189 protein-coding genes (2 of these 189 running past the window's edge) are annotated in these 230,686 nt (G+C 67.8%); 92 read left to right on the plus strand and 97 right to left on the minus strand.

Translation table 11 applies throughout. The features are described from left to right. On the minus strand, nt 1-134 hold the 5' portion of the coding sequence (locus tag CAL26_RS21960) for a hypothetical protein (RefSeq protein WP_094848831.1). Its footprint begins 91 nt before the window's first position; only the first 134 of its 225 coding nucleotides appear in the window; it begins with the start codon at nt 132-134; its stop codon lies beyond the left edge, outside the window. A gap of 218 nt (nt 135-352) precedes the next feature. Here CAL26_RS21960 and CAL26_RS21965 point away from each other — a divergent pair, with 218 nt between their 5' ends. Then, the gene (locus CAL26_RS21965; protein ID WP_094848832.1) at nt 353-1,327 is read left to right on the plus strand and encodes a tripartite tricarboxylate transporter substrate binding protein; all 975 of its coding nucleotides are present in this window, start codon (nt 353-355) and stop codon (nt 1,325-1,327) included. A 26-nt stretch (nt 1,328-1,353) separates the two neighbouring features. Here CAL26_RS21965 and CAL26_RS21970 read toward each other — a convergent pair whose 3' ends face one another. Continuing rightward, the gene (locus CAL26_RS21970; protein WP_094848833.1) at nt 1,354-1,902 is read right to left on the minus strand and encodes a hypothetical protein; all 549 of its coding nucleotides are present in this window, start codon (nt 1,900-1,902) and stop codon (nt 1,354-1,356) included. Between the two features lie 269 nt (nt 1,903-2,171). Here CAL26_RS21970 and CAL26_RS21975 point away from each other — a divergent pair, with 269 nt between their 5' ends. From CAL26_RS21975 to CAL26_RS21985, 3 genes are all read left to right on the plus strand, one after another. Further along, nucleotides 2,172-2,858: a DUF2239 family protein gene (locus CAL26_RS21975; protein ID WP_094848834.1), complete on the plus strand. Its 687-nt coding sequence runs from the start codon at nt 2,172-2,174 to the stop codon at nt 2,856-2,858. 25 nt (nt 2,859-2,883) lie between these two features. Next, nucleotides 2,884-4,179, plus strand: coding sequence for an NYN domain-containing protein (locus tag CAL26_RS21980; protein WP_094848835.1), 1,296 nt, complete (start codon nt 2,884-2,886; stop codon nt 4,177-4,179). 68 nt (nt 4,180-4,247) lie between these two features. Next, nucleotides 4,248-4,811, plus strand: coding sequence for a Dps family protein (locus CAL26_RS21985; RefSeq protein ID WP_094848836.1), 564 nt, complete (start codon nt 4,248-4,250; stop codon nt 4,809-4,811). 37 nt (nt 4,812-4,848) lie between these two features. Here CAL26_RS21985 and CAL26_RS28740 read toward each other — a convergent pair whose 3' ends face one another. From CAL26_RS28740 to CAL26_RS22005, 3 genes are all read right to left on the minus strand, one after another. Further along, entirely contained in the window at nt 4,849-6,255 is a 1,407-nt protein-coding gene (locus CAL26_RS28740; RefSeq protein WP_256988560.1) for an RNA polymerase sigma factor, read from the minus strand. Nucleotides 6,256-6,265: 10 nt separating this feature from the next. Then, the gene (locus tag CAL26_RS22000; RefSeq protein WP_094848837.1) at nt 6,266-6,619 is read right to left on the minus strand and encodes a YciI family protein; all 354 of its coding nucleotides are present in this window, start codon (nt 6,617-6,619) and stop codon (nt 6,266-6,268) included. A gap of 77 nt (nt 6,620-6,696) precedes the next feature. After that, on the minus strand, nt 6,697-8,001 hold the full coding sequence (locus CAL26_RS22005) for a methyl-accepting chemotaxis protein (RefSeq protein WP_094848838.1): 1,305 nt from the start codon (nt 7,999-8,001) through the stop codon (nt 6,697-6,699). 210 nt (nt 8,002-8,211) lie between these two features. On the opposite strand from CAL26_RS22005, the gene CAL26_RS22010 reads away from it, so the two are divergent. Further along, complete coding sequence (locus CAL26_RS22010) at nt 8,212-8,664, plus strand: hypothetical protein (RefSeq protein ID WP_094848839.1); 453 nt, start codon at nt 8,212-8,214, stop codon at nt 8,662-8,664. Between the two features lie 22 nt (nt 8,665-8,686). Here CAL26_RS22010 and CAL26_RS22015 read toward each other — a convergent pair whose 3' ends face one another. Beyond that, on the minus strand, nt 8,687-9,577 hold the full coding sequence (locus CAL26_RS22015) for a ketopantoate reductase family protein (protein WP_094848840.1): 891 nt from the start codon (nt 9,575-9,577) through the stop codon (nt 8,687-8,689). A gap of 303 nt (nt 9,578-9,880) precedes the next feature. On the opposite strand from CAL26_RS22015, the gene CAL26_RS22020 reads away from it, so the two are divergent. From CAL26_RS22020 to CAL26_RS22030, 3 genes are all read left to right on the plus strand, one after another. Then, nucleotides 9,881-11,146 carry a DUF445 domain-containing protein gene (locus CAL26_RS22020; protein WP_094848841.1) on the plus strand — a complete coding sequence of 422 codons (1,266 nt, stop codon included), beginning with the start codon at nt 9,881-9,883 and terminating at the stop codon, nt 11,144-11,146. 188 nt (nt 11,147-11,334) lie between these two features. Next, nucleotides 11,335-11,853 carry a hypothetical protein gene (locus CAL26_RS22025; RefSeq protein WP_256988561.1) on the plus strand — a complete coding sequence of 173 codons (519 nt, stop codon included), beginning with the start codon at nt 11,335-11,337 and terminating at the stop codon, nt 11,851-11,853. 298 nt (nt 11,854-12,151) lie between these two features. Continuing rightward, nucleotides 12,152-13,117, plus strand: coding sequence for an N-carbamoyl-D-amino-acid hydrolase (locus tag CAL26_RS22030; protein ID WP_094848842.1), 966 nt, complete (start codon nt 12,152-12,154; stop codon nt 13,115-13,117). Between the two features lie 57 nt (nt 13,118-13,174). Here the strand turns inward: CAL26_RS22030 and CAL26_RS22035 are convergent, their stop codons facing one another. The 4 genes from CAL26_RS22035 to CAL26_RS22050 all read right to left on the minus strand — a co-directional run bounded on the left by CAL26_RS22035 (nt 13,175) and on the right by CAL26_RS22050 (nt 17,227). Then, nucleotides 13,175-14,485: an amidase gene (locus CAL26_RS22035; protein WP_094850018.1), complete on the minus strand. Its 1,311-nt coding sequence runs from the start codon at nt 14,483-14,485 to the stop codon at nt 13,175-13,177. Nucleotides 14,486-14,500: 15 nt separating this feature from the next. Next, nucleotides 14,501-15,478, minus strand: a complete 978-nt coding sequence (locus tag CAL26_RS22040) for an ABC transporter substrate-binding protein (protein ID WP_094848843.1) — start codon at nt 15,476-15,478, stop codon at nt 14,501-14,503. A 61-nt stretch (nt 15,479-15,539) separates the two neighbouring features. Further along, a complete protein-coding gene (locus CAL26_RS22045; protein WP_094848844.1) occupies nt 15,540-16,406 on the minus strand; it encodes an ABC transporter permease in 867 nt (288 codons plus the stop codon). Nucleotides 16,407-16,408: 2 nt separating this feature from the next. Continuing rightward, entirely contained in the window at nt 16,409-17,227 is an 819-nt protein-coding gene (locus CAL26_RS22050) for an ABC transporter ATP-binding protein (RefSeq protein WP_094848845.1), read from the minus strand. Between the two features lie 278 nt (nt 17,228-17,505). Between CAL26_RS22050 and CAL26_RS22055 the strand changes: the two genes are divergently transcribed. Continuing rightward, entirely contained in the window at nt 17,506-18,294 is a 789-nt protein-coding gene (locus CAL26_RS22055) for an SGNH/GDSL hydrolase family protein (protein WP_256988562.1), read from the plus strand. Here CAL26_RS22055 and opgC read toward each other — a convergent pair. Further along, a complete protein-coding gene (opgC, locus tag CAL26_RS22060) occupies nt 18,275-19,495 on the minus strand; it encodes an OpgC domain-containing protein (protein ID WP_094848846.1) in 1,221 nt (406 codons plus the stop codon). The genes CAL26_RS22055 and opgC overlap by 20 nt on opposite strands. A 396-nt stretch (nt 19,496-19,891) precedes the next feature. Between opgC and CAL26_RS22065 the strand changes: the two genes are divergently transcribed. Continuing rightward, nucleotides 19,892-21,517 carry an EAL domain-containing protein gene (locus tag CAL26_RS22065; RefSeq protein WP_094848847.1) on the plus strand — a complete coding sequence of 542 codons (1,626 nt, stop codon included), beginning with the start codon at nt 19,892-19,894 and terminating at the stop codon, nt 21,515-21,517. Here CAL26_RS22065 and CAL26_RS22070 read toward each other — a convergent pair. After that, entirely contained in the window at nt 21,477-22,874 is a 1,398-nt protein-coding gene (locus CAL26_RS22070) for an MFS transporter (RefSeq protein WP_094848848.1), read from the minus strand. The genes CAL26_RS22065 and CAL26_RS22070 overlap by 41 nt on opposite strands. A gap of 237 nt (nt 22,875-23,111) precedes the next feature. Beyond that, nucleotides 23,112-24,053 carry an AEC family transporter gene (locus CAL26_RS22075; protein ID WP_094848849.1) on the minus strand — a complete coding sequence of 314 codons (942 nt, stop codon included), beginning with the start codon at nt 24,051-24,053 and terminating at the stop codon, nt 23,112-23,114. A gap of 202 nt (nt 24,054-24,255) precedes the next feature. Between CAL26_RS22075 and CAL26_RS22080 the strand changes: the two genes are divergently transcribed. Both CAL26_RS22080 and CAL26_RS22085 read left to right on the plus strand, forming a co-directional pair. Next, a complete protein-coding gene (locus CAL26_RS22080) occupies nt 24,256-25,134 on the plus strand; it encodes a LysR family transcriptional regulator (RefSeq protein ID WP_094848850.1) in 879 nt (292 codons plus the stop codon). Between the two features lie 27 nt (nt 25,135-25,161). Continuing rightward, the gene (locus CAL26_RS22085; RefSeq protein WP_094848851.1) at nt 25,162-27,012 is read left to right on the plus strand and encodes an ABC transporter ATP-binding protein; all 1,851 of its coding nucleotides are present in this window, start codon (nt 25,162-25,164) and stop codon (nt 27,010-27,012) included. 12 nt (nt 27,013-27,024) lie between these two features. Here the strand turns inward: CAL26_RS22085 and CAL26_RS22090 are convergent, their stop codons facing one another. Genes CAL26_RS22090 through CAL26_RS22120 form a run of 7 tightly spaced genes read right to left on the minus strand, consistent with a single transcriptional unit; the run spans nt 27,025 to nt 34,325 of the window. Next, nucleotides 27,025-28,524: a M81 family metallopeptidase gene (locus tag CAL26_RS22090; protein ID WP_094848852.1), complete on the minus strand. Its 1,500-nt coding sequence runs from the start codon at nt 28,522-28,524 to the stop codon at nt 27,025-27,027. After that, nucleotides 28,521-29,780, minus strand: a complete 1,260-nt coding sequence (locus tag CAL26_RS22095) for a Zn-dependent hydrolase (RefSeq protein WP_179283432.1) — start codon at nt 29,778-29,780, stop codon at nt 28,521-28,523. Before CAL26_RS22095 ends, CAL26_RS22090 begins: the two co-directional genes overlap by 4 nt. 38 nt (nt 29,781-29,818) lie before the next feature. Beyond that, nucleotides 29,819-30,517: an ABC transporter ATP-binding protein gene (locus CAL26_RS22100; RefSeq protein WP_094848854.1), complete on the minus strand. Its 699-nt coding sequence runs from the start codon at nt 30,515-30,517 to the stop codon at nt 29,819-29,821. Then, nucleotides 30,514-31,281: an ABC transporter ATP-binding protein gene (locus tag CAL26_RS22105; protein WP_094848855.1), complete on the minus strand. Its 768-nt coding sequence runs from the start codon at nt 31,279-31,281 to the stop codon at nt 30,514-30,516. Before CAL26_RS22105 ends, CAL26_RS22100 begins: the two co-directional genes overlap by 4 nt. Then, a complete protein-coding gene (locus CAL26_RS22110) occupies nt 31,278-32,243 on the minus strand; it encodes a branched-chain amino acid ABC transporter permease (protein WP_256988669.1) in 966 nt (321 codons plus the stop codon). The genes CAL26_RS22105 and CAL26_RS22110 overlap by 4 nt, the downstream gene beginning before the upstream one ends. 8 nt (nt 32,244-32,251) lie before the next feature. Then, nucleotides 32,252-33,109, minus strand: coding sequence for a branched-chain amino acid ABC transporter permease (locus CAL26_RS22115; RefSeq protein ID WP_094848857.1), 858 nt, complete (start codon nt 33,107-33,109; stop codon nt 32,252-32,254). A gap of 16 nt (nt 33,110-33,125) precedes the next feature. Beyond that, nucleotides 33,126-34,325: an ABC transporter substrate-binding protein gene (locus CAL26_RS22120; protein WP_094848858.1), complete on the minus strand. Its 1,200-nt coding sequence runs from the start codon at nt 34,323-34,325 to the stop codon at nt 33,126-33,128. A gap of 127 nt (nt 34,326-34,452) precedes the next feature. Between CAL26_RS22120 and CAL26_RS22125 the strand changes: the two genes are divergently transcribed. Next, nucleotides 34,453-35,280, plus strand: coding sequence for a FadR/GntR family transcriptional regulator (locus CAL26_RS22125; RefSeq protein WP_094848859.1), 828 nt, complete (start codon nt 34,453-34,455; stop codon nt 35,278-35,280). Between the two features lie 23 nt (nt 35,281-35,303). Here CAL26_RS22125 and CAL26_RS22130 read toward each other — a convergent pair whose 3' ends face one another. Beyond that, nucleotides 35,304-36,725 carry a Fic family protein gene (locus tag CAL26_RS22130; protein ID WP_094848860.1) on the minus strand — a complete coding sequence of 474 codons (1,422 nt, stop codon included), beginning with the start codon at nt 36,723-36,725 and terminating at the stop codon, nt 35,304-35,306. A 61-nt stretch (nt 36,726-36,786) separates the two neighbouring features. Here CAL26_RS22130 and CAL26_RS22135 point away from each other — a divergent pair, with 61 nt between their 5' ends. The 8 genes from CAL26_RS22135 (at nt 36,787) to CAL26_RS22170 (ending at nt 53,292) form a co-directional block, all read left to right on the plus strand. Continuing rightward, on the plus strand, nt 36,787-37,206 hold the full coding sequence (locus CAL26_RS22135) for a CopD family protein (protein WP_179283433.1): 420 nt from the start codon (nt 36,787-36,789) through the stop codon (nt 37,204-37,206). Between the two features lie 190 nt (nt 37,207-37,396). Beyond that, a complete protein-coding gene (locus CAL26_RS22140; RefSeq protein ID WP_094848861.1) occupies nt 37,397-38,887 on the plus strand; it encodes an efflux transporter outer membrane subunit in 1,491 nt (496 codons plus the stop codon). A 34-nt stretch (nt 38,888-38,921) separates the two neighbouring features. Continuing rightward, nucleotides 38,922-40,115, plus strand: a complete 1,194-nt coding sequence (locus CAL26_RS22145; protein ID WP_094848862.1) for an efflux RND transporter periplasmic adaptor subunit — start codon at nt 38,922-38,924, stop codon at nt 40,113-40,115. Next, a complete protein-coding gene (locus CAL26_RS22150) occupies nt 40,112-43,297 on the plus strand; it encodes an efflux RND transporter permease subunit (protein WP_094848863.1) in 3,186 nt (1,061 codons plus the stop codon). Before CAL26_RS22145 ends, CAL26_RS22150 begins: the two co-directional genes overlap by 4 nt. A gap of 50 nt (nt 43,298-43,347) precedes the next feature. Then, nucleotides 43,348-44,034 carry a heavy metal response regulator transcription factor gene (locus CAL26_RS22155; RefSeq protein ID WP_094848864.1) on the plus strand — a complete coding sequence of 229 codons (687 nt, stop codon included), beginning with the start codon at nt 43,348-43,350 and terminating at the stop codon, nt 44,032-44,034. Beyond that, entirely contained in the window at nt 44,031-45,410 is a 1,380-nt protein-coding gene (locus CAL26_RS22160) for a heavy metal sensor histidine kinase (RefSeq protein WP_094848865.1), read from the plus strand. Before CAL26_RS22155 ends, CAL26_RS22160 begins: the two co-directional genes overlap by 4 nt. Nucleotides 45,411-46,170: 760 nt before the next feature. After that, on the plus strand, nt 46,171-49,776 hold the full coding sequence (locus CAL26_RS22165) for an autotransporter outer membrane beta-barrel domain-containing protein (protein WP_179283434.1): 3,606 nt from the start codon (nt 46,171-46,173) through the stop codon (nt 49,774-49,776). 336 nt (nt 49,777-50,112) lie between these two features. Beyond that, the gene (locus CAL26_RS22170) at nt 50,113-53,292 is read left to right on the plus strand and encodes an autotransporter outer membrane beta-barrel domain-containing protein (protein WP_179283435.1); all 3,180 of its coding nucleotides are present in this window, start codon (nt 50,113-50,115) and stop codon (nt 53,290-53,292) included. 18 nt (nt 53,293-53,310) lie between these two features. Here the strand turns inward: CAL26_RS22170 and CAL26_RS22175 are convergent, their stop codons facing one another. The 5 genes from CAL26_RS22175 to CAL26_RS22195 all read right to left on the minus strand — a co-directional run bounded on the left by CAL26_RS22175 (nt 53,311) and on the right by CAL26_RS22195 (nt 58,450). Next, entirely contained in the window at nt 53,311-54,303 is a 993-nt protein-coding gene (locus tag CAL26_RS22175; protein WP_094848868.1) for a Bug family tripartite tricarboxylate transporter substrate binding protein, read from the minus strand. 64 nt (nt 54,304-54,367) lie between these two features. Then, nucleotides 54,368-55,252 (minus strand): amidohydrolase family protein, encoded by an 885-nt coding sequence (locus CAL26_RS22180; protein WP_179283436.1) that lies wholly within the window; start codon nt 55,250-55,252, stop codon nt 54,368-54,370. A 167-nt stretch (nt 55,253-55,419) separates the two neighbouring features. Then, entirely contained in the window at nt 55,420-56,355 is a 936-nt protein-coding gene (locus CAL26_RS22185; protein ID WP_094848870.1) for a LysR family transcriptional regulator, read from the minus strand. A 165-nt stretch (nt 56,356-56,520) separates the two neighbouring features. After that, entirely contained in the window at nt 56,521-57,531 is a 1,011-nt protein-coding gene (locus CAL26_RS22190; protein ID WP_094848871.1) for a tripartite tricarboxylate transporter substrate binding protein, read from the minus strand. 55 nt (nt 57,532-57,586) lie between these two features. Beyond that, the gene (locus CAL26_RS22195; RefSeq protein ID WP_094848872.1) at nt 57,587-58,450 is read right to left on the minus strand and encodes an amidohydrolase family protein; all 864 of its coding nucleotides are present in this window, start codon (nt 58,448-58,450) and stop codon (nt 57,587-57,589) included. A 93-nt stretch (nt 58,451-58,543) separates the two neighbouring features. Between CAL26_RS22195 and CAL26_RS22200 the strand changes: the two genes are divergently transcribed. Further along, a complete protein-coding gene (locus CAL26_RS22200; protein ID WP_094848873.1) occupies nt 58,544-59,431 on the plus strand; it encodes a LysR family transcriptional regulator in 888 nt (295 codons plus the stop codon). A 34-nt stretch (nt 59,432-59,465) separates the two neighbouring features. Then, the gene (locus CAL26_RS22205) at nt 59,466-60,362 is read left to right on the plus strand and encodes a LysR family transcriptional regulator (protein WP_094848874.1); all 897 of its coding nucleotides are present in this window, start codon (nt 59,466-59,468) and stop codon (nt 60,360-60,362) included. Between the two features lie 21 nt (nt 60,363-60,383). Here the strand turns inward: CAL26_RS22205 and CAL26_RS22210 are convergent, their stop codons facing one another. The 7 genes from CAL26_RS22210 to CAL26_RS22240 all read right to left on the minus strand — a co-directional run bounded on the left by CAL26_RS22210 (nt 60,384) and on the right by CAL26_RS22240 (nt 69,916). Then, entirely contained in the window at nt 60,384-61,925 is a 1,542-nt protein-coding gene (locus tag CAL26_RS22210) for a M81 family metallopeptidase (RefSeq protein ID WP_094848875.1), read from the minus strand. 15 nt (nt 61,926-61,940) lie between these two features. Beyond that, nucleotides 61,941-63,530 (minus strand): ABC transporter substrate-binding protein, encoded by a 1,590-nt coding sequence (locus CAL26_RS22215; RefSeq protein WP_094848876.1) that lies wholly within the window; start codon nt 63,528-63,530, stop codon nt 61,941-61,943. 32 nt (nt 63,531-63,562) lie between these two features. Then, complete coding sequence (locus CAL26_RS22220) at nt 63,563-65,503, minus strand: dipeptide ABC transporter ATP-binding protein (RefSeq protein WP_094850021.1); 1,941 nt, start codon at nt 65,501-65,503, stop codon at nt 63,563-63,565. Nucleotides 65,504-65,559: 56 nt separating this feature from the next. Then, on the minus strand, nt 65,560-66,393 hold the full coding sequence (locus tag CAL26_RS22225; RefSeq protein WP_094848877.1) for an ABC transporter permease: 834 nt from the start codon (nt 66,391-66,393) through the stop codon (nt 65,560-65,562). Next, a complete protein-coding gene (locus CAL26_RS22230) occupies nt 66,393-67,334 on the minus strand; it encodes an ABC transporter permease (protein WP_086066792.1) in 942 nt (313 codons plus the stop codon). Before CAL26_RS22230 ends, CAL26_RS22225 begins: the two co-directional genes overlap by 1 nt. A 242-nt stretch (nt 67,335-67,576) precedes the next feature. Continuing rightward, nucleotides 67,577-69,133: an amidase gene (locus CAL26_RS22235; protein ID WP_094848878.1), complete on the minus strand. Its 1,557-nt coding sequence runs from the start codon at nt 69,131-69,133 to the stop codon at nt 67,577-67,579. A gap of 114 nt (nt 69,134-69,247) precedes the next feature. Further along, on the minus strand, nt 69,248-69,916 hold the full coding sequence (locus CAL26_RS22240) for a GntR family transcriptional regulator (RefSeq protein ID WP_256988563.1): 669 nt from the start codon (nt 69,914-69,916) through the stop codon (nt 69,248-69,250). Nucleotides 69,917-70,323: 407 nt separating this feature from the next. Here CAL26_RS22240 and CAL26_RS22245 point away from each other — a divergent pair, with 407 nt between their 5' ends. From CAL26_RS22245 to CAL26_RS22270, 6 genes are read left to right on the plus strand one after another with little or no spacing between them, the layout of a single operon-like run. Beyond that, nucleotides 70,324-71,328: an ABC transporter substrate-binding protein gene (locus CAL26_RS22245; RefSeq protein ID WP_094848880.1), complete on the plus strand. Its 1,005-nt coding sequence runs from the start codon at nt 70,324-70,326 to the stop codon at nt 71,326-71,328. 21 nt (nt 71,329-71,349) lie between these two features. Beyond that, nucleotides 71,350-72,171: an ABC transporter permease gene (locus tag CAL26_RS22250; protein WP_094848881.1), complete on the plus strand. Its 822-nt coding sequence runs from the start codon at nt 71,350-71,352 to the stop codon at nt 72,169-72,171. After that, complete coding sequence (locus CAL26_RS22255) at nt 72,168-72,941, plus strand: ABC transporter ATP-binding protein (RefSeq protein ID WP_094848882.1); 774 nt, start codon at nt 72,168-72,170, stop codon at nt 72,939-72,941. The genes CAL26_RS22250 and CAL26_RS22255 overlap by 4 nt, the downstream gene beginning before the upstream one ends. A gap of 42 nt (nt 72,942-72,983) precedes the next feature. Then, the gene (locus CAL26_RS22260) at nt 72,984-73,709 is read left to right on the plus strand and encodes a maleate cis-trans isomerase family protein (protein ID WP_444876514.1); all 726 of its coding nucleotides are present in this window, start codon (nt 72,984-72,986) and stop codon (nt 73,707-73,709) included. Then, nucleotides 73,706-75,238 (plus strand): dihydropyrimidinase, encoded by a 1,533-nt coding sequence (gene hydA, locus CAL26_RS22265; protein ID WP_094848884.1) that lies wholly within the window; start codon nt 73,706-73,708, stop codon nt 75,236-75,238. Before CAL26_RS22260 ends, hydA begins: the two co-directional genes overlap by 4 nt. After that, the gene (locus tag CAL26_RS22270; protein ID WP_094848885.1) at nt 75,235-76,572 is read left to right on the plus strand and encodes an amidohydrolase family protein; all 1,338 of its coding nucleotides are present in this window, start codon (nt 75,235-75,237) and stop codon (nt 76,570-76,572) included. The genes hydA and CAL26_RS22270 overlap by 4 nt, the downstream gene beginning before the upstream one ends. Here CAL26_RS22270 and CAL26_RS22275 read toward each other — a convergent pair. Beyond that, nucleotides 76,569-77,486 (minus strand): LysR family transcriptional regulator, encoded by a 918-nt coding sequence (locus CAL26_RS22275; protein WP_094848886.1) that lies wholly within the window; start codon nt 77,484-77,486, stop codon nt 76,569-76,571. The two genes, CAL26_RS22270 and CAL26_RS22275, sit on opposite strands and share 4 nt — an antisense overlap. A gap of 79 nt (nt 77,487-77,565) precedes the next feature. Between CAL26_RS22275 and CAL26_RS22280 the strand changes: the two genes are divergently transcribed. From CAL26_RS22280 to CAL26_RS22295, 4 genes are read left to right on the plus strand one after another with little or no spacing between them, the layout of a single operon-like run. Then, nucleotides 77,566-78,543, plus strand: a complete 978-nt coding sequence (locus tag CAL26_RS22280) for an alpha/beta fold hydrolase (RefSeq protein ID WP_094848887.1) — start codon at nt 77,566-77,568, stop codon at nt 78,541-78,543. 10 nt (nt 78,544-78,553) lie between these two features. Next, the gene (locus CAL26_RS22285) at nt 78,554-79,480 is read left to right on the plus strand and encodes an alpha/beta fold hydrolase (protein WP_179283437.1); all 927 of its coding nucleotides are present in this window, start codon (nt 78,554-78,556) and stop codon (nt 79,478-79,480) included. A gap of 36 nt (nt 79,481-79,516) precedes the next feature. Continuing rightward, a complete protein-coding gene (locus tag CAL26_RS22290) occupies nt 79,517-80,491 on the plus strand; it encodes a Bug family tripartite tricarboxylate transporter substrate binding protein (RefSeq protein WP_094848889.1) in 975 nt (324 codons plus the stop codon). Nucleotides 80,492-80,532: 41 nt separating this feature from the next. Further along, nucleotides 80,533-81,420, plus strand: coding sequence for a polysaccharide deacetylase family protein (locus CAL26_RS22295; RefSeq protein WP_094848890.1), 888 nt, complete (start codon nt 80,533-80,535; stop codon nt 81,418-81,420). Here the strand turns inward: CAL26_RS22295 and CAL26_RS22300 are convergent. Next, nucleotides 81,378-82,322, minus strand: coding sequence for a dihydrodipicolinate synthase family protein (locus CAL26_RS22300; protein WP_094848891.1), 945 nt, complete (start codon nt 82,320-82,322; stop codon nt 81,378-81,380). The genes CAL26_RS22295 and CAL26_RS22300 overlap by 43 nt on opposite strands. Before the next feature lie 183 nt (nt 82,323-82,505). On the opposite strand from CAL26_RS22300, the gene CAL26_RS22305 reads away from it, so the two are divergent. Next, the gene (locus CAL26_RS22305) at nt 82,506-83,408 is read left to right on the plus strand and encodes a LysR family transcriptional regulator (protein WP_094848892.1); all 903 of its coding nucleotides are present in this window, start codon (nt 82,506-82,508) and stop codon (nt 83,406-83,408) included. Nucleotides 83,409-83,418: 10 nt separating this feature from the next. Here the strand turns inward: CAL26_RS22305 and CAL26_RS22310 are convergent, their stop codons facing one another. Continuing rightward, on the minus strand, nt 83,419-85,134 hold the full coding sequence (locus tag CAL26_RS22310; RefSeq protein ID WP_256988670.1) for an IlvD/Edd family dehydratase: 1,716 nt from the start codon (nt 85,132-85,134) through the stop codon (nt 83,419-83,421). Between the two features lie 141 nt (nt 85,135-85,275). Continuing rightward, a complete protein-coding gene (locus tag CAL26_RS22315; RefSeq protein WP_094848894.1) occupies nt 85,276-86,283 on the minus strand; it encodes a Bug family tripartite tricarboxylate transporter substrate binding protein in 1,008 nt (335 codons plus the stop codon). A 245-nt stretch (nt 86,284-86,528) separates the two neighbouring features. Between CAL26_RS22315 and CAL26_RS22320 the strand changes: the two genes are divergently transcribed. Beyond that, nucleotides 86,529-87,893, plus strand: a complete 1,365-nt coding sequence (locus tag CAL26_RS22320; RefSeq protein WP_094848895.1) for an MFS transporter — start codon at nt 86,529-86,531, stop codon at nt 87,891-87,893. 112 nt (nt 87,894-88,005) lie between these two features. On the opposite strand, the gene CAL26_RS22325 is transcribed toward CAL26_RS22320, so the two are convergent. Next, complete coding sequence (locus CAL26_RS22325) at nt 88,006-91,488, minus strand: autotransporter family protein (protein ID WP_094848896.1); 3,483 nt, start codon at nt 91,486-91,488, stop codon at nt 88,006-88,008. A gap of 310 nt (nt 91,489-91,798) precedes the next feature. Between CAL26_RS22325 and CAL26_RS22330 the strand changes: the two genes are divergently transcribed. Together CAL26_RS22330 and CAL26_RS22335 are read left to right on the plus strand one after the other, a co-directional pair. Further along, nucleotides 91,799-93,625: an ABC transporter ATP-binding protein gene (locus CAL26_RS22330; protein WP_094848897.1), complete on the plus strand. Its 1,827-nt coding sequence runs from the start codon at nt 91,799-91,801 to the stop codon at nt 93,623-93,625. Between the two features lie 203 nt (nt 93,626-93,828). Beyond that, nucleotides 93,829-95,190, plus strand: a complete 1,362-nt coding sequence (locus tag CAL26_RS22335; protein ID WP_094848898.1) for an ROK family protein — start codon at nt 93,829-93,831, stop codon at nt 95,188-95,190. A 48-nt stretch (nt 95,191-95,238) separates the two neighbouring features. Here CAL26_RS22335 and CAL26_RS22340 read toward each other — a convergent pair whose 3' ends face one another. From CAL26_RS22340 to CAL26_RS22350, 3 genes are read right to left on the minus strand one after another with little or no spacing between them, the layout of a single operon-like run. Further along, nucleotides 95,239-96,204, minus strand: a complete 966-nt coding sequence (locus tag CAL26_RS22340) for a Bug family tripartite tricarboxylate transporter substrate binding protein (protein ID WP_179283439.1) — start codon at nt 96,202-96,204, stop codon at nt 95,239-95,241. Nucleotides 96,205-96,236: 32 nt separating this feature from the next. Next, entirely contained in the window at nt 96,237-96,476 is a 240-nt protein-coding gene (locus tag CAL26_RS22345) for a hypothetical protein (RefSeq protein ID WP_086066814.1), read from the minus strand. A gap of 43 nt (nt 96,477-96,519) precedes the next feature. Beyond that, the gene (locus tag CAL26_RS22350; RefSeq protein ID WP_179283440.1) at nt 96,520-97,479 is read right to left on the minus strand and encodes a Bug family tripartite tricarboxylate transporter substrate binding protein; all 960 of its coding nucleotides are present in this window, start codon (nt 97,477-97,479) and stop codon (nt 96,520-96,522) included. 377 nt (nt 97,480-97,856) lie between these two features. Here CAL26_RS22350 and CAL26_RS22355 point away from each other — a divergent pair, with 377 nt between their 5' ends. Together CAL26_RS22355 and CAL26_RS22360 are read left to right on the plus strand one after the other, a co-directional pair. After that, nucleotides 97,857-98,531, plus strand: coding sequence for a GntR family transcriptional regulator (locus CAL26_RS22355; RefSeq protein ID WP_179283441.1), 675 nt, complete (start codon nt 97,857-97,859; stop codon nt 98,529-98,531). Nucleotides 98,532-98,641: 110 nt separating this feature from the next. After that, nucleotides 98,642-99,775 (plus strand): TauD/TfdA family dioxygenase, encoded by a 1,134-nt coding sequence (locus CAL26_RS22360; RefSeq protein ID WP_094848902.1) that lies wholly within the window; start codon nt 98,642-98,644, stop codon nt 99,773-99,775. 25 nt (nt 99,776-99,800) lie between these two features. Here the strand turns inward: CAL26_RS22360 and CAL26_RS22365 are convergent, their stop codons facing one another. The 9 genes from CAL26_RS22365 to CAL26_RS22405 form a co-directional block, all read right to left on the minus strand. Continuing rightward, on the minus strand, nt 99,801-100,847 hold the full coding sequence (locus CAL26_RS22365) for a TauD/TfdA family dioxygenase (RefSeq protein WP_179283442.1): 1,047 nt from the start codon (nt 100,845-100,847) through the stop codon (nt 99,801-99,803). 76 nt (nt 100,848-100,923) lie between these two features. Next, nucleotides 100,924-102,522 carry an ABC transporter substrate-binding protein gene (locus CAL26_RS22370; RefSeq protein WP_179283443.1) on the minus strand — a complete coding sequence of 533 codons (1,599 nt, stop codon included), beginning with the start codon at nt 102,520-102,522 and terminating at the stop codon, nt 100,924-100,926. 42 nt (nt 102,523-102,564) lie between these two features. Beyond that, nucleotides 102,565-104,391, minus strand: a complete 1,827-nt coding sequence (locus tag CAL26_RS22375) for a dipeptide ABC transporter ATP-binding protein (RefSeq protein ID WP_179283444.1) — start codon at nt 104,389-104,391, stop codon at nt 102,565-102,567. Then, the gene (locus CAL26_RS22380; protein WP_179283445.1) at nt 104,388-105,248 is read right to left on the minus strand and encodes an ABC transporter permease; all 861 of its coding nucleotides are present in this window, start codon (nt 105,246-105,248) and stop codon (nt 104,388-104,390) included. The genes CAL26_RS22375 and CAL26_RS22380 overlap by 4 nt, the downstream gene beginning before the upstream one ends. Beyond that, nucleotides 105,229-106,206 carry an ABC transporter permease gene (locus CAL26_RS22385; RefSeq protein ID WP_094848907.1) on the minus strand — a complete coding sequence of 326 codons (978 nt, stop codon included), beginning with the start codon at nt 106,204-106,206 and terminating at the stop codon, nt 105,229-105,231. The genes CAL26_RS22380 and CAL26_RS22385 overlap by 20 nt, the downstream gene beginning before the upstream one ends. Before the next feature lie 6 nt (nt 106,207-106,212). Further along, nucleotides 106,213-106,611, minus strand: coding sequence for a RidA family protein (locus CAL26_RS22390; RefSeq protein WP_179283446.1), 399 nt, complete (start codon nt 106,609-106,611; stop codon nt 106,213-106,215). Between the two features lie 14 nt (nt 106,612-106,625). After that, entirely contained in the window at nt 106,626-107,570 is a 945-nt protein-coding gene (locus tag CAL26_RS22395) for a fumarylacetoacetate hydrolase family protein (protein ID WP_094848909.1), read from the minus strand. Between the two features lie 62 nt (nt 107,571-107,632). Beyond that, nucleotides 107,633-108,652: a PDR/VanB family oxidoreductase gene (locus CAL26_RS22400; RefSeq protein ID WP_143277479.1), complete on the minus strand. Its 1,020-nt coding sequence runs from the start codon at nt 108,650-108,652 to the stop codon at nt 107,633-107,635. Nucleotides 108,653-108,696: 44 nt separating this feature from the next. Next, a complete protein-coding gene (locus CAL26_RS22405; RefSeq protein ID WP_179283447.1) occupies nt 108,697-109,317 on the minus strand; it encodes a nitroreductase family protein in 621 nt (206 codons plus the stop codon). Between the two features lie 110 nt (nt 109,318-109,427). On the opposite strand from CAL26_RS22405, the gene CAL26_RS22410 reads away from it, so the two are divergent. From CAL26_RS22410 to CAL26_RS22425, 4 genes are read left to right on the plus strand one after another with little or no spacing between them, the layout of a single operon-like run. Beyond that, nucleotides 109,428-110,480, plus strand: a complete 1,053-nt coding sequence (locus CAL26_RS22410; protein ID WP_094848912.1) for an extracellular solute-binding protein — start codon at nt 109,428-109,430, stop codon at nt 110,478-110,480. A 46-nt stretch (nt 110,481-110,526) separates the two neighbouring features. After that, nucleotides 110,527-111,336, plus strand: a complete 810-nt coding sequence (locus CAL26_RS22415) for an alpha/beta fold hydrolase (RefSeq protein ID WP_094848913.1) — start codon at nt 110,527-110,529, stop codon at nt 111,334-111,336. A 7-nt stretch (nt 111,337-111,343) separates the two neighbouring features. Then, nucleotides 111,344-112,072: a GTP cyclohydrolase I gene (gene folE, locus CAL26_RS22420; protein ID WP_256988672.1), complete on the plus strand. Its 729-nt coding sequence runs from the start codon at nt 111,344-111,346 to the stop codon at nt 112,070-112,072. Nucleotides 112,073-112,121: 49 nt separating this feature from the next. Continuing rightward, nucleotides 112,122-113,150, plus strand: a complete 1,029-nt coding sequence (locus tag CAL26_RS22425; RefSeq protein ID WP_094848915.1) for an isopenicillin N synthase family dioxygenase — start codon at nt 112,122-112,124, stop codon at nt 113,148-113,150. Nucleotides 113,151-113,215: 65 nt separating this feature from the next. On the opposite strand, the gene CAL26_RS22430 is transcribed toward CAL26_RS22425, so the two are convergent. The 7 genes from CAL26_RS22430 to CAL26_RS22460 all read right to left on the minus strand — a co-directional run bounded on the left by CAL26_RS22430 (nt 113,216) and on the right by CAL26_RS22460 (nt 121,003). Continuing rightward, entirely contained in the window at nt 113,216-114,238 is a 1,023-nt protein-coding gene (locus tag CAL26_RS22430) for a tripartite tricarboxylate transporter substrate-binding protein (protein WP_179283448.1), read from the minus strand. A gap of 194 nt (nt 114,239-114,432) precedes the next feature. Then, nucleotides 114,433-115,764, minus strand: coding sequence for a metal-dependent hydrolase family protein (locus CAL26_RS22435; protein WP_094848917.1), 1,332 nt, complete (start codon nt 115,762-115,764; stop codon nt 114,433-114,435). Nucleotides 115,765-115,774: 10 nt separating this feature from the next. Continuing rightward, nucleotides 115,775-116,875, minus strand: coding sequence for an amidohydrolase family protein (locus tag CAL26_RS22440; RefSeq protein ID WP_179283449.1), 1,101 nt, complete (start codon nt 116,873-116,875; stop codon nt 115,775-115,777). A 77-nt stretch (nt 116,876-116,952) separates the two neighbouring features. Beyond that, the gene (locus CAL26_RS22445; RefSeq protein ID WP_094848919.1) at nt 116,953-117,783 is read right to left on the minus strand and encodes an ABC transporter permease; all 831 of its coding nucleotides are present in this window, start codon (nt 117,781-117,783) and stop codon (nt 116,953-116,955) included. After that, nucleotides 117,767-118,708: an ABC transporter permease gene (locus tag CAL26_RS22450; RefSeq protein ID WP_094848920.1), complete on the minus strand. Its 942-nt coding sequence runs from the start codon at nt 118,706-118,708 to the stop codon at nt 117,767-117,769. The genes CAL26_RS22445 and CAL26_RS22450 overlap by 17 nt, the downstream gene beginning before the upstream one ends. Further along, nucleotides 118,705-119,838: an ABC transporter ATP-binding protein gene (locus CAL26_RS22455; RefSeq protein ID WP_094848921.1), complete on the minus strand. Its 1,134-nt coding sequence runs from the start codon at nt 119,836-119,838 to the stop codon at nt 118,705-118,707. The genes CAL26_RS22450 and CAL26_RS22455 overlap by 4 nt, the downstream gene beginning before the upstream one ends. A 94-nt stretch (nt 119,839-119,932) precedes the next feature. Continuing rightward, nucleotides 119,933-121,003 carry an alkene reductase gene (locus tag CAL26_RS22460; protein ID WP_094848922.1) on the minus strand — a complete coding sequence of 357 codons (1,071 nt, stop codon included), beginning with the start codon at nt 121,001-121,003 and terminating at the stop codon, nt 119,933-119,935. 161 nt (nt 121,004-121,164) lie between these two features. Here CAL26_RS22460 and CAL26_RS22465 point away from each other — a divergent pair, with 161 nt between their 5' ends. Then, a complete protein-coding gene (locus CAL26_RS22465) occupies nt 121,165-121,491 on the plus strand; it encodes a winged helix-turn-helix transcriptional regulator (RefSeq protein ID WP_094848923.1) in 327 nt (108 codons plus the stop codon). A 15-nt stretch (nt 121,492-121,506) separates the two neighbouring features. Here the strand turns inward: CAL26_RS22465 and CAL26_RS22470 are convergent, their stop codons facing one another. Further along, a complete protein-coding gene (locus CAL26_RS22470; protein ID WP_373454500.1) occupies nt 121,507-121,935 on the minus strand; it encodes a DoxX family protein in 429 nt (142 codons plus the stop codon). Between the two features lie 107 nt (nt 121,936-122,042). Here CAL26_RS22470 and CAL26_RS22475 point away from each other — a divergent pair, with 107 nt between their 5' ends. Then, complete coding sequence (locus CAL26_RS22475) at nt 122,043-122,966, plus strand: LysR family transcriptional regulator (protein ID WP_094848924.1); 924 nt, start codon at nt 122,043-122,045, stop codon at nt 122,964-122,966. A 60-nt stretch (nt 122,967-123,026) separates the two neighbouring features. On the opposite strand, the gene CAL26_RS22480 is transcribed toward CAL26_RS22475, so the two are convergent. From CAL26_RS22480 to CAL26_RS22490, 3 genes are all read right to left on the minus strand, one after another. Next, nucleotides 123,027-123,812 carry a substrate-binding domain-containing protein gene (locus tag CAL26_RS22480; protein ID WP_094848925.1) on the minus strand — a complete coding sequence of 262 codons (786 nt, stop codon included), beginning with the start codon at nt 123,810-123,812 and terminating at the stop codon, nt 123,027-123,029. 36 nt (nt 123,813-123,848) lie between these two features. Next, nucleotides 123,849-125,156: an MFS transporter gene (locus tag CAL26_RS22485; RefSeq protein ID WP_094850023.1), complete on the minus strand. Its 1,308-nt coding sequence runs from the start codon at nt 125,154-125,156 to the stop codon at nt 123,849-123,851. Between the two features lie 294 nt (nt 125,157-125,450). Next, a complete protein-coding gene (locus CAL26_RS22490; RefSeq protein WP_179283450.1) occupies nt 125,451-126,446 on the minus strand; it encodes a polysaccharide pyruvyl transferase family protein in 996 nt (331 codons plus the stop codon). 229 nt (nt 126,447-126,675) lie between these two features. Between CAL26_RS22490 and CAL26_RS22495 the strand changes: the two genes are divergently transcribed. The 4 genes from CAL26_RS22495 to CAL26_RS22510 all read left to right on the plus strand — a co-directional run bounded on the left by CAL26_RS22495 (nt 126,676) and on the right by CAL26_RS22510 (nt 131,139). Then, nucleotides 126,676-128,115, plus strand: coding sequence for an APC family permease (locus CAL26_RS22495; RefSeq protein WP_094848927.1), 1,440 nt, complete (start codon nt 126,676-126,678; stop codon nt 128,113-128,115). Nucleotides 128,116-128,200: 85 nt separating this feature from the next. Further along, nucleotides 128,201-128,953 (plus strand): YoaK family protein, encoded by a 753-nt coding sequence (locus CAL26_RS22500; RefSeq protein WP_094848928.1) that lies wholly within the window; start codon nt 128,201-128,203, stop codon nt 128,951-128,953. An 18-nt stretch (nt 128,954-128,971) separates the two neighbouring features. Beyond that, a complete protein-coding gene (locus tag CAL26_RS22505) occupies nt 128,972-130,324 on the plus strand; it encodes a DUF763 domain-containing protein (RefSeq protein ID WP_094848929.1) in 1,353 nt (450 codons plus the stop codon). 110 nt (nt 130,325-130,434) lie between these two features. Next, complete coding sequence (locus CAL26_RS22510; protein ID WP_094848930.1) at nt 130,435-131,139, plus strand: YrbL family protein; 705 nt, start codon at nt 130,435-130,437, stop codon at nt 131,137-131,139. 29 nt (nt 131,140-131,168) lie between these two features. Here the strand turns inward: CAL26_RS22510 and CAL26_RS22515 are convergent, their stop codons facing one another. Then, nucleotides 131,169-131,570 carry a hypothetical protein gene (locus CAL26_RS22515; protein WP_094848931.1) on the minus strand — a complete coding sequence of 134 codons (402 nt, stop codon included), beginning with the start codon at nt 131,568-131,570 and terminating at the stop codon, nt 131,169-131,171. A 184-nt stretch (nt 131,571-131,754) separates the two neighbouring features. Between CAL26_RS22515 and CAL26_RS22520 the strand changes: the two genes are divergently transcribed. Next, complete coding sequence (locus CAL26_RS22520; RefSeq protein ID WP_094848932.1) at nt 131,755-132,828, plus strand: permease; 1,074 nt, start codon at nt 131,755-131,757, stop codon at nt 132,826-132,828. 27 nt (nt 132,829-132,855) lie between these two features. On the opposite strand, the gene CAL26_RS22525 is transcribed toward CAL26_RS22520, so the two are convergent. Continuing rightward, nucleotides 132,856-145,809 (minus strand): autotransporter-associated beta strand repeat-containing protein, encoded by a 12,954-nt coding sequence (locus CAL26_RS22525; protein WP_218831571.1) that lies wholly within the window; start codon nt 145,807-145,809, stop codon nt 132,856-132,858. A 505-nt stretch (nt 145,810-146,314) separates the two neighbouring features. Here CAL26_RS22525 and CAL26_RS22530 point away from each other — a divergent pair. Then, nucleotides 146,315-147,775 carry a dipeptidase gene (locus tag CAL26_RS22530; RefSeq protein ID WP_094848934.1) on the plus strand — a complete coding sequence of 487 codons (1,461 nt, stop codon included), beginning with the start codon at nt 146,315-146,317 and terminating at the stop codon, nt 147,773-147,775. An 8-nt stretch (nt 147,776-147,783) separates the two neighbouring features. Here CAL26_RS22530 and CAL26_RS22535 read toward each other — a convergent pair whose 3' ends face one another. From CAL26_RS22535 to CAL26_RS22575, 9 genes are read right to left on the minus strand one after another with little or no spacing between them, the layout of a single operon-like run. Continuing rightward, nucleotides 147,784-148,875: a protein-glutamate methylesterase/protein-glutamine glutaminase gene (locus tag CAL26_RS22535; protein ID WP_094848935.1), complete on the minus strand. Its 1,092-nt coding sequence runs from the start codon at nt 148,873-148,875 to the stop codon at nt 147,784-147,786. A gap of 5 nt (nt 148,876-148,880) precedes the next feature. After that, nucleotides 148,881-149,675 carry a CheR family methyltransferase gene (locus CAL26_RS22540; RefSeq protein WP_094848936.1) on the minus strand — a complete coding sequence of 265 codons (795 nt, stop codon included), beginning with the start codon at nt 149,673-149,675 and terminating at the stop codon, nt 148,881-148,883. A gap of 20 nt (nt 149,676-149,695) precedes the next feature. Then, complete coding sequence (locus tag CAL26_RS22545) at nt 149,696-150,994, minus strand: EAL domain-containing response regulator (protein WP_256988564.1); 1,299 nt, start codon at nt 150,992-150,994, stop codon at nt 149,696-149,698. Beyond that, a complete protein-coding gene (locus tag CAL26_RS22550; protein ID WP_218831572.1) occupies nt 150,991-151,539 on the minus strand; it encodes a chemotaxis protein CheW in 549 nt (182 codons plus the stop codon). The genes CAL26_RS22545 and CAL26_RS22550 overlap by 4 nt, the downstream gene beginning before the upstream one ends. A gap of 11 nt (nt 151,540-151,550) precedes the next feature. Beyond that, nucleotides 151,551-153,230 carry a methyl-accepting chemotaxis protein gene (locus tag CAL26_RS22555; RefSeq protein ID WP_218831573.1) on the minus strand — a complete coding sequence of 560 codons (1,680 nt, stop codon included), beginning with the start codon at nt 153,228-153,230 and terminating at the stop codon, nt 151,551-151,553. A gap of 54 nt (nt 153,231-153,284) precedes the next feature. After that, nucleotides 153,285-155,489 carry a chemotaxis protein CheA gene (locus CAL26_RS22560; protein WP_094848937.1) on the minus strand — a complete coding sequence of 735 codons (2,205 nt, stop codon included), beginning with the start codon at nt 155,487-155,489 and terminating at the stop codon, nt 153,285-153,287. Between the two features lie 17 nt (nt 155,490-155,506). Further along, a complete protein-coding gene (locus CAL26_RS22565) occupies nt 155,507-155,869 on the minus strand; it encodes an STAS domain-containing protein (RefSeq protein ID WP_179283452.1) in 363 nt (120 codons plus the stop codon). A gap of 32 nt (nt 155,870-155,901) precedes the next feature. Next, nucleotides 155,902-156,270 (minus strand): response regulator, encoded by a 369-nt coding sequence (locus tag CAL26_RS22570; RefSeq protein ID WP_086066854.1) that lies wholly within the window; start codon nt 156,268-156,270, stop codon nt 155,902-155,904. Nucleotides 156,271-156,314: 44 nt separating this feature from the next. Beyond that, complete coding sequence (locus tag CAL26_RS22575; RefSeq protein WP_094848938.1) at nt 156,315-157,484, minus strand: methyl-accepting chemotaxis protein; 1,170 nt, start codon at nt 157,482-157,484, stop codon at nt 156,315-156,317. A 230-nt stretch (nt 157,485-157,714) separates the two neighbouring features. Between CAL26_RS22575 and CAL26_RS22580 the strand changes: the two genes are divergently transcribed. After that, the gene (locus CAL26_RS22580) at nt 157,715-158,842 is read left to right on the plus strand and encodes an AraC family transcriptional regulator (RefSeq protein ID WP_179283453.1); all 1,128 of its coding nucleotides are present in this window, start codon (nt 157,715-157,717) and stop codon (nt 158,840-158,842) included. 10 nt (nt 158,843-158,852) lie between these two features. Here the strand turns inward: CAL26_RS22580 and CAL26_RS22585 are convergent, their stop codons facing one another. Then, the gene (locus CAL26_RS22585) at nt 158,853-160,103 is read right to left on the minus strand and encodes an aminotransferase class V-fold PLP-dependent enzyme (RefSeq protein WP_094848940.1); all 1,251 of its coding nucleotides are present in this window, start codon (nt 160,101-160,103) and stop codon (nt 158,853-158,855) included. 191 nt (nt 160,104-160,294) lie between these two features. Further along, nucleotides 160,295-161,527: a hypothetical protein gene (locus CAL26_RS22590; RefSeq protein WP_143277482.1), complete on the minus strand. Its 1,233-nt coding sequence runs from the start codon at nt 161,525-161,527 to the stop codon at nt 160,295-160,297. A gap of 259 nt (nt 161,528-161,786) precedes the next feature. On the opposite strand from CAL26_RS22590, the gene CAL26_RS22595 reads away from it, so the two are divergent. Beyond that, on the plus strand, nt 161,787-163,184 hold the full coding sequence (locus tag CAL26_RS22595; protein WP_094850028.1) for a M20 family metallopeptidase: 1,398 nt from the start codon (nt 161,787-161,789) through the stop codon (nt 163,182-163,184). Nucleotides 163,185-163,196: 12 nt separating this feature from the next. Here CAL26_RS22595 and CAL26_RS22600 read toward each other — a convergent pair whose 3' ends face one another. After that, nucleotides 163,197-163,943, minus strand: coding sequence for a helix-turn-helix transcriptional regulator (locus CAL26_RS22600; RefSeq protein ID WP_094848942.1), 747 nt, complete (start codon nt 163,941-163,943; stop codon nt 163,197-163,199). 88 nt (nt 163,944-164,031) lie between these two features. Here CAL26_RS22600 and CAL26_RS22605 point away from each other — a divergent pair, with 88 nt between their 5' ends. Next, entirely contained in the window at nt 164,032-164,994 is a 963-nt protein-coding gene (locus CAL26_RS22605) for a threonine/serine dehydratase (protein WP_094848943.1), read from the plus strand. A 306-nt stretch (nt 164,995-165,300) separates the two neighbouring features. Here CAL26_RS22605 and CAL26_RS22610 read toward each other — a convergent pair whose 3' ends face one another. The 3 genes from CAL26_RS22610 to CAL26_RS22620 all read right to left on the minus strand — a co-directional run bounded on the left by CAL26_RS22610 (nt 165,301) and on the right by CAL26_RS22620 (nt 166,815). Further along, complete coding sequence (locus tag CAL26_RS22610; RefSeq protein ID WP_094848944.1) at nt 165,301-165,591, minus strand: addiction module antidote protein; 291 nt, start codon at nt 165,589-165,591, stop codon at nt 165,301-165,303. Next, entirely contained in the window at nt 165,588-165,890 is a 303-nt protein-coding gene (locus CAL26_RS22615; protein ID WP_094848945.1) for a type II toxin-antitoxin system RelE/ParE family toxin, read from the minus strand. Before CAL26_RS22615 ends, CAL26_RS22610 begins: the two co-directional genes overlap by 4 nt. A gap of 160 nt (nt 165,891-166,050) precedes the next feature. Next, a complete protein-coding gene (locus tag CAL26_RS22620) occupies nt 166,051-166,815 on the minus strand; it encodes an IclR family transcriptional regulator (RefSeq protein WP_256988565.1) in 765 nt (254 codons plus the stop codon). Nucleotides 166,816-166,962: 147 nt separating this feature from the next. Between CAL26_RS22620 and CAL26_RS22625 the strand changes: the two genes are divergently transcribed. The 8 genes from CAL26_RS22625 to CAL26_RS22660 all read left to right on the plus strand — a co-directional run bounded on the left by CAL26_RS22625 (nt 166,963) and on the right by CAL26_RS22660 (nt 176,235). Then, on the plus strand, nt 166,963-168,255 hold the full coding sequence (locus tag CAL26_RS22625; RefSeq protein WP_094848947.1) for an NAD(P)/FAD-dependent oxidoreductase: 1,293 nt from the start codon (nt 166,963-166,965) through the stop codon (nt 168,253-168,255). A 62-nt stretch (nt 168,256-168,317) separates the two neighbouring features. Then, nucleotides 168,318-169,337 (plus strand): dipeptidase, encoded by a 1,020-nt coding sequence (locus CAL26_RS22630; protein WP_094848948.1) that lies wholly within the window; start codon nt 168,318-168,320, stop codon nt 169,335-169,337. A gap of 41 nt (nt 169,338-169,378) precedes the next feature. Continuing rightward, complete coding sequence (locus tag CAL26_RS22635) at nt 169,379-170,386, plus strand: tripartite tricarboxylate transporter substrate binding protein (protein WP_179283454.1); 1,008 nt, start codon at nt 169,379-169,381, stop codon at nt 170,384-170,386. 73 nt (nt 170,387-170,459) lie between these two features. Next, nucleotides 170,460-171,452 carry a Bug family tripartite tricarboxylate transporter substrate binding protein gene (locus tag CAL26_RS22640; protein WP_179283455.1) on the plus strand — a complete coding sequence of 331 codons (993 nt, stop codon included), beginning with the start codon at nt 170,460-170,462 and terminating at the stop codon, nt 171,450-171,452. 73 nt (nt 171,453-171,525) lie between these two features. Then, nucleotides 171,526-173,289, plus strand: coding sequence for a gamma-glutamyltransferase family protein (locus CAL26_RS22645; protein WP_094850031.1), 1,764 nt, complete (start codon nt 171,526-171,528; stop codon nt 173,287-173,289). Nucleotides 173,290-173,297: 8 nt separating this feature from the next. Then, the gene (locus tag CAL26_RS22650) at nt 173,298-173,960 is read left to right on the plus strand and encodes an HD domain-containing protein (RefSeq protein ID WP_094848949.1); all 663 of its coding nucleotides are present in this window, start codon (nt 173,298-173,300) and stop codon (nt 173,958-173,960) included. A gap of 333 nt (nt 173,961-174,293) precedes the next feature. Then, nucleotides 174,294-174,953, plus strand: a complete 660-nt coding sequence (locus CAL26_RS22655) for a glutathione S-transferase family protein (protein WP_094848950.1) — start codon at nt 174,294-174,296, stop codon at nt 174,951-174,953. Between the two features lie 121 nt (nt 174,954-175,074). Continuing rightward, complete coding sequence (locus CAL26_RS22660; RefSeq protein ID WP_094848951.1) at nt 175,075-176,235, plus strand: mechanosensitive ion channel family protein; 1,161 nt, start codon at nt 175,075-175,077, stop codon at nt 176,233-176,235. A 60-nt stretch (nt 176,236-176,295) separates the two neighbouring features. Here the strand turns inward: CAL26_RS22660 and CAL26_RS22665 are convergent, their stop codons facing one another. Then, a complete protein-coding gene (locus tag CAL26_RS22665) occupies nt 176,296-177,366 on the minus strand; it encodes a bifunctional helix-turn-helix transcriptional regulator/GNAT family N-acetyltransferase (protein ID WP_094848952.1) in 1,071 nt (356 codons plus the stop codon). Between the two features lie 96 nt (nt 177,367-177,462). Continuing rightward, nucleotides 177,463-178,752, minus strand: coding sequence for an MFS transporter (locus CAL26_RS22670; protein ID WP_094848953.1), 1,290 nt, complete (start codon nt 178,750-178,752; stop codon nt 177,463-177,465). Between the two features lie 105 nt (nt 178,753-178,857). Here CAL26_RS22670 and CAL26_RS22675 point away from each other — a divergent pair, with 105 nt between their 5' ends. The 5 genes from CAL26_RS22675 (at nt 178,858) to CAL26_RS22695 (ending at nt 184,090) form a co-directional block, all read left to right on the plus strand. Beyond that, the gene (locus CAL26_RS22675) at nt 178,858-179,796 is read left to right on the plus strand and encodes a LysR substrate-binding domain-containing protein (protein ID WP_094848954.1); all 939 of its coding nucleotides are present in this window, start codon (nt 178,858-178,860) and stop codon (nt 179,794-179,796) included. A gap of 103 nt (nt 179,797-179,899) precedes the next feature. Further along, nucleotides 179,900-180,865: an acyl-CoA thioesterase domain-containing protein gene (locus CAL26_RS22680; protein ID WP_094848955.1), complete on the plus strand. Its 966-nt coding sequence runs from the start codon at nt 179,900-179,902 to the stop codon at nt 180,863-180,865. 169 nt (nt 180,866-181,034) lie between these two features. Continuing rightward, entirely contained in the window at nt 181,035-181,811 is a 777-nt protein-coding gene (gene xth / locus CAL26_RS22685; protein ID WP_094848956.1) for an exodeoxyribonuclease III, read from the plus strand. Nucleotides 181,812-181,983: 172 nt separating this feature from the next. Continuing rightward, nucleotides 181,984-182,730, plus strand: a complete 747-nt coding sequence (locus CAL26_RS22690; RefSeq protein ID WP_094848957.1) for a glucose 1-dehydrogenase — start codon at nt 181,984-181,986, stop codon at nt 182,728-182,730. Nucleotides 182,731-182,929: 199 nt separating this feature from the next. After that, on the plus strand, nt 182,930-184,090 hold the full coding sequence (locus CAL26_RS22695; RefSeq protein WP_143277484.1) for a hypothetical protein: 1,161 nt from the start codon (nt 182,930-182,932) through the stop codon (nt 184,088-184,090). Nucleotides 184,091-184,265: 175 nt separating this feature from the next. On the opposite strand, the gene CAL26_RS22700 is transcribed toward CAL26_RS22695, so the two are convergent. The 5 genes from CAL26_RS22700 to CAL26_RS22720 form a co-directional block, all read right to left on the minus strand. After that, entirely contained in the window at nt 184,266-184,598 is a 333-nt protein-coding gene (locus CAL26_RS22700) for a DUF4148 domain-containing protein (protein ID WP_094848959.1), read from the minus strand. Nucleotides 184,599-184,935: 337 nt separating this feature from the next. After that, nucleotides 184,936-186,300, minus strand: a complete 1,365-nt coding sequence (locus CAL26_RS22705; RefSeq protein ID WP_094848960.1) for an MFS transporter — start codon at nt 186,298-186,300, stop codon at nt 184,936-184,938. Nucleotides 186,301-186,377: 77 nt separating this feature from the next. Next, nucleotides 186,378-186,881: a peroxiredoxin gene (locus tag CAL26_RS22710; RefSeq protein ID WP_094848961.1), complete on the minus strand. Its 504-nt coding sequence runs from the start codon at nt 186,879-186,881 to the stop codon at nt 186,378-186,380. Nucleotides 186,882-186,951: 70 nt separating this feature from the next. Further along, nucleotides 186,952-187,857 (minus strand): dienelactone hydrolase family protein, encoded by a 906-nt coding sequence (locus tag CAL26_RS22715; RefSeq protein WP_094848962.1) that lies wholly within the window; start codon nt 187,855-187,857, stop codon nt 186,952-186,954. Between the two features lie 53 nt (nt 187,858-187,910). After that, nucleotides 187,911-191,645 (minus strand): DUF748 domain-containing protein, encoded by a 3,735-nt coding sequence (locus CAL26_RS22720; RefSeq protein ID WP_094848963.1) that lies wholly within the window; start codon nt 191,643-191,645, stop codon nt 187,911-187,913. A gap of 178 nt (nt 191,646-191,823) precedes the next feature. Between CAL26_RS22720 and moaC the strand changes: the two genes are divergently transcribed. The 5 genes from moaC (at nt 191,824) to CAL26_RS22745 (ending at nt 195,139) form a co-directional block, all read left to right on the plus strand. Continuing rightward, on the plus strand, nt 191,824-192,312 hold the full coding sequence (gene moaC, locus CAL26_RS22725) for a cyclic pyranopterin monophosphate synthase MoaC (protein ID WP_086066885.1): 489 nt from the start codon (nt 191,824-191,826) through the stop codon (nt 192,310-192,312). A 178-nt stretch (nt 192,313-192,490) separates the two neighbouring features. Continuing rightward, nucleotides 192,491-192,769 carry a molybdopterin converting factor subunit 1 gene (gene moaD, locus CAL26_RS22730; RefSeq protein WP_373454501.1) on the plus strand — a complete coding sequence of 93 codons (279 nt, stop codon included), beginning with the start codon at nt 192,491-192,493 and terminating at the stop codon, nt 192,767-192,769. A gap of 5 nt (nt 192,770-192,774) precedes the next feature. After that, the gene (locus CAL26_RS22735; protein ID WP_179283456.1) at nt 192,775-193,260 is read left to right on the plus strand and encodes a molybdenum cofactor biosynthesis protein MoaE; all 486 of its coding nucleotides are present in this window, start codon (nt 192,775-192,777) and stop codon (nt 193,258-193,260) included. Continuing rightward, nucleotides 193,257-193,805 (plus strand): molybdenum cofactor biosynthesis protein B, encoded by a 549-nt coding sequence (gene moaB / locus CAL26_RS22740; RefSeq protein ID WP_094848964.1) that lies wholly within the window; start codon nt 193,257-193,259, stop codon nt 193,803-193,805. The genes CAL26_RS22735 and moaB overlap by 4 nt, the downstream gene beginning before the upstream one ends. Before the next feature lie 128 nt (nt 193,806-193,933). Next, entirely contained in the window at nt 193,934-195,139 is a 1,206-nt protein-coding gene (locus CAL26_RS22745) for a molybdopterin molybdotransferase MoeA (RefSeq protein ID WP_094848965.1), read from the plus strand. On the opposite strand, the gene mobA is transcribed toward CAL26_RS22745, so the two are convergent. From mobA to CAL26_RS22760, 3 genes are read right to left on the minus strand one after another with little or no spacing between them, the layout of a single operon-like run. Next, a complete protein-coding gene (mobA, locus tag CAL26_RS22750; protein WP_256988566.1) occupies nt 195,134-195,778 on the minus strand; it encodes a molybdenum cofactor guanylyltransferase MobA in 645 nt (214 codons plus the stop codon). The genes CAL26_RS22745 and mobA overlap by 6 nt on opposite strands. Before the next feature lie 50 nt (nt 195,779-195,828). Then, nucleotides 195,829-196,947, minus strand: coding sequence for a GTP 3',8-cyclase MoaA (gene moaA / locus CAL26_RS22755; protein ID WP_094848966.1), 1,119 nt, complete (start codon nt 196,945-196,947; stop codon nt 195,829-195,831). A 10-nt stretch (nt 196,948-196,957) separates the two neighbouring features. Then, a complete protein-coding gene (locus tag CAL26_RS22760) occupies nt 196,958-198,055 on the minus strand; it encodes a substrate-binding domain-containing protein (protein WP_094848967.1) in 1,098 nt (365 codons plus the stop codon). Between the two features lie 176 nt (nt 198,056-198,231). On the opposite strand from CAL26_RS22760, the gene CAL26_RS22765 reads away from it, so the two are divergent. The 6 genes from CAL26_RS22765 to CAL26_RS22790 all read left to right on the plus strand — a co-directional run bounded on the left by CAL26_RS22765 (nt 198,232) and on the right by CAL26_RS22790 (nt 206,396). Beyond that, on the plus strand, nt 198,232-198,786 hold the full coding sequence (locus tag CAL26_RS22765) for a formate dehydrogenase subunit gamma (RefSeq protein ID WP_094848968.1): 555 nt from the start codon (nt 198,232-198,234) through the stop codon (nt 198,784-198,786). After that, nucleotides 198,783-200,429, plus strand: a complete 1,647-nt coding sequence (locus tag CAL26_RS22770; RefSeq protein WP_094848969.1) for a formate dehydrogenase beta subunit — start codon at nt 198,783-198,785, stop codon at nt 200,427-200,429. The genes CAL26_RS22765 and CAL26_RS22770 overlap by 4 nt, the downstream gene beginning before the upstream one ends. Before the next feature lie 55 nt (nt 200,430-200,484). Then, nucleotides 200,485-203,349: a formate dehydrogenase subunit alpha gene (gene fdhF / locus CAL26_RS22775; RefSeq protein ID WP_094848970.1), complete on the plus strand. Its 2,865-nt coding sequence runs from the start codon at nt 200,485-200,487 to the stop codon at nt 203,347-203,349. Between the two features lie 120 nt (nt 203,350-203,469). Beyond that, nucleotides 203,470-204,363, plus strand: coding sequence for a formate dehydrogenase accessory sulfurtransferase FdhD (locus CAL26_RS22780; protein ID WP_094850035.1), 894 nt, complete (start codon nt 203,470-203,472; stop codon nt 204,361-204,363). Nucleotides 204,364-204,384: 21 nt separating this feature from the next. Next, nucleotides 204,385-204,645, plus strand: coding sequence for a formate dehydrogenase subunit delta (locus tag CAL26_RS22785; protein WP_094848971.1), 261 nt, complete (start codon nt 204,385-204,387; stop codon nt 204,643-204,645). An 83-nt stretch (nt 204,646-204,728) separates the two neighbouring features. Then, on the plus strand, nt 204,729-206,396 hold the full coding sequence (locus CAL26_RS22790; protein ID WP_094848972.1) for an OFA family MFS transporter: 1,668 nt from the start codon (nt 204,729-204,731) through the stop codon (nt 206,394-206,396). Nucleotides 206,397-206,465: 69 nt separating this feature from the next. Here the strand turns inward: CAL26_RS22790 and CAL26_RS22795 are convergent, their stop codons facing one another. The 4 genes from CAL26_RS22795 to CAL26_RS22810 form a co-directional block, all read right to left on the minus strand. Beyond that, nucleotides 206,466-207,635, minus strand: coding sequence for a PDDEXK nuclease domain-containing protein (locus CAL26_RS22795; protein ID WP_094848973.1), 1,170 nt, complete (start codon nt 207,633-207,635; stop codon nt 206,466-206,468). 190 nt (nt 207,636-207,825) lie between these two features. Then, nucleotides 207,826-208,290 (minus strand): universal stress protein, encoded by a 465-nt coding sequence (locus CAL26_RS22800; RefSeq protein WP_086066897.1) that lies wholly within the window; start codon nt 208,288-208,290, stop codon nt 207,826-207,828. Between the two features lie 85 nt (nt 208,291-208,375). Then, nucleotides 208,376-208,729 (minus strand): TIGR01244 family sulfur transferase, encoded by a 354-nt coding sequence (locus CAL26_RS22805; protein ID WP_094848974.1) that lies wholly within the window; start codon nt 208,727-208,729, stop codon nt 208,376-208,378. Between the two features lie 35 nt (nt 208,730-208,764). Then, nucleotides 208,765-210,201 carry an aminotransferase-like domain-containing protein gene (locus CAL26_RS22810; RefSeq protein ID WP_179283522.1) on the minus strand — a complete coding sequence of 479 codons (1,437 nt, stop codon included), beginning with the start codon at nt 210,199-210,201 and terminating at the stop codon, nt 208,765-208,767. A gap of 145 nt (nt 210,202-210,346) precedes the next feature. Here CAL26_RS22810 and CAL26_RS22815 point away from each other — a divergent pair, with 145 nt between their 5' ends. From CAL26_RS22815 to CAL26_RS22835, 5 genes are all read left to right on the plus strand, one after another. Further along, nucleotides 210,347-211,285, plus strand: a complete 939-nt coding sequence (locus CAL26_RS22815) for a DMT family transporter (RefSeq protein WP_094848976.1) — start codon at nt 210,347-210,349, stop codon at nt 211,283-211,285. A 49-nt stretch (nt 211,286-211,334) separates the two neighbouring features. Further along, nucleotides 211,335-211,961, plus strand: a complete 627-nt coding sequence (locus tag CAL26_RS22820; RefSeq protein ID WP_094848977.1) for a LysE family translocator — start codon at nt 211,335-211,337, stop codon at nt 211,959-211,961. 101 nt (nt 211,962-212,062) lie between these two features. Continuing rightward, entirely contained in the window at nt 212,063-212,998 is a 936-nt protein-coding gene (locus CAL26_RS22825; protein WP_094848978.1) for an alpha/beta hydrolase, read from the plus strand. A gap of 113 nt (nt 212,999-213,111) precedes the next feature. Next, a complete protein-coding gene (locus CAL26_RS22830; protein WP_094850036.1) occupies nt 213,112-214,041 on the plus strand; it encodes a dihydrodipicolinate synthase family protein in 930 nt (309 codons plus the stop codon). Nucleotides 214,042-214,060: 19 nt separating this feature from the next. Then, a complete protein-coding gene (locus CAL26_RS22835) occupies nt 214,061-214,711 on the plus strand; it encodes a GntR family transcriptional regulator (protein WP_094848979.1) in 651 nt (216 codons plus the stop codon). Here CAL26_RS22835 and CAL26_RS22840 read toward each other — a convergent pair. Next, entirely contained in the window at nt 214,672-215,478 is an 807-nt protein-coding gene (locus tag CAL26_RS22840; protein WP_256988567.1) for a ChbG/HpnK family deacetylase, read from the minus strand. The two genes, CAL26_RS22835 and CAL26_RS22840, sit on opposite strands and share 40 nt — an antisense overlap. A gap of 84 nt (nt 215,479-215,562) precedes the next feature. Here CAL26_RS22840 and CAL26_RS22845 point away from each other — a divergent pair, with 84 nt between their 5' ends. Then, a complete protein-coding gene (locus tag CAL26_RS22845; protein WP_086066904.1) occupies nt 215,563-215,958 on the plus strand; it encodes a GtrA family protein in 396 nt (131 codons plus the stop codon). On the opposite strand, the gene CAL26_RS22850 is transcribed toward CAL26_RS22845, so the two are convergent. After that, complete coding sequence (locus tag CAL26_RS22850) at nt 215,918-217,489, minus strand: ArnT family glycosyltransferase (protein WP_179283457.1); 1,572 nt, start codon at nt 217,487-217,489, stop codon at nt 215,918-215,920. The genes CAL26_RS22845 and CAL26_RS22850 overlap by 41 nt on opposite strands. 25 nt (nt 217,490-217,514) lie before the next feature. Then, entirely contained in the window at nt 217,515-218,552 is a 1,038-nt protein-coding gene (locus CAL26_RS22855) for a glycosyltransferase family 2 protein (protein WP_373454523.1), read from the minus strand. A 198-nt stretch (nt 218,553-218,750) separates the two neighbouring features. Between CAL26_RS22855 and CAL26_RS22860 the strand changes: the two genes are divergently transcribed. The 5 genes from CAL26_RS22860 (at nt 218,751) to CAL26_RS22880 (ending at nt 224,703) form a co-directional block, all read left to right on the plus strand. Further along, a complete protein-coding gene (locus tag CAL26_RS22860) occupies nt 218,751-219,800 on the plus strand; it encodes a TRAP transporter substrate-binding protein (protein ID WP_094848983.1) in 1,050 nt (349 codons plus the stop codon). A 70-nt stretch (nt 219,801-219,870) separates the two neighbouring features. Further along, a complete protein-coding gene (locus CAL26_RS22865; RefSeq protein ID WP_094848984.1) occupies nt 219,871-221,769 on the plus strand; it encodes a TRAP transporter large permease in 1,899 nt (632 codons plus the stop codon). Nucleotides 221,770-221,777: 8 nt separating this feature from the next. Further along, a complete protein-coding gene (locus CAL26_RS22870) occupies nt 221,778-222,866 on the plus strand; it encodes a LacI family DNA-binding transcriptional regulator (protein ID WP_094848985.1) in 1,089 nt (362 codons plus the stop codon). Next, nucleotides 222,863-223,858, plus strand: coding sequence for an NAD(P)-dependent oxidoreductase (locus CAL26_RS22875; protein ID WP_094848986.1), 996 nt, complete (start codon nt 222,863-222,865; stop codon nt 223,856-223,858). Before CAL26_RS22870 ends, CAL26_RS22875 begins: the two co-directional genes overlap by 4 nt. A gap of 14 nt (nt 223,859-223,872) precedes the next feature. After that, a complete protein-coding gene (locus CAL26_RS22880; protein ID WP_094848987.1) occupies nt 223,873-224,703 on the plus strand; it encodes an amidohydrolase family protein in 831 nt (276 codons plus the stop codon). A gap of 3 nt (nt 224,704-224,706) precedes the next feature. On the opposite strand, the gene CAL26_RS22885 is transcribed toward CAL26_RS22880, so the two are convergent. Continuing rightward, complete coding sequence (locus CAL26_RS22885) at nt 224,707-224,940, minus strand: DUF3820 family protein (RefSeq protein ID WP_094848988.1); 234 nt, start codon at nt 224,938-224,940, stop codon at nt 224,707-224,709. Nucleotides 224,941-224,954: 14 nt separating this feature from the next. After that, entirely contained in the window at nt 224,955-226,412 is a 1,458-nt protein-coding gene (locus CAL26_RS22890; protein ID WP_094850038.1) for an N-acyl-D-amino-acid deacylase family protein, read from the minus strand. A gap of 313 nt (nt 226,413-226,725) precedes the next feature. Between CAL26_RS22890 and CAL26_RS22895 the strand changes: the two genes are divergently transcribed. The 3 genes in view from CAL26_RS22895 to CAL26_RS22905 are tightly spaced (at most 55 nt apart) and all read left to right on the plus strand, a layout consistent with a single transcriptional unit that may run on beyond the window. After that, nucleotides 226,726-228,165 carry a M81 family metallopeptidase gene (locus CAL26_RS22895; protein ID WP_094848989.1) on the plus strand — a complete coding sequence of 480 codons (1,440 nt, stop codon included), beginning with the start codon at nt 226,726-226,728 and terminating at the stop codon, nt 228,163-228,165. Nucleotides 228,166-228,220: 55 nt separating this feature from the next. Then, nucleotides 228,221-229,798 carry an ABC transporter substrate-binding protein gene (locus tag CAL26_RS22900; protein WP_094848990.1) on the plus strand — a complete coding sequence of 526 codons (1,578 nt, stop codon included), beginning with the start codon at nt 228,221-228,223 and terminating at the stop codon, nt 229,796-229,798. A gap of 1 nt (nt 229,799) precedes the next feature. Beyond that, nucleotides 229,800-230,686 carry the 5' portion of an ABC transporter permease gene (locus CAL26_RS22905; protein WP_094848991.1) on the plus strand. It continues 49 nt past the right edge of the window, so 887 of the gene's 936 nt are visible here — the first part of the coding sequence; it begins with the start codon at nt 229,800-229,802; the stop codon falls past the right edge of the window.

Below are 230,686 nucleotides of genomic sequence, written 5' to 3' on the forward strand. Positions count from 1 at the left end.
GGTCGCGCGCCGCGCGGTTCGGTGCGCGGCAGGACGCGCGCCGGTTCGGACGCCACGCTCTGCGGCAACGCCTGGTTGGACACGCCCAGCAAAGTCAGTTCGGCGCCGATCAATCCTTTGAAAAGCTCGTTCATTACCACTACTCCTTAATCCTTGCAGACCGGCGCGAAACTGCCCGGCACCTATGGATCGACAGCTTAGGCGAAGCCAGGTTCCCGCGGAAGCCAATTAGTTTTATGGTCGCGATTGAACGCCCCTATGCCGGCATGGGATTCAACGCCGCTGCCGATCGCCGCGGACCCACGGCAGCGGCTAGACTAGCGCCAGAAGTAAAACAATCCGGAGAAGACAAATGGGATCGAAGTTCAAGGCGGCCGCCGCCGCGCTGGCGCTATGCGCCGCCACCGTCTGCCAGGCGCAGGACAACTGGCCGGCCAAACCCATCACGATGATCGTGCCCTTCCCGCCCGGCGGGGTCGCCGACACGGTGGCGCGACCCGTCGCCGACGCCATGAGCCGCACCCTGAAGCAGACCGTGGTGGTCGAGAACCGCGCCGGCGCCGGCGGCGGACTGGGCATGGGCGTGGTCGCGCGCGCGGAACCCGACGGTTATACGGTGCTGATGGCCTTGTCTTCCATTTCCATCATTCCGGAGGCCGACCGCATACTCGGCCGCTCGCCCATGTACCAGTTGCGCCAGTTCAAGCCGATCGCGCGATTCACCGCGGATCCCACCGTGCTGGTGGTGCGCGCCGACAGTCCCTGGAAGACCGCGCGCGAGTTCATCGACGACCTGCGCCGTCCGGACGCCACGCCGGTGAGCTATGGATCGTCGGGCAACTACGGCACCATGCACGTCCCGATGGAAATGCTGCATGGCGCGGCGGGGATCAAGGTGCTGCACGTGCCCTATGGCGGCGCCGGGCCGGCCATCGTCGCGCTGCTGGGCGGCCAGGTGCAGGCGGTTTCCACCGGCCCCGCGTCGGTGCTGCAATACATACAGGCGGGCAAGGTCAGGGCGCTGGCGACGTGGGGCGATACGCGGCTGGCGTCGCTGCCGGACGTGCCCACCTTGAAGGAACTGGGCTATGACGTCACATTCGCCCAGTGGTCGGGGCTCTTCGTGCCGGCGGCCACGCCGGAACCCATCGTGCAGAAGCTGCGCGCGGCGGCCGCGGCCGCCGCCAACGATCCGAAAGTGCGGGACACGATCCAGCAGGCGGGCAGCCCCGTGCTGTACCTGGACGCGCCGCAGTTCCAGCAGTACTGGGACGCGGACGCCGCCAAGATGACCGAAGCCGTCCGCAGGATCGGCAAGGTCGAATAGCGCCGCCGGGGCGGCGCCATTCGCTGTCAGCTGACTGAATAGCCGCGCCCCGTCATGCAGGCGGACATGGCGCGGTTATAGGAGTCCACCATCACGCCGGTGGTCCACTGGTTGGGGTGTTCCGGATCGTAGCCGCTCTGGTTCATCGCCCAGCCCTGGCATTCGCCGCGATCGCGCATCTGCTGCGCCTGGTTCTGCCCGCGCGCGGGATAGGCGATCAGGCTGGTGGGGGGCGCGGGCGGCGGCGTGTAAACGGGCGGGGGGGTATACGCGACCGGCGGGGCCGCATACACGGGCGCGGGATACACCGGGGCGCCATAGACGACGGGCGGCGCCGCGTAGACGGGCGCCGCATACACCGGCGAGGTATACACCACCGCCGGCCGCGAGTTGGCGGCGATGATGGCGCCGGCGGCGCCCAACGCGAGCGCGCCGCCTACCCACCAGCCCGCCGACGAACCGCGCCAACCGCCGTGGTAGTAACCGTAGCCATGGGCCATGGCCGGCGACGCGACACCGGCCGCCGTCGCCAGCGCCAGGGCCGCGACGGCAGTACGCAAAGTCAAGGTCTTCATCTGCTGCTCCATATCCCACGCGCGCAATGCGCCGAGGGAAACACGACCGCTACTCTACTCACTTCGACTGCGCGCTGGCGAGCAAATTCCGTGCGTACGGCGCCGAGCTGGTTTCAGGGCGTTTCGGATTTCCGCATGGATGCGCGGTAAACAGGTGGACGGCTTAATTTAATCCGGGTAAAATTTGCGGACTCGAGGCACTCCGGTGCTTTTTCTTCCGCGTTTCCTCTCTCCCGGATCACCGGGCAGCCGTCGCGCTGCTACTCATCATGACACTTACCGTCCGTACCCCATGCACGGCCTTCGCCGGACACCGCCGGCTGGCTGCCGGCCCGCTCGCCGACGTCGCCCTGGCGGTCAAGGCCGCGCTCGAAGAGCAGGTTCCGCAGCATGCGAATGTATTGACCTTCGATGACACCACCGGCCAGGTGATCGATATCGACACGCGGGGCAGCCGCGACGATGTGCAGGCACGCCTGGCGCGTGCGCAGGCCGCGATGGAGGCCGCCGCCGGGGCCGCCAGGCCCGCGGCCGGCGCAACGGGCGCCGAGGCGGATGGCACCGGGGCGGGCGTCGACATGCCGGGCGTCGCCGGGCGTCCCGGCCCGGCGGCCGGGACGTCGACGCGCGGACGCGGACGTCCGCGGCTCGGCGTGATCGCCCGCGAGGTCACGCTGCTGCCCCGGCATTGGGAATGGTTGAACGCCCAGCCCGGCGGCGCGTCGGTCGCGCTCCGCAAGCTGGTCGAGTCCGGCATGCGCGATCATGGCCTGCGCGAACGCGACCGGCGCGAGGCGGCCTATCGCTTCATGTCGGCCATGGCCGGCGACATGGCCGGTTTCGAGGAAGCCACGCGCGCCCTTTTCGCGGGCGACGCGCCCGCGATGACGCGATGCATGGCATCCTGGCCCGACGACGTGCGCGCGCATGCGTTGCGCCTGGCCTACGGCGAATAAGCCTCAACAAGAAACAGGAAACTCGATGATTGCCTCCCACGACAACGTCAGCATGGCGCTGTTCTGCGATTTCGAAAACGTGGCGCTGGGCGTGCGTGACGCCCACTACGAAAAATTCGATATCCGCCTGGTGCTGGAACGCCTGCTGCTGAAAGGCAGCATCGTGATCAAGAAGGCGTATTGCGACTGGGATCGCTACAAGCCGTTCAAGGCGCCGATGCACGAGGCCAATTTCGAGCTGATCGAAATTCCCCACGTGCGGCAGTCCGGCAAGAACTCCGCCGACATCCGGCTGGTGGTCGATGCCCTGGACCTTTGCTATACGAAGTCGCACGTGAATACCTTCGTGATCATCAGCGGCGACTCGGATTTTTCACCGCTGGTGTCCAAGCTGCGCGAAAACGCCAAGCACGTGATCGGCGTCGGCGTGAAGCACTCCACCTCGGACCTGCTGATCGCCAATTGCGACGAGTTCATTTTCTATGACGACCTCGTGCGCGAAAACGCCCGCACGTCCGCGCGCGGCGCGAGCCGCGAAAGCACCAACGGGCGGCGCGGTGGCGGCGGCGACGATCGCCGGCGCAAGGAAGACGTCGAGGCGCGCAAGACGCAGGCCATCGATATCGCGGTCGAGACCTTCGAAGCCCTGATGGCCGAACGTGGCGACAGCGGCAAGATCTGGGCGTCGGCATTGAAGGACGCCATCAAGCGCCGCAAGCCGGACTTCAACGAGTCGTACTACGGATTCCGGGCCTTTGGCAATCTGCTGGAGGAAGCGCAGTCGCGCGGACTGCTGGACGTGGGACGCGACGAGAAGTCCGGCACCTACGTCTACCGCGCCAGCCTAGGCGGCGATGGCGTCCGCGACCTGCGCGAACCCACGATGAACGAAGGCCGCATGGCGCCGATGCTGCCGATGGCGGCGGAGACGTCGCTCGCCGCCCCGACCGAACAGGCACCCGCGGAGACCAGTGCGCCGGCGGCCCAGGACAAGCCCAAGCGGTCCAGCCGGCGGCGCACGCGATCCAGCGGCGGCGCGGCGGCCGATGTGCCGTCGGACATGAACGTGGTACGCGAGGACGCGGCCCCGGCAACCGAGGCGATCGAGGCGCCCGCGGCAATCGACGCGATCGAGGCAATCGAGGCAACCGCGCCGAGCAGGGCATCTTCGGCGAAGCGATCGACGGCGCCCGCCAACGACGCGCCGCCTGAAGCCGTGCAAGGCGAAGAGCCGGCCAAGCCCAAGGCCCGGGCCGCCCGCAAGACCCCCGCCCGTCCGCGCCGGCCACGCAAGACGACGCCCTCGACCGGCGAAACCTGAGCTAGACTGCCGCTTGTGCCCATCCAGCCGGATGGGATTCCCAAGACGGCTTCTCCCAGGTGATACCCATGAAGAAACCCGCAAGCAATAGCAAGAGCTCGACCAAGAAGAGCAGCCTCGAGAAGCGCCGCATGGCGCCTCTGGCCACGCCTTCGGATATCTCCGCCAACGGCACCCGCGACATCGCCGGCGCGATGAACCGCCTGTTGGCGGATGTGTTTGCGCTGTACCTGAAGACCAAGAACTTCCATTGGCACGTCAGCGGCCCGCACTTCCGCGACTATCACCTGCTGCTGGACGAGCAGGCCACCGAAATCTTCGCCATGACCGATCCGATCGCGGAACGCATCCGCAAGCTCGGCGGCTCGACCCTGAAGTCGATCGGGCACATCGCCCGTACCCAGCGCCTGCTGGATAACGACGCCGAATACGTGCAGCCGCTGGACATGCTGGCCGAACTGCAGGAAGACAACAAGAGCCTGACCAGCTTCATGCGGGAAGTGCATGACCTGTGCGACGAGCACCGCGATATCGCCACCGCCAGCCTGATCGAAAACTGGATCGACGAGACCGAACAGCGCACCTGGTTCCTGTTCGAAACCAGCCGCCGCGGCGACGCCACCGGCCATTGATGACGCGGGCATGGCGCGCGATGTGTGCGCCTGCCCCTCAATCGCCGGCGTCTTCCTCCAACGCCCGTGCCCGCGCCAGCAACATGTCGCGGTCGCGGGCGTTGCGCGTCATGGCGGCGGCTTGTTCGAAAGCCGCGCGCGCCTGGTGCCGTTGGCCCAGCCTGGCGAGCAGATCGCCGCGCACGCTGGGCAGCCAGGGGTAGCCGCGCAGGGCGGGATCGCCGTCCAGGGCCTCGACCAGCGGCAGGGCGGCCGCGGGGCCCCGCGCCATGCCGACCGCCACGGCGCGATTCAAGGCCACCACCGGCGATGGCGCGCGTTGCATGAGGGCGTCGTAAAGCGACACCATGCGCGGCCAGTCCGTGTCGGCCGCCGTGGCGGCGCGCGCATGGCAGGCCGCCAGCGCGGCTTGCAAGGCATAGGGCCCGAGCCGCCCGTCGACGCCGCCAAGGCCACCTTCGCCTCCTTGACAGCCTTGGCCGCCTTGGCTGCCTTGGCTGCCTTGGCTGCCTTGGCCGTCCTCTCCCCTATGCCCGTCTTCCCCGGGCGATGCCGCGCCACGCGCGGCCAGCGCCTCGGCCCGTGCCAGGGACGCCAGGCCGCCGCGCACCAGCTCGGCATCCCAGCGGCCGCGGTCCTGGTCCGCCAGCAGCACCGGCGCGCCCCGCTCGTCCACGCGCGCGGGCAGGCGCGAGGCCTGCAGTTCCATCAAGGCCACCAGGCCATGGACCTCGCTTTCTTCCGGCGCCAGGCCGGCCAGCAGGCGGCCCAGGCGGATCGCTTCGCGGCATAGCGCGGGCCGCATCCAATCGTCGCCGGCCGTCGCCGCATAACCTTCATTGAAGACCAGATAGATGACTTCCAGCACCGACTCCAGCCGCTCCGCGCGCAGGTGGGCGGGTGGGACCTCGAAAGGCACGCCCGCCTTGGACAGCGTCCGCTTGGCGCGCACGATGCGCTGCGCGATGGTCGGCTCGGGCACCAGGAACGCGCGGGCGATTTCGTCGGTGGCCAGCCCGCACAGCAGCCTGAGCGTCAGCGCCACGCGCGCGTCCCGCGACAGCACGGGATGGCAGGCGATGAAGATCAGCCGCAGCAGGTCGTCGCCGATGTCGTCCTGGCGCGCCGCGTCCAGGGCGTCGACGAAGTCCGGCTCCACGCCGGTCCCCAGGGCATCCATATCGTGCGCCAGCGCTTCGTGCTTGCGCGCGTGCAACGCGTCCTGGCGCAGGCGGTCCAGGGCGCGATGCTTCGCGGTGGTCATGAGCCAGGCGCCGGGATTGTCCGGCACGCCGGTGCGCGGCCAGTGCTCCAGCGCCGCCACCAGCGCGTCCTGCGCGTAGTCTTCGGCCAGGCCGACGTCGCGTACCAGCCGGGCCACGCCGGCGATCACCTTGGCGGCTTCCTGGCGCCATACGGTTTCGATGGCGGCCTGATGGCGCATGGCGGCGTCTTTACTCGAAGCAGGGCGCGGCGCGGCGGACCTCGACGGTGCACCAGGCCGCGGCCGGACAGCCGGCGGCGATGGCCAGGGCTTCCTCGCGCGTGTCGCAGTCGAGCAGGAAGAAGCCGCCGACCATTTCCTTGGCCTCGGCGAAGGGCCCGTCGGTCAGCCGCTGCCGGCCTTCGCGTACCTGCAGGCGCGTGCCTTCGCGGTCGTCGGCCAGCGATTCGGCGGCGAGCAGCTTGCCGCGCGCGTGCAGGTCCGCCGCATAGGCGCGCATCTGATCGTAGAGCTCGCGCCCTTCCGCTTCCGTGCGCTGGGCGCGCTGGCCGCGCGGCTCGACGATAAGCAGCATGTACGACATGAGTGTCTCCTCCGGGCGGGCGCGGGGCAGGCGCGATAGCGTGCAGGCATTGTATCTGCTGCCCCCGCCGCCGCGGGTCAACGCGCCGTCAGCGTATCCGTCACCGTGCCGAGGGTGCGCGACTGGGCCAGCGAGACATCGACGACTTCCGACATGATGCCGGTCACGCGCCGCGACGAGGCCACGATGTCCTCCATCGTGGCACCGGCCGATTGCACCAGCCCGGCGCCCTCTTCGATCTGCTGGACGGACGTCTGGATCAAGCCCTTGATCTCCTTGGCGGCGGACGCGCTGTGCTGCGCCAGGTTGCGGACTTCCGCCGCCACGACCGCGAAGCCCTTGCCGTGGCTGCCCGCGCGGGCGGCTTCGACGGCGGCGTTCAGTGCCAGGATGTTGGTCTGGAACGCCACGCCGTCCATGACGCCGATGATGTCGGCGATGCGGCGGGAGCTTTCCGTGATCGCGCCCATGGTGCGCACGACGTCGTGCACCGTGCGGCCGCCGGACTCCGCGACATTGGCGGCCTCAAGCGCCAATGTATGCGCCTGCGAGGCGCGGTCGGCATTGGCGGCCAGGCCCTGCACCGCCTCGCGCAATTGCTCCGCGGCAAGGACACGGCCGGTAATGTCGGAAGCGAACTTGACCACCTTGCAGGGCCTGCCTTCGCCGTCCAGGATGGGGTTGTAGCTGGCGTCGATCCAGACGTTGCGGCCGCCCTTGCCGACGCGCAGGTACTGGCCGGTGTCATGGACGCCCTGGCCCAGGCGCCGCCAGAATTCCCGATAGGCCGCCGACTGCCGCTCATCGGGCAGGACGAACATGCTGTGATGGCGTCCCACCACTTCGTTCTCGTCGTAGCCCATGGCATCCAGGAACAAACGATTCGCGCGGATGATGGTGCCATCGAGTTCGAATTCGATGATTGCCTGCACTTTCGAAATCGCGGCGAGCTGGCCCGCCGCGTCGTCGATACGGTGCTGTTCGGCGGTGGCTTCGCTGGCGATCTCGACGATCCTGGCCGGACGGCCGTGGCGGTCGCATATCGGAATACAGCTGGCCCGCAGCCAGATACAGGTCCCGTCGGCCGCCACGCGGCGGTAGCAGCCGGTTTGCGGAATGCCCTGCGCCAGGTCTTCCCAGAATTGCCGGTAGGCAGGCGTGGCGCTCTCGGCCGCGCCGGCCAGCATACTGTGATGGTGGCCCGCGATATCTTCGATCTCGTAGCCGAAGGCGGACAGATAGTTGGCATTGGCCCGCAGTATCTGCCCATCCATGTCGTATTCGATAACGGCAAGCGCCTGATGAAATGCCTCCAGTTCGCCCTCCGGGCCGCCCTCGTGGCGGCTGGCGCCGCGCAACTTGCCCGTGATGAAGCCCAACATTTTTTCCTCCCTTGAAACTGCTTGCGCGCACGCTCGCTTGTCCTTCGACGCGGCGCGTTGCACATGTCAAAACATTACCGTGCGATGGCACAGCGGTAAGGAAGATCAGCGGCCGATATGACGGCTTATTTCGCGTTTGTTGCGGCACCTTTCCTGTCCACAATACCGCCACGTACCCGCCCGTCCGGGCGGTTGGCGACATGGGTCACGATGATGATGCTCAGCCGTACTTCGCACGTTGCGCCTTACCCCCTGGTGTCCAGGGGATTCCTGCGTTTGCTCGCCGGCCTGGGAGGTTGCGTGCTGGCAGGCGCGGTGCTGGGCTGGCCCGGCGACGCCCGGGCCGACACGCGCACGGATATGCCGCCGGCGGGAAGTCTTGCCGCACTGCGGCAGAAGATGGTGCCGGCAAACGTGCAGCAGTGCCGCTCGCTGCTGCAGCGCAAGCCGCAGCTCGATCCCTATGCTCCCAGGTCGTCCGGCGCATGGGACGGCTATTGCTCATGCGTGGGCCAGGCCTATGTGAGCAACATGCCGGACAACGTCGTGCTGGCGTTCGCGTCCGGCAAGCTGCCGCAGGACCGCGGCGACCAGGCCGCGCGCATGCGCGCGGCGGCCGTCAGCCTGGATGCCGCGCGGGCCCGCTGCGCGGCGGTCCGCTGAGGCGATCGCGCCGGAACCGGCGCTACGGCCGGCCTTCCAGCAGCTTCACCATCGCATGCAGGACGCGGTTGACCGGCGTGGCGATGGCGCGCTCGCGGCCCTTGCGTTCGATATAGCCGTTCAGGTAATCGATTTCCGTCGCCTTGCCGCGCATCAGGTCCTGCGCCGTGGAAGAGAATTGCGTCGGCATGGTCTCGACGATCTTCAGGACGGCGGCCCAGCTGTCGCCCGGGACCTCGACGCCTTCGGCCTGCGCCACGGCCAGGCATTCATGCACGACGTCGCGCATGACCTGCTGGATGCCCTGGCCCGCGTACAGCTCGCCGTAGGGCATGCGCGCGATGGCCGACAGGGCGTTGTAGGCGCAGTTGACGATGAGCTTGGCCCACAGTGCGCCGATGACGTTGTCGGAAATCTCCACCGGCACGCCGGCGGCCGCGCAGGCGTCGGCGTAGCGGCGGCTGCCCGCCGATGGGCCGATGACCAGTTCGCCGCGCCCGTGGTGCTTGACGTGGCCCGGGCCGGCCATTTCCGTGGCGACGTAGACGACCGCGGGGACCACGGTCTGCGGTAGCAGGGTCTGCAGGCGCTCGGCATTGTCGACGCCATTCTGCAGGCTCAGCACCAGGGTGTCGGCGCCCAGATGCGGCGCCAGCGAGCGTCCCGCGCTTTCGGTGTCGGCGGATTTGACGCAGAACAGCACGACGTCGGCGCCGCGCGCCATATCCGGCCCGGTGCCGGCCCGCATGGGAATGTGTTCCTGGAAGGTCTTGGCCTCCAGGAACAGGCCTTGCGCGAGCACGGCCTCGACATGCGCGGGCCGGCCGATCAAGGCGACTTCGTGTCCGGCGCGGGCCAGCATGCCTCCGAAATAGCAACCGACCGCGCCGGCGCCCATGACCGCGACTTTCATGCGTATCTCCTTCGATGTCGAGCCGCCCGCGCGAGCGCGGGACCGCTGCTTGCAAACGATCCGCAAACGGGCGGCAAACAGGCTGCAAACAGGCTGCAAACGCGAACCCGGGGCGCACCCGGATCGCGCCGCGCCGTTGATGGTAGATACTAACCGTCTTTGACCAACGCGGCCCGCGCGGGCCCCGCCACTGCCGGCGGATCCGCGCCGACCGCCCGGAGGTTCATCGCTGCCCGCCGATCCTCCCCAACCCATGGAGCCCCCTCGTTGCCGACCGACCCTCGCCGTACCTCCCTGCGCCGCATGAAGACCTGGGCCCTGGCGTCGCTGCTGGCGACGTTGGCGGGAGTGGGCGTCAGTTACGCCATGGGTGGGCAGGGATTATGGGCGTGGGTGCGCGCCTTCTGCGAAGCGGCGACGATAGGCGCGCTGGCCGATTGGTTCGCCGTGGTGGCGCTGTTTCGCCGGCCGCTGGGGCTGCCCATTCCGCACACCGCCATCATTCCCTCCAACAAGGCGCGCATCGCGGACAATCTGTCCGTCTTCGTGCGCGATCATTTCCTCGATCCCGTGTCGCTGCTGGAACGGCTGCGCGTGTTCGACCCGGCGACCCGGCTGGGACAGTGGCTGAGCGACCCGCGCCAGGCCCGCGTGGTGGCGGGCACGGCGCGCGCCTGGGCCTTGCGCGCGATGGACCTGCTGGACGAACAGGCGGTGCGGGAAGGCATCCACGGCTTCGTGGTGGGCAAGCTGCGCGCATGGAACGCCGCGCAGACGGCCGGCGAGCTGTTCGAGCTGCTGGCGCGCGACGGGCGCCATCACGCCCTGCTGGACGAGGCGCTCAACCGGCTGGCGGCCTACCTGGAGGGCGAACAGGTCAAGGAGCGCGCATCGGCGCTGATGGTCAAGTATGCGCGCAAGGAATGGCCGCGCATGGCCAAGGCGCTGAACCTGGTGCGGCCGGTGGACGATATCGCCGACACGCTGGCCGACCGGCTGGCGCGCGCGCTGCTGGATGAACTGCGCGACGTGCTGGCGCAGCCCGACCATCCGCTGCGGCGCGACTACGAGGCCTGGCTGGGCGGCTACGTCACGCGGCTGCGCGACGATCCGGGCCTGCAGGCGCAGGTGGAACAGATCAAGGAGCGCATCATCGGTCACGAGCAGGTGCGGGCCTACGTGCAGGGCATCTGGGACGAGGTGCGCGACGCCCTGCGGCGCGACCTGTCCAGCAACGATTCGGCGCTGGGCCGCCATCTGGAACAGACGCTGAGCGCGCTGGGGCGCAACCTGGCGGCCGAACCGGCCTTGCGCGACGCCATCAACCAGCATGTGCTGGCCGGCGCGGAACGCCTGGCCGCGGGCTTGCGCCAGGGCATCACGGACCATATCGCGCAGACGGTCCGCACATGGGACGAGCGCCAGTTCGTCGATGAGCTGGAGCTGAGCATCGGCCGCGATCTGCAGTACATCCGCTTCAACGGCATGCTGGTGGGCGGCCTGATCGGCCTGGCGCTGCATGCCTGCGTGTGGGCGGCGACCGCGGCCGGGATTTTCACGGCGGCGTAAGCGGCCGGGATCACGGCCGGGTTGCGGCCTGGGTCGCGGCGCGGGCCGCGGCCGTAGCCACGCGGCCGTGGAACTGGCGGCGCGGGCGCGTTAAGCTGTGGCGACGAGCCGGTCCGCGCCGGCTGGCAGTATCACCGGCCTGCCGCCCCGCCATCGGCGCGGGCGGCGGCAATTCGCAGGAATCCGCCATGGACCATCCTCTCCCGTCCGCCCTCCGCCGCCACGCCGGCGCCTTGCTGTTGCTGGCGACCGGCCTGCTGGCGGGCTGCGCCAACATCGCCGCGACACCCGCCGGCACGCCGCTGGCCGATATGGAATCCCGATACGGCACGCCCTCCTACACCTGCACCCGTCCGGACGGCGCGCGCCGCGTGGTCTGGTCGCAGCTGCCGTCGGGCAGCTACGCCTGGGGAACCGACCTGGACGCCCAGGGCCGCGCGGTGCGCATGCAAGCCCTGATGTCGCCGGAGCACTTCGCGCTGCTGCGCCAGGGCGACTGGACGCCCGAGGCGGTACGCTGCGAATTCGGCCCGCCGGGACGGGTGGGCGCGGTCGGACTGGGCGAGAAGCATGAGGTCGTCTGGTCGTATTACTACGTGCTGGACGACCGCTGGCATTCGGTCATGTACGTGTACCTGGGGCCGAAGGGCGACAAGGTCACCCATTACCACTCCGGCCCCGACCAGCGCTACCAGCGCAGCGAATAGGCGGCGCGGAGCGCCGCATCGCTGCCCCGTGGCGCGACATCATCGAGATTTGTGCCACGGCTATAAGGCCGCGTTATGGGCGCCGCCCTTCCCGGCCCGACGCCTGGCCTGAAACTTCTTTCGCATCAAGGGCTTGCACGCCGGCGCGCGATGCTGCACCGCAGCTGCGCGCGGGGCCGGGCGGGTTTCGCCCGCCGCCGCCTTCGCGCATCATGCGCACATTCCCCGCGTAGCGGATTTCACGCGCGGCGCGCGTTGGCGCCGCGTCCAGCTTGCGTTCATTCCCGGAGTTCCTCCCATGCCCCACACTTCCCGCGCTCGTAAATTCGGATTGGCCGTGGCCCAGATGGGCCCGGTGCACCTGGCCGACTCCCGCCAGGCAGTCGTGAAGCGGCTGGTGGAGATGCTGCGTGAAGCCGCGGCCCGCCAGGCGACCTTCGTGGTGTTTCCCGAACTGGCCCTGACCACCTTCTTCCCGCGCTACTGGATGACGGAAGAAGAAGCGGTGGAACGCTACTTCGAACGCGCCATGCCCAATGCCGACGTGCAGCCGCTGTTCGACGCCGCGCGCGAACTCGGCGTGGGCTTCTACCTGGGCTATGCCGAACTGACCGCCGAAGGCCGCCGCTTCAACACGGCCGTGCTGGTCGACCGCAGCGCCAAGGTGGTGGGCAAATACCGCAAGGTGCATCTGCCCGGCCACGACGACCACAAGCCGGATGCGCCCTTCCAGCACCTGGAAAAGAAATTCTTCGAAGTCGGCAACCTGGGTTTCCCGGTATGGAATACGCAGGACATCAACGTCGGCATGTGCATCTGCAACGACCGCCGCTGGCCGGAGACCTGGCGCGCCATGTCGCTGCAGAGCGCCGAGCTGATCGTGCTGGGGTACAACACGCCGTCGTGGAACATCCACTGGACCGAGCCGGTGCACCTGCGCACTTTCCACCATGAAATCGTGCTGCAGGCCAGCGCCTACCAGAACGCCGTGTGGATAGGCGCGGCCGCCAAGTGCGGGTCGGAGGACGGCTTCCACATGATCGGCAGCTCCATGATCGTCGCGCCTTCCGGCGAGATCGTGGCGCGCGCCAGCGGCGAGGACGACGAAGTCATCACCGCGCAGATCGACCTGGACCTGGGCGCGACCTTCCGCCAGCACGTGTTCAACTTCGCCAAGCATCGCAGCCCGGAGCAATACCGCCTGATCGTCGAACGCACCGGCGCCGGCGAACCGCTGCCGCTGCCGCCCGAAGCGCGCGGTTGATGGCGCGCGGGTGATGAAGGCGGTGATGGCGCGCGGCCCGCGCCGGCCGCCGCGCCCTCAGGCCGTTTGACCCAGGACGCTCTCCACCCACTTGGCCACGCGCAGCGTGGCGATATCGCGTCCGAACGTGCCCACCAGCTGCACGCCCAGGGGCAGGCCGCGCGCGGAGCGCCCGGCCGGCACCGACAGGGCGGGAAAGCCCAGGAATGTCCAGGGGGCGCACCACGACGCGTCGCCGGTATCGTCCAGCCCCAGGGGCGCTTCGCCCGACGCAGGAACGGTCAGCACGGCGTCATAGCCCGACAGCCGCGTGGACAGGGCCGCGCGCAGCTCGCGCTGCGTCCGCCGCGCCCGCACGTAGTCGGCGCGCGCGATGTCGCGCGACGTGTCGACCAGGCCCTTGAGACGCGCGCTGGCGCGATCCGGGTAGCGCGCCACCAGGTCGCCGTAGATATCCAGCGCCTCGAAACCGAGTATCTGCTGCAGCGGCCACAGCGTCGGCGCGCCGATTTCAGGCAGCACGACTTCTTCCACCGACGCGCCCGCACGCCGCAGTGTTGCCGCCACCTGTTCCAGCAGCGCCTTCTGCTGCGCGTCCACCTTGTCCCAGCCGGGCGCGCAGACGACCGCCAGCGCGGGCGCGGGCAAGGGATCCAGCCCGCCTTGGGGATCCAGGCGGAACGCCGCCAGGTCCGTGCCGTCGGCCAGGGTGTAGCCGGGATCGCCCAGGCACGCCAAGGCATAGGCGATGTCGTCGACGCAGCGGGCCATGAAGCCGACGTGGTCCAGCGAACCGGACAGGGGATGCACGCCTTCGCGCGGCACGGCGCCGAAGCTGGCCTTGAAACCGACCACGCCGCAATATGCCGCGGGCCGCACGACGGAGCCCATCGTCTGGGTGCCCAGCGCCAGCGGCACGATGCCCGCGGCGACCGCCGCGGCCGAGCCGCTGGACGAACCGCCCGGCGTGTGGGCCGGATTCCAGGGATTGACGGTGGCGCCGGGGTGACGGAAAGCAAACTCCGTGGTCACGGTCTTGCCAAACACCGTACCGCCCAGGCGCTTGATGGCCGACACCACGGCCGCATCCTCCATGGGCACGTGATCGGCGAACATCGCCGACCCGTTGGTGGTGCGCAAACCCGCCGTGGCGATGATGTCCTTCACGCCGACGGGAATGCCGGCCAGCGGCCCTTGGGTCGCGGCTTTCAGGTCCGCCGCGGGCACGCGGGTGACGAAAGCCTTGAGCCACGGCTCGCATTCGTCGGCACGCGCGGCGCAGGCGCGCAGGTAGTCGTCACGGTCGAGCGTGCCCGCCGCGAAGCCACGCAGGGCCTCGAGCAGGCCGGGCAGTTCAGTTGGCGTCATGTTCATCGTGTCGGCCTATTGGGGCAGCGCCAGCGCTTTCTTCACGTACGTCGGTACGACGAAGGTCGCATAGTCGGGCTGGGCCTTCAGGTTGCCCAGGGCGATCTGCGTATCCATGCCGGTCTTGAAGGCTTCCGCCGACGTTTCCACGCTCTTGGGATAGACGTTGTCCGCCAGCATGCGGTTGACGGCATTCGTCACCACCTTGGGATCCAGCGTGGGGAATTCCTTCAAGGCGATCTGCAGCGTCTGATCGTGGTTCTTCTGCATGAAGCGCAGGGCCAGTTCCATGCCGTTCACCAGGCGCTGGGCGGCATCCGGATCGACGTCCGACCGCGCGGTCACCGACGAGAACGCGTACGCACCGTACTGCTTGGGAAAGCCCAGCACCACCTTCATGCCCTGGGCGGCCACCTGGTCCAGCCCCGGCTCGTACAGCACCGCCACCTTGGCCTGCCCGCCCAGGAACGGGCCCGCCTCGGATCCCGTCTGCACCTGGATCATGTCGACGTCCTTGTCCGGATTCATGCCGTTCTCCTTCAGCAGCTTCATGAAGAGAGACGTGCTGGTGGTGGGCATCAATCCCGTCACCACCTTCTGCCCTTTCAGGCTCTTGACACCATCGTAGTGGAAGTCTGGCGTCGTCGCGATATAGACCGCGGCGCCGTTGACCACGTTGCTGATGATGCCGACCTTGGCGCCCTTGGACGCGGCGATGGCGGTCCATTCCGGTCCGTGCACCGAGAATTGCGCGCTGCCGGACAGCACCGCGGACAGGGCCGCGGTGGGCGACCCGGCGTTCTCCTTGGTGACGTCCAGGCCCTGCTGCTTGAAGAACCCCTGGTCGATGGCGACGTACAAGGGCAGGTACAGCATGGACTGGAATGCCTGCGTGACCGTCACCTTCTTGGCTTGTGCCCAGGCCGGGACCGTGGCGACGGCCAGCGAAGCGGCGACGAACAGCGACGCCAGGCTACTCTTGGAAAAGCGCATGACTTGCAACCTCCGAATGGGAACATGAGAAGCGCCGCGGACGCGGCGCGCGAAACCCGGGCTACACCTGGATGTGCGGCCTGCCGTCATCGAGCTTCCACGGCAGGAGATTGCGCTCCAGCGCATCGATGGCGTGGTACAGCAGGAAGCCCACCAGCATCAGGACGAACAGGCCGACCCACACCGAGTTCAGGTCGTACAGGCTCGACGCCGTGTAGATGAGATGGCCCAGTCCGTACTTCGACGAAATGAATTCGCCCACCACGGCCCCGACCAGGCCCAGGCCGATATTGATGCGGAAGTTGGCGATGATGGCCGGCAGCGCGGACGGCACCACCACGCCGTGGAAGATCTGGTGCTTGCTGCCGCCCATGGAATACAGCAGGGCCTGCAGGTCCTTGTCGGCGTCCTTGGCGGCCTGGTAGGCCGCGATCAGCGCGACCACCGCGGTCATGGACACCACCAGCGCCACCTTGGACAGCAGGCCGGTGCCGAACCACAGCAGCACGATGGGCGCCAGGGCGATCTTGGGCACGCTGTTGATCGCGACGATGAAGGGCTCCACCAACCGGGCGACGAACACCGAATACCACATCGCCAGGCCCAGGACGGAGCCGATCGCGGTGCCGGCCACGAAGCCCAGCAGGGCCTCGAACAGGGTGTAGCCGGTATCCCAGAGCAGCGAACCGTCCATCAGGTTCTTGACGAAGATGGCCCAGATGCCGCTCGGCTTGCCGACCAGGAACTCCGAGATCCAGCCCGCGCGCACGCCGGCTTCCCACACCAGGAAGAAAACCATGACAGCCAGCAGCTGCAGCCCGAACCGGCCGGCGGCGGTATCGAAGACACGGCGCCGGCGCACCGGCACGGACGGCGTCCCGTCAAGCGGCTGGAGGGCCGCGTCGGCCCGTTGAGGTATCGATGACATGGTCAGGCCGCCTTTTTCCGGGTCTGGATGTCCAGCTCGCCGCACAGGGTATGGAAGTACTCGGAAAAGCGGCGATCGGCGCGCGCTTCGATGGGACTGCCGCGCTCGATATCGATCCGGTGGATGTTCTTGACGCGCGTGGGCCGCCCGCTCAACGCCACCACGCGGCGCGACAAGGCGACCGCCTCGTCGACGTCATGGGTGACCAGGATGACCGTCTTGTGGAAGGTTTCCACCGCTTCGAGCAGCACGCTCTCCAGGTACAAGCGGGTCTGGTAATCCAGCGCGGAAAACGGCTCGTCCAGCAGCAGGATGTCCGGATCCATGATCAGCGTGCGCATCAGCGCCACCCGTTGGCGCATGCCGCCGGACAGGGTCTGGGGATAGGCTTTCTCGAAGCCGGAAAGCCCGAAGGTGGACAGGTATTCGCGCGCGGTGTCCACGGCCTCGCGTTCCGCCACGCCGCGGATCCGCAGGCCCAGCAGGACGTTCTCCAGCACGGTGCGCCAGGGAAACAGCAGGTCCTTCTGCATCATGTAGCCGACCCGCCCGCGCATGCTGGACACGGCTTCGCCGCGATAGATCAACTGGCCGCTGTCGGCCTGCAGCAGGCCAGCGATAATATTGAAGATCGTTGACTTGCCGCAGCCGCTGGGCCCTATGATGCTGACAAAATCCTTTTCGTAGATGTCGAAGTCCAGGCCATCCAGGACCTGGACGCCCCCGCCCTTGCCGGGAAAGGATTTGCGGACGCCGCGGATGCTCAGCTGCACGGGCTCGGAAGCCGGCGCGGCGCTGCGGCCGGTTTGAATCAGGGACATGGATACGTTCTCCTTGGCCCAGTAAAAAGCAAAGCATGTGCCAAATTCCGCGTACGGCCAGCCCCCCGCGACGCCGCGCCCATGCGCCGGAATCGTGCCGGGCGGGCCCGCTGATGGTGCCTGTGGAGCACGAAACGGTGCCTTACCCGACGGGCGTCGCGTCGCCACCACAAAATCCGCGCAAAAAATCGAACCCCGGGCAAGCGCTAATACATCTTGAAAGGGAAAGGCCGCATCATGACGCTGTTTGTTCTTGAGTCCAGACAATAATTTTCCGGATGAGCTCCCACCGCGTCCTTGCCCCCCTGACCGCCGCCGTGACGGCCGTGATGGCCCTGGGCATCACCCTGCTGCCGCCGAACGTGGCGGCACAGGCGGCAGTAGCCTCCGCGCCCGCGATTCTTGCGGCACCCAAGGGGAATACGGCAGCCACGGCCACGGCCACGGCCGGGACCGCCGTCGCCGTCAGCGCGGCGAACGACCGCTGGGCGGAAAGCCTGGCGGCGTTCGCCGCCGCTGACCAGGCGCATCCGCCCACGCCGGGCGGCGTTCTGTTCGTGGGAAGCTCTTCCATCCGCCTGTGGAACGGCCTGGAAACCGAATTCCAGTCGTTGCCGGTGGTGGTCAAGCGGGGATTCGGCGGCTCGCGCATGCTGGACTGCACGCGGCATCTGCACCAGCTGGTCGAACCCTACAAGCCGCGGCTGGTGCTGGTCTATGCCGGCGACAACGACCTGGCCGAAGGGCGTACGCCCGAGCAGGTGCTGCAGGCGTTCACCGCCTTCGTCGAGGGCGTGCGCACCAGCCTGCCCTCCACTCGCATCGCCTATATCTCGATCAAGCCAAGCCCGTCACGGGTGTCGCTGATGCCGCAGATCCGCGAAACCAACGAGCTGATCCACGCCTACACCTTGAAGACGCGGAACACGGATTTCATCGATATCTATACGCCCATGCTCGACGCCGCCGGGCAGCCCCGGCCGGAGCTGTTCCGCGAAGACCTGCTGCACCTGAACCCACAGGGCTACGCGCTATGGAAGCGCGTGATCACGGCGCATCTGAATTGAGCCGCGGTACCCGCGGCGCGGACGCCGGCGCGGGCTTCGTCTTGTTGTCCCCCACCAGGCGCGCCACGATATAGAGCGCCAGCACGCTCCCGCCGAACAGCAGCAGGTCCTGCCACAGGGGACGATCCGGCGAAGGCTCGCCGATCACGGTCAGCACCAGCAGCACGATGACCAGGTGCGCGCAGAACACGGACAGCGAAGACCGTCCCATCGTTTCCAGCCACCGCATGCGCGGCAGGTGCGTCTTCAGCCAGCCGCTGAAGTGCATGGCCAGCACCACCAGCGCCATGAAGTTCAAGACACGCAGCGGCCCCAGGTGCCATTTGTCGAACAGGAAATTGAGGGGGTTGTCGTCCGGGAAGGCGCCCAGCCCCGTGATGTGGCGCCAGACGAAGAAGGTGCCCGCGATCACCATGGCGCCCAACACCACCGGCCGCGGGATGGGCCGCCGCGCTTCCGCCGGCACCCGTGCATGCGTCGACCCCAGCCACAGCCCGAATATCCACAGGGCCTGCCAGCCGAAAGTCTCGAACGCACCGGTTTCGCTGAACGGCACGGGCAGCCCGGTCAGGGTCACCAGGCCGCCGTACAGGAAGCGCGACAGCTCGAACTGCGTCAGGAACCACAGCACGCCGCTGCCGATCAGGATGGCGCGCCAGCCCTTGCGCAGCGCATAGGTCAGCACCCACGGACTGGCCAGCATGAACAGCACGTAGACCGGCAGGATGTCCAGCAGGGGCGGGTTGTAGACCAGCCCCAGGGCGGACAGGAAGGCCGTCAGCGGCTGCTGCAGATAGAACCAGATCAGGTTCTGCACCGCCGGCTGGGACAGCGTCAGGCCCAGCCCGGCGATCACGGTGAACAGGAACAGCAGGGAAGCGGCCTGGCAGCCGTACACCACCAGGGCCCGCTTCAGGAAGGCCCGCTGCATGGCCTGCATGCCATGGCGCAGGTAGCGCTGGGTATAGACCAGCCCGGCCATATAGGCCGACAGCATGACGAAGCCTTCCGCCGCCGACACGAAGCCCAGCGGCTGGCTGGTGGGAATGCCGAAATTGGTGGGCAGGTGCGTGGACAGCATCAGCACCAGCATCAGGCCCCGGACGGCGTCCAGCTCCCAGAGCCGGGGACGCGCTGCCGCCGCCGGCGCCGAGGCGGCAGCGAGGTGAACGCGTGACAGGCAGGAAGATGGATTCGTCATGGGTGCATCCTGGGTGTTCGAGCAGACCCGCAAGGGTACATCATCGCTGGGGTAAACCCGTAGGGCTCAAGACTGACACCGCTTCGGGTCGCGCGCACGCCATCGTTGTAGCGCTTTGTATCGCCGGCGGCGACGGCGCCGGAGGCTGGGTAGCATCCGGGAACATGCATGCGGCCTTCATGCAGGAACGCCCGGCGTGGAACGCCGGCGCGATGGCTCCAACCGGAGTTTGTCCTCCCATAGAGACAAACAGCGACCCCTAAGGCCCCGCCACCATTACGAAATTTCCGACAGTTGATCGGGCTATCAGTTATTTACATTCTGTCTGGTTTCTGTTGACATAGCGCGGCGCCGGCGGCATCCCGCGCCGCCGGTACGGCCCCCAAGGAAGCCCGCGTGCCAACCAGCTATTCGATCCGGCGCAGGATCGCCGCCATCGTGGTCACGCTGCTCGCCGCGGTTCTGCCCATCCTCCTTATCCTCCCCATCGTCTTCTACGAATCGCAGCGCCAGCTGGCCGGCGAAGCCGCCGTCACGGCCGGCGTGCTGCGCCGCCAGCTCGAAAACATCCTGCTTCGTGCCCAGGACGTCACGCAGCGGCTCACCCCCACCCTGCAGCGGCCGTGCGAGGAAGTCCTGCCCCTGCTGCGGCAACTGAGCGCCCTGCAACCGTATTTCCGTTCGCTCCTGCTGGTGCGCGACGACGTCGTGACCTGCTCGTCGGTCTATGGCATGGCGAATACCCCCTTGATCGCGCTGTCGTCGCAGGAGCACGTGCCCAAGGGCATGTACGTGACGCCCGTGGCCGGGACGCTGCTGGTGCCGGACCGGCCGTCCGTCATGGTGTCGCGCGGGCTGCGCGACGGCAACGGCATCGCCGCCTTCCTGGATGCGCAATATCTCTACGACCTGAAACTGGCGGCGGCCCGCGATGGCGTCTATGACGTCGACATCCTGCTGGGCCCCCACAACGTGCCGCTGGTGGAAGCAGGCGAGCGGCAGCGCAGCGCGCGCGTGCCCGCGCCGGATACGCAGCAATCGTCGTCCGGCATGTTCCCGGTGCAGGTGCGGGTCACGCCGCTGCAGGCGCAGCGCGATGCCGTGCGCAACCACGTCTGGCGCGGCTATGCGGCCTTTCTGCTGCTGGCCAGTTTCCTGTGCGGCTACGGCGCGTACCGGCTCTATGGCTGGCGCGTGTCCATCCCCGGCGAACTCCGCAAGGGCATGCGCCTGCGCCAGTTCCACATGGTCTACCAGCCGGTGATCGACATGTCGACCGGCCGCATTTCCGGCGTCGAGGCGCTGCTGCGCTGGAGCCATCCCCGCCTGGGCAAGGTCAGGCCCGACCTGTTCATCGCCGCCGCGGAGGAACATCACATCATCGACGACCTGACGCGGCACATGTTCAATCTGGTCGCCAACGACCTGGCGCTGCTGGACCTGCCGGGCGGCAGCCACCTGGCGGTGAACGTGTGCGGCGCGCACATGGCGTCGGATCGCTTCGTCGCCGACGTGGACACGCTGTTGAGCCGGGTGCGGGCCTACGACGACGTCAGCCTGGTGCTGGAAGTCACCGAACGCCACCCGCTGCCGGACACGCCGGCGCTACGCGGCAACATGGCCGAGCTGCGCAAACGCGGCGTACGCTGGGCGCTGGACGATTTCGGCACGGGCCACAGCTCGCTGTCGTATTTGCAGACGCTGCACGTGCCCTTCCTGAAGATCGACCGCGCGTTCGTCAGCAGCGCGGGCACCGAGGCGGTCAGCAACGTGGTGCTCGACACCATCATCGGGCTGGCGCGCCAGCTGGGCATGTCGATGATCGCGGAAGGCGTCGAGACCGAAGCACAGGCGGCCTACCTGGGCGACAAGGGCGTGCAATTCGCGCAGGGCTTCCTGTTCGCGCGGCCCATGCCGCCGCGCGAACTGGCGGCATGGCGGGCGGAACACGCGGACCGCGTGGACCTGCCGCGTCCGCGGCTTACCTGGTCGCCGGACGCGGTCGATATTTCAGGCGCATGACGCTGGCGACCGCCGCGACGGCGGCGAAGAGCGCGCCCAGCCACAATGCCAGGATGGCGCCGCTTTCGGTGGACGCATGGAAGCACGCGGCCACCAGCGCGGCGCCGCTGGACTGCCCCAGCAGGCGTACCGTGCCCACCATGCCGCTGGCGCCGCCCGCGCGTTCCGGCGGCGCCGCGGTGATGATGGCGCGCACATTGGGCGACTGGAAAAAGCCGAAGCCCGCGCCGCACACGGCCAGGCGCCAGCACAGGCCGAAGACCGACGGCTCGGTCGGCATGGTCGCCAGCAATACCATGCCGATGGCCAGCATGGCCATGCCTCCCCCCGCCAGCACGCCGACGTGCATGCGGTCCGACAGATAGCCGGCGATGGGCGCCATCACCGCCACCATCACCGGCCAGGGCGTAATCAGAAAGCCGGTCTCCACCTGCGTATAGCCCAGCACGTTCTGCAGCATGAAGGGCAAGGACACGAAGGCCAGCGATTGCGTCGCGAAGGAACACACGCCGGTGGCGGCGGACAGGGCAAACACCGGGCGCCGCAGCAGGTCCACCGCCAGGAAGGGCGCGGGATGGCCGGCCTGGCGCTTCAACAGCAGAAGCAGGCAGGCCAGGCACGCCACGGCCGTGATGGCGATGGTCCGGGGCGCGGCCAGTTGAGCGCCTTCGTTCAGGCTGAAGACCAGCAGCGAAAGAAAGCCGGCGCATAGCACGGCGCCCAGGGTATCGAAGGGGCGCCTGGTGCGCGTGGTCACCGGCAGACCGCGCAGGCAGAAGTAGATGCCGAGCAGGCCCACCGGGACGTTGATCAGGAACAGCCAGTGCCAGGTCGCCACCGTCAGCACCAGCGAAGCCGCCGTCGGCCCGGCGGCGAAGGCCAGCGCAACCATCAGGGAATTCAGGCCCACTCCCCCGCCCAGTTGCCTTTCCGAATAGATGAACCGCAGCATGGCGCCGTTGACCGCCATGGTGGCCGCCGCGCCCAGGCCCTGCGCCACCCGTCCCGCCACCAGCCATTCCAGCGAAGGCGCCATGCCGCAGGCCAGCGAGGCCAGCGTGAACAGGATCAGGCCGAACACCATGATGCGCCGATGGCCGACGATCTCGCCCAGCGTCGCGGCGGGCAGCAGGAACGCCACCATGGAAAGCTGGTAGGAACTGATCACCCAGATCGACCGCGCTTCGGACGACTGCAGATCGCGGGCGATCGCGGGCAGCGCGGTGTTCGCGATCGCGGTGTCCAGGCTGGCCATGCAGACCCCCAGCAGCAACCCGAGCGTGGCAGCCCGACGCTGGTCGGCGGGCAGGCCCGCACCGAAGGGATAGGCTTTTTGTACCGCGAAGGAAGGGAACATCCGACACCGAGGGCAGTTGGGAGGCGCCCGGCCGTCCCTCGGATCCGCAAGCCGACCCGCGACACAGCCAGGCCGGAGAAGGCTCAGCCAAGCAAAAGCGGGTAAGGGTGTACTGCGACACAGGCCGGGCTGTCAAACGCCGCGCGGGCCGGCTTGCGCGGCCCGGCCTAACCGGCCGTGCCTAACCGGCCGTGCCTAACCGGCCGTGCCTAACCGGCCGTGCCTAACCGGCCGTGCCTATCCCCCATGCGGCATCAAGCGCAGCAGCACCGTCAGGGATACCAGCGAGCCCACCGTCGACAGCAGGATCGTGCGCGCGGTGACGAAGGCTTCGCGGCGATAGAACTCCGCCAGCATGAAAGGTCCCGTGCCCGTGGGCAGGGCCGCCAGCAGTACCGCCATCTGCGCGAGCGGGCCGGGCAGCATGAAGACACGCGCCGCCAGCCACCAGGTCAGCGCCGGCTGCACGACCAGCTTGCCGGCTGTCAGCACCAGCGATGCGCTGGGGGTCCTGGCGGCGGGCCGCTTCTCCGCCAGGAACAGGCCCAGGCACACCAGCGCGCAAGGGGTCGCCGCCGCACCCAGGATATTCAGGAAGCTTTCCGCCGGGGCCGGCAACCGCAGCCCGCTGGCCGCGGCCAGGGCGCCCGCCAAGGGCGCGACGATCAATGGATTGCGCGACATGCCGCGCAGCACCTTCAACCCGACCTTGTGCGGTCGCCGCTCCGTCTGCAGGCCGACTTCGACCAGCATCGCCGCGATGGCGAACAGCACCGATACCACCATCAAGGTGGCGACGGTGGTGGGCACGATGCCCGCGTCGCCGAACAAGGCCACGATCAAGGGAAAGCCGATGTACGCCGTATTGGCGTATGACGCGGCGATGGCGTCCACGCTGGCGTCGGCCAGATGCCGCCCCGCGCGCAGGCGCCAGGCCAGCGTCGCGGCGAACACCATGGCGCTGGCCAGGCCGAAGGTGGCGACGAAGCCGGGCTGGTACAGCTGCGTCCAGGACGCATGCGCCATCAGCTTGAACAGCAGCGCGGGCAGCGCCAGCCAGACGACGAAGCGGTTCAGCTCCACGCAGGCGGCGGCACTGGCGATGCCGCGCCGCCGCAGCAGGAAGCCCGCGAAGATGAGCGCGAAAATGGGTAAGAGGATCTGCAATGTGGCAAACATGGGACACAACCTGCGCCGGCGGAGACGCGCGCCGGCAGCCGCGCGATCGTCGATGCGCTTGCCTGCGCGGTAGCAACCGGCAACACAGTCAGCCATGACGACGTGCCCAGCGTAGTGCCGCGTGGCAATACAATCCAATGCTTTATCGGGCCATCAACAATACCTTTTCTGCATCGTGCCGGATCTGCCGGCCGCACCCGCCATGCTGGACATCAAGCCCCTGCGTTATTTCGTCACCCTGGCGGAGACGCGCCATTTCGGCCGCGCGGCGGCGCGCCTGCACCTGTCGCAGCCCCCGCTCAGCCGCCAGCTCGCGGGATTGGAAGCCGCGCTGGGGGTCAAGCTGCTGGATCGCAATCCGCGCATGGTGTCGCTGACGCCGGCCGGCGAACGCTTCCTGACGGACGCCAGGGCCATCCTGGCGGCGCTGGAACAGGCCGGCCGCAATGCGCAGGCCGCCGCGCGCGGCGAAGCAGGCGCGCTGTCCGTCGGCTTCACCATGTATGCCGCCTACAGCGTCATCCCTTCCTATGCCAAGGCTTTCGGCAACGCCTACCCCGACGTGGCATTGAGGCTGCGCGAGGTCGTTTCGCAGGATCTGGCGGCGCAGGTGCTGGACGGCCGCATCGATGCCGCGGTCGTCATGGCGGGTGGCCACCATGGCGAACTGTCCAGCCGCGTGATCGTGCGCGAACCGCTGTGCGTCGCGCTGTCGCGGGGCCATCCGCGCGCGGCGGCGCGCGGGGCCATGCGTATCGAGCAGCTCGCCGGAGAACCTTTCATCATGACGTCCGCCGAAGTCGCGCCGACGCTGCGCGCCAGCATCGTGGCGCATTGCCGCCAGGCCGGCTTCGAGCCGAGCGTGCGCTTGGAAGTACAGTTGCAGCAGACGGTGCTGAACATGGTGGACGAAGGCGTGGGCGTGGCGCTGGTGCCGGCGTCCCTGCGCAAGTCGCGCCTGCCCGGCGTGGCCTTCCGTCCGCTGGCGGGGGCGCCGCAGTCCGAACTGGTGCTGCTCTGGTCGCCCCGCAACCGCAATCCCTGCCTGTCCAATTTCCTGGCCCTGGCCGCGCCCGCCTAGAAAGTCCTTCACGGGAGATCCCTATCGATGCCCAATAGCCGCAATCCCCTTTATCGCCGCTTCGAGACGATGATCGATCCCTTCCGCCCGGCGCTGGACGAGCCGCCGCCGGACGACGTGATCCGCTTCTATCGCCACTATCTGCGGCAGGTGCGAACGGCCCTGGTGTTCCTGCTGATCGTGGGCCTGGCGGGGGCGCTGATCGACGTGACGCTGTTCCGCTTCCTGGGCCGCATCGTCGACTTGGTGAAGGACCAGCCGGTCGCGGCCTTCTTCAGCGAGCATGGCAAGACCCTGATCGGCATGGCGCTGGTGGTGCTGGTGCTGCGGCCCATCGTCACCGGACTGCACGATATGCTGGTGCATCAATCGCTGGCGCCGGGACTGACCACGCTGGTGCGGTGGCAGAACCACCGCTATGTGGTCAAGCAGGGGCTGGGCTTTTTCCATAGCGACTTCGCCGGCCGCATCGCCAATCGCATCCTGCAGACCGGCGTGGCGCTGCGCGAATCCACGCTGCAGGCCGTCGACGCCATCTGGCACGTGCTGATCTATGCGGGCAGCGCGCTGATCCTGTTCTTCGACGCCGACTGGCGCCTGACCTTGCCGCTGATCATCTGGATCGTCGGCTACATCGTGACCCTGATCCGCTACGTGCCCCGGGTCAAGTCGCGCTCCGCCACGGCGTCGGAAGCCAGCTCCAAGCTGATGGGACGCATCGTCGACGGCTACACCAATATCGGCACGCTCAAGCTTTTCGCGCACAGCCAGCGCGAAGAAATCTACGCCCGCGAAGCGATGGCGGAACAGACGAGCAAGGCCCAGATGGCCGCGCGCCTGGTCACCGGCATGGGTTTCACCATCGCCATCCTGAACGGCGTCCTGATCGCCGGCACGCCCGGCCTGGCGCTGTGGCTGTGGAGCCGCGACCTGATGTCGGTGGGCGACATCGCGCTGGCCACGGGCCTGGCCATGCGCATCGCCGACATGTCGGGCTGGATCATGTGGGTGGTCAACGGCATCTTCGAAAACGTCGGCACCGTGCAGGACGGCATCCGCACCATCGCGCGGCCGCGCGTGGTGGCCGACCGCGTCGACGCCCAGCCGCTGCGCGTCACGCACGGCCGCATCTGCTTCGAGAACGTGGGCTTCGGCTATGGCAAGGGCGGACTGATCTTCACCCGCCTGAACCTGGACGTCGCCCCCGGCGAAAAGATCGGCCTGATCGGGCCGTCCGGCGCGGGCAAGTCGTCCCTGGTCAGCATCCTGCTGCGCCTGTACGACGTGGAGGCGGGCCGCATCCTGTTCGACGGCCAGGACATCACCAAGGTTTCGCAGGAATCGCTGCGCGCGCAGATCGGGGTGGTGACGCAGGATACGTCGCTGCTGCACCGGTCCCTGCGCGAAAACCTGCTGTACGGCCGGCCGGACGCCACCGAGGAACAGTTGATGAACGCCATCCGGCAGGCACGCGCGGACGAGTTCATCTTCGACCTGACCGATGGCGAAGGCAACCGCGGCCTGGACGCCAACGTCGGCGAACGCGGCGTCAAGCTATCGGGCGGGCAGCGCCAGCGCATCGCCATCGCGCGGGTGCTGCTGAAGGACGCACCCATCCTGGTGCTGGACGAAGCCACGTCGGCGCTGGATTCGGACGTGGAAGCCGCGATCCAGGACAACCTGGAAACCCTGATGCACGGCAAGACGGTGATCGCCATCGCCCACCGCCTGTCGACGATCGCCAAGATGGACCGGCTGGTGGTGATGGATCACGGCAACATCGTGGAGATGGGCACCCATGCGGAACTGCTGGCTCGCGACGGCGTGTATGCGCGCCTGTGGCACCGGCAGACCGGCGGCTTCGTCGGGCTGGAGTAGGCGCGGGGCGACTTACGACGCGGGGGTGCGCGGTTCGTAGACGGCGGCTTCCAGCGGATACAGGGGCCGCGCTCGCCGCGCGTAGGGAAAGATCGCGTAGTCCGAGGTCGTCACGCCGGGGCTGTCGCATTCCACCAGGCCGTCCGAGATCGGCACGAATACCGGGCGGCAGTACATGCGCGACTTCAGCAGCAGATAGCGGGCCCCGCGCGGATCCTGGCCCACGCTCTCGAACACCGCCAGGTCCCAGGGTTCGTGGGTCTGCTCGGAGACCACGACGCGGGCGTCGCCCAGGTCCAGCACGGCCGTGCGCCCCATGCCGACGCGCATGCCGGTATAGGTCGGGCCCGTGATGACGTATTCGCCATCCGTCAGCGCCAGCACCGTGCCGCTGGCCTGCATCGGCCGCGCGTGGATGCCCAGCGCCGCCAGGGAGCGCTTGTTGCCCAGCGGCAGCGTCACCCGTGCCCCCACGCCCGCCCGCGCCATCAGCGCCACGGCTTCGGGGTCGCAGACGATGCCGGCCAGGATGTCCTTCATGCCGCGGGCCAGCGCGGCTTCCAGCACGGCGGTGGTGTCGCAGGTGCCGCCCGAATTGCAGTTGTCGCCGTGATCCAGCAGCAGGATGGGCCGCCGCGCCTCCCGCGCCAGCGTTTCCGCGCGCGCCAACGAGTCGGCCAGCGGCTCGCTGCGGTAGACGAAATCGTCGCGCCGCGCCCAGATGCCCGCGGCGATGCGATCCGCGGCCGCTTCGGCCAGCGCGCGGTCGCCGTCCGCGACCACGATCACGCTGATGCAGGGATGCGGAATGTCCGCCAGACCGAAACCCGCCAGCACGGAAGCCGCCGCCACGCCGCGCGATTCCTCGTCGCGGGCGGCCTGCACGGCGTCGTGCATGGCGCCGCCATCGGTCGCCGACCGCAGGGTGTGCGTCATCAGCGGCGGCCGGCGCCAGGCCATGACCGGGCGGAATTCGCCGGCGATCATGCGCCACAACAGCCGGCCGGCATGTTCGCCCGTCTCGTACATATCGACGTGCGGATAGGTCTTGAAACTGACGATGACGTCGGCGTTGTCCACCATGCGCGCGGTCACGTTGCCGTGCAGGTCCAGCGCCACCGCCAGCGGCACGCCCGGCGCGGCGGCGCGCACGCGCGCCAGCAGGTCGCCTTCGCCGTCGTCGCTGTTCTGGGCGACCATGGCGCCGTGCAGGTCCAGGAAGATGGCGTCGCAGCCCGGCACGGCGGCCAGGATGCGCTCGCACATCCGGTCATAGGCGTCCGCATGCACGGGGCCGCTGGGATAGGCCCAGGCCGATAGCGGCGTCACGATGTCGGCGCCGCGTGCCCGCGCCAGGTCGATGAAGGCGCCCATGGCGGTACGCGCGCCCTCGTTCTCGCGGCGGGCGTCGTCGTCATAGGCGGGGCCGCCCCGCCCGAAGGCGGACAGCGGCGTCGGCACCGGGGAAAAGGTGTTGGTCTCGTGGTTCATCCGCGCGATCAGGACTTTCATGCGGCCTCCCGGGCGGCGACGCCCGCGGTGCGCAGCATGGCGCGCAGCAGCACGTTGCAGCCGGCCTCCAGATGCTCCGGACGGGCGTCCTCGATTTCGTTATGGCTGATGCCGTCCTTGCAGGGCACGAAGAGCATCGCGGTGGGCGCGACGCGCGCCAGGTAGACCGCGTCGTGCCCCGCGCCGCTGACGATGTCCATGCAGGACAGGCCCAGCTGGCCGGCGCCGTCCTTCAGGGCGTCCAGCAGCGCGGCATCGAAGGGCTGCGGGGGGAAGTAGACGACTTCACGCACGTCGACCTCGACGCCCGGCAGCGCCGCGCAATAGTCGCGCAGCGCCGCCGTCATGGCCGTCAGCGTCGCGTCATCGGCGGCGCGCAGGTCCACCGTCAGCTGCACGCGGCCCGGAATCACGTTGCGCGAGTTGGGATAGGTATCCAGGCAGCCGACCGTGCCGCGTGCGTGCGGCGCGTGATCCAGCGCAATGCGGTTCACCTGCCCGACGATGCCGGCCGCCGCCAGCAGGGCATCGTGGCGCAGCTCCATGGGGGTCGGTCCGGCGTGGGCCTCCATGCCGGTGACGGTCACGTCGAACCAGCGCTGCCCGAGCGCGCCGCGCACCAGGCCGATGGTCGTATCCCTGGCCTCCAGGATGGGGCCTTGTTCGATATGGGCTTCGAAATACGCGGCGACGGGGCTGCCGCCCACGGGTTCCGGGCCGGCATGGCCGATCGCCGCCAGGGCCTCGGCCACGCTGGTGCCGTCGCGGTCGCGCTGCGCCAGGGCATGCGCCAGCGTGAAGGCGCCGGCGTAGACGCCCGAGCCCATCATGACGGGGACGAAACGCGAGCCTTCCTCGTTGGTCCAGACCACGACTTCGATGGGCGCTTCGGTGACGATGCCGTGCGCGTGCAGGGTACGCAGCACTTCGATGCCCGCCAGCACGCCGTAGTTGCCGTCGAACTTGCCGCCGGTGGGCTGGGTATCGATATGGCTGCCGGTCATCACCGGCGGCAGGTCGTCGCGCCGGCCCGCGCGGCGCATGAAGATGTTGCCGATGGCGTCGATGCGCACGGCGCAGCCCAGTTCGCGCGCCCATTGCATGACCAGCTCGCGGCCCTGGCGGTCCAGGTCGGTCAGCGCCAGGCGGCGCACGCCGCCCTTGTCGGTGGCGCCGATGCGCGCCAGCGCCATCAGCGACGCCCACAGGCGCGCGCCGTCGACGCGGGGAAGGGATGCGGATTCAAGTTCTGGCATGTTTTCGTCTTCCAAGAATTGCCGGGCGTGGCGCCGGCTCACACGCCGACGCCCAGATAGCGGTCCTTGACCGCGTCGTTGGCCGCGAAATCGGCGTTGCTGCCTTCGTACACGATAGCGCCCTGTTCGATGATGTAGTGGCGATCCGCCAGCTGCGTGCAGACTTCCAGGTTCTGCTCCACCAGCAGGATGGGCACGCCCTGCCCCCGGATGAGCTTGAGTTGCGCGACGATTTCCTCGACGATCACCGGGGCCAGGCCTTCGACCGGCTCGTCCAGCATCAGCAGGCGCGGATGGTTCATCAGGGCGCGGCCGATCGCCAGCATCTGCTGTTCGCCGCCGGACAGCTGGGCGCCGCCGTTGCGGCGCCGCTCCTTCAGGCGCGGGAAAATGCGGTAGATGTCCGCCAGCTGCCACGGCGACGCGCGACGCGCGCCCAGCAACAGGTTTTCTTCCACCGTCAGCAGGCGGAAAATGCCGCGGTGTTCAGGTACCAGGCACAGGCCCTTGCCCGCCACGCGATGGGCCGGCAGCCCGCCCACCGCCGCGCCGTCGAAACGGATGTCGCCGCGTGCCGGACGCAGCGCGCCGGCAATGGTCTTGAGCGTGGTCGATTTGCCGGCGCCGTTGCGGCCCAGCAGGGTCACGAGCTCGCCGTCGTCCACGGCCAGCGACACGCCCTGCAGGATATGGCTTTTCCCGTAATACGCGTGCACGTCGCGCAGTTCCAGCTTCATGCGCGGCCTCCGGTGATCATGTTGCCCAGGTAGGCCGCGCGCACGCGCGGGTCGTCGCGGATGGCGGCGGGCGTTCCCTGCACCAGCACCCTGCCCTGCTGCATCACCGTCACCGTATCGGAGATATCCATGACGATATTCATGTTGTGCTCGATCAGCACCACGGTGTGGTCGCCCGCCAGGCCGCGGATCAGCGTCTTCATCGCGTCCAGGTCGTCCACCCCCATGCCGGAAGTCGGTTCGTCCAGGAAGATGGCGCGCGGCCGCGCCGCCATGGCCATGCCGACTTCCAGGCGGCGCTGCTGGCCGTGCGACAGCGCGGCGGCGGCGACGCCGGCACGCGCGGTCAGGGCCAGGCGTTCCAGCAGCATGTCCACCAGTTCGCTCACGGCGCCTTCGCGCCGCGGACGGTGCCACATGTCGAAGGCGCCCGCGGCGTGCGCGCCCTGGGCGGCCAGCCGCAGGTTTTCGCGCACGTCCAGGTTGGCGAACAGGCTGGTCACCTGGAAGGACCGCGCGATGCCGCGCCGCACGCGCAGATTGTCGGGCTCGCGCGTCACGTCGTGGCCGTCGAACACGATGCGGCCTTCGGTGACGGGCACCGTGCCGGTCAGGGTGTGGAACAGCGTGGTCTTGCCGGCGCCGTTGGGGCCGATGACGGAATGCACGGTGCCGGGCATCACACGCAAGTCCACGCCGCCCAGCGCGGTGAACTTGCCGTAGCGCTTGACGATGCCGCTGGCGTCCAGGATCGGTTCGGTCATCGCGTTTCCTTGTCGCGCCGCCTGGCCGGCCACCATCGTTCGGCCAGTCCCCACAGGCCCTTGTGCATGAACAGGCTGACGGCGATCAGCAGGAAGCCCAGCAGCATCAGCCAGCGCGGCCACAAGGTGGACAGCCAGTCCGACACCAGCACGTAGAACGCCGCGCCCAGTACGGAGGCGAACAGGTTGCCGGTGCCGCCGATCACCGTCATCACCAGGATCATCTCGCTGGTGTGGTATTCGATATTGGATAGCGGCGCGATGCCCGTCATCAACGCGTGAAAGGCGCCGGCCAGCGCGGTGACCGCGCCCGACAAGGCGAACACCGCCAGCTTCAGCGCGCGCGTGTCGTAGCCGACGGCACGGGCGCGCGCTTCGTTTTCGCGGATGGCCAGCAACGTGCGGCCGAACACCGAATCGGTGACCCGCTGCAGCAGCCAGAACACCAGCAGGAAGCAGACGCCCACCAGCGTATAGAAGCGCCAGGGCGTGTCCAGGCGCATCAGGGTCAGGCGGCCCAGCGCCAGGGCGGGACGCGGGATGTCCAGCAGGCCGTTGTCCCCGCCCGTCCACGACGGCAGGCTGTACGCCAGGAAATAGAACATCTGCGCGAAGGCCAGCGTCAGCATGACGAAGTAGGTGCCGCGCTGGCGGATGGCGAACCAGCCGACCAGGCCCGCGGTCGCCGCGCCGACGGCGATGGACGCCAGCACGGCGGCCGGCAGCGGCAGGCCGGCCCGCGTCATCAGGATGCCGACGGCGTAGCTGCCCATGCCGAAGAAAATCCCCTGCCCGAAGGACAGCAGGCCCGTATATCCCAGGAGCAGATTGCAGCCCAGGACGGCCAGGGCGTAGACCAGCACTTCGGTGGCCAGGGTGCCGGATTCCAGCACGGCGGGCAGCAGCAGCACCACCCCCGCCGCGAGCAGCAGGCCGGCGTGGCCGCGCATCCGTTCGACCATGCGCGGCATCATCCTCTCCCCAGCAGGCCGTGCGGACGCAGCAGCAGCACCGCCGCCATCGCCACATAGATCATCAGCCGCGCGCCTTCCGGCCACAGGGTGCTCATGACGCTCTGGACGATGCCGATCAGCAGCCCGCCCGCCAGCGCGCCGCCGAAGCTGCCCATGCCGCCGACCACCACGATGACGAAGGCCACGCCCAGCGCCTCCAGGCCCATGAAGGGATCGACACCGCGGATCGGCGCGGCCAGTGCGCCGGCCAGCGCCGCCGTGCCCGCGCCCAGCGCGAACACCAGGCCGAATACGCGATAGACGTTGATGCCCAGCAGCGACACCATTTCGGCCGATTCGCTGCCCGCGCGCACGGCGCTGCCCAGGCGCGTGCCTTCCAGCAGCCACCACAGCAACAGCGCGAATACCGCGGTGAAGGCGATGACGAACAAGCGGTATTTCGGATAGATGAAGCCGCTCCACATCACCACGCCCTGCAGGGCGTCCGGGGTGGCGACGTTGTCGCCCAGCGGGCCCCAGGCCACGATGACGGCCTCCTGCAGCACCAGGGCCAGGCCCACCGTGATCAGGATATGGAACTCGTGCGGCTGGTCGTAGACGCGCCGCAACAGCGTGCGTTCCGCCAGCCAGGCCAGCAGGGCCACCAGCAGCGGCACGACCGCCAGCGCCAGCCAGAAATCCAGGCCCCATGCCACCGCCTGGTAGCAGAAATAGGCGCCCAGCAGATAGAAGGCGCCGTGCGCGAAGTTGACGAAGCGCAGCAGCCCGAAAATGATGGACAGCCCCACCGCCAACAGGAAATACAGCATCCCGATGCCGATGCCGTTGACGACTTGCAGCAGGTAGACGTTCATGTAGCCGGCAACGGAACTACAGCTTGCAGCCGGTCTGGTCCACGGGCAGGAAGGATTTGCCGGCGCTGAGGATATCGGCGTAATCGTCCTTGTCCTTCATCGCCTTCTTGGCCTTGCCGCGCAGCAGGTAGTAGTTCTTGAGCACCTGGTGGTCCTGCGCGCGGATTTCCTCGTCGCCGGTCAGGCCCGTGTATTTCATGCCTTCGAGCACCGGGATGACTTTGGCGGGATCGTCGCTGCCGGCCTTGGCGATGGCGTCGATCAGGATCTTGGTACAGATGTAGGAACCGGCCAGGCTGTAGTTGGGGTTCGACTTGAAGGTGTCCTGCGTGCGCTTGACCAGGTCCTTGTTGCCGGGGCTGTCGATGCCGTGCCAATACTGCGCGCCGAAGTACACGCCTTCGCACAGGTCGGCGCCCAGCGATTCGAACTGCTCCAGGCCCGAGGCCCAGGCCATCAGGATGGTGGTGTTCTGCTTCATGCCGAAGCTGACCGCCTGGCGCAGGGCGTCGGAAGACTGCGAGCCGAAGTTCAGCAGCAGCAGCACGTCCGGCTTGGCGGCCATGGCGTTGGTCAGGTAGCCGCTGAATTCCTTTTCCGTCAGCGAGTGGTAGCTGTTGCCGACGTGTTCGATGCCCTTTTCCTTGAAGATATTCTTGGCGGCATTGAGCAGGCCGTCGCCGAACACGTATTGCGGCGTGATGGTGTACCAGCGCCTGGCCTTCGGCAGCGTGGCGATCAGCGGCCGCACCGTCTGTTCGATCGCGCCGTAGGTGGGCACCGACCAGCGGAACGTGGACTTGTTGCAGTCGGAGCCGGTGATCTCGTCGGCGCCGGCGGTGGTGATGAACACGCCGCCGCCCTTCTGCACTTCCTTGCCCATGGCCAGGGCTTCCGACGACAGGATGCCGCCGGCGAAGTAACGCGCGCCCTTCTGCTGCGCGAGTTCCTGCACCTTGCGCACGGCGGTGGCCGGCTTGCCTTCGGTGTCCAGGGTCGTATAGGCCAGGGGGCGGCCCAGCAGCTGGCCGTACTGCTCGATGGCCAGCTTCATGCCCAGGTCGGCGTATTTGCCGTTGGCGGCGAAGGGGCCGGACATGGGCACGGGGCAGCCGAACTGGATCGCCTGGGCGGCCTGCGCATAGGCGTCGCGCAGCGACAGGGATCCGGGCAGCGCCGACAACGCGGCGAGTTTGAGTAGGTCGCGACGGTTCAAGGCATTCCCCTATTTATCATGATAAATACGATGAACTGATAATATGGTTGGGCAATATTCCGCGTCAACACGGCAAGGCGTGGAATCATGACCGTAGTTTCCCTAGTGCCGCCGACAAGGACACCGCATGCCTCGCGAAACCGCCACGCCGCCGCCAGCCGCGCCGGGCAAATCCAAGCGCGCCGACCTGGTGGCCGAGGAAATCAAGCGGCTGATCACCGAGCGCGACCTGCGGCCGGGCGACAAGCTGCCGCGCGAAAACGAGCTGCAGCAGTTGTTCGGGGTCAGCAAGAGCACCATGCGCGAAGCGCTGAAATCGCTGGAGGTACAGGGGTTGGTCACGATCAGCACCGGACCGGCCGGCGGCGGACGCATCGTCGAAGTCACGCTGGACCGGACCTTCCAGCTGATGCAGAACTACCTGTTCTTCAAGGAAGTCACGATCGACGACATCTATACGGTGCGCAAGATGCTGGAGCCGGAACTGGCGGCCGGGGCGGTGCCGCACCTGACCGACGCGGACTTCGACGCGCTGATGCACAGCATAGAATGCTGCGATCCGTCTTCGGGCAAGACGGCGGACGTGGTGGCGCAGCGCAAGGAAGACCTGAACTTCCACGACATCCTCGCGATGGCGAATCCCAATCCTTTCCTGCGCTTCACCTGCCAGTTGATCAATGAAATGCTGCGGCAGCTGACGGTGTTCGAGAACGACACGCCCACGCGCACGCAGCGGCGGTTTGGCGAGGCGAACGCGCACGTGCACCAGGCCATCGTGGACGCGGCACGCCAGCGCGACGTCGATACCGTACGGCGCCTGATGGCCGAACACATGGTGGAAGCCTCGGGCTTCGTGAAGAAGCTGAACGGCAAGCTGCAGGGGCGCCTGATCCTGGATTCGGAGATGACGCGGCGCAATGCCGCCGCGCGGCGCGGCCTGGCGCGGCGTCGGTAAACTGACGCAAGGTCAAAATCGTTTTACCGGGAGACGTTCAGCCTGGCGCTTTTCCAGCGCTCCACGGCTTCAGGACTAAGCCCATAGCGTGAAGCATTGAATGCCTCCAATCGCGAAAGATCCGCGTTGACCAGTCCGACGATCCGGGAATGAAGCGCTGGGCCCGTCGCACCAGATTCAGGATGGGATTCATGGAAATCTCTCAACACGGTAGTGACCGCGTCTTCCGCCGACAGATTGCTTGCAACCACCAGATTGACCGCTGCCTTGATCTGCGGTCGCCAACGCACGATGGTGACGTCAGGTGCCGGCATCGTCGCCAGGACTTCGGCGTAATGCCGGGTCGATCTTGCATAGGCCCACGCGAACAAGTCTCTTGCGATGCTGACGTCGTTGCTTTCATAAACAGCGAGCATGGCCTGGCTGTACACCGTCGTGTCAACGTCGATAAAAGAAAGCGGCGCGTGGTTTCGCAAAATCAGCGGAACGTTGGCCAGCAATCGGCCCATCCGTTTGTTGCCATCCTCGAACGGCTGCAGATATGGAATATTGACCCAGAGAAAAAAAGCAGCCTCGGATGGACTGTCGATCAGCATTCCTTTCTCGACGATCATCTGCAGATGTTCTTGAAGAAAGTGCGGCGACTGGCTAGGTAGATATGCCGTTCCTCCGATGGTCACCACGCGACGACGAATGGCGCCGAGTGCGTCCTCATTGGCGAGCAGCCCGGACATCAAAAGCCGGTGCATTTCAAAAACGATGGGTATGCTCAAGCCAAACTCAGGCACCGTCTGCGCCATGAACTGGATCGTTTCCTTGTGGTTGAGCAGCATGATGGCATCGCGGTCGATATCGTGCGGCGCGCCCCCCGCTTTGTTGCCGTAGACCCGCGCGAAAAGTTCTCGCGTATCCGCCAGGCTGTAGTCATTGCCCTCGAGCTTCGAGGAAGACCAGGACATATCGATCAACAGCGGCTCGAGGATGCGGCTCAGATAGGTTCCGGCGGGCTCCTGTTCCAGGGACTGTCGAGACATTTCGTCCAGGCGCGCCGCGAGCGTCTTACCCAGCAAGCTGCTTTCATTGGAAATGTAGGACCCAAGAAAAGCGGATTTGTAGCCGGACCGCGGCCGCGAAGACAAGGGCTTGGCGAGCTGCGCCAACGCGCGTGTGGCTGCTGGCGACCACGCTGGCGCCCAACCTGAAGCGGCCCGCGATTCAATATCGCCAGCGGCTTGCGAATCCGCATCCGCTGGCAGGTAGTACGTGGCAGGTCCACTGCCAATACGACGCAACCGCCCTTCTTCAATCGCTTTAGCCAGCCACCGATTGATGGTCGGACGGCTCACCGAAGGCAAAGCGTCAGCCAATGCCGACGCCTTTACTCCGTCGGGGTGTTCGGCTGCCAGCGCAAGAAAACGGGATAGGATGGTCTCTCGACTTGCCATGATTCCATCTCGTTTTGATAAGATAGGATTATCTTATCAATCAGATCAAATCAAATCAAACATGGATTTCGCGGTTCTCTACACCTGGACGAAGATTCTGCACGTCGCCGCGGCGTTCATCTTCGTCGCCGGCATCTCGGCCGTGTCGCTGATGCTGATCGCCGACCCGCCCGACGCCCCCAATGCCGCCGGCGCGGCGGCCAGGATGCGGCGCTGGCACCGCATCGTCACGACCCCCGCCATGATCCTGACCTGGATCCTCGGCATCGCCCTGGCGGTGCAGGGCCATTGGCTGGGCGATGGCTGGCTGCACGGGAAACTGGCCCTGGTCGTGCTGCTGTCGGCCATCCACGGCATCCAGGCACGGACCCTGCGCCGGCGCGCGGCGGGCAGGCACGCCGCCATGTGGCGGATCACCCCGCTGGTGGTCGCGATGGCGGTGATCGCCATACTTGCCCTGGTGGTGGTCAAGCCGTTCTGACGCTGTCCGGGCTTCGACCCACGGTCGATACGTGGTCGATACGTGGTCGACGCGGCTGCACAGTATGAAATCGCGCGGCCCCCTCGCCCGACGCCCACGGCGACCGCCGCCCCCGCGCTCATGTAACTGACAGGATTGTCAGTTCTCGGACAGGCTATCGTCCCGGCCCGCTTCGTACAGTGGCGGCATCATGATCGCCACTTCCCTGCCCGCGCGCCGCGCCCCGCGCCGCTCCACTATCGTGCCGGCCATCCTCTCGGCACTGGCGCTTCTATCCGGCTGTACGGTCGGGCCGGACTACGTACGTCCGGACATGGCCATTCCCAGCGCGTACAAGGAAAGCCCGCCGCGCGATCCACCCCAGGCCGGCGCCTGGAAGACCGCCCAGCCCGGCCAGATCGACGCCACGCGGAACTGGTGGGAAATCTACGGCGACAGCACCCTGAACGACCTGGAGACCCAGGCCACCGCCGCCAACCAGACCATCGCCCAGGCCGCCGCCCAGTACCGTCAGGCACGCGCCGTGGTGCAGCAGGCCCGCGCCGCCTTCTGGCCCCAACTGAGCACCGGCGTGTCCGCCGACCGCGCCCGCAGCATCGGCAACGGCGGCAGCAAGCTCGGCAATACCTACACGGCGTCCCTGGACGCCGCCTGGGAGCCGGACCTGTGGGGCGCCGTCCGGCGCTCGGTGGAAGCCAGCGACGCCAGCGCCCAATCCAGCCAGGCGCAACTGGCGGCCGCGCGGCTCAGCGTGCAGGCCACGCTCGCCCAGGACTATATGCAATTGCGCGTCACCGACGAGCTCAAGGCCTTGTTCGCGCGCACCATCGCCGCCTTCGAGCGCTCCCTGAAACTGACGCAGAGCCAGTACAACGCCGGCGTCGCGCTGCGTTCCGACGTGGCGCTCGCGGAAGCGCAACTGCACACCGCGCAGGCATCGGCCATCGACCTGGACACCCAGCGCAACCAGCTGGAGCACGCCATCGCCATCCTGCTCGGCCGCGCGCCCGCCGATTTCACCTTGCCGCCCACGCCCGAAAGCTGGCGCGCCGCGGTGCCCGCGATCCCCGCCGGCGTGCCTTCGCAACTGCTCGAACGCCGCCCCGACATCGCCAGCGCGGAACGCCTGGCCGCGTCCGCCAACGCGCAGATCGGCGTGGCGCAGGCGGCCTTCTATCCCGACGTCACCCTGAGCGCCGCGATCGGCTTCAGCAGCGGCACCGCCGGCCTGGCGCAATGGTTCAACACGCCCAGCCGGATCTGGTCCCTGGGCGCCGCGCTGGCCGAAACGATATTCGACGGCGGCCTGCGCAGCGCCCGGGTCGACCAGGCGCGCGCCGGCTACGACGCCGCGGTCGCGCAGTACAAGCAGACCGTCCTGGGCGGCTTCCAGGAAGTCGAGGACAACCTGTCCAATCTGCGCGTGCTGGCCGACGAAAGCGTCGCCCAGGACCAGGCCGTCACGGCGTCGCGGTTGTCCGAACAGCTCGCCCTGGCGCAGTACCGCGCCGGCACCACGACCTACCTGACCGTGGTCACCGCCCAGTCGCTGACCCTGTCCAACGAACGCACCGCCGCGGACCTGCTGGGCCGCCGCCTGCTGGCCAGCGTCGCGCTGATCAAGGCCACCGGCGGCGGCTGGGATGCGGCGCAGCTCGGCGACCCGGTGGCCGCCCGATGAACCCCGACACCTTGCAAGACTGAGAGCGAAGATCATGGCAGATGCATTGTCCCGGCGCCGCGCCGGATACGCGGCCGCCGCCGTGGCCCTGGTGGCGATTGCCGCCGGCTTCTGGGGCGTCGAGCACCGCGCCGAATCGGCGGATGCGCCGGCGCCCAAGACGCCGCCCGTCGTCGTGACGTCCACGCGCGTCGAGCAGCAGGACGTGCCCGTCTACCTGACCGGCGTGGGCACCGTCACCGCCAACCAGAGCGTGACGGTCAAGACCCGCGTGGACGGCGAGCTGGACAAGGTGGGTTTCGTCGAAGGCCAGGACGTCAAGGCCGGGCAGATGCTGGCGCAACTGGACCCGCGCGCGCTGCAGGCGCAGCTGGCGCAGGCCAAGGCCACCCAGGCCAAGGACCAGGCGCAACTGCTGAACGCCCGGCTGGACCTGAAACGCTTCACCCAGCTGACCAAGGAAGACGCCGCCACCCAGCAGCAGCTGGACACCCAGCGCGCGCTGGTCGCGCAGCTGGAGGCGACCGTGCAGATGGATGAAGCGCAGGTCTCGTTCGCGCAGGTACAGCTGGGCTACACCACCATCACCGCGCCCATCGGCGGCCGCGTGGGCGCGCGGCTGGTGGACCCGGGCAATATCGTGCACGCCAGCGATACCGGCGGGCTCGTCGTCATCAACCAGATCGATCCCATCTCGGTGATCTTCACCGTGCCGGAATCGGCGGTGGGCGACATCAACACCGCCATGGCCGACACGCCCCAGGGGCTGCCGGTCACCGCGCTGGGCCGGGAAACCAACCAGCCGCTGGGCACCGGCAAGCTGGTGCTGGTGAACAACCAGATCGACACCACCAGCGGCACCGTGCAGCTGAAGGCCCTGTTCCCCAATCCACGGCACGTCCTGTGGCCGGGCCAATACGTCAACGCGCGCCTGCAGATCGCTACCCGCAAGCAGGCGCTGACCGTGCCGGCCGCCGTCGTGCAGCGCGGCCAGAACGGCACCTACGCCTATGCCCTGGACGACCAGGGCGTCGCGCGCATCCAGCCCATCCGCGTGGCGATGATCCAGGACAATGTCGCCGTGGTGGATGAAGGCCTGAAGGCCGGCGAACGCGTGGTGGTCGACGGCCAGTACAAGCTGCGCCCCGGCATCCATACCGCCGAATCGAAAACGTCGACCGCGATGGCGGGCGCCCCCGGCGGGCCCGCGCAAGGGGATGGCAAATGAGCATTTCCGCCTCGTTCATCAAGCGCCCCATCGGCACCAGCCTGCTGGCGTTGGCGTTGCTGCTGGTCGGCGTGGCCGCCTGGCCGCTGCTGCCGGTGGCGCCGCTGCCTCAGGTGGATTTCCCCACGATCCAGGTCACCGTCAGCCTGCCGGGCGGCAGCCCGGAGACCATGGCGTCCAACGTCGCGCAGCCGCTGGAACGGCAGTTTTCGCTGATCGCCGGCCTGTCGCAGATGACCTCGCTGAGCGGCCAGAGCCAGACCCAGATCACGCTGCAGTTCGACCTGGACCGCAGCATCGAATCCGCCGCCGTCGACGTGCAGGCCGCCATCAACGCGGCCTCCGGCCAGTTGCCGTCCAACCTGCCCAACGCGCCCACCTTCCGCAAGGTCAATCCGGCCGACGCGCCCATCATGATCCTGAGCGTGCAGTCGGATACGCTGCCGATCACCGAGGTCAACGACTACGCCGACAACATCCTGGCGCAGCAGATATCGCAGATCAAGGGCGTGGGCCTGGTCAACATCGGCGGCCAGCAGAAACCGTCGGTGCGCGTGCAGGTCGACCCCACCAAGCTGAAATCGCTGGGCCTGAGCCTGGAGGACGTGCGCAACGTCATCGCCACGACCACGGTCAACCAGCCCAAGGGCACGATAGACGGCCCCACGCAGAGCTTCACCACCTACACCAACGACCAGCTGCTGAAGGCCGCGCAGTGGAACGACATGGTGCTGGCCTATCGCAACGGCGCACCCATCCGCGTGCGCGACGTCGGCGTGGCCGTGGACGGGCCCGAGAACAACAAGCTGGCGGCCTGGGCCTATGCGGGACCCGCGGCCGAGCCGGGCAATACGATCACCAACGGCCGCGGCATCGTGCTGCAGATCAGCAAGCAGCCGGGCGCCAACGTGATCGAGACCGTCGACGCCATCAAGGACGCCATGCCGCGCCTGCAGGCCGCCATCCCCCCCACCGTGCAGGTGAACACCATCATCGACCGCACCGCGAACATCCGCGCGTCGGTGCAGGATGTGGAATTCACGCTGATCCTGACCATCGTGCTGGTGGTGATGATCATCTTCGTCTTCCTGCGCGATATCGCCGCCACGCTGATCCCCTGCGTCACCGTCCCGCTGGCGCTGATGGGCACCGCCGGCATGATGTACGTGGCCGGCTTCAGCCTGGACAACCTGTCGCTGATGGCGCTGACCATCGCCGTGGGTTTCGTCGTCGACGACGCCATCGTCATGCTGGAAAACATCTATCGCCACGTCGAGGACGGCATGGGGCCGCTGGAAGCCGCCTACAAGGGCGCCGGGGAGATCGGCTTCACCATCGTGTCGATCTCGGTGTCGCTGGTGGCGGTGTTCATCCCGCTGCTGCTGATGGGCGGCATCGTCGGCCGCCTGTTCCGCGAGTTCGCCGTCACCGTCACGCTGACCATCCTGGTGTCGGTCATCGTCTCGCTGACGCTGACGCCCATGCTGTGCTCGCGCTACCTGAAGAACCAGCACGGCCGCCAGCATGGCCGCCTGTTCATGCTGTTCGAGCGCGGCTTCGACGCCATGCTGGGCGGCTACAAGCGCGGCCTGCAATGGGTGCTGCGCCATCAGTTCATCACGCTGCTCAGCTTCATCGCCACGGTCGCCGTGACCGGGTTGATGTTCATCACCATACCGAAGGGGTTTTTTCCGCAGCAGGATACCGGCTATATCTTCGGTTTCGCCCAATCGTCGCAGGATTCTTCCTTCGGCGCGATGAACCGCCGCATGGTGCAGCTGGCGGACATCGTGCGCCAGGACAAGGACGTGGCGGCCTTCGGCATGAACGGCGACCCGACGCAGTTCAATACCGGCCGCTTCTACATCGGGCTGCGTTCCAAGGAAGACGGCCGCACCGACAATGCCGACGAAGTCATCCGCCGCCTGCGGCCCAAGGTGGCGCAGGTGGAAGGCGTCACGCTGTACATGCAGGCCGGCCAGGACATCAACGTGGGCGGCCGCCTGTCGCGCACGCAATACCAGTACACGCTGACCGATTCCAACCTGGACGAACTCAACCAATGGGCGCCGAGGCTGGCGACGCGTTTCGCCCAGCTGCCGCAACTGACCGACGTGGCCTCGGACCAGCAGAGCAACGCGCCCACCGCCACGCTGACCATCGACCGCGCGCGGGCATCCAGCTTCGGCATCTCGCCCGCCCTGATCGATTCCACCATCTACGACGCCATCGGCCAGCGGCAGGTCGCCCAGTACTTCACGCAGTTGAACAGCTATCACGTGGTGCTGGAAGTGACGCCGGCGCTGCAACGCGATCCCTCGCTGTTCGACAAGCTGTACCTGACGTCGCCGCTGACCGGCGAGCAGGTGCCGCTGTCCACCTTCGTCAAGCTGGACACCACCAGGACCAACTACCTGGCCATCAACCACCAGGGCCAGTTCCCGGCAGTCACCCTGTCGTTCAACCTGGCGCCGGGGACCTCGCTGGGCCAGGCCGTGCAGGCCATCAACGCCGCGCAGACGGAGATGGGCGTGCCTGCCACGCTGATCGGCTCCTTCCAGGGCGCGGCGCGCGCCTTCGGCGATTCGCTGAAATCGCAGCCTTACCTGATCGCCGCGGCGCTGATCGCGGTCTATATCGTCCTGGGCTTCCTGTACGAGAGCTATATCCATCCGCTGACCATCCTGTCCACGCTGCCTTCGGCCGGCCTGGGCGCGCTGCTGATCCTGCGCGCGGGCGGCTACGACCTGAGCGTGATCGCCCTGATCGGCATCATCCTGCTGATTGGCATCGTCAAGAAGAACGGCATCATGATGATCGACTTCGCCCTGCACGCCGAACGCGAGCACGGCATGTCGCCGCAGGAAGCCATCTACCAGGCCTGCCTGCTGCGCTTCCGGCCCATCATGATGACCACCATGTGCGCCCTGCTGAGCGGCCTGCCGTTGATGCTCAGCAACGGCCAGGGCGCGGAACTGCGCCGTCCCCTGGGCTACGCCATGGTCGGCGGCCTGATCGTTTCGCAGGCGCTGACCCTGTTCAGCACGCCGGTGGTCTACCTGTACCTGGACCGCGCGCATTACTGGTATCTGCGCCGCAAGGAAGCCCGCGCGGCGCGCAAGGCGGCGGGGCGCCAGGCCCCCGGCGATGGCGAGCCGCGCGAACCGCTGGTGCAGAAATAAGGTAAAAGAACCGCAGTCCGCACCGTCGTGCACCCCACCAGCGCCCCGCCATGAAAATCCTGATCGTCGAAGACGAGCTCAAAACGGCCGATTACCTGCACAAGGGCCTGACCGAGCAAGGTTGCGCCGTCGACCTGGCGCACAACGGCGTCGACGGCCAGTACCTGGCGGTGGAACACGCGTACGACGTCATCGTGCTGGACGTCATGCTGCCGGGGCTGGACGGCTTCCAGGTGCTGCGCGAACTGCGCCGCTTCCGCCAGACGCCGGTCATCATGCTGACCGCGCGCGACAGCGTGGAAGACCGCATCCGCGGCCTGCAGGACGGCGCCGACGACTACCTGGTCAAGCCGTTCTCCTTCCTGGAATTGCTGGCCCGCCTGCAGGCGCTCACGCGCCGCGGACGGACCCAGGAGCCCATGCACCTGCGTATCGGCGACCTGCAGATCGACCTGGCCAGCCGCAAGGCGCAGCGCGCCGGCGTGCGCATCGACCTGACCGCCAAGGAGTTCGCGCTGCTGGCCGTGCTGGCCCGCCGCAAGGGCGAGATCCTGTCCAAGACCGCGATCGCCGAACTGGTCTGGGACATGAACTTCGACAGCAACGTCAACGTCGTCGAAGTCGCGATCAAGCGCCTGCGCGCCAAGATCGACAGCCCCTTCGGCACGCGCCTGCTGCACACCATCCGCGGCATGGGCTACGTGCTGGAACAGCGCGACGACGCGCAGCCCGAATGAAGCCGTCCGCGTCCATCACCACCCGGCTGGCGCTGATGTTCGCGTCGGTCGCGCTGCTGACCTTCTCGCTGATCGGCGCGGCCCTGTACGGCGTGCTGCGCACGGAGCTCGCCCGCCAGCAGACCGACGTGCTGAACACCACCGCCAACGAAATGCTCTACGCGCTGAACCGCATGGGCAATACCGAGCGCTGGAGCCACGCGGAAACCAAGATGGACACGCTGACGCCGGCCGACGGCAGCCTGCGTTTCTGGATACTCAGCCCCGATCCGGCCTATGCCTACGGCAAGGACGTCCCCGCGGCGCTGAGCGCGGCGCCGCCGCCCGACGGTTTCGACAGCGTCGCCATTCCGGGCCGCCTGTACCCCATGCGCATCCTCGTGCGCACCGTGCCCGCCCTGCAGGACCGTCCTCAGGTGAAGTTCATCGTCGGCATCGAGACCGCACCGTATTTCCATACCCTGCACAGCTTCCTGATCGCGCTGGCGGGCCTGCTGCTGTCCGCCGTCGTGCTGATCATGTTCCTGGGCCATTGGGTCGCGCGCATGGGGCTGCTGCCGCTGCAGCGGCTGTCCGACGAGGCCCGCAAGCTCAGCCCGCGCCACCTGGCCCAGCGGCTGGACGTGGCCACCCTGCCGATCGAACTGGCCGACCTGGCCGGCGCCTTCAACGGCGCGCTGGGCCGGCTGGAAATCGCCTACACGCGGCTGGAGGCCTTCAACGCCGACGTCGCCCATGAACTGCGCACGCCCCTGACCAACCTGATCGGCCAGACGCAGGTCGCGCTGTCGCGCCGCCGCAGCGTGGCCGACCTGGAAGAAGTGCTGCAATCCAACCTGGAAGAACTGGACAGCCTGCGCGCCATCGTCAACGACATGCTGTTCCTGGCGCGCGCCGACCAGGGCGAAGCCGCCACCGGACTGGTGCGCACCCCGGTTGCCGCCGAGGTCGGCAAGACGATCGAGTTCTTCGAATTCGTGCTGGACGACATGCGGCTTTCCGTGGAAATCGAAGGCGATACCCAGGCCGAGGCGTCGCTGGATACCGCGCGCTTTCGCCGCGCCGTGACGAACCTGCTGCAGAACGCCATCCAGCACACCGCATGCGGCGGACGCATCACGGTGCGCATCGATCCGCAACCGGGCAGCGTGCGCGTGGCGGTATCCAATCCGGGCGCGCCCATCGACCCCATCCACCTGCCGCGCCTGTTCGATCGCTTCTACCGCGTGGATGCGTCGCGCCACGACAAGGGCGACACCCATGGCCACGGCCTGGGCCTGGCCATCGTCAAGGCCGTGGCGACCATGCACGGCGGCGACGTGTTCGCCACCAGCGATCATGGCACGACCACCATAGGCTTCAGCGTGCTGGCCTGACCGCATCGTGTCCGCACGCTGGCCGACTACGTGTAAACCCGGGGTGGCGGATGTCGATTCGGTAATCCTGGATTGCAGGATCGGCCTGCGCGGCGCGCCTTGCGCAAAGAGTGCGTCTTATAAATTCCGCGGACCTGGAATTCCTGCCATGGACCGGAACGCGACTTCCATGCTCGCAACGAACGGGCGTCTGAATGACAGAACCCGGTTGCACATAAATAGAGTCTGGTCGTAGAGTCCGCCGCTTCATGAATTCGCCCGCCCTTTCCCCGCATCGCCGTCCCGTACCCGTCATACACGCCGCGTCAGCTGCATTAGCTGAATTAGCTGAGTTAGCCGCATCCGTCACGCATGCCTTGCATGCGCCGGCCCGCGCGACCGGCAATCCATAGCCACGGGCGGCGCGCCTCCCGCCGCCGCCCAGTCCCCCTGTTCCCCCTGTTCCACCTGTTCCACCTGATCCGCACATAAAGCGGCGAATCGTGCCGGTGTCGGCTTCGCGCACCTTGCACGAGCCCGTCACGGCGTGAACCCTCGCGCGGCGCCTGCGCGCGCTGCGCGCATCCATTCCATCCTTCACCAGAGAGTACGCAGCACCGATCCGCCAGCACCCTTCCAGCGCTAAAGGAGCAGTATGTCTTACCCGCATCACCCTGCATCCCCGCCATCGTCGTACCCGCATTCGATGTTTCAGCGCTTCCGCCTACCCGGCGGAGTTCCCGTTTCCCACCGTGGCCAGTTGCCATGGATACGCCGCGCCGTGTATGGCGCGACGTCGTTCGGCCTGCTCGCCTGTCCCCCCGACCCTGTCTATGCCGGCGGTGACGCCAGGCAGTACGGACCTTCCACCGCCACCGTCACGGCAAGCACCGGCGATCCCCGCGCCACGGCGCGCGTGCGGGGCCCCATCGTGACCGCCGGCTCGGGCGAGCATGCGGTCCAGGCCTTGCAGCCCGGCGGCGCCATCCTGTCGGGTCCTGTGTCGACCCGTGGCGACGACGCCTATGGCGTCCACTATGGCGCCGGCGTCCGCCTGATCATCACCGATAGCGACATCGTGACGCACGGCGCGCGCGCGCACGCCGTGCAGGGCGTGGAAGATGCCGCCGTCCCGGCAGCGGGCGAGCTCGCGCTGCAGCGCGGCTCGATCACCCTGTTCGGCCACGACAGCACCGGCGTACACGCGACCGCGCCCATCGCCCGCCTGGGCCGTCCGCTGCAGCCCACCAACCCCGCGAAGCTGTGGAGCATGGGTTACGACAGGCCGGCCAGCGCGCATCAGACGGACGTGCGTATCCTGGGGCAGGCGCCCCGCAATACCGGCATTTCCATACGCGGCCGCCGGCGGCTGGAGCTGAATGGCGTCGCCATCGATCTGCATGAAACCGGTTCGGTCGCGATGTCGATCGGCCCCAGCGCGCGGGTCGACGGCCGCAACGTCGGCATCGCGGCGACCGGACCGGAAAGCTTCGGCGTGCGCGTGCGTGGCGCCGCCGGGCGGGCCGATGACGAGGCCTGCCCGGCGCCGACCGAACTCCACCTGGCCGATGGCTTCATCGCGATGGCCGGCACCGATTCGCCAGCGGTCGAAGTCGTGCGCGCGCTGGTCTCGCTCAAGGACGTCTCCGTCACGGCCTCGAAGGATGCTCGCTTTGCCGTCGGCAATGAGGCCGGCGTGTTCCGCATGCAGGCCACGCAGGGCCGCGGCGAGCTGCGCGGCACCGGCTCCGCGCTGGCGGCCTGGACCGGCAACGACAGGGAAACGGCCAGCTTCGATTTCCGCAACGTCACCATCCACAGCGGATCCGGCAGCCTGCTCGAAGTCGGCCGCGATCGCGGCGACCGCGGGCCCGCGCGGCCCGCGCACGTCAAGCTGACGCTGGACGACAGCGATGCGCGCGGCCGCATCTGGAGCGGCGCGCCCGACGCGCCGCGCGTGGACGTTACCTTGAAGCGCGGCGGCGCGTGGCGGGGCCATACGGACATCGGGCGGACGGTGACGGTTGAAAGCCGTGGCACGTGGACGGTGGATGGCGATTCGACGGTGCAGCGCGTGCTGCTGCACAATGGAACGATCGCCTTCCGCGAACCGGATCCGGCTGAACGGCCGGGTGCGGCGCCGGCCCGGCGGGGTTCCACGCACACCGTCGAAGAACCTTACTCGCGGCCGCCCGGCGAGCGCGCGCAAACGACCTTTCACCGCCTGCACGTCCTGCAGGACATCGACGGCAAGGGCACCGTGGACATGCGTGCCGATACGACGCGGGGAACGGGCGACGGCATCGTGGTGGACGGCGCCATACGCGGGAACATCACGGTGGCGGTGCGCGACAGCGGGGCGATGAGCCAGACCGTGAGGCCGGGGGTAAACCTAGGAGTGAGCCAGGCGGTGACGTCCGTGCCGCTGATCCATGCCAGGAAGGGCGGGAGCGCCACCTATACCCTGGCGAATAATGCGCCGCGCATCATGCTCGCGGGCCATCCTTTTCAGCTGCGGAAGAAAAAGGCCGACGACGGGCCCGCGGTCACTGTATGGGTGGTGCCGGAAGGCGCGCCCTTCATCCGCGGCCACGACACGCTGGACCTGCCGCCGCCGGGCAGCGGCCCGGTCGTGGTGGCGGAGGCGGCGCCGGTGTCGCACGGCGGGGTCGACTACATGCATCTTCCGCCGGCCAGGCCGCCGGCCCCGCCCATCGTCGGGCCGGCGGCCGCCCATGGCGGAATGGAACGCAAGCAGGAGCGCGAGGTCGCGGTGGCGGGGAATCCTTCCGGGGATATACCGACGGTGCGCGACCTGGATCCATCGACCGTGACGGTCGGGAAGGATGGCACGGGTCCCGTGCGCGAAGTGCCGCCGGGGACCGGGGGTGACCGGCCCATCATCCCGACCAGGCGGCCGGAGGTGCCGGCGCCTGGGCCTGGGCCTGGGCCTGCGGCAGTGCCTGCACCCGAGCCTGTACCCGCGCCCCAGCCCATGCCGGCGCCAGCGCCTACTCCTGCGCCTGTGCCCGATCCTGCGCCCGTGCCCATGCCGGAGCCGGTCCCCGCGCCTGAAGACGTTCCCCTGCCAGTCCAGGAACGAGAACCGGAACGGGACAGCGGCCCCGCGGATCCGCCAGGCGAGAACCCTGGCGGGCCGGCCGGCACGCCGCCGACCGCTGATGTGCCCGCTGATGTGCCCGCTGATGTGCCCGCAGACGTACCCACCGAAGCGCCCGCCGATGTTCCCGCCGATGTTCCCGCCGATGTTCCCGTCGACGAACCCGTCGATGATCCCGTCAACGGGCCTGGAGAAGCCGCTGAAGACCCCGCGGCAGAAACCACCGAAGAAGCGCCTGAAGCATCCGCCGAAGCGCTCGCGGAAACATCCGCCGAGCCCCCTGCCGCGGAGCCGCCCGCGCCCGCGATCGTCCTGTCGCCCCAGGGCCGGCTCGCCGTCAACAACTCGGCGCTGGCCGCCGGCCAGGGCATCTGGAACGCCCAGCTCGGCGCCATCGACCGGCGCATGCGCGCGGTCCGCCACGGCGACGGCATCGCGCCGCCCAGCGGCATCCACGCGATCGATTCCGCCAGCCTGGGCATCTGGATGGAAGCGCTCGACGGCCGGCAGAAGATAGACAACCCGCTGACCGGCGAATACCGGCAGGACCTGCATGGCTTCATCGCCGGCGTGGACCGCGCCATCGACGTCGCCGCCGGCCGTTGGCACATCGGCCTGCTGGCGGCGCAGGCGCATGGCCGCCGCGACTTCGATGACGGCAAGGGCAGCACGCGCGGCACGCACGTCGGCGGCTATGCGACCTTCCTGGGGCCGCGCGGCAGCTATGCCACCGCCGTCGTTTCCGCCGGCCGCTACCGGCACGACATGCATGGCGACAAGGCCGACGGCAGCCAACTGAGCGGATCCTTCCGCAACAAGGGCATCGGCGCCTCGCTGGAAGCCGGCCGCCGCGTCGACCTGTCCGGCGCGTGGTTCGTCGAGCCCTACGCCGGCGTGAGCTACCTGCACGTCGGCAGTGCGCAGTACAGGCTCAACGACGGCACCCAGGTCCGCGATCGCGGCGGCCATTCCCTGCAATGGCGCGCCGGCGGCCGCGTCGGCCGCGCCATCGACACCGCCAGCGGCGGCACCGTCACGCCCTATGTGCGCGTGGGCTACGCCTACGAAAACGGCAACCGCAACCGCCTGTCGGTCGATGGCACGAACCTGAACGCCGACCTGGGCGGCAGCCGCGTGGACGTGGGCGCGGGCGTCGAAGCGCGTCTGGGCAAGTCCCACGGGCTGTACGTGGACCTGGGATACGCCAAGGGCAAGCGCTTCGAGCAATCGCGCATGGTGACCGTGGGCTACCAGTACCGCTGGTAAGCCCACGGAACAGAAAGGCCGGCGCGCGCACATATCGCTCTGTCCTTCCCACGCACCGCCGGCCACGATCGCCCACCACGAAGACGATCGCGGCCGGCTTGCTTCAAGCCCGGCGCCGGCCGGGCGGGAACCGTATCGCAGATGTCGGAGGAGCAAGCAGTCATGGCTGGTCTACACGTCCATCAAGCTGTTCATGGACCCGAACGCAAGCGCATCACCCCCCATACGGTTCCATCGTGCCGAACGGCTCGCCGAATGGCTCGCCGAATGGCCTGCCGAATGGCTCGCCGAACGGCTTGCCAGCCGAACGCCGCAGCAGCTCCAGGCAAACCCGCCATGCCCGGCTTCACGTGGCAAGCCGGCGCGATGCGCGGCGCGGCGCCGCTGGGCCTGTTGTTGAACCTGCTATTGTCCCCGTTCTGCGACGCACGCGCGCAGGAATACGCGGCCGAATACGGCTGGTCGGACCGCACTATCGAAGTCACCGATGGCGACGCCGCCCGCAGTACCCGCGTGCGCGGTCCGGTCCACACGCGGCAGGACATGGCGCATGGCGTCAAGGCCTTGCAGCATGGCTCGGCCGATCTCGCCAGGACCGTCATCCACACCTTCGGCGACGACGCCAACGGCGTCTACTTCAGCGGCGCCGCGCGGCTGTTCATCACTGGCGCCAGCGTCACGACCCGCGGCGAACGCGCGCACGGACTGGGTAGCTTCGACGACAGGGGCGATGACGTCCCCGACTGGGCATATGCCAACGCCGGTACGGTGCGCATGGACAGCGGCACCATCAACCTACACGGCAAAGGCTCCCACGGCGTGCATGCGGTCGGCGATACCGGCATCGTTCACCTGGGGGCGGCGCTCGTCCCCGAAACCGGGTCAGCCCGCGATTCAAGCCAGAATAACGGCGCGACGGCACCGGCGCGGCAAGCGGACACCGATGCGGCCACGGATACAGGCTCCGATGCCAAGGTATGGATCTACGGCAAGGGCGAGCAGAACACCGCCATCCACGCGGTCGCCAACCGCCGCGTCAGTTTCAATGGCGTGCGCAGCATCCTGTACGGCCCCTTCGGCACCGGCATCCTGGCGCGCGACAACGCCACCGTCACGGGCCAGAACCTGTGGCTGTATGGCGAGAATGCCGACAGCGTCGGTCTGCGCGCCGTGGGCAGGGTTCCCTGCGCGATCGACGCGCACAGCAGCCGTTGCCCGGGCGCCGACACCACCCTGCATATCGCGCGAGGCTTCGTGCACATGCGTGCGCCGCGCTCGCCCGCGGTGGAAGTGGACCGCGCGCGCGTGTACCTTCGCGATGTCATCGTGACCACCGGCGCGGATACGCCTTATGCGGTCGGCAATGAAGCGGGACGTTTCCGCTACACCGGCGAAACCACGCGCGTGATCCTGAGCAGCCATGGCTCGGCCTTGCGGGCATGGGTAAGGGAACCCGGGCAAAGCGCCGTGTTCTACCTGACGAAAGCCGACATACGCAGCGGCAACGATACGCTGCTGGAACTCGTGCGGCCGGGCGACGCGCCGGCGCCGCAGCGGCGGCGCGTCCCGCGCATGCACTATGCGATGCTGAAGCTGGACGACACGCGGGCCCATGGCGCGGTACGCGGCCTGCCGGACACCCGCGCGAACATACAGCTGGCCAACGGTTCGGTCTGGCGCGGGCACACCGACGTCGGCGGACAGGTCTACATCGGCAGCCGCAGCACCTGGGCCATGAATGCGGATTCCATCGTCGATGCGCTGACGATGTCGTCCGGCGGCACGCTGCGTTTTGCCGCGCCTGCGTCCGGCAACGGGCACGGTCCGCGCTTTCAGACCCTGACGATGCGGGACCGCCTGCGCGGCCAGGGACGCTTCGAGATGAACACGCATCTGGCGCGCGGCGCGGCCGACCGGCTCGACGTCATGGGCCGCGCGGCGGGCTCGTACGCGGTGCTGATCACCGATCATTCCCGCGACGGCGATCCCCCGGGGCCACGCGCCGTGCCCATCGTCCAGGCACGCCGCGGCAACGCAAGCTTCGTCCTGGAGAATGACAGGCAGGCGGTGGATGCGCGGGGGCAGCGCTATACGCTGGTCAAACGGCGCACCGCCGCCGGCACCGTGTGGGCGCTCGAACGCGAAGCGGACGACGCGCCGGCAAACGGCGTCGATGCGCCTGGCTCGACGGGCGCCCCGGTCCCCAGCGGCCAGGATCGTCCAACCGATCGAAGTGCGGATTCTGGCGATGCCGCGGGTGCAACGACCGCCCGGCACGGCCCGGGCTACACCGACACCGGCGCGGGCGACGCCGATGGCAAGACCAGCGATCGTGCTGGAGCAAGCGTTCCCGGCGACGGCGAGGCCAACGGCGATGACGGCGGCGATGACGGCGGCAACGCCAATGGCAATGGCAATGACGGCGACAGCGACGAAGGCGGCGGCGATGCCATCGGCGATGGCGACAGCCGGCAGCCCGGCGACGACGACGCCACGGCGCTCGGCGCGCCGGACGCTTCCGTCGTGCCGCCGCGCGCCATCCAGGCCGCCCTGGTGAACAACGGCGGCATCGCATCGTCGAGCGCGCTCTGGATGGCCGCGTTGCGTCCGGTCGAAGAACGCGGCCGGGTCATGGTCGACGCCGGCGGCAATGGCAATGGCAATGGCAATGGCATCGACAACGGCATCGACGACGGCCGCGACCCGCGCTTCGCGCCCACCGGCAACGGTTTCTGGATACGCGGCGTGGACACGCGCCAGCATCTGCGGCAATCCGCCGGCGCCTACACGCAATCGCTCTGGGGCTACACCCTGGGCGCCGACCGGGGCGTCAAGGTCGCGGCGGGCAGGTGGCGCCTGGGCGCCAGCATCGGCGAACTCGACGCGCATCGCCGCTTCGATGGCGGCAAGGGGCGCACGTCCACCGTCCTGTTCGGCCTCTATGCGGTCCTGCAGCTGGATAACGGCGCCTATGCCAGCGTGGCGGCGTCGGCGGGCCGCTTCCGCAACGCGGTGCAGGCAAGCGCGGCCGACATCGGCGGCACGGTGACGGGCCGGTATCGCCATAGCGGCGGCGGGCTGGCCGTGGCGGCCGGCCAGCGCCTGGACCTGGCACGCGGCTGGTTCGTCGAACCGGGCGCCGGGCTCGGCTACTTCAAGGCGGGCGGCGCGCGTTATACGCTCAGCGACGGCACGGCCGTGCACGACCGCGGCGGCCACACCCTGCAGCCGCGCGCCGGGCTGCGCGCGGGCCGCGCCATGGCGCTGGGCAACGGCAGCACGGCGACGCCGTACGTCAGGATCGGGTGGCTGCGGGATTACGGCAAGCGCGCAACGATACACGCCGACGATGCGAACCTGCGCTCGGACCTGTCCGGCAACCGTTTCGAGATCGGCGCGGGCGCGGAAGCCCGGCTGGGCCGCAGCCACTTCCTCTACGCCGACGTGGAGGCCGCCAAGGGCGGCCACCTGACGCGATCGAGGTCCATCGTGGCGGGCTACCAATACCGCTGGTAGCCCGCGCCGCCAGCGTGATCAGTCGGCCGTGATTCCAGCCGACTTGATCACCGTCGCCCACTTGGCGGCTTCGGCGTCCAGGTACTTGCCGAAGTCCTCCGGCGTGCCCGGCTTGGTGCTCACCCCCATGCCGGCGAGCACCTTCTGTGCGTCCGGGCTGGTCAGGGCCTTGTTGATCTCCGCGTTCAGGCGACTGACGATTTCCGGCGGCGTACCCTTCGGCGCCATGAAACCCCACCACACGCTGGCCTCGAAGTCGGGGAAGCCCGCTTCCGCGGCGGAAGGCACGTTGGGCAGCAGTGCCAGCCTGTCCTTGCTGGCCACCACCAGGCCACGCAGGCGGCCAGACTGTAGCTGCGACAGGCCCTGCACCGGATCCAGCAGCATGAAGTCCACACGGCCGGCCGTGAGGTCCACGATGGCGGGCGCGCCACCCTTGTACGGCACATGCAGCATATTGGTCTTGGTCACGTACTTCAGCAGCTCGGAACCCAGGTGGGCCGAACTGCCGGGACCGGCCGAGGCATAGCTGATCTTGCCCGGATCGGCCTTGGCCGCGTCCACGATGTCCTTCAGCGACTTGGCGGGAGAATCCGCCGGCACCATCATGATCAGCGGCGACGATCCCACATAGGCGATGGGCGTCAGCGATTTCAGTTCGGCGAAGGGCCGCTTCGGATACAGCGCGACGTTGGTCGCCAGGCCGTTGGCGCCCAGCAGGATGGTGTAGCCGTCGGCCGGCGCCTTGGCAGCGGCCTCGTTGCCCACGCTGCCATTGGCGCCGGAGCGGTTTTCCACCACGATGGACTGGTTCATCTGCTGGCCGATGTGCTGCGCCACCAGGCGGCCCAGGATGTCCACCGCGCCGCCGGGCGGGAACGGCACCACCATCCGGATCGGCTTGTCGGGGTAGTTGGCCTGGGCCCGCGCGGCGCCCATGGGGACGACGGCGGCGACAGCCAGGGATACCGCCGCCAGCCAGGCCGGCGCGCGGAAACGTGCTGATGTCATGTCTGCTCTCTTTGTTGTGTGTAAGGCTGGTACGAAAAAAAGGGGGCTGCGCCCCCCCGTGGCGTCAAGCGTCGCCGGTATACGCCGACTCCGGCCAGCGCAGGATGTGTGCGGCCGCCTTGCCCATGACCCACGCGCGGCTGTCCTCGTCGAGAAAATCCAGGGCGATGCGGAAGTGGTCCACGCATTCCTGGTACGTGCACGGCAGGCGGGTGTAATCGGAACCCCACATCGTGCGCCGCGGGCCGAAGGCCTCGAAGATGCGCTTCAGGTAGGGGTACAGATTGGCGAAGGGATAAGGCTCGTTGCTGTAGCACGGCGCGGCCGAGGCCTTTACCGATACGTTGGGAAAGCGGGCCAGCGCCAGCAGGTCGTCCAGGTCGGCGAAGGCGGCGGCGTCGCGCAGGTTGCTGCGCCGGGCCATGTGGTCCAGCAGGATGCGCAGGCCCGGATAGCGCTGGGCCAGGTAGGGGATCTTGTCGACGTGGCCGGGCACGAAAAGCATCAGCGGAATGTCCAGCCGTTCGCATGCCGCCCAGAACCAGTCCATGCCGCCCGGCTCCAGCCAGCCGCTCCACTTGGGCTTGTGGAAGGTCATGCGGATGCCCAGCATATTGGGCTGGTCCAGCCAATGCTCCAGGCGTTCGCGCGCGTCGGGCGCTTCGGGGTTGAAGCGGCCCATGATGGCCAGGCGTTGCGGATAGCGCGCGGCGGCCTCCAGCGCGGTGTCGTTGCTGTCGCCCACCGGCGACGGCGGCACGATGATGGCGCGCTGCACGCCCGCCGCATCCATCGTCGCCAGGAATTCTTCCGCGCCCAAGGGCGCTTCGCGATGCGGGCGGGCGCCCTCGACGGCCACGAAGACCTTGCGTTCGACTTCTTCCGCCGGCCACGGACGATCGGGCCGGTGGGCTTCCCACAGATGCACTTGGGTGTCGGTGATCAACACGCCGCTCTCCTGCTGGCGCCGGTGGCCGGCGCTCATCAAATGTATAGAAGTGTGACTATAGGGGCGGCACGCCGAGAGCGGAACGGCATTTCCTGTCTAGCTGCTATTACAGGAATGAATAGCTCGCTACAGGCGCCGCGTTTCAAATGGGCGTCAACGCCGGGTCGCTATGGCTTGCGACGGCCGCCGGCGCGCCGTGCCGCTTGCGCCAGCGCTTGCGGTACGAAGCCGGCGATCAGCGCGGCGGTCTGGCGGCCCAGCACGGTATCCGGACGTTCCGCCGACGTGGCCAGCGCCAACGTGCTGGTGATGCGTGGCGACACGATGCGGCGGGCCGTAAGCTTGGCGGCGTCGGCGGCGATCAGCAGCGCGTTCTGCGTGACGATGGCATGGCCGTAGCCTTGCGTCACCAGGTCCACGATGGCGCCGACCGCATCGATTTCCAGCGCGATGGAGATCTTGCGGCCCAGGCTGGCCAGGCGCGTTTCGATCAGCATGCGCAGGGGATGTGGCCGGCTGGGGATGATCAGCGGGACTTCCGACAATTCCTTGACGGCGATGGTGGCGCCCGGCGCGGCGCGTGCCTTGCCGCGCCGCTCGATCAGGAACAGCGGGTCTTCGCTGAGCGGCAGGAACTCCAGCCCCGGCGAGGGCATGGGATCGTGCAGCACCGCGACGTCGATGCGGCCGGACAACAGCCATTCGTGCAGATGCACGGTCAGGCCTTCCGTGATGCTCAACGTGGCGCGGGGAAAGGCGCGGCGAAACTCGCCGACAAAGGGCGCGGTCAACAGGCGGCCGATGGAATGCGGCACACCGACCACGACGCGGCCGACCGGCGACCCGCGCGCGTCCTCGACTTCCTGGCGGGCCCGATCGAACTGCAGCAATATCCCGCGTCCATGCGCCAGCAGCCGCTTGCCGGCTTCGGTGGGCGTGACGCCCCGCCCGTTGCGATAGAGCAGCGTCTGGCGCAGTTCGATTTCCAGCCGCCGCACCTGCCGGCTGAGCGCCGGCTGCGCCACATCCAGGATCGCCGCCGCCTTGGTGAAGCTGCCCAGCTCGGCGACGTGGACGAAGTATTCGAGTTGTCGCAGGTCCATGTAGTCCCCACTGGCGGAAGGCGCTTGCCGTCCGGCGGGTAGGCCGCCGTCCAGATGGGGCGGCGCGAAGAAAGCGACCTTACCATGGGTCCCCACCGGGCCATAGCGCGTCCGCCCGCCCGCGCGCGTTGCGAGCAGCTAGCGGTAAGCGGTGCGCGGCCGGCGTCAGTCCAGCTGCAGATGCGCTTCGTCCACGACCTTCTTCCACTTGTCGATTTCCGCGCGTCGGAAGGTATCCAGCTCCGCGGGGGTGGACGCGACGATTTCCGCGCCCATATCGGTCAGCTGTTTCGAGACCTGCGGGTCCTTGAGCACCCGGGCCAGGGCCTTCGAGACCTGCTCGATGATGGCCGGCGGCGTGCCGGCGGGGGCGAACACGCCGTTCCATTCGTAGGAGGCATAGCCGGGCACGCCGGATTCCGCGATGGTGGGCAGGTCCGGGGCGGACGCCGACCGCTGCGTGCCGCCGGACGCGACCGCCCGCAGCTTGCCGCTGCGCACGTGCGCCCATGACGATCCCATGCTGGCGAACATCACCGGCACCTGGCCCGACATGACGTCGACCATGGCGGGACCGCCGCCCTTGTAGGCGACGTGCTGCATATGGGTATGCGCCAGGAAGTTGAACAGTTCGCCGGCCAGGTGTTGCGCCGATCCGGGTCCCGACGACGCGTAGTACACGAAGGGGCCGTCCTTGGGCTGCGCCAGCTTGATCAGCTCGGCCACCGTCTTCACGGGATACGACGGCGTCACCACCAGGATGTTAGGCACGCGCAGCAGTAGCGAGACGGGCGCGAAATCACGCAGCGTGTCGAAGGTCATCTTGCTGTGCAGCGCGGGATTCTGGCCGTGGTTGGACGCGTCCATCATCAGCGTGTAGCCGTCCGGCGCGGCCTTGGCCACATACGCGCCGCCTATCATGCCGCCGGCGCCGCCCTTGTTTTCGATGATGACGGACTGGCCCAGTTCGGCCGACAGGCGCGGACCGATCAGGCGCGCGACCAGGTCCACCGTGCCGCCGGGAGGATAGGTGACGACCAGGGTGATGGGCCGGTCGGGATAGGCCGCCGCGGCGCCCGCCGTCGTCGCGGCCAGCGCGAGCGCGGCCAGCGGCGCCAGCAGCGCCCGCAAGGTGCGCCCGCGGCGCGCCACGATATGCCTGGAATCGGTATGCATGGTGTGTCTCCTTGGTTTTGTATGGAACAAGTAAGCCGGACAGCGCCGAAGGGCGCTACCCGTCGATCCTGAACAGGCGCCCTGCGGTGTCCCCCAGGATGATGCGCCGCGTTTCGTCTTCGGCGATCCACTGGCGCAGCCACGCGTACGCGGCGCCGTACGCCATGTCGCCATGTTCGGTATGCGGCCAGTCGCTGCCCCACAGCAGGCGTGCCGGCGTGTAGGCGTCCAGCAGCAGCCGCGTGGCTTCGGCGCCGGCCTCGGCGGCCTGCTCGTGCGGCCAGTTGCGGTAGGCGCCTGAAAGCTTCACCCACACCCGGCCGGTGCCGGCCTGGCGCAGCAGGTAGCCGTAGCCGGGATCCGCCACGCCCAGCGCGGGATCCGGCCTGCCGAAATGATCGACCACCACAGCGCAGCCGGCGTCCAGCAGCCGCGGCATGACGGCGGGCAGGCGCGCGGCCGGCAGATGCACTTCCACGTGCCAGCCCAGCCCCACGATGCGCGCCAGCAGGTCCCGCCAGGGGGGCGCATCGAGCGGCGGCACGTCCTTGCCCACCAGGTTCAGGCGCATCCCCACGACGCCGTCGTCCGCCATCATCGCCAGCTCATCGTCCGTGCAGGCGGGATCGATCACCACGACGCCCCGCAAGCGCCCGCGGCCGGCGCGCAGCGCATTCCGCAGATACCGGTTGTCGGTGCCCAGGAAGCTGGGCTGTACCAGCACGCCATGCGTCAATCCATGCGCGTCCAGCTGCGCCAGGTAATCGGCCAGCGTGGCGTCGTGCCCGGGCGTATAGCGACGACCCTCGGCCAGCGCCAGCCCGCGCACGAACACATGCGCGTGCGTGTCTATCGCGGCCACCCGTGCCGACGTCGCGGTCCCGCTGCCGATGGCGGGAGATGGGGCGGATACGGCCATGCAAATGCTCCAAGGATGGCGATGCGGCGAATTCTAGGCAAGCCATGTATAGTTTTCTATGTTCCGAATGTCGCTCTTATATATCGTCACGATATGGAAACCCGTCACCTGCGCTATTTCCTGGCCGTCATCGACCATGGCAGTGTCAGCCGCGCCGCGGCCTGGCTGGGACTGGCGCAGCCGGCGCTCAGCCAGGCGCTGGTGCGGATGGAAAAGGAACTGGGCGTGCGCCTGTTCGAGCGCTCGCGGCGCGGCGCCTTGCCGACACCCGCGGCGCTGGACATCCTGGAAGACGTGCGCGCCAGCGTGGCCCGCATCGACGCCGCCGCGGCCAGGGCGCGCGATATCGGCCGCGGCAGCGCGGGGCAGCTCACCGTCGGACTGGTATCGTCCGCGCTGTTCGATACGCTGCCGCGCGCGCTGCGCCAGATGCGCGAGCGGGCGCCCGGCGTGCGCGTGATCCTGCGCGAGATGAGCAATGCGGAACAGGCCGACGCCTTGCAGACCGGGGAAATCGATATCGGGCTGATGCACACGCCGGTCGCCGTGGGCGGCCGCATGCGCGAACGCCAGCTGCTGCGCGACCGGCTGGTGGCCGCCGTCCCGGATGAATTCGACGTGGCGGCGGACGGCAGCGTCACGCTGGCGCAGATCGCCCACGCCGGCCTGGTGCTGTATCCACGCTCGCAGTTGCCGGTACTGTACGAGTCCATACTGGACGCAATGCGCAAGGCCGGCCATGCTCCGCACGTCGCGCAGGAGGCCAACCGCACGCTGACGGTGCTGGCCTGCGTGGCCGGGGGCTGCGGCGTCGGGCTGCTGCCCAGCTGGATACGATCGCTGGATTTCCGCGGCGTGCGCTTCTGCCGCGTGGCCGATGGCCAAAGCCTGCCCAGCTTCGACCTGAGCGCCATCTGGCCCGCGCGCTCCACGCCCACGCTGGCCGACGTGTTCGCCAACCTGGACCTGACGTCGAAGTAGGCCCTTCCCCGCCCGCACAACCTATCGATCACCGATGCTCAATACCGCGCTCAAGTATTTCCTGGAAGTCGTCAACAACGGATCGCTGACCGTCGCCGCGCAGGCGCTGCACGTGGCGCCGTCGGCGGTCAGCCGCATGATCCGCAAACTGGAAGACGAATACGACACCGTGCTGTTCGACCGCCATGCGCGCGGCATGGTGCTGACGGAATCGGGCCAGCTGCTGGCGGCATATGCGCGGCGCGCCCACCTGGATGCGGAGCGCGTGCGTTCGGACGTGCGCGACCTGAGCCAGGTCGGCCAGCGCATGGTCAAGATTTCCGCCAACCAGGCGTTCGGCCGTGAACTGCTGCCGCGGCTGATCGGCGAGTTCCGCAAGCAGGAGCCCAGCGTGCATTTCCAGTTGAACATCCTGCAATCGGAAGAAATCAACCGCCGCGTGCGCGAAGGCAAGGACGATATCGGCGTCAGCTACAGCCTGTCCGCGCCGGAAGGCGTGCAGATCCAGCACGTCGGCATCCTGCCGGTCTGCGCGGTCATGCCGCCCGACCATCCGCTGGCGGGGCACGCGCTGCTGTCGATGCAGGAGATCGCTGGCTACCCCGTCGCATTGATGGGCCACGGCAGCACCATCCGCTTCATCGTCGACCTGTGCTGCATGCACGAAGGCATCGAGTTGAACGTGGTGATGACCAGCAACAATATGGGCGCGCTGCAGAACCTGAGCCGCAACTACGGTCCCATCATCTTCGGCAGCCGACTGACGGTGCTGGCCGGCATCCAGCGCGGCGAGCTGGTGGCCGTGCCGCTGACCAATGCCGACCTGCACCAGCGGCACTTCCACATCCAGACCATGCTGGGCCGCGAGCTGCCTTCCAGCGTTACGCGCATCGTGCAAGCCATCGTGCGCGACGTGACGGCGGCTGCCTGAGGCGCCGAACCGGATCCGGCCCTAGTCTGCCTGCCCGGCCCAGTCGGGTTCCCGCCATGACACGTCCGTGTCGATGGGCCACACCGGACGCGGCAGATGGCGGAAGTCCACCCGTTTCAGGTTGGGCGTGGTCAGGCCCGGGCTATCCACGTCGTGGATGCGATCGGGGGTGAAGAACTCGTCGAAACCGGCACGATAGTGCCCGCGGCTCTTGACGATCAGGTTGCTGACCGTGGCGATGTCGATGCCGTGCATTTCGACGATGCGCGGCTCGGCCAGCTGGCGGCGCAGGCTGCCCACGATGACGCGCAGGCCCGACCCTTCGAGCTGCAGCAGCGCGCTGGGACCCAGCGAGAACTTGCGGCCGCGCATGACCCCGCGACGGCCGATGCCTTCGCCATCGGTCAGCGTCAGTATCCTGGCCGGCGCCTGGAAGCGCCGGGAGAACTCCGATTCCTGCCGGTTGAAGACGGCGTCGAACGACGCGCCCACGCCCAGTTCATGCGCCTGCGCCGCCAGGTCAGGATCCACGAACACGCCCAGTACCGTGCCGGGCACATTGGCCTGGTGAAAGGCCTGCAGCAGCCACGCGGTGCTGCCGCGCCCGCCGCCGCCGGGATTGTCGGCGACGTCGGCAAACAGTAGCGGCACGGTCGACTCGCGCGCCAGCACGACGGCGCGGTCGACCTCGATCATGTCGGGCACATAGCGGTGGCGGTCGTCCCACGCCGCCCGCGCCAGGGCCAGGGCCGTGCGCCGCGCCGCCGCCAGGTCGCCGCGCGCCGTCACGTTGACGGTCAGCCCGCATTTGGGGATGTCGGAAAACACGAAACCGCCCAGCACGGACACATTGGCGATCGGCCCCTGCCCGGCCGGCGCCATGCAGGCCTCCGCCTGCTGGATCAGATCGGCATAGGGACCGGCGGCGGTGCCCAGCGTCACGGACGGCGGGGTGAGCGGCAAGCGGATATAGGCGGTCGCGGTCTTCATGCCCGCCAGCATTTCGTGCAGCAGGTCGGCGGCCTCGGCGGCGCGCTCGCGCTGGTCGACGTGCGGGTTGGTGCGGTAGCCGATCAGGGCGTCCAGTGCCTCCACCGTGGTGGCCGATACGTTGGCATGCAGGTCGTGGGTGGCGACGACGGGCACGTCCGGGCCCACCATCCGGCGCAGCAGGGTGGCCAGCACGGCCTCGGTATCGTCTTCGCCTTCCGCGGTCGATGCGCCGTGGTTCGCGATGTACACCGCGTCCACGGGCAATACCGCTTGCAGGCGTTCGCGCACTTCGCGCAGGAAGGTGTCCCAGACCGATGCGCTGGCCGGCCCGCCCGGGGGCGCGCCGATGACGATCAGCGGCAGGGGCTGCCAGGGGCCCCGCGTGTCCATGCGTTCGTAGAAGCCGGGCAGCTCGCTGGGCAGATGGCTGACCTGCCGCGCCAGGGTGCTGATACGGTCGCCCGCTTCCCAGCACTGCGCGCGGAAGTCGGCCTCCACCGACACCGGCGCGAAGGCGTTCGACTCCAGATGGAAACCCAGTACGGCGACGCGTGGACCGGATGCATGCATGATGGCCTCCTGGCGTCAGGCCTTGCGGGCGGTATAGAACAGGGGCAGCTGCGGCTGGAAGTCCTTCCATTCCGCGCCGTAGGCGCTGACCTGGTAGCTGGCGCCCAGCGGCACGTAGGGCACGTCTTCGATGACCTGCAGCTGGATCTGTTCGCAGATTTTCTTCTGCGTCGCCAGGTCGGGGGCATTGAACCAGTCCTGCCGCAACTGCTCCAGCTTGGGGCTGTCGGGCCAGCCCCACCAGGCGGCCTTGCCGTTGCCGCGCAACGCCAGGTGGCCGGCCGGATCCAGGTTGTTGGGGCCGGTCAGGCCGGTGAAGGCGATGTTCCAGCCGCCCTTGCCCGGCGCGTCCTGGTTGTTGCGCCGTTGCACGGCGGTGCCCCAGTCCATGGTCTGCACGTCGACGTTCAGGCCGATGCGCTTGAAGAGGTCCGCGGTGACCAGCGCCGCCGCGTGGTAATCGGGGAAGTCGGCCGGATCGATCAGCACGATGGGTTCGCCCTTGTAGCCGGCCGCCTTGATGTCGGCGCGCACCTTGTCCAGGTTGCGCTTGCCGGTCAGCTTGTCCATGCCGGCCTCGGTCGCCATCGGCGTGCCGGGCACGAAGACGCCCATGCGGTCGGTCCAGTACTCCTTGAAATCCGAACCGTTGATGGCCGTCATGTAGTCGGTCTGGTTGATCGACGCCAGCACCGCCCGCCGCATCAGCACGTTGTTGAACGGCGGCTGCAGGTGGTTGAAACGCAGGATGGCGACGGTGGGCAGGCTGCGCTTGAGCAGGGTGATCGACGGATCGGCCTTCAGCGCGCCGATGAAGTCCTTGTCCACGGCTTCCACGCCGTCGACCTCATGCGCCTGCAGGGCGGCGATGGCGGTGGCGCGGTCGGGCACGACGTTCCAGCGCACCTCGTCCATATAGGCCACCTTCGGTCCGGCGCTGAACTGCGGCGGGAAGCTGTCCTTGCGCGGCACGTAGCCGGCGAACTTCTCGTAGACCACGCGCGAGCCCGATACCCATTGGTCGCGCATGAAACGGAACGGGCCGCTGCCTATCATCTCCGTGACCGGCTTGTCCTCCGGACCCTTGGCCAGGCGCTCGGGCATGATGGCCGCCATGCTGCCGGTCTGGCGTCCCAGCGCGTGCAGCAGCAGCGGGAAAGGCTGCTTCAGCTTGAACTGGAACTGCTTGTCGTTGAGCGCGGTCAGCTCCGCCGTGGCGGCCATCAGCGATTTGCCCATCAGGTCGCGCTGCGCCCAGCGGCGCAGGCTGGCCACCGCATCCTGTGCCCGCACCGGCGAGCCGTCATGGAACACCAGTTGGTCGCGCAGGGTGATCACCCAGCGCAACTGGTCGGCGTCCATTTCATGGCCGGCCGCCATCTGCGGATGCGGCTGGTAGTCGTTGTCCATGCCGTACAGCGTGTCGAACACCATCTGCGCGTGGTTCTGGGTGATGGTGGCGGTCGTGAACGTGGGATCGAGCAGCGTCAGGTCGGTCTGCGGAACCCAGCGGAATTCGACGCGCGGCGCGGCGCGCAGATAGCCCGGCAAGGCCAGGCTGGCCGCGCTGGCGGAGGTGGTGATCAGGAAGGTCCTGCGGTCCATGTGTGGCTCCCGTTCTCAAGAGATGAATGCGCTCAATACAACCCCCCGACCTTATGGCGGGCGACATAGTGTCCCGGGCCGACCTGTTCCAGCGGCGGCACGTCCGGCTCGTAGTCCAGCGGACGCACCGGGCTGGGCAGCTCGGCGTTGTCCAGGCGGACCTCGCGCCGGCGCCGGGGATCGGGCACCGGCACGGCTTGCATCAGCTTGCGCGTATAGGGGTGGCGCGGGTCTTCGAAGACGGCCTGGCGCGGGCCGATTTCGACGATCTGGCCCAGGTACATCACGGCCACGCGATGGCTGACGCGCTCGACCACCGCCATGTCGTGCGAGATGAACAGGTAGGACACGCCCAGCTCGCGTTGCAGGTCGATCAGCAGATTGACGATCTGCGCCTGGATGGAGACGTCCAGCGCGGACACCGACTCGTCGGCGATCAGCACGCGCGGGTTCACCGACAGGGCGCGGGCGATGCAGATGCGCTGGCGCTGGCCGCCGGAGAACTGGTGCGGCCAGCGCGTGGCCATGGCCGGGTCCAGGCCCACGCGTTCCATCAGCGACGCCACCCTGCGGTCGGCCTCCGCACCGCTGGCGACGCCGTGGATCAGCATGGGTTCCTTGATGGATTCGCCCACGCGCATGCGCGGGTTCAGCGATGCGAACGGATCCTGGAAGACGAACTGCATGCCGCGCCGCAGCGTGCGCAGCGACAGCGGATCGTCGGGGCGGACCTGCTGGCCGTCGAACTCGACGCTGCCGGACGTGACCCGGGCAAGCTGCAGGATGGAGCGGCCCGTGGTGGTCTTGCCGCAGCCGGATTCGCCCACCAGCGATAGCGTTTCACCGGCGTTCAGGTCGAAGCTGACCTTCTCCACCGCATGCACGCGCCGCTTCACGCGCGCGAGGATGCCGCCCCGCACGTCGAAGCGCGTGACCAGGTCGCGCACGCGGAGGATGGGATGTCTGGTCGGCGCATCCTGGACCGCCGCGGACGGCCGCGCCGGCGGTGCTGCCATTGTTGCCGTTGTTGCTGGCGCCTGTGTCGAGGCGGACGCCTGCCCTGCCCGCGCCGTTGCCGGCGGCGCGGAAGCGGCGGCGCCCGGGGACTCCGATTCCAGCAGGTCGAAACGCGCCGGCGCGGTCGTGCCGCGCATGGCGCCCAGCTTGGGAGCGGCGGCCATCAGCGCGCGCGTGTACGGTTCGCGCGGGTGCGCGAACAGCGCCTCCGCGCCCTCGCTTTCGATGGCGCGGCCGCGGCGCATCACCATCACGCGGTCGGCCACTTCCGCCACCACGCCCATATCGTGGGTGATGAAGATCACCCCCATATCCATATCCCGTTGCAGCTCGCGCACCAGCTGCAGGATCTGCGCCTGGATGGTCACGTCCAATGCGGTGGTGGGCTCGTCGGCGATCAGCAGCGCCGGCTTGCAGGACAGCGCCATGGCGATCATGACGCGCTGGCGCATGCCCCCCGACAACTCGTGCGGATAGCGGCGCATGACCGCGGCGCCGTCCGGGATGCGCACGCGGTCCAGGATGCGGCGCGTCTCGGCCTCGGCGGCGCGGGCGTCGCCGGGCTGGTGCAGCCGGATGGCTTCGACGATCTGCGCGCCTATCGTCATGACCGGGTTGAGCGACGTCATGGGTTCCTGGAACACCATGCCCAGGTCCGCCCCACGCATGGCGCGCATCTGCTCGCTGCCGGCGGCCGCCAGGTCGACGATCGTGCCGTCGCGGCGGCGGAAGGTCATGCGGCCGCGCGCGATGCGCCCGCCGCCGAACTCCACCAGGCGCATGATCGCCAGCGACGTCACCGACTTGCCCGACCCCGACTCGCCGACGATGGCCAGCGTTTCGCCGCGATCCACATGCAGGGTGATGTCTTCGACCGCCGCGACCGGTTGCGAGGCCGGCCCGAACGCCACCGTCAGCCCGGCGACGTCCAGCACGCGGCGCTCATGCTGGCGCATGTCGCCCGCCGCTCCGGCGTCCTTTGCACGCGTGGGATCCATGTCGATCGCCATGGTCAGATCCTCTTCGCCATGCGCGGATCGATGGCGTCGCGCAGCCCGTCGCCCAGCATGTTGATGGCCAGGATGGTGACCGACAGGAAGATCGCCGGAAAGGCGATCAGGTAAGGCTTGATCTGCCACAGCGCGCGGCCTTCGGCCATGATGTTGCCCCACGATGGCGTGGCCGGCGGCACGCCCGCGCCGATGAAGGACAGGCCCGCTTCGGCCAGGATGGCGACGCCGCAGATATAGGTGGCCTGCACGGTCAAGGGCGCGATGGTGTTCGGCAGGATATGCCGCAGCACCACGCGCAGCCGGCTGGCGCCCGCCGCCACCGCCGATTCGACGAAGGGCTGCTCGCGCAGCGACAGCACCACGCCGCGCACCAGGCGCACGACGCGCGGGATCTCCGCCAGCGTGATGGCGAAGATCACGTTGTGCAGCGAAGCCCGGCTCAGCGAGATCAGCGCGATGGCCAGCAGGATGGTGGGGATGGACATGAAGCCGTCCATGATGCGCATGGCGACCGCGTCGATCCAGCGCACGAAGCCGGCCGCCAGGCCGATCGCGACGCCCGCCAGGGTCGACAGGATGGCCACGGTGAAGCCGACGATCAGCGACACCCTGGCGCCGTAGATCACGCGCGAATAGACATCGCGGCCCAGCAGGTCCGTCCCGAACCAGAAGCGTTCGCTGGGCGGCCGCGTCCGGTTGACCGGCGACAGCGCCGTCGGGTCGACCGTATGCAGCCACGGCGCGAAGACGGCGATCATGATCAGCAGCAGCAGGAGCAGCCCGCCCAGCGCGATGGTCGGATGCTCGCGCATCGTCCGGATGAAGGCGCGCATCAGTATTTGATCCTTGGGTCGAAGACGCGATAGAGCAGGTCCACCGCCAGATTGATCAGCACGTACATGAAGCTGAACAACAGGATGACGCCCTGGATCACCGGATAGTCGCGGCGCAGGATGGCATCCACCGTCAGCCGTCCCAGTCCGGGAATGGAGAACACGGTTTCGGTAATGACGGTCCCGCTGATCAACAGCGCGACGCCGCTGCCGATCACGGTCAGGATGGGTACGGCGGCATTCTTCAAGGCATGGCGGAACAGCAGCGTGCGGTCATGCACGCCCTTGGCGCGGGCGGTGCGCACGTAGTCCTGCGACAGGGTCTCCAGCAAGGTCGCCCGCGTGATGCGCGTGATCAGGGCGATATACACGCTGCCCAGGGCCAGCGCCGGCAGCACCAGCGTGTGCAGCGACGTCCACAGGCCGCGCGAAAGCGGCGCGTAGCCCTGCACCGGAAACCAGCGCAGCTGCAGGCCCAGCGTCCACGCCAGCAGATAGCCCACCACGAAGGAAGGCACGGAAAAGCCCAGCACCGCGCCCACCATGATGCCGCGATCCTGCCAGGCGTTGTGCCGCCACGCCGCCAGCGCGCCCAGGGGCACGGCCACCAGCACGGACAGGATCAAGGTCATCACCATCAGGCTGAAGGTCGGCGCGAGCCGCTGGCCGATCATGTAGGTGACGGGCTGGCTGGTGAACAGCGACGTGCCCAGGTCGCCGTGCAGGACGGCCCAGATCCAATGGCCGAACCGCAGCAGGAACGGCTGGTCCAATCCCAGCGTGGCGCGTATGCGGGCGATGTCCTGCGCGGTGGCGTCCTCTCCCGCCAGCAGCGCGGCGGGATCGCCCGGCGCCAGGTCCAGCAGCGCGAAGACGAAGAGCGCGACGAACAGCATGACGGGCAAGGTGGCAAGCAGCCGGCGCAGGATGTAGGAAACCATCTGACCTCGTCGTGGAAAACCCGGATAGGCGCCGTGCCGCTGTCGCCCGGCGCGCGTTTCCACGCGTGCCGATGCGGGCATTTGCGCGGTGCAAAAAATTCTAGGGTCGGGTTAGGCGGTCAACAATTTCAAAATTCGCCGGCTGCCGTTGCCGAAATTAGAACTGCCCGCAAAGCCAGTGCTGGCGCGGCTTTGCGGGCAGTACGTAGTCGCCCTGATGGGGATATCCCCAGGGCGCGGGATCAGACCGCGACGTCCACCGACCCCGCCGCGCGCTGCGCGCCGGCATGCCCTTGGGCCAGCGCGGCGTCCGGCGGCGCGGTGACAATGCCGGCGCGGAAATCCGCCGGCGGCTGCGCGCGCAGGCACGCCAGGTCCGGCAGCGGCCGGGCCAGCTCGGGCTGGCGCGCCCAGGCCCATTCCAGCGACTTGCAGATCTCCAGCAGCGCCAGGTCCTGCCGGAAGCCGCCGATCACCTGCATGCCGAAGGGCATCCCGGCATGATCCCGGCCGCATGGCATGGACAGCGCCGGATTGGTCATCAGGGTCACGACATAGGTCAGGGCCAGCCAGCGGTAATAGTTTTCCTGCGCCTTGCCGTTGATGCGGTCCAGCGCCAGCTGCGTCCAGGGGAAAGGCGACACTGGCGTGGTCGGCGCCAGGATGATGTCGTAATCGCGGTACAGGGTCTGGAACGCCTTGAACATGCGGGTCTGGTCCAGGTGCGCCGCGGTGTGGTCGGCCAGCGTCATCGACGCGCCCATTTCGTAGTTGGCGCGCGGATTGGGCCCGAGATTGTTCGGGTCGGCCTCGTAGGCGTCCCGGTAGCGGGCCACGTAGTTGGCCGCGCGGATCACGTCGAAGCAGCGATGCGCCGCGCCCAGGTCGGGGCGCACTTCATCGCAGCTCCTGAACAGCGGCCGCATGGCGTCTATCCTGGCCAGGAAAACGCGGCGTATGTCGTCGTCCACGTCGCAGACGCCGAAATCCACGGTGTAGCCCACCCGCAGGCTGCCCAGGTCGCGCGGCCGCAGGCTGGCGAAGGCCGCCGCGTCCACGTCATAGGACAGCGGATCGCAGTCGCCGCGGCCCGCGATGGCGGACAGGTGTAGGCCGACGTCGTCCATATTGCGTCCCATGGGGCCGACCACCGAGATCGGCGTCCACCCCAGCGCGCGGCGCTCCACCGGCACCAGTCCCGGCGAAGGCCGGAAGCCGATCACCCCGCACTTGGCGGCGGGGATGCGCAGCGATCCCCCCGTATCCGATCCGGTGCACAGCGGCAGCATGTCGGTCGCCAGCGCGACGGCCGAACCGCCGGACGAGCCGCCGCAATTCAGGCGCGGATCGAAGGGATTGCCGGTGGCGCCCCAGACCGGGTTGCGCGTGTTCGCGCCCGCGCCCAGCTCCGGCACGTTGGTCTTGCCCACCACGATGGCGCCCGCCCGCCGCATGCGCCCCACCATCAGGTTGTCGGCGGCGGGCACGTGCGCGCGGTACATGGGCGAGCCGAACGTGGTCAGCAGGCCTTCGGTTTCCTCCAGGTCCTTCACCCCCAGGGGCAGGCCATGCAGCGGGCCCAGCGGCAAGCCGCGCAGCACGTCCTGCTCGGCCTCGCGCGCTTCCTGCATGGCGCGGTCGTAGCAGGTCGCGGTAATGGCGTTCAGGTAAGGATTGAGCGCCTGGATGCGGTCCAGGCAGGCCTGCAGCAGCTCGACCGGCGAAATGGTCTTGTCGCCGATGGCGCGGCGCAGGTCGACGGTGGACCAGGAAACCAGGGAGTCGGCGGCGGTCGGCATGGTGCGCATTCCAGAAAGGCGGGATGCGCCCGATTCTGGAAGTCGCGCGCCGCACTGTCCATTACAGATTTTCGCAGCGCGCGTTCTCCAAATTCGAACCGGCGGCCGCGGCCGCTATGACGCGAACAGGGACTGCAGGTCCACGCGCGCCGCGGCTTCGGGCTCTTCCAGCGCGAGCGTGGCCTCGATGTGTTGCAGGTGATGCCGCATCAACGACGCGGCGCGCGCGCCGTCGCGGGCTTCGATGGCGTCGATCACGTCTTCGTGTTCCTGGTGGGGACACGCCGGCGTATTGGGCTTGTCGTACAGCGTGATGACCAGGCAGGTCTGCGCGCACAGCTCGCGCAGCGTGCGCATCAGGATGCGATTGCCGGTCAGTTCCGCCATCAGCAGGTGGAACTCGCCGGACAGGCGGATGATGTCGGCGCGCTCCCCGGCCCGCCGCGCCGCGGCTTCGCGGCGCACGTGCGCCCGCAGGCGGCCCACCTGCGCGGCCTTGCAGTCCCGCGCCAGCAGCTCGGCCATGGGCGGCTCGATCATATGCCGCATGGCAAAGACTTCGCGCGCTTCCTCCACGCTGGGCTTGGCGACGAAAGCGCCCCGATTGGGGATCAGGGTGACCAGGTTTTCATGCGCCAGGCGCGCCAATACCTGCCGGATCCGGCCGCGCGTGCTGCCCGTGACTTCGGCCAGATGGTCTTCGACCAGGCGGGTGCCGGGCAGCAGCCGGTGTTCGAACACCGCCTGCTGGAGCTTGCGATGGATTTCTTCGTTGGCGAGCATGGCCGACATTCTAGATTGCGCGCAATCCAAATGGAAATGTGGCGCGATGCGATGCGGCAAATTGCCCACGGTCGGACGGCGCGCCGCGACGCGCTTGAGGGCCGGCGCCTGAGTTGCCCGTCCGCTTCCCGCCGCCCCATCGTTGGAAAACACGCACCGAACCATGCGCCTTTCAGGTGCAGGGCGCCCCGTTCTGACGCATGCGGGCGCACAGGCCTTCCGCTGCCGGGCACCTCGAACCAGCCCTTTTTCCTGGGCACAAAGCCGCTCCTGATTGTGCACAATCCAATCGAAAAGTTGGCACAGGTATTGCTTGAGCAGGGATTGATCATCGTGTACCGCGGCACGCGCCCAACGGCGCGCGGCCTTTCAATCCGTATCGATCACGCACTACAGGAGCTTTTCCCATGTCCTTCATCAAAGCGATGGCCGCCATCGCCCTGGTAACCCTGGCGGGGTCGTACAGCGCCGCGCAGGCCGCCGACCCCGAAATCAAGCTGGGTTTCGCCAAATGCGCGCACTGCGTGCCCATGAGCCTGACGCCGCAGCTGGCCAAGGGCGTGACCATCGACGCCACCGCCTTCACCTCCGGCAACGACGTGCTGACGGCGCTGGTATCCAAGAGCGTGGACGTGGCGCAGGTCACCTACCTGCATTTCGTCACCGCGCTGGACAAGGGCTTCGACGTCGTCGCCGTCTCCGGCCAGGTCAACGGCGGTTCGGAAATGCTGTCCGCCCCGGCCTTGAACCTGAAGGCCGACGACTGGGACGCGCTGAAGAAACTGGTCGCCGACCGCAAGAAGGCCGGCCAGCCGCTGCGCGTGGCGGCCTCGCGCGGCAACGCGCAGGACCTGCACATGCGGGGCGTGCTGGCGACGCACGGCATCAATCCGGACAAGGACGTGCAGTTCATCAACATCCCCAATCCCGCCGACCACGCCGCCGCTCTGCAGCGCAACGAGATCGACCTGGTGTCCACGGTGGAGCCCTTCGCCTCGCAGATCCGCATGACGGGCGCCGGCAAGCATTTCGATTTCCCCTATGACCAGGCCGCCGGCAAGCTGACCAACCTGATCGTCACGCGCTCGGACGTCATCAAGGACAAGCCGCAGGCCGTGCAGGCGACCGTGACCGCGGTGGTCGCGCTGGTCGACAAGCTGAAGAGCGACCGGCAGGTGTGGATCGACAGCATCACCAAGTACACCGCGCTGGATCCCAAGGTGGCCGCCTCCGCGCTGGAGAACGCCTATCCCGACTACGCGATGTACCAGAAGCAGACCCTGGCCATCGCCAAGATGATGAAGGACCTGCACTACGTGTCCACCGACGTCACCGGCCAGATCCCCTCGCACATGGATTACAGCTTCCTGGTCAAGGCCACCGGCAAATCCAAGAGCGACCTGGGCGATTGACGCCCCGGCACGGAGAATTCGATGCGTCTATTCGCCCATAAGGAGCGGCTGGTGGTGCCGCTCGTCGTCCTGCTCGCCTGGGAGGCATTCTCCCGGTCCGGCCTGATTCCGCCCGCGCTGCTGCCCGCGCCGTCGCGCGTGCTGTGGACCTGGGCCGACTGGATCTTCGGCACCGACGGCAGCACGCAATCCTATAGCGGCGAATGGCTGCCGGCCGCCTTCGCCAGCCTGCTGCGCGTGCTGGCGGGCTATGCGATCGCGGCGGTCAGCGGCATCCTGCTGGGCATCGCCATCGGCTGGTGGCGCTGGGTCGAAAAGACCATCGAACCGACGATACAGGTGCTGCGGCCCATCCCGCCGGTGTCGTGGATTCCCCTGGCCATCATCTGGTTCGGCATCGCCAACAAGCCGGCCATTTTCCTGGTGTTCCTGGGCGCCTTCTTTCCCATCCTGATGAACACCATCCATGGCGTGAAGAACGTGGATCGCAACCTGATCCGCGCCGCGGCCATGATGGACGCGACACAGTGGCAGCTGTTGCGCCACGTCGTGCTGCCCGCCGCGCTGCCCAGTATCTTCTCCGGCCTGCGCATCGCCATCGGCTCCGCCTGGATGCTCACGGTCACCGCCGAAATGGTCGCGGTCAAGAGCGGGCTGGGCTATTCACTGTGGGATTCCTATTACTTCCTGCGCTACGACCTGGTCATCGCCGCGATGGTCAGCATCGGCCTGCTGGGCTACCTGTCGGACCTGCTGCTGAAAACCATCATGAATGCCTGCCTGCACTGGCAGCGCGGCTCGACGCTGCAGGGCAGCCAGCAAGCCGCGGGAGGCGGACGATGAGCCACGTCGTATTCGAGAACATCGGCAAGACTTTCTACGACTCGCGCCGCAATACCGAACTGCTGACGCTGCAGGACGTTTCGCTGAGCGTGGGCCATCACGAGCTGCTGTGCCTGCTGGGGCCATCCGGTTGCGGCAAGTCCACGCTGCTGAACATGCTGGCGGGCTTCGAGCATCCCACCACCGGCCGGGTCACTGTCGAAGGCAAGCCCGTGACGCGGCCGGGCGCCGACCGCGGCATGGTGTTCCAGCAGGCCACGCTCATGCCCTGGCTGCCGGTCTGGGACAACGTGGCCTTCCCCTACCGCCTGCGCGGCAAGTCCAAGGACGAACGCCGCCGGCTGGCGCAGCCCTACATCGACCTGGTGGGGCTGACCGGCTTCGAGGACCACTACCCTTCGGAGCTATCGGGCGGCATGAGCCAGCGCGTCGGCATCGCCCGCGCATTGCTGCTCAATCCCGGTGTGATCCTGATGGACGAACCTTTCGCCGCGCTCGACGCGCAGACCAAGGCCGACATTCAGGAAGAACTGGTATCGATCTGGCAGAAGTCCCGTTCGACCATCGTCTTCGTCACGCACAGCGTGGAAGAAGCCCTGATCCTGGGCACCCAGGTCGCCGTCATGACGCACCGGCCCGGACGCATCCGCGAACTGATACCCATCGACCTGCCCCGGCCGCGCGACACCACGTCGGCGGTGTTCAACGAAATCAAGCGCCACGTGCTGGGCCTGATCCGCGAAGAGGCCGCGCTGGCCCGCGCGGCGTAAGGCTGGCCACGGCGACTCCAAGCTGGAACCCAAACCATGACGATGAAACGCCTGCTGCTCGGCATGCTGACCCCTTCCTCCAACACCGTGCTGGAACCCGTGACCAGCGCCATGCTCGCCGGCCTGGACGACGCCAGCGCGCATTTCGGCCGCTTTCCCGTCACCGAGATCGCGCTGTCGGACAGCGCGCTGGCGCAGTTCGACGACACGCCCATCCTGCGCGCCGCGGAACTGCTGGCGCATGCCAGGATGGATGTGATCTGCTGGAACGGCACCTCGTCCGGCTGGCTGGGTTTCGAGGCCGACCATGAACTGTGCCGCCGCATCGAGGCCGCTACCGGCATTCCGGCCTGCACCTCGGTCCTGGCGCTGAATGAAATCTTCGAACTGACCAAGGTCAAGCGGTATGCGATGGTGACGCCCTACACCGACGACGTGCAGGCGCGCATCCTGGCCAATTACGCGCGAGCCGGTTACGAGTGCGTGGCCGAACGGCATCTGGGCAAGCGCGACAATTTTTCCTTCTCCGACGTCGACGCCGATACGCTGCGCGGCATGGTGCGCGACGTCGCGTCCGCCAAACCGCAGGCCATCTCGATCTTCTGCACCAATCTGCGCGGCGCCCCGCTGGTGCGGGAGCTGGAACAGGAAGTCGGCATTCCCATCTACGACACCATCGCCACCGCCGTGTGGAAGTCGCTGCGGATCGCCGGCGGCGATGTGCGACGCGTGCACGGCTGGGGCTCGCTGTTCCAGGAGGTGGCATGAGCGCGCCCGTCTCGCCCGGCGGCGCCGCCTACGACCTGGTGGTGCGCAATGCCCGCGTCGCCACCGCGGCCGATGTTTTCGAGACCGACATCGGCGTGATCGACGGCCGCATCGCCGCGCTGGCGCGCGGGCTGCCGGCGGGCGCCCGTGACATCGACGCCGCCGGCCGCTGGGTGCTGCCGGGCGGCGTGGACGCCCATTGCCACCTGGCGCAGAAGACCGGCGACGGTTCGGTCATGGCCGACGACTTCCTGTCGGGCACACGCTCCGCCGCCTGCGGCGGCACCACCACGGTGATCCCGTTCGCGGCGCAGCTCAAGGGCGAATCGCTGGCGCAGGCGGTGCGCGACTACCACGCCGTGGCCGACGGCCAGGCCTGCATCGACTACGCCTTCCACATGATCGTCGCCGACGCCACGCCCAGCGTCACGAACGAAGAGCTGCCGGCACTGATTGCCCAGGGCTATACGTCGTTCAAGATCTACATGACCTATGACGACCTGAAGCTGGACGACCGCCAGATCCTCGACGTGCTGTATGCGGCGCGGCGCCACGGCGCCATGACGATGATCCACGCGGAAAGCAGCGACTGCATCGCCTGGCTGGCCGACCGCATGCTGGCCGAAGGACTGGACACGCCGCCCTATCACGCGCTGTCGCGGCCGCCGGTGGCCGAGCGTGAAGCGACGCACCGCGCGATTTCCCTGGCCGAACTGCTGGATACGCCCATCCTGATCGTGCACGTGTCCGGCCCCGACGCCATCGAGCAGATCCGCTGGGCGCAGACGCGCGGCCTGAAGATCTACGCCGAGACCTGCCCGCAATATCTTTTCCTGACCGCGGCCGACCTGGAAGGCGACCTGCTGCACGGGGCGCGCTGCATCTGCAGCCCGCCGCCGCGCGACGAAGCCGCCCAGCAGGCGGTCTGGAACGGCCTGGCCAACGGGACGTTCCAGGTCTTCTCGTCCGACCACGCGCCGTTCCGCTTCGACGGCCCGGGCGGCAAGAAACCCGAGGGCGAGCACACGCCCTTCAACCACGTGCCCAACGGGATACCCGGCCTGGAGACGCGGCTGCCGCTGCTGTTTTCCGAAGGCGTGCTGCAAGGGCGCATGGACATCAACGACTTCGTCGCGCTGACGTCCACCCAGCCGGCCAAGCTCTACGGCCTGTATCCGCGCAAAGGCACCATCGCCATCGGCGCGGATGCCGATATGGTGATCTGGGATACCGGCATCACACGCGTGATCCGCAACGGCGATCTGCACCACAACGTGGACTACACCCCATACGAAGGCCGGACGGTGCAGGCCTGGCCCGCGATCACGCTGAGCCGTGGCCAGGTGGTCTATGCCGACGGCGTCTTCCAGGGACAGGCGGGCCAGGGCCGTTTCCTGCGCTGCGATCGTCCGGCCCCCGCGCGGCCACGGCGCGCGACGCGCCGCCACGCACCCTGGCTGTCCGCCTTGTCGCGCATGGACGCGTGGACGGACGCGGGGACTGCGGGGGACGTGGGGGGCCCGGCATGAATGCCGCGCCCTTCTTCGACCTGCTGATCACCAACGTAACGGCGCTGACGGTCGACCCGGCGAATCCATGTATCGCGCACGCCAGCATAGGCGTACGCGACGGGCGCATCGCCTGGATAGGCGCGGGCGTGCCGCCGGGCGCGCAGGCGACCCGCATGCTGGACGGCACCGGACGCGTGGCCACGCCGGGTTTCGTCAACGTCCATACCCATTCGGTCCTGACGATGGTGCGCGGCGTCGCCGCCGACCTCGGCTTCGCGCCTTCCTATACGCCGGGCATCCCCAAGGCTTCCGACCTGGACGACGAACAGGCGTGCGGGCTGGCGCGACTGGGCGCGATGGAGGCCCTGCTGGCGGGCTCGACCGTGATCGGCGACCACTTCACCCACGCGGACAGCACCACCGAAGCCATTGCCGCCCTGGGGCCGCGCGTCGCGCCCAGCTGGCGCATCCTCGACGTCGATTTCGACCGCGTCGCCCGCAGCCGCGAATGGGTGCACGAGCCCGCCATCGGCGCGGCCCTGCTCGCGCGCGGACTGCAACTGGCGGATCGCTGGGCGGGACATCCCCGCGTCACCGTGCAACTGGCCGCGCATGCGGCCGATACCTGTTCGGATCAATTGCTGGCGGATGTCGCGCTGCATGCCGGCCGGCTCGGCCTGCGCGTGAACACGCACCTGGGCCAGAGCCAGGCCGAGGTCGAACGCGTGCGGGCGCGCTGCGGCAAGACCTCGACCCAGGTGATGGACGAGGCCGGCCTGCTGAACGACCGGCTGATCGCCGGCCACTGCATCTACGTATCGCCGGACGACGCCGCCCGGCTGGCCGCGGCCGGCGCGCACGTCGCGCATATCCCCAAGTGCAACGCCGCATCGGGCCGCTTGGCGCCCACCCCCATGCTGCGCCGCGCCGGCCTGAACATCGCGCTGGCGACCGACACGCAGCATGGCGACATGATCGAACTGATGCGCTGGGCGCTGGCGACCGCGCGCATCCAGGAAGGCCGGGTCGACGATGCCTGGCAACCCGCCGACGTGCTGCACATGGCCACCCAGGGCGGCGCCGATGCGATGGGCCTCGGCGACGAGTTGGGCAGCCTGAGCGTGGGCAAGCAGGCCGACATCGTCCTGCTGAACGCCGACCGGCCGCACTGGGTGCCGCTAGTCAATCCTGCCGGCACGCTGGTGCACACGGGCCAGGGACGCGACGTCGAAACGGTGATCGTCGCGGGCGATATCGTCGTCGACCAGGGCCGGCCGGTGTACGCCGACCTGGAACAGGTCTGCGAAGACGGCAGGCGCGCGGCGCGGCAGGTGTGGGAAAAGGCGAGCTAGCCGGCGCCTTTGCGCGTACCGCCGCCCCCATTCGGGCAACATGCCAGGAACGCGCGCAGGATGGGCGATGCATCCCCCTTGCGCCAGGCGATGGCGATATCGGCGGCGGCGTACGATTCCTTGATCGGCCGGTACGCCACCTTGCGGCCATGCAGCTTGTCCATCGACTCCGGCACCAGCGCCACGCCGGCTCCGGCAGCGACCATGCCCAGCACCGACTCCATGGGCTCGGCCTCCTGCACGACGTTGGGCACGAAGCCGGCGCGCCGGCAGGCCTGCAGCGCCAGCCGGCCGAAGCCGCGTCCCTTCGACCACGGCACCATGACGAAATCCTCGTCCGCGAGGTCGCGCAGCGACAGGCCGCGACGCGCGGCCAAGGCGTGTTCCGCGGGCAGCGCGGCGAGCAGGCGCATGCGCGTCAGCTTGCGCGTTTCGAGCTCGTCGTCGTCGATGGGTAGCACCACCAGGCCCACGTCGATGCGGCCTTCGATAAGGGCCGCCTGGTGATAGGCCAGGTTCAGCGGATTGAGCACCAGTTCCACTTCGGGATGGCGGCGGCGGAATAGCGCGAGCGCGTCCGGAAACAGGTACGCCGCCGTGCCGCCCAGGCCGATGGCGATCTTGCCCACCTGTCCCGCCGCCACGCGCCGGGTGGAAACGACCGCCGCCTGCGCGGCGGCGACCAGGGCTCGCGCCTGCTCGTAGAAATGCGCGCCCGCGGCGGTGAGCCGCACGTACTGCTTGGAACGCTCGAACAACGGCGTACCGATCTCCGCTTCCAGCAGCATGATCTGCCGGCTCACGGGCGGCTGGGACACGTGCAGCAGCGCCGCCGCGCGGGTGAAGCTGAGTTCTTCGGCGACCGCGATGAAATACCGCAACTGGCGCAATTCCATGTAATACCTTTTCAGCATTACCGTGGTGCCGATTATATATTGGACGACTTACGGCGATATTTTTATTCTGGCCTGGCCTCGACACAGGACCGAAGCCATGACAGAGCCAGATCTCCGATGCGCCACCGCCCCCGCTCCTACCGGCATGCCGCCGGGCCGCTGGGTGGACGTGGGGCAGGTCGGCACCCGCTATTTCGAGACGGGCAGTGGCGAGCCCGTGGTCTTCATCTACGGGGGCAATTTCGGCATGGCCGATGGCGCCTCCAGCGCCTATACCTGGAACCTGAACCTGCAAGCCCTGGCGAACGCCGGCTACCGCGCGATCGCTTTCGACAAGCTGGGACAAGGCGAAACGGGCAACCCCTTGCGCGACCAGGACTACACCATGCAGGCGGTCGTGGACCATGCCGCCGCGTTCCTGCGCGCGCTGGACCTGCCGCCCGTGCATCTGGTGGGCCATTCGCGCGGCGGCTATGCGGCAACGCGCCTGACGCTGCAACACCCGCAGTTGGTGCGCACGCTGACCATCGTCAACAGCGGCACGCTCAGTCCGGGCGTGGGCACCAACGAAGTCGTGCTGTGCAACCCGCCGCATCCCCGTGGCAGCCGAGAGGCCGTGCGCTGGGTCTACGAGAACTACAGCCACGATGCGGGCGTCGTCACCGACGAATGGGTGGATGCCGTCATGCGCATCCTGGCGCTCGACAAGTATCGCGTCACGGTGGCGAAGATGGCCGGCGAAGGTTTGGGCGAACGCGTATTCCTGCCGGAGCTCGCCCGGCAGAAACGCGAGACGCTGCGCTGGCTGGACGAAGGCAGGTTGCAGCGGCCGGTGCAGATCATATGGGGCTACAACGACCGCACCGCCGTGCTGGAGCGCGGCATGGAGCTGTTCCGCGCGGTATCGCGGCATCAGCGCGACGCCCTGTTCAGTGTCATCAATGAGTCGGGACATTTCCCCTTCCGCGAACACCCCGCGCAATTCAACGCCCTGCTCGCGCGCTTTTTCGCCTTGCATCGCGTGGCGTGCGACACGGACGCCGTGGACGCCGCGGACGCCGTGGGCAACGCATAAGGACCTGGCCATGAACGATGCATCGATGACTTTCCCTGGACTGCAAACCTGCATGCTGGACATGGGCGGCCGTCCCGCCCGCATCCTGCGCGGCGGCGACGCCGATGCCGGGACCGCCATGGTGTTCGTCCATGGCGGCGCGCCTGGCTTGACACCGTATGGCAGCGGCGCCCACATCTGGGGCCAGGTGCTGCGCCGCTTCGCGGCGGACGGCGCGGTCCTGGCGCTGGACCTGCCGGGCTTCGGCGGCACCGAAGCCGCGACCGCGGCCGGATCGGCAGGGAACGCTTCCACATACAGCATCGAGAGCATGATCGACCACATCGATGCCGTGCTGCGCGCCGCCGGCATCCGCCGCTGCCACATCGTCGCGCACGACACAGGCGGGCTCGCCGCGCTGCTGCTGGCCTGCCGCCAGCCAGGCTATGTCGAGGCCGTCAGCGTCGTGTCGTCGGTCGCCGCGGCGCCTACCGGCGACGGCGTCGAGAACCTGACCCTGGCCCATCCGCCGCTGCCGGCCGGCACCCGCGACAGCCAGCGCTGGGCGCTCGAGCGCGTGTCCTACTCGCACCACCACGTGCGGGATGTGCTGGACGATTGCGTGCGAGCGGCGCGGCAGGCACCCGCGCTGGCCGCCGCCGCGCACATGGCGGACGCCGCCACCCGCCAGGCCTGGGCCGCCTCCCTGGCGCGCTCCAAGGCCCGGTTGTTCGAACTATGCCGCGATGGCGGCGTGCCCGTGCCGGTACAGGTCATCTGGGGCACGCACGACCCGCTGGCGACCGTGGACCAGGGCATGTGGCTGTACCGCATTCTGGCGCAGCGACAGCCCACGACGCATTTCCACCTGATCAACCGGGCGGGCGCGCTGCCTTTCCGCGAAGAGCCCGACGCTTTCCACGCCGTGGTCTCCGCGTTCTCTGACGCCTTACGCTGATCCAGGCGGCCTAAGCCGCATACAAGGGGAATACACATGAAGCGCGTACTTGGAGTCTGCATTGCCCTGATCGTGTCATGCATGGCGGCGGCCGGCGCCGCCGCGGAGTTTCCGGACCGGCCGATCCGCCTGATCATGCCTTTCAGCCCCGGCGGGCCCACGGATATGGTGGCCCGCGTGCTGGCGCAGCATGCCGGGCAACGTCTGGGGCAGACCATCGTGGTGGAAAACCGCGCCGGCGCGAACGGCATCATCGGCACCGGCGCGGTGGCGACGGCAACGCCCGACGGCTACACGCTGCTGCTGGCGCCGACGTCGCACACCATCAATCCCAGCCTGTACAAGAAGCTGCCCTACGACACCGTGCGCGACTTCGCATCGGTGATCTACGTCGGAAACTCGCCCGGCCTGGTGCTGGTGACCGGACCGCAGGTTCCGGCCAGGACGGTGCAGGAGCTGGTGGAACTCAGCCGCAAACCCGGCACGTCCGTCGCCTACGGCTCGGCCGGCAACGGCAACCTGCTGCACCTGGCCGGCGAATACTTCAACCGCGCCACCGGTTCACGCATGCTGCACGTCCCCTATAAAGGCGCGGGGGCCATCATCGCCGGCCTGTATTCGGGCGAAATCCAGGCCGCATTCCTCGGCCCGCCGCAAGCCGCCGAATTGATACAGGCCGGCAAGCTGCGCGGCATCGCCGTGACCAGCGCCAAACGCATCCCGCAACTGCCCGATCTGCCCACGATCGCCGAATCCGGCCATGCCGGCTATGACTTCGACGGCGGCATCCAGGCGGCCATCTACGCGCCGGCCGGCACGCCCCCCGCGGTGATCGCCCGCTTGAACGAGGCCTTCAACGCGGTCTTGACAGAGCCGGACATCCGCACGCGCTTCGCCACGCTGGCGCTGGACATCGCCGGCGGACCGCCATCGGCGCTGGACGAGCAGGTCGCCCGGCGCATGGCCTTGTACGCGGACCTTGTGCGCCAGGCCGGCATCCAGCCCGAGTGAAGCCGGCCGCGCGCCCGCCCCGTCCTCACAGGAACACATCCATGACCACACCGCCCATGAACAGATCCGGTCCCCGCTATCCACGCGACTGGCGCTGGCCGCACGGCGAACATATCGCCGTTTCAGTCACGCTGGCCTTCGAATCCTTCGTGAACCACAGCCAGATCACGCTGGAAAAAACCGCCAACAAGACGGATCATTTTTCGCTGAGCTATGCCGAGTACGGCGCCAAGGCGGGCATCTGGCGGCTGATGGACCTGCTGGACGAATTCGGCATCAAGAGCAATGTGTCGACCAATGGACTCGCGGCGGAACGGCATCCCCACGTGATCCGCGCCCTCGTCGACGCAGGCCATGAAGTCGCGGGCCATGCATGGGCCAACGACGTGCTGATGCGGGACGACAACCCCGCCGCCGAGCTGGAAGAAATCCGCCGCTGCACGCGCGTGTTGACGGAAACCGCCGGCCGACCGCCGCTGGGCTGGACCAGTCCGGGAAGCGCCGGCTCCGCCAACACGCTGGATTTCCTGAAGCAGGAAGGCTATCTGTGGAACGCGGACGATGCCAGCGACGACCTGCCATTCGTCCGCGAAACGGCGCACGGCCCGATCGTCATCATGCCGCGCACCAACCTGCCGCACAACGACTTGTGGATGTGGGTCCTGGGCCGCAATCCGCCTTCCATCATCTGGGACGGATTCAAGGACACCTTCGACGAGTTGTACCGCGAAGGCCAGGGCGGACGGCCCAAGTGGACGGAGATCACCCTGCACGCCCACATGGCCGGCCGCCCCACGCTGATACCGACGCTACGCCGCTGCCTTTCCTATGCGCGCGAACACCAGGGCGTATGGTGGGCGACGAAGTCGGAGATCGCCGCCTGGACCTATTCCGAATACCACAAGGCATCCGCCATCGGCAACCGGTAGTCCGCGTCCGCGAGCTGCCGCCGCAATTCCAGCGACTGCTCGTCCGACAGCTCGACCAGCGGCGGCCGCACGATGCGCCATGCGTCATCGCCCGACTGCCAGGCAACGGCTTCCTTCATCGCCGAAATCATCGGGAAGGCCTGGAAGATGCCGCGGATCTTGCGGATGCGCTCGTGCCAGGCATCCGCCTGCGGCGTCTGCCATTCGCGGTAGAGATGCATGATCTCGGCGGCGTTCACGTTGGCGGTGGCGGTGATGCAGCCTACCGCGCCGGCCCGCAGGCCCGGCAGCAGGAAGACCTCGCTGCCGGGGAACACATCGAAGCCGTCGGCGGCGAACTCGCGCACCATCGCGGCCGTGTTCTCCCAGTCGCCGGAGCTGTCCTTGGCGCCCGCGATCTGCTTGGGATACGCCTTGAGCAGGCGCTCGATCAGGCCCAGGGTGATCGGCACGCCGCTGACCGGCGGGATGTGATACAGGTAGACCCGCAGCCGCTCGTCGCCGACGCCCTCGATCAGGTTGGCGTAGGCGCGGAACAGGCCTTCGTCGCTGACACCCTTATAGTAGAAAGGCGGCAGCACCAGCACGCCCGCGCAGCCGGCTTGCACCGCATGGCGTGTCAGCTCGACCGCGTCCGGAATCGCGCAGGCGCCGGTCCCCGGCATCATGCGCTCGGGCGGCAGGCCCGCCGACAGCAACGCATCCAGCAGGGTCCGCTTTTCCGCGACGGACATGGACGCGGCTTCCGAGTTGGTGCCGAAGACGGCCAGCCCGACGCCCTGCTCGACCAGGGTGCGGCAGTGCCGCACCAGGCCTTCCGCACTGGGCTTGCGGTCCAGCTCGAACGGTGTCAGCACCGGCGACAGCACGCCGCGCAGACGATGATCATGGGGATGGGACATGGCGGACTCCTCCTGGGGGACCGGGCGCCTCGTACGCGGGCGCCACAACGGCAAGGTAGCAGTGTCGCCCGATCGGGAACAAGAAGAAACACCCTTCCGTTACTATCACACCGCAATAATTTTCTGGATGGGCATACCGCGCCTGGGCGCTTTGCCCGGCCCCGGCCGGGCGTGGACTGGAATATGGACACGCGCTATTTGCAGAGCTTCGTCACCGTGGTGGAAAGCGGCTCGTTCGCGCAGGCGGCGCGCCGCCTGGACCTGACGCCCACCGCCGTGGCCGCGCGCATCAAGGCCCTGGAAGAAACGCTGGGCCTGTCGCTGATCAAGCGTGCCGGGCGTTCCGTGCGTCCCACCGAGCCCGGCATGCGCATCCTGGAACGCGCCCGCGCCCTGCTGCGCGATGCCCGCGACCTGGCCGCGCTGGCCGAAGACGACGCTTCTTATGGCGAGCTGCGGCTGGGCGTTTTCGTTTCCGCCATGACCAGCGTACTGCCGCCGGTGCTCAAGCGCGTGTACGCCCGTTATCCCAGCCTGTCGGTGTTCGTCATGCCGGGCGCGTCGGTGGACCTGTGCCACCGCGTGGCGGCCGGCGAGCTGGACGCCGCGATCGTGGTCGAGCCGCAGTTCGCCATCGGCAAGTCGGTGCGCTGGCAATCGATCATGGAAGAACCGCTGGTGGTGGTCGCGCCCGCCGCCATGAAGGGGCGCGATCCGCACGATCTGCTGCGCACCCAGCCCTTCATCCGCTACGACCGGTCGGTGCTGGGCGGCCAGCTGGCGGACCGCTACCTGCGCGATCATCGCATCGTGCCGCACCAGCGGCTGGAGATGGACAGCCTGCTGGGGGTGGCGGCGCTGGTGGACCAGGGGCTGGGCGTCGCCCTGCTGCCCGACTGGTCGTCGCTGTGGTCGGCGCGCTATGCCTTGACGCGTATTGCCCTGCCGGGTCGCGCGCCGGTGCGCCGCGTCGGCCTGGTGTGGCAGGCGCAAGGCGCGCGCACGGCGCTGGCGGAAACCCTGCTGGATGTCGCGCGCGCGATCTTCGCCGGCGACGCCGGGAAAGCGGGCGCGCGCGGCGATTGACCGCGCGAAGCTAAGGCTTGCCGACCGGCGTACTGCCGTTGTCCCGGGTGCCGCGCAGGAAATCGAAATCGCAGCCCTGGTCGGCCTGCGTGACCGTCGTCAGGAACAGCTTGCGATAGCCGCGGTCGTCGCCTTCCCGCGGCGGACGAGGCTGCCATTGCGCCTTGCGGCGCGCCAGCTCCGCGTCGTCCACCAGCAGCGTGAGCTCGCGCTGCCTGACGCTGAGGCGGATGCGGTCGCCGGTGCGCACCAGCGCCAGCGGCCCGCCGATGGCCGATTCCGGCGTGACGTGCAGCACGATGGAGCCCGACGCGGTTCCGCTCATGCGGCCATCCGAGATGCGCACCATGTCCTTCACGCCGGCGCGCGCCAGCTTGCGCGGGATGGGCATGTAGCCGGCCTCCGGCATGCCGGGCGCGCCCACGGGGCCGATGTGCTTCAACACCATGATGTCGTCCGCGTGGATGTCGAGCGCGTCGTCGTCGACGCGCGTCGCCAGGTCTTCCAGGTCCTCGAAGACCACCGCGCGGCCTTCGTGCTCCATCAGCGCGGCGGTGGCGGCGGATTGCTTGATGATGGCGCCGCCGGGCGCCAGGTTGCCGCGCAGCACCGCGATGCCGCCCTGGGCAAAAATGGGCTGGTCGAATGGCCGGATGACGTCCTGCGGAAACGGCGCCGGCGCATCGTCCAGCTCCTGGCCCAGGGTGCGGCCCGTCACCGTCAGCGCGTCCAGGTGCAGCAGGGGCCGCAGTTCGCGCAGCAGCGTGCGCACGCCGCCCGCCTTGTGGAAGTCTTCCATGTAGTGCTGGCCCGACGGTTTCAGGTCCACCAGCACCGGCGTTTCCTTGCCGATGCGATCGAAGGCCTCCATGTCCAGGCGTATGCCCAGGCGGCCGGCGACGGCGGTCAGGTGCACGATGCCATTGGTGGATCCGCCGATGGCCAGCAGCACGCGCAAGGCGTTCTCGAAGGACTTGGCGGTCAGAATGCGGTCGGGCGTCAGTTGGCGGCCGATCAGCGCCACGGCTTCGGCGCCGGTGCGCTCGGCGACGCGGATGCGGTCGGCGGTGACGGCGGGCGGCGACGCGCTGCCGGGCACCGCGATGCCCAGGGCTTCGGCGATGCAGGCCATGGTGCTGGCCGTGCCCATCACCGAACAGGTGCCCACGCTTGCCACCAGCTGGTTGTTGACGTCGGCGATCTCGGCGTCGTCGATTTCTTCCGCCCGGTACTTGCCCCAGAAGCGGCGGCAATCGGTGCAGGCGCCCACGCGTTCGCCGCGATGGGAGCCGGTGAGCATCGACCCGGTGACCAGCTGGATGGCAGGCACCTTGCCGCTGGCGGCGGCCATCAGCTGCGCGGGCACGGTCTTGTCGCAGCCGCCGATCAGCACCACGGCATCCATGGGCTGGGCGCGGATCATTTCTTCCGTGTCCATCGACATCAGGTTGCGCAGGAACATGCTGGTCGGCGAAGCGAAGCTTTCGTGGACCGAGATGGTGGGAAACTCCACCGGCAGGCCGCCGGCGAGCATGACGCCGCGCTTCACGGCTTCGACCAGCTGCGGCATGTTGCCGTGGCAGGGGTTGAAGCCGCTGCCGGTATTGGCGATGCCGACGATGGGCCGCGACAGCGCGTCATCCGTCAGGCCCGCGCCCTTGATGAAGGCCTTGCGCAGGAACAGGGAGAACCCCGCGTCGCCGTAGCTGGTCAGGCCCTTGCGCATGCCGGTTGGCGGGCCTTCCTGTTGCTGCGCGGCCTCCTCCCCACGGGAGGATTCGCGCTCGGGGCGGCCCGACGGCATGGCAGAGTTCTCGGATGGGGAAGAAGACTTCGATGACATGTACATCCTTCGCGTGTTGAAACGTCAATCCACCGTGATCCTGGCGTCCTGGATCACCTGCGCCCACTGGTCCACTTCGGCCTGCAGGCGCTTGCGGGCGTCGTCGGCCGACGCCGGCGCCACCGCATAGGCGCCCTGCTGCAGCAGCTTTTCCTTGGTATCGGGCATGACCAGTATTTTGGCCAGCGCGGCATTCAAGCGGTCGACGACGGGCTTGGGCGTCTTGGCGGGCACCAGCACGCCAAACATCGACGCGACATTGAAATTCGGCAGGCCTTCCTCGGCCGCCGTCGGCGTATCCGGCAACATGGAAATGCGTTCCGGCATCGTAACCGCAAGCGCGCGCAGCTGGCCGCTCTTGATGAAAGGCAGCGCGGCCGGCACGGTTTCCACCATGGTCAGGACCTGCCCGCCGACCAGGTCCGTCATGGCGGGACCACTGCCGCGATAAGGCACGTGCAGCATGTCGACGCCGGTCTGCCGCTTGAAGAGTTCGGCCGCCATGCGTTGCGGCGCGCCCGCGCCGGAAGACGCATAGGTCAGCTTGCCCGGATTGGCCTTGGCGTAGGCGATGAGTTCCTTCAGGTTGTGGATGGGCAGCTTGGGGTTCACCACGAATACCAGCGGCACGGCGGCGATGGTGGCGACCGGCGTCAGGTCGCGCGTCAGGTCGTAGGAGATGGTTTTCTTCTCCAGGGTCGCCATGATGGAATGCGAGGTGATGGCGCCCATCAGCAGCGTGTAGCCGTCGGGCTCGGCCCGCGCCACCGCGTCGGCGCCCAGGTTGCCGCCGGCGCCGCCGCGATTTTCGACGACGACCTGCTGCTTGAGCTCGTCCGCCAGCTTCATCGCGATCACGCGCCCCACGACGTCGGTGGCGCCGCCTGGCGGATAGGGGATGACCAGCTTCAAGGGGCGGTCGGGATAGGCGGCCAGGACGGACGGCGCCAGGACGGCGGCGCCGATGGCCAGGGCCAGCGTACAGCACGCGGCCAGCAGTCGCCTGCGCGGCGCGGCAATGGGGTTGGGCATGGTTGTCTCCTGTGGTTTTTGTGATGTGCGTCGAGCGCAGCCGTCGCCACCCGCCGATGTGCGCGATGCCGGGGCGTATGCGGATTATTGGGGCGAGCGGCGGCGCATGGCGCAGCTTTTTTAGGGTTCAAAGTGAGATTTTTTTCAGGTTCCGGACGGCACGCCGGTGCGTGGCGGCGCGGTACGATGTCGCGCGGCGCGACGCGCCGCCCTGACCCGCCTCCGCCTCCGGACGTCACCTCGCCATGAAAGACACGCCGCAGTCTTCGTCCTCCCAGGATTCCGACCCCGGGCCCGTAGCGGCGCCCCCCGGGACGGAAGCGAACGACGCGGCCGCCGATGAAGCGGCATCCCGCGCCGGCGAGCCGCTGCATGCCCCTGCGGCCGCCCGCGCCGTGCCGCTATGGGTACTCGCCCTGGGTACCACCCTGGGCATGCAGACCGTCGCGTCCTTCCTGGACATGAGCCTGCCCGTGATCGCGCCCTTGCTGACGGCCGGCGCCGGCCTGTCGCCGGAGCGTGTCGGCAACCTGTCTTCCCTGAATTCGCTGGGCACCGTCCTGTTCCTGCTGTTCGGCACGCCGCTGCTGGCCCGGCTGGGACCGGTCCGCACCCTGCAGGCCGGCGCCCTGATGGCGGTGTTCGGCCTGGCGCTGGCGGCCACGGGCTATTGGCCCCTGCTGATCCTGGGCGCCATCCTGATGGGAATAGGATACGGCCCGTCGCCGCCGGCCGGCAGCCGCATCCTGGCGGCGACCGCGCCACCCCAGCACCGCACGCTGATTTTCTCGATCAAACAGGCAGGCGCGCCGGCGGGCGCCGCGTGCGCCGGGCTGATCCTGGCGCCAGCGGCAGCGGCCTGGGGCTGGGAGGGCGCCATGCTGATTTCCATGGCGGTCGGCATCGCGGCGGCCTGCGTGATCGCGCCGGCGCGCGCCGCGCTGGACAGCGAACGCGACCCGGGCCGCGCCATTCACCTGAAGGCGCTCATCCATCCGCGCGCCTTCGTCACGCCCTATCGCGTGCTGCGCGCCGCCCCTTCGCTATTCGCGGTGTCGGCGCTGGCGTTTTCCTTCGCCGTGGTGCAGGGGTCGCTGTTCTCGTTCTCGGTCACCTACCTGGTCACCGCGCGCGGCATGCCGCTGGCCACGGCCGGCATCGCCTACGCCTGCATGCAGTTCGCCGGGGTGTTCGCCCGCATTTTCCTGGGCTGGCTGGCCGACCGCACGGGCCGACCGGCGTACAACCTGACGATCCAGGCCTTCATCGCGGCGGCGCTGGTGGCCGCGTATGCATTGCTGCCCGCGTCGCCATCGCTATGGCTGGCCGGGCTGGTCGCCGGCGCGGCGGGCTTCTTCGCCGCCAGCTGGAACGGCATCTACCTGGCCGAAATCGCGCGCCTGTCCCCGCAGGACAAGATCGTCGAGGCAACGTCCGCGTCGGTGCTGGTTTCCTTCCTGGGCTACTTCGCCGGCCCATCGGTGTTTTCGCTGCTCGTCACGCTGACGGGCAGCTACGAAACGCCTTTCTTCGTCGTGGCGGCCCAGCTCGCACTGATGGCCGCCGTCCAACTCGCTGTGCTGCGCCGGCGCGACCGCCGCCGCCCTTAACGGCTGCCACCCTCTCGCGATCGGGGACACCGCGGATCCGGCTCCGCCGGTCCGCAGGTGTCGCCCCCTTGAGGGGGAAGCGCGTTAGCGCTTCGGGGGTGGGCTCTTCCTTTCAGAACCGGTAGCGGACGTCCAGCGTGCCGCTGTTCTGGCGATTGCCGTCGCCGAACTGGCCGCCGTACGTCAGGCCGACGGTGGTGCGGCGGGTAACCGCCATATCCACGCCCAGGGTCACGACCGCCGCGTCGCGGGCGATCGGCGAGCCGACCACGCTGAAGGACTGGCTGCCGTCGAAGGCCATGGTGGTCTTGGGATCCAGATCGCCATACGAATGGCGCCAGCCCACGGACCCATGCAGGCGGCCCTGCGCATTGTTGCTTTCGAAGGCGTACTGCGCGCGCAGGCCCAGGGTGGTGCTGCCCACCTGGTCATGGCTGCTCTTGCCCATCAGCGCGGCATCGCCACCCGATTCGCCGAAGCCACGCGTACGCTGGTCGCTGTAATCAGCGCCCACGAAGGGCTCCAGCGTCACACGCGTATTCAAGGGCATCGCGTAGCCCAGTTCGGTGAAGAACTGCGTGGTGCTCGCGCTGTAGGAAGCCGTCAGGTCCTGGCCGACACCGGCCGCGTTCACGCTGCGCTCGGTATCGATATCGTGCCAGGTGTAGGCGGCGCCCACCGTCAGGTTGATCTTGGCGGAACCGGCGTCGAAGGCCTTGCCGCCATAGATCACGCCGCTGTAGCTATCCACGTCCGCACGCGAAGACAGCCCCTTCAGGCTGCTGTGGCTGCCGGTGTAGCCCACCGCGCCACCCAGGCGCCAGCCGCCGCCCACGGCCTGGTCGCCGCCGACGAACACGCCGCCGTCGGATTGACGGACCTTGGCGCTATCGTCGCCGCCAGACAGCGTGCGCCAGTTGCCGAAGACCTGCGCCCACACGGGCTGGGCATCCGACTGCGGCAGCGCCGAGGCATCGCCCCGGCCCAGCTGCGCGGTCGGCGGGCCGGCGCGCAGGCCGGCCGCCATGTTGGCGCGCAGATGCGCCATGGGCAGGCTGACGACGTTGCTGGTCACCCCGTTCAGCGTGTTGGCCACGCTGGCATGGGCCTCGCCGCTCAGGCTCTCGAACACACCGGCGGGCGCGCCGTTCGGCAGGTTCAACACACGCGAATACAGGGCACTGTTGGTCGGCAGCGATTGCAGCGCATTGGCTACCGATCGCTGGTTGGGCGTGTTGGCCAGGTCGGCGAACTGGATCGGGCGGGTCGGCGTACCGCCGCCGTTGTTGCCCGAACCGGTATCAGGATTGCCGGGCGTCACCGGCGTGCCGGGGTCCACCGGCGTACCCGGATCCACCGGGGTGCTGGGGCTGCCGTTGCCCGAGCCCGGATCGACCGGCACTTCCTTCAGGTTGACCACCAGATCGACCTTGTTGGCGCCGTAGGTCAGCGCCGGCGCCAGGAAGGCGTAGTTGCTGTTGACCGCGCTGAAGGTGCCGGTGATGCCGCCCGAGGCTTCGACGATGTTGTAGGTGGTCGACGCGGCATACGTGCCCGCGGTGCCCACCTGCATGACCGAGCCACCCAGTTGGGCCGCGCCGTTGACCACGACCTTGCTGTGGCTGCCGTCCGGCGCCGCGGTGATGCGCAGCGTGGAGCCCGCCGTCATGAGCAGCAGGCCGTTGACGGTCAGCGTGCCGGTCGGCGCAGTCGCGTTGCCGGGCGACAGCGTGGCGCCGGACCCCACCTGCGTGAGGCCGACCTCGCCGGTACCCGACAGCGTGCCGCCGAATACGGCTACCCTGGCGCCGTTGAGCTTGCCGTTGACTTCCATCTCGCCCGCGCCGACCAGCACGATGCCCGTGTAGGCGCTGCTGTCGGCGGTCAGCGTCAGCTTGCCCGTGCCGCCCTGCACGAAATTGCCCGCGCCCGTGATATGGCCGTTGTAGACGACGTCGTCGGAACGATTGAAGCCGGCCACGGCGTTGGCGCCGATGACCAGGTCGCCCGGCAGGCTGCCGGAGGTGCCGCCGTTGCCGAAAACGAGCGCGGCATCGCCGCCGACGGTCGTGGTGCCCGTATAGGTGTTGTTGCCTTCCAGGGTCACCTGGCCCGAACCGTTCACTGTCAGGCCGCCGTTGCCATCGATGTCGCCCTTGAAGCTGGCCTTGTCCAGCTGGCCCACCACCTCGATGACCCCGTCCGCGCCGGACAGGTGCACCGCGCGCTGCGAGTCGAAGGTGGTGCCGCTGATCTGCAGCGTGCCGCCCTTGAAGGTCAGGTCGCCGGCGCTGTCACCCAGCGCGGCATCGGACGTCACCGCCAGCTTGCCGGAGGTCAGGGTCCAGGGGGTGAGGGCGGCGGTGGTGCCGGTCAGGGTCGCCGTCGACGTGCCGGTTTTCTCGAAGTTGTCGAAGCCGATGTACTGGCCGGTCGGGCCCACACTGGACACGTCGAAGCTCTGGTTGGTCGCGCCGCCCAGCGCCAGCGTGCCGCCGCTGCTCGCCATCACGTTGCCAACGATGGTGCTGCCGCTGCGCAGCTCGAGGCGGCTATCCGTGCCGTAAAGGCTGATCGCGTTCGCCCGCGTGACGCCGTCGCCCGCCAGGCCGCCGACGATGGTGCCGGTGTTCACGATGCTGATGTTGGAGCCGGAAACGGCCTCGGCGCCGTCGCCTCGGCGGTAATTGGTATTCGTGGCGTTAACGCCACCGGCGCCACCGCCGCCGCCGACGATCGTCCCGGCATTGATGAGCGTGCTGCCCAATCCATTGAACAAGATGCCCACGGACCCCTTGGCGCCCGACGCTTCGGCGTCGTTGTTGGCATTCCGTGCTCCGTCGCCGCCGGTGCCGCCCTGGATCATGCCGGTCGACGTGACCGTCACGCTGGCATCGCCGTTGGCGAACACCAGGCCGTAGCCGCCCTGACCGCCGCCCGCGCCGTTGAAAACGCCGGAGCCGTTGTTGACCAGGCCAGCGCCGGCATTGCCGCCGTCACCGCCTTTGATCGTGCCGGCGACATTGAGCACGACGCTCGTGCCCATCATGACGACGCCGTTGCCGCCAGCGCCGCCGCCGCCGCCCGTGCTATAGGCGACGCCCGAATCGATGGAGCCGGCGCCGCCATCGCCGCCGTTGCCACCTGCATAGGTCGTGCCGCTGCCCACCGAGAAGCTCGTGACAGTGCGCTTGATGGCGGTCGCGCCGCCACCGCCGCCGCCGCCGGCACCGTCCGCGCCGCCACGCCCACCCGCGCCGCCGCCGCCCGCGAACAGGGACGTGCTGTAGCCGCCGCCGGGGGAGCTGGTGCTCGTCGCGGGCGTGGAGGCCGCAGCCCCGTTCTGGCCGAAGCCGCCGGCATTGCCGCCGTTGCCGCCGTCATACCCCGACGCCTCTCCCGACGTATCTGCCACGCCGTGCAGGCCGCCCGTAGGGCTGCCAAAAGTCGCCTGCTGGCCATTGATCCCCGCCGACCACGCGGCCTGCGAGGCCAGCGCCATCAGGGCGGCCGCGACGGCATAGCCCAGCTTGTCGCGGTGAAACGTAGGAAGGGGGGTTGCGCTTGCTTGGGATACGCGCAGGGACTGGGGCATCGTCACATCCAGGCTGGTCCGCAGGCTTCCGATCAGAAGGACGAACCTCAAAGGAACGAACCTGCATGAGCGGCACGACTGCGGAAGGTGTTAGGCCGCTTGAAGCGGTGTGCAACCGGATTGACGGGCGTACTAAACAATTCTTAAGGAACGTAATGGTCGGGGTAACAACTATCTCGATTTATATGCAAATGAAGGGCAACAATAGGAAATAATCGTCATGCGCACCAAAGGGCGGTCGGCGATAATGCGTAGACGCGCTCCCCGCCCGCCACGCGGCATCGAACGCCCGCCCTTCCCTGCACGCCTCATGACCCGTACCCGCTTCGACCTTCGAGGAAGCGTCTTCAAGGACGCCCTCGGCTTCACCTTTCGCCATTGGCGCCGCCAGCCCCTGCAGGTGGCGACCGTCGCCGTGCTCATGCTGATTTCGGCGGTCGCCGACGTCGTCACGCCGATGTACGCCGGCCGCTTGATCGATGCGGTCGCGGGCGGCGCGGCCGCCGAACCGGCGGCCTGGCATGCCGCCTTGGTGGCCTTCGCCGTCCTGGTCGGCCTGGGGGTATTCAGCCTGCTGCTGCGCCAGTTCGCCTTCGCCACGATCTCGGCCATGACCGTCAGGATGATGAGCCGCGTGTGCGCCGACGCCTTCCAGCGCGTGCAGCGCTTTTCCAGCGACTGGCACGCCAACACCTTCGCCGGGTCCACGGTGCGCAAGATCACGCGCGGGATCTGGGCGCTGGACCTGTTGAACGACACGCTGCTGCTGGCGCTGCTGCCGACCCTGGTCATGCTGTCCGGCGCCGCCGTGCTGCTGGGCCTGCACTGGCCCGTCATGGGCGTCATCGTCGGCGCCAGCGCCGTGGTGTACATGGTCGCCGTCGTCCTGCTGTCGCTGGGCTACGTGGCGCCGGCCGCGCGGCTGGGCAATGCCTGGGACACGCGGCTGGGCGGCGCGCTGGCCGACGCGATCACCTGCAACGCGGTGGTCAAGGCCTTCGGCGCCGAACGCCGCGAAGAGGCGCGCCTCCAACGCATCATCGGCAAGTGGCGCGCGCGCACCTTGCGGGGCTGGCTGCGCGGCACGGTGAACGGCACGGCCCAGGGCGCCATGCTGGTGGTGATGCGCGTCGCCATCGTCGGCACGGGCCTGCTGCTGTGGGCCGGCCAGCGGGCCAGCGCCGGCGACATCGCCTTCGTCCTGACGATGTTCTTCATCCTGCAGGGCTATATGCGCGAGCTGGGCAACAACGTGCGCAACCTGCAGCGGTCCGTCAACGATATGGAAGAACTGGTGGGGCTGGAGCGCCAGCCGCTGGGCATCGCCGATCGCCCGGGCGCGGTACCCATCATCATCACCGCCGGCGAAATCCGCTTCGACCACGTGACCTTCCAGTACGGCGGGCACGTCACGCCGCTGTACCAGGATTTCTCCATACGCATCGCGCCCGGCGAGCGCGTCGGGCTGGTCGGCCACTCCGGCTCCGGCAAGACGACCTTCGTCAAACTGATCCAGCGCATGCACGACGTCAACGCGGGCGCCATCCTGATCGACGGACAGGATATCGCGACGGTGCAGCAGGCGACGCTGCGCGCGCAGATCGCGATCGTGCAGCAGGAGCCCATCCTGTTCCACCGCAGCCTGGCGGAGAACATCGCCTATGCCCGGCCCGGCGCGTCACGGGCGGAAATCGAGGCCGCCGCGCGGCTGGCCAACGCGCACGACTTCATCGCCACGCTGCCGCGCGGCTACGAAACACTGGTGGGCGAGCGCGGCATCAAGCTGTCCGGCGGCGAACGGCAACGCGTGGCCATCGCCCGCGCCTTCCTGGCGGACGCGCCCATCCTGATCCTGGACGAAGCGACCTCCAGCCTGGACAGCGAAAGCGAAATGTTGATCCAGCAGGCGATGGAGCGCCTGATGGTCGGCCGCACGACCCTGGTGGTGGCGCACCGGCTGTCCACGGTGCGCGCGCTGGACCGGCTGATCGTCATGGAAAAGGGCCGCGTCATCGAGGAAGGCACGCACGACCAGTTGGTCGGCCGGCCCGACGGCGTCTACCGGCGCCTTTACGAACGCCAGGCCTTGTCCCTGACCAGCCCGCTGGAGCAGGCGGAGACCGCGTTCCAGGCCTGACCCCCGGGTCTGTCATCCAGCGGGCCAGGCGGTGCGGCATGCACCGTGGCATGCCGCGTGCTAAGGGGCGGCCCCTTTCGCCTGTCACAGCGCCTGTCACAGTCGCGTCTCACAGGGACGGCCGCCCCGAGGAATCAGGTTAGGATGTGTTCCCCCGAACCTGTTGCCTTGAACCGGCCCACCCCCTGCTTACTGGAGCGAGCATGCCCGATTCAGACAGCCACCTGCTGCATGGCGGCCTGGAGTTTCCCGACTTCACCATCGACAACTACAGCCTGTCGCTGCGGGACGACAATGGCTTTGTCGGCGACAACGCCAGCCGGCCTGCGTTCCAGGCCATCCTGGAAGCCTGGCGCAGGCTGTTCGAAGCGCTGCACGGCAAGGACCCGCTGGGCGACAAGCCCACGGAAGAGATCCCCAAGAAAAAGCTGGATGTGATGATGCAGCGCGAAGGCGCGGCCGCGGCGGCTATCCATGGCGCGCTGGAAGACTATGCGGAGCAGCTGGCCCGCGTGGTCAAGCGCTTCCTGGCGCACAAGTCATGGAAAGGCGTCGAGCGCATCGTCATCGGCGGCGGCCTCAAGCAGAGCGACATCGGCAAGCTGGCGGTGGACGCGGTCGCCAAGCGGCTGTTCCGCGACGACGTCCACGTCCAGCTGCGCCTGCTGCACCATCACGCGGACGAAGGCGGCCTGATCGGCTGGCTGCATCTCATGCCGCCGGATCTGTCGGAACGGTACCGCGCGATGCTGGCCGTCGACATCGGCGGGACCAACATCCGTTGCGGCATCGTGCGCTTGCCCAAGGACAGGGATCCGCTCAAGGCCAAGGTTGTGATTTCCGAAAAATGGAGCCATGCCCGCGACGAGAACACGACCCGCAAGGAGCACGTCGTGCAGGGCATCGCCGATATGCTGACCGAGCTGATCGAATACGCCCGCAAGCACAGGATCAAGCTGGCGCCATGGGTGGGCGTCGCATGTCCGGGCCGGATACGCCAGGACGGATCCATCAGCCGCGGCACGCAGAACCTGCCGGGGGATTGGGCGCACCGCGATTTTCACCTGCCACGCGCGCTGTGCAAGCGGCTGCCGAAGATAGACGGCCAGCAGACGCAGGTGATGCTGCACAACGACGCCGTGGTGCAGGGGCTGTCCCAGCTGCCTTATGTGGATGACGTCCGGCGCTGGGGCGTGCTGACCGTGGGCACCGGGGTGGGCAATGCCCGCTACACGATGCGGCGCCGGCGCGCCGATACGGCGCCGGAAGCGGACGAGCCAGTCAAGGCGCCCGCCCGCCCTGCGCTGAGGACCGCGTCGGCAACGAAGAAAGCGCCGGCCGGGGCGCCCGTCGAGGCAGCGAAGAAGGCGGCGAAGAAAACAGCCGCGAAGGCCGTAAAGAAAGCGGTGAAGAAGACAGCGTCAAAGGCCGTGAAGCAGGCACCGACGAAGGCCGTGAAGAAGACAGCGTCGAAGGCCGCGAAGAAGGCACCGACGAAGGCCCTGAAGAAAGCAGTGAAAAAACCGGCGGCACGCGGCAACAAAACCACCCGCACGTCCAGATGACAACGGGTGGCCGGCGCGGGCCTCCGCGCCCGGGCCGCCCGCTTGCCGCTACTGCTTCACATCCTTGAGCAGCTCCGTCAGCTGCTTCGTATCCTGATCGAGAAAAGCGGTGAACTCCGCCGGCGTGGAGCGCGCCGGCGTCGCGCCCATCGCTTTCAACTGCTCCGTCGCCGTCGGCGACCGCAGCAGTTCCGCGACGGACTGGTGCAGCGTCGCCACCACCGCGGCAGGCGTTGCCGGCGGCGCCAGCATGCCGAACCAGCCCACGGACTCGTATCCCGCCACCCCGGCTTCCGCCAGCGTCGGATACATGGGAAACAGCGGCGAACGCTCGCGGCTGGTCACGCCCAGCGCCCGCAGGTTGCCCGCGGCGATATGGGCCAGCACCGCCGGCGCCGGCGCGAACATCATCGCCACCTGTCCGGACATCACGTCCGTCACCGCCTGCCCCATGCCCTTGTAGGGAATGTGCAAGAGCTGCACCCCCGCCATTTTTTCGAACTGCAGCCCGGCCAGATGCGACGCCGTGCCGACCCCGGACGATGCATAGCTGAGATTCGCGCCATCGCGTTTCGCCGACTCGACCAGTTGGGCGACCGTGGCCGCCGGCACCTTGGGATTGACCACGAGGATGTAGGGGGGCGCCGCGATCAGCGATACCGGCGAATAATGATCGATGACGCGATAGCGGGCCGGGTCCTGGCCCGGCGCGGGCACGATCGCCCCCGTCGCCGCCATCAGCAGGGTATAGCCGTCCGCCGCGGAACGGCTCACCTGGCCCGCGCCGATCACCCCCGCGGCGCCCGCCCGGTTCTCCACCACGAAAGGCTGCCCCAACTTCTCGGCCAGCCCCTGGGCGACCAGCCGGCCCAGGCTGTCGGTCGCGCCTCCCGGCGGATAGGGCACGACGATCCGCACGGTCCTTTCCGGGTAGCCGGCCGCCGCGGCCGGCCCGGCCACGCCCGCGGCGGCCAGGGACAGGCCGCCAAGCAGGAACTCTCGCCTGGTTTTCATATTGAGCACCATCATGGGAATAAAGCAGAGGACTAGAGCAATATCGTTTCGCACTGCTCGCACATCAGCCGGTCGCCGCCGGCCGCCGTCGGGCCCATCTTCAAGGAGGCGGCCCCCGTGAGCACGCGGAACCAGTCCCGCTGCGCCGCGACGCGCTCGGCCAAGTCGGACGCGTAGCCGTTCACGGCCCGCGCGCTGGCGCGGCGCCCCGACGGGTGATATCCCGCCATCACCTCGAAAACCACGGTGCCGCAAAGGCAACTTCCCTTCATGTCCTGCTCCTGGCGGGCCGGCCGCGAGCGCGGCGGCCCTGGGTCATTTCAAACTGATGTTGGCCTCTTTGGCCAACTTCCCGTATTGCCGGATCTCCCCGGAGATGTACTGCCTGAATTCCTGCGGCGTGCTGGCGACCGTCCGGATGCCCAGCTCGCGCAGGCGTTGCGCGACGTCCGGCTGGCGCAAGGCCTTGGCGAACTCGACCTGGAGCCGATCGACGATGGCGGCCGGCGTGCCAGCGGGCGCCAGGATCCCGTACCACGGTTCGGAGATCACCCCCGGGTAGCCCGCTTCCGCCATGGTCGGCAGGGTAGGCGCCAACGCGGAGCGCTTGTCCGCCGCGATCGCCAGGGGCCGCACCAGTCCGCCCTTTTCGTATTCCAGGATTTCCGGCAGGTTGCCGAAGGCCATCCCGATGTGTCCTCCCGCCAGGGCCTGCAGGGTTTGCGAGGAGCCCCTGAAAGGTATCTGGCTCAAGGTGATGCCGGCCGACCGCTGGAAAGCCTCGCCGGTCATATGGCCCCCGGTGCCCGGCCCGAGGGTGCCGTAGGTCACCGACCCGGGATGGCCCTTGGCCTGCTCCACCAGGTCTTTCACGCTGCGCGCGGCCGAGGCGGCCGGCACCGCCAGGACCTGGGGCACCGCCGCAAGCAGCGTCACCGGTTCGAAACTCTTCTCGGTGTCGTAGGGCAACTCGACGCCGACCGCCGGCGCGATGGTGAAGTTGGTCGACTGCGCCAGCAAGGTGTAACCGTCGGGCTTGGCCCGTGCGACGAAGCCGCTGCCGATGATGCTGGATGCGCCCGGCCGGTTTTCCACCAGCATGGGCTGGCCCATGGATTCCGTCACCTTCTGCGCGAGCAGGCGCAGGAGGTTGTCCAGGGATCCGCCAGCGGGAAACGGGTTCACCACCATGACCGGTCTTTCCGGAAAGCGCTCGGCGCGCGCCGCTCCCCAGGGCACCGCCCAAAGGCTGGCTGCGAGGAGTGCCGCGCCCACGATCCGTCTGCTACAGGTTTCCATTTCAATTCCCCTTGCCTTGATTTGATCCAGGTCATGCGACCGCGGCGTGGCAGTCCGGCCCATCGTCCGTGGGCCTGCGAATATTGGTACACTGCAACGGCATTCCGAGCATACGCGCGTGCTGCCATGAACCGGTCATGATCGTGCGCGAATAATCAGCGCGCACGCTTCGGAACCAGCCAGGTCTCACCGTTTATTGGTACGTCTCATTGGTATGCCAATAAATTGTGGCGGGTGCGTCTCGCTTTGTCAATAGGGCGAAACGCAAACCCATGCAGAACACCGCATGGCCGGTTCCCGAATCCGTATTCCGCCCCAGGCGACTACCCAACTCCCAGGCAACAAAGAACATCGTGAGCAAAGCTACAGAAGCAGACCGTGTTTTCAACGGCATCGTGTCCGACATCCTTGCCGGCGCCATACGGCCGCGCGAACATCTTTCGGAACGGGATCTCGTGGCCCGCTATGGCGTCAGCCGCACGCCGGTCCGGGAAGCCACCAAGCGCCTGTTCGAACGTGGTTTCGTCGAGTCCGGCCCGAAAGGCGTGGCGGTGGTCATGGAGATCGGCGGCGAAGACCTGCGGAAGCTGTACGAGCTGCGCGTCAAGCTGGAAGGCGCCGCGGCGCTGGAGATCATCAAGAACATCACGCCCAAGGAAATCGACAAGCTGGCGCAGATCAACAAGAAGTTCGGCGCGGCGCTCGCCAAGCGCGACCTGGTGAAAATGCTCGAGATTCGCGCCGACTTCCACGCCACCCTGATGGAAGCCACCCGCAATCGCTGGCTGGCGATGATCCTGATCATGCTGCGCGACAAGGCCTATGTCGTGCGCCACTACCATTGGCAGGACTTCAACCGCGCCACCGCCACGCTGGACATCCACAACGAGATGGTGGAAGCCTTGCGCGAAAAAGACGCCAAACGTTTCCAGAAGCTCGTCGTGCAACAGATCGACGCGGCCATCACCACTTACCAGAACCGCCTGCAGGCGCCCTCCTGGAACAGCACGGCCATGGCCGGCAAGTAATGCGCCGGGGACGGCCGGCCTGCGGACGGCGGCCATAAATGCCTTGATTGGTATGCCAATGATGGATATTCTTTCGGAATCGCCATCACGCATCCAGGAAGAGACATTCCATGACGACCGCAGCCAGCACCCATCCCGCCGCCCATGCGGCGTCCCGTCCGGCGGCGCCGCCCGCCTTCACGCCGGCCACCGGCGCCCATGTATGGCTCGGCCCGCAGCTGGCCTCGCAGACCGACTGGATCGACCACTTCACCGCGGCGGAGATCAAGGAATTGCTGTCCGCCCTGGCTAGGACGAAGGCAAAGTTCGGCGATTTCCAGGCAGTGCGGCGCCAGGACTTCGACGTCCCTGGCCTGCAGGCCAGGTTTCGCGCGGTCCGGCGCCAGCTGGAACAGGGGCGCGGTTTCATGATGCTGCGCGGCCTGCCCCTGGACGATCTTTCGGACGCCGACTGCAAACTGCTGTTCTGGGGCATCGGGATGCAGCTGGGCGTGCCGCTATGCCAAAGCGCGCGCGGGGAGCTTCTGGCCGAAGTCAAGGATGTCGGCGAAAAAATGGGGCAGTCGACGTCGCGGGCCTATCGCGCCGCCGGCCCCCTGCGTTTCCATACCGACCAGTGCGACGTGTTGGGACTGATGTGCATCCGCGAACCGGTGTCGGGTGGACACAGCCGTATCGCCAGCTCGCCCGCGCTGCACAATGAGCTGCTGCGCAGCCGCCCCGATCTGCTCGCGGTGCTGCGCCAGGATTTCAATTTCAGTCGCCAGGGCGAGGCCGCGGCCGGCGAACAGGCCTGGTACACGCGGCCTATCTTCGCCGGCCAGGACGACACGTTCACCAGCGTCTTTTCGCAATCGCATATCGAAAGCGCGCAGAAACTGGACGGCGTCCCCTGCCTGACCGACGCACAGCGGGAGGCGGTCGAGACCGTCGCCCGCCTGGCCGATCAGCACAGCCTGACCGTGGAGCTGCGACGCGGCGACCTGCAGTTCTTCAACAATCACGTGATCTACCACTCGCGTACCGACTACCAGGATCATGCCGAGGCCGACCGCAAGCGCACGCTGCTGCGGCTGTGGCTGGCGGTACCGGACAGCCGGCGCCTGCCGGACGCGTTCGCGCCCTTCTACGGCAGCACGGCGCCAGGCGCCTTGCGTGGCGGGATCCTGCATGCGTCCGGCCGCCGGTACGCGTTTCCCGATTGGGAGGCGGCGGGCTGGACGGCGGCGGACCTGGCTGCCTGAAGTTCGCCGCCGTGCCGGGCCGGTATTAACGCGGCGCGGTGGCGATCCGGCCGGATCCGAAGCTGCCCTGGTACGAGGGCAGCTTCCCGGCCTGCGCCGCGATCCCGCCGCGCGCCGCCACGAAACTGCTGTCGACCGCGCGCCAGTCCGGCGCCGCCAGCCACAGCCGCAGCAGATGACGCTTGCGCTCCGGCTCCTGCCAGTCCTCGAACGCGGTGCGGGCATGCAGCACGGTGTAGTTGTTGATCAGGTAGATCTCCCCCGGGTCCAGGTAGAACTCGAAGGCCAGTTCGTAGGTCAGCCTTTCCACGCAGTTCAGCGCGTCCGTCTGCAACTGCGTCAAGGGCTGCTTGCTCTCCCTGGCCGCGGTTTCGATGTAGGACCGCACGTAGCGGCAGCTGAGCTGGCCTTCGCGCCAGCAGAACAGCGGCACGCGGTAAGGAGTGACGGCGCTCTCTCCGGGCAATTGCTCGCCACGGCGGTGGTAGGGAAAGCCTTCGTACAGGGGTTCCAGGTACTGCGGATATCTGGCGACCAGCTCGTTGTGCACGGCCAGCGCGCTGGTGGCGATCGACATGCCCCCCGCACGAGCGGTGCGCAGGCACATCAGGCCGACGATATCCGATGAGTCGGTGTGCGGCGTCAACTCCTGCTTGTTGCGATAAGCCCGCGCGTGCGTGTCCGTCGCGGTGAAATCCTTCACATGTCCCAACCGGTCGCCCAGCACGCTCTGGGATACGCCGGCGCCCAGATAGGTTCCGATCCCCCAATAAATCATCTCCAGCTCCTGCTGGCTGTACAGGCCGACATCGATACCCTTGAGGATGACGATGCCCTGTCCCGAGCGCAGCTGGTCGTATACGTCGCGCAGCAGGGATTCCGTCTTCGGCAGCGGAAAGTGTTCGCGTTCCAGCGTGTCCAAGGCGTGTCCGGCTTGCAGGGCCGCGCGCACCGCCTCGCCCAGCTCCGCCAGCTGCGCGGCATCGAGCACGACCGTCACGTCGTCCTTGGAGGCGAAATCCGAACCTTTCCATACGCCAGGTCCCGTCAGCGTTTCACGGAGAATTTCCATAAAGCCCTCTGTGGTTGTGCGGCCTAGGCGGCTTGGGCGCCGGCCACCGGTTGAATGCGTTGGTGCGCGCGGCGCCCTATTTCTGCAGCCATGCGTCGCGCCATGTCGGCAGATGGGTCTCGCCCTCCAGCCCATGCAGTGCTGCCGTGCTGGCGTCGTAAGACACCTTGTCGCGCAGATCGAGGATGGGCAGGGCGTCGGCGAGTATCCGTTGGACTGACTCGTACACCTGCGCGCGCTGCGCCTGGTCGGTCAGGTTGGCCGCCTGCCGCAGCAGCGCGTCCACCTGCGGATCGGAATACCCGGTGGGATTGCCGAAAGGCTTGCCCATCGTGGCGGACGACCACGCGCGCGCCAGGCCCAGGGCCGGATCGAAATAGCTGGTGTACGCAATCGAAAAGACGTCGAACGTGGCGTCCTGGTAGACCCGTTTCACGGCGGATACCCGTTCCAGGGGCTCCAGCGTCACCTGTACGCCCACGGCCCGCCACATGCTCTGTACCGCGATGCCCAGCGAAGCCGCCTCGGCATCGTCGGCGTTGTAGGTGTAGCGCAGGCTGAACCGATACCCGTTGGCGCCACGCGGCACGCCCGCCTCGTCCAGCATCGCATTCGCGCGCTTCGGATCGTAGGCATACATCGTCCGGTAGTCGATGGTCTTGCTGGCGAACCAGCTCCCCTGCCCGAACGGCGTCCGCGGCACCTCGCCCACCCCGCGAAACGCCGACTTCAGGATGAACTCGCGGTTCAATGCAATGTACAGCGCCTGCCGCACGCGCTTGTCGTTCAACGGCGCGTGCTTCGTGTTCAGGAACATCATGTCCTGCGATGGACCGACAGGCGAGCGCGTAAGCTTGAAATCGGGACGGTCCCGCACCAGCCCGTAGTCGGTCACCGGATAGGCGAAATAGGAAACCATGTCCACCGCGCCGGCCAGCAGCGCCTGCGAACGCGCCGCTGCCTGCGGGATGATCTTGCCGATCACCTCGTCCAGGTAGGGTTTGCCCGCTTCCCAGTAGTCCGGGTTGCGAACCAGGCGGATGTTGTCGCCCCGCGTCCACGACGCCAGCTTGAAGGCGCCGGTACCGACCGGCTCGGTGGTGGAGGCCTTGTTGGACGGAATGTCGGTGCCGGCGAAGATATGCCTGGGCAGGATGGCGCCGCCATGCGTGCAGGATAGGGAAATCAGCAGCGGGCCGAAGGGCTGCTTCAGGTGGATGACCACATTGTCGGGGGCGGGCGTGTCGATCGTGTCGATGGAATGCGCCGCCGCGCTGAACACCGCGCTGTATTTGCTGCTCGCTTCCAGCAGCGAGTATTTGACGTCGGCCGACGTGAAGGCCTGGCCATCCTGCCACTTCGCGGCGTTCAGTTCGAACGAGTAGCTGCGCCCGTCTTCGGATATGCGCCAGGACTTGGCCAGCAAAGGCTTCACGCTGCCGTCCGGCGCCAGGGTCGTCAAGCCCTGGTAAATGGCGCAGCCTATCTGGCCGACATCGAAGGCGGTGGTCAACACCGGATTCGTCATCGTCGGATCGCTGCTCATCACGAATACCGCCGTGCCGCCTTTCTGCGGCGCCTGGGCCGCCGCGGGCGCCACCCCGCAGCAGGTAATCAGCAAGGCCAGGCTGGCACAGGCGGCGGTATACGCCGCCTTGGCTTTATCGGACACCATCGTCATCATTGCTCCTGCGTGGAATCACAGGCCCGTATGCGGTCAACAGGCCAACACGGTCTGCGCGGCCGGGGCGGGCGACGCGTTCTTTGCGACGGGCCCGCCGCCCGCCCGGCCCGCCTCCGGACCGATCCGGGGCGTGGCCTGCACCAATCGTTGCGTGTACGCGTGGGCGGGTTGCGCCAATACGCGCTCCGCCGGTCCATGCTCGACGATCTCGCCGCGGTACATCACCGCCACGCGGTGCGCGAACACGCGGGCAAGCGAGATGTCGTGCGTGACGAACAGATAGGCGAGACCGCGTTCGGCCTGCAGATCCTGCAGCAGATTCAGGATCTGCCCACGTATCGATACGTCGGCGCCGGAAAGCGGTTCGTCCGCGATGATCAGGGCCGGCCGGGCCGCCAGCGCCCGCGCGATCGACAGCCTTTGCCGCTGCCCGCCGCTGAGTTCATGGGGATAGCGGGGCAGAAACTGGGCGCCCGGCACGAGGCCCACTTCCTCCAGCAATTTGATGGATGCCTGTTCCGCGCGGTCCGCCGCCGGACCGACCCGCCGCGCCGCCAGGCGCAGGGCCTGGGCCAGGGCCTGGCCTATCGTGCGGCGCGGATTGAATGCGGCCGAAGCATCCTGGAACACCGGCTGCATGTCCACCCGCGCGGTCCGCAGCGCCGTGGGGGCCAGCTGGTGCAAATCGCGTCCATTCAGCAGCACCGTGCCCCGGTCGGGCTCGAGCAGTCCCAGGGCCACCCGCGACAGCGTCGATTTGCCCGAGCCGCTTTCGCCGACCAGCGCCAGGGTTTCGCCAGGATGCACCGCGAGGCTCACCCCGGCCACGGCGCGGAAACCGCGGCCGCCGCGCATATGGAAAGTCTTGACAATGTCGCGCAGCTCCAGCACTGGCGGCGCCATGCTGTTCGATGCCCCGGCATCGCCGTCGCGCAAGGCCGCCGCAGTGGCGGAGGGCGACGTGGCCGCGTTGGCGTGGGTCGCGTGGGTGGCGCGGGTGGCGTGGGCCGAAGCAGCCCCATCCGGGCCCATCGATGCCGTGGGCATCGTCAGGAACCTGCCTCGTTCGTCGCGCAAGCCGATGGCGGCGGCCAGTAGCTGGCGCGTATAAGCTGCCTGCGGCGCGGCAAAGATGCGATCGACGGGACCGCTCTCCACGACCCGCCCTTTCAGCATCACATGGATGTGCTCGCACAGCGTCGACACCACGCCGAGATCGTGGGAGATCAACAGCAGTGCCATGCCGGTTTCGGCGCGCAGGCGCTGTATCAGCGTCAGGATTTCGCGCTGCGTGGTGACGTCCAGCGCGGTCGTCGGCTCGTCGGCGATCAGGAGCCGCGGCCGGCACGCCAGCGCGATGGCCAGCAGGACGCGCTGCCGCATGCCGCCCGATAGTTCGTGCGGATACTGTCCACGCGCATCCGCGGTCAACTGCACTTGCTCCAGCAGCTCCACGACCCGCTCCGTGGTGGAGGCGCTCCGGTCATGCAGCCGCACGGCTTCCGCGATCTGGTCGCCCGCCGTCATCAGCGGATTCAGGTAGCTGAGCGGATCCTGGAACACCATCGCGGCGACCGTGCCGCGCAGTGCGTGCAATTGCCCGGGCGCCATCGCACGGCCCGCCACGCGTATGTGGCCGGCCGCGATATCCGCGCTCCGGCGCGGCAGCAGTCCCAGCAAGGCTCGCGCGAGCGTGGACTTGCCGGAACCGGACTCGCCGACGATGCCGACCGATTGCCCATCCCCTATCGTCAGGGACACGCCGTCCACCGCGGCCTGCGCCCTGCCGCCGGCGCCATAGGTCACGCGCAGGTCGTCGATATCGATCAGCGGTGCGCCCGCCTCTGCCGGTCTCGTCACAGCGTGCTCCCTCCGCGGGGGTTGAAGGCCGCGCTGACGGAATCGCCCAGGATATTGAATATCAGCACCGTGGCGACGATCGCCGCCCCTGGGAATACCGACAGCCACCAGGCCTGGTGAAAGAAGCGCTGCCCCACGTTGAGCATGCCGCCCCAACTCGGGGTCTCCGGCGTCGTCAGGCCGAAGAACGACAGGCCGGCCTCCAACAGGATTGCCTGCCCTATGACGAGCGTGCCCAGCGCGAGCACGGGCGCCACGGCATTGGGCAGCACTTCTCGCCACAGGATCCGCAGCCTGGACTCGCCGAGGCAGATCGCTGCCTGCACATATTCCAGACCCTTGATCCGCATGACCTCGCCGCGCACCAGCCTGGCCGGTTGCGGCCAGGACAGCACCGCGATGACCAGGATGACGTGGGCAAGCCCAGGCCCTGCCATGGCCACGACGACCGCGGCCAGCACGAACTTGGGCATGACCTGGAAGACCTCGGTGACGCGCATGATCACCATGTCGAACCACCCGCCGAAATAACCGGCGAGGGCGCCCACGGCGATGCCGATCACTGTCGTCGAAAGCGCGCTGGCCAATCCCACCATCAGGGATGTCCGGGCGCCCCAGATCAGCTGATTGAAGGTGCTGCGGCCCATGTCGTCCGTGCCCATGGGATGGGTCCAGGACGGCGGCGCCAGCAGGTCCATGGAAATCTCGAAGGTGTCGCCGCCGCCCAGCAGCGACGGGCCTGCGATGGCGGCAAAGGCCAGCAGGGCCATGGCCGCCAGGCCCAGCCATGCCGCCTTGTCGTGGCGCAGCTGCATCCAGGCGCGCGAAGGCGTGGCCTTACCTGCCGTAATGTTCATGGCGGACTCTTGGATCGACATAGGCATACAGAAGATCGGTGATCAGGTTGGCCACGACCACGGTGACGGCGGCCGCGAGGAAAACGCCTTGCAGGACCGGGTAATCGCGCTGCGCGATCGCGGTCACGAAAAGCCCGCCCAGGCCGGGCCAGGCGAACACGGCTTCGACCAGGATGGTGCCGGTGATCGCGTTGCCGAAGTTGTAGCCAATCACGCTGATGATCGGCATCAACGCGTTCGGCAGGACATGGCGCCACAGCACGCGCCGGTCGCTCGCACCCTTGGCCTTGGCCGTCGTCACGAAGTCCTGGTGGATCGCCTCCAGCACGCTGGCGCGTCCGACCCGGGCGACGACCGCGCAGTAGAACAGGGTGACCGCCACGCCAGGCAATACCCAGTGGCGCATGACGTCCAGCACCAGCGACGCGCCGGTCAACGTCGTGCGCACGCTGTGCATGCCCTGCGCGGGCAGCCACTTCAGGTCGACCGCGAAGACCAGGATCAGGATCTGCCCCAGCCAGAATGCCGGCACCGAGTAACCCAGCAATCCGACCGAGGTAATCAGGGTGTCCACGCCCCGCCTGCGCGCCGCGGCCGACCACAGGCCCAGCAGCACGCCTACCAGCGACGCCAGCAGCAGGGCCGGAATCATCAGCAGCAGCGTATTGCCCGCCCTGTCGAGCACCAACGTCAGCACGGGCTGCTGATTGGCCAGCGAATAGCCGATATCGCCCCGCGCCAGGCTCCGCACATACAGGAAGAACTGCCGCGGCAGCGGTTGGTCCAGTCCCATGGACTGGCGCACCTGGGCCACGTATTCGGGTGGCGCCGGGAAATCGCCGACCAGCGCGGTGAGCGGATCGCCGGGCACGACGCGAGTCAGGAAGAAGACCAGGGTCAGCACGGCGGCGATCACCGGCAGCGCGAACGCCAGGCGCAAGGCGATGTAGCGGAGCATGGCGTGCTACAGCGCCGCGATGGCCTGGAATTCGATCAGCAGGCCCGGATCGGCCAGGTGATTGACTTCCACGATGGTGCTGGTGGGCAGCTTGGTGGTGAAGAACTCCGTGCGCGCCGAGACGATTTCCTTGAACTGCCGCACATCGGTGGTGTAGACAACGATGGACACGATGTCTTCCAGCGTGCCGCCCGCGGCTTCCAGCACGCTACGCATATTGCGTATGCATTGGCGCGTCTGTTCGGCCATGTCGCCAGGCCCCACCAGCTTGCCTTCCGCGTCGCGCGACAGTTGGCCCGACAGGAAAATCAGCGACCCGGGATTGTCCACGCGTATGTAGTGGTGGTAGACGGTCCTGCGCACGTTGGCCAGGTTGGCGGGATCGCCGCGTGTGATGGTGCTCATGGATGACTCCGGTTTCATTGAGGAGCGACGATGTGGGTGCGCAGCACCATCGCCGGTTTTTCGAAGGCGCACTCGACCACGTCGCCGGGCTTCAGGAAAAGCTCCGCCGCATTGGGTTTGCCGACGGCGACGCCGCCCGGCGCACCCGTGGAAAACATGTCGCCCGGCAGCAGCGGCATGAGCCGCGAGAAATGCGCGATGATGTCGGGCAGCTTCCATATCTGCTCGGAGGTATTGACCCGCATGCGCGTTTCCCCGTTGACGCTGCAGGTCACCCACAGGTCGTAGGGATCGCCGACTTCATCCATGGTGATGATGTAGGGTCCCAGCGGACCGAAACCCGGCGCGTTCTTGGACGTCCAGAACTTCGTGCCCGACGTCACTTCGCGCTTCTGCGTTTCGCGGCAGGTCAGGTCGTTCAGGATGGTGATGCCGGCCACATAGTCCAGCGCGTCCTCACGGCCCACATTGAAGGCGGGCTTGCCGATCACGAACACGAGCTCCGGCTCGTAGTCCAGATGCGATACCGTGGCGGGACGCGCGACCTTCGCCTCGTGGCCCACCAGGCAGCTGTTCAGCTTGATGAAACCGGTCGGCTCCGTGGGCATTTCCTTGATCAGGCCCGTACGCTGCAATTCCGACAGGTGCGTCCTGTAGTTCTTGCCGACGCACAGGAATTTCTCCGCATCCTGGATGGGCGGCAGCAGATCGATGGCGTCCATGTCGTAAAGCATGTCGGCGTAGCGGCCGGCATCGGGGCCGGCCGCCGCGCGCGACCATGCACGCACATCGTCCAGGCCCTGGTCGCCCTGGGCGAGCAATTGCTTCATCGTTTCGATCGCGGCGCCCTTCGCGCCGGCGCGCGACGCCTGCCCGACGTCCAGCATACGCGACCCGGCGAGTACGCCGACCCGGGCCTGTCCCGGATCGGTCTTCAATGCAAATGTGGCGAGCTTCATACCTGTCTACTCCTTTGAGATGAACGAGACCGCGCGGCTGGCCCTGTGGGGGCCGGCAGGCGCTATAAGTCGAGGACGAGCTTCTCCGTCTGGCAACGGGATACGCAGGGGACGACCAGCTGGTTCGATGCGCGTTCGGCGGCCGTCAGATATACGTCGCGATGCTCCGGCGTCCCGGAAACGACGTCGAGCACGCAGGCACCGCAGGCGCCGGATTCGCAGCCGCTTTCCAGTACCAGCCCCGATGCGCGCAACGCCGCGAGCATGGTCTGGCCCGCCGATACCGGCACGCGTCGGCCGCTGCGGCCCAGTTCGACGACGAAGGGCGTGTCGGCCGCTGCGACCTCGCCGGCGAAGAATTCGAAATGGAAGCGGTCCGTCGCGCTCTGTGCCTCGGCGTGCGCCCGCACGAAGTTCATCATGGGCGTCGGCCCGCAGCAGTACACGGCGGTGTCGGGGGCAGCGCGATCGAGCTCCGCCCGCAGGTCATAGAAGCCACCCGCGGCGCTGTCGCAATGGATATGCACGTCGTGGAAGCGCGCACAGGCTTCGAGCTCCGGTCCGAAGGCGATGTCTTCCGGCGCACGGCACATATGCACCAGCCGCGCGGACTGCCCGTGCGTGCGCAGGACGTCCAGCATGGCCAGGATGGGCGTCAGCCCGATACCGCCCGACAGGAAGAGATAGCCCGGCTGGCCGAGCGCCAGCGGGAAGTTGTTGCGGGGCGTCGAGATCCGCAAGCGGGCGCCTTCCTGGGCGTTGTGCCCTATCCACGCGCTGCCGCCCCGGCCGCCGGCCATGATCTTGACCCCCAGCCGATAGCGGCGGGCGTCGTGCAGGGGACCGCACAGGGAATAGTGGCGCGCCACGCCGGGGCCACACTCCACCGCCACGTGTGCGCCGGCGGCATAGGGCGGCAGCGCTTGGCCATCCGGTGCGCCCAGTTCGATCAGCAGCACGTCGCCGGGCTCGCGCCGCACGCCACGGACGACGACGTCGAGCCAGCCGCCCTCGTCTTGCGCCCGCTGCCCTGCCTCCGCGGCCGCCAGCGGTTTCGTCCGCGGGTCCGTGCGCGTATCCATCCCCGGGGCCGCCTGGGAGTCCATCGGAGGGTCTGTCGGCTTGTTCATGACGCCTCGCACCAGGTCGTGAACGCCGCGGGATTCATCGGTGGGCGCGGGCGGGCCGGCCGCTCCGGGTTGCGATAGCCCACATTGATGACGCCCATCAACCGGGCGTCCGACCCTTCCAGGCCGAGCAGCGCGCGCACTTCCGGCGACTCCGCCAACTCGCCCGTGGTCAGCAGCGTGTCCACCCCCGACGCGGCGAGCGACAGCATCAAGGTCTGCACCGCGGCAGCCACCGCGTAACGCTCTTCGGCCTCGCTGACCTTCGGGTTTCCCATCGCCGGCATGCACACCGCCACGATCATGACGGGCGCGTCATAGGCACGCTGGATCGCCTTCGCCACGTCACGGTTGACTCTAGCCGCGGCGGCCTCGTAGGCGGCCGCCAGCCGTGCGCGTCCCTCGCCGGCGAACACATGGAAGCGCCACGGTTCGGTGCGATGGTGATTGGGCGCCTGGATGGCATCCGCGATGGCCGCCTCGACCAGGCGCCTGGGCACCGGCTTCTGCTCGTAGGCATAGATGGACCGGCGCGCGGCGACAACGGCATGGAAGCCTGCCGCCAGGGCGTCATCGCCGGCGGCCATGGGCGCGACACGCGGGGAGAGATCTGTGTTCATGGATGGACAACCGGGAATGTTGCGGGGGCGTGAATTAAAGTATATCTTACTGGCATGCCAATGATACATGCCTTTGCAGCACATTTGTCAACGACTCAAGGGGTATCGATATGAAATCGCATCGTTTGATCGCGGCCGCCGCGATCGCCATCGTCATTGCGGCAACCGGCGCGGGCACCGCGCGCGCCGAAGAAGTCGTCCTGGCCACCTGGGGCGGGACCTGGGGCAAGGCCATCGCCGAACAGGCGATCGCGCCCTTCGAAAAGGCAACGGGGATCAAGGTCCGCGTGGTATCAGGCGTGTCCCTGGTCAATATCCAGATGATCGCGGCGCAGCGCGCCAGCCCGAAGATAGACCTGGTGATGGCGACGTCACAGGATGCGATCACCGCCTACGACGATGGCTTGCTCGCGCCCCTGGATCCGGCACGGGTCGGCGCGCTCGCCAGCATGCCGGCGTTCGGCGCGCCGCGCGACGCCCAAGGCAAGGTCATGTTCGCCGGCATTTGGGTATACCCCTATGGCATCGTCTACCGCACCGACAAGGTCCAACAACCTATCACCTGTTGGAAGGACCTGTGGCGGCCGGACCTGGCGAACAAGGTAGGCGTTTCATCGCCTCGCTATATGAACGGCCTGTTCCTGTTGATGAGCAACCGCATGGCCGGCGGCAACGAGCAGGACGTGACGCCCGGCCTGGACCTGATCAAGAAGATGGGCCGCAACCTGTTGGCGGTGTCCGACGATTCCGCCAGCCAACAGCGGTTGCTGGCGCAGGGCGAGGTCTGGGCGGTCCCGATGGTGTCGAGCGCCGCGTACAAACTGATTGACGAAGGCGTCAAGGCAAGTTTCGTCATTCCCTGCGAAGGCGCGCCTGCCGGCATGGACGTGATCGCATTGGTGAAGAACGCGCCGCACCCGCAGGCCGCCACCCGGTTCATGGATTTCTTCCTGGGCGCGGACGTCATCGCCAACGTCACCCGGGAGTTGAAGATCACACCGGTCAACCGCGACGCCAAGCTGACCCCGGAGCATGCCAGGTATACGGTGTCGGACGAAGCCTTCGGAAAATTGGTCCGCTTCGACGAGCGCGCCGTCATCGCGAACCGCGCCGCGTGGCAAGACCTGTGGGACCGGCAGATCGCCCCCATGACGCTGCGTTGAGCCGCCGCATCCAGCCATCCCGTCAACCACCCTTTTGGAATCGGATATGCCTTTCATCACGGCCAACGGTATACGTACCTTCTTCCGCAGCGTCGGGGAAGGACCTCCCCTGCTCCTGATCGCAGGCAACGGCATGGACCATAAGGCCTTCGACGAGCAGTTGCCGTTATTCGCCCGCGATTTCCGGTGCATCGTCTACGACATGCGCGGTGTCGGGCAGAGCGATATCCCGGACGACGGATACACGATCAAGGAAATGGCGAAGGATGCCCTCGCGCTGCTGGACGCGCTGGACATTCCCGCCTGCCACGTCGGCGGCTATTCTCTGGGCGGCGCGATCGCGCTGGAATGCGCCCTGGCGGCCCCGCGCCGCATCAGGACGCTGTCGCTGTACGCGAGCTACGATCGTCCGGACCCCTACTTGCGGTTGCGCTACGACCTGCTGATCAAGGTGCTGGAAGACGCCACGCCCGAGATCTGGGCGCTCTTCAGCGCCTACTCCGCCTTTGGCGAAGCCTACGTCAACGCCAACGAGGCGAGCGTACGGCAGGAAATCGCGCGGCGCGTGGCGCGTGGGGCGCAGGACGATGCGCGCGCCACGCGCGGGCTGATGGGGCACTACCAGGCGATCCTGTCGCATGACGTGGCCGACCGGCTCGGCGAAATCAAGGTGCCGACCTGGATCGCCGCCGGCTCGGACGACCACGTCATGCCGCCGCACTATGCAAGGCGCATGCATGCGGCGATCGCGGGTTCGCGCCTGGAGATTTTTCCCGATCGGCCGCATCGCCTACTGAATTTCCACGCCGAGCCTTTCACGGCGCGGGCCCACGACTTTCTGCTGGAACACAGGTAGCGCCGTGCTGACACGATACTCACCCGTTCGATTCGCCACGCAGGCAGGCACCGACCCGAGCCTGACGGTGGCGGACCGCATCCGCCGGCGCCTGCGCGACGCCGGCGTCCGCTACCATGCCAATGACAACATCGCGCCATACATCGAACCTGGCGAGCTGGCCGCGCTGCAGGATGAAGTGGCCGGCAAGCTCCAGGAAGTACTGGAATCGCTGGTCATAGACACGGTCGGCGACCACAACACTCTGGATACCGCGGCGCGCGTGGCGCGCATGTTCATTCAGGAAACCTTCCAGGGCCGCTATCTGCCGCGTCCCGATATCACACAGTTTCCCAATGCTGAACGCCTGGACCAGTTGATGGTCGTCGGCCCGATCCGCATCCGCAGCGCGTGCTCGCACCACATGTGTCCCATCCTGGGCCATGTCTGGATAGGCGTACTGCCCAACCCCGACTCGCGCCTGATCGGCCTTTCCAAATATGCACGGTTGTGCGACTGGATCCTGGGGCGTCCACAGATCCAGGAAGAAGCGATATCGATGCTCGCCGACGAGCTGGAAGCCCAGGTCCGTCCGGACGGGCTCGGGATACTGATGGAAGCCGACCACCTGTGCATGCAGTGGCGCGGCGTCAAGCAACATGAAACGATGATGCGCAGCAGCCTCATGCGAGGCCGGTTGCTGGAAGACAGCGACCTGCGCAGGCAGTTCATCGATCTGGCGCGACACGGCCGATAACGCGGCGCGCCATGGCCAGGCACCCACCAACGCAAGCAAGGACAAGAGGATGAGCACGATGAATACGACACCACCCGTGGAGACGCAAGGCACACGCATTCCGCTGCTGGATCTGACCCGCCTGCGGCACCCCGACATCGACGTCCGCCGGAAGCTCGGCCGCGAACTGGCGGAGCTCTGTCGAACCGTCGGTTTCTTCTACATCGTCAATCATGGCGTGGACGTGGCGAAGATCGACGGCATGTTCTACCAGGCGAAGCGCTTCTTCGCCCTGCCCGAACATGAGAAAGTCGCCCTGTCCATGACGAGCAACCCGCACTGGCGCGGCTATCTGCCCATGAGAATGCTCGGCAACGACGCCGAGATGAAGGGCAATATGCTGGAGAGCTTCCATGTCTGGCAGGAGCATGCCGATGACGACCCGGGACTGCTGGCGAACAAGCCACTGCACGCGCGAAATATCTGGCCGGCGGCGCTGCCCGGCTTGCGGCCGGCGGCGCTTGCCTATGTCGCCGAGGTCACCGAGCTGGCAAAACAGATGATGCGGCTGGCCGCGCTAGGCCTGGACCTGCCTGAAGACACGTTCGTGCGCTATTTCACGAATCCGATCTCGCTGCTGCGCCTGATCCACTATCCGCCGCAGCAGCCGGCCGACCCGGCCGACATCTATGGCACCCGGCCGCATACCGACAATGGCGCATTTACCCTGTTGGCGCAGGACCAGACCGGCGGACTGGAGATCATGGGCCCGGACGGCGACTGGCTTCCCGTCCCGCCCGTCGCGGGCAGCTTCGTGATCAACCTGGGCGAGATGATGAAGGTCTGGACCAACGGCCTGTTCCGCGCCACGCCGCACCGGGTGATCAACAAGTTCGGCAAGGACCGCTATTCCAGCCCGTTCTTCCTTAACCCGGATTACGACCATGTGGTCGCGCCGGTGATGCACGGCGAAGCGGGCGCGGTGGAGCCCGTGTTCCACACCACCGTGGGCCGAGACGAGGCCGCGACGTGCGGAGAAATCCTGACGCGGCTGTACCGCCGCATATGGCCGTCGGCGCTGGAGGGACAGGTCAAGTAGGCCCAGGCCGGCGCCCCGAAGGGGGCGCTGGACCGGGCCGATCGAAAGAGCCAGGGCAGGCCTCCCTACTGCTGGCGTGCACGCAGATTCTGTTCGTCGGCGATCGCACGATATCGCGCAGTTTCCTGCTTGAGTTTCGTGGCGAAGGCCTCGGGACTGCTGGCGACCACGTCCAACCCCATCTCGGCCAGCTTGGCCTGGGCCTCCGGCCGGCGCAGGGTCGCCGCGATGCCCTTGTTCAAAGCCGCGATGACGGCGGGGGGCGTATTCGCGGGAGCAAGAAATCCGTACCACGCGGACTCTTCCAGATCGCCCAACCCCGATTCAGCCACCGTGGGCACCGCGGGCGTCATCGGCGTGCGGGCCTTGGTGATGGTCGCGAGCAGCTTGATCCGCTTGTCCTGCATCTGCTGCAAGGCCGAAGGCAGGTTCATCATGCCCAGTTGCACCTGGTCGCCCATGACGCCCAGCATGATCTCGGCCTGCCCCCTGAACGGCACTTCCAGGAACTCGACCTTGGCCCGCTGAGCCAGCTGCACCAGGACAAACTGGCTCTGGCTGCCCAGGCCGCTGGTCCCGAAGCTGATCTTCTGGCCGGATTTGCGTGCCTGGTCGAATAATTCGCCCAGGGAAACCGCCGGCAGGCTCGCCGGTGCGATAAACGCGTACGGGGTCGTGCCGACCAGGATAACCGGCGACAGGTCCTTCAAGGTATCGAAGGGCAGGTCATCCCTGACCGCGGGCGTCGTAGTCAGGCCGTTGGCCTGCAGCAATAGGGTGTAGCCGTCCGGCTGGGCGCGCACCACGGTATTGGTGCCGATGATGCCCGCGGCGCCGGAACGATTCTCCACGAAGACGGCCTTGTAGTCCGACACCTCGGGCAATGTCGCGGCCACCAGTCGTGCCAGCGAATCGATGGTGGAACCCGCCGAGAATGGCACGACGATGCGCAATGGCTTTTCCGCAAGCGCGGATGCCCCGGGAAGCGCCAGCAGCGCGGCGGCGGCCAGCAAGCGGAATGCGTCCCGCCGCGTACAGGACCCGGCGGACAAGGGAACAATGGGGGGATGCGACACAGGCTTCGACATGACAGGCTCCAGTTGCTGGAACATCGATAAGCGGCGTGCCGGAACGTCGCGGCCCCGCTGGATGGAAACCCCGCGGCCATCGCGGCCGCGGGGATGACGAATGGGATGACGAACGGGAATAGCGGACTGCGATGGCGAACGACGATGGCCATGGCGATGGCAAAAGGCGAACGATCGCCGTGGCCGCCAGGCTGTCAGGCAGCGCGCCGCAATATCGCCGTCGATACCGAGAATCCGCGCTCATGCGCCATGCGCCGGCGCTCGGGCGACGGCGACGCGGGGCGCTCGACCTGCTCGCCGCCCTTGTAGACCGCGCGGATGCGCTTGGGGTCCGCGAGGATGCCGATATTGATCAGGGGATCGCCGTCGACGACCAGGAAGTCGGCCCACCGTCCCGGCGCCAGCGTGCCGACCCGGTCTTCCCAACCCAGCGCTCTGGCATTGTTGGCGGTGGCGGCGACGATGGCGTCCATCGGCCGCATGCCCAGCAACTCGACCATCAACTCCAGTTCCCGGCTGTGCCATTCCCCGTACGGGGTGACCGCGAAGCCCGACTCGGATCCCATCATCATCGGGATGCCCGCCTCGATGCACCGGGTGTGGATCCTGACCAGGGCATCCAGTTCGCGGCGCTTGTGCTCGATGTAGTTCGGATCCACGCCCACCTCGCTGCCGTGCTGCACGATGTTGGCGGCGAAGGTCATGGTGGGACAGATGGGAATGCCAAGATCGCGCACCATGCCGACGTCTTCCGCCTTCATGTAGGAGGCATGGATAAGCCAGTCCACGCCCGCACGCGCCGCCATGGCCACGGTGCCGGCATAGCGCGCGTGGATGGTGACCTTGCGGCCCAGTTGGTGGGACATCTGCACGATGGCCGTCATTTCGTCGGCGGTGAAGCACGGGCCGGCGTCCAGATTGGATTCCTGCGCCTGGCTGTCGCCGCTGATCTTCACCACGTCGACGCGGTTCTTGACCTGCCGCCGCACCTCTTGCAGCATGTCGTCCCGGTTGTGGCACAGGACGCCTTCCGCCGAGACCGGCATGCCCAGCCAGCTGGGAAAATAGTCGGCGAAACCCCCATCCGCGCTGATATGCCGGCCGCCGGCCGCGACCCGGGGCCCCGGGTACATGCCGTTCAGGATGGCGTCGCGACAGGTCACCGCCACGTTCCAGGTGGAGCCCGGATCGCAGATGGTCGTCACGCCGCTTTGCAGGACCTTGCCGGCATTCCAGACGGCGCGCACGGCGGCCCACTCGGCGCCGCCGTAGACGTCGATTTCCTCGGCCGCCCTACCCTCGCCATAGGAGATATGGCAGTGGGTGTCGATCAACCCCGGCATGATGGTGGCGCCGCGCGTATCCACGGCTTCGTCCGCGGGTGCTTCGGCGGCGGCGGGCCGCGCCTTGCCCTGCCACACCGCGACCACCCGGCCGTCGGCGACGCGCATGTTGCCGTTCTCGATGGCCAGGCCACCGGTGCCATCGATCAGCGTGGCACCAAGGAAGTCGAGGATCTTCGCCATGGCTTTCCCTTCAAAGCTCGATGTTGTAGAGCTTCATCGCATTGCCGGCGACCACCTTGAAGCGGTCTTCCGGCGACATGTCGCCGAGCACGCGCTCGACGTTCTGCGTCGTGTTCGGATAAGGGCACGGCGGGTGCGGGAAATCCGAACCCCACATGATGCGGTCCACGCCGATCTCGGTGCGCAGCTTGGCAGCCAGCGGATCGTTGATGACGCCGGCGTAGATGTTTTCCTCGATATAGCGACCGGCGGGCTTCTTCTTCAGGTTATCGAAACCGGGGAAGGTCTCGATACGATTGACGCGGTACTTCAGGATGGGCAGCCAGGACGCGTCGTACTCCGACAGGAACACCTTCAGCCGCGGGAAACGGTCGAAGATCCCGCCGAAGATGAATTCATTCGCCAGCACGGGCGCGGCTTCCTGGAATAAGTCGAGGAAGCTGGCAGGCACGTTTTCGCGCTCCTTGTCACCGTGGTAGGTGAACGGGTCGCGCACCTTGCCCGTGACGATATGCAGGGTGACGGGCAGCCCGGCTTCCTCGGCGGCGGCCCAGAAGCGGTCGTACTTGCGATCGCGGTAGGGAGCCGCGTCATCCACGGGGCTGGTGCCTATCATCACGCCGCGCGCGCCGCGCTTGATGACTCGGTCCAGTTCCTTGATCGCCCAGTCCACGTCGACGATGGGGATCATCGCGATGGCGAGCAGGCGCTTCAGGTCCTGCGAACAATATTCCTGGATCCAATCGTTGTAGACCTCGGCGCAGGCATTGCGCGCCGCGTTGTCCGGCATGCGGGGAATCCACAGTCCCCAGGTCGGGTTGAGGACCTCCGCGGCGATGTGGTCGGAATCCATCAGTTGGAGCCGGTACACCGGATCGGATCCGGCCTTGGACAGATCCTCCAGCCGGCGGTCCTTGCTATCGGCGGCGACCAGTTCGTCCATCCGCGCGGCCTCGCCGGGACGCCCGAGGTAAAAGAACGATCCCTCATGGCCTTCGAAGTTCTTGACGCCGTGGGGCACCTTGTCGCCGAAGCGCTTGCCCAATGCATTGATCCAGAGATCCTGCGGTTCGAAGACGTGGGAGTCGGCCGAGATGATGAGTTGGTCCATGGTCTGGTATGCCCTGTTCAGTGGTGGTACGCGAGTGGAACACCACGAATTATATGCCTTATTGGTATGCCAATCAACTATGCCTTTGTTCCGATGAATCTTTCCATCCCGATGGTCCGCTCGACCAGCCATACACCACCGATCGCCATCAGGATGAGCAGCGTCGACACCGCGGATACGGTCGGGTCCAGGTTGAATTCCATGTATTGGTAGATCGCGATCGGCAGCGTGCCGGTGCCCGGCGCGATCAGGAATATCGTCATGGCGAAATCGTCGAACGACATGACGAAGGCGAACAGCGCGCCGGCGAACAGGCCCGGCCGTATCAGCGGCAGGGTCACATGGCGGAAGGCGTCCCAAGGACGCGCGCGCAGGCTGGCCGCCGCATCGTCCATCTGCCTGTCGTAACGGCGCAGCGCCGCCAGGACGGAACGGAAGCTGTAGGGAAACGTGATGATCACGTGCCCGAGCGCGATGGCCGCGTAGCCCGGCCCCAGGCCGACGCGGTTGATGAAAGCGAGCAGCGCCAGTCCCGTCACGACCAGCGGCAGCAGGATGGGCGACATCAGGAGCGGTTCCAGCACGGGCGACAGGCGCAACCGGTATTTCCACATCCCGTAGGCAGCCAGCGTTCCGGTCAGCACGGATACAGGCGTGACGATGGCCGCGATGCCCAGGCTGGCGAGAAAGCTGGACGTGAACTCGTCCCGGGCGAAGATGTTGGCGTACCAGCGCAGCGAAAGCTCGGTGGGCGGGATGGTGGTGTACGCGTGCGCGCCGAATGAAGAAACCACCACCAGCAGGATAGGCGCGAGCAGCAACAGCAGCGCGCTCGCGCGCAGGGCCCAGACCACGGAAAAGCCGGCCGGCCGCCTGAGCCGGCGGAAGCCGTCAAGATGTCCGCGCATGTTGTCTCCTTGTCAGCCGGCCGGCGACATACAGGCAGGCCATCGTGAACAGCAGGGCCAGCGCGCTCAAGGCCGCCGCGACGGGCATGCCGCCACCGTACATCGCGCGATCGTAGATGGCGTTGGCGATCATGCGGACGGCGCCGCCACCCAGCAACAGGGGCGTGGCGAACGCGGTACCCGCCAGTACGAACGCCAGCGTCCCGGCCGCCGCGATGCCGGGCATCAGCAGCGGCAGCGTCACACGGAAGAACGTCGAGACTTCGTCGGCGCCCAGGTTCTGCGCGGCTTCCTCCAGCGTGCGGTCATGGCGGCGAAAGCCCGCGGCCAAGGTGAAGATGACGAACGGCAGCACGAAGTAAACCAGGCCTGTCGCCACGCTGGCTTCATTGCGGATCAGCGGCAGGAAGTCGTTTTCCGGCAGGATGCCCAGGCCGTGCAGCAGGCGGTTGATCAGGCCGGTATTCCCCAGCACCAGGGTGAGCGCATAGAGTCGTACGACCAGGCTGGTCATGAAGGGGATCGCCACGAGCATGATCAGCGCCGTGCGCAATCGCGCGCTGGGGCTGCGTACGATCCAGTACGCGACCGGCAGCCCCAGGGCCAGGCTGCCCAGCGTGGCGATGGCAGACAGGCGGAAAGTGGTCCAGATCGCGGCCAGGTAGAGAGGATTCGACAACGCTTGCGCGTAGACCCGCAACGTCGGCCCACCGCTCAGCTCGCCGCCCATGGTCCCCTGGGCATACAGGCTGAAGGCCAGCAGCGCGGCGATCGCGGCGACGAATATGGCGAATATCGCCAGCGCTGGCAGCACCAGCAGCCATCCGCGCCAAGCCCAGGGCCTCGCGGCCTTGCCCGCTCCCGCTGGCGTACGGGTGGCGCGTGGCGCCGTGCGGGCCGCGGCGGTGTGTCCCGGCGGCGTCATGGACGCACCACCTGGACGGCATGACAGGGCCACTGCAGGACGACACGCTCTCCCAACGGGAATTCTTCGACGTCCGCACCGACGGGCTGCCGCGCCATCAGCTCGCAGGCGCCCACGTCCACGCGAAGCTCCAGATGCGAGCCCATATAACAGCGGTGGACGATCCGACCGGTCACATGGGACACGGGTTCGCCATCGCCAGGTAGCGCGGCCGCGCGCAACACGCATATGCTTTCAGGCCGGATAAGCAGCAGGGCAGCCCGTTCGATTTCCGCCGCGCCGGCCCGGACCGGAATCGCCTGCCCCCAACAGGTCTTGAACACGGGCAGGCCATCGCGTACGCCGACATATTCGGCGGGCACGATGTTCGCGGCGCCGACGAAACCGGCCACGAACTGGTCGACGGGGTGCAGATAGATCTCTCCCGGCGTGCCGATCTGTCGTATCCCGCCTTCCGCCATGACGATGACGCGGTCGGACATGGCCAGCGCTTCGTCCTGGCTGTGCGTCACCGACACCGCGGTCACGCACAGCTTCTTCAGCAACGCGGTCAGTTCCACCCGCATCTCGGCGCGCAGGCGGGCGTCCAGGTTGGACATGGGCTCGTCCAGCAGGAGCAGCGATGGCCGCATCGCCAGCGCCCGTGCGATGGCAACGCGCTGCTGCTGTCCGCCCGACAGTTCGTGCGGATAACGAGCGGCGTACTGGCTCAGCCGCACATGGGACAGTGACTCCTGGATACGCGCTTCGATCTCGCCGGCGGACACGCGCGTCATGCGCGGCCCGAACGCCAGGTTTTCCGCGACGGTCATGTGAGGGAACAGCGCGTAGTTCTGGAATACCAGCCCCACGTCGCGCCGATATGGCGGAACGTCCTTCATCGACTCGCCCTGCAGGCGGATCTCGCCCCGGCTGGCCGGCACGAAGCCCGCGATGGTCCGCAGCAGCGACGTCTTGCCGCTACCGCTGGGTCCCAGCAGGGTGATGAACTCGCCTCGATGGACGGTGAAAGTCGCGTCCGAAACGATGGTGGCGTGTCCGTAGCGGATATCCACGTCTCGAACGCTGAGCACTTCGTCGCGCGCAGGCGCGGCGGCAGCCGGCCCTGTCGCTAGGACAGCCGTTGTCATGGTCACTACCCCTTGGGATTTGGCATCCGGTATTGGTATGCCTTTTATATATCCCAGTTGGCGTGGCCATGTCAACGGTACAGTGTTGCGCCGCTCAAGCGGCCTGCGTCTCCAGCACCGGATAATCCGTGTACCCCACCGGGCTGCAGTGATCCAGGTCGTAGATCGTCGCGTTGTCCAGCGCATTCAAAGGCGCGTTGCGGCGCAGCCTTTCGACCAGGTCGGGGTTGGCGATGTAGGCCTTGCCGAACGACACCGCATCAGCCACGCCGCGCGCGACGACGTCGGCCGCCGATGCCGCGTCGAACCCGTCGTTGGCGATGCACACGCCGCCGAACTCGCGCTTCAGCATCGAGAACAAGGCGCCCTCGCCCTGCGTTTCACGAATGAACAGGAAGCCCAGCTTGCGCTCGCCCATGGCGCGCGCCACATGGCCGAAGGTGGCCGCCGGGTCGCTGTCGCGCATCGAATACGACGGCGAACGCGGCGCCAGATGCAGGCCCACGCGATTCGGCGCCCACACTTCGAGCACCGCATCGATGACTTCGATCATCAGGCGCGCACGGTTTTCGACGCTGCCGCCATAGGCGTCCGTGCGGTGGTTCGTGCCGTCCTGCAGGAACTGGTCCAGCAGATAGCCATTGGCCCCATGGATCGTGATGCCATCGAAACCGGCCGCCTTGGCATTGCGCGCGCCTTGCCGGAACGCGTCGATGATGCCGGGGATTTCATCCAGCGCGAGCGCGCGCGGCACCGGGTAGGGTTGCTTGGGCCGCAACAGGCTGACGTGCCCTTCGGGCGCGATGGCGCTGGGCGCCACCGGCTGGCGGCCTTGCAACAGCAAGGGATGCGAAATCCGCCCGACGTGCCACAGCTGCGCGGCGATCCGGCCGCCCGCGCCGTGCACCGCGTCGGTCACCCGCCGCCAGCCCGCGGTCTGGGCCTGGCTCCAGATGCCGGGTACGTGCTGGTAGCCGACGCCGTCATCCCGGACGGGCGTGCCCTCGGTGATGATCAGGCCGGCGGACGCGCGCTGCACGTAGTGCTCGGCCATCAGGTCGTTCGCCACGTTGTCGGGCGCGCGCAGGCGCGTCAGCGGCGCCATCACGATACGGTTGGGCAGGTGCAGGTCGCCTATGGAAAGGGGGTCGAAAAGCGTCGTCATGGTGCCATCCCGGATGTGTGCGGCCCCAGTCCTGGCCGGGCGCCGCTGGAGCAGGCGGCCCGGGTATCCGGACCAATGCCCCTCGTTGTTTAATAATGAAACCATGGCGATCATACGCAGCATGGTTTAAAATTGCAACCCTAAGATCTCGAGAGGCCGAAATGCAACGCAAGCGCCTGGGCGAAGACCCCTGCCCCATCGCCCGATCGCTGGACGTGATCGGCGATTGGTGGAGCCTGCTGATCGTGCGTGAAGCCATGCAGGGCACCTGCCGCTTCAGCGATTTCCAGCAGCATCTGGGGTTGGCGAAGAACATACTGAGCATGCGCCTGCGCAAACTGGTCGAACAGGGCGTGCTGGAGACGCGGCCATCCGCCGAACGCGGCGACCACAAGGAATATCACCTGACCGCGAAAGGCCGCGGACTCGATCCCGTGCTGCGGGCCTTGTACGCCTGGGGCAAGGAACACCTGTTCGCCGAGGCGTGAAGGCCCGCCCCGGCGTCAGCGCGCGCGCCTGTCCAGGCTGTAGGCGCCGGCGCCGTTCAGCACCAGCTGCAGCAGGCCGCCGGCGATGGCCAGGTTCTTCAGGAAGTTGACCTGCTGGTTGGCATCGCCCCAGGCGCTGTGGAACGCCAGCGCGGTGACGACCGTGAACACGGCCATCACGGCGGCGACCAGCCGGGTGCGGTAGCCGACGATCAACAGAACGCCGCCGCCCAGTTCCACCAACAGGGCCACGGCATACGCGATCGTCGGCAGCGGCAGGCCCGCGGCCGTGATGTACGCGATGGTGCCGGCGGGGGCGGCCAGCTTGCCGATACCGGCGATCAGGAACAGCGCGGCCAACAGCACACGGCTGATCAGCGCGCCTGGGCCGCCGCTGCGGGCGTAAGGGATGGCGGGTTCGTTGTAGGCAGTCTGAGTGGTCACGAGGTTCTCCCCAGGAGAAAAGATGAAGATGGCGCAGCATAGGGTGTTGCCTCCCATCTTCGGAAGCCCATATATTTCGATCCTATCCATCCAAAATATCGATACCTATGCTCGAAGCGATCTCGCTGGACCAATTGCGCATCTTCGTCGCGGCCGCGGAAGCCGGGAGTTTTTCCGCGGCGGGGCGGCAACTGCGCCGCGCGCAGTCGGTGGTCAGCCACACGCTGGCGAACCTGGAGACGCAGACCGGCGTCAGGCTGTTCGATCGCGGCGGCCGTTATCCGGTGCTGACGGAAGCGGGACACGCGCTGCTGCGGGAAGCGCGCGCCGTCCTGAACGGGATGAACGCATTCAAGGCCAAGGCCAAATCGATGGCGGAGGGCCTGGAGCCGGAGCTGACGGTGGTGATCGACGTCATGTATCCCATGCAGGCACTGACCAAGGCCGTGGGCAAATTCCACGAAGCCTTTCCGCACACGCCATTGCGCCTGTACGTCGAGGCGCTGGGCGGATTGGTCAAACCGGTGCTGGACGGCACCTGCGCCCTGGGGGCGGTCGGCTCGCTGCCGACCATCCCCGATAGCCTGGCGACCGAGGCGCTGCTGGACGTTCCCATGGTGAAGGTGGTGGCGCCCACGCATCCGCTGGCGTCGTTCGATGGCGAACTGACGCGCCAGGAACTGGCGCGTCACGTGCAGCTGGTGCTGACCGATCGCACCGACCTGACGGCCGGCAATCACTACGGGGTGTTCTCGCCGTCGACCTGGCGGCTGGCCGATATGGGCGCCAAGCACGCTTTCCTGTGCGCCGGCTTCGGCTGGGGCCATATGCCGCTGGCCATGGTGCAGGGCCAGCTGCGCAGCGGGGAACTGGTGGCGCTGACCCGCGTCAGCCCCGAATGCCACGTGCCGCCCATCACCGTCTACGCGGTGTATTGCCACGACAGGCCGCCCGGGCCGGCAGGCCGCTGGTTCGTGGAGCAGCTCAAGGACGGCAGCCGCGCCTGCCCGACGACGCTGGAAAGCGCCTAGCCGGGGCCCCGGCAGGCGGGGGCCGTCACTCCGTCGGCCCCGCCTCTCGGTCCTGACGCTTTACTTCTTCTTGACCGGATCCAGGCCGGTCTGCTTCACCACCGGCTGGGCCTTGGCGGACGCCAGGAATTTCAGCAGCTCGGCGGCTTCCTTCTGGTGGGTGGAGCTGACCGGCACGCCGCCGGCGAAGCGGGTAATGGACTGCACCGACGCCGGCACTTTGCCGACGAAGGTCACGCCCGGCACGGGCAACAGTTCGGCGACCTGCTGGAAGCCGACCTCATACGTGCCGTCCGCCACCTTCGACGCCACCGGGATCTTGGGCACCATGGTGGCCTTGGACTTGACCTGATCCTCGATGCCCAGCTTCTTGAACATTTCCTTTTCGATGTACACGCCGCTGGCGCTATCGGAATAGGCGATGGACTTGGCGTTCAGCAGGGTCTTCTTCAAGCCGGCGATGGTGGAAATGTCGGGCTTGGGCTGCCCTTGCTTCACCACCATGCCGATGGGCGAATCAGCCAGCTCGACGCGCGAGGACTTGTTCACCTCGCCCTGCTTGATGAGATCGTCCAGCGCGTAGCCGACCATGATCACGACGTCGGCCGGCTCCTTGCGCGCCAGGCGGTTGGGGATCGCTTCCGGCGACTTGCCCATGGACGGGCCGTGTTCGGTGACCAGCGTATTGCCGGTGGCCTTGGTGAATTCCGGGCCCAGCTTGTCGTAGGCGGCGGAAAAGCCGCCCGAGATCAGGACGTGCAGCTCGGCGGCCTGGACGGGCGCATAGGCCGCGGACGCGGCCAGCAGGGAACCCGCCAGGGCCAGGGTGCGTAGGGAAGTTTTCATAGTCTCCTCGGTAGCCGAGAGTTGAAGAAATCGTGATCAGGCCTGCGCCGCCACGCGGGCGGCCGCGCCGCCGCGCGCATACAGCGCCAGCGTCGCCGCGAACGCGCACAGCGCCGCGAAGGTCATCCAGTAGCCGGGCGCCGCGCGGTCGCCCGTGGCATGGATCAAGGCGGTGGAAATCTCCGGCGTGAAGCCGCCGAAGATGGCCGTGGCCAGGCTGTACGCGACGGAAAACCCGGCCACGCGCACCGATGCCGGCATGATCTCGGCCAGCGCCACCACCATCGCGCCGTTGTAGACGGCGTACAGGAAGGACAGCCACAGCAGCACCGCCAGCATCTTGCCGAAGGTCGGCCCGTCGGCCAGGTAGGTCAGCGCGGGATAGGAGGTGACGATGGCCAGCAAGGTCATCGTCAGCAGCACCGGCTTGCGTCCGACGCGGTCGGAGATCGCGCCGCCGATGGGCAGCCAGATGAAGTTGGACACGCCGACGCACAAAGTCACCAGCAGGCTGTCGGACGTGCTCAGGTGCAGCACGGTCTTGCCGAAGGTCGGGGCGTAGACGGTGATCAGGTAGAAGGCCGTCGTGGTCATCGCCACGATGAGCGCGCCGCCTATCATCAGCTTCCAGTTGGCGATCAGCGAGACCCACGATTCGCGCAAGCCCGGCCGATGCGTGCGCGCCTTGAAGGCCTGCGTTTCTTCCAGACGACGGCGCAGGACGAAGATGAAGGGAATGATCAAACAGCCGACGAAGAACGGAATGCGCCAGCCCCAGGCGGCGATGGTCGCCGAATCCATCCAGCGATTCAGGCCGAAGCCGAGCGCCGCGGCCACCACGATGGAAACCTGCTGGCTGCCCGATTGCCAGGCGGTGTAGAAGCCCTTGTGTCCCGGCGTTGCCATTTCAGCCAGGTAGACCGAGACGCCGCCGAGTTCGGCGCCGGCGGAAAAGCCCTGCAGCAGCCGGCCCAACAGGACCAGCAGCGGCGCCAACAGGCCGATCGTGGCGTGCCCGGGCACGAAGGCGATCAGGATGGTGCCACTGGCCATCAGCGACAGGGTGACGATCAGGCCCTTGCGGCGCCCGACCCGGTCGATGTAGGCGCCCAGCACGATCGCGCCCAGCGGGCGCATGAGAAAGCCCGCGCCGAACACCGCGAAGGTCTGCATCAAAGAGGCGAATTCGCTGCTGGCCGGGAAGAAGACGGCGGCGATCTGGGTCGCGTAGAACCCGAAAAGGAAAAAGTCGAACTGCTCGAGGAAATTGCCGGCCGTGACGCGCACGACCGAGCGTGCCAGGGTCAAGCCGGAAGGTCTGTCCACCGTTGATGATTGCTGCATGTTGTTGTCCTGATTGGCAAGGCGGAACACGGGGCGCCCCAGGACATCCGGACCAGCAGAGCCGCGGAAGGAAAACGATGCAAGGCAATCGCGTCGCCCGGGCAGGCCGGGCGGAAACGCTTGCGTGCGCTGAACCCTTGTTCCCCGCAGGAACGGTGCAATGGGGCACGCCTCCGGGCAAAACGCCCGGACCACCACAGGCAATACGTTAGCCGGCCTAGCTGACCAGCGCATTAAAGCGCTTGTAAGGATTGCGCAGGCCCCGAAGGGGCGGCCGGTGGCCTCAGGCGGGCATCAGGCGGGCATCAGACGCCCGCCGCGCAGCAGGTCGCGCAGGCGCCGCTTGAAGGAACGCGGCGCCGGTTCCAGGATGGGGTCCTGGTCGAAGGCCTGCGCCAGCACGGCCAGCGCACGGGGATCCGGCGAGCGCCCGGCCAACAGGGCACCTGCGGAACTCGTCATGGCGCCCTTCAGTTCCTCCAGTTCCAGCGCGCCGGCGTCCCAGTCGATGCGGCGGGCGTCCTCCGGCGTGTAGAGCGGTGTCAGCCTGTCGATGGCGGTGAAGCGCGCATTGCGGTCGCGCCGGATCAGCACGACCGGCACGCCCATGCCCAGACAGGGGCTGGCGACGTGCAGCAAGGGGGTGACCACCAGCCGCGCGTGGCGCCGGTAGAAATCCAGGTAGCGGGCGGCCAGCCCTTCCATGCGCGCCACGTCACCGTCGGCCAGCGGTGTACAGGAGATGGGCTCGCGCTGGTAGATCAGCCGCGCCGATTCGAGCATGGGCTTGGGCATGGCCTGCAGCACGACGGCCGGCAGGGCGCCCGGCCCGCTGCCATAGGCGATCACCGGCACGCCATCGGCCGGCGCCGCGTCGCGGCGCGGCAAGGTCATGGTGACGCAGCCGGTGACGAAGGCGGCGATGCCGTGCTTTTCCAGCATGCGCCGGGTGACCGCGTCGCGGCAGCCTATCGGCTGATGCCGCAGCAGCAGTTCGCGGTTGCGGGTGACGACGGACTCGGTTTCGGCGTTGAACCCGAAGAACACGGGTTCGACCTGCGGCGGCAACGGAAAACAGCCGTCGTGGAAACAGCCGTTCATGATCAGCCGCACCGGTTCGCCGGCATAGTCGCGCAGCGCGTCCCGGTCTATGCCCACCATGTCTTCGGGCGCTATCCCCAGGCGTCCGAAGAGCGCGCGGGTCGCCAGGGATTGGATGTTGTCGCCGATGTTGACCGATGTGCGGTTGGCGTCGTTGCCGTACCGGAATTCCAGATAACCGTATTTCATCTGCTGCGCGTTGAGCGGCGCCGCGGGCGTCAGCCTGGCTCCGGGCCGTCTGTCATGGATTTCAAAGGGACAGTGTACCCATTTCAAAGTCTTTCCTTGAAATTCAGATAATTCCCTCGCTCCGACACCGGATTTTCCGGCCCAACTGTACTGGTTCCCCGCATCTGTACCGCCCGGGCCCGCCACTTGCTCTGCGCTAGGCCCGATAAAGGCACGGGGGAGTCGCCACATGTCCACGGTCTCTTCATCCACGGATCAGCCCTCCAACTCCGGTACCCCGCTGGCGCGGGTCATGGGCCCCAAGCTGTTGCTGCTGTTCATTGTCGGCGACATCCTGGGCACCGGCGTCTACGCACTGACCGGCCAGGTGGCCAAGGAAGTCGGCGGCGCCGCCTGGCTGCCCTTCCTGGTGGCCTTCGTGGTGGCCTTGCTGACCGCCCTGTCCTACCTGGAGCTGGTGACCAAGTATCCGCAGGCCGCCGGGGCCGCGCTGTATGTGCACAAGGCCTTCGGCGTGCACTTCCTGACCTTCATCGTGTGCTTCACGGTGATGTGCTCCGGGCTGACCTCGGCCGCCACCGCCTCGCGCGCCTTCGCGGCCAACCTGTTCGCCGCGCTGGGAATGGACCCGGGCGGGGAACTGGTCACGCTGGGCGCATTGGGCTTTCTCATATTGGTGATGCTGCTCAACCTGCGCGGCGCCGCGCACGGGATCAAGACCAATGTGGTGCTGACGCTGATCGAGCTCAGCGGCCTGCTGATGGTGATCCTGCTCGGCTTCTACGCCATCGCCGGCGGCCAGGCGGACTTCTCCCGCGTCGTCGCGTTCGATACGCCCGAGGACAAGAGCGTTTTCCTGGCCGTGACCTCGGCCACCACGCTGGCGTTCTTCGCCATGGTCGGCTTCGAGGACTCCGTCAACATGGCAGAGGAAACCCATTCGCCGAGCCGCATTTTCCCCAAGGTAATGCTGACGGGGCTGGGCCTGACCGCCGTGATCTACGTGCTGGTTTCCATCTGCGCGGTGGCGCTGGTGCCGGTCGGCGAACTGGCCGCCAGCAACACGCCGCTGGTGCTGGTGGTGCAGCGCGCGGCGCCGGGACTGCCCACCGAGACCATCATGCCCGTCATCTCCATGTTCGCGGTCGCCAATTCCGCGCTGATCAACATGATGATGGCCAGCCGCCTGCTTTACGGCATGGCCAACCAGGGCGTGCTGCCGTCCTTCCTGTCCCGCGTCCACCAGCGCAACCGCACGCCCTGGGCGGCCATCCTGTTCACCACCGTGATCGGCCTGGGCCTGACGGTGCTGGTGGCGCGCGCCGAATCGCAGGCCATCCGTGCGCTGGGCGGCACCACCGCGCTGCTGCTGCTGGGCGTGTTCGCCTTCGTCAACGTCGCGGTGCTGGTACTGCGGCGCGACGGCGTATCGCACGAGCACTTCCGGGTGCGCACGATCGTGCCGTGGCTGGGCGCGGCCACCTGCCTGTTCCTTGTCACGCCGATGACGGGCCGCGACCCCATCCAGTACCAGGTGGCCGGCTGGCTGCTGCTGCTGGGGGTGGTCATGTGGGGAATCACCCTGCTGACCCGCCGCCGTGGAGGCCGGCTGGACCCGGGACGGCTGGACCCGGGACGGCTGGACCCGGAACGGCTCGACACCGAATAGCGGGATACGAGCGGCAGGCGTAGCGGCGCGAGTAGAATGGCCGGGCTGGCCGCAGCGCCAGGCGCATCCTACCCATTTCGCCGCCATGCCCGTGCACTACCTACGTGCGTTGACCAGCCCCGGCCGCACGACCGAAGCCAACCGCCGGCTGGGCGTCTCGCTCGCCTTCGTCGCCGGCGCCGCCAACGCCGGCGGCTTTCTGGCGGTGGGGCAATACACATCGCACATGACCGGCATCGTGTCCGCGCTGGCCGACCACGCGGCACTGGGCGAGATCACGCTGGTCTTCGCGGGCATGTGCGCGCTGCTGGCTTTCCTGATCGGCGCGGGGGTGTCGGCCATCCTCATCAACTGGGGCCGGCGGCGCGGCGCACACAGCGAATACGCCATGCCCCTGATGCTGGAAGCGGCGCTGCTGCTGGTCTTCGGCCTGATGGGCACGCAGCTGGAACAGCAGCGCATGCTGGTCGTCCCGGCCACCGTGGGCCTGCTCTGCTTCATCATGGGACTGCAGAACGCCATCATCACCAAGATTTCCAAGGCCGAGATCCGCACCACCCACATGACGGGCGTGGTCACCGACATCGGCATCGAGCTGGGCAAGCTGATCTACTGGAACATCGGCGATCGGGGCGCCGACAACAAGGTGATGGCCAATCGGTCGCGCCTGCGCCTGCTGGCGGCCCTGCTGGGCATGTTCCTGCTGGGCGGCGTTGCCGGCGCGCTGGGCTTCAAGCACCTGGGTTTCATCGCGACGGTGCCGCTGGCGGCGCTGCTGGTCCTCCTGGCCATCGTGCCGGTGTTCGACGACCTGGCCGCGCTGGGCCGGCGCCCCTGAGCACGGCGGCCGATCGCGATGCGACGAGCGGGCAGCGCCGATCTTCCCCTGCACGGCGGCCGCGTGCCGGCCTGGCTGGGCGCGCGGATGTCCCGCCTGGGCGCGATCATCGCGCAGGCCATCGTGCACCACTACGGCCGCGATGAATTCCTGCGCCGGCTGGCGCATCCCTTCTGGTTCCAGTCCTTCGGCGCCGTCATGGGCATGGACTGGCATTCGTCCGGCATCACGACCAGCGTGATCGGCGCGCTCAAGCGCGGGCTGGCGCCCATGGCGGGCGAACTGGGCATCCATGTCTGCGGCGGACGCGGGAATCACTCGCGTAAAACGCCGCAGGAACTGGCGCTCATCGGCGAGCGGGTGGGCGTCGACGGCGACGCCCTGGCCCGCGCCAGCCGGCTGGTCGCGAAAGTGGACAGTGCGGCGGTGCAGGATGGCTTCGACCTGTACCTGCACGGATTCTTCGTCACCGACGACGGCAAATGGACGGTGGTGCAGCAGGGCATGAACGGCGACAGCCGCACGGCCCGGCGCTATCACTGGCTGTCGGAAGGCTTGAGCAGCTTCGTCGAGGCGCCGCACAGCGCCATCGACGGCCCCAACCAGGGACGCATCGTCAACCTGACCGATCCGCGCGCCGCCGCATCGCGGGGCGGACAACTGGCCTTGCTGCGCGAGGACGGCCCCGATTTCATCGTCGCGCGAGCCGGCGAGTTGGCCTTGCCGGCCCGCCGGCCGGATGCCCGGCCGGGCAGACAGGCGGCTGCTCCGCCGCGGCAGTTGTCGCTGCTGGAGCCGGAGTCGCTGGCGACCGACGATCCCGCACGGCCGGCCCTGCCGCATCTGACCATGCCCGCGCATCACGACGTGCGTCCCAAGGACGTGAACCTGCGGCGCCTGCACGGGGCCCTGGCCGCGGCGGCGGAATGCGGGCCCACGGACTTCGCCGAGCTGCTGCTGGTGCCCGGCGTCGGCGCGCGCACGGTGCGCTCGCTGGCGCTGGTCGCGGAAGTCGTGCACGGCGCCCCGTGCCGGTTTACCGATCCCGCGCGTTTCTCCATGGCGCACGGCGGCAAGGACCGCCACCCCTACCCCGTGCCGCTGGCCGTCTACGACCAGACCATAGACGTCATGAAGACGGCGGTGCACCAGGCCAGCCTGGGCAACGAAGAGAAACTCGACGCCCTCAAGCGCCTGGATCGCCAGGCCCGCCAGCTGGAGCGCACGGCGCGCGGGCCGGCCCTGCCGGACTTCATCGAGCAGGAGCGCGCGGACTCCCCCGACTATGGCGGCCGCAGCGTGTTCGGCCTGGAAACCCGGGCCACGGTCCTGCCGGCCGGCGGCGAGCCCGACGGCAAATTCAACGATTGATCGGCCCATTCCGTTGCGCTCAGGCGACGAATGGCCTGTCATCCGGTTGTCACAAAACACCTCGACCCGCAGAATGGGGAGAAATCATGCAGATATGACAAGAAAATCGAATGAGCAGCCTGCCGCTGGAGCTAGACTCGGACCTCACCGTCCTTGATCCCGAAAGGAGCGCGGACCTTACTTCCGCCCAAGACATCGAACTGGTCCTTTCCGAACAGATCGGATCGGGCCACGACCGCGTCGTATGGCGCCATCCCCTGAATCGCACGCTGGGCGTCAAGGTCTCCAAGCCTGACCAGGAGCGCGACCAGAACCTGATCGAACTGCATTACGGCATGCACCTGCAACGGCTGGGCGTCGCCAGCCGGCACCTGCCCCGCGTCTACGGCTGGGCGCGGACCGACCATGGCCCCGGGCTGGTGGTCGATCTGGTGCAACACGCCGATGGCACGCCCTGTCCGACCTTGCCGCAGGCCTTGCGCAGCGGCATGGTCAACGAAATGGAAGCCGCCGGCATGGTGGGCGAAGCCTGCCAGTGGCTGGCCGACAACGGCGTCATCCTGGCCGATCCCGGCATCAACAATGTCGTGGTGGGCCGCGCCCCGGACACGGGCCGCCCCTACCTGGCCTTCGTCGATGGCCTGGGCACGCGCAATTTCGATTTCAAGTACCGGCTGCGCTGCGCGCTGCCGGCGCTGGAACGGTGGACGGCGCAACACAAGGCGGACGTCTGCCGCCGGAAGTTCCTGCGCATGCTGCGCGACCGGTCGAGCAGGATGTGGGTGCCCAAGAAAGCGGCCGCCGCATTGGCCTGAAGGCCGCGCGCCGGTACCCAGCGGCGCTTTCAGCTGTCGCGCAGCAGATCGTGCGAGTTCAGCAGTTCGAAGGCGATATCCGGCCGCGCGTCCAGGCAACGGCGCACGGCCGCCGGGATCGCCTTGCGCGTCAGCCGGCACAGGCCGGGACAGTCATCCAGGCGGATGTCGAAGCCGCGCACGGTGCGCACCTCGTTGGGCCCGGGGGCGATGTGCAGCCTGATTCCCAACTGGGCCTCGATGCGGCTGCCGACGTGCCGCAGGTCCGCCAGGTCCTTGGCCGCCTCGATGCGCGCGATCAGGCGCTTTTCTTCCTGCTTGGTCAGCTGCAGGATGCGCACGTCGCCGCCCGGATCGCACAGCAGGCGTTCGCGGTCGCAGACGCAGGCCCCGGGCGGGCATTCTTCACGGATGGGAAACGGCAGGTTCATGGAAAAAGCGGTGATGGCGGCTGGCCGCTCGCGGCAGGCTGTCCGAGCTGACTATCCGAGCTAACTATCCGAGCCGCTCGCTCACGGCTGGCGACCCGCGGCAACATGATAAATCCTTCCGAGTGCCGCGCGGCCGTAAAATGGCGCCCGTCCGGCCACCGGCCAACCCGAACCTACATCCATCATGCACACCGCGCCCGCTTCGCGACGCCCCGCCCACGCGGCCACCGGCATCGCCGTTTTCCTGCTGATCGCCATCGTCGGCCTGTTCTACGTCAAGTGGTTCCCCTATTACAACCGCGCGTTTGTCGCGGCCAGCAGCCACTCCATCGGGACGTCCATCCTGATGGGCACGGCGGACAGCGCGCCGCCGCCCTCGCTGGACTCGGCCATCGGCTATGCCCTGGCCTACGGCAAGGCGATCTGGCAGGCCATGGTGCTGGGCCTGCTGCTGGGCTCCGCGGTCCAGGCGCTGCTGCCACGCCGCTGGATCGTCCGCGCGCTGGGCGGCACCGGCATGGGCAGCGTCGTCGCCGGCGGCCTGATGTCCCTGCCCGGCATGATGTGCACCTGCTGCGCCGCGCCCGTAGTGGCCGGCCTGCGCAAGTGCCAGGCGGCCCCCGGCAGCGCCGTCGCGTTCTGGCTGGGCAACTCGGTCCTGAACCCCGCCACGCTGGTGTTCATGGGCTTCGTGCTGGGCTGGCAATGGTCGGGCCTGCGCCTGGCCCTCGGCATCGTCATGGTGTTCGGCCTGGGCTGGCTGCTGAACCGCATGAACGCATCGTCGCAACGCACGGTGGACGCCGACGCGGTCCAGGCGCTGCAATCGCAGGCGATCGATAGCCAGGACGCCAATCCCTTCAAGCGCTGGGCGACCATCTTCGCGCGCATGGCGCTGCGCCTGGTGCCGGAGTACATCGTGCTGGTGCTGCTGCTGGGCGCGGCGCGCGCCTGGCTGTTCCCGCACATCGGCGCCGACATCGACAACCATGTGTGGTGGATCGCTGCGCTGGCCGTGGCGGGCGCGCTGTTCGTCATTCCCACCGCGGGCGAAGTCCCCATCATCCAGGCGATGCTGTCGCTGGGCATGGCGGCCGGTCCCGCCGCCGCGCTGCTGATGACCCTGCCGCCGATCAGCCTGCCGTCGCTGGCCATGCTGGCGCGTTCCTTCCGGCCGGTGGAGCTGGCCATCGTAATCGCCGGCGTGGTGGCCACCGGCCTGGCGGCCGGCGGCATTGCGATCGCGCTGGCGTTCTAGCGTCAGACAGAAAGCCAGCTTCCCCCGTCAGAACGCCCACCTCACGTTCAGGAATCCCGCGTTGTCCTGGCTGCCGCCTCCATGCTGGCCGCGGTAGCTCAGTCCCACCGTGGCGGACTTCGACACCGCGACTTCCGCGCCCAGCTCCGTGACCAGCGCGTCGCGCGCGATCGGCGTGCCGGCCACCGTGAAGGACGGACCGGTATCGAAGGCCATGGTGCGTTCCGGATCGACGTCGCCCATCGCGTGGCGCCAGCCCAATGCCGCCCGCAGGTGCGCCGCACGGCCGGCGATATCCGTGGACCAGCCGCCGCGCACGCCCACCGTGGTGGTGGTGATGTCGTTGCTGTCGCTGTCGGCATTCAGCGCGGCCGACCCGCCCTCTTCCGAGAAACCATGGATGCGCTGGTGGGCATAGGCGATACCGGCGAACGGCTCCACCGTCACCGACGGCGTGACCGGGACCGAGTATCCGACCTCGCCGAAGACCTGCCCCGTGGTGGCGGAGTAGTCGGCCTTCAGCTGCTGGCTGGCGCTGCCCAGCGTGACATCGCGGCGCGTGCTGATGTCGCTCCAGGTGAATGACGTGCCGGCCATCACCTTGAGCGCCTGGCCATTCCGGGTCGGGAAGGCCTTGCCGCCGAACAGTGTGATGCTGTAGTTGTCGGTATCGGCTCGGGCATCGCGGCTGTCCACCTTGATGTCGCTATCCTGGTAGCCGAACGCGGCGCCGACCCGCCAGCCGTCACGTACTTCGACGTCGCCGCCGACCATGATGCCGCCCGTCTCCTGGCGATAGCTGGGCGCATTGCCATCGCCATTCTGGCGCTGCCAGTTGCCGATGACGTCCGCCCACACATTGCGCCGGCAGGAGAAGAAACTGCCGCCCTCGCCGGACTGCGGGCCATCGACGCAGGCACCGCCCTGGCCCACCGCGCCCGCGGCGCGCGCATCGCTATCCAGGCTGTCGTTGAAACGATGCATGGGCGTCGTGCGAGCGGTATCCGCGGTGTTCAGCAGCGCGGACATCAGCGCGGCATGGCTGTCGCCGGATAACTGGCGGAAGGCCTTCGGAACGTCCGCGCTGCTCAGGCCCAGCACGGCGTTGTACAGCGGCGAACCGGCGCCGGCGTTCGACGCCGAGCCTTCCTGCAAGGCCTGGGCCACCGCGCTTTCGTTGCCCGTCTGCGCCAGGTCGGGAAAGCCGGTTGCATTGCGCGTGAAGTCCACCAGGACATCGTTGGGGTCGTAGCGCACGCTGGCATCGATGAACGCCAGCTGCGGCAGTTCGGTGTTGGCGAACTGCCCCTGGACCCCTTGCGCGGCGGTCAACACGGTGTAGCTGTTGGTGCCGTTGTATTGGAATCCATCCGCCACGCGCAGTGTCCCGGCCAGCGTCGCGGCGCCCTGCACGCCGACCTGGCTGGCGCCTGGGGACGTCAGATCCACCTGCATGGTGCCCGACGGCAGGTTCTGGAAATTCCCCGCGACGCGCAGCGGTCCGTTCGCGGTCCCGGCGTTCACCGTGCCCGCATTGCTGAGCCCCGCGATGGTGCCGCTGCCGCCCAGCGTTCCGCCGGGATTGACTGCCACCCGCGCGGACAGCACAGCCGGCGACGCGGCGGTCCCCAGCGCCAGCGTTCCGGCGTCGACGACCACCGTGCCGCTGAAGGGTTGCACGCCGCTGGCGGTCAGCGTGCCGGCGCCGTTCTTGACCACGGTGCCGTTGCCCGAGAGCACGCCGTTGAAGCTTCCGTCCACGTTCTGCGCGAATACCAGGTTGGCGTTGTTGGCGATGTTGCCCTGCAGGCTGGTGGTGTCGCCGATCAAGGTGCCGGCGTTCACCTGCGTGCCGCCGGTATAACTGGACGGCTGGGTCAGCGTCAGCGCGCCCGCACCGCTTTTCACGAGCTGGCCCGCGCCGGACAGGGCGCCATTGAAGGCGCCGTCGCCGTCCTGGTCGAAACGCAGCGTGGTGCCCGCCGCGCCATTGATCGCGCCCTGCAGGCTGGTGCTGTTGCCCGCCAGCGTGCCGCCGGCGATGGTGGTGCCGCCGCCATAGCTGCTCGCGCCGTTCAGCACCAGGGTACCCGCGCCGGCCTTCGTCAGGCCGCCTGCGCCCGTCAACGGCTGCGCCAGCGCGAATACCTGGTCGGTGCCGCCAACCGCGATGGTGCCGCCCAGGGCGCCCACCGTCACGTTGCGCGCCGTCCCGGCATAGGCGGGACTTGCGATCGCCAGGGTGCCGCCATCCAGCGTGACGCCGCCCGACGCCGCGCCCAGCTGGTTGTCGGCCGATACCTGCAGCGTGCCGGCCGATACGGTGGTGCCGCCGCCATAGGTGTTCGCCGCCGCCAGCACCAGCGTGCCGCCGTCGCCCTTCAGCAGGCCGCCGGTGCCGGTGATGGGCGCCGCGATGGTCGCGGTTGCGCCGTTGTCGACGCGTATCGGCGTCAGCGGCGCGCTGATCACCAGCGCACCATTGGCGCCCGCCTGCAAGGTGTAGCCGTCCGCCAGGAATTGCATGCCCGTCAAGGACTGCGGTCCCGCGACCGTGACCGTGCCGCCGGTCCCGGCGAACGCGGCGAAGCGTCCATTCCAGGTTTGGCTCTGCGCGCCGGTAGCGTTGGTCCAGTTGGCGGTAGCGCCATCCCAGGTGCCGTCGCCGCCGGCGATCTGGCCATCGGCGATGGTCTTCGTGCCGTTCCAGAACTGGATCTCTCCCGGCGTGCTTTCCACCAGCAGGTTCACCTGATTGGGCTGGTTGGTCTGCAGCGTGAAGTTGCCGGCGGCATACCCCGTGGGCAGCGTTCCGTAGACCAGCCCGTTGTCGGTCAAGGCGCCGCCGTACTGGAACAGCCGATAGACACCGGTGTTCAGCGCACCGGCATCGATTACGTTCAGCACGCCGTCCATGGTCAGGCTGGTGGCCACGGTGACCGCGCTGGTGGCCGAGTTCGGCGCGCCCAGCGAGAAATCCAGCTGCGTGGCGGGCGACAACGACAAGGCTCCGCCGAACGAGATCGGGTTCAGGGGCGTGCCGGCGACCAGCCGGGCGCCGTTCGCCAGGGTGACGTCCGCTGCCACGTTGCCCGACCCCGACAGCGAGGCGCCGGACGCGACGGTCAACGGACCGCCAGACAGGCTGCCGTTGACCTCCAGCACGCCGCTGTTGACGGTCGTGCCGCCGCCGACCGTGTTCGCGCCGTTCAGGGCCAGCGTGGCGCCACCATTCTTGACCAGCGTGCCGTTGCCGTCGATGGTGCCGTTGAAGGCGCCATTGCCGTTCTGGTCGAACACCACCGTTCCCTGGTTGTGGATGACACCTTGCAGGCTCGCCGAATCGCCGATGAGCGTGCCGGCCGCGACGGTGGTGCCGCCGGTATAGCTGTTGGCGCCGTTCAGGCGCACGCTGCCGCCGCCGTCCTTGACCACCTCGCCCGCGCCGGAGATGCCGCCATTGAAAACGCCATTCCCGGTCTGGTCGAACACCAGCGTCGTGCCGCTCGCCGTAGCGATGCTGCCCTGCAGGCTGGCCGTGTTGCCTACCAACGTACCCCCGGCCAGCGTGGTACCGCCGGTATAGCTGTTCGTGCCTCCCAACGTCAGCGTGGCGCCATCGGCCTTCACGAGCGAACCCGCGCCGCTGATGGCGCCGTTCAGCTGCATATCGTTGGCGCCGGAGACGGTGAGCTGACTGCCCAGCGCGACAGCGTTGGACAGCGCCAGAGGCGCGCCCGCCTGCAGCGTGGACGGACCGGTCACCGAAAGAGTCCCGCTGCCTATCGCATTGGCGTTGCCCAGGACCAGGGTCCCGTCCTGCAGGGTGGTGCCGCCGGTATAGGTGTTGGCGCCATTCAGCGTCAACGTGCCGCTGCCCAGCTTGTCCAGCGATCCCGGTCCCGAGACCGTGCCGTTCAAGGCCAGGTTACCCGCGCCGTTCACCGTCAGCGGACCGTCGGTGACCACATCGTTCGCCAGGCTGACGGTCGCGGCGCTTTGCAGCGTGGTGCCGCCCGCGGCTTGCAAGGCGCCGCTGCCCAGCGCGGAATCGCTGCCCACCACCAGCGTGCCGCCGTTCAAGGCGGTGCCACCAGCGTAGGTGTTGGCGCCATTGAGCGTCAGCACGGCCGGACCGTTCTTCACCAGACTTCCAGTGCCGCCGACCGCGCCGTTCAGCGTCAGGTCGTGGGAGCCGGCCACCGTCACGCTACCATCCAGTTGCAAGGCATTGGGCAGCGCGATCGACGCATTGCTGTCGAGCGTGGTGCCGGCCGCGGCGATCAGCGCGCCGCCGCCCAGGGCGGCGGCGTTGCCGACGACCAGCTTGCCGGCGTTCAGCCGCGTGTCGCCCGCCTGCGTGTTGGGACCATCCAGCGTCAAGGTCGCGCCACCATTCTTGATCAGGCCACCCGCGCCGGAGATCGCACCCGCCAGCGTCATATCGTTGCTGCCCGCCACCGTGAGTTCGCCGTTCAGCAGGACGGCGTTGGCCAGCGACACAGGCGCCAGCGCGTCCAGCGACGTGCCCGGGGCCACAATCAGCGATCCCGCGCCCAGGGCGGTGCCGCTGCCCGCGACGATGCGGCCCGCGTCCAGGCGCGTATCGCCGGCATAGCTGTTATTGCCCGTCAGCGTGAGGTCGGCACCGCCATTCTTGGTCAACCCGCCCGTGCCCGCTATCGCATTGGACAGCGTCAGCGGCGCGGCGGCATCGACGGCCAGATTGCCTTGCAGGGCGATGGGCACATTCAGATCGATGGGGCCGTTGCCCGCGGGATTGCTCAGTGTGGTGCCGCCGGACGCGGTCAGCGTGCCCGTGCCCAAAGCGCTGTCGCTGCCGACCGCCAGCGTGCCTGCCTGCAGCAGCGTGCCACCCGTGTAGCTGTTGGCGCCGTCCAGCGCCAAGGTGCCGACGCCGGTCTTGCCCAGCACGCCGGTGCCGGAGATGCCCTGGTTCAAGGTCAAGGTTTCCGCGGGATCCGCGATATCGAAAGTGCCACCGCCTGCCTCCAGCGTTACCGGACGATCCATGGTCGGCATGCCGGTGCCCGCGATGCGCAGCGTCCCGCCATCGAAGGCGACCGCGGTGCCCGCGGCGCCCAGCGCGGTGTCGGCGGCGATCTGCGTCACGCCGCCTTCCAGGCGCGTGCCCCCTGCATACGTGTTCACGCCATCCAGGATGAGCGTGCCGGTATCTCGCTTGGCCACGGCGCCGGCGCCGACGATCGGCGCGGTGATGGTCGCGGTCAGGCCGGGTTCGACGCGGATGGCGGTGTAGCCGTCGACATCGCTGACCGCGTTCAATTGCCCGGTGCCCGTGCCGGCGATGACATAACCGTCAGTGGAGAATTGCAGGCCCGTGATGGTCTGCGTGCCATCGACCGTCACCGTACCGGACTGGCCCTGGAACACCGCATAGCGGCCACCCCAGCCGGCATCCAGCGTGGCGGTGGCGTCGGTCCAGTTGCCATTCGTGTTGTTCCAGGTACCGGTGCCGCCTGTGATGGCGCCGTCATCCGGCGCCGCGCCGTTATCCCAGAACTGGATTTCGCCGGCCACCCGCTGGTTCAACAGGCTGACCTGACCCGCGGACGCGGTCAGCAGGGACAGGTTGGCGGGGTCGACACCGGCAGGCAGACTGCCCAGCGCCAGGCCGTTGTTCTGCAACGCGCCGCCGTAGTTGATCAATCGGTAGACGCCCGTGCCGAAGCCGCCGGCATCGCTGACGTTCAAGGTGCCGTCCAGCGTCAGGTTGCCGGCGACGTTCAACAGTCCGCCATTGCTGGCCGAGCCCAGGCGCGCATCCAGTTGCGCATTCGGCGACAGCGACAGCGATCCCACCGTCAGCGTGCCCCGCGTCGAATCCAGCGCCAGATGCGCACCATCGGCCAGGCTGACGGCGCCGGTGGCCTGGCCGTTGCCGCCCAGGGTTGCACCGTTGGCGACGCTCAAGGTCGAGCTGCCCAGTGCGCCGTCGACGATCAGGGCCCCCTGGTTGATCGCCGTCGCGCCTGTATGGCTGCTCACGCCCGTCAGGACCAGGCTGCCGGCGCCGGTCTTGACCAAGGCTCCGGAACCCGCGATGTCACCCGCGAACACGCCATCGGCCGCGCCGCCCAGCGCCAGGCTGGCGGCGGGCTGGATCGCCACCGTGCCGGTGCCGGCCAGGTTGGCGATGGCTTCGCTATCTTCAAGGCGCAGCGTGGCGCCGGTCTCCACGCGCACCAGGCTCGCGCCGTTCAACGCCTGCCCGCCTTGCGCGACGATGGTGCCGCCCATGATACCCAGGGTGCCCGTCAGATTGTTGGCGCCGCTCAGGGTCAATGCGCCGGCGCCGGTCTTTTCAAGGCTGCCCGCTCCCGTCAACGCACCCGCGTAGGTGCCGTCCACGATTTGATCGAAGCGCACCTGCGTACCGAGCGCCGTGGCGATGGGGCCGCCCAGGCTGGTGGCATCGCCAACCAGCACGCCGCCTTGCACCTGCGTGCCGCCGGTGTAGGCGTTCGTCCCGGTGAGCGTCAGGGTGCCCGCGCCCTGCTTCACCAGGGCGCCGACTCCGGTGATGGCGCCGGCAAGCGTCAGGTCGTCGGCGCCGCCGGCGTTCAGCGTGCCGTTCAGCGCGATTGCATTGCCCAGCGACTGGTCTCCCAGCGTGGCCAGGGTCGCGTTGTTGTTGACCGTCAACGCGCCGCCCACCGCGCCCAGCGCGGTCGCGCTTCCCAGCGTCAGCGTGCCGCCGTTCAACGTGGTGCCGCCGGTATAGCTGTTGTTGCCGGCCAGGACCAGGTTGGCGGCGCCGTTCTTGACCAGGCCGCCCGCGCCGGTGATGGCGCCGGCAAGATCCATGTCCTGCGACCCGTTGATGGCCAGCGTGTCCGCCAGCTCGATACCGTTCGCCAAGGTCAAAGCCGCCGTACCGTCGATCGCGGTCGCGCCGTTCACTTGCAAGGCCCCCGTTCCCAGCGACGTATCCGAACCCAGCAGCAGCGTGCCGCCGGATGCGGTCGTGCCGCCCGAATAGCTATTGCCGCCAGCCAAAGCCAGCGTGCCCGTGCCCGTCTTGTTCAGGCCGCCGCTGCCGGACACCGCGCCGTTCAGCGCCACGTCCTGTGTGGTGTCCACGTTCAGCGCCGCGTTCAGCTGTATGGTGTTGGACAGCGCGATCGGCGCTCTGCCGGCCAGGGTGGAGCCGCCATTCACGGCCAGTCCGCCCGTGCCCAGCGCGTTGCCGCCTTCGAGCAGTAGCGTGCCGCCGTCGATGCGCGTACCACCGGCATAGCTGTTACCGTCCGCCAGCGTGAGGGTGCCGGCGCCGGTCTTGTGCAGCCCGCCCGTGCCGGATATCTGTCCGCCCAGCGCCAGGTCATTCGTCGTGTCGGCATCCAGGTCGGCATTCAGCACGATCGCATTGCCGACGTCCAGGGCTTGCGTGCCGGACAACCCCGCAACGCCGGTCACCGTGAGCGCGCCAGTGCCCAGCGCAGCATCGTTGCCCAGCACCAGATTGCCAGCCCGCAGCGTCGTGCCGCCGGCGTAGGAGTTGGCGCCCGCCAGCGTCAGCGCTGCCGTGCCTCCCTTGTTCAGCCCGCCGGTGCCCGACAGCGTACCGGTCAGCGCGACGTTGCGGTCGCCCGTCACGGTGAGCGCATTGTCCAGTTGCACGGCATTGCCCAGCGTCAGGTCCACGCCCGTCGCGGTCCCCCCCAATGACGCGGGGCCTGCCACGATCAGGGCGCCACCGCCCAGCGCATCGCTGGATGCCAGGCGCAGATTGCCGCCATTCATTTGCGTGGGGCCGGTGTAGGTGTTGGCCCCCGCCAGCGTCAGCGTGGTGCCACTGCCCGCCAGCGTAAGGCCGCCCACACCGCTTACGGCACCATTCAAGGTCAGGTCCTGGCTGCGCGCGACGGCCAGGTTGCCGCCCGCGAGCTGCACGTCGTTGGATAGCGTGCGCGCGCCGGTACTGCTGTCCAGCTCGGCATTGCCCGTCACGGCGAGCGCGCCCGTACCCAGCGCGGCATCGCTGCCCACCGCCAGCGCGCCGGCCTGCAGCGCCGTGCCGCCGGTATAGCTATTCGTCCCGTTGAGCGTCAATGTGCCGCCGCCGGTCTTGGCCAACGCGCCTGAGCCAGCGATCGCGCCATTCAGCGCCATATTGCCGCCGGCCGTGGACAATGCGGCGTTCAATGTGATGGCGTTGTCGATAGCGCGCGCACCGCTGGCGATCAATTGAGACGCGCCGCCCACCGCCAGCGCACCACTGCCCAGCGCCGTGTCGCTGCCAACCTGGATGGCGCCGCCGTTCAGCGTGGTGCCCCCCGCATAGTCGTTGAGACCATTCAAGGCGAGCGTGGCGCCGCCGTTCTTCACCAACGCGCCGCTGCCCGTGACCGCGCCGTTCAGGGCCAGGTCATTGCTGCCCGTGTTCGTCAGCGTGACGCCCGCGCCGATATCGACCGTATTCGACAACACGAGTGAGCCGGCGGCGTCCAGCGCCGACGATCCGGTCACGTTCAGCGCGCCCGCGCCCAGCGACGTCGCGCCGCCCGCCACCAGCCTTCCCGCGTTCAAGTCCACACCCGCCAGCGCGGCGTTGTTTCCGGACAGGGCCAGCGTGCCCGCGCCGGTCTTGGTGAGGCGACCCGGCCCACCGATGTTCTGCGCCAGGGTGTAGACATTCGTAGCGGAAGCAATATCCAGCTGGCCGGTCGAGCCGACGCTGATCGCGCGATTCGTGCCGGTAACGCCGTCGCCCGTGACGCGCAACGTACCGCCATCGAACGCGAGCGCGCCGGTGCCCAGGCTGGCGTCGGCCGCCACCTGCAGCACGCCTTCGCTCAAGGTGGTGCCCCCCGCGTATGTATTCGAACCGCCCAGGATCAAGGTACCCGTATCGCGCTTCTGCAAGCCGCCGCTTCCCGTGATCGCGGTATCGATGCGCGCCGTCAGGCCGGGATCGACGCGGATCACGTCCGTGCCCGCCGCCAGGTTCAGCGTGCCCGCCCCGCCCAGCGTGTAGCCATCGGTGAAAAACTGCAGCCCCGTCAGCGTTTGCTGGCCAGCCACCGCGACATTGCCGCCCGAGGCGCCGCCGAATACGCCGAAGGTATTGCCCCACACCAGAGGCGCCTGTCCCGCCGCGTCCGTCCAGTTGGTCAGGCCCGTCTGCCACGCACCGCTGCCGCCGGCCAGCGTGCCGTCCGGTACCTGTTTGCCGCCATTCCAGAATTGCACGCCACCCGCGCCGTTCTGCACCACCAGGTTCACCTGCTGGCTGATGGCGGTCTGCACCTGCAGGTTGGCAGGGAGGGTACCCGGCGGCAGATTGCCCAACGCCAGTCCGTTGTCCGTCAGCGCACCGGTATAGCCGAACAGCCGATAAACCCCCTGGCCAAAGCCGCCCGTGTCCGACACATTCAGCTGGCCGTCCAGCGTCAGGTTGCCGTTCACCTGCACCAATGTCTGCGGCTGCGCCTGCGGCGCCCCCAGCGCCACGTTCACGCGCGATGCATCGTTCAATGCGAGGCTGCCGGTGGTGAGCGTCTGGCCGCTACGCGCTTCCAGGATGCCGCCGTTCGCGACGTTGACGTTGCCCAGCAAGGTGCCGGCGCCCGACAGCGCCGCGTTGGCGCCGATGGCGACCGAACCGCTGGCCAGGGTGCCGTCCACCCGCAGGCGCCCGCCGTCGATGGCGAACGCGCCGGCGTGATCGCTGTTGCCGCTCAGCACGAGCGTGCCCGCGCCTGTTTTCGTGATGGATCCGGAGCCGGACAGTTGGCCCGCGAAGCTGCTGTCGCTGCCGTCCTGTCCGAGCGCCAGCGTCGCGCCGCTGCCGATCAAGACGTTGCCCGCGCCGGCCACGCCGCCCACGGCCTCGCTGTCGCCGATACGCAATTGCGCGCCGCCGGCGATGTTGACCAAGCCATCGTCCGCCAGGGCCTGGCCACCCTGCGTCTGCACGGCGCCCGACAGCACGTTCAGGCCGCCGGTGAAGGTGTTCACGCCGCCCAGCGTCAGCAGCGCGTTGCCGTTGACGTCCACGCTGCCCGTACCGGAGATATTGCCGGCGTACGTGCCCACGGTGTCCTGCGTGAATACCAGCCGCGCATTGTCCGTCACGTTGTTGGTCCCGAGGGTGGCGGATGAAGCCTGCAGCACGCCGCCGTTGATGACCGCGCCGCCGTAGCCGTTCGACGTTCCCGTCAGGCTCAATGTGCCCGTGCCATTCTTCACTAGTGTGCCGCCGCCGGTGACCGCGCCGCCCAGCGTCATGGCATTGGCGCTGTCCACCGTCAGCGTCGCGCCCAGGTTGACGTCGTTCGCGAGTTGCCGCGCCGCGGTCGTATCCAGCGCGGCATTGCCGGCCACGGTCAGCGCGCCGCCGCCCAACGCGGTGTCGCTGCCCAGCACCAGGCGGCCGGCGTTCAGCGTGGTGCCACCGGTATAGGTGTTCCCGCCGCTCAGCGTGAGCGTGCCGCCGTCGTTCAGCGCCAGCGCGCCGGCCCCGCCCACGATCCCCGCCAAGGTAGTCGCCGCGCCGCCGGTACTGACGCCCAGGGCGCTGCCCCCGCCCAGCTGTATCCCGTTGCCGACCGTCAGTCCGGCGGCGGCCAGCGTCGCCGCGCCGCCGACGTCCAGCGTCCCGCTGCCCAGGCCCTGGGCCGAGCCCAGGGTCAGCGTGCCGGCATTCAACTGCACGCCGCCGCTGTTCGTGTTGTTACCGGCCAGGGTCAGGTTGGCCGCGCCGTTTTTGACCAGCCGGCCCGCGCCGGACACGGGCCCGCTCAGCGCCAGCGCCTGCGTACCGCCTACCGTGAGGGCACCGCCCAGGGCGACCGCATTGCCCAGCGTCACCGCGCGGTTGCTGTCCACCGTGGCGGCGCCGCCCACGGTCAACGCGCCGCTGCCCAATGCGGTGTCGGACCCCACGACCAGGGTCCCGGCGTTCAAGGTCGTGCCGCCGCCATAGCTGTTCGCGCCGTTCAAGGCGAGCACGCCGCCGCCGTTTTTCACGACCGCGCCGGCGGCGCCCGCCAGCGCGCCGTTCAGCGATAACGTGTTAGGTCCGTCCACGGTCAGTGCCGCGTTCAGGTTGGCGGTGTTCGCCAGGGCCACATTCCCCAGGCTGGACAGCGTCGTGCCCGCGGCGACGGTGATGGTGCCCGAGCCCAGCGCGCTGTTGCTGCCGACATTGAGCGCTCCGCCAGCCAGGGACGTGCCGCCGGTATAGCTGTTGTTGCCGGTGAGCGTCAGCGCTCCTGTTCCGGTTTTTGCAAGGCTGCCGGCGCCGCTGATGGCACCGGACAGCGCCAGCGGATTCGCGCCGGAGAGATCCAGCGCACCGTTCAGGACGATCGCATTCTGCAGCGCTGCCCCGCCGCTGGCTTGCAATGTCGACGGCGCATCGACCGTCAGCGCGCCGCTGCCCAGCGCGGTATTGCCCGCCACCGCCAGGCCGCCGCCGTTCAGTTGCGTACCGCCCGCGTAGCTATTGGCGCCGGTCATGCTCAACGTGCCGGCGCCTGTCTTGACCAGCGCGGCATTGCCGGTGACGGCGCCGCCCAGGACCAGGTTTTCCGGCGTGGCCAAGGTCAGGTCGTTGTTCAGCGTGATGCTGTTGGCCAGCGCCATCGCGGTGCTGTTGCTCAACGTCGACGCGCCGTTCACCGTCACGCCGCCGCTGCCCAATGCGGCCGGCGCCACCAGCGCCAGCGTGCCGGCGTTCAGGACCGTACCGCCGCTGTAGGTGTTGGCGCCGGACAGGCTCAAGGTGCCGGTGCCTGACTTGGCCAGGCTGCCCGTGCCGGTGAGCGCGCCGCTCAAGGTCATGCTGTTGGCGCCTTGCACTGCCAGCCCGCCCGCGCCCAGCGTGAATGCGTTACCCAGGTTCAGGCCATTGCTGGCCGCGGCGATCGCGCCGCCATTCGCCTGCACCGTCCCCGCCCCGAACACGGATCCTCCGTCGACGGTGACGAGACCGCCATTCAGGATGGCCTGCTGGCTGACCAATGGTCCGCGCAGGGTCCACGAGCCGCTGTTCACCGTCAGGTTCTGGAAATTCCGGTACACCGTCGAACTGGCCACGCCAGTCCCGCTTGCGCCGCTTCCCGTGCCGATAGCCGCGTTCTGTAGCACCAGCGTGTTGTTGCCGTTCTCGCCGCCATTCACCAGGCCGGCGCCCGCGAACCCGACGTTCAAGCTCAGCACGTTGAGCGCATCGACGGAAACGCCGGTACCGCCATTGACAGCGGAGCCGGTCACCGCCGTGTACGTGTTGCTGCTGTTCGCGCCCAGGTACACGCTGCCGTTCACGGTACCGACGTTGACGAAGCGATTGCCGGCAGTCGACGTGCCGAAGCCGATCCGGCCCGTTACCGTGCCCGTGTTGACCATGTTCACCGGCGCGCCGCCATACGCTGCGATGGCGGGACTGTCATAAACGTTCAGCGACACGCCCGACGGTACTTGCGAGCCTATCGCGCCGGCGTTGTTGATGTTGATCGCCCCGCTACCGTTGCTGCGCAGGTTCAGCGCCAGGCCGTTCAGGTTGAGCAGGCCGCCCACCAGGTTCAGGCCGGTGCCCCGGATCGCGCCGGTGCTGGCGTTGGTGACGGATACGGTGCCTCCTGCCGTGGCATTGCCCATCGCCACGCCCGAGCCGCCCAGGGACGCCAGGCCGGACAAGGTGGGATCGATCGCGCCGGCGTTGTTCAACGTGGTGTTGTTGCCGGTCAGTTGCACGGCCGAGCCGCCCAGGTTCACGGCCGGAACGGATACCGAGGCCGTCGGCGATACGGTGACTGTGACATTGTTCAGCGACGAAAAGACCGAGTTCGAGTCCAGCGCCGTCGCCTGCGTGGCGCACACGATGGACGTGCCGGTGGAACAGGCGGCCAGTGCGCGTTCCGGCGTCGCGGTCAGCCATGCCGTGCACAGCCACGCTGCCCCTAGCGGAAAGTACGGACGTGACAAAACCACTCGGCAAGCAAGTCTCATCGGTAGCTCCATGTTCTAGGGCTTCCTGTCGATTTCCCCCTGGCTCCAGGTTCGAAATCGGGAGACATCTGCCGCCGGGCAGGAAGTGCGTTTCCGCGTCCCAATCGCTGTGTGCTCACACCCTACCGCGGGGAGAGCCCAGGCCGTCTACTTCAAGAAATATCCCAAAGCGTCAAAACACTACCTTCCGCCCACAATCTCCTCTACCTTATTTCTTGTAGTTACAGTAGTGTCGTTAATTGTCACGAGTGGAGTGATTGATTGTGACTTAAAACGCCTCTTTGAGACATTTTGTCTTTAATAACGTACAAACTCGCAATAATCAGCGCGGTTTTAGCGTAGCGAACGTGTTTCGAAAGCTTCGTGGCCCGGGTGCCGAAGTGATTACATGTAACAAACCAGGCCAGGATGAGCACGCAAATCCGCAAGGACGCCGACAGATTCGCGCGGCATCATTCGCTCTTCCAGGCTTCTCCAGAGGGTCGCGATGCGAGTCCGATGGTCCACCGTCTACGATGGCGCTGCCGACATTCCCGCCGGCCAGCGGGTCATGCTGGCCGGACATCCCGTATTTCCGATCGACAGCCGCTACGCGGACACGTTTTTGCTGGTGCAACACGCACCGTGTTGCGGCGCCCACGCCGCGCCGGTCCCCGATATGGCGGTGGAAGTCCATGCGGCCGACGGGATCACCGTCCATGCCGGCCCCGTGGTGGTGGAAGGCATCTGGCAGCCGCTGGTCGACGATCCAGCGGGCTGGCGTTGTCGGATACGGGATGCCCGCGTCAACCGGATCAAGGACCCGTGGGATGCCGCCGGGCTGAGCCGCCGGCGTTTCCTGGCACTGGGCGCGCTATCCAGCCTGGCCGCATGCGCGAGCCCTGCCGGCCATGGCGACATGGCTTCCTTCCCGGGATCCGGCACGGCGCCCTCGGCGGAGCCGCATAACGAGACGGATACGCTGGCATGGATGCGAACGCAGGTCACGATCGACATGCACAGCCACGCAGGCCGCATCAACCTGGGCCGGGCGCCCGTCCCGCCGGCCTTTACGCCGGTCGCGGCGCCGATGCGGGCGGGCGGCATGGACGTCGTCTGCATGGCCGTGGTCAGCGATTCGAGCGCAAACCATATCGTCGACAGCGCCTCCGGGCGCCGTCGCATCGTCGCCTATCGCGACCCGGCGCCGGGCGAGATGGCGGCACGCGGCGAAGCCGCGTTCCAACGCCTGCGCGCACTGATGTCCGAGCAGGGCCTGCAGCCCGTCCGGGATGCCGCATCGCTGGACGCGGCGCGCGAAACCGGCGGCGCCGTGATCGTAGCCGCGGAAGGCGCCGACTTCCTGGAGGGTGACGTCAAACGGCTGCAGGACGCCTGGCAGCGTCACGGCCTGCGCCACCTGCAGTTGACGCATTACCGGGTGAACGAACTGGGCGACATCCAGACGGCGCCGCCCGTACATGGCGGGCTGACCGATTTCGGCGTCGACGTGATCCGACGCTGCAACACGCTGCGCATCGTGGTCGACGTCGCCCATGGCACCCTGGACCTTGTCAGACGCGCCGCCGCCGTGACCGCGCGGCCGCTGGTGCTATCGCATACCGCCTTGGCCAAGCGCCCCTCGCGCTACAGCCGCGCGATCTCGCCGGAGCACGCGAAGCTGATCGCCGACACCGACGGCGTCATCGGCATCTGGCCGGTCGCCACCACGTTTCCCACGCTGGCAGCGATGGCCGGCGGCATACGCGCCATGGCTGACGCCGTCGGCGTACGCCACGTCGGGATCGGCAGCGACATGCTGGGCCTGCTGAGTCCCTCGGTGCTGGACAGTTACCGCAAGCTGCCGCTTCTGGCGCAAGCGCTGGTCGATGCCGGATTCAGCCGGGAAGAAGCCGGCATGATCCTGGGCGGCAATTATGCGCGGGTGTGGGCGGCCACCATGGCCTGAGGACGGCCTCAGCGCGTTCCCGCCGCCTGGATTTCGCGCGCGATCGCCGATAACGGCACGGTACGCTCCACGCCGCCGCGCTTGATGGCTTCCTTGGGCATGCCGAACACCACGCAGCTGTCTTCGTCCTGCGCCAGCGTGCGGGCGCCGGCCTGGCGCATTTCCAGCAGGCCGGCGGCGCCGTCGTCGCCCATGCCGGTCATGATGATGCCCAGCGCGTTGCCGCCCGCGTGCCGCGCCACCGAACGGAACAGCACGTCCACCGACGGGCGATGGCGGTTGACCAGCGGGCCGTCGCGCACTTCGACGAAATACTGCGCGCCGCTGCGTTTCAGCATCATGTGCTTGCCGCCGGGCGCGATCAGGGCCTGGCCCGGGACGACGCGGTCGTTGTTCTGCGCCTCCTTGACCGAGATCCGGCAGATCCCGTCCAGGCGCGCGGCGAAGGCGGCGGTGAATTTTTCCGGCATGTGCTGCACGATCACCATTCCCGGGCATACGCGTGGCAAGCCGGTCAGCACTTCTTCCAGCGCCTGCGTGCCGCCGGTGGACGTGCCGATGGCGACCAGGCGCTCGGTGGTCTGCAGCACCGGCTGCGCCGCGCCGGGGCGATGATCCGGCGCCGGCAGCACGGCGTCGGCGCTGTGCTTGGGCGTGGCCACGGCCGGCGCCGCATGGCCGGCCGGCAGGCGCCGCACGCGGGCCCGGGCCGCCGCGCGCACGGTGGCGATCAGTTCGGCGGCGCTGTCGGTCAGGAACTGCTTGAGCCCGAGCTTGGGCTTGGTCACGACCGACACCGCGCCGGCGGCCAGCGCCTCCACCGTGACGCGCGCGCCTTTCTCGGTCAGGGTCGAACAGATCACCACCGGCGTGGGATGCTCCTGCATGATCTTGCGCAGAAAGGTCAGGCCATCCATGCGTGGCATCTCGATGTCCAGCACGATCACGTCTGGCCACGCCTGCTTCATGCGCTCGGCGGCAAGGATGGGATCGGCCGCGGCGTGCAGCACCTCGATGCCGGGCGCATCGGACAACAGGCCGGCCAGCACCTGCCGCACCACGGCGGAGTCGTCGACGACCATGACTTTGATGGATGACATGGGATTCATGGCTTGCGGTAAACGGACGGCATCACGCTGCGCACCGCATCGGTCACGCCGTGCAGGCTTTCCGAATGGCCGATGAACAGGTGACCGCCGGACTTGAGCAGGCCCAGCACGCGGTCGACCACCTGCCGCTTGGTATCGCCGTTGAAATAAATCATGACGTTGCGCAGGAAAATCACGTCGAAGCGTCCCAGGTCAGGCAGCGGCGCGTTCAGGTTCGCATGCAGGAAGCGCACATGGGCGCGTACCGCGCGGTCGACCAGCAAGGTGCCGGCATGCTGGCCGGTGCCTTTCAGGCAGAAGCGCTTGCGGTAGTCGTCCGGCATCTGGAGCGCCCGCTGTTCGGAGTAGTGCCCCGTGCGCGCACGCTCCAGCACCCGGGTACTGATGTCGGTGCCCACGATTTCGAAAGACCTCCTGTCGGCCAGGCAATCGCGCAATACCATCGCCGCGGTATAGGCTTCCTCACCCGTCGAGCTGGCGGCGCTCCACACGCGAAACGGTTGGGACGCGCCGGTGGCCAGGCGGCGCAGCATGTCGAAATGCCGCGGTTCGCGAAAGAAATAGGTTTCGTTGGTCGTCAGCAGATCGATCGCGATCTGCATTTCCGCCGCGCCGGCCGCGCCTTGCAGCAGCGCGAAATAATCGCCGTAGCTGTCCACGCCGCGCGCATGCACGCGCTTCGACAACCGTCCAGACACCAGCGCCTTCTTGGCCGGCGCCAGCGTGATGCCCGCCGCTTCGTAGATGAAGCGCTGGAACTGGGCGAACTCCCTGTCGTTGATCGGCTGCATGGCGATGGGCGGTCGAGTGTTCAGTCTTCGCTGGAAACTTCGGTGGGGGTGCGCAGCAGCGGCAGCCGCGCGCGATGCGTACGCAACCAGGATGGGATGGCTTCGCCCGGCATGGCGCGGGCAATGAAATACCCCTGGCCCAGCGCGCATCCCAGCCGCTGCACCAGCCGCCAGTCTTCCAGCGTTTCGATGCCTTCGGCGGTCGTGGTCATGCCCATCTCCGATGCCATATCGATGGCCGCGCCCAGGATGGTGCGCAACTGCTTGCGACCGTTGGCGCCGTGCACGAAGCTGCGGTCTATCTTCAGCTCGGTGAACGGCACGCGCGTCAACTGCTGCATGGACGAAAAGCCGGTGCCGTAGTCGTCGATGGACAGGCCGAAGCCGCGCAGGCGCAGCCGCGCCAGCAATCCGCGCGCGGCGCTGTCGGCCTCGACCAGCGAGCTTTCCGTGATCTCGAACACCAGTTGCCCGGGCGGAACCTGGAAGCGCTCCACCACTTCCAGGATGCCGTTGGCCAGGCCCGGCCAGTCCAGCAGCAATGGCGACAGGTTCACCGCCAGGGAGAGCCGCAGCCCGCGCCGGCTCCAGCGCGACACCTGGGCCAACGCCTGCTCCATCACGATGAAGGTCAAGGGATGGATCAGGCCGTAGCGCTCGGCCAGCGGCACGAACCGGCCCGGCGCAATGTCGCCCAGCTCGGGATGCGTCCAGCGCGCCAGGGCTTCCACACCGCGTATGAGTCCGGTGCGGATGTCGGCCTTGGGCTGATAGTGCACACGGATCTGGCCATCGCGCAGCGCCGCTTCCAGCATGCTCGGGGGAATATGCGCGGCGCTGTCAGGCGCGTTCGCCGCCACGCCGCCCGCCGCGGCCAGCCCGCCCGGCGTGCGCACGCCGCGCATGTCCAGCGCGTCGGACAGTCCGGCCAGCGTCAAGGGCTTCTCCAGGCCGGCCAATACCTGGAAGCCCATGCCGGCGGCCACCGACACCACGGAATCGATCATCGCGCTCTCTCGGCCGGAGGCGATCACCAGATCGGGGATGACGTCGCGGATCAACAGCTGCTCCAGCAGCTCGATGCAATCCATGCCGGGCATTTCGATATCGACGATCATCACCGACGGCCGTGGCGACAGCCGCTCCAGCAATGCGAGCGCCGTCGTGCCGCCCACGGCCTCGTGCACGGCGTCGATGCCGAGCTTGCGGCACAGCGAAGCGATGTGCATGCGATGCACGGCGCTGTCGTCGACGATCAGGACCGACACCACGCCGGGCGGCGCGACCGCCATCTGCCTGGCCCGGTCCTGCCCGTTCATATCACGCTCGCGCCTTCCGGCATGGCGGCCGGGTGCACGGCGTCGGAAGCCGCGTTCAGCCCATCCAACGCCATGACGGGTCCGACCGCCAGCAGGATGACGAAACGGCCGCGCACCTTGCCGACGCCGGCGATGAAATCGCTGCGCAGGCCCGCGCCGAACGCGGGCGGCGGTTCGATGTCGGCCTGGGCGATTTCCAGCACCTCGTTCACGCCGTCCACCACGACGCCCGCGACGTGGCGGCCGCCGTCGTCCGTGTCCAGTTCGACGATGACGATGCAGGTGCGCTTGGTCACCGCCGACGGCTCGCGGCCGAAGCGGGCCTGCAGGTCCATGACCGGCACCACCGCGCCGCGCAGGTTGATGACGCCGCGTATGCACGCCGGCATCATCGGCACCAGCGTCAGGTCGTGGTATTCGATGATTTCCTTGATGGCCAGGATGCCGATGGCGAACGTATCGCCGCCCAGCATGAAGGTCAGGTACTGCGACGGCTCGGCGCCCGCCTGGGCGCCCGCACCGTAGGGTTGCGGCATCGCGCTCATCGCCCTGCCCCTCAATAACGCACGAATTGCGATTCGTCGATCGCGTCGGCGCCCGCCGCGGCATAGGCCAGCTTGCCCGCAGGTTCCGCTTCGACGTCCCTGCCCAGCGCGGCGGTGGACCGGCGCGCCGCCAGGGGACGCTTGCGCGCCGCCGCGGCGGTGCCGGCGGCGCGGGCCGCGCTGTCGGACAGCTTGAAGAAGCTCATCGCCGCTTGCAGCTGTTCGGCCTGCGCGCTCATTTCTTCCGCGGTGGCGGCCAGCTCTTCCGAGCTGGAAGCGTTCTGCTGGGTGGTCTGGCTCAACTGAGAGACGGCCGCGTTGATCTGGCCCACGCCGGACGATTGTTCTTCCGACGCGGCCGTGATTTCCTGCACCAGGTCGGAGGTCTTGCGTATGTTGGGGACCATCTGCTCCAGCAGGCGGCCGGCGCGTTCGGCCAGGTCCACGCTGGAGCCGGCCACGTCGCCGATCTCCTGCGCGGCGACCTGGCTGCGTTCGGCCAGCTTGCGTACTTCGGCAGCCACCACGGCGAAGCCCTTGCCATGCTCGCCGGCACGGGCCGCTTCGATGGCGGCGTTCAGCGCCAGCAGGTTGGTCTGGTAGGCAATGTCGTCGATGATGCCGATCTTCTGCGCGATCTGCTTCATTGCCGCCACCGTCGACGTCACGGCCTCGCCGCCTTCGGCCGCTTCCGTGGAGGCCTTGGTCGCCATGCTGTCGGTAACCTTGGCGTTCTCGGTGTTCTGCGCGATGGATGCCGTCATCTGTTCGATGGAAGCGCTGGTTTCCTCCACGCCGGCGGCCTGCTCGCTGGAAGCCTGGCTGAGCGATTGCGCGGTGGCGCTGACTTCCTCGGACGCGCCGGCCAGCGCTTCCGCGCTGCTGTTCACTTCCGACACCACCTGCGACAGGCGCGTGACCATGTTGCCGACGTTGGCCATCATGCTGGTGGTGTCGCCCTTGCGCGTTTTCACCTCCACCGACAGGTCGCCGCCGGCGACCTGTTGCAAGATGTGCGCCGCATAGGCGGGCTCGCCGCCCAGCAGCTTCAGCAAGCCGCGGGTGATCAGCAGGCCGATCAGGAGCGCCAGCACCAGCGCGCCGCCGGACAGCGCGATCACCAGCGTGCGCGTCTGGTCGTACATCTCGTTCCCGGCGGCATTCGCCGCGTCCATCTGCTGCACCTCGTAGTTCAACAGATCGCGCACCGCGACTTCCAGTGCGGTATTGGCCGGCAGGATATCGCTGCGCAGGTAGGCGACCGCATTCGACTTATCGGCCGCCGACGCCAGCGCGAAGAATCCGTCGATGCGCTGCTCCAGCGCGGCGCGGTTGTCCTCGACCTTCTTCAGCAGTGCGCGGGGCGTTTCGCCGCTGATGGTCTTGTCCAGCTTGCCCATTGCCTGTCCGCGCGCGGCGGCGTTGTCGGCCAGGCGCTTGCGCAGGCGGGTCGCTTCGGCCTCGTCGGCAGCCAGCAGCAGGCCGCGCAGCTGCCGGCCGTCATCCAGCGACTTCTGCAACACCTCGTTCAGCAGCGCCGTCTTGGGATAGCGGTTCATGGTCACGTCGGTCAGCGACTCGTTGATCTTCTCCAGCCGCGTGATGCTCAACACCGATATCGCGGCCAGCAGCACGATCACGATGCCGAACCCCCATGCCAACCGCGTGGCCACCTTCATATTCCCGAACATGCCTATCTCCAAAATGAACTGCGTGGCGGCCGACCTGGCCGCGCGGGTGCCACGTCAAGCGGACATGCGGGCATGGCCCGCGGTTGCGGAATTGCGCGCCTCGGCCATCAGGGCCGGGACGTCCAGGATCAATGCGACTTCGCCGCTGCCCAGGATGCTGGAGCCGCTGATGCCGCGCGCCTGCGCGAACAGGCGCGACAAAGGCTTGATCACCGCCTGCGTCTCGCCCAGCAGGGTGTCCACCACCAGCCCGATGCGGTCGCCGCCGTGGCGGACCACGACGATGTTCTCTCGCGCAGTGGGCTGCCCCGGCAGGTCGAACATGCGGCGCAGGCGGATGAAAGGCAGCACCTGGCCTCGCAGGTCGGTGTAGTCGCGGCCCTGCACCGGCGTATAGGCGATGCACTCGTCCACCATATCGAGCGGCAGCACGAAGAGCGAGCGCCCCACCGCCACCTGGAATCCATCGATGATGGCAAGCGTCAGCGGCAACCGCACCGCGACCGTGCTGCCCTGCCCGGCGCGGCTGGTGACTTCGACGCTGCCGCGCAGGGCCTCGATGTTGCGCTTGACCACGTCCATGCCGACGCCGCGCCCGGACAGGTCGGTGACGGCCGGCGCCGTGGAGAACCCCGGCTCGAAGATCAGCCTGTAGACGTCTTCGTCGCGCATGCCGCGGCCGTCTTCGATCAGGCCGCGTTCGATGGCCTTGGCGATAATGCGTTCGCGGTTCAGGCCGGCGCCGTCGTCGCCGACCTGGATCACGATGTGGCCGGATTCGTGGCGGGCGTCCAACGTGATGGTACCGTGCGCGGGCTTGCCCGCCGCCGCGCGCGCCTGCGGCGACTCGATGCCGTGATCCATGGCGTTGCGCACCAGGTGGGTGAGCGGATCGCCGATGCGCTCGACCACCGTCTTGTCCAGTTCGGTGTCCTCGCCGCGCACCACCAGTTCGATTTGCTTGCCCAGGCTGCGCGAGACGTCGTGCACCACGCGCCGGAAGCGGTTGAAGGTGGCGCCTATCTTCACCATGCGCAGTTGCAGCGTGCTATCGCGCACGGCCTCGACCAGGGCGGCCACCTGGGCATTGCAGGCCTGGAGCTCGGCATTGCCGGCTCGGGCCGCCGCCACGCCGGCCCCGGACGACGCGGTGATCAATTCCCCCACCAGCCCGATCAGGTGATCCAGCTTCTCCGCGTCGATGCGCATCGAGCGGCTTTCCTGCGACTTGCTGTCCTTGGCCTGGCGTTGCTTGGCCAACGCGCGATCGACTACCGGTTCCGCCACCGTCTGCTGGCGCACCAGGATTTCGCCCAGCGGCCCGTCGGCCGTGCCGCTGCGCTGCGCGTGCAAGGCCTCGTCGAGTTCGCGCGGCGTCAGGGTGCCGCAACGCACCAGCATTTCGCCCAGCATGACGGGCTCTTCGCCGAGCTCCTCGATCATCAGCATGTAGTCCGCCATGCGGCTGCGCGGCGGAATGATGCGGATGTCGCAATCGTCCAGTACGAACTCGAACGTGCTTTCGATGGTGGCCTTGTCGGCCGGGCTGTCCAGGCCGATCTCCAGCCCCAGGTAGCAGGCTTCCGGGTCCATGGCTTCCAGCGTCGGCAAACGTCCCGTCTGGCAGGCCACGCCGGTGACGCGGCCCAGCTTGTGCAGGTAGCGCACGAAGGACAACGGGTCCATGCCATTGCGCAGCACGCCTTCGTGGAAGCGCAGGGAGATATGCCAGTGGTCGCCGACGCCGGCCGCATCGTCGACCAATGGATCCACCGCAATGCCCGCCGATACGCCGTCCAGGCCCTCGGCCATCATCGCGCCGTCGTCCGCGCAGGGCGGGCAGGCGGCCGCCCCGGCTGCCGCCCCGGCTTCCAGATAGGCCGCCAGCCGCGGCAGCAGGGCCGCTGCTTCGCTTTGCAGGTCCGGATCCGCTTCCTGGCGGTGGTCCGCGACCCGCTCCACCAGGCTGCCGATATGGTCGCCGCAGGCCAGCATCAGCGCCACCAGGTCGCCATCGATCGCGATGCCGCCTTCCCGCACCCGGTCCAGGACGCTCTCGACCTGGTGGGTGAAGGCGACGATGTCGTCGATGCCGAACAGGCCGGCCGAGCCCTTGATGGTGTGCGCCGCGCGAAAGATCGCGTTGATGGCATCGCAGGGATCGTCGACGTCCGCGACGACCAATAGCGCGGACTCCATCTCGCCCAAGAGCTCGCGGCTCTCGGTGATGAAGGTTTGCAGTGCCTGTTCCATGTCCATGGTGATGCTCCGGGCCGTCAGGCGGGCGATGCCGTGGCGCCGGCGCGCGCGGCGGCGTACAGGTCGGCGCAGATGCCATCGGGCGCCAGATCGTCGCGCGCATCCGCGAACGCGTCTTCCAGGCCCAGCAGCTGGATGGCGGACTCGACGCTGGGCGCCATGCCGGCCAGGCGCACTTCCCGGCCGCGAGCCCGCGCATACGCGCGCGCTGCCAGTAGCAATTGCAGGCCGGCCGTGTCGGCTTCCGTCACGTCGCGCAGGTCCAGCCGCAGCGCGGCGGGAGCGTCATCCGCCGACAGCGCCTGCAGCAGGCGCTGCCGCACATCCTGCGCGGTGTAGATGGTGAGTTCGCCTTCAAGGCGCAGGTGGACGTTGGGCACGGCGGGTCTCCAGCAGGCTCGATGTCCGCCGGTCAGGGCAGGATCAGTTTCTCGACGGCGCCCAGCAGCTGCGCGGGTTGGAAAGGCTTGACCACCCAGGCCTTGGCGCCGGCCAGCTGGCCTTCGCGCTTCTTGGCTTCCTGGCTTTCCGTGGTGAGCATGATCACCGGCGTGAAGCGATACGCGGGCAGTTGCTTGACCTCTTTCAGGAAGGTGATGCCATCCATCTGCGGCATGTTCACGTCGCTGATGATCAGGTGCACTTTCTGGCCCGTCAGCTTGGACAGGGCATCCTGGCCGTCGCGTCCCTCGATCACGTCGTAGCCCGCGCCGCGCAGCGCGATGCCGACCACCTGCCGCACCGAGGCGGAGTCGTCGACGATGAGGATGGTCTTGGCCATGGCGGGGCTCCTGGTTGTATGGCTGAGGGCAACGGGCCCGGGATTCAGAAAAAGGTGATGTCCGTCGATGCCGCCGCCGGGGCGGACTGGGCCGTCCTTGCGGCCGGCGACGGGGCGGCGCCCTGGTGTATGTCGCGCTCGTCGGCCATGGCGTAGGTGCGCTCCAGCTCGGACAGCAGCGGCGCCGCGTCCAGCGGCCGCAGTTCGCCGGCGGCCGCGCAGGCCTCGCCATAGTCCTGCATGACGGCGGGCAGCCGCTCGATGTTGGCGCCGACGTGCGACATCACCTGGCCGACGCGATCCTGGAATTGCAGCTGCACCAGCGCCTGGCTGACCTCTTCCTGGATGCCCTGGCTTTCCTCGCGCAGCAGGTCGGTCGTCCGGCCCAGGCCGTCGGCGAAGGAGCGGAACCGCTCCAGGACTTCCTGTATGGTCCCTTCGGACGCGGCGATGGCGGCCTGCTCGCTGCGGGTGGACTCTTCCGCGGCCGCGCAGGTGGCGACAATGGCGTCGCCGATGAAGGCAATTTTCTCGGCGATGCGCGCGCCGGTCTCGCCCGACTGCTTGGACAGGGCGCGCACCTCCTGCGCCACCGTGGCGAAGCCCCGGCCCAGGCTGCCGGCATGGGCGGCTTCGATGGTGGCGTTGATGGCCAGCAGGTTGGTCTGCTGCGTGATCTGGCCGATGGCCTGCACCATGCCCTGCAGCTCGTCGACGAAGCCCTTCAGGCCCTGGACCTTGCCCAGCAGCTCGACCTTGGTCTTCATGCTCGCGCTCAACTGGTCCACCACGGTGTGCAACTGCTCGGCGCTGCGCGCCGACACGCCGGCGGCCGAATCGCCATGGCCGCTGCTGTCGCGCGTGGACAGCTTCAGGGTCTGGTCCAGCCGCGTGGAGATTTCACCGAAGCGCATGCTCAGGGCGGTGACCGCGGTTTCCATCTGGGTGCGCGACGACTCGATCTGGCGCGACCACACCGGCGCCAGGTCGCCGCAGAAGGACGCCAGGTTTTGCACGTGGGCGTCCACGTCCAGGTCCTGGCTGCCGGCGCCGCGCCGGGCCGCGTAGCCCGCCAGCAAGCCGGCCACGACCAGCGCGCCGGCCGCGGCCAGGGGCTGGGTGGCCCAGGCGCCCGCCCAGGCGGTGGCGGCGCCGCCCGCAATGCCCAACACCGGCGCGGCGGCGGAGGACCAGGAGAATCCGGCGATATTCATGTAGCAGGCGTCCGTCGGAAGGTCCGCCGGGGTTGGCGGTTGTACAGGAACAACGGCAGCGCGGGCGCAAGCCTAAGGGCACGGCCGGCCAGATTAGGGCACTCCGCCGGCCAACATTGTCTTTTTGTTCAAATGTGTTAACAATTGAACGGCGCGCTTATCGAGCGCAGCTTCAGTGGCGTACTGATACGCGGCTGGTGGTTTACAGCCGCAATTCCCTGGCGATGACGATGCTCAGTAGCACTGAACCCCCACCGGGCCAGCCTCCCGGCCCCGGCCTTCCCGCCCTGCTCCCGCCCGCCGCAGGAATGACGGCGGGGATGGTGGCGCACCCGGCCGTGCCCACCATCCGCCCCGTCACCCTGCGGCAGCTATTGAACGAAGTGGCACGGCGCGGCAGGGATCCGCGCCCGCTGTGCGACGGCCTGGGCTTCGGGCCGGACGACCTGGAGCAGGACGGGTTTTTCGTGTCCGGCAGGCAGGCGACGCAGTTGATACGGCGAGCCCTGCCCGTGCTGGGCGATCCCGCGCTGGGACTGGAAATGGGCGCCGGGGTCAACATCGTTTCCTGGGGGCTGGTCACGCTGGGCCTGATGGCCTGCGCGTCCTCGCGCCAGTTGCTGGACTTTGCCATCGAGCATCAGCACCACGCCGGCTGCCTGCCCAGCCTGCATGGCGAAGAAACCGGCCAGGCTTTCCGGCTGGTGGCGCGCGCGCCCGTCGCCGATCGCGACGTGGCCATCTTCCTGGTGGACAAGGCCCTGGCGTCGCTGACGCAACTCGGCCGCCAGGTCGTGGGCACGCACTTCAACCCCAACCGGGTGGATCTGGTGATGGAGCGGCCGTCCTATGGCGCGGTCTATGAACGGGTCTTTCGTTGCCCGGTCCGGTTCGGCAGCGCCGAAAACCGCATCTATTTTCCCGTCGAGCCCTATGCCGTGCGCAGCGCCGACGCGGTGGTACTGCGCCAGGTACGGCACGAACTGGCACGCGCCGCCACGCCGTCCGGCGTCTGCGTGATGCAGGCCTGCGTGGTGCAGGCCATCCGGCGCGACCTGGCGGCGCCGCCGCCGCTGAACACGATCGCCGCATCGCTGCACATCAGCGAACGCACGCTGCGCCGCCGACTGGCCGAACGGGGCAGCAGCTATGCCGAACTGCTATGCCAGGAGCGCCGCGCGCGCGCCCTGGCGCTGGTCGCGCACTCCACGCGCAGCGTCCAGCAAATCGCGCTGGAATGCGGATTCAGCGACGCCCGCACCTTGCAGCGGGCCTTCAAGCGCTGGACGGGGACCAGTCCCACGGCCTTTCGCGACCAGGCCCGGCTGCGGCCCCTCGAGACGGACCCCGCAGCCTGAGCCTGCCGGGTCAAGCCGTCCGCGCCAATGCGCGCAGGGCTTCGGCCAACCGGTCCATTTCGTCATCGGTGGTCAGGTAGCTCACCGACGCACGGGCGATCTCGGCCAGGCCGCGCGCCCGCATATCCAGCGGCGTATAGGCCGGACCATTGCCGCTGATGGAAATGCCCTGCCCGGCCAGCTCGCGCATCACGGCGGCGACATCGCGTCCCGCCACGGCGAACGACACCAGGCCCGAGCGGTGCGGGTCCAGGCCCTGGTCGAGCACGTCGACGCCAGGGATGTCCGCCAGCAGCCCACGCAGGGCTCGCGCATTGCGGTCCACACGTGCCCTTATGTTGTGGATGCCGATATCCAGCGCTTCGCGCAGGGCGTTGGCGAGCCCGCAGCGCAGTACGTAGGATCGTTCGGAAGGCTCGAAACGCGCCGCGTCCGTTCGCATCACGGGCACGCCATCGTCGTCCAGCGGCGCGGTGTGCGTGTCGGCCAGCGTGGCGCTCAGCCGCGGCAGGAAGTCCTGGCGGATATACAGCAGCCCCGTTTCGCGCGGGCCGCGCAGCGCCTTGCGGCCGACGCCGGTCAGGACGTCGCAGCCGACTTCATTCACGTCCACGGGTAGTTGCCCCAGGACCTGCGCGGCATCCACGAAATACGGAATGCCGTGGCGGCGCGCCACCGCGCCGATGGCGGCCGCGGGATTGATCAGGCCGCCGTTGGCCGGCATCCAGGTCACGCAGATCGCGCGCACGCGTTCGCCGCCGTGTTCGTCGATCATGGTTTCCAGCGCGCGCGGGTCCGCCATCCCGGTATCGTCGGACGGAATGGTTTCGATGCGCGCGCCGTGGCGCACGGCGGCCACGTGCATCGCGGCAATATTGCCGCCCCACTCATGGCGCGCGACCAGTATGCGATCGCCGGGTTTCCAATCCCCCAGCCCCGCGAAGGCGCTGCCCCAGCCCACGGAATTGCCGGTGGTCAATGCGATTTCCGCGGGTCGCGCATGCAGCAGCGTCGCCCCCAGGATGCGCGCCTGTTCGGCCTGCTCGCGGGCCGCCGCGCCGGCTTCGATCGGGCCCATCTCGGCCTCGCGCCACATCTGCGCGCGCATGGCTTCCAGCGTGTCGACCGAAGGCAGCGACGAACCCGCGTGATTGAAGTGCACCGTGGTGCGCGTGCCCGGCGTGCGGGCACGCAAGGCGTCGATGGCGGCATCGCTGAGCGGGACGGGATCGCCCGCCGCGGCGGGAGGTGTGGCGTTCATGCTGTGTGGGCTCCGGACCGGAACGCCGCCGAGCGGCGGCGCAGTGCCTATGCTAGCCCATGGGCGGCGTGGCCCCGGGGACCGGATGGCGCGACGCGATCCGGCCTGGCGCCGGTAACGCAGGCAGGTCTGCTCGTCGGCATCGCTCCGTATTCATCCTGGTGGCCTGGATCTGGGACCTGGGCCTGGACCTAGCGACCCAGTGGAAATTGTTCTTCCAGGTAGACGTTCTGCCACGCGACGTATTGATCCAGCGCCTCGACGCCGCCGAGCGCGTTCAAGGCCAGCCGCATCGCGTCGCCCGGCCGCCATGCCAGCGGCGCTCCCGTGGCGATGGCGTCCGTCGTGTCCGGGATGAAATGCAGTGGCGACAGCCAACGGCACTCCAGGCCCAGTTCCGCGAGTATGCGTTGCGACAGGTAGTCCACCGCGCCGCGCTCGCCCGCGCCCAGGTCGACGATACGCTGCGGATCGATGCGGCCGCCAACGCCCATCCAGGCCGATGGGCTTTGCGGATCGGCTTCGGTCAGGACCGATACCAGCGCCCTGATCGCATGACAGACCGGATCCAGCGGTAGCAGGCGCCCGCCAGCGAACAGATACAGGAAATTCCCCACCGGCCTGTCGTCGCGCAACGGCAGCGTGATCAACTGATTGGCGCGATCGACGCCGAACGCGGTGCCGGTTGTCCCTGTCCCGCCGCCGCCGCCGTAGAACGCCATCCCGTCACGATGTCCGCCGGGCGACACCAGCGCCACCAGCCAGCGCCGCGGGCCGGACAGGGTCAGTACGTTTTCCTCGACGGCGCGGCGTAGCAGCACCTTGAACGTGGCCGACTTATCGAGCTGCGACAACAGGGTCGTCAATGTCTGCTGGTCCACCTGCTTCTGCGCCAGGAAGGCCGCCGCCTGGCTGGGCCCGGGCTCGGCCTGCAGCAGGATCGAATCGAAATACAAAGACGACGACAGGGCCTGCTCGTCGGGCATGGCGCGGCGTTTGGCGTCCCCCAGCACCACACAGCTATTCCAGACGGTTTCGGTCTCGGAGATATTGCCGGCGGGCGCCCGCTCCACGCCGTTCAGGTCCAGGTAGCGCGACCGGCCCATGCGCAGCTCGTGGGGCACCAGCCCGATCACCGCCCTGGTATCCGGATAGACGGCGCGGAATATCTGCAGGAACTCGCCCGTCGTACAAGGTTGCTGCGTGGCCTCGTCGGTGGACGGCGGCGTGGCGATGCCGGCCGCGCGCCGTATCTGGGAGGGTATCCCTGCCAGCAGCCTGGATGGCAGCACCGCCGTGCACCATCGTGGCGGCAGGTCCACGCGTGCCACGCGACCCTGAGCCGTTTGTAATGAGCCACCCACGCCCATGGGCGCCGTTGGAAAGATCGATGTCCCACCGGATGGGATCTGATTGGAATACATGCCGACTCCTTCAGCCACGCACTACGGAGCGCTTACGTAAGCGATCGGCGCCGCCGGTTCCGGGCGCCTGAAGAAAGCGGATGCGGTGGATGGCGCGCATGCGGCGATAGAGATTTACGCCTATCGCGCGCGTGGCCCCTCTCTGGTACAAACGTCTGTCTATTCGGACGGCCACGCGATAGTGCGGCCTCCACGATCTGCACGACTTGCACGATTGCACGCGCAAGCGCGCGCCACACGCATGCCCAAAGGACGCCCCATGACCCGCGACGCCGCGATCGCCCGCGCCGACGACTACTTCCAATCCGGCGGATTCCGCGCCTGCCTGGCCCGCCGTATCGCCATGCCCACCGAAAGCCAGAACCCGGATCGCGCCGCGGACCTGGCCGCCTATCTCGATACGGAAATGCGGCCCGCTTTCCAGGCCATGGGCTTCGAATGCCGCACGCTGACGCATCCCAAGGCGCGCGCGCCTTTCCTGTATGCGGAAAGAATCGAGGACCCCGCGCTCCCCACGGTGCTGGGCTACGGGCACGGCGACGTCATCCGGGGCCTGGATGCCGAATGGCGCGAAGGCCTGTCGCCCTGGCAACTGACGGAATCGCAGGGCCGCTGGTATGGCCGCGGCATCGCCGACAACAAGGGCCAGCACACGGTCAACATGGAAGCGCTGCGCAGCGTGCTCGACACCCGGGGCAAGCTCGGCTTCAATGCCAAGTTCCTGGTGGAAATGGGCGAGGAAAACGGCTCGCCCGGCCTGCGCCAGGTTTGCGAAGACCACCGCGAACTGCTCGCGGCCGACCTGCTCATCGCATCGGACGGCCCGCGGCTGCGCGCGGAACGGCCGACCGTCTTCCTGGGTGCGCGCGGCGGCCTGAACTTCGACATGACTATCGAGGCCCGCGAAGGCGGGCACCATTCCGGCAACTGGGGCGGCCTGCTCTCCAATCCCGGCATCCAGCTGGCGCATGCCATCGCCTGCATCGTCTCCCCTACCGGCCAGATCCGCATTCCGGCCTGGGTGCCCAAGGAACTGCCCGCATCGGTGCGGCGCGTGCTGGCCGACTGCGACGTGGACGGCGGCGCGGACGGCCCCGCCATCGACCCGGACTGGGGCGAACCGGGCCTGACGCCGGCCGAGCAGGTCTATGGCTGGTGCTCTTTCGAGGTCCTGGCCTTCAAGACTGGCAATCCGGAAACGCCGGTCAACGCGATCCCGCCGCGCGCCTGGGCGCGCTGCCAGTTGCGCTTCGTCGTCGGCGTCGACACCGACGACCTGCTGCCCGCGCTGCGGCGGCATCTCGATCGCCACGGTTTTCCCATGGTCCAACTGACCCTGACGCGCGAGAGCATGTTCACGGCGACGCGCCTGGATCCCGACGATCCCTGGGTGCGGTGGACCGTCGAGTCCCTCGAAAGGACCGGCGGCACAAAGCCCGCCATCCTGCCCAATCTGGGCGGCTCGCTACCCAACGACATCTTTACGGACGTGCTGGGGCTGCGCACCATCTGGGTTCCGCATTCCTATCCTTCCTGCGCGCAGCATGCGCCCAACGAACACCTGCCGCCGGCGCTGCTGCGTGAGGGTCTGCGGCTGATGACGGGCCTGTATTGGGATCTGGGTTCCGGGCAGACGCCGGCCCTGCAGCGCGCGTGACGGCGACGGCGCCTAAGCAGCCGTGCCCTTGAGCGCCGCCAGTTCGGCATACACCGTCGCGCGACTGATGCCGAGCACGCCGGCCACATAGGCCGGCGCCCGCTTGCCTTCGAACGCGCCGGTCCGATACAGATCCTCGATCAGGCTACGCCGCTGCTCCCGATCCAGCCGCGCCACCGTGGTGTTGCGCGCCGCGATCCAGTCCGCCACATAGCGATTGAGACGTTCGTGCCAATCGTTGCGGAACAGGTCGTCCGGACGCGGACGCTGGTCCGGCACGCGCAGGAAGCCGTCCAGCATGCGGCGCACCGCATCGAATTCCGTCACGTCGGCATTCACGCAGAGCAGGCCTATCGCGCGATCCTGCTCATCGCGCAGCACCGCGGTCACCGACTTGATGCGACGGCCGTCCCAATTGATTTTCTCGTAGGGACCGATGACCGATGCGTCAGGCGCGAAATCCACTTCATCCAGATCGGAAGGATCGCCGGCTGCGCGCGGCGAGAACGGGTGCGCGACGTAGGCCACGCTGTTCGTGCGCATATCGTGCACGACCGCTTCCACGAAAGGACTGAACAGCGCGGCCAGCGCGTCGGCGACGACGTAGTAGGGCCGCAACGCACCGGCGGGGCCGGCCGGCGCCCGCCGTGGGCTCTTGCCGCGTGGCGCCGCGCCTGCCGCCGACGCTACCGTTGCTGCCGTTGCTGCCGTTGCCGCTCTTGCCGCTGTTGCCGCTCTTGCCGCCGTGGTCTTCGTCAATCCAGTCTCCTGACATTTTTTCCAATTTGGATTTTATCGTCTAATATCTGCTTTCACCATAGCCTATCGCGCTGCCCAGGAGCATTCCATGCAGGACTTGTCCGCCGCCATCATGGCCGCCCATGCCGCCATCCGCCCGCACGTGCCGTTTTCCCCGTTGGAACGCAGCGGGGCCCTGTCCGCCGCGCTGGACTGCGACGTCCGGCTCAAGTGCGACCACCTGCTGCCCATCGGGGCCTTCAAGGTGCGCGGGGCTACCAACAAGATCAGCGTTTTGGGCGAAGCCGCGCGCAAGACCGGTGTGGTCACTGCGTCAACCGGCAATCATGGCATGGCGGCCGCATGGGCGGGGGCGCGGGCCGCCGTACCGGTCACGGTGTATGTACCGGCCTCGGCCGTGCGCGGCAAGCTCGATGCCATCGAAAGGCTGGGCGCCCGGCTCGTCATCGTGGACGCCCCGCCCATCGAAGCGGAACGGCAGGCGCGCCGCTACGGCGCCGAGCATGGCATTCCGTACATCTCGCCCTACAACGATTTCCACATCATCGCGGGCCAAGGCACCATCGGCGTCGAAATCGCCGAACAGGCTGGGGCCGACGTGCTGGACGCGGTATTCGTATGCGTGGGCGGCGGCGGCTTGGTCAGCGGCCTGGGAACCGCCATCAAGCACCTGTCGCCCCGAACCCGCGTGGTCGGCGTCTGGCCGGAAAACTCCCCCTGCATGCTGCGCGCCCTGGAAGCCGGCCGCATCGTCGACGTCGAGGAACAACCCACCTTGTCCGACGCCACCGCCGGCGCCGTGGAAGAAGGCTCCATCACCTTCCCCATCTGCCAACAGGTCATCGACGACCGGGTCACGGTCTCCGAACAGGAAATCGCCAAGGCGATGCGCGCCGTCGCGGAAACCGATCACTGGATGGTCGAAGGCGCCGCCGGCGTGGCGCTGGCCGGGCTGATGCAGCGCAAGGACGAATGGCGTGGCAAGAAAGTCGCGGTAGTCCTGTGCGGACGGAATATCAGCGTGGAGAAGTTTGTGGAGGCGGTGGCGTGATGGGGCGAGCTGCATGGGCAGCTTCGAGTGCTCCTCCACCCCAATCCACCCGAAGACAGACTCATACCGCAGGGCGTAACGCTGATCGGCAAGGGGAATAGTTTCTGGAGGCGCAAGCTCGCTGGTATCCCATGGTCTACAAACTCCCGCGGTACGTGATGTACTACACCACCCGCAACGCGGGCGTCTCGTAGCTTGAAAAAGGCATCCCAGGGCGAGGTATGTGACTGCTCTGAAAGATAGCGCGGCTTCGCGGCCATAGTTTGCAAACCCATAAGCACCCCCATAAGCACCGTAAGGCCCGCATCAAGCCGCATGGACTTTAGCAACCAGGTCCAGTCCCAACGCGCCCAATAAGGCAAGTGTTGTCTTCAGCGTAGGATTACCTCCTTCGCTGAAAGAACGATAGAGCTGTTCGCGCGAGAGGCCGGTCGCTTTTGCCACCCGCGTCATTCCTTTCGCGCGGGCCACCACACCAAGCGCGTGCGCGATATACCCTGCATCGTTCGTAGACAGAGCCTCGGACATGAATATCGCGATAGCTTCGTCCGAAGACAAATGATCGGCTGGGTCATAATCTGTCAGCTTTTCGCTCATTGTCGATCACTCCACTTACTGGCCAATTTCTTTGCTTTGATGATGTCGCGGCTCTGCGTTCCTTTGGAACCGCCGCACAACAACACAATGACGGTACTACCTCGCAGCTCGAAATAAATGCGATAGCCGGGACCATAATGGATGCGCAGCTCGCTGATTCCATTGCCAACCGGATTCACGTCGCCCATGAGACCGTAGGCCAACCGGTCCAGCCGGGCCGCAATCAACGCGCTGGCGCGCCGATCCCGCAGATTCAACTGCCACTTCTTGAACGTTTCCGTTTGCTTGATACGGAGCATGCCAATTGTAGTTTTTGAACTACACCCTCGTCAATGACTAGGGTGTAGGTCTCCAACACAATGCTTCTGGTGCCCGCTTGGAAGAAGCAGTTCTGTCCGCTTATGTTGCCACGCTGTCTCGCACGGTGACCTTTGAAGATACGGCGCATCACAACCGCGCCTACCTATGCTTCCCGATCGCCCGCGCCGCGCGCATCACCAACGGTCCCAACTCTGCCCGCGCTCGCTCCAGCGACCACCTCGGCTTGGGGACCGAAATATTTACCGCCGCTACCGGTTCGCCGGCGTCGCCCAATATCGTCGCGGCGACGTTCACATCCCCGGAATAGAACTCTTCATCTGCATAGGCGTAATGATCGCGCCGCGCCTCGTCTATCAGTGCGCGCAGTTCGGCCGGATCGGTGGTGGTGCGGGGCGTGTGCTTGATACGGGCCACAGCGCGCAGCTTCCTGTCCAGCTCCGCCGGCGGAAGGTAGGCCCATAGCGCGCGGCCGGAGGCCGAGGCAACGCAGGGAATCCGCGTGCCGGCCGGCATATAGACGGGAATATGTTTGGCCGGCGCGACGCGCATGACGAAGACCATGTTGTCCTGGTCGTCCGGCACCGACAGGTTGACGATCTCGCCGCACTCCTGGTTCAGTTGGTGCATGACGGCATGTGCGTGCTGGAACAGCGGTTGGCGATAGAGATAGCTGTAGCCCAGCCCCACCGCCTTTACCGTCGTGCTGTAGCGCTTGCTGCGCGGATCGCGGGTCAGATAGCCGGTCTGCTCCAGCGTATGCGCGACGCGTTGCGCCGAGCCCATGGTGATGCCGTTTTCCTTGGCAATTTCCTGCAGGCTCAGCGAGGCATGCGGCCGGAAGGACTCCAGCACGGCCAGGCCTTTTTCCAGGGATTGGATCAACAGAGCAGAGGATTCGGCCACGACAGCTCCTGGGGCGGGCTAGGGAAACCCTTACGTTGTTGGGCGGGACATCCGCGCGGTATAACTATCGCCATACGGATTTAATTATCGCATAGCGATAGTTGAAACGCGAGCATCAGCGAGCATCAATAAGCACCGAGGCCACCGTTGGATTCAGAAGAAAAGCAGGCCGGACAGTCTTCCCCGCTGCCCGGCTCCGTCGACGTCGCCATCATCGGCGGCGGCGTGATCGGCGTCGGTACGGCCTATGCGCTGGCCCGCGCGGGCATGCGGGTCGCCCTGTTCGAGAAAGCCGCGCTGGCCTGCGAGCAGTCCTCGCGCAACTGGGGCTGGGTGCGCACGCTGAACCGCGACCTGCCCGAAGTCCCGCTGGCGATACGCGCCAACCAGTTGTGGGGCGACATCCAGACCCGCATCGACGTGGGTTTCCGGCGCACCGGCATGCTTTACCTGCAGGAAACCGAGGCCGACGCCGCCGCGCATGAGGCCTGGATGGCCAGGGCCAGCACCTACGGCGTCGACGCCATCCAGCTGGACCGGCGCGCGACGCTCTATCACCTGCCGGAATCCGGCCGCACCTGGACCGGCGCCATGTACAGCGCCACCGATGGCGTGGCCGAACCGCGGATCGCGGTCCAGGGCATCGCCACGCTCGCGCGTGAGGACGGCGCCATCATCCGCGAACACTGCGCCGTGCGGGGCATCGAACGTACCGCGGGACGGGTATCCGCGGTCGTCACGGAACACGGCCGCGTCGCCGCGCAGGCCGTGCTGGTGGCGGCGGGCGCGTGGTCGCGGCTGTTCTGCGGCAACCTGGGCGCGGATTTTCCGCAGCTCAAGGTGCGCGGGTCGGTGTTGCGCACGCAGCCCTTCGATGCCGGCCTGACCACCGCCATCAACGGCAAGGATTTCACCTGCCGCAAGCGCGCCGACGGCGGCTATACGGTGTCGCAGTTCGGCGCCTCCATGGCGGACCTGGTGCCGGACAGCTTCCGGCTGATGCGGCATTTCATCCGCCCCTGGCTGGCCAACAACACCTTCGTGCGGCTGCGTTTCGGCAAGCGCTTCTTCGAAGAGCTGGCGACGCCGCGGCACTTCACGGCGGACCGCGTGTCGCCATTCGAACGCCATCGCGTGCTGGATCCGCTGCCTTCGCGCGCCGGCGTGCGGCAGGCCTGGCAGCGGCTGTCCGACGCCTTTCCCATTTTCAGGCAGGCAAGGATCGCGCAGTCCTGGGCCGGCTACATCGACGTGACGCCCGATGCGATGCCGGTGATGGATGCCGTCCCTGGGCTGCCGGGCCTGTACCTGGCGTCCGGGTTTTCCGGGCACGGCTTCGGCATCGGTCCGGCGGTCGGCGAAGCCATGGCGCAGCTGATGCAGGGCACGCAGCCCGCCGTCGATCTGCGGCCGTTCCGCTTCGGCCGCTACGCCGAGTAGCGCCGCGCGGCCGCCACACCAGGACCACGAACACACCATCCTCCCGATCACGGAACCACGACATGGACAACATCAACGACCTGCACCGGCGATCCACCATCATCGACGGCCTGGTTTTCTTCAGCGATGGCAGCGCGCGCGACATGCTCGCGGGTGGCGTCAGCGCCATCAACCTGACCGTCACCGACATGGGTTCGAATTTCGAACAGGCGCTGAAAGACGCGATGGCCTGGCGCGAACGCTGCGCCGCGCCGGATTCGCCATGGCTGCTGGTCGAACGCGTCGAGGATATCGCGCGCGCCAAGCAGGCCGGCAAGCTGGGCCTGATCATGGGCTGGCAGAACGGCCGGCCGCTGGGCGATCAGATCGATCGCGTGGCCCTGTTCCACACTCTGGGCATCCGCGTCATCCAGCTGACCTACAACGAAGCCAATCTGCTGGGCGACGGCTGCCTGGAGAAGCGCAACGCCGGCCTGAGCGACCTGGGCATCAAGATGATCCAGGAGATGAACCGCGTGGGCATTGCCATCGATCTGAGCCACTGCGCGCCCCAGACCTGCCTGGACGCGGCACGGCATTCCAGCAAGCCGGTGTTGCTGACACACGCCAACGCCAATGCGGTGATCCCGCGACCGCGCAACAAATCCGATGACGTGATCAAGGCCGTCGCCGACACCGGCGGCGTGATCGGCTGCAGCATCCATGCCTACCTGAGCTGGCGCGGCGATCCCAAGCAGCAGCCGACCATGGAGGACTTCGTCGCCAATGTGCGCCATATCGGCCAGCTGGTGGGCTACGAACACGTCGGCATCGGCACGGATTTCCCGGCGGTGGATACGTATGAAGCAGTACGCCACGTGATGGTGATGTCGCGCACCAAGTACGCGGCCTCGGGCGGCGATTTCTCCAACGCCTTCGGCGACGTGATGGAAGCGCGCTATCCGGTGGAAACGCCTACGCCGGCGCAGTTTCCCGAATTCACGCATGCCTTGCACAAGGCGGGACTGACCGACACGCAGATCATGGGCGTACTGGGCGGCAACTTCCAGCGCGCCTTCGCGCAGAGCTGGAAGACCGCCTGAACCGCCGACGCCACCATCCAAAAGTCCACAGGGGGACCCACATGACCGCATTATCCAGACCGATCGCGCGCGGGCTGCGTCGCGCGGCGTTCATCGCCATGGGCGCTGCCGCGCTGCTCGCGCAACTGGCTCGGCCCGCGTCGGCGCAATCCGCCGACAGCTATCCGGCCTATCCGGTGCACATCGTCGTGCCTTACCAGGCCGGCGGATCGACCGACATCGTCATCCGCAAATTCGCCGAACTGGCGGCGCCCAGGCTGGGCCAGGCCATCGTCATCGAGAATCGAGGCGGCGCCGGCGCGACCCTGGGCGCGCGCGCCATCAAGACGGCCAAACCGGACGGCTATATGCTGGCCGTGCTGCCCAGTCCCGTCTTCCGCATGCCGCACATCCAGGACATGGGCTACGACCCGGTGCATGATTTCACCTACATCATGATGCTCAGCGGCTACACGCTGGGCGTGGCCGTGCCGGCGGACTCGCCGTTCAAGACCTGGGCGGATTTCATCGGCTACGCCAAGGCGCATCCGAATGAGGTCACCTACGGGACCGCCAGCGTGGGCAGCGCCTCCAACGTGATGATGGAAGACATCGCCACGCGCAACGGCGTGACGTGGCGGCACATCCCCTACAAGGGCGAGTCGGACGTGCTGACCGCCGTCATGGGCGGCCAGGTTACCGCCTATGCCGGATCGACCACGGTGCAGCCGCTCGTTCAGGCGAAAAAAATGCGCATGCTGGTAACGTGGGGCGAACACCGCAGCGCGCAGTATCCCGAAGTGCCCACGCTCAAGGAACTGGACGGCACACCGCCGGCCAACGCGCCCTTCGGTATCGCCGGCCCCAAGGGCATGCCGCCGCCCGTGGTGGCGAAGCTGCAGACCGTATTCAAGCAGGTGGCCGAATCCGAGCCGTTCAAGCAGGTGCTGACGCAATACGGCCAGGAGCTGGTCTACATGGACGGCAAGGACTACGCCGCCTATGCGGCCAGGCAATATGAGCTCGAAGCGGACATCGTGCGCAAGCTGGGGCTGGCGCAGAACAAGTAGCCGCATAAAACAGGTGCAGGGACAGACCACATCAAGCAAAGCGATAACGCATAACGCTTCAAGGGGTTGTTCGATGACGAGTTCAGTACTTTCTTTCTGGCGCGCGTTGATCGCCGCCAGCGTGTTCCTGCTGGGCGCGGCCCACCTGCCATCGGCCCTGGCTGCCGACTGGCCCGATCGTCCGATACGCCTGATGGTGGGCTACCCGCCCGGCGGCGGCACGGATACCGTGGCGCGCGTGCTGGCCCAACAGCTGACCAAGGTGCTGCACCAGTCGGTCATCATCGAAAACCGTGCGGGCGCCAGCAGCACCATCGCCGCGCAGCAGGTGGCGCGCGCCGAACCTGACGGTTATACCGTGCTGTTCGCGACCGGTTCGCCCTTGACCGGCGCGCCGCTGACGATCAAGGGCCTGACCTACGATCCCTTGAAGGACCTGGTGCCCGTGACCCTGATCGGCGGCGGACCGTTCATCCTGGTGGCCAATCCCGCCTTTCCGCCCAATACCCTGCCGGAGCTGGTCGAGTACGCGCGCGCGCATCCCGGCCAGGTGAACTACGCGTCGCCCGGCATCAGCACGGCGAACTACTTCTTTGCCGAGGTCCTGAACCAGGACGCCAATATCAAGACGGTGCATGTGCCCTACAAGGGCAGCTCGGCGCTGATCAACGACACGATCGCCGGGCAGGTGCAATACACGCTGGATACCCCGGGCACCACGCTGCCCTTGATCCACGCAGGCAAGCTCAAGGCCCTGGCGATCTTCAGCAAGAAGCGGCTGGAGCGGGCGCCCGATATTCCCACCACCGTGGAAGCCGGCTATCCCGAGCTGGTCGGCGGCTCCTGGTACGGGCTGCTGCTGCCCAAGGGCACGCCCCCGGCCATCGTGGATGCGCTGTACAAGGCGACGAAGCAGGCCCTGACGGGCGATGAAGTGCGCCGCGCCATGGAAGCGCGCGACGTCATTATCCAGGGCAGCACGCCGGCCGAGTTCAAGGACTATATCCAGGCCGAATACACGAAGTGGAAGACCGTCACCGACCGGCTGGGCATCAAGCCGCAGTGACATCCCCGCAGTGACCCCGGAACCCGCGCGCGGCGCAACATGGCGCCGCGCAATGCATGCGCAGGAGAACAGCATGGCGACCCCCTCTTATGCCCCGGACCTGACCGCCGGCAGCGCGCCGCTCTCGATGCGGCCGACGTTGACCGGACTGAACCACATGATCGCCGCGGGCCATTACCTGGCCACGCAGGCGGGCATGGACATCCTGCAGGCGGGCGGCAATGCCGTCGACGCCGGCGTGGCGGCCGGCATCGCGCTGGGCGTGGTGCAGAGCGACATCGTCAACTTCGGAGGCGTGGCGCCCATCCTGGTCTATCAGGCGGACACCCGCAAGGTGTGGAGCATTTCCGGATTGGGCTACTGGCCCAAGGCCACGCGGCTGGACGATTTCCTGCAGAAGCACAAGGGCACGATACCGGCGGGCGTATTGCGTACGGTGATTCCCGCCGCGCCGGACGCCTGGATCACCGCGCTGGAGCGTTTCGGCACCATGAGCTTCGGCGACGTGGCGGCGGGTGCCATCCGCCTGGCGCGCGACGGCTACGTCATGTATTCGCTGATGGCCGAGGTGCTGGAAGAGAACGCCAGGAACTACGCGCGCTGGCCTTCCAGCGCGGCCGTCTACCTGCCCGGCGGCAAGCCGCCGCGCGCCGGCGACATCTTCCGCCAGACCGACCTGGCGGGCAGCCTGCAATACCTGGCCGACGAAGAGCGCGCGCATCAGGGCCAGGGCCGCCTGGCGGGCCTCGCCGCCGCGCGGCGGGCCTTCTACGAAGGCGACATCGCCGCCGCCATCGTCAACTACCACAAGCAGGAAGGCGGCCTGGTCACGCATGAGGACCTGCGCGATTTCCGTGTCGAGGTCGATCCGGCGTTGATGACGGATTTCCACGGGACCCGCGTGCACAGCTGCGGTTTCTGGTGCCAGGGGCCGTCGCTGCTGCAGATGCTGAATATCCTGGAGCCGCGCGACCTGAAGTCGCTCGGCCACAACTCGGCCGCCTATGTGCATCTGCTGACCGAGACCATCAAGCTGGCATTCGCCGATCGCGAGGTGCATTACGGCGATCCGCGCCACACGGACGTGCCGCAGCAGGCGCTGCTGTCCAAGGAGTACGCGCGGCAGCGGCTGGCGATGATAGATCCGAATCGCGCCGGCCCCGACATGCCGCCCGCCGGCCGCCTGCCCAGCGCCCGCGACATCGAGCTGCGCGAGGCCGGGCCGGGCGATACGGCGCGCACCGACCCGCGGCTGGATACCTCTTACGTGGCGGTGGTGGACAAGCACGGCAACGCCTTTTCCGCCACGCCCAGCGATGGCTCCTACAACTCCCCGGTGATACCGGGCACCGGCCTGATCGCGTCGGGCCGAGGCAGCCAGTCCTGGGCGGAGGCCGGCCATCCCTGCGCGGTCGGCCCGGGCCGGCGCCCGCGCCTCACCCCCAACCCTTCCATGGCGATCCGGCCCGATGGCTATGTGATGCCCTTCGGCACGCCGGGCGGCGACGTGCAGGTGCAGGCCATGCTGCAGACCTTCCTGAATATCGAGGTCTTCGGCATGGAGCTGCAGCAGGCCATCGAAGCACCCCGCTTCGCCAGCTTCAGTTTCCCCTCGTCGTTCGAACCGCATACCGCCGTGCCCGGCCGGCTGATGATCGAGGACCTGATCCCGAAGGAAGTCGGCGACCGGCTGGCCGCCATGGGCCATTCCGTAAAATGGTGGCAGGACCGCAACTGGCGCGCCGGCGCGATGTGCGCGGTGCGGCATGATATGCAAACCGGCATCCGCTGGGGCGGCGCCGATCCGCGGCGGCCGGCCTATGCCGCGGGATGGTGATGAATTGAATGGACGAAGACCTGCTTGCCTGTTGGAAACCGCGCCTGGCGGACATCGCCGCCCCCGCTGCGGCGGACGATGGCGCGCATGACCTGAATCACCTGCAACGCGTATGGTCGGTGGCGCGGCGCATCCTGGACGACCACCCTGAAGCCGACGCGCTCGTCGTTCTGGCCGCGTGCTTCCTGCACGACCTGGTCAACCTGCCCAAGAACCACCCCGAACGTTCCAAGGCATCCGTCATGGCCGCCGCCCAGGCGACTCGCGCGTTGGCCGATGCCGGCTTCCCCGCCGACAAGCTGCCCGCCGTCGCCCATGCCATCGAGGCGCACAGCTTCTCCGCCGGCATCCCGCCGCGCACCCTGGAAGCGCGCATCGTCCAGGACGCGGACCGCATGGACGCCCTGGGCGCCATCGGCCTGGCCCGCATGTTCCACGTCGGCGGCCAACTGGGCCGTCCGCTGGCCCACGGCACCGACCCCCTGGCCGTCGACCGCCCGCTCGACGACACCCGATACGCCCTCGACCACATCGAGGCCAAGCTGCTGCGCCTGCCCGCCACCCTGCACACCGCCGCCGCCCGCCGCATCGCCGACACCCGCGCCGCCCGCCTGCGCCGCTTCCGCGACGAATTCGTCGCCGAATGGACGGGCTACGACGCGGATCAGTGACAACGGCGCTCCTGTTGCCTGCTCCGCCGACGGCATCCGGTCGCTCGCTGGGGTAGGTGCACATCTCCGAAAGTGCTTCAACACCTCTTGTTGGAACTCGCCCAGCAAGCCGGTGACTCCCAGGCTCGTCAATGCCGGGCCGGCCCCATCGCACCTTAATGCCAACTGCGATGCACCGCCCGCCGCGGAGCGCCAGTGCATGCCAGGCGCAATGCGCTCCCCGGATAATGCCAAACCGTCATTACCCCGCGACATGTCGATTCCGGCCCCTCTCATTCGTCGTGGCAGGACGGCGCGAAATCCCGCTCGTGCCGCACCACGCGAGGAGTCGCCATGGCGCTGCAGCTGTATTTCCATCCGTTCTCGTCCTATTGCCAGAAAGTGCTCATCGCCCTGTACGACCTGGGCATCGAATTCGAACGCAATGTCATTGAAGGCCCTGACAGTCCGGCGGGCCGGCGCCTGGCTGAGCTGTGGCCGATGCAGCGCTTTCCCGTGCTGGCGGACGGCGATCGTACGGTGATCGAGTCGAGCTGCATCATCGAATACCTGGACCTGTATCACGCCAGTGGGTCGCGGATGATCCCGCAGGATCCCAAGGCAGCGCTGGAAACGCGCTTCATGGACCGATTTTTCGACAACTACGTCGCGACGCCGCAGATGCAGATCGTCTTCAACGAGCTGCGCCCCGTGGAGTCGCGCGATCCCCATGGCGTGCGGCAGTCCCGCGCGATGCTGGACACGTCGTATGCCTGGCTGGACCGGAGATTGGCCGGTCGCGCATGGGCGGCCGGCGAGCGATTCACCTTGGCCGATTGCGGCGCGGCGCCCTTCCTGTTCTACGCCGACTGGACGCACCCGATACCGCCGCATTGCGCGCACGTGCGCGCCTACCGCCAGCGCCTGTTGCGTTATCCATCATTCGCGCGCGCGGTCGACGAAGCCCGCCCGTACCGCGCATGGTTCCCCTTGGGCGCGCCCGATCGCGACTGAGCGCGATCCAAGGCAATAGCACGCACCCGATGCGCTGTTTTGGTGCTCTTCCGCTGTATCGATCGCCATGCGCTGTTACCCTGTAACGTCGATCAGGCCCTGACCTACGAGGAGGATCCGCATGACCGACAACGTTTTCGGTGCGTTTTTCACTGATACGCTTTTCCTGAACATTCCGCTGCTGAACTGGATCATCGCTTTCGCGACGGCGTGCGCCGCATTCGCCGTCGCGCGTATCGCCGTCGGCTTCGCGAAGCGCAGGCTCCTGGCCCGTTCACACACGGCTGGCGCCCATTTCAGCGTTGTCGCCGCCGAAGTCGTTGCGGGCACCAGCAATATGCTGCTCGCGCTGGCCGCCCTGCTGATCGGCGCGGGCGTGCTGGACATGCCCGCGCGCTGGGCCGGCCGCATCGACGGCCTGTGGTTCGTCGTCGCCATCCTGCAGATCGCATTGTGGGCGCATCGTGCCATGGTGCTGGGCATGCGCCATTATTTCCATCGCCATGCGGAACCGCAGGGCGGCCAGATCACGGCGCTGGCGGCGCTGTCCATCTGGGGCGCCAAGGTGCTGCTGTGGGCGGTCGTGCTGCTGGCGATGCTGTCCAACATGGGCGTCAACATCACCGCCTTCGTCGCCAGCCTGGGCGTGGGCGGCATCGCGGTGGCGCTGGCCGTGCAGAACATATTGGGCGACCTGTTCGCGTCCATGTCGATCGCCATCGACAAGCCTTTCGAGGTCAACGACTTCATCGTGGTGGGCACGCTGGCCGGCACGGTCGAGCACGTGGGATTGAAGACCACCCGCATCCGCAGCCTGGGCGGCGAACAGATCGTGATGTCCAACGCCAGCATGCTGACGGCCACCATCCAGAACTACAAGCGCCTGCGCGAACGCCGGGTGGTGTTCCAGTTCGGCCTTAGCTACGACTGCACCGCGCAACAGACGCGCGAAGTGCCCGCCATTGTCGAACGCATCATCCGCGCACAGGACAAGACGCGCTTCGACCGCTCGCATTTCAAGGGCTTCGGCGAAAGCTCGCTGGATTTCGAGACGGTGTATATCGTGCTGGACCCGGGCTACAACCAGTACATGGATATCCAGCAGGCCATCAACCTGGAAATGATGCAGGCTTTCGAAGACCTGGGCGTGCGCTTCGCTCACCCCATGCGTACCTTGCACGTGGCATCGCTGCCCGGCCCGCGGCGGCAGGAAGACGCCGCGCGTCGCGTGCGCGCCGATGCCCCCGATCGCAGGCTGGGCGTGTCACCCCAGGGCGCGTAGCCGGCGGCAGCGTTCCGGCGCAAAGCGCGTGGTCGGCGGCGATGTGCCAGCGCGGACCGCCTAGCCGAGCGTGGCGGGCTTGCGCCGGACGAAGCGCTGTTCCGTGACCGGCTCGCCCCATTGCGAGCCGGCGGTTTCCTCCGCCAGCTGGAAGCCGACGGACTCGTACAGATGCCGCGCGGCATCCAGGCCGCGGAAGGTCCATAGATAAGTCTCGTCGTACCATGCGTCCGCGAACGCCATGGCCCGCGCCAGCAGATCGCGGCCGACTCCCCTGCCCCGCAGGCTGCCGTCCACGATGAACCAGCGCAGATGCGCTTCCCGCGTGTCCATGTCGCCGTCGATCACCACGGATCCCAGCACCCGGCCGTGTTCGACATAGAGCCACATCCCCTTGCCTTGCGCGGGAAGCGATTCCGCGAAGGCCGCCAGCTCCGTCGCAACCTTGCGCTCGAAGAACACGCCGAAGCCTACGGTCTCGGCGTAGTAGCGGGCGTGCAAGGCCGCGACATCGCCGATGCAGCCAGGCAGGTAACCTTCGACGATGTGCCCTTCGCCGTTACTGGCGGCTTCCACGCCGGTTTCCCGCCGCCGGACATTGGCCGTGACCGCGGCCCGCTCCACGGATGGCTCAGGAACGCCATCGTCGTTATCCGCGACCCCGGCCATATTCGGATTGTCGCGAGACAAAGCCTCGCCATACAGCGCCAGCAGGCGCAGCAGCGCCTGCTGATCGACCGGCGCCAGCTGGCGCAGCGCCTTCGACACCTGATCGGTCGCGAACCGGTCGATGCGCGCCCGCAGCGCCGCACCCTGGCGCGTCAGGTACAGCCGCGCCGCCCGAGCGTCCTCCGGATCGCTCTCGCGCCGCAGCAGGCCGGCGGCTTCCAGCTTGGCGACCTGACGACTGGCATTGGATTTGTCCAGCCGCAGCACCGCAGCCAGGTCGCGCGCCTGTATGCCAGGCGTCAAGCCCACTTCGATGATGGCGTGCACCGCGGAAGGCGCCAGGCCGCTGTCGGCAAGATGCGGACGCATGAAACCCAGCTCCCGCACCAGCTTGCGCGACAGTTCGCGCACCTGCCTGATGGTCTGCTCGCGCGACTGGCTCAACGCTTCGATGACGTCCATGGTGTTCCATCCCGCGCCGTTCGGCGGCATCCCTTATAAGTTGCGATTCGCAACCAATATAACAGCGGAGGAAAATGCCATCAATCCGGCACGGCCTCACGGCCTCGGGAACAAGGGTCGCGTCGCCAATGCGATCACGCCGGCCGACGCCCAAACGCCGGCCCATGACGAAGCCGCCAGCACGTAGGGAATGGACACGGGAGCGAGGAACAGGCTCAGGTAGACCAGGGTATTGCACATGCCCAGCGCGGTGCCGGCGCGCGCCGAGCCCGCCAGCGTGGCCAGTTCCGTGTAGGCGACGCCGTGCCATGCCGAGACGGTGACGCCCGCGGCGATGATGGCCGCGATGAGCAGCGGCGCGGGCGCGTTCGCGGCGGTGGCCAAGGCCAGCACGGCGAAGGCGGCAACCGCGATCAGCACGACGGTGCGCACATAGGCGCGCCGGTTGTGATGCACGTCGGTGTAACGGCCGCTCCATACGCGCAGAATCATCGCGCCCAATTGCACCGCGACCATGGCGAAGGTCGTTCCGGCGATGCCCACGCCGCCGAAGTCGTGCAGATACACAGTCGCGAAGCTGAGCACCGCGAATTGAGAAAGACACAGCACGCCTATCGCCAGGACAATGCGCCGGATCGCTGGATCGTGAAACGGGCTGTTCCGGGACGCCGGGGCGGTCGTTCCCGTGCGGCGAGCATGGGATGACACATCGGCACCCGCATCCGCATGGGCACGGGCATCCGCATCCTCGCGAGGGTCGTACAGCCACCGCCATGCCAGCACCAGCGCGGCGGCGCACATCGTCACCAGGACGCCATACACCGCGCGAAAGCCGTTCGCCGACGCCAGCCATGGCAGCAGCAGCGCACCGAGCCCGCCACCCAGCGGCACGGCGGTCTGGCGGATGCTCATGGCCAGCCCGCGTTCGCCCTCCTTGAACCAGCGCATGATGGCGCGGCCGCTGGAGCCATTGACACTGCCGCCGGCCAGGCCGACCACGCACATCAGGGCCAGCAGCCAATGAAACGCCGGCACGAAACCATCGGACGGCACCATCAGCACCGCCATGGCCAGCAGGGCCAGCGTCGTCGCGCCCAGGCCCACGAGCAGCACGGGCCGGTCGCCCCAGCGATCGGTCGCCATGCCCCAGGGCAATTCGGTAAGCGCCACCCCCAGGCCGATGGCGCCCAGCGCGACGCCCAGCGAGGCATCGTCCAACCGGTAGCCGGCGCGCAGCCAGATGGCAGTGGTCGGTATGCCGGCGGCCGCCGCGGAAAAGCTGACATTGGCCGCGACACCGGCGGCCAATACCTTCCAGCGATGTTCGGGGCCGAGCGCATACGCAGCGGCTGGCCGCACCGGCGTGTTTATGGTGGTGGAGCTCATCTTCATGCCTGTCCGAAAAGAGGAAGTGGCATCAGTCTGAACACTTCCAACCATTCTGAAAATCACATAATATTCACCAATCAATTCGATAAAACAGGACGTTCCATGCAGGTGAACCTGGACATCGCGGCCTTGCGCACCCTGGTCATCGGCATGGACCTGGGCAGCTTCGCCAAGGCGGCGGATCGGGTGGGCCGCTCGACTTCCGCCGTCAGCGCGCAGATCAAGAAGCTGGAAGACCAGGCCGGCGCCCCGCTCTTCAAGAAATCCGGCCGCGGCCTGGCGCTGACCGACGCCGGCGAAGTCATGCTGGACTATGCGCGCCGCCTGGTCGGCCTGAACGACGAAGCCGCCGTCGCCACACGCGGCCTGGACATGGAAGGATGGATCCGCCTGGGCTTGCAGGAGGACTTCGGCGAAGCCATGTTGCCGCAACTGCTGGGGCGCTTCGCCCGCGCCCATCCCAAGGTCCGCATCGAGGCCCGTGTCGCGCGCAACACCGAATTGCGGGAGCGCCTCGACGCCGGGCAGTTGGACCTGGCGCTTCTTTGGGACAGCACGGCGGCGACCGACGGCGCGCCCGCCCCCGCGGCACGCAGGCACGCATTGGATGACGGTGGTCCGGTGGAACGCCTGGCCCGCCCACGCATGTGCTGGATAGGATCATCCGCGCTGCCATGGCACGCGGACTCCGGCGAGCCGCTGCCCTTGATCGCATTCGACCGCCCCTGCATGTTCACGCAAGCGGCGACCACCGCCCTGGACCGCGCCCGCATCCCCTGGCGTCTGGTGTTCACCAGCCCCAGCTTGAACGGCTTGTGGGCTGCTGCGGCGGCGGGCCTGGGCATCAACGTACGCACGCCCTACGGCCTGCCGGCGTCGGTGCGGCCGCTGGACGCCAAGGCGGCGGCCCTGCCGGCGCTACCGACGATCCCCCTGCTGCTGTTGAAGCGTCCTGGTGAAAGCCTGCCGCTGGCCGACAGGCTCGCGGCCATCATGCGCGAACACGTGGATGGCGAGATCCAACAGCGGTCGCGCCCGTGAACCTGGTTTTCCTGTCGGAGGCATGCGGCACGGCGCCGGGATATCATCGGGGTCGCCTGTCGCACGCCGGCTCCGTGGCGCGCGCACCCAGTCTCCTGCTCCCATGACGCACACGCTCACGCCCGGCGCCCGCCCATCCGCGCTCGATCCCATCCTGCAACGCACGCTGCGCGCCATCCGCCGGCGCCGCGAACACGGTTTCCATTTCGCCGGCAACTTCCTGGCCGTGTCCTTCGACCGCGTCACCGTGGACGACAGCCTGGTCAGCATGAAGGCCGACTGCCATGCCAGCGACGGCGCCATCGACGGCACGGCGCTGGGCGTGCTGGCCGACCTGGCGCTGGCCGCGCCGGTGCGCGCCGCCCTGCCCGCCGACACCCGCCTGGCCACCGTCAATATGCAGCTGCAGCTCACCGGCGCGCCCTGCCTCGCGCCGGTCACGGCCAGCAGCAGCTTCCATGGCTACGTGCATGGCGCCGCCGGCCGCCAGGCCATCAGCCGCGTCACCCTGCACGGCGCCGGCCGGGAAATCGGCCTGGGCACCGCCACCTTCATGGTGCTGGACCTGCCGGCGGGCACGCCCATCCCCTTCCTGACGCCGGTGGATCCGACGCAGGACGATGCGCCGCTGCTCGACCCGGAAACGGACCTGAATCCCGGCGAACTCGCCGTCTACGAGCACGTCAGGATGGCGCTGGACGACAGCCGAGCCGGCGGGGACTTCCATGAACGGCTGTGGGGCTACCGCGCCCATGCACGCAAGGGGGGCGCGACCGGCACGCTGGCCAACGGTCCCCATATCGGCAACCGGGTGGGCCACGCCCAGGGCGGCGTGCTGCTGGGCTTCGCCCAGGCCACCGCGCAGGCCGCGCTGGGCGAAGACTGGGCGATGAGCAGCGTCACCGCCTCCTACGTCAGCCCCGGCGAAGGCCGCGAGCTGAAAGCCGAAGCCGACATCGTCCACCAGGGCCGCACCACCGCCGTCACGCGCGTCGCCATCACCACCGAGGCCGGCAAGCGCGTGCTGGAAGTGCTGGCCACGCATTCCTTGCGCGGCACGCGGCCTTGACCGCCATAACGGCCATGAAGGCCATGTAGGCCCACGGCGCCGGCACCCGGCCGCGCGCCGAGGCGGTCCGGGCCTGCCGCGCTCTTCAGCCTGTGCGAACGCCAGAGCAGGGTGTCGGGCCAGGGCCGCTATCATTGACCTTCGAGACACACACAGCATCGACCCGCCCATGAAAATCGCCACTTTCAACATCAATGGCATCGGCGCCCGCCTGCCCAACCTGCTGCGCTGGCTGGAGGAGAAACAGCCCGACGTGGCCTGCCTGCAGGAACTGAAGGCGCCGCAGGAGAAATTCCCCGAATCCGCCATCCGCGATGCCGGCTACGGCGTGATCTGGCATGGCCAGAAAAGCTGGAATGGCGTCGCCATCCTGACGCGCGGCTGCGACCCGGTCGAATCGCGCCGCATCCTGCCAGGGGATGACGAAGACCTGCAAAGCCGCTATATCGAAGCGACCGTGCAAGGCATCGTCGTCGCCTGCCTCTACCTGCCCAACGGCAACCCCGCGCCGGGCCCCAAGTTCGACTACAAGCTGAAGTGGATGGAGCGCCTGACGGCGCACGTCGCCGGCATGGTCGACAGCGGCCAGCCCACGGTGCTGGCCGGCGACTACAACGTCATCCCGACCGACCTGGACGTCTACAAGCCCGAGCGCTGGGTGGACGACGCCCTGTTCCGTCCCGAGACGCGCGCGGCCTTCGACAAGTTGGTCTCCCAAGGCTGGACCGACTCGCTGCGCACCTGCCATCCGGATACCCGCATCTACACCTACTGGGATTATTTCCGCAACGCCTATGCGCGCGACGCGGGGATACGCATCGACCATCTGCTGTTGAACCGCAAGCTGGCGCCGCGGTTGCAGGACGCCGGCGTGGACCGCGACGTGCGCGGCTGGGAAAAGGCCAGCGACCACGCGCCGACCTGGATCACGCTGAAGCCGGCCTGAGCCCGGTCCGGCGATCGTTCGACTGTTCGGGAATTTCGCCGTCTCAATTCCGCTTTGCGCGGTTTATCGAACCGCCCCTGCCCGCTTATCGTGCTCGCATGCCTGAAACGGCCAGCCCGCGACTCTCGCGCGCTGGCCGTTTCACCCCTCATACTTTGATAGGAATCCGATCATGAGCAAGCTCGCAGGCAAAGTCGCCATCGTCACCGGCGCATCCAAGGGCATAGGCGCCGCCATCGCCAAGGAACTGGCCGCGCAGGGCGCGTCGGTCGTCGTCAACTACGCGTCCAGCAAGGCCGGCGCGGAAGCCGTCGTGCAGGCGATCACCGCGGCCAGCGGCAAGGCCGTCGCGGTCGGCGGCGACGTGTCCAAGGCGGCGGACGCCAAGGCGATCGTCGACGCGGCGCTGTCGAACTACGGCCGCCTGGACATCCTGGTGAACAACTCCGGCATCTACGAGTTCGCCGCGGTCGAAGAGATCACCGAAGAACACTATCGCAAGCAGTTCGACGTCAACGTGCTGGGCGTCCTGCTGATGACGCAGGCGGCGGTCAAGCATCTGGGCGAAGGCGCCAGCGTCATCAACATCAGCTCCGTGGTGACCAGCATCACCCCGCCCCAGTCGGCCGTCTATAGCGGCACCAAGGGCGCGGTGGACGCGATCACCGGCGTGCTCGCGAAAGAACTGGGTGCGCGCAAGATACGCGTCAACGCCATCAATCCCGGCATGGTGCAAACGGAAGGCACGGCAACCGCCGGCATCGCCGGGTCGGACATGGAGCGCGAAGTCGTCGCCCTCACGCCGCTGGGCCGCGTCGGCCAGCCGCGCGACATCGGCACCGTGGCTGCCTTCCTGGCGTCGGACGACGCCGCCTGGCTGACCGGCGAAACCATCGTCGCCAGCGGCGGCCTGCGCTGATCCGGCTACGCACGTTTGCAGGCCTGGGCCCCGATGGGCCCAGGCCCGAACCCAGCCATCCGATACCCACCTATGGTGGATCCGACCCGGGACTTGCCCCTCATTAGACCGATGTACACCAGGCTCCGCCCAACGCAAGATTGCTGACCCGGTCGTTTTCCGCTACCGGCGACGATGCAGCCAGCTTCAGGAGCCGCCTATGCCCAACGTTCCCGCATGTCCTCCCCCGGACGATGACGATGCGCCGCGAGACGAACAGGGCAACGCTCCATCCCGCCAGCTCGTTCCCGCCAGCACCCCGCCGAACACCGCGCCCGTCGTCGCGCCACCCCCGCTTATCTACGCCTACATCCGTCCACGCCTGCGGCGCCGGTCGTCGACGTCCCATCGCGCAAGCAGCGGAAGCAGGCATCAGCCCCTGCACTGGCCCGCGGCATCCGTTTGGAAGCTGGCCGCGATGGCGACGATAGGCGCGGGCGCATTGATCGCCTTGCTGGACCCGCAGAGCCCGCCTGGCGGCCATGGCACGGCCCTGGCGTCGCGCCACGGACCGGGCGCCAACGCCATCAACGGGCTGGGTGCACGCGGCACGAACGGCACGAGCATCCAAGCAGGCAGCCAGGCGAGAAGTTATGCGGGCAACGCATCTTCATCGCCGGAGCAATCGAAGTGGTCGGCGGCGTCCGATACGTCGGCGTCGGAATGGGCGGACGCGGCGCCGCGCGCGCGGCCCATCCCGCTGGCCTCGGCCAGCGATCCGCTGGCGGTCGCCAACGCATCCCTGGACGCGGCGGCACCCGGCCACACCATCGACGCCGCGACCGATGCGCCCGCACGCAAGGCCGGGACCATTATCGACGTCGTCACGGCGGATATGAGCGTGCCTGACGCCGGCGTCCCGATGCTACTCGTTGCCCCCGCGCGCGGCGCCGGGCAAGCCGCGAAAGCCGACGCGCCCGCCACGGCACGTCCCGCTTCGCGGATCGCGACGAAAACGCCGACGAACGGGGCATCGGCCAAGACGGTGGCACCGAAAGCCACAACGGCGGCAGCGACGCAACCCAGAACGGCGCAGCAGGTCGCGGCCAAATCCGCCACGCCCGCATCGGCCGACACGAAACCGCTGGCCACCACGCAGGCGAAGAGCCGATCACCCGTCTCGGTCCCCATCGCCGTACGCCCCTGGGGCGAGATCCTGGTCGACGGCGAATCGCGCGGCATCAGCCCGCCCATGCGCCGCTTGACCCTGGCCGCCGGCACCTATGACATCACCATCCGCAACAACGTCGGGCCCGACGTGCACCAGCGCCTGACCGTGGGCGCCGGTCAGGGCGCCGCGATCTCGCATACCTTCCAATAGGTAAATCCGCGTGCGCAGGGCTGAACGCGGCGCAAGGGACCCGGCATACGGGGGGTCAACGCAAGCGGCTCAAATCAGGCGTCAGCAAAGCAAACGGCCCCGCACATGGCGGGGCCGAGGGTCGTCGCGGCGGCTGCCGCGACTGCCGGGAGCGGGTGTCGTATCCCGCCGGTGCTTACGCACCTTGGAAAGGCTGGTTGTTCAGATCGCCGAACGCGATGCTGGTGCTCGTGTTGCCGCTATCGATGTCGGCGACGACCTGGGCACGCGTCACACCGCTATCGGCCTGCGCGACGAAGGGCGCATTGTTCGATTCGCGGTTGGCGGTCAAGCCGGCGCTGCGGGCTTGCTGCAGTTCGGCGACGACCTGGGCGCGGCTCACGCCGTTGGCGGCCTGGCCATACACGCCTTGGAACGGCACGTTGTCGGGCTCGCTGTTGGCGGCTTGCGCGGCGCCGATGGCGGCAAAGGAAAGAATCAGAGCGGAAACGATGGTCTTGGTCTTCATGGCAGTACTCCTAGTCCTGTTAAGTTGGGTCGGGACGGACACCGCGGAGAGGGGGGAGGGGTTCCGCGATGTCCGTTGCTGTTCCCGATAAAACGCATTCTGCGCCGCCAAGGCCTAGGGATAAACCCGCAAAACCGAAAATGATATTTCCGAAAACACCAACAATAAGGGTAATTAGCTTATATCTATCGCTTCCATAGCAAGGCCACCCATTGAGGCCCGAAGGCGCCCACGGCGCCGCCGCCACGACCCCACCCTGCCCCATCACGCCCCATTACGCGCCGCCGCGGCCCCAAGACGGCCCCAAGACGGCCCCAACGAAGCCGCGCTTGCGCCCCTACACGCGGGTCTCGTCTTCCGCCGCGGCTTCCCGGGCGACGGCCTCTTCGGCCGCCGCCGCCGCGCCGCGCGGCGCCTCGACCACATCGGGCTGCGGCTCGACCATCACCAGTTCTGTGTCGACGTCCGGATCGACGCGCGGATCCAGCGTCGCGGCGGCGGCCGGCGAGCTTTGCAGCGCATCCGGCATGGCCTGGAAGTGCACCGGCGCTTCATCCACCTGATGCTGGTTGGTCACCCGGATCGGCCGAACCGTCAGCACCAGCGCCAGCGCGCAGGCGGAGATGAACACGTAGTACATATTGGGCCCCGCGAGCGACATCAGCGCGCCGGCGATCAGCGGCCCGATGCACGCGCCTATGCCATAGGCCATCAGCAGGATCGCGCTCAGGCCGACACGCCGATCGGACCCCACATGATCGTTGGCGAAGGCCGCACCCAGCGGATACAGCGTGAACTGCAGCACGCCGAACACGCATGACAAGGCCAGCATCAGCGCGAACGGCAGCGACAGCCAGCCCCACATCAATACCGGCAGCGCCGTCAGCAGCACCGCATTGAAACGGATCAGCCCCGCGCGGTTGACGCGGTCCGATATCCATCCCATGGGAAACTGCGACAACAGGCCCGCCGTGACCGTCGCCGCCACGTAGAACGCGACCTGCGTGGTGCTGAAACCGTGCCGGGCCGCGTACACCGGCGCCAGTCCATAGAAGCCGCCGGACAGCAGGCCGGCAACGAACAGGACGGTCAGCGAAAGCGGCACGCGGCGCGCGAAGAACTTCAGGTCCAGCGGCGCGGGCACGGGCGTCGCCGGGTGCGATCGCGCGGTCAAGGCCACGGGCACCAGGCAAAGAATCTGGAACACCGCCACCAGCGTCAACGGCCGCAGGTCCAGGGCGGGAAACAGCGTCAACGATAGCTGGCCCAGCACCGTGCCCAACCCCGACATCAGCATGTACACGGAGAACACGCGCCCGCGCAGCCGGTTTTCGGTCTGTTCGTTCAGCCAGCTTTCCAGCACCATGAACTGCGTGACCATCGCGATGCCCGCCACCAGGCGGAATATCAGCCACAGCCACAGCACTTCCAGCGACGCTTGCGCCAGCACCATCACCGCGGCAATGGCCGCGCAGGCGACGAAGGCGCGGATGTGTCCCACCCGGATCAACAGCTTGTGCCCGAGGCGCGCCCCGCACACCAGGCCCAGGTAATAGCCCGCGATCAGCGTGCCCACCCAGAACGGGCTGACCGATTGCGCCGTCAGCCGCAGACCCATGAAGGTATTGAAGAGTCCCGTTCCGCACAGCATCAGCAGCGCCGCGGCGTACAGGGAAGAGAAAGAGGAAATCGTGGCGAACATAAAGCTCTTAGCGGCGAGAGCCGCGCGGGGCGGCTCTCGGATTTGCCATACTCAAGATCAAGAAGCGCGCGGCCGCGTCAGCACTGGGCCAGCATCGTCGTCGCGTCGCTGACTTCGAACTTGCCCGGCGCTTCGACATTCAGGGTCTTGACCACGCCGTCGTCCAGCACCATGGCATAGCGCTTGGAGCGCATGCCCATGCCGCGCGCGTCCAGGTCCATTTCCAGGCCCAGGGCCTTGGTCCACGTCGCGGAACCGTCGGCCAGCATGCGCACCTTGCCGTCGGTTTTCTGGTCGCGGCCCCAGGCGCCCATGACGAAGGCGTCGTTGACGGACACGCACCAGATTTCGTCCACGCCCTTGCCCTTGAAGGCGTCGGCGTTCTGGATGAAACCCGGCAGATGCTTGTTCGAGCAGGTCGGCGTGAAAGCGCCCGGCACGGCGAACACCACGATCTTCTTGCCTTTCACCAGATCGGCGACCTGGAAATTGTTGGGTCCCAGCGCGCAGGCTTCGGTCTCGGTCTCGATGAATTCGGTCAGGGTGCCATCCGGTACCCGGTCGCCGACTTTGATGGTCATTGATATCTCCAGTGAAACGACAGAAAACGTTATTCAGGAATACGCGCCCGGCATGCGGACCACCGCGCGCTCACTTGTGCTGCGACACCCCAAGATTATGCTGCGAAAACCATTGCAGCATCCGTTCCCACGCCTGCTCCGCCTGTTCCTTGCGATAGCTGGGGCGGTAGTCCGCGTGGAACGCATGGCCCGCACCCTGGTAGACGTCGATGACGGACGCCTTGGCCGACGCCGACCCCTTGGCCAGGGCGTCACGCATGGCGGCGACGTCGTCCTGCGTGATGCCGGTGTCTTCCGCGCCGTAGGCGCCGCGCACCGGCGCATGCATGTCGGCGGTGATGTCGACGGGGAATTTGGGGCGCAGCGTATCGTCGCGCTTGCCGCGCAAGGGGCCGTAGAACGCCGCGCCCGCCTTCAACTTGGGGTTGTGCGCGGAATACAGCCACACGAAGCGGCCGCCCCAGCAGAACCCGATGATGCCCAGCTTGTTGGCATCGCCGTTGTGGCCGGCGGCCCATTTGGCGGTGGCGTCCAGGTCGCCGATGACCTGGGCGTCCGGGATCTTGCTGATGATGTCGGCCTGCAGCTTGGCGATCTCGGTGTACTTGGTGGGATCGCCCTGCCGTGCGAACACGTCGGGTGCAATGGCCAGATAGCCCCGGTGGGCCAGGCGCCGGCAGATGTCCTGGATGTACTCGTGCAGGCCGAAGATTTCCGCCATGACCAGCACCGTGGGCAAATGCGTGCCTTTTTCCGGCTGGGCGCGGTAGGCGCGCATATTGCCGCCCGCCGCCGGGATGTCGACCCAGCCCGCGGTCAAGCCCTTGGCATCGGTCTTGATGACGGTCTGCGCCATCACGGGTCCCGCGGCCAGGCAGAAGCCCGCCCCCGCCGCGGCCGAAGCGGCGGCCGTGAGAAACCCGCGGCGGTCCAGCCGCAGCGGCGGCAGTAGGCTATCCAGGTGCTTGTCGTCCATGCTGATGAACTCCGTTCTCGTAAGGATGCCGGGGGCGCCCCGGCGGGCGCCGGTCAACGCTTCAAGGCGAATTCCACACGGGTCGGCGGACCGTCGTCCTTGACGCCTTCCGCCGACAGGTTAGGCGCCACCATGAAGATGCGATCCATGGGCGCGCCATCCTGCTGCAGCTGCTCATAGGCGGCTTGCGCGCGAGCGTCCGCCAGCTTGCGCAACTGGTCCTCTCCGGCGGGCGCCGCCTGCCGGAGCAGATCTTCCATCTGCGCCGGCGGCAGCGATTTGGCGATGCCGATGAAGTTGCGCGGCTTGTTATCGATCTTGGCATTGTCGTAGGCGTCCGCCAGATACTTGGCGCGCTCCGCGTCGGTCAGGGGCGCGCTGCCGTCCAGCCGGCCGCTCTTGCCCGTGGCGCGCGAGCGCGCGATGCGGATGCGGGTGTCCACCCAGCTCTGCCGCAGCCCGGCTTCGTCGGACACCGGATCCGCGCGGCCGGCGATATCCATTTTCAGGGAAGGCCGGTCGGCCAGCGCGGCCGCCAGTTTCTTCAGTTTTTCCTTGCCGTCGTCCGTCAGCGTCGCGCTGCCGGGCTCGAAGGCGATATACGAAAGCTCGTCGCCGCCGCCGCCGAACGCCGACGCCAGCAGGCTGAAGGGCGACGTGACCGCTTTGACGACCAGGTTGCCGATCACCCGCAGGATGATGCCGCCCACGGAAAAATTCGGATCGTCCAGCGAGCCGGAGATGGGCAGGTTGATGTCGATATTGCCGGAGCGATCTTTCAGCAATGCGACGGCCAGCATGACCGGCAGCGTGGTGGCCTGCGGGCTGTCGGTCTTGGCGCCGAAGGTCAGCTGGTCCAGGCGCACGTGGTTGCTGGCCTGCAGCTGGCGGTTCTTGATGCTGTATTCCACATCCATCGACAGCTTGCCGCGCTCGATGGGATAGCCGACGTACTTCGCCGAATAGGTCGTGAAGCGCGGCAGGTCGACCCCGCGCGCGGAAGCCTGGATATCCAGCGTCAGGAACTTGGCGAAAGGCTGGACGATACCGCTGATGGTCAGCGGCGCGGTGCGATAGACGCGGCCCTTGACGCTGACCTTGGCGGGCCGGGGATCGGTGGAGGACACCGCCGACACCGAGCCTTCGATGGCGGATAGTTCCGCCGTGTAGTTCGGGCGCACGAAACGGTCGTTGAAGGTGGCGCGGCCGTTCTTCAAGGTGATGCTGCGCACGGCGATGTCGGGCATGTCGGCATCGCTGCGCCCCGCGTTGCCGGAAGATGCCTTGCCGGCAGCCGCCTTGCCCGATCGGGACTTGTCGGCGGCCGCGGGCTGCGCCGGCGCGGCCTTGGCCGCCCCGCTGGAGGCTTGCCCGGGCGCCTGCGTGTCCTGCGTGATGGAGCCGCCGGCCTGGCCCGGTTCGGCCACCAGGTTCATCACGTTGAGTTCGCCCTGCGAGTTCAACAGGACGTTGCCGTAGAAGTTGTCCAGCGTGATGTCGCCCAGCTCGATGGCCGGTTTGCCGCCCGCCATGGAGATCGCCATATTGCGCAGGCTGAGCAGCTTCCAGGCCAGGAAGTCCGCGCGGTTCACGCGGTCCTGCAGGTTGAGGTCGCTGACGTCGACGCCGCCTTTCCAGGAGACCTTCATCGGCGACGCGGCGCGACCGTTCGCGGAAGTGGCGGCGACGAAGTCGACGTCGCCCTTCGCGCCCAGGCGGATGGAGCGCACCGTGGCGTTCAGGCGCGACGCCACGTAGGGCGCGAGCTCCGCCACGTTCAGGTTGGAAAGGTCGACGCTGGCCTTCACGGCCAGGGGCTGCAGCGTGACAGTGCCTTGCGAAGCCAGATTGCCGTCGCCCAGCAGGCCGGCCACGCGCAGGTCGAAACGGGACGAGCCCGAGCCCAGGACGAATTTGTCGATCCCGAGCGAGAGGGTGTTCAGGCCGACGGTGATCGGCGGATCCAGGGATTCGTCGCGCGCCGAGACGTTCGCCAGGTCCAGCTTGATATTGGACGCCTGGATGGCGTAGGTGCCGTTGTGGTCCTTGACGTCGACCTTGGCGGCGGCGCCCACGGTACCGGCCAGCAGCGTGACGGGGGCGGCGCTGCGGACCGCGCTGGCGAAGGGCGGCAGCGGCAGGCGCGCGGCCTTTGCGTCCAGGGTCAGCGCCAGCGGCTGCAGGATGACGCCGCCATTGGCCTGCAGCGTCGCGCCGTCGGGGTTTTCGGCGGTCAGCTCGATGGCGATGGGCTGGTCCTTGGGCTGCGGCAATTGCACGTTCGTGACCGCCAGCGAGAGCTTGTCGAGCGTGTAGTCGAGGCGGGTCGGCGCGTCGCGCAGGCGCAGCTGGCCGTTGGTGACGGCGACCTTGCCGACCTCGAGACGCCAGGGATCGGGCTCGACCGCCGCGGCCGGCGCCGCATCGCCAGCCGGCGCGGGCGTGGATGAGGTGCCCGTCGCGGGCGCGGGGGTCGTAGCGGTGGCAGGCGCGGGCTTCGCGGGCGCGGGCGTCGGGGCCGACGCGGCGGCGGCTGGCGACGTTGTCGCGGGCGCGGCTCCTGGCGCGGGCGCAGGCACTGTCGCGAGCGCTGGCCCTTGGGCAGCTCCGGGCGCGGGCGCGGACGCGCCCGCTTCGCCCGGTTTGGCGGTGACGACCGGCACCGACGCCGTCTTGACCGTGCTGACCGGCGCCGGCCCTTCGGTCTTGGCCCCCGCGCCCAAGCGTTGCAGCTTGTCGACCACGTCCAGCCAGTTGATCCGCTGGTCGGCATACCGGCGCGTCTGGATGTGCGGCTCCACCAGCTCCACCTGCCCTATCCGCACACGGCGCTCCAGCGGCAGCGCATCGACGTCCCCCACATTCAAGGCCTGCCAGGCGACCAGGCTTTCATCGGACGCTTCGCGCAGATCCAGATCGCGCAGGCTGACCCCGCCGGTGATGCGCAGCTTGGGCACGGCGTCTTTGGGCTGCTCGAACACGATATGAAGATCCGAATCCAGCAGACCCCGATTCAGCTTCACGGGCAAGGGTACGCCCCACGCGTCGGCCCACTTCTCCAGGTCCAGCCCGCTGAACACCACGTCCAGCGTGGACGTCGGCGTCACGTCGAACGGCCGCGCCGTGCCGTTCAGGTCGAACGGACTGCCATTGATCCGTGCGTGAAACTTCGGCACCACGTCGATATCGGTCGCATAGCCGAAGTTGGAAATGAAAGGCACGCCCAGCGCGATTTCATCGATCACCTGCTTGCGCCCGGTGACCTTGTCGTCCATCGTGATGGCGCCGTTCTCCAGCCGCATATTGTTCAGCGAGAAGCGCGGCAGCGGCGCGTCCTTGTCGGCCGGCGTCCGCGGCTTGTCCTGGCCCAGGCTGGCCAGCTTCTGCTGCACATCGGTGAAATTGAAATGCGCCTGCGCGTCGCGCGCCAGCGCCAGCCTGGGTTCGCGCACGACCAGCGCGTCCACCACCGGCGCGAACCAGAACAGCGATTTCCAGGACAGGCTGGCGTCGACTTCGGCGATCGCCAGCAGCGGCGACGCGGCGGCCGGCTGCTCGACGGCGATATCGTGCGCCCGCAGCGTCAGCGAAAAAGGATTGAACGTGATCTTGCCGACCTGGACATCACGCCCCAGCATGCCCGCGACGTCGCGCGTCAGCACACGCCGGGTGACTTCGGGCACCTGCCATGCGGCCAGGGCCAGCAGCAGCAGCACGAAACCCACTACTGCCCCGGTGATCCGCAAAAACCGCCGCGAGAATCGAATTCGGGGCAAATGACGGGGCATCCGGCGTCTCCTGTACAAGTTGCGGCATTATCGCCCCCGGGGCCGGATGGCGTCCATTATCATAGGCAGCGCCGCCCCCTGCTTCGGGGCGCGATTGAGTGCAACATCAAGGGATTACGTTCCCCTCGCAAATTCGTTTCAAATCTTGAACAGGCGCCGCGATGGCGGATGCATCAGCATGTCCAATTCTTCCCCGGCCCTGAGCCACCTCGACGAATCCGGCCAGGTCCGCATGGTCGACGTCGGCGGCAAGGCCGTGACCGCCCGCGTGGCCATTGCCGCGGCCCGCGTCCGCATGAACGCCACCGCCTACGGCCTGCTGACCCAGCCCGGCCAGGGCAAGGGCGAAGTCCTGAACACCGCCCGCGTCGCGGGAATGCTGGCCGCCAAGCGCTGCGCCGACCTAATCCCCCTGTGCCACAGCCTGCCGCTGTCCTTCGTGGGCGTGGATTTCGCGCTGGACGACGCCACGCACAGCATCGACATCCGCGCCACCTGCCGCACCGACTTCCGCACCGGCGTGGAAATGGAAGCCATGACCGCCTGCAGCGTGGCCGCCCTGACCGTGTATGACATGTGCAAGGCGGCCGACAAGGGCATCGTCATCGAGCAGATCCGCCTGGAATACAAGGCCGGCGGCAAGAGCGGCGAATGGCGTGCGGCATAGGGCGCGCGGACGCCTGAACCGCTTCCAGCGACCCGGCGGAGTAGAATGCCTGGGCCCGGAAACGGAAGGTTTCCCCAGCCGCAAGGTTTCCCCAGCCGGCGGCGAATGACCTCTTCCGTGATGCCGGCGTGAAAGACAGTAAGCAGACGATTTCGGGCCGCTGGCCCAGAGGTGCGCGGTGAGCGGATCGAACCTGAATCCCGGCGTGAGCCCGGCCATCCAACTCCTGTACTTCGCGCGCGTGGCCGAACTGACCGGCCGCCGTGCCGAAGCCTGGTCCCTGCCCGCCGATACCATCACGGGCGCGGCGCTGCTGGGCAGCCTGGAAGAACGCTACCCCCAACTGGCGCCTTCCGGCCGGCTGAAGCTGGCCGTCAACCAGACCCACGTCAAGCATACGGCGACCATCCGGCCCGGCGACGAAGTCGCCGTCTTCGAACCCGTCACGGGAGGCTGATCGCCATGGTCATCGTCCAGGAAGCCGACTTCGACGCGGCGGCGCTGCAGGCCGCGCTGCGCGAAAGCGCCGGCGCCGCCGCGGGCGCCATCGTCACCTTCACCGGCTACGTCCGCGATTTCTCGTCGGACGAGGCCACCGAAACCCTGTTCCTGGAACACTATCCAGGCATGTGCGAACGCGAACTGGAAGACATCGGTGCGCAGGCCATGAAGCGCTGGCGGGTGCTGGATTTCGTCATCGCGCACCGCGTGGGCGCATTGCCGCGCAATGCGCAGATCGTGTTTGTCGGCGCGGCCAGCGCCCACCGGGGCGACGCCTTCCGGGCGTGCGAATACATCATCGACGCGCTGAAGACGCGCGCGCCTTTCTGGAAGCGCGAAACCCTGGCCAGCGGCCGCAGCTTCTGGGTGGAACAACGCCAATCGGATCATGACCGGACCCATACATGGGATGCCGGCGGCAGCGCTTCATCGAAGGAAAACCCATGAGCGAGCACAAGGAAGATAAAAAGGCATCCCTGGCCTGCGCCGTCCTGACCGTCAGCGACACGCGCACGGCGGGCAACGACACGTCCGGCAACTGGCTGGCGGAAACGCTGGCGCGCGACGGCCACGACTGCGTGCGGCGCGACCTGGTGAAAGACAACATCTACGAAATCCGCCGCGTCGTCAGCGAGTGGATCGCCGACCCGCGCGTGCAGGTCGTCCTGATCACCGGCGGCACCGGTTTTTCGCATCGCGACTCCACCCCGGAAGCGGTGGCGCCCTTGCTGGACAAGGAAATCACCGGCTTCGGCGAATTGTTCCGCCACGTGTCGTACCAGGAGATCGGCAGCTCGACCATCCAGTCGCGCGCGCTGGCCGGCTACGCCAACGATACGGTGATCTTCTGCCTGCCGGGTTCCACCGGCGCGTGCGAGACCGCCTGGAACCACATCCTGCGCGAACAGCTGGACAGCCGCCACAAGCCCTGCAATTTCGCCAGCCACCTGCAGAAGAAGGCGCAGGAACACAGCGAGCGGCACAGCCGCTGATCTCGGCCGGACGCACGCAGCCGGCGCCGATCCGGGCGCCCGCATGCGGCCCGGTCCCCTACCGACCCCGATGCAGCCGCGCGCCTGTACCGCGCCGGCTCGCACACCGATAGACGAGCGGACACGACATGCTGGAATTCGACGACGCCCAAACCCGCCTTGCCAACGGCGCGCCGCGGCCCTCGGCCACGATCGACGCGCCCCTGAGCGCGGCCATCGGCCTGGTGCTGGCCCAGGACCTGACAGCCACGCTGGACCTGCCGCCGGCCGACAACAGCGCCATGGACGGATACGCGCTGCGCCACGCCGATTACCGTGAAGGCGCGACCCTGCCCATCGATCAGATCGTTTATGCCGGCCATGCGCCGCAGGCCCTGCAGCCGGGGCATGCCGCGCGCCTGTTCACCGGCAGCCTGATGCCGCCGGGCGCGGACACGGTGGTCATGCAGGAAGACACGCGCGAAGCCGATGGCAAGCTGACCATCACCCAGGCGCCCCGGCTGGGGCAACACGTGCGCCGCCGTGGCGAGGACACCGCCGCCGGCAGCTCGCTGCTGCCCGCCGGCACGCGCATCGGCCCCGCGCAGGTGGCGCTGCTGGCCTCGCAGGGCATCGCGCGGGTCACGGTGCATCCCGCCGTGCGCGTCGGCATCCTCACCACCGGCGACGAGCTGGTGCCGCCCGGCCAGCCGCGCGGCGCGCACCAGATCTACAACTCCAACGGCGCGATGATGGCCGCGCTGGTGGAAGGCATGTCCGCGCAGGCCACCCACGTGCTGCACGCGCAGGACAATGAAGCGGCGCTGAAGTCGGCGTTCCAGACCCTGGCGCGCGACTGCGACCTGATCGTGAGCATAGGCGGGGTGTCGGTCGGCGACAAAGACCTGGTCAAGCCGGTGCTGGAAAGCATGGGCGCGTCGCTGGACCTCTGGCGGGTGCGCATGAAACCGGGCAAGCCGGTCGCCATGGCGCACGTCGACGGCAAGCCGGTGGTCTGCCTGCCGGGCAATCCGGTGTCGGCCTTCGCGGTGTTCACGGTGCTGGTGTCGCCGCTGCTGCGGCGCATGCAGGGCCGGCGCGATCTGTTCCCGCAGATCAGCATGCTGACGCTGCGCACGGATGCGCCGCGCCACGACAGCCGCGAGGAATTCCTGCGCGTGCGGCGCGACGTCAACAACGGCGGCGTCGGCGAACTGCAGGCCTTCGACCGACAGAGTTCAGGCGTGGTCAGCTCACTGCCCTGGGCCACCGGGCTGGCGCGCATCCCGGCCGGCCATACCGTCTACGACGGCGAAAAAGTGGCTTACTACGACTTCAGGCACTGGCTGTCATGACGGGGCGCCGTCCGCGGCGGACAGATCGCGTTCGGTATTGACGTTCAGGAAGGCATGGGGCTGGTCGTCGAAGGGGACTTCGACGCAGCCCACGCGCGACTGCCACGTTTCGACCTTGCGGCCGCCTTCGGCCAGATACCGCAGCAAGTCCGGCAGCAGTTCGCGGGACAGGAGCATGCAGACAGGCTGCCGCCGGCCCGCGCTGCAGGCCACCGCCAGGCGGGGGCCGCCGTGCGCCTGCAGGGCCTGGCGCAGGCGCGCGACCATATCGACCGGCAGGAAGGGCACGTCGCAGGGCGCGGTGGCGATCCATGGGCAGCGTGACGCCACCAGGCCCGCGGCCACGCCGGCCAGCGGTCCCTGCCATTGCCCGTGCGCGGGATCGTCGGCGACCACTTTGCCGTATTCCGCATAGCGATCCAGGTTGCGGTTGGCGCTGATCAACAAGGCGCCGACCTGCGGCGCGAGGCGCGCGGCGACGTGTTCGACCATGGGGCGTCCACGCAGCAGCGCGCAGCCCTTGTCCATGTCACCCATGCGAGAACCGCGGCCACCTGCCAGGATCAGGCCGGCGATGTGCGCGGCTTCGATCATGTCCTGTCCGGCCGGCGCCGCCGCCTGTTCTGTTTGCGCGTTCATGCAAGCCTCCTCCTGCACGGCCCCAACCCGCCCCACCTGGGCGCCGTTACCTAGCCGCCGATATAGCTCATTTCTATTTTTCGATCCTTGCCCGCGTCCGGCGTCGCCGCCAGGCGTCCTTCGGAATAACTGTCGCCGCGCCCGGCCCAGATGCCGGCGATCGCCGCGGCAAGCTGGTCGTCATCCGCGTCGCCGCGTATCAGGGCGCGCAGGTCGTAGCCGCGGCTGGCGAACAGGCACAGGAACAGGCGGCCCTCGGGCGACAGGCGCGCCCGCGTACAGCCTTCGCAGAAGGCCTGCGTCACGCTGGAAATCACGCCGATCTCCCCGGCGCCGTCGGCATAGCCCCACCGCTCGGCCACGCGCCCCATGGCGTCGGTCTGCAGCGGCGCCAGCGGGAACTCGGCGCCGATGCGCGCGATGATCTCCGCGCTGGGCAGGACCTCCGTCATGTTCCAGCCATTGGTGCTGCCCACGTCCATGTATTCGATGAAACGCAGGACATGGCCCGTGCCGCGGAAATGCCGCGCCATGGGCAGGATCTGATCGTCGTTCATGCCGCGCCGCACGACCATGTTGACCTTCACCGGCGTCAGGCCGGCCTCGGCCGCGGCGTCGATGCCGCGCAGCACGTCGGCCACCGGAAAATCGGTATCGCTCATGCGCGCGAACAGCGCCGGGTCCAGCGCATCCATGCTCACCGTCACGCGGTGCAGCCCGGCGTCCTTCAGCGCGCGCGCCTTGCGCGCCAGCAGGCTGCCGTTGGTGGTCAGCGTCAGTTCCAGCGGCTCGCCTTCCGGCGTGCGCAGCGCGGCCAGCATGCCGATCAGCGTTTCGATGTTCTTGCGCAGCAGGGGCTCGCCGCCGGTCAGGCGGATCTTGCGCACGCCCAGGCGCACGAACACCGCGGCGGCGCGCGTCATTTCCTCGAAGGACAGCAGCTGCGCATGCGGCAGGAACACGTGATTGCTGTCGAAGGCATCCCGGGGCATGCAGTAGGTGCAGCGGAAATTGCAGCGATCGGTGACCGATATCCGCAGGTCGCGCAGCGGGCGCGCGCGCGTGTCCAGCGCCGGCTGGCCGGCGGCCGGCAACGATAGCGCCGCCGGCAGGGCCTGCGCGTCGGCCGCCTGCGACCGGTGGTCCGTCAGATAGATGACTTTCGACATGATGCCGTGATCATAGCTTTTCCGGCCCGAAGGCCTCCCGCAGGGTTTGTATGCGCCCCGTTTCGCTGGCGTCGTAGCCGATCAGCTGGCCCACGTAGCCCTTGTAGTCCGCGCCCCGCATGATGCCCAGCAGCGCCTGCATGGCCGGCTGCTCCAGCGCGCTCTTGCGGATGGCGAAGAAGTAGCGTTCCCGCGCCAGCGGTATGAAATCCAGCCCGAAGCGATGCGCCGCGGTTTCCACGCCGATCCCCGCATCCGCCATGCCGCTGGCGATATGGGCCGCCACCGCCATGTGCGTGAACTCGCTGTTCTCGTAGCCGTGCACCTTCGCCACGGCGATGTCCAGGCGGCGCAGCATCAATTCCACCAACTGCCGGGTGCTGGAGCCGATCTGCCGGTTGACGAAGCGCACGTCCGGGCGGGCCAGGTCGGCGATGCCCTGGATGCGCTTGGGGTTGCCCGACATGACGAACAAGCCGGTATTGCGCACGGCCAGGTGAACCAGCAGGTGCTCTTCCGCATCCAGCCATTGCGCGTAGTGGCGCAGCATGTCGGCCTCGAAATCGCCCTGCGGCACCTGGAAGCCGGCCAGGTCGCATTCACCGCTGTCCAGCGAGGCCAGGGCTTCCGCCGCGGTGCGATAGCGCAATTCCAGGTTGGCGGCGCCGCCGCCGATCTGTTGCATCAGGGCTTCCACCGCGAAACCGTGGCTGGCATGCAGCCGCAGGTGGGGGCCGCTTTCGGGCAGCAGCTTTTCCAGGTCTTCCTGCAGTTCGGACGCCAGGCTGTCCAGCATGGGCATCAGGCGCGCCTCGATGCGGCGGTTGGCCCACAGCAGCCGCTGGGCGAAGGGCGACAGCGCGGTGCCCTGCCGGCGGCGGGTGATCAGCAGGGGCGTACCGAACACGGCCTCGAAGCGCCGCAGCACCCCCCAGCCGTGCCGATAGGACAGACCGCAGGCGCGGCAGGCGCCGGCGATGTGGCCGACCGCGTCGATGGCCGACAGCAGCGCCAGCACTTCCTGCAGCGCGATGCCTTCGTGGTCGCCGCCGCCCTGGGTCAGCCACCAGCCGGGGCGCAGGGCGACCCTGAACCCGCCGTCGCTCATGGCCGGCCTCGGGGAGGGGTGCAAAAGGTTTTATAGGAAATAAAGTACATATTGAAACGCACGGCTCCCGGCGATACAGTCCCGCATTAGAGACAACGGCGCCTCTTATTATGTTCCAAAAAGCATATTAGAGAAATCCGCGCCGCCAGAAAACGATGTGACAGGAGTCCGTCTCCATGCGAGAAGGTCAAGCCAGGGCAGACCTGGCATCCAACGGCGGCGCCCGCGGGGGCGAACTGGCCAGCCAGGCCGCCGCGCAATCCGCCCATCCCGCCGTCGCCGCCGCCGCGCGCGCGATCCAGGCCCACCTGGGCGTGCCCGGGGCCCTGATGCCCATCCTGCATGCCGTGCAGCACGAAATGGGCTGTATCCCGCCCGAGGCCGTGCAGCCCATCGCCGAAGCGCTGAATCTGTCGCGCGCCGAAGTGCATGGCGTGATCACGTTCTATCCCCATTTCCGCCAGACGCCGGCAGGACGCCACGTCGTGGAAGTGTGCCGGGCGGAGTCCTGTCAGGCCATGGGCGGCGAAAAGATCGCCGCCCATGCGCGCAAGAAGCTGGGCTGCGATTTCCACGCCACCAGCGTCGACGGCGCGTTCACCCTGGAACCCGTGTACTGCCTGGGCCTGTGCGCGCAATCGCCGGCCATGCTGATCGACGGCGTGCCCTACGCGCGGCTGACGCCCCAGCGCTTTGACACCATCCTGGGCTACGTCAAGGAGGGGTCATGAACGCAGTCACCCCATCCCGCGACGCCGCCAGCCCCGTCACCGTGTACGTGCCGCGCGACGCCGCGGCGCTGGCGGTGGGCGCGGATGAGGTCGCCCGCGCATTGGAAGCCGAGGCCGCGCGCCGCGGGCAGGCCGTGCGCATCGTGCGCAACGGCTCGCGCGGCCTGCTGTGGCTGGAACCGCTGGTCGAAGTCGCCACGCCCGCCGGCCGCGTGGCCTACGGCCCGGTGCAGGCGGAAGACGTCGCATCGCTGTTCGACGCCGGCTGGCTGCAAGGCGACGCCGCCAACCCGCCCCACCCGCTTTCCCTGGGCCTGACCGAAGACATTCCCTACCTGAAGAACCAGGAACGCCTGACCTTCGCACGCTGCGGCATCACCGATCCGCTGGACCTGGACGACTACCAGGCGCACGAAGGCCTGCAAGGCCTGCGCCGCGCGCTGGCCATGGCGCCGGAGCAGGTCGTCGACGAAGTGCAGCAGTCCGGCCTGCGCGGCCGCGGCGGCGCGGCCTTCCCGACCGGCATCAAGTGGAAGACGGTGCTGACCACGCCGGCCGAGCAGAAGTACATCGTCTGCAACGCCGACGAAGGCGATTCCGGCACCTTCGCCGACCGCCTGCTGATGGAAGGCGATCCCTACGTGCTGATCGAAGGCATGGCCATCGCGGGCATCGCCGTCGGCGCCACGCAGGGCTATATCTACGTGCGGTCGGAATATCCGCACGCCATCGCCGCGCTGGAAGCGGCGATCGCCCGGGCGCGCGCGGCCGGCTGGCTGGGCGGCGACGTCCTGGGCAGCGGCAAGCGCTTCGACCTGGACGTGCGCAAGGGCGCGGGCGCCTACATCTGCGGCGAGGAAACCTCCCTGCTGGAAAGCCTGGAAGGCAAGCGGGGCGTGGTGCGCGCCAAGCCGCCGCTGCCCGCCATCGCCGGCCTGTTCGGCAAGCCGACGGTCATCAACAACGTGATTTCGCTGGCGTCGGTGCCCATCATCCTGGCGCGCGGCGCGGCCTACTACCGCGACTACGGCGTGGGCCGGTCGCAAGGCACCCTGCCCTTCCAGCTGGCCGGCAACCTCAAGCAGGGCGGGCTGGTGGAAAAGGCCTTCGGCCTGACGCTGCGCGAACTGCTGTACGGCTTCGGCGGCGGCAGCGCGTCCGGCCGGCCGCTGCGCGCGGTGCAGGTGGGCGGCCCGCTGGGCGCCTATCTGCCGGAATCGCAGTGGGACGTGCCGCTGGACTACGAAGCCTACGTCAAGATCTCGGCGATGATCGGCCACGGCGGCCTGGTGGCCTTCGACGACACGGTCGACATGCAGGCGATGGCGCGTTACGCCATGGAATTCTGCGCCATCGAATCCTGTGGCAAGTGCACGCCCTGCCGCATCGGCTCGACGCGCGGCGTGGAGACCATCGACCGCATCGCCGCGCGCGGCGCGGATCACGCGCAACAGGTGCATCTGCTGCGCGACCTGTGCGACACCATGCTGGGCGGCTCGCTGTGCGCGCTGGGCGGCATGGCGCCGTATCCCGTGATGTCCGCGCTGGACCATTTCCCCCAGGACTTCGGTCTTTCCCCGCACGCCCCCGACCCCGCCGGCCTGGCCGCCGTCGAAACCGACGCCCGCCCGCCGCACCTTTGACTCTTGCGGGCCGGGCACCAGCCCGGGCCGGCGCAGAAAGATTGGAGACTCCGCCATGTTGGAAACCGTCATCAAACGAGACCGCGACTACGGCACGCCGGCGCGCGTCGCCGAACAGCAGGTCAGCCTGACCATCGACGGCCAGGAAATCCGCGTGCCCGCCGGCACCTCGGTGATGCGCGCGGCCGCGGAAGCCGGCATCAACATCCCCAAGCTCTGCGCCACCGACAGCCTGGAAGCCTTCGGCTCCTGCCGCCTGTGCGTGGTGGAAATCGACGGCCGCCGCGGCTACCCGGCATCCTGCACGACGCCGGTGGAAGACGGCATGGTGGTGCGCACCGAAACGCCCAAGCTGCATGACCTGCGGCGCGGCGTGATGGAGCTGTACATCTCCGACCACCCTCTGGACTGCCTGACCTGTCCCGCCAACGGCGATTGCGAGCTGCAGGACATGGCCGGCGTGGTGGGCCTGCGCAACGTGCGCTACGGCTACCAGGGCGCCAATCACCTGAATGACGCCAAGGACGAATCGAATCCCTACTTCGCCTACGACCCGTCCAAGTGCATCGTCTGCAACCGCTGCGTGCGCGCCTGCGAGGAAACCCAGGGCACCTTCGCGCTGACGATTTCCGGCAAGGGCTTCGATTCGCGTGTCTCCGCCGGGCAGGACCAGCCCTTCCTGGACAGCGAATGCGTGTCCTGCGGCGCCTGCGTGCAGGCCTGCCCCACCGCCACGCTGCAGGAAAAGACGGTCATCATGATGGGCCAGGCCGAGCACTCGGTCGTCACCACCTGCGCCTACTGCGGCGTGGGCTGCGGCTTCAAGGCCGAGATGAAAGGCCAGGAAGTGGTGCGCATGGTGCCGTGGAAGGATGGCCAGGCCAACCGCGGGCACTCCTGCGTGAAGGGCCGGTTCGCCTGGGGCTATGCGACGCACAAGGAACGCGTCACCAAGCCCATGATCCGCAAGAACATCACCGACCCCTGGCGCGAAGTGTCGTGGGACGAGGCCATCGGCTACGCGACGTCGGAGTTCAAGCGCCTGCAGGCCGAGCATGGCCGCGATTCCATCGGCGGCATCACGTCCTCGCGCTGCACCAACGAGGAAACCTGGCTGGTGCAGAAGCTGGTGCGCGCCGGCTTCGGCACCAACAACGTCGACACCTGCGCCCGCGTGTGCCACTCGCCCACCGGCTATGGGCTGAAGCAGACCCTGGGCGAATCGGCGGGCACGCAGACCTTCGATTCGGTCATGCACTCCGACGTCGTCGTCGTGATGGGCGCCAACCCCAGCAGCGGCCATCCGGTGTTCGCCTCGCGGCTCAAGCGCCGGCTGCGCCAGGGCGCCCGCCTGATCGTCATCGATCCCCGCCGAATCGAACTGGTCAGCTCGCCGCACGTCAAGGCGGACTATCACCTGCAGGTGCGGCCCGGCACCAACGTCGCGCTGCTGTCGTCGCTGGCGCACGTGATCGCCACCGAAGGCCTGATCAACGAAGCCTTCGTCGCCGAACGCTGCGAAACCAAGGCCTTCCAGCAATGGCGCGAATTCGTCTCGCGGCCGGAAAACTCGCCGGAAGCCATGGAAGCCGTCACCGGCGTGCCGGCGGCCGCCGTGCGCGGCGCCGCCCGGCTGTACGCCACCGGCGGCAATGCCGCGATCTACTACGGCCTGGGCGTGACCGAACACAGCCAGGGCTCCACCACCGTGATGGGCATCGCCAACCTGGCCATGGCCACCGGCAACATCGGCCGCGAAGGCGTGGGCGTGAACCCGCTGCGCGGCCAGAACAATGTGCAGGGTTCGTGCGACATGGGATCCTTCCCGCACGAACTTCCGGGCTACCGCCATATCTCCGACGACGTGACGCGCGCGGAGTTCGAACGCGACTGGGGCGTGACGCTGCAGCCGGAACCCGGCCTGCGCATCCCCAATATGTTCGAGGCCGCGCTGGGCGGCAGCTTCAAGGGCCTGTACTGCCAGGGTGAGGACATCGTGCAGTCCGATCCCAATACGCAGCACGTGGCGGCCGCGCTGGCGGCGATGGAATGCATCGTGGTGCAGGACCTGTTCCTGAACGAAACGGCCAAGTACGCGCACGTCTTCCTGCCGGGCTCTTCCTTCCTGGAAAAGGACGGCACCTTCACCAACGCGGAACGGCGGATCTCGCGCGTGCGCAAGGTCATGGAGCCGCGCAACGGCATGGGCGACTGGGAAGTGACGATGGCCCTGTCCAACGCGATGGGCTATCCCATGAACTATCGCCATCCCAGCGAGATCATGGATGAGATCGCACGCCTGACGCCCACGTTCACCGGCGTCTCCTACGAAAAACTGGATCGCCTGGGCAGCGTGCAGTGGCCGTGCAACGACGAGGCCCCCGACGGCACGCCCATCATGCACATCGACGAATTCGTGCGCGGCAAGGGCAAGTTCATCATCACGCAGTACGTGCCCACCGAAGAGCGCAGCACGCGCAAGTTCCCGCTGCTGCTCACCACCGGCCGCATCCTGTCGCAATACAACGTGGGCGCGCAGACGCGCCGCACGCACAACGTCATGTGGCATGCGGAAGACGTGCTGGAAATGCATCCGCAGGATGCCGAGGACCGTGGCGTATCCGACGGCGACTGGGTGGGCGTGCAGAGCCGCTCGGGCGAAACGGTGCTGCGCGCCGTGCTGACCGATCGCGTACAGCCGGGCGTGGTATACACCACCTTCCATTTTCCGGAATCGGGCGCCAACGTGGTGACGACGGACAATTCCGACTGGGCGACCAACTGCCCGGAGTACAAGGTCACGGCCGTGCAGGTCATGCGCGTGTCCCAGCCTTCGGAATGGCAGCGCCAGTGGAGCCGTTTCAGCGATATCCAGCAGAAGCTGCTGGCCGATCGCGAAACGGCGCCCGTCGGCAAGTAGGCGCCGTCCGCCCATGCCGCACCCGGCCCCTGCATCAGCGATATGACACGAGAGACCCTGCCCGGCCGTGCCCGGGCCCATGCCGGCGCAGGCATGGCGGACGCGGCCAGCGAAACGGACATGGCCTGCACGGACGCCGGCCTGCCGCCCACATCGGCCCCGGCGCGCGTGCTGCGCGTGCGCGACGGCGTGGCTGCGGCCCGGCCGGACGACGACATCCTGGCGGAAGAAACGCCCATCGCGCTGGAATACAACGGCATCAGCCACGCCACCATGCTGGCCACGCCGGCCGACCTGGAAGACTTCGCGATCGGCTTCTCGCTGACCGAAGGCATCATCGACGATGCGCGCGACGTGCGCGACATCGAAGCGCGCGTCAGCGAAGACGGCGTCGTGTTGGAACTGACGATCGCCAGCGCCTGCGCGGCCCGGCTCAAGGAAAGGCGGCGTGCGTTGTCGGGCCGCACGGGCTGCGGCCTGTGCGGCGTGGAGACGCTGCCGGAAGTGCTGCGCGACATCCCGCCGGTGCCACCCGGCGCGCCGGTCGCCGCGCGCGCGGTGCTCGAGGCCATGCGCGCCATGCGCGAACGCCAGCCCCTGCATGCGCTGACCGGCGCCACGCACGCGGCCGGCTGGGCCCGGCCCGACGGCACACTCGTGCTGGTGCGCGAGGACGTGGGCCGGCACAACGCGCTGGACAAGCTGATCGGCGCGCTGGCGCGGCGGCGGCATGGCGCCCCGGTGGATACCGCCCCGGTGGATACCGCCGCGGTGGATACCGCCGCGGTGGACGTCGCTGCGCCGGGCGGGTCCGGGATCATCGTCGTCTCCAGCCGCGCCAGTTTTGAAATGGTGCAGAAAACCGCCGCGGCCGGCGTCGGCGTCCTGGCCGCCGTGTCGGCGCCCACCGCCCTGGCGCGCCGCCTGGCCGACCGCCTGAACATCGCCCTGCTGGGGTTCATGCGGGACGACGACACGACGCTGTACGCGCACGAAGAACGCATCTCCGCATAAAGCAAAAAACAGGAACGAACGATGGAAAGCGCGAACCTGATCCGCATGGCCAACCGCATCGGCGACTTCTTCGACGCCATGCCCGACCGCCCCGAAGCCGTGGAGGGCGTCGCCAACCACATCCAGAAATTCTGGGAGCCACGCATGCGGACCGAGCTGCTGGCTTTCCTGCAACGCCATCCGGACGGCGTCGCCGACGACGTCACGCTCAGCGCCATCGTGCTGGAAGCGGTCACCCTGAACCGGGAACGCCTCACGCCGCGCAGCGCGGGACCCAGATAAGCAGTGCACTGAAGCAGAACGACCGGCAACCGCGCGGACACCCCGCAAGGCGAGCCGGCAATACCAATAACCTTGGAGAAGACATGAGCACAGCGACCACGCTGGACCTTCCTGCCGGCAAACCCGGCTTTCTGGACAAGGAAAGAACCATCGCCGGACCCGGATTCAGCCGCTGGCTGGTTCCTCCCGCCGCACTCGCGATCCACCTTTGCATCGGCATGGCCTACGGCTTTTCCGTATTCTGGCTGCCGCTTTCCAAGGCGCTGGGCGGCACCACCGCGCTGGCCTGCCCGGCCGGCATGAGCCTGTTCCAGGAGTTGTTCACGACCAGCTGCGACTGGCGCATCTCCAGCATGACGGTGACCTACATCCTGTTCTTCGTCCTGCTGGGATGTTCGGCGGCCGTGTGGGGCGGCTGGCTGGAACGCGCCGGCCCGCGCAAGGCCGGCATCGTATCGGCCGCCTGCTGGTGCGGCGGCCTCGTGATCTCGGCGCTGGGCATCTACCTGCACCAGCTGTGGATGCTATGGGTAGGCTCGGGCGTGATCGGCGGCATCGGCCTGGGCCTGGGCTATATCTCGCCGGTCAGCACCCTGATCAAGTGGTTTCCCGATCGGCGCGGCATGGCCACCGGCATGGCGATCATGGGCTTCGGCGGAGGCGCCATGGTGGGCGCGCCGCTCGCCAACCTGCTGATGCGCCACTACGCGACGCCGGCATCGCCCGGCGTGTGGGAGACCTTCGTCACGCTGGCGGTGATCTACGCGGTGTTCATGGTGGCCGGCGCGCTGTCCTATCGCGTGCCCGCCAGCAACTGGAAGCCGACGGGCTGGACGCCGCCCGTCGCCCAGACCAGCAACGCCATGATCACCCACGGCCACGTGCACGTGAAGAAAATCTGGGGCGTGCCGCAATTCTGGCTGGTCTGGTGGGTGCTGTGCCTGAACGTGACGGCAGGCATCGGCATCCTGGGCATGGCGTCGCCGCTGCTGCAGGAAGTCTTCGCCGGCAAGCTGATCGGCCAGGACGCGCTGACGTTCTCGCAGTTGAACAAGGAGCAGCTCGCCGCCATCGCCACCATCGCCGCCGGCTTCACCGGTCTGCTCAGCCTGTTCAACATCGGCGGCCGCTTCGTCTGGGCCAGCCTGTCGGACAAGCTGGGCCGCAAGATGACCTACCTGACCTTCTTCGTCCTGGGCATCGTGCTGTATGCCTCGGTGCCGTGGTCCGCGCACGCCGGCCACCTGGCTCTGTTCGTCGGCGCCTTCTGCATCATCCTGTCGATGTACGGCGGCGGCTTCGCGACGGTGCCCGCCTACCTGGCCGACCTGTTCGGCACGCAGATGGTCGGCGCCATCCATGGCCGCGTGCTGACCGCGTGGTCGGCCGCCGGCATTTTCGGGCCGGTCTTGATCAGCTACGTGCGTGAATACCAGTTGTCGCTCGGTGTGCCGCGCGCCCAGGTCTACGACATCACCATGTACATCCTGGCGGGGCTGCTGGTGATCGGCCTGCTGTGCAACCTGGCGATCCGGCCGGTCAATCCCAAGCACTTCTTGACCGATGAAGAACTGGCCCGCGAAAAGATGCTGGCGCACGAACGCGCCGCCGCCAGCGCGGTGCATGGCGAATCGGCATCGACCTTCAAGACGCCGCGGTCGGCGATCGCCTTCGGCTGGGCCTGCGTCGGCATCCCGCTGGCCTGGGGCATCTGGGTGACGCTGCAGCAGGCGGTGGTGCTGTTCCGCTAGCCAACTTTTGTTCGGGCCGATGTCCCTCCATGGAGCCACCGCACGAGGCGCGGGGGGCTCGCCCGGGCTCTAACTTTTGCGCGGCGTGCGGTGAAGCACCGCGACGTGGGATTCAAGCAAACGCCGTGTGTTCTCGAGCTCTTTCTGCAATAACTCGGCGTCAGGCAACACTGTCCGGTAATTCGCCGCCATGATTTTGGTCGGCAAGCCATCGAGTGCATACCGTGCCAGAGCTTGGCCCTTGTCAGCGCACAAGATCAGTCCCACCGGCGGGTTCTCATCCGCATAGGCCCAATGCTCTTTGGCGTAGTTGCAATACATGTGCATCTGGCCCACGTCGGCGTGGGTGAGGCTGCCTAGCTTCAGATCGATGATTACCAGGCAGCGTAGCTTGCGATGGAAGAACAACAGATCGACCCGGTACCAGGTCTGGTCAATGCGCAACCGACGTTGCCGTCCGACGAAGGTGAACCCTTCACCCAGTGCGAGCAGGAAGTCTTCCAGGCGCTGGATCAAAGCCGCTTCCAGGTCAGACTCTGAATACTCGTCCTTCAGGTCGAGGAACTCCAGCACATAAGGGTCTTTGATCGTGTCATCGGGCGTAACGGCATCCTCGACTTTTGGCACCGAACCCTTGACCAGCATCGCCGCTTTGTCCTTGGACAAGGCAGTCCGTTCATAGAACTGGCTGCCGATCTGCCGATCAAGCTGGCGCACGCTCCAGCCCCCGCGCAGCGCCTCAGCCTCGTAGAATTTGCGGGCATGGTCATCCTTCACCGACAGTAGGCGGACATAGGCCGACCACGGCAACGGGAAGACCTGCGCCAGTTCGGACAGCCCCAACCTCCCAGACACTGCCTGGGATTTCTCGGCGGACGACTCATTTCCCAATTTCCCAGACAGTGTTTGGGAAATTTGAGGATGTGGGTAGGCGAGAAAGAAACGCCGCATGCTTTCTAAGTTGTTGACACCAAATCCGCGCCCGAATCTCGCCGTCAGATCGGCTGAGAGTTTTTCCATCAACCGCTCGCCGTAACCGGCGCGCCGTCTGCCTTTCTGCTCGGCTTCGACGATCCGCCGCCCAATCTCCCAGTAGCTGGCCGTCATCAGCGCATTGACACTGCGCGCTGCGGCTTGGCGCGCAGTGTCCAGCAGTTCCACGATGCCGCCATGGATACCTGCATAGCCAGCCGGCAAGGCGGCGGATTTCTTTGCTGTCGTAGGCGACTTCCCTGTCATGCCATTATGTCCATTGATCACCAGTTCGGCGCAACCCTCGTTGGCTTGTGCCTGGAAGGGACATAATGCATGAGCATAGTCCCGGTATTCAAACGGTACGGGATCCATCGTGAAATAAAAACGCCGCTTTCCAGACGGAGAAGCGGCGTGTTTTCATGCACGGCGACGCGTGCGTCGCGCTGCGGACCGGTCAGGCTTTTTCTTCCTTGACGCGATACACCAGCACCGCGGTGTGGGCCAGCGACAGGACCTTGGCGGTGACGCTGCCGAGTAACAGGCGCGATAGCCCGCTGCGCCCGTGGCTGCCGATGAAGATCAGGTCGCAGCCGTTTTCCTGCGCGGCGTGCACGATGCCGTCGGCGACGTTGAAATTGGAGATGGCGCGCGACGTGGCCTTGACGCTGGCGGTTTCCGCGCGGTCCAGGACCGCCTTCAGGTAGCGCTTGGATTGGTCCGCCGAGGCCTTTTCGTAGTCTTCGTCGGTAATGGCATAGGCGGCGGCCATGCCGTCGAAGCCTATGGTCGCGGCAAAGGGTTGCGTGACGTGCAGGGCGACGATCTCCGCGCCGACGGAGCGCGCGAAGCAGACTCCGGCGTTCGCCGCCTGGGCGGACAGCGGGGACCCGTCGGTGGGAATCAGGATTTTCTTGAACATGTCCAGCTCCTTACACGGATGTTGTGCATCCAATCCTACCGGAAAACCGGCGGGCGCGGCAGAGCACCCTCGCCCACGGCGCGTATCAGCGCTGCGTGCCCGATTGCTGCGAGGCGACAAACAGGTTCGTGCAGCGCGTGCCCGTGCGGCAATAGGCCAGGACCGGGTGCGGCAGCTTTTCCAGCAGGCGCCCGAAGGTGGCCACGTCGTCCGCGGTCATGCCGCCGCTGACCACGGGCTGATATTCGACCTGCAGGCCCGCGTTCAGCGCCGCTTCGGAAACCGCCGCGGCCGTGGGCTGGTCGGGGCCGCCTTCGTGGTCGGGCCGGTTGATGATCACGCTTTTGAAGCCCGCGGCCGCCACCGCGGCCATATCGTCGGGCGACAGCTGCGGCGCGACGGCGAACTCGGGAGTCAGGCGATTGATGGGAACGGACATGATGATCTTCCTCGAAGGGGGGCTGATGAATGGCCTTAGGATAACCGCCCGGCGGGCGTGTCGCGCCCCGTCGGACGCGGCATCAATTGCCGCAGCAGCTGCCAGGCCGCCGCATTGTCCACCATGCTGGCGGAAAAGCGCATATACGTCGTCGGCGTCTGCGACGGCGAAAACAGGGAGCCCGGCGCCAGCAGCATATTGCGCTCCGCGGCCGTGCGGGCCAGGGTTTCGCTGTCGCGGCCGCAGTCGGCCCAGATGAACATGCCGCCATGCGGCAGTTCCGGTATCCGCAGGCCCAGCTCCAGCAGCAGGCGCACGCAGCGTTCGCGCGCCTCGTCCACGCGAGCGCGTACGCGCTCCACATGCCGGCGGAACAGGCCGTCGGCCAGTATGCGATGAATCACGCGTTCGCTCAGCTCGGGCGTCGTCAGGCCGGCCAGCATCTTCAGGTCGGCCAGTTTCTGCAGCAGCGCCGGCGCCGCCGCCACGTAGCCCACGCGCAGGCTGGGCGCCAGCATCTTGGAAAAGCCGCCCACCAGGATGACGCGGTTCAAGCGGTCCAGCACCGACAGGCGCATGGCGTTGCCCGGATGCAGTTCCGAATAGGTATCGTCTTCGACCACCGGAAAATCGTAGCGCTCGGCGATGCGCAGGATGTCGTAGGCGGCGCCGGCGGACAAGGTGTGGCCGGTCGGATTGTGCACCACGCTGTTGACGATGAAGAGCTTGGGGCGATGTTGCGCGGCCAGCTTTTCCAGGACGCCGATATCCGGGCCGGCGGCCGTGCGCGGCACGCCGATGACGCGCGCGCCGACGGCGGCCAGGCGGCCGAAGATGACGAACCATGCCGGGTCTTCCACCAGCACCGTGTCGCCCGGCCCGACCAGCAGGCGGGCGATCAGATCGAGTCCGTGGGTGACGCCCGCGGTGGTCAGCAGGTTGTGTTCGGGATGGGCGGGCACGCCCAATCCCTGCAGCAGCGCGGCGATCTGCTGGCGCAGGCCCGGATAGCCTTGCGGCTGGCCATAGGACAGGAAATTGCCGCGCACCGAGCGCCCGACCGCGCGTACGGCGCCGGCGATCATGTCGGCGTCCAGCCAGTCGGCCGGCAGCAGGCCCGCGCCGCCGGGCATGCCGGGCGTGTTGGACTCGCGGAACATGCTGCGCAACAGCCAGGGGATATCGATGCGCGCGGGCGTATCCAGGCTGGCTTCGGCCGCCGGCACGGCGGCGGCGGCGCGGGCGGTATCGCGCGGCGCCACGAAAAAGCCGGCACCGCGCCGCGACTGCACCAGGCCGCTGGCGGCCAGGCGATCGTAGGCCTCCACCACCGTGAAGCGGCTGACGCCGGCCTGTTCGGCCATGGCGCGGATCGACGGCAGGCGCGAACCGGGGCGCAGGCCTTCGTCGGCAATGCGGCGCGCCAGATCATCGGCCAACTGGGTCGCGAGCGTCACGTCGTTGCCGCGCACGGGGCGCCAGGTGGCGAGGGTATCGGAAAGTGTCATGGGCGGGGCGCCAGGCCAGTTATCACGGTGAACCGGTAAAGTGTATCGGTACTGTACCGGAAACTGTCCGTAGAGTGTCATCCAAGTCAGTACTTTCCCGGATACCCGCATGCCGTCCAAGCCCAACCCGCGCCCGACCGCGTCCATCGCCGCCCCGTCTTCGTCCGCCGCCCCGCGCCACGGCTGGGAGGGCTATGGCGCCGCGCTGCTGGGCATCGCCATCTTCAGCCTGACGCTGCCCATGTCGCGCGTCGCGGTCGCGGAGCTCGATCCACTGCTGGTGGCCCTGGGACGCGCGGTGGTCGCGGCCGCGCCGGCCGGCCTGCTGCTGTGGCTGACGCGCAGCCGCCTGCCACGGCGCGAGGAAATGTCCGGGATCGTCCTGGCCGCACTGGGCGTGGTCGTGGGCTGGCCGATCGCCTCCACGCTGGCCATGCAGTCCGTGCCGTCCGCCCACGGCGCGGTGGTCAACGGCCTGCTGCCGCTGGCGACGGCGGCCTTCGCCGCGCTCGGCAGCGGCGAACGGCCGCCGGGCCGCTTCTGGCTCTGGGCCCTGGCCGGCGCCTGCCTGGTCGCGGCCTTCGCGCTGCGCGAGGGGGGCGGCGCGCCGCAGGCCGGGGATCTCTGGCTGCTGATCGCGACGGCACTGGGCGGCATGGGTTACGCCGAAGGCGCGCGCGTGGCGCGCACCCTGGGCGGCTGGCGGACGATCTGCTGGGCGCTGGTCCTGAGCGCCCCCTTCATCGTCGCGCCGGTGGCATGGATGGCCGCGCGCGTGCCGGTGGCGCCCACGCCGACGGTCTGGCTGGCGCTTGCCTATCTGTCATTCGGCTCCATGTTCCTGGGCTTTTTCGCCTGGTACCACGGGCTGGCCCGCGGCGGCATCGCCAAGGTCGGACAGATCCAGCTGCTGCAGCCTTTCATCACCGTATGCGCCGCCGGACCGCTGTTCGGCGAGCAGGTCGCGCCCGCCACCCTGGCGTTCGCGCTGGCCGTCATCGCCGTCATCGCCGGCGCCCGCGCCGCGGCGGCGCGGCGCACGGCCTGACCCCACACATCCCAACCCGCGCCATTCGTAGATCCGCGGAGACAACACCATGAACGACAACATCCCCTTGCTTTCCGCCAGCCTGCTCGGCCCCGTCGCCCTGTTTTCCCTGGTCAGCTCGATCACGCCGGGCCCGAACAACATCATGCTGGCCTCATCGGGCCTGAACTTCGGTTTCCGCCGCACGCTGCCCCACATGTTCGGCGTGAACATCGGCTTTACCCTGATGATCCTGCTGGTGGGCGCCGGCCTGGGCGCGGTATTCCACAGCTCGCCGCTGCTGTACACCGTGCTGAAATATGGCGGAGCCGCCTATCTGCTTTACCTGGCCTGGAAAATCGCCACGGCCGGCGAAATCCGCGAAGGCGACCGGCGTGCGCGCCCCTTCACCTTCCTGCAGGCGGCGGCGTTCCAATGGATCAATCCCAAGGCATGGGTGATGGTCGTCGGCCTGGCCGCCACCTATATCCCGGAGGCCGGGTTCTTCATGAACCTGGTGGTGGCGACCATCGTCTGCGGCATCGTCAACCTGCCCGCCATCGGGGTGTGGGTCACCTTCGGCACGGCGCTGCGGCGCGTCCTGCACAAGCCGGGCGCGGTGCGGGCCTTCAACCTGGGGATGGCCGTGCTGCTGGTGCTGTCGCTCTATCCGGTCGCGCAGGACCTGATGCGGTAAGCCCGCCGCGGGCCGCTGCCCCGCCCGCCCCGCCCGTCCGCTCGCCCGCTTGCATGCACGCACGACCGGGAACCCGCGCGGCGGGGGCAGGTCTATCGTCCATGCCCGGTTCTTCCCGATTGCCCTTCCGTATCAGCCTGCGGCGCGCCGTGGCCTGCGTGCTGCTGGCCAGCGCCGCCATCGTGGGCTGCACCCAGCTGGACGCCTGGCAGCGCGAAGCCATTTTTTCGCCGGCGCGCGGCGACCAGCGCTGGTTCAGCGAACCTCCCGCCGGCACGCGCGTATTCGACCTGGCCGTGGCGCCCGGCCAGCAGGTCCGCGCCTGGTATTGGCAAAGCCCCGACGCGCAGGCGCCCACCGTCCTGTATCTGCACGGCGCGCGCTGGAACCTGAATGGCAGCGCCTTCCGCATGGCCAGCTGGACCCGCCTGGGCTATTCCGTCCTGGCCATCGACTACCGCGGTTTCGGGGATTCCACCCGGATGCTGCCATCCGAAGAAAGCGCCGGCCAGGATGCCGCCGCCGCCCTGGCCGAGCTGGCCAGGCGCCAGCCCGATCCGGCCAGGCGCTTCGTCTACGGCCACAGCCTGGGTGGCGCGATCGCCATCGACCTGGCATCGCGCAAGGACACGCCTCCCATTGCCGGATTGATCGTCGAGTCCAGCTTCACCAGCATCGCCGCCATGCTGCAGACCCTGAAATGGGGCTGGGTGCCCGGGGCCAGCCTGCTGGTCACGCAGCCCTTCGATTCCCTGGACAAGCTTGCCGACATGACGACGCCGGTGCTCTTCCTGCACGGCACGGAGGATCGCGTGGTGCCGCACACCATGAGCGACCAGTTGTTCGCCGCCGTGCAGAAAGTGGCGCCCAACCTGAAGCGGCTGGTCAAGATCGACGGCGCCTCGCATTCCGGCGCGGTGCGCAGCGGCCCGGTCTACGACCAGGCGGTGGAGTCCTTCGTGCGCGACGCCTCCGCCGCCTATCGCGGCGCGCCCATGCCGCCGCGGCCGCCCGTGGACGCACGGGCGCCGTTGTAAATATATTAAGCACCCAGTAGACTGCCCCATCGGCGCGCCGGACAGATCCGGATCGGCCACGGTCCTGCCAGGGATACGTGGCGCCGGGCGCCCACTTTCCGATGGAGATCGACTTGAACCGCACGCGCTGGCAAGGGGTGTTTCCCGCCGTCACGACCAAATTCCACGAGGACGAATCGCTCGATCACGAGGAAATGCGCAGGCATTTCGCCTTCCTGATCGACAACGGCGTCCACGGCATGGTGACCTGTGGATCGCTGGGCGAAGCCAGCACGCTGTCGATGGACGAAAAGCTGTCGGTCGCGCGGACCGCGGTGGACGTCAGCGCCGGCCGCGTCCCGGTGCTGGCCAACGTCTCGGAAACCAGCACCCGCGACGCGCTGCGCTATGTGAAGGCGGCGGTCGACCTGGGCGTGGACGGCTTCATGGTCATGCCCTCGGTGCTCTACGTCGCGGACGCCCGCGAAGCCATGCAGAACGTGCGCGCCATTGCCGAAGCCGCGCGCAAGCCCTGCATGATCTACAACAACCCCGTCGCCTATCGCGTCGACCTGAAGCCCGAGCACATGGCGCAGCTGGCCGACTGCGAATGGCTGGCGGCGATCAAGGAAAGCACGGACGACATCCGCCGCATCACCGACCTGCGCAATGCGCTGGGCACCCGCTACCAGCTGTTCATCGGCGTGGACGATCTTTCGTTCGAGGCGCTGGCCCTGGGGGCCGACGGCCTGCTGGCCGGCCTGGTGACCGCCTTCCCGCGCGAGACCGTGGCGCTGTATGACCTGATGAAGGCGGGCGAATGGGCGCAGGCGCTCAAGCTCTATCAGTGGTTCACGCCCCTGCTGCACCTGGATGTATCGACCAAGCTGGTGCAGAACATCAAGCTGGCCGAAACCCTGGCCGGGGTCGGCAATGAGTTCGTGCGCCGTCCGCGCCTGCCGCTGGCCGGCGAAGAACGCGCGCGTGTCGAAGCCATCGTCCACGCGGCGCTCGAAAAGCGTCCGGAGGAATTCCGCTCGCGTCCGCCGGCCGCCGCGCGCTGACCGTCGCGCCACGCAGAGCATGAACGCCGTCTTGCCCAAACGCCGTGCCGCCGACGTCGCCTACGACGCGATCGAAAGCATGATCGCCACGCTGCAGCTGCAGCCCGGCAGTCCGGTCGTCGAAGCCGAACTCGTGCAACGCACCGGGCTGGGCCGCACGCCGCTGCGCGAAGCCTTGCTGCGCATGGTGTCGGCGGGACTGATCACCCAGGAGCCGCGCCGCGGCCTGCGCGTCTCCACCGTGGAGCTCGCCGACCATCTGGACCTGCTGCAGACGCGCCGCAGCCTGGAACGGCTGATCGCCACGGCGGCGGCGCGGCGGGCGACGCCGCCCCAGCGCGCGGCGATCCTGGAATGCGCGGCGAACATGATGCGCGCGGCCCAGGGCGGCGACCTCGACGACTACATGCGCGCCGACCAGATGCTGGATCACGCCTGCCATGAGGCCTGCCGCAATATGTCCGCCGTCACGGCGGTCACCCCACTGCTGATCCAATGCCGGCGCTTCTGGTACGCCTACCAGCACGAAGGCGACGTCATGGAAGGGGCGCGCCATCACCAGGACCTGGCGCGGGCCGTCGCCAGCGGCGACGAGCGCGCCGCCGCGCAGGCCGCGGATACGCTGCTGGATTATCTGGAAGCGTTCGCGCGCAAGGTCATCGACGCATAGCGCGACACGCGCACGCCCGTCGACGCCATCCATTCGTGCAGGCCGGGGCCGGACAGCACCTGGTACTCGGCGCCCCGCTGCGCGTCCATGCCCTGCCTGCCGCCGGCCGGCAGCGCCGGATGGCACATCAGCAGATCGCCGTCGGCGGCGTTGCGCAGCCAGAGCCTGAGCAGGCCGTCATAGACCTGCGCGCCGCCCTGGAAATCGTAGACGCCCAGGAAGCGCCGATTGGTGCCCAACCCCGCCCGCGCCGCGCCGCGCGAGAAAGCCGCCGATCCCAAGGCCGCGATGATGCGGGCCTTGCGCCGCAGCGGCGCGGGCACGCCATCCAGGCAGCCTGGCGACGTATCGCGCAGCCACGGGCGGTGGGCATCGTTGCCCTGGGCAGGATAGCGGCGCGCCAGCACTTCGAACAGGGCATCGCGTATCTGCGGCAGCTGGTGCACGTGCTGATGGCCGTCGATGAAGTCCGGCATGCGGCCCATCGCCGACTCGAAGGCGTCGAGCTGGCGTTCGATCTGGCGCTGCACGCGGCCACGGTTCAGCACGCGCGCATAGGCGCAGGCGATCAGCCGCGGCAAAGGCAGGTATAGTCCCGGCGCGCCCAGCGTTTCGGTGAAATTCAGATGCAGGCCGGCATCGACGTCCAGTTCGCGCAGCCTGGCCGCGTCGGCACGGAAGGAAGGCGCCTGCGACAGGCAGCCGACGGCGCTCAGGCGCCCCGCGCCGGCCAGCGCGAGGATGCCATGATCGATGGCGGCGCTCATGCCAAAATCGTCGGCGCATACGACAATGCGCCTGCTGCCCGCATGCGTGGGCTCTTGCAACATTATCGTCATGGAAGTTCTGGAATGCGGAGCCTGATCCGACAATTGAGCTGGTTCGTCGCCGTTGGCTGCGCGGCCGCCGCTACCCACTGGATAACGGCCGTCGGCTGCGTGGAAGCCCTGGGCGCGCCGCCACTGGCCGCCAACGTGGTCGGCTGGCTGGTGGCGTTCGGAGTTTCGTTCAGCGGTCATTATCGGCTCACTTTCCGGCATCAGGCCACTGCATGGCATGTGGCGGCGCTACGTTTCTTCTGCATCTCGGCCGCCGGCTTCCTGATCAACGAAGCCGCCTACGCCTGGCTGCTGCGGCACACCACGCTGCGGTACGACGTCCTGCTCGGGCTGGTGCTGATCGCCATCGCCGTGCTGACCTTCATCTTCAGCCGTTTTTGGGCGTTCCGTCGCAGTAGCGCGACCTGAACGTGGCGTCGGGCACGACGCGCCACAGCGCGCGCTTGCCGTTCACCGCGAACGGCGCGACGCCGCGCAACGCGGGATAGGCTTCCTGGTCGTCGGCCGGATTGCCCCAGAACCAGAAGGCCTGTCCGGCCGGCGCGGCACACAGCCGCGACTGCAGTTCATGCATGGAGATCAGCGTGTCCTTCATCACGTCGGGACGGAACTGGCCGGCGTCGTAGAGCTCCTTGCGCCAATTGTCCCGCACGGGGATTTCAGGATTGTTCCAGTCGTCCACGACCCAGGCCGGCCGCGTGTCGCGCATATTCATCGGCAGGTCGTAGGCGTAGGCATGCAGCATGACGATTTGGTCGCCCTGCTTGAAGTCGGGGCGCGCGCGGCGCGCCAGCGGCGCGGACGTGGGCGACGAATAGATGGCGACGAACACCGTCATCAGCACGCAGAACGCGATCGCCACCGCCTGGCACAGGCGATAGCCGCGGCGCGTAGATTCGGCGTCGCGGCCCGCCAGGCCGGCGGCGATGACCTCGGCCACCAGGACGGCCAGGGGCGCCAGCGCGGGCAGCACGTAGCCCACGAGCTTGGACGCCGGCAGCGAAAAGAAGGCCACCACCACCGCGATCCAGATGCCCATCAGCAGCCGCACGGCATACGCGTCGTCGTTATCGCGCGACCAGAACGCCTTGCGGAACACCGCCCCCAGCCAGAAGGTCCAGGGCAGGATCAGGCCCGCCATCACCGGAGGATAGAACCAGAAGGGCTCGCGGTTGTTGAAGGTGGCTTCGGCGAAACGGTCGAACTGCTGGTAGATGAAGAAATAGTTGAAGAAGCCGGAGAAATCCTCCTGCATGGCCCAGAACCATGGCAGGCACACCACCACGAAGGCGATGATGGCGGGCGGCCACAGCAGCGCGGCCAGGCCACGCCACTGCCGCAGCGCGAGGATCCAGAAAAACAGGATGCCGGCCGGCAGCACCACGCCGATCAGGCCCTTGGAAAGCACGCCCAGCGCGGCCAGCACGCCCGTCGCCAGGGCCAGCATGCGCCAGGGGGCGCCGCGCGCCGCATTCAGCACGGTCGCGGCCCCGGCCACGGTGGTCAGCGTGATCATGCCGGCCACCAGCATGTCCAGATTGGCGAACTGCGCGGCGCCGAAGAAGAACGGCTGGGTGGCCAGGACGATCAGGGCGATGGTCGCCGTCCGCACGCCGCGGTAGCGCCGCATGAAGGCATATACGGCCATCGCCGCGGCCCAGGCGGCCAGCCAGGAAGGCAGGCGCGCCGCCCAGGGATGCACGCCGAACAGGTCGAAGGCGGCCGACGCCAGCCAGTAGTACAGCGGCGGCTTGTGGAAGAACGGCATGCCGTTGAGCAGCGGCACGATGCGCTCGCCGCTGCGCATCATTTCCCAAGCTACGCCGGCGTAACGGCCTTCATCCGGCAAGGTCATCGGCCGCAGCCATGACAGCCAGAGCAGCCACGCCCCGGTCAACAGGAAAAGCCATCCCCTGGACAACGCCTCAACGCGGCGCATCCATGCATCCAGTACTCGCGACATGTTATCGGGAATTATTTTTTTCAGTGAAGACTCTGCCGCGCTGTTCGCGCACGACATACAAGGGGCGGCCCTTGACTTCGTCGAAGATGCGGCCGACGTATTCGCCGACGACCCCCAGGGACAGCAGGTTGATGCCCGCGAAGAACATCAGCGCGGCGACGATGGTGGTCCAGCCGGACACCGCGTTACCGTACATCAGGAAGTCCACCACCAGGTACACCCCGTAGGCGAACGACAGCAGCGCGAAGACCAGGCCCATCATGCTCACCAGGCGCAGCGGCCAGGTGGTGAACGCCGTCAGGCCGGCGAAGGCCAGCTTGAACAGCTTGCGCTTGCTGTAGTGCGTGGTGCCATGCGCCCGCTCGTCGGGCGTATAGGGCAGCGCCTCGGCCTCGAATCCCACCCAGGCGTACAGGCCCTTCATGAAGCGCGTGCGCTCCGGCAGCGCGTTCAGCGCCTGCACCACGCGGCGGTCCATGAGACGGAAGTCGCCCGCGTTCGCCGGCACTTCCACCCCGCGCCGTTCGCTGAGCATCCGATAGAACAGATGTGAGCCGGCGCGCTTGAACCAGGACTCGGAATCGCGGTTTTCGCGCACGGCGTAGACCATGTCGGCGCCGGCGCGCCAGCGAGCCAGCATTTCCGGGATCAGGGCCGGCGGATGCTGCATGTCGGCGTCCAGCGAGATGACGACGTCGCCGGTCGATGCCTCCAGGCCCGCGCTCAGCGCGGCTTCCTTGCCGAAGTTGCGCGACAGGCGCACGTAGCGGAAGCCGGCGATGGCCGTCCACTGCTGCATCAGTTCCGGGGTGCCGTCCGTGCTGCCGTCATCGGTGACGATGACTTCCCAGGAACTGCACAGCTTGCTGAGCATGGACATCAGCGCGGGCAGCAGCACGCGCAGGTTGTCGCACTCATTCAGGCAGGGAACGACGCAGGAAATTCGGATGTCGCGGATTTCCGGCCGGGGAGGCAGGGCGTCGGCGGGGAGCGTGCGCGGCGCGAACGCTTCAGTGCGGGATTCGATGTACATGACGATCGCAGGGTAGTAACTGCTGCGGCGCAGTATCCGCCCGTGGTCGTCGAATTTTCATGAAATGGCGCGTAACGAAGCCATGGAACTTGCCCCGCCTCGCCTGCGGGAGGCCCCTATTGTAATGAAGGTGCAAAACCCCTAGCATCCGTAGAACGATTTACTAAATCGTTACACCAAACTAAAAAATACGGAGACAAGCCCATGATTTCGCACGCCTTTTCACCACCGAAACCCCTCGTCTCGCGCCGTGGCTTCCTGAAATCGGCGGCCGGCGCCGCCGCCGCCATCACCGCGCCCGGCCTGCTCGCCGCCCCGGCCACCGTGGCCCTGCGCTGCTCGATCTCCCAGCCGGCCGACCAGCAGTCCGCCCAGTACATCTGGTACGAACGCTTCGCCGGCGACCTGAAACAGTCCGTCGGCGACCGCATCCGCGTCGATATCTTCCCCAATGGCCAGTTGGGCAAGGAGTCGGACGTCGTCCAGCAGGTGCGCCTGGGATCCATCGACATGATGATCACCGGCAGCTCCATCTGGGCGACGGCGCTGCCGGAACTGGCGCTGCTGGACATGGGTTTCGTGTTCGACAGCTGGGAACACGTCAACAAGTCCGTCGACGCCGGGGTGGGCGAGCAGTTCAACAAGCTGCTGCAAACGCGCACGGGCTGCACCTTCATCGGCTGGGGCAACCACTTCAACGCGCGCAGCGTCTACACCAAGAAAGTCGTGGAACACGACAGCGAGCTGAAGAACGTCAAGCTGCGCGTGCTGCCGACGCCCATCTTCGTCGAGACCTTCAAGCTGATGGGCGCCATCCCGACGCCCATCCCCATCAACGAGCTCTACACGGCGGTGCAGACCGGCGTGGTCGACGGCTTCGAGCATGACGCCGCGACGGTGCTGTCCAGCAAATTCAATGAAGTCGTCAGCAACTGCTGGCTGACCAACCATCTGTTCAGCCCATCCATAACGGCCATCGGCAAGCGCGGCTTGGGCAAGGTGCCGGCCGATCTGCAGCCCGCCTTCCTGAAGGCGGCGGAAGAAGCGTCGCTGTACCAGCGCCAGGTCGCGGGCAGCAAGGGCAAGCAGGCGCTGGCCGACCTGGAAAAGCTGGGCATCAAGTTCCACCCCATGGATCCCGGCGAACGCCAGCGCCTGCGCCAGGCCATGGAAGAAAAGCTGTGGCCCAGCGTGACGTCGCAGTACCCGGTGACCAAGCCGATGCTGGACATCATCAATCAGTCGCGCGCCTGAGCGCCCCGATGAACCCGGCCAGCCGCGGCGACCACGCCGCGACGGGCCGGGACATCCGCTGGAGAACAGCATGAACGCACATGTACTGGCAGGCGCCGGCAGCGCGGCGGGCCACACCGCCGCCGGGGGCGGCGTGGCGCAGGCGCGCTGGCTGGCGCGCATCTGCAGCATCATCGAACATTTCTGCGGGCTGGTGCTGGCCGTGGACGTGGGCGTCGTCTTCGTCTCGGTCATCCTGCGCTACTTCCTGCACAGTCCCGTGGACTGGGCGGAAGAAGCCGCGCGCGGGCTGATGGTCACGCTGGTGTTCCTGGGCGGCGCCACCGTGCTGGCGCGCCGCCAGCATGTGGGCATCGACGTCTTTCGCGGCCTGCTGCCCCGGTCATGGCGGGAGCCCGCCCTGCAGCTGGGCGGCTGGGCGGTGGCGGGCACCTCGGCCGCGCTGTGCTATTCGTCGTGGGAACTGCTGCAGGATTCGGTGAACGTCACCACGCCTATCGGCACGCCGCAATGGCTCAGCGTGCTGCCGGTCTTCGTGGGCGCGCTGTTCATGACGGTCGTCGGCGTCGCCAACGCGCTGTGCGGGCCGCGCCGCGCGGTGTACGGGACGCTGGCCGGCGCGGTCGCGTTGTGCGTGGCGGTGTGGGCGTGGAACGCCCATATGCCGGAAGGCTGGGCGATACGGCCATGGTTGCTGCTCACGCTGGCTTTCGTCTTCAGCCTGGTCGCGGGCGTGCCGATCGCCTTCGTGCTGGCGCTGTCGTCGCTGGTGTATTTCCTGGCCGAGCCATCGCTGCCGCTGATCATCTATTCGCAGCAGGTGATGGCCGGAATGGACCACTTCGTGCTGCTGGCGATTCCTTTCTTCGTGCTGGCCGGGCTGGTCATGGAATCCAACGGCATGTCGACGCGCCTGATCGAACTGCTGGTGCGGATGTTCGGCCGGGTGCGCGGGTCGATGAACCTGATCTCCATCCTGGCCACCGCGTTCTTCTCCGGCGTATCGGGCTCCAAGCTGGCCGACATCGCGGCGGTGGGCGGCATCGTGGTGCCGGCGGTGCGCCGCACGAAACAGGACGTCAACGAGACCGCGGCGGTGCTGGCAAGCTCGGCCGTGATGGCGGAAACGATACCGCCCTGCGTGAACCTGATCATCATGGGCTTCGTCGCCAATATCTCGATAGGCGGCCTGTTCCTGGCGGGACTGGTGCCGGCGGCGGTGCTGGCCACCGGGCTGTCGGCCATGGCGATCTGGTTCGGCAAGAAGGTCGATCCCATGCTGGCGTTTCCGGTGCGCATGCCGTGGCCGCAGCTGCTGGGCGGCGCCTTCATCGCACTGGTGATGGTGGGCATGATAGGCAAGGGCGTGACGTCGGGCGTGGCCACGTCCACGGAAGTGTCCGCCTTCGCGGTGGTGTACGCGCTGGTCGCCGGCGCCCTGGCCTTCCGCGAGCTGACGCCGCGCGCCATCGTGGCGCTGTTCGTGCGCGCGGCATCCATGGCGGGCGGCATCCTGTTCATCATCGCCGCGGCGTCCAGCGTGGCGTTCGCGCTGACGGTGCAGCAGCTGCCGACCTTCCTGTCGGACACCATGACGCACCTGGCGCACACCTACGGCAGCACGGCGTTCATCCTGGTGTCGGCGGCGCTGATGGTGGTGTTCGGCGCCATCCTGGAAGGGGCGCCGGCGCTGATCATCTTCGGCCCGCTGCTGACGCCCATCGCGCAGCAGGTCGGCGTGAATCCGCTGCACTTCGGCACCGTGGTGGTGATCGCCATGGGCCTGGGCCTGTTCAGCCCGCCCTTCGGCCTGGGGTTGTTCGCCACCTGCGCCATGACCGGCACCCGTGTCGAAGAGGTCTCGCGGCCGATGGTCAAATACCTGATCCTGCTCGCGATCATGCTTATAGTGCTGATCTTCGTGCCCGCGATCAGTCTGTGGGTGCCGCGCATGATGAATATGGCTTGAGAGAGGCGATGACGACGATCCAGGATGTAGCCGCGCTGGCGGGCGTGTCGGTCAGCTCGGTGTCCAACGTACTGAACGGCCGCACGGACCGGCTCCGCCGCGATACCCTGCAGCGCGTGCAGGACGCGATCAGGGAACTGAACTACCGGCCCAACCTGGTGGCGCGCCAGTTGAAGACGGGTTACGCGCCCCTGATCGGGCTGCTGGTGCCGTCCACCGCCAACCCCATGTTCGGGGAACTGGCTGTCCACGTGGAAGCCGCGGCGCGCGACGCGCACGGCTTTCGCGTGCTGCTGGGCAATACGCATCGCGACCGGGAGCAGGAGTCGCGCACCTTCGACGACCTGATTTCGCTGGGCGTGCGGGGCGTCATCCTGGCGTCGTCGCGCACCGACGAAGATCACCTGGACGCCGCGATCGCGCGCGGCCTGGCGGTGGTCAGCTACGACCGCGGCGGTGACGGCGATACGCGGTCGCGCATCGATCACGTGTCGCCGGACAACATGCTGGCGTCGCGGCTGGCAGTGCAGCACCTGGTGGCGCACGGCCACCGGCGGCTGGCGCTGGTGACGCCGGACGTGAAGACGGTCAGCCGGACGCTGAAGCGCCAGGGCTTCCTGCAGGCGGCGCGGGAGGCCGGCCTGGCCGACCACGCGCAGGTGCTGGAAGGCGCCACGCGAACGGGCTATGGCGATTCGAATCTGGCCGACGAAGGCTATGCCATGGCGGGTCGCATCGCGGCGATGCCGTCGCGGCCGACCGGCATCATCGCCATCAACGACATGATGGCGCTGGGCCTGATGGCCGGCCTGCATCGCGCGGGGCTGTCGGTGCCGGGCGACGTGTCGGTCATCGGCATGGACAACCTGGTGATGACGGCCTACGCCAATCCGCCCTTGACCACGGTGGAAATGCCCAGCGCCGACATGGCCCGCGCCATGGTGGCGATGGTGATCGAACGGCTCGCGCAGCCAGCCCTGCCGGCGCGCGAAGTGCTGTTCCAGCCACGGCTGGTGGAACGGCAGTCGGTGGCGCCGCCACCGGCCCCCGCTTCCCCGCGCCCGCGCGCGCGGGTTCCCAGGAAAACATCCGCATGACCCCGACCATACTGTTGACGCACTCCCCGCACGCCCTGGCCAACTATTACGGCGACCGTGCCTTGCGCGGCCTGCGCGAACTGGGCGACGTGCGCCTGAACCCCGGCGCCGATCCCACCACGCCGGAAGCGCTGATCGATCTGGCGCAAGGCTGCCACATCATCGTCTCCAGCCGCCTGGCCGCGTCGCCGGCGGCCGTGTTCGACGCCCTGCCCGATCTCGTCGCCTTCTGCCGCGTCGCGGTGGACATCCGCAACATCGACATCGACGCCGCCAGCCGCAACGGCGTGCTCGTCACCCGCGCGACCCCGGGCTTCGACGCCTCGGTGGCGGAATGGATCGTCGGCGCCATGATCGACGCCAGCCGCCACATCAGCCGCGCCGCGTCGGCCTATTGGACCGGACAACCGGCGCCCATCGTCATGGGCCGCGAGCTGCGCGGCGCGACGGTGGGCATCATCGGCCACGGCCACATCGGCAGCTACCTGGCGCGCATTACCCAGGCGCTGGGCATGCGGGTGCTGGTGCAGGACCCGCAACCGCAGACCCTGGCGCCCGGCATGCGCCAGGTGGACCTGGATACGCTGCTGGCCACGTCCGACTACGTCGTGTGCCTGGCGCCCGCCTTGCCCGAAACGGCGAACCTGATGGGTCGCGCCGCCTTCGCGCGCATGAAACCCGACGCGATCTTCATCAACGCATCGCGCGGCGAACTGGTCGATGAGGAAGCGCTGCGCGACGCGCTGGACCAGGGCGTCATCGCTTGCTGCGCGCTGGACGTCGGCCGCGCGCAGGATCAGATGCCATCGCCCTGGCTGGCCGCGCACCCGCGCGTCATCGCCACGCCGCACGTCGGCGGCCTGACGCCGCAGGCGGCCGAGCATCAGGCGATGGATACGGTGGAGCAGGTGCGCGCCATCGTGACGGGCGCCGAACCGCCGCATGCGGTCAACGCGGCGCAGGCAACCCGCCTGCGCCGGCTGGGTCGATGATCAGGAACCGGAACATGAAGACACCGCTGTTGAAAGCGCCGGCCGGCGCCTGCGATTGCCATATCCATATCTACGAGCTGCAGCGCTTTCCGCTCGCGCCCACCGCCACTTTCGGCCCGCCGCAGGCGTCCTGGGCCGACTATCTGCAGGTGCGTCGGGCCCTGGGGCTGGCGCGCGCCGTCATCGTGCAGGCCACCGGCTACGGCTTCGACAACCGCTGCGCGCTGGAAGCGCTGGCGCTGGCGCAAGGCTCCGCGCGCATGATCGCCACGCTGCCGGTGGATACGCCGGCCGGCGAATTGCGGCGGCTGCATGCAATGGGCGTGCGGGGCGTGCGATTCATGATGATTCCCGACAGCGGCGGCGTCATGCGCTGGGACGACCTGGAACCCATGGCCGAACGCATCGCCGAGCTGGGCTGGGTCATCAACCTGCAGCTGGATGGCCGCGAACTGCCGCACTACGAAAAACGGCTGGCCGCCCTGCCCTGCCAGCTCAGCATCGACCACAACGGCAAGTACCTGACGCCGGTCGCGCCCGCCGACCCGGCGTTCCAGTCCTTGCTGCGCCTGCTGGATGGCGGCCGCGTCTGGGTCAAGCTGTCCGCGCCCTACGAAACGTCGAAATCCGGGCCGCCGCACTATGACGACGTCAGCGCCCTGGCCGCCGCTCTAGCGAGCGCCTGTCCCGATCGCTGCCTGTGGGCCAGCAACTATCCGCACCCCGGCCGCACCGACGCGCCGGACAACGCGGACATGCTGGATCTGCTGGCGCGCTGGGCGCCGGACGAACAGGTCCGCAAGAAGATCCTGGTGGACAATCCGGCGCGCCTGTACGGGTTCTGAAGGTCACGCGGGGCGCTTCGGCGCCCCGCCCTGCCGCAGCGGATCCAGCAAAGACTTGAGCCCGTTGTGGTCGAGCTCGTGCATCAATCCCAGCAGTTCCCCCAACCGCCCTGGCGGAAACCCTTCCCGTGCGAACCAGGTCAGATAATGCCCCGGCAGGTCCGCCAGCAGGCGGCCCTTGTACTTGCCGAAAGGCATGGTCCAGGTGACCAGGAGCTTGAGATCTTCGGGTTGCATGAGACGGTATCGAACTACGGCGCGTGATTGTATGCCTGCGGCCGATCCGTGATGTAGCGGCCCGGACGCGCGCCGGTGGCGGCGCCGTCCTGCCAGGTGGCGACGCCGGCGACGAAGACGTGGCGCATGCCGTCGCAGGCTTCGGTCGGTGAATCGAAGGTCGCCTTGTCGATGATGGTGTCCGGGTCGAACACCGCGAGATCGGCGTGGCAGCCGACGTCGACGCGGCCGCGGTCGCGCAGCCCCAGGCGCGCGGCCGTCAGGCCGGTCATGCGATAGACGGCGTTCTCCAGCGGAAAGAGTCCCAGCCCGCGTCCGTAATGGCCCAGCACGCGTGGGAAGGTTCCCCACAGGCGCGGATGCGGACGGCCTTCGCTGGACAGGCCGTCGGAGCCGATCATCGTGTCCGGATACTGCAGGATGCGCCGCACGTCGCCGTCGTCCATGATGAAGTACACCGCGCCGGCCGGCAGCAGGCGTTCCGCCGCTTCGCGCGCGCCGCAGCCCCATTGCTTCGCCAGGTCTTCCAGGTAGCGGCCGGCGGCCTCCGGATGCGGCTCGGACCACGTGATCATGGTGCGATCGCAGATCTCCACCCGCTCCGGCCGCAGGATGGTGGACGACGCATCGTAGGGGTAGCAGTCCAGGCAGACCGACTGGCCGCGCGCCGCGTCGCCGATGCGCGCCAGCGTCTGCACCGAGCGGCCGTGGTTGTGCTTGCCCACCAGCTTGTGGTGCGAGATCACGACCGGCACGTTCAGCGCGGCGCCGATGCGCAGGCTTTCCTCGATGGCGTCCATGACGCGATCGCCTTCGTCGCGCATATGCGTGGCGTAGATACCGCCCAGGCGGGACATGGGCTCGCAGACCGCGATGATCTCCGCTTCCGGCGCCGCCGCGGCCGGCGGATAGAAAGTCCCCGTGGACACGCCCAGCGCGCCGTCGTTCAGCGCCTGTTCGACATCGTCCCGCATGGCGTCGATCTCCGCCGCCGTGGCCGGCCGCGTGACGTCGCCCATGCGCATCACGCGCAAGGTGGAATGGCCCACCATGGCGGCCACGTTCACGGCGGGCGCCGTCGCGTCGATCGCCTGCCGGTACTCGGCGAAACTGCCGTAGGCGTTTCCGCGGCCCAGCAGGTTCAAGGGCGGCACCAGGGTTTCGCCGCCGCGCAGCGGCGCCAGGCTGATCCCGCAGTTGCCGTTGACCACGGTGGTGACGCCCTGCGACACCTTGGGCAGCATGTCCGGCATGTCGAGCACCGCACGGTCGTCATGCGCGTGGCTGTCGATGAAGCCCGGCGCCACCACCAGCCCGGTCACGTCCAGCCGGCGCGCCGCGGGCGCGGCCGACAGATCGCCGATGCCGGCGATGCGGCCGTCGCGCACGCCGACATCGGCGCGGCGGCGGGGCGCCCCCGTGCCGTCGACGACGTCGCCGCCTTGCAATACCAGGTCATAGGGCTGCTGCATGTTCATGGTCGCGATCCTTCGTGGGTTCGATACGCCGGCGCGGCGGCAAGCCCGCCGCGCCGCGGTGGCACGGCAGCATTGTGCGCCCCCAAGGCTTGCGAGGCCAATGCAAAAGGCGCATCACGGCATAACCTTTAGGCATGTCCCCTGGTGCCCGGGCGTTCCCTTAGCGGCAAATCGTACGCGTTTACCCTAATAGAACTATACATGCATAACCATCGGTTATGGTCCATGCCGCAATTGCTATTTGTACGGCGGCCGGCGCAAACGGCATGATGCGCCCCAGATGCCACGTCCAGGGACTCCTCATACCATGCGTATCTTCAGCGCCGGCCTCGGCACCGAAACCAACACCTTCGCGCCGTTGCCGACCAGCATCGACTCGTTCCGCGGCCGGGAATACTATCCCGCCGGCACGCATCCGGACGCGCCGACGTCGCAGGGCGCGCCGCTGTGGGTGGCCCGCAAGCGCTGCGCGCAATCGGGCTGGACGCTCAAGGAAGGCCTGGTCACGACGGCGCAGCCCAGCGGCATCACCACCCGCTCGGCCTACGAAACCCTGCGCGACGAGATCCTGGCCGACCTGCGCGCGGCTTTGCCGGTGGACATCGTGCTGCTGGGCCTGCATGGCGCCATGGTGGCCGATGGCTATGACGACTGCGAAGGCGACCTGCTGGCCCGCGCGCGCGCCATCGTCGGACCCGACGTCGTCATCGGCACCGAACTGGACCCGCACGCCCACCTGACGCCGCTGATGGTACAGAGCGCCGACGTGGTGGTGCTGTACAAGGAATATCCGCACACCGACATCGTGCATTGCGCGGAACAGCTGTTCGACCTGTGCGCCGACAAGGCCCAGGGCCGCACGCGCCCCGTCGCGGCGATGGTCGATTGCCAGATGGTGGTGCCGATGCACACCACGCGCGAACCCGCGCTGGGCTTCGTCAACAAGCTGCGCGCGATGGAAGGCAAGGACGGCGTATTGTCGCTGTCGTTTTCGATGGGCTTCGCCACCGGCGACGTGCCGGAGATGGGCACCAAGGTGCTGGTGTACACCGACGGCGACCAGGCGCGCGCCGACGCGCTGGCGCGCCAACTGGCCGACGAACTGATCGCCAGGCGCGAGCAGCTGCTGGTGAACTACCGCACGGTGGACCAGGCCATCGACGAAGCGCTGGCCTTCGACGGCGGGCCCGTCGTGCTGGCCGACCGCGCCGACAATCCCGGCAGCGGCGCCCCGGGCGACTCCACCTACGTGCTGTCCCGGCTGCTCGAACGTGGCATCCAGAACGCCGCGCTGGGTCCCCTGTGGGACCCGATGGCGGTGCGCATCGCCTTCGACGCGGGCGAAGGCGCGACGCTGCCCATGCGCCTGGGCGGCAAGATCGGCCCTTTGTCCGGCACCCCGGTGGATGCCGACTGTACGGTGCTCGCCCTGCGCCGCGACATGGCCATGACCGGCCTGACCGGCAGTCCCACTTCGATGGGCGATTGCGGCCTGGTGCAGGCCGGCGGCGTGCAGATCGTGCTGGTGTCCAACCGCAACCAGGCCATGAACGTCGATCTGTTCACCCAGCTCGGCTGCGATTTGACGGCGCGCAAGATCGTGGTGGTGAAATCCGCGCAGCATTTCTACGCTTCATTCTCCAAGGTCGCCAGGCACGTGATCTACGTCGGCGCGCCCGGCGTGGCCACGCCGGACTGGAAGACCCTGTCCTACAAGAAGATCCGCATGCCGAAGTGGCCGCTGTAAGGCGGACGGCAGTACGCTCGCATTCTTTCCCAGCCATCGCTAACGGAGCTGTTCCATGAAACGCCGCATCCAAACCGCGCTCGCCGCCATGTCCATGGCCGTCGCCTGCCTTTCCGCAGCCCCCGCCCATGCGGACGGCAAGACCCTGCGGCTGGTGCCTTATGCCGACCTGAAAGTGCTGGACCCTTTCTTCACGACGGCCTACATCACCCGCAACTTCGGTTTCATGGTGTACGACACGCTGTTCGCGCCGGACGCCAAGGGCATCCCGCAGCCGCAGATGGTGGACAGCTACAAGACCGCGCCCGACGGCAAGTCCTGGACCTTCACGCTGCGCGACGGCCTGAAGTTCAGCGACGGCAATCCGGTCAAATCAGCCGACGTGGTGGCCTCGCTGCAGCGCTGGGAAAAGCGCGACAACATCGGCCGCGCCATGGTGGCGGCCGGCGGCAAGTGGGCCGCCGTCGACGACAAGACCTTCACGCTGACGCTGGACCAGCCGTTCGGGCCGGTGCTCGACGGCCTGGCCAAGGTCGCCAGCTATCCGGCCTTCATCATCCCCGAACGCCTGGCGAAGATGCCCGACACCGCGCCGCTGAACGAAGTGGTGGGCTCCGGTCCCTACCTGTTCAAGCGTGACGAATGGGTGCCCGGCAACAAGCTGGTGTTCGTGCGCAATCCCGCTTACGTGGGCCGCAAGGAAGCGCCGTCCGGCCTGGCAGGCAACAAGACATCCCATGTCGATCGCGTCGAATGGGCCATCCTGCCGGACTCCAACAGTTCCATCGCCGCGCTGAAGAACAACGAAGTCGACATGATCGAGGAAGTGCCGCCGGACTACATCGAAACCCTGCGCAGCGACAGCGACATCCACGTCGGGGTGACCGGCAAGTCGCAGGCCTACATCATCATGAACTTCCTGAATCCGCCGTTCGACAAGGTGCAGGCGCGCCAGGCGTTGCGGCATGCCATCGACCAGGAAAAGTTCGTCACCGCGATGGGCTACCCCGCGGATATGCGCATGGACTACTGCGCGACCTATTTCATCTGCGGCAGCCCCAACGACACCAGCGCCGGCGCCGCGCCCTATCGCAAGGTGGATATGACGCTGGCCAAGAAGCTGCTGGCGGAATCCGGCTACAAGGGCGAGAAGATCGCCGTGCTGCTGCCCACCGACGTCGCCTACCTGAACTCCGCCACGCTGGTGGCGATCCAGGCCATGCAGGACCTGGGCATGAACCTGGATATCCAGTCCATGGACTGGGCCACGGAGACCGCGCGCCGCGCCAGCAAGAATCCGGTGGACAAGGGCGGCTGGAGCATCTACCTGTCGTCGGCGGCCGACTACAACGTGAACTCGCCGATCAACAACACCTACCTGGGCGCGGCCTGCGGCAACAGCCTGCCGGGCTGGCCTTGCGACAAGCCGCTGGACGACCTGCGCGCGCAGTGGATTTCGGCCACCGATCCCGCGCAGCGCAAGCAACTGCTGGACAAGTTCCAGGAACGCGCCTACGAGGCCATCCCCTACATCGCCGTCGGCCAGTACAACCGCGTGCACGCGGTGCGCAAGTCCGTGAAGCACAGCGACCTGCTGTGGGGCCTGCCCAACGTGTGGGTGCTGGACAAATAATATGGCCTATGTGATACGGCGCATACTCGCCACCCTGCCCGTCATGGCGGTGGTGGCGGTGATCGTCTTCCTGCTCATCCACCTGTCTCCTGGCGACCCGGCGGCCCTGATCGCCGGCGACCTGGCCACGGCCGAAGACATCCAGCGCCTGCACGTGGCGCTGGGCCTGGACCAGCCCCTGTGGCACCAGTTCTTCCTGTGGGCGGGAAAGCTGTTGCGCGGCGATCTCGGCACGTCGCTGTTCACGCAGGTGCCCGTCACGAGCCTGCTGGCGCAGCGCCTGGAGCCCACGCTGTCGATCGCGCTGCTGACCATGGGACTGTCCATCGTCGTCGCCATCCCGCTGGGCGTGCTGGCCGCATACCGGGCCGGCACGTGGATAGACCGGCTGGTGATGGTGTTCGCGGTGCTGGCGTTTTCGGTGCCGGTCTTCCTGGTCGGCTATCTATTGATCTACGGCTTCGCCGTGCAGCTGCACTGGCTGCCGGTGCAAGGCTATACGCGCCTGGCCAATGGACCATGGCCCTGGCTGCGCAGCCTGATCCTGCCCTGCGTGAACCTTGCCCTGGTGTATATCGCGCTGATCACGCGCATGACCCGCGCCACCGTGCTGGAAGTGCTGCATGAAGACTACATCCGAACGGCCCGCGCCAAGGGGCTGGGCGTGCTGCCGGTGCTGGGCCACGCGCTGCGCAACGCCGCGATCCCCATCGCCACCACGGTGGGCGTGGGCATCGCGCTGCTGATCGGCGGCGTGGTGGTGACCGAAACCGTGTTCGCGATTCCAGGCATAGGCCGGCTGGTGATCGATTCGGTCCAGCACCACGACTATCCGGTGATCCAGAGCGTGCTGCTGCTGTCGGCCGGCGTCTACGTACTGATCAACCT

Origin of the sequence: Bordetella genomosp. 9 (genome assembly GCF_002261425.1) — a bacterium.
Lineage (GTDB): Bacteria > Pseudomonadota > Gammaproteobacteria > Burkholderiales > Burkholderiaceae_B > Bordetella_C.

Coding starts and splice junctions, on each gene's coding strand:
- CAL26_RS22035 (WP_094850018.1), bottom strand. CDS start 14,485: ATGACGCCAACTGAACTGCCCGGCCTGCTCGAGGCCCTGCGTGGCTTC.
- CAL26_RS22015 (WP_094848840.1), bottom strand. CDS start 9,577: ATGAAAGTCGCGGTCATGGGCGCCGGCGCGGTCGGTTGCTATTTCGGA.
- CAL26_RS22680 (WP_094848955.1), top strand. CDS start 179,900: ATGACGCACACGCTCACGCCCGGCGCCCGCCCATCCGCGCTCGATCCC.
- CAL26_RS22245 (WP_094848880.1), top strand. CDS start 70,324: ATGTCCTTCATCAAAGCGATGGCCGCCATCGCCCTGGTAACCCTGGCG.
- CAL26_RS22690 (WP_094848957.1), top strand. CDS start 181,984: ATGAGCAAGCTCGCAGGCAAAGTCGCCATCGTCACCGGCGCATCCAAG.
- CAL26_RS22385 (WP_094848907.1), bottom strand. CDS start 106,206: ATGCTCCGCTACATCGCCTTGCGCCTGGCGTTCGCGCTGCCGGTGATC.
- CAL26_RS22225 (WP_094848877.1), bottom strand. CDS start 66,393: ATGCGCGCCTTCATCCGGACGATGCGCGAGCATCCGACCATCGCGCTG.
- CAL26_RS22115 (WP_094848857.1), bottom strand. CDS start 33,109: ATGAACGTCTACCTGCTGCAAGTCGTCAACGGCATCGGCATCGGGATG.
- CAL26_RS22640 (WP_179283455.1), top strand. CDS start 170,460: ATGACGAGTTCAGTACTTTCTTTCTGGCGCGCGTTGATCGCCGCCAGC.
- CAL26_RS22440 (WP_179283449.1), bottom strand. CDS start 116,875: ATGGACCAACTCATCATCTCGGCCGACTCCCACGTCTTCGAACCGCAG.
- CAL26_RS22735 (WP_179283456.1), top strand. CDS start 192,775: ATGGTCATCGTCCAGGAAGCCGACTTCGACGCGGCGGCGCTGCAGGCC.
- CAL26_RS22395 (WP_094848909.1), bottom strand. CDS start 107,570: ATGAAGCTCGCCACATTTGCATTGAAGACCGATCCGGGACAGGCCCGG.
- CAL26_RS22880 (WP_094848987.1), top strand. CDS start 223,873: ATGAAGACACCGCTGTTGAAAGCGCCGGCCGGCGCCTGCGATTGCCAT.
- CAL26_RS22845 (WP_086066904.1), top strand. CDS start 215,563: ATGCGGAGCCTGATCCGACAATTGAGCTGGTTCGTCGCCGTTGGCTGC.
- CAL26_RS22700 (WP_094848959.1), bottom strand. CDS start 184,598: ATGAAGACCAAGACCATCGTTTCCGCTCTGATTCTTTCCTTTGCCGCC.
- CAL26_RS22320 (WP_094848895.1), top strand. CDS start 86,529: ATGAAAGACACGCCGCAGTCTTCGTCCTCCCAGGATTCCGACCCCGGG.
- CAL26_RS22310 (WP_256988670.1), bottom strand. CDS start 85,134: ATGCGCAAGGGCCTGACCAGCTACGGCGACGCGGGGTTCTCCCTGTTC.
- moaA (WP_094848966.1), bottom strand. CDS start 196,947: ATGTCGAAAGTCATCTATCTGACGGACCACCGGTCGCAGGCGGCCGAC.
- CAL26_RS22195 (WP_094848872.1), bottom strand. CDS start 58,450: ATGGCCGTATCCGCCCCATCTCCCGCCATCGGCAGCGGGACCGCGACG.
- CAL26_RS22090 (WP_094848852.1), bottom strand. CDS start 28,524: ATGAAAGTCCTGATCGCGCGGATGAACCACGAGACCAACACCTTTTCC.
- CAL26_RS22070 (WP_094848848.1), bottom strand. CDS start 22,874: ATGTTCCCTTCCTTCGCGGTACAAAAAGCCTATCCCTTCGGTGCGGGC.
- CAL26_RS22840 (WP_256988567.1), bottom strand. CDS start 215,478: ATGAGCGCCGCCATCGATCATGGCATCCTCGCGCTGGCCGGCGCGGGG.
- CAL26_RS22615 (WP_094848945.1), bottom strand. CDS start 165,890: ATGCTCCGTATCAAGCAAACGGAAACGTTCAAGAAGTGGCAGTTGAAT.
- CAL26_RS21965 (WP_094848832.1), top strand. CDS start 353: ATGGGATCGAAGTTCAAGGCGGCCGCCGCCGCGCTGGCGCTATGCGCC.
- CAL26_RS22575 (WP_094848938.1), bottom strand. CDS start 157,484: ATGAATATCGCCGGATTCTCCTGGTCCTCCGCCGCCGCGCCGGTGTTG.
- CAL26_RS22000 (WP_094848837.1), bottom strand. CDS start 6,619: ATGTCGTACATGCTGCTTATCGTCGAGCCGCGCGGCCAGCGCGCCCAG.
- CAL26_RS22430 (WP_179283448.1), bottom strand. CDS start 114,238: ATGTCGAAGCCTGTGTCGCATCCCCCCATTGTTCCCTTGTCCGCCGGG.
- CAL26_RS22890 (WP_094850038.1), bottom strand. CDS start 226,412: ATGCAGCAGCCCTATGACCTGGTATTGCAAGGCGGCGACGTCGTCGAC.
- CAL26_RS22875 (WP_094848986.1), top strand. CDS start 222,863: ATGACCCCGACCATACTGTTGACGCACTCCCCGCACGCCCTGGCCAAC.
- CAL26_RS22800 (WP_086066897.1), bottom strand. CDS start 208,290: ATGTTCAAGAAAATCCTGATTCCCACCGACGGGTCCCCGCTGTCCGCC.
- CAL26_RS22140 (WP_094848861.1), top strand. CDS start 37,397: ATGATCGCCACTTCCCTGCCCGCGCGCCGCGCCCCGCGCCGCTCCACT.
- CAL26_RS22825 (WP_094848978.1), top strand. CDS start 212,063: ATGCCCGGTTCTTCCCGATTGCCCTTCCGTATCAGCCTGCGGCGCGCC.
- CAL26_RS22200 (WP_094848873.1), top strand. CDS start 58,544: ATGGAAACCCGTCACCTGCGCTATTTCCTGGCCGTCATCGACCATGGC.
- CAL26_RS22455 (WP_094848921.1), bottom strand. CDS start 119,838: ATGACAACGGCTGTCCTAGCGACAGGGCCGGCTGCCGCCGCGCCTGCG.
- moaC (WP_086066885.1), top strand. CDS start 191,824: ATGTCCAATTCTTCCCCGGCCCTGAGCCACCTCGACGAATCCGGCCAG.
- CAL26_RS22160 (WP_094848865.1), top strand. CDS start 44,031: ATGAAGCCGTCCGCGTCCATCACCACCCGGCTGGCGCTGATGTTCGCG.
- mobA (WP_256988566.1), bottom strand. CDS start 195,778: ATGAACGCGCAAACAGAACAGGCGGCGGCGCCGGCCGGACAGGACATG.
- CAL26_RS22050 (WP_094848845.1), bottom strand. CDS start 17,227: ATGTCCCTGATTCAAACCGGCCGCAGCGCCGCGCCGGCTTCCGAGCCC.
- CAL26_RS22780 (WP_094850035.1), top strand. CDS start 203,470: ATGGCCTGCACGGACGCCGGCCTGCCGCCCACATCGGCCCCGGCGCGC.
- CAL26_RS22100 (WP_094848854.1), bottom strand. CDS start 30,517: ATGAAGCTGGAACTGCGCGACGTGCACGCGTATTACGGGAAAAGCCAT.
- CAL26_RS22835 (WP_094848979.1), top strand. CDS start 214,061: ATGAACGCCGTCTTGCCCAAACGCCGTGCCGCCGACGTCGCCTACGAC.
- CAL26_RS22155 (WP_094848864.1), top strand. CDS start 43,348: ATGAAAATCCTGATCGTCGAAGACGAGCTCAAAACGGCCGATTACCTG.
- CAL26_RS22545 (WP_256988564.1), bottom strand. CDS start 150,994: ATGAACGGGCAGGACCGGGCCAGGCAGATGGCGGTCGCGCCGCCCGGC.
- CAL26_RS22275 (WP_094848886.1), bottom strand. CDS start 77,486: ATGCTGAAAAGGTATTACATGGAATTGCGCCAGTTGCGGTATTTCATC.
- CAL26_RS22345 (WP_086066814.1), bottom strand. CDS start 96,476: ATGAAGGGAAGTTGCCTTTGCGGCACCGTGGTTTTCGAGGTGATGGCG.
- CAL26_RS22075 (WP_094848849.1), bottom strand. CDS start 24,053: ATGTTTGCCACATTGCAGATCCTCTTACCCATTTTCGCGCTCATCTTC.
- CAL26_RS22210 (WP_094848875.1), bottom strand. CDS start 61,925: ATGCATGCATCCGGTCCACGCGTCGCCGTACTGGGTTTCCATCTGGAG.
- CAL26_RS22125 (WP_094848859.1), top strand. CDS start 34,453: ATGCCTCGCGAAACCGCCACGCCGCCGCCAGCCGCGCCGGGCAAATCC.
- CAL26_RS22105 (WP_094848855.1), bottom strand. CDS start 31,281: ATGACCGAACCGATCCTGGACGCCAGCGGCATCGTCAAGCGCTACGGC.
- CAL26_RS22805 (WP_094848974.1), bottom strand. CDS start 208,729: ATGTCCGTTCCCATCAATCGCCTGACTCCCGAGTTCGCCGTCGCGCCG.
- CAL26_RS22190 (WP_094848871.1), bottom strand. CDS start 57,531: ATGCATACCGATTCCAGGCATATCGTGGCGCGCCGCGGGCGCACCTTG.
- CAL26_RS22340 (WP_179283439.1), bottom strand. CDS start 96,204: ATGAAAACCAGGCGAGAGTTCCTGCTTGGCGGCCTGTCCCTGGCCGCC.
- CAL26_RS22630 (WP_094848948.1), top strand. CDS start 168,318: ATGGACAACATCAACGACCTGCACCGGCGATCCACCATCATCGACGGC.
- CAL26_RS22490 (WP_179283450.1), bottom strand. CDS start 126,446: ATGAAATACGGTTATCTGGAATTCCGGTACGGCAACGACGCCAACCGC.
- CAL26_RS22185 (WP_094848870.1), bottom strand. CDS start 56,355: ATGGACCTGCGACAACTCGAATACTTCGTCCACGTCGCCGAGCTGGGC.
- CAL26_RS22585 (WP_094848940.1), bottom strand. CDS start 160,103: ATGAACGCCACACCTCCCGCCGCGGCGGGCGATCCCGTCCCGCTCAGC.
- CAL26_RS22095 (WP_179283432.1), bottom strand. CDS start 29,780: ATGCCAGAACTTGAATCCGCATCCCTTCCCCGCGTCGACGGCGCGCGC.
- CAL26_RS22870 (WP_094848985.1), top strand. CDS start 221,778: ATGACGACGATCCAGGATGTAGCCGCGCTGGCGGGCGTGTCGGTCAGC.
- CAL26_RS22770 (WP_094848969.1), top strand. CDS start 198,783: ATGAACGCAGTCACCCCATCCCGCGACGCCGCCAGCCCCGTCACCGTG.
- CAL26_RS21980 (WP_094848835.1), top strand. CDS start 2,884: ATGATTGCCTCCCACGACAACGTCAGCATGGCGCTGTTCTGCGATTTC.
- CAL26_RS22465 (WP_094848923.1), top strand. CDS start 121,165: ATGCAACGCAAGCGCCTGGGCGAAGACCCCTGCCCCATCGCCCGATCG.
- CAL26_RS22280 (WP_094848887.1), top strand. CDS start 77,566: ATGACAGAGCCAGATCTCCGATGCGCCACCGCCCCCGCTCCTACCGGC.
- CAL26_RS22820 (WP_094848977.1), top strand. CDS start 211,335: ATGAACGACAACATCCCCTTGCTTTCCGCCAGCCTGCTCGGCCCCGTC.
- CAL26_RS21985 (WP_094848836.1), top strand. CDS start 4,248: ATGAAGAAACCCGCAAGCAATAGCAAGAGCTCGACCAAGAAGAGCAGC.
- CAL26_RS22560 (WP_094848937.1), bottom strand. CDS start 155,489: ATGGACATGGAACAGGCACTGCAAACCTTCATCACCGAGAGCCGCGAG.
- CAL26_RS22745 (WP_094848965.1), top strand. CDS start 193,934: ATGCTGGAATTCGACGACGCCCAAACCCGCCTTGCCAACGGCGCGCCG.
- CAL26_RS22665 (WP_094848952.1), bottom strand. CDS start 177,366: ATGGACGTCATCGAAGCGTTGAGCCAGTCGCGCGAGCAGACCATCAGG.
- CAL26_RS22705 (WP_094848960.1), bottom strand. CDS start 186,300: ATGTTCGCCACGATTTCCTCTTTCTCTTCCCTGTACGCCGCGGCGCTG.
- CAL26_RS22175 (WP_094848868.1), bottom strand. CDS start 54,303: ATGACATCAGCACGTTTCCGCGCGCCGGCCTGGCTGGCGGCGGTATCC.
- CAL26_RS22270 (WP_094848885.1), top strand. CDS start 75,235: ATGAATGCCGCGCCCTTCTTCGACCTGCTGATCACCAACGTAACGGCG.
- CAL26_RS22710 (WP_094848961.1), bottom strand. CDS start 186,881: ATGACCATCAAAGTCGGCGACCGGGTACCGGATGGCACCCTGACCGAA.
- CAL26_RS22110 (WP_256988669.1), bottom strand. CDS start 32,243: ATGGTCGAACGGATGCGCGGCCACGCCGGCCTGCTGCTCGCGGCGGGG.
- CAL26_RS22285 (WP_179283437.1), top strand. CDS start 78,554: ATGAACGATGCATCGATGACTTTCCCTGGACTGCAAACCTGCATGCTG.
- CAL26_RS22370 (WP_179283443.1), bottom strand. CDS start 102,522: ATGGTGTCCGATAAAGCCAAGGCGGCGTATACCGCCGCCTGTGCCAGC.
- CAL26_RS22030 (WP_094848842.1), top strand. CDS start 12,152: ATGCCCCACACTTCCCGCGCTCGTAAATTCGGATTGGCCGTGGCCCAG.
- CAL26_RS22500 (WP_094848928.1), top strand. CDS start 128,201: ATGCCCGTGCACTACCTACGTGCGTTGACCAGCCCCGGCCGCACGACC.
- CAL26_RS22295 (WP_094848890.1), top strand. CDS start 80,533: ATGACCACACCGCCCATGAACAGATCCGGTCCCCGCTATCCACGCGAC.
- CAL26_RS22130 (WP_094848860.1), bottom strand. CDS start 36,725: ATGGCAAGTCGAGAGACCATCCTATCCCGTTTTCTTGCGCTGGCAGCC.
- CAL26_RS22720 (WP_094848963.1), bottom strand. CDS start 191,645: ATGCCCCGTCATTTGCCCCGAATTCGATTCTCGCGGCGGTTTTTGCGG.
- CAL26_RS22590 (WP_143277482.1), bottom strand. CDS start 161,527: ATGTATTCCAATCAGATCCCATCCGGTGGGACATCGATCTTTCCAACG.
- CAL26_RS21975 (WP_094848834.1), top strand. CDS start 2,172: ATGACACTTACCGTCCGTACCCCATGCACGGCCTTCGCCGGACACCGC.
- CAL26_RS22460 (WP_094848922.1), bottom strand. CDS start 121,003: ATGACGACGCTTTTCGACCCCCTTTCCATAGGCGACCTGCACCTGCCC.
- CAL26_RS22400 (WP_143277479.1), bottom strand. CDS start 108,652: ATGGATACGCGCACGGACCCGCGGACGAAACCGCTGGCGGCCGCGGAG.
- CAL26_RS22530 (WP_094848934.1), top strand. CDS start 146,315: ATGCGAGTCCGATGGTCCACCGTCTACGATGGCGCTGCCGACATTCCC.
- CAL26_RS22695 (WP_143277484.1), top strand. CDS start 182,930: ATGCCCAACGTTCCCGCATGTCCTCCCCCGGACGATGACGATGCGCCG.
- CAL26_RS22390 (WP_179283446.1), bottom strand. CDS start 106,611: ATGAGCACCATCACACGCGGCGATCCCGCCAACCTGGCCAACGTGCGC.
- CAL26_RS22760 (WP_094848967.1), bottom strand. CDS start 198,055: ATGAGCGACGGCGGGTTCAGGGTCGCCCTGCGCCCCGGCTGGTGGCTG.
- CAL26_RS22550 (WP_218831572.1), bottom strand. CDS start 151,539: ATGAGCGCGATGCCGCAACCCTACGGTGCGGGCGCCCAGGCGGGCGCC.
- CAL26_RS22080 (WP_094848850.1), top strand. CDS start 24,256: ATGCTGGACATCAAGCCCCTGCGTTATTTCGTCACCCTGGCGGAGACG.
- xth (WP_094848956.1), top strand. CDS start 181,035: ATGAAAATCGCCACTTTCAACATCAATGGCATCGGCGCCCGCCTGCCC.
- CAL26_RS22360 (WP_094848902.1), top strand. CDS start 98,642: ATGACGACCGCAGCCAGCACCCATCCCGCCGCCCATGCGGCGTCCCGT.
- hydA (WP_094848884.1), top strand. CDS start 73,706: ATGAGCGCGCCCGTCTCGCCCGGCGGCGCCGCCTACGACCTGGTGGTG.
- CAL26_RS22510 (WP_094848930.1), top strand. CDS start 130,435: ATGAGCAGCCTGCCGCTGGAGCTAGACTCGGACCTCACCGTCCTTGAT.
- CAL26_RS22795 (WP_094848973.1), bottom strand. CDS start 207,635: ATGACAGGGAAGTCGCCTACGACAGCAAAGAAATCCGCCGCCTTGCCG.
- CAL26_RS28740 (WP_256988560.1), bottom strand. CDS start 6,255: ATGCGCCATCAGGCCGCCATCGAAACCGTATGGCGCCAGGAAGCCGCC.
- CAL26_RS22450 (WP_094848920.1), bottom strand. CDS start 118,708: ATGACGCCGCCGGGACACACCGCCGCGGCCCGCACGGCGCCACGCGCC.
- CAL26_RS22415 (WP_094848913.1), top strand. CDS start 110,527: ATGCCTTTCATCACGGCCAACGGTATACGTACCTTCTTCCGCAGCGTC.
- CAL26_RS22325 (WP_094848896.1), bottom strand. CDS start 91,488: ATGCCCCAGTCCCTGCGCGTATCCCAAGCAAGCGCAACCCCCCTTCCT.
- CAL26_RS22505 (WP_094848929.1), top strand. CDS start 128,972: ATGCGACGAGCGGGCAGCGCCGATCTTCCCCTGCACGGCGGCCGCGTG.
- CAL26_RS22445 (WP_094848919.1), bottom strand. CDS start 117,783: ATGCGCGGACATCTTGACGGCTTCCGCCGGCTCAGGCGGCCGGCCGGC.
- CAL26_RS22290 (WP_094848889.1), top strand. CDS start 79,517: ATGAAGCGCGTACTTGGAGTCTGCATTGCCCTGATCGTGTCATGCATG.
- CAL26_RS22045 (WP_094848844.1), bottom strand. CDS start 16,406: ATGTCATCGATACCTCAACGGGCCGACGCGGCCCTCCAGCCGCTTGAC.
- CAL26_RS22540 (WP_094848936.1), bottom strand. CDS start 149,675: ATGCAGCCGATCAACGACAGGGAGTTCGCCCAGTTCCAGCGCTTCATC.
- CAL26_RS22010 (WP_094848839.1), top strand. CDS start 8,212: ATGATGATGCTCAGCCGTACTTCGCACGTTGCGCCTTACCCCCTGGTG.
- CAL26_RS22305 (WP_094848892.1), top strand. CDS start 82,506: ATGGACACGCGCTATTTGCAGAGCTTCGTCACCGTGGTGGAAAGCGGC.
- CAL26_RS22255 (WP_094848882.1), top strand. CDS start 72,168: ATGAGCCACGTCGTATTCGAGAACATCGGCAAGACTTTCTACGACTCG.
- CAL26_RS22315 (WP_094848894.1), bottom strand. CDS start 86,283: ATGCCCAACCCCATTGCCGCGCCGCGCAGGCGACTGCTGGCCGCGTGC.
- CAL26_RS22330 (WP_094848897.1), top strand. CDS start 91,799: ATGACCCGTACCCGCTTCGACCTTCGAGGAAGCGTCTTCAAGGACGCC.
- CAL26_RS22425 (WP_094848915.1), top strand. CDS start 112,122: ATGAGCACGATGAATACGACACCACCCGTGGAGACGCAAGGCACACGC.
- CAL26_RS22650 (WP_094848949.1), top strand. CDS start 173,298: ATGGACGAAGACCTGCTTGCCTGTTGGAAACCGCGCCTGGCGGACATC.
- CAL26_RS22380 (WP_179283445.1), bottom strand. CDS start 105,248: ATGAACATTACGGCAGGTAAGGCCACGCCTTCGCGCGCCTGGATGCAG.
- CAL26_RS22520 (WP_094848932.1), top strand. CDS start 131,755: ATGCACACCGCGCCCGCTTCGCGACGCCCCGCCCACGCGGCCACCGGC.
- moaB (WP_094848964.1), top strand. CDS start 193,257: ATGAGCGAGCACAAGGAAGATAAAAAGGCATCCCTGGCCTGCGCCGTC.
- CAL26_RS22635 (WP_179283454.1), top strand. CDS start 169,379: ATGACCGCATTATCCAGACCGATCGCGCGCGGGCTGCGTCGCGCGGCG.
- CAL26_RS22605 (WP_094848943.1), top strand. CDS start 164,032: ATGCAGGACTTGTCCGCCGCCATCATGGCCGCCCATGCCGCCATCCGC.
- CAL26_RS22020 (WP_094848841.1), top strand. CDS start 9,881: ATGAAGACCTGGGCCCTGGCGTCGCTGCTGGCGACGTTGGCGGGAGTG.
- CAL26_RS22655 (WP_094848950.1), top strand. CDS start 174,294: ATGGCGCTGCAGCTGTATTTCCATCCGTTCTCGTCCTATTGCCAGAAA.
- CAL26_RS22535 (WP_094848935.1), bottom strand. CDS start 148,875: ATGTCATCCATCAAAGTCATGGTCGTCGACGACTCCGCCGTGGTGCGG.
- CAL26_RS22670 (WP_094848953.1), bottom strand. CDS start 178,752: ATGAGCTCCACCACCATAAACACGCCGGTGCGGCCAGCCGCTGCGTAT.
- CAL26_RS22005 (WP_094848838.1), bottom strand. CDS start 8,001: ATGTTGGGCTTCATCACGGGCAAGTTGCGCGGCGCCAGCCGCCACGAG.
- CAL26_RS22215 (WP_094848876.1), bottom strand. CDS start 63,530: ATGGACCGCAGGACCTTCCTGATCACCACCTCCGCCAGCGCGGCCAGC.
- CAL26_RS22865 (WP_094848984.1), top strand. CDS start 219,871: ATGAACGCACATGTACTGGCAGGCGCCGGCAGCGCGGCGGGCCACACC.
- CAL26_RS22610 (WP_094848944.1), bottom strand. CDS start 165,591: ATGAGCGAAAAGCTGACAGATTATGACCCAGCCGATCATTTGTCTTCG.
- CAL26_RS22580 (WP_179283453.1), top strand. CDS start 157,715: ATGCTCAGTAGCACTGAACCCCCACCGGGCCAGCCTCCCGGCCCCGGC.
- CAL26_RS22170 (WP_179283435.1), top strand. CDS start 50,113: ATGCCCGGCTTCACGTGGCAAGCCGGCGCGATGCGCGGCGCGGCGCCG.
- CAL26_RS22850 (WP_179283457.1), bottom strand. CDS start 217,489: ATGCGCCGCGTTGAGGCGTTGTCCAGGGGATGGCTTTTCCTGTTGACC.
- CAL26_RS22025 (WP_256988561.1), top strand. CDS start 11,335: ATGGACCATCCTCTCCCGTCCGCCCTCCGCCGCCACGCCGGCGCCTTG.
- CAL26_RS22715 (WP_094848962.1), bottom strand. CDS start 187,857: ATGGACGACAAGCACCTGGATAGCCTACTGCCGCCGCTGCGGCTGGAC.
- CAL26_RS22335 (WP_094848898.1), top strand. CDS start 93,829: ATGCCCGATTCAGACAGCCACCTGCTGCATGGCGGCCTGGAGTTTCCC.
- CAL26_RS22220 (WP_094850021.1), bottom strand. CDS start 65,503: ATGCGCCAGCATGAGCGCCGCGTGCTGGACGTCGCCGGGCTGACGGTG.
- CAL26_RS22570 (WP_086066854.1), bottom strand. CDS start 156,270: ATGGCCAAGACCATCCTCATCGTCGACGACTCCGCCTCGGTGCGGCAG.
- CAL26_RS21970 (WP_094848833.1), bottom strand. CDS start 1,902: ATGAAGACCTTGACTTTGCGTACTGCCGTCGCGGCCCTGGCGCTGGCG.
- CAL26_RS22660 (WP_094848951.1), top strand. CDS start 175,075: ATGACCGACAACGTTTTCGGTGCGTTTTTCACTGATACGCTTTTCCTG.
- CAL26_RS22555 (WP_218831573.1), bottom strand. CDS start 153,230: ATGTTCGGGAATATGAAGGTGGCCACGCGGTTGGCATGGGGGTTCGGC.
- CAL26_RS22595 (WP_094850028.1), top strand. CDS start 161,787: ATGACCCGCGACGCCGCGATCGCCCGCGCCGACGACTACTTCCAATCC.
- CAL26_RS22365 (WP_179283442.1), bottom strand. CDS start 100,847: ATGGAAATTCTCCGTGAAACGCTGACGGGACCTGGCGTATGGAAAGGT.
- CAL26_RS22480 (WP_094848925.1), bottom strand. CDS start 123,812: ATGAAAACTTCCCTACGCACCCTGGCCCTGGCGGGTTCCCTGCTGGCC.
- CAL26_RS22475 (WP_094848924.1), top strand. CDS start 122,043: ATGCTCGAAGCGATCTCGCTGGACCAATTGCGCATCTTCGTCGCGGCC.
- CAL26_RS22860 (WP_094848983.1), top strand. CDS start 218,751: ATGATTTCGCACGCCTTTTCACCACCGAAACCCCTCGTCTCGCGCCGT.
- CAL26_RS22675 (WP_094848954.1), top strand. CDS start 178,858: ATGCAGGTGAACCTGGACATCGCGGCCTTGCGCACCCTGGTCATCGGC.
- CAL26_RS22205 (WP_094848874.1), top strand. CDS start 59,466: ATGCTCAATACCGCGCTCAAGTATTTCCTGGAAGTCGTCAACAACGGA.
- CAL26_RS22895 (WP_094848989.1), top strand. CDS start 226,726: ATGCGTATCTTCAGCGCCGGCCTCGGCACCGAAACCAACACCTTCGCG.
- CAL26_RS22790 (WP_094848972.1), top strand. CDS start 204,729: ATGAGCACAGCGACCACGCTGGACCTTCCTGCCGGCAAACCCGGCTTT.
- CAL26_RS22235 (WP_094848878.1), bottom strand. CDS start 69,133: ATGCCGACCGCCGCCGACTCCCTGGTTTCCTGGTCCACCGTCGACCTG.
- CAL26_RS22250 (WP_094848881.1), top strand. CDS start 71,350: ATGCGTCTATTCGCCCATAAGGAGCGGCTGGTGGTGCCGCTCGTCGTC.
- CAL26_RS22815 (WP_094848976.1), top strand. CDS start 210,347: ATGCCGTCCAAGCCCAACCCGCGCCCGACCGCGTCCATCGCCGCCCCG.
- CAL26_RS22150 (WP_094848863.1), top strand. CDS start 40,112: ATGAGCATTTCCGCCTCGTTCATCAAGCGCCCCATCGGCACCAGCCTG.
- opgC (WP_094848846.1), bottom strand. CDS start 19,495: ATGACGAATCCATCTTCCTGCCTGTCACGCGTTCACCTCGCTGCCGCC.
- CAL26_RS22040 (WP_094848843.1), bottom strand. CDS start 15,478: ATGCGCTTTTCCAAGAGTAGCCTGGCGTCGCTGTTCGTCGCCGCTTCG.
- CAL26_RS22055 (WP_256988562.1), top strand. CDS start 17,506: ATGAGCTCCCACCGCGTCCTTGCCCCCCTGACCGCCGCCGTGACGGCC.
- CAL26_RS22485 (WP_094850023.1), bottom strand. CDS start 125,156: ATGCAGCAATCATCAACGGTGGACAGACCTTCCGGCTTGACCCTGGCA.
- CAL26_RS22135 (WP_179283433.1), top strand. CDS start 36,787: ATGGATTTCGCGGTTCTCTACACCTGGACGAAGATTCTGCACGTCGCC.
- CAL26_RS22785 (WP_094848971.1), top strand. CDS start 204,385: ATGGAAAGCGCGAACCTGATCCGCATGGCCAACCGCATCGGCGACTTC.
- CAL26_RS22645 (WP_094850031.1), top strand. CDS start 171,526: ATGGCGACCCCCTCTTATGCCCCGGACCTGACCGCCGGCAGCGCGCCG.
- CAL26_RS22515 (WP_094848931.1), bottom strand. CDS start 131,570: ATGAACCTGCCGTTTCCCATCCGTGAAGAATGCCCGCCCGGGGCCTGC.
- CAL26_RS22410 (WP_094848912.1), top strand. CDS start 109,428: ATGAAATCGCATCGTTTGATCGCGGCCGCCGCGATCGCCATCGTCATT.
- CAL26_RS22240 (WP_256988563.1), bottom strand. CDS start 69,916: ATGCTCGCCAACGAAGAAATCCATCGCAAGCTCCAGCAGGCGGTGTTC.
- CAL26_RS22765 (WP_094848968.1), top strand. CDS start 198,232: ATGCGAGAAGGTCAAGCCAGGGCAGACCTGGCATCCAACGGCGGCGCC.
- CAL26_RS22085 (WP_094848851.1), top strand. CDS start 25,162: ATGCCCAATAGCCGCAATCCCCTTTATCGCCGCTTCGAGACGATGATC.
- CAL26_RS22495 (WP_094848927.1), top strand. CDS start 126,676: ATGTCCACGGTCTCTTCATCCACGGATCAGCCCTCCAACTCCGGTACC.
- CAL26_RS22230 (WP_086066792.1), bottom strand. CDS start 67,334: ATGGTTTCCTACATCCTGCGCCGGCTGCTTGCCACCTTGCCCGTCATG.
- CAL26_RS22145 (WP_094848862.1), top strand. CDS start 38,922: ATGGCAGATGCATTGTCCCGGCGCCGCGCCGGATACGCGGCCGCCGCC.
- CAL26_RS22885 (WP_094848988.1), bottom strand. CDS start 224,940: ATGCAACCCGAAGATCTCAAGCTCCTGGTCACCTGGACCATGCCTTTC.
- CAL26_RS22260 (WP_444876514.1), top strand. CDS start 72,984: ATGAAACGCCTGCTGCTCGGCATGCTGACCCCTTCCTCCAACACCGTG.
- CAL26_RS22405 (WP_179283447.1), bottom strand. CDS start 109,317: ATGAACACAGATCTCTCCCCGCGTGTCGCGCCCATGGCCGCCGGCGAT.
- CAL26_RS22435 (WP_094848917.1), bottom strand. CDS start 115,764: ATGGCGAAGATCCTCGACTTCCTTGGTGCCACGCTGATCGATGGCACC.
- CAL26_RS22300 (WP_094848891.1), bottom strand. CDS start 82,322: ATGTCCCATCCCCATGATCATCGTCTGCGCGGCGTGCTGTCGCCGGTG.
- fdhF (WP_094848970.1), top strand. CDS start 200,485: ATGTTGGAAACCGTCATCAAACGAGACCGCGACTACGGCACGCCGGCG.
- CAL26_RS22900 (WP_094848990.1), top strand. CDS start 228,221: ATGAAACGCCGCATCCAAACCGCGCTCGCCGCCATGTCCATGGCCGTC.